Origin of the sequence: Actinoplanes sp. NPDC026619 (assembly GCF_040638295.1) — a bacterium.
Classification (GTDB): domain Bacteria; phylum Actinomycetota; class Actinomycetes; order Mycobacteriales; family Micromonosporaceae; genus Actinoplanes.
In genome coordinates, this window is record NZ_JBEZYA010000007.1 from 112864 (window position 1) to 337264 (window position 224401).

Here is a 224401-nt window from a genome sequence, read left to right on the forward strand (position 1 = left end):
TCCAGCAGACCTTCAACGTACGACACGTCGACACGTACCTTCTGGACCCGGCCGTCCACGTCCCGCATCACGAACTCGCGGAATCCGAGTCGGCTGGACGACGACGTGTCGACCTGGGACAGCGAGGCGAGGGTGGCCTCGTACCCGTCGTGGACCGGCACCCGCAGGAGGCGCAGGGCTTCCGACGCGATCTCCTGGTCTTCGGCGATGCGGCCGACGAAGACCGTGGAGACGAGGTTTTGCACGTCCAGGCCGAGGATGTCGCGCGGGTTCTGCGAGGCGACCAGCGCTGCCAGGTTCCACTTGCGGGAGTCGCGGGCGAGGCGGACCAGGAAGGATCGTCCGGAGCGCCAGCCCTCCATGAAGTGGGCCTCGTCGAGGCCGACCATCTTGCGCGAGGACATCGAGCCGCCGTAGCAACGGCGAACCGCGAGCCGGTGGGCCGTGTGGAGCATGGGCAGGGCGAGTGACTCCTCGGCCGACCAGTACTCGCGTTCGATCTTCAGGTCGGGCAGGCGGAGGCCGGCCATGGTGATGACGGTGAGGGCGGCGTCGGCGCCGAGGAGGTGGGGCGGCGGCGAGCCGAAGAACAGCAGCGCCAGCGGCATCTCTGCGGTGTCGAGGAGCAGGTTGGCGAGTTCCTTGCCGTCGTCGTCGAGGCCCTGGAGGGTGCGGACGACGTCGTCGAGGGTGGAGGTCTCCTCGGCTGGGACCTGCCGGACGGCGTGCCGGAGCAGGGTCGCGGTGGATGCTTCCTTGGCGACCTGCGGCGGCACGAGCATCGAGCAGATGTCCTGGACGAGCATGCGGCGCTCGGCGCGGGCGTTGGAGATGGCGATCTCGAACTCCCGGTCGCCGCCGGGCCCGGTCGGGAACTCGGAGCGGATCGGGGTGGGGATCAACGCGTACGGCGCCAGCGTGCCCTGTTCGGAACCGGTCAGGTTGAGCACCCGGGAGTACGGCTTCAGCTCCGGCATGGAGCAGAGGCGGGCGAGTGGGCCGGACGGGTCGAGCAGTGTGACCTGGACGCCGCGCCGGGCGTTCAGGTAGCCGAGCGCGCCCATCAGGGTCGACTTGCCACCGCCGGGCTCGGCCACGAACACCGCGAGGCCGGAGCGTTCCCGCACCTCCATCGGGAAGTGCAGGTCGAGGAAGACCGGACGGCGGCAGGTCCCCGACGTACGCCCGATGAGGTCTCCCCGCCGGTCGCCGACGGTCGAGGCCGCTTGCGGCACCGCCGCGGCCAGCAGTTTGACCGGCATCCGCCGGACGTAGCCGGTGTTGGCGATGGGCTCGCCGGGGATGAACTCGCGGGCGAGCTGGTCCTGGTTCTTCGGGTGCTGCAGGGAGATGCGCAGCTCTCGCGAGTAGAGCTGGATGAGCCGGCGGGCGCGTTCGAGGCATTCCTCGCGGGAGGAGCCGCTGACCGCGATCCGGTGCCAGCCGTGCGCCCGGGCCGATTCGACCGGCAGGCCGGTGGTCATCTCGTCGCCGATGACCAGGGCACGCTTGGCGAGACGTTCCAGTTCGGGCGGCGCGTCGATGCCGTGCTCGGCGTAGTCGAGCTGCTGCGACCGGATCATCCGGAGCCGGTGCTCGAGGTTCTTGAACGAGCTGCCGGAGCCGAGGATGTCGATCCGCGAGGAGATCTCCATCGGCCAGGGCAGCCGCTCGTGGAAGTGCAGCCAGGGCTCGTGTTTCTCGGGGATCTCGAGGGGTTCCATCCGGCCGACGGAGAGGACGGCGACGTGCCGTTCCTCGCCGGTCATCCGGTTGACCAGCTTGACGGTCGAGCCGTACGGCGTGCGGTAGCGCTCGATCTGTTCGGTGAGGGCGAGCAGGTCGCCGGTCTCCCATTGGCCGTTGGTGATCGGGGAGAGCATCGAGGGCGGTGCCATACCCAGCGCCACCGAGCGGTAGAGCAGCCATTCCAGTTCGGCCGGTGTGATCCGGCGGCCGCGCATACCGAACGCGCTGAGCACCTCGTCGAACTGCTCGACGGTGCGGCCGAGCTTGCGTCGTTCGCCGTCGGTGGTGCCGCGCCCGAAGACCCGCATGATCCGCTCGGCGAACGTGTCGCCGAGGGAGCGCCGGGCGAACGTGACACCGAGGTAGGTCTGTCCTTCGGCATGGTTGACCGAGAGCAGGTGCCGCTGGGCCGCGACGAGGTGGTCGGACCAGGAGACCCCACCGCGTACGTCGGGCAGGGGCTTCGGGGTGAACGAGTCGACCGTGCGGGCCCACTCGTCGGCAGGGAAGGGCCGGTTGGTGCGGCGCAGGTGCAGCCGGAAACCGGCCAGGCCGGCATATTGCTCGGAGATGGCCGACAGCAGCGCCTCGCGCTCGGCGTCCGGCCGGAACGCCCAGCGCACCTCGGGCAGGGAGTACCACGCCGTGACCGTGCTCTGGGTGAAGGTCAGGTGCCCGGCGATCTCGCTGATCGCGAGCTCCATCGCCGGATCGCGGTCGCCAAACTTGATCTTGTTGGGCCGCAGCGGCGCGGGCTTGACTTCCTTCCGCTTCTTCGGCTGCGCCGGAAGGTTCTCCTTCTTCCGGGCCGGCGACTTCTCCCTGCGCTTCGTGGGTGGTTGCGCGGGCTCGGCCGGTACGGGCAGGGCCGTCTCCGGTTCCGGCTGGACCGGCGGAGCGTACGGCTGGACGGCCGCGCTCGTGTCCTCGCGGACGGCCAGGGTCGGCCACGGGTTCGGCGGTTCGGCGGTCGTCGACGGGCCGGCCGGCCACTCGTCGAAGTCGGGCCAGTCGCCGCCGTTCTCCTGATAGTAATCGGGCTTCGGCCCGGCGGGCGCCCGATTGAACGGCCCCTCGGCGGTCGGCGGAGGCGGCGGGGTGGCAAACGGTGGCCGCGCCGGCGGCGGAGGCAACGGTGAAGGCGCAGGCGGTGCGGGGGTCGGCGCCTGGATCGTCGGCATCGACTTGGGCGCCGGCGGTGTCGGGGAGTCGAAATCGAATCCGAAGTCGAACTCCGGATCGGACTGGGGCTCGCTCGGCGCCGGGCTGGCGGACACCGGCGGCGCCGCCCCGCCGAAGAGGTCGAGGAAGGGGGAGTCGATGTCCAGGGTGGGGTCGACGGTGCCGTTGCGCGGGCGGACCGGCTGGGGCGCCTGGAAGACGCCGACCGCGCCGTGACTCGGCGCGGCCACGAACTCTTCCGGGTTCGCATCCGCCGAATCAGGCGAAGAGTAGTGGTCCGAACGCATACCGTTACTCTGCCTGCCCGGCGTCGTGGCATCCGCGCGGGGCTGCCCGTGCGGTGAGGGTCCGGTCATGCGCCGGCCCCGAGGGAGCCCATGGAAAAACTGGTCATACCAACTCCTCCCGAACCCGGATACGAGTGGCGACAAGTCTTGGGTCGCGCTGCTCGACGGCCGGTTCGCGAGTGCGGCGCCAGTCGGTGAGCGCGGTCTTGATGACCAGCCGGGCCGGTCGGTCCGGGTCGACATGCCGGAACACGTAGGACGTGCTGACCATGGCGAGGGAGATTTCCCAGGCCGGGAACGGGTCGAAGTCGAACGTGATCAGGTAGTGCAGGAACATGAAGACCGGAACCAGCAGGACGAACATCCCGTACTGCGCGTACGGCAGGTGGATGGGCAGCGTGTAGCCGGGCGGACCGAGGTAGACCAGGCGCGCCCGGTAGATGTCGTCGTCGGTACGGAGCCGCATCTCAGTTGAAGATCAGCTTGATCAGGGCGTCGCCGACGAAGAACAATGTGGCCGCACCGGCGATGAACGCGAGGCCGACGATGGCGATCGCAGAGCTGGTGAGCACCTTGGATATCTCGCCCCGGCTGGCTCGTCCGATGAAGATGACGCCGAGGACCGCCAGCAGGATGGGTGCGATGTTGCTGGCGAAGAAAGTGACGATCCCTTGGGTGTTGATGCCCTTGGGGTCTGCGGCCAGCGTCGCAACGTGAGTGGCGAGCTCTGTGGCGATCATTGATAAACCTCCCCGTGTCCGGTTAGGGGGATCCGGACACGCTGCAGTGGTAAAGCCGCACGGCGACGCCCATATCGTGCTACTTCCAGCTCATCGCGTCGAGTGAGCCGTTCGGGCACTGCCATGCACGTCTGCTCTCTTCGGTTCCTTCATGATGCCCAGACCCGAAGAGTACGGCTCGTACTTCTTAGCTACAAGCGCCTAAACGTTACGCAAGGTAAAGGCGTGCATCTAAACGAGTTACTACACATCGTACACACGTGCGACACTGCGCCCGGCCTACCCTTGTCCCTGTGCCGACAGAGTCGAGGGATGCCCAGCTCACGGGCGTGGACCGAATCCGTAGAGATCACCCGGTCGTGATCGGAATCCTGAACGTCACGCCGGACTCCTTCTCGGACGGCGGCCGGTACGACAATGTGGCCGCGGCCGTCGAACATGGCACGGCATTGATGGCCGACGGCGCGGACATCGTGGACATCGGGGGCGAGTCGACCCGCCCCGGGGCCGAGCGAGTGGACGCCGCGACAGAAATCAAGCGCGTAGTTCCGGTAATCACAGGGCTGGCCGCGGCCGGCGTTCCGATGAGCATCGATACCACTCGTGCGGCGGTCGCGGCCGCCGCGCTCGAGGCCGGCGCCGTCGCCATCAACGACGTCTCCGGCGGCCTGGCCGACCCCCGGATGGCTGCGGTGGCCCGCGACGCCGGTTGCCCATGGATCCTGATGCATTGGCGCGGCCACTCCCGTGAGATGACCAAGCTGGCCGTTTATAACGATGTGGTCGCCGAGGTGCGGGACGAACTGCTGCAGCGGGTGGACGCGGCGGTCGCGGCCGGCGTCGACCCCGGACAGATCATTCTCGACCCGGGGCTCGGCTTCGCCAAGACCGCCGAGCACAACTGGCTGCTCACCCGCCATCTGGATGCCATCGTCGAACTGGGCTTCCCGGTGCTCTTCGCGGCCAGCCGCAAGACCTACCTGGGCCGCCTGCTGGCCGGCCCGGACGGCGCCCCACGCGCGGTGGACCGGCGGGAAGCGGCCACGCTTGCCACGTCGGTGCTGGCGGTGGCGGCCGGCGCCTGGGGAGTGCGGGTCCACGACGTCCTCGACACCGCGGATGCGCTCGCGGTCTGGCGCGCCTCCGGGCGCCCGCGACTGGAGAAGAAATGATCAAACTGACCGGCCTCCGGGCCAAGGGCCACCACGGGGTGTACGACTTCGAGCGTGCCGACGGCCAGGAGTTCGTCGTCGACGTGGTGCTCGAGCTGGACCTGACCCGGGCGGCGGCCACCGACGACGTCGCCGACACCGTGCACTACGGCGAGCTGGCCTCCGCGCTGGTCGCGGTGGTCACCGGCGAGCCGGTCAACCTGATCGAGACCCTGGCTGACCGCCTTCTCGCGGTCTGCCTGGCCGACGAGCGGGTCGACGCGGCCGAGGTGACCGTCCACAAGCCGCAGGCGCCCATCCCGCACGACTTCGCCGACGTGGCCGTCACGCTGCGCCGGAGCCGCTCGTGAGCCGGGCCGTGCTGTCGCTGGGCAGCAACCTCGGGGACCGCTACCAGAATCTCCGGCGGGCGGTCGGCGCGCTCGGTGGCAGCGTCGCGGCGGTCTCCGGCATCTACGAGACCCCGCCGTGGGGCGACGCCGACCAGCCCGCGTATCTCAACGCCGTACTCCTGGCAGTCGATCCGGAGGCCGCGCCGCGCGACTGGCTGGACCGGGCACATGCCTGCGAAGCCCGGGCCAACCGGGTGCGCGATCCGGAGCGCCGGTTCGGCCCGCGCACCCTGGACGTCGACGTGATCGCCGTCTGGGACGCCGACGACCAGCCGGTGATCTCGGACGACCCGGAGCTGACCCTGCCGCATCCGCGAGCCCATCTGCGGGCGTTCGTGTTGCGCCCGTGGATCGACATCCAGCCGTACGGGCAGTTGGCCGGGCACGGCTGGCTGACCGACCTGCTGAACGACCCGGCACTCGCCGATGACCTTGCCGGGATGACTCCGCGGCCGGATCTCCCGTTAGAGTTCGTGGTGTGAGCAGCAACCCGCAGGCGCCGAAATCGGACCCGTCACTGCGGCCGACGAGCATCTCGGTTCTGGTCGTGGCGGGCCTCGGCGCGGCCGCCCTGGGCTGGCTGCTGCTCAGCTTCACCTACCAATCGCTGCCCGAGCTGCCCTGGTCGCCGGTGATCGCGTTGTTCGTGCTGGCCATCGCCGAGGGCGCACTCGCGCAGAACACCGGCGCCCGCATCCAGCGCAAGCCCCGCACGCTCCCGGTCGACCCGCTCGCGGTGGCCCGCTACGTCGCGCTCGCCAAGGCGTCGTCACTGGTCGGCGCGCTGTCCGCGGGCTTCTCGGCGGGCCTGCTGTCCTGGCTCGCGATGGAGCCCACCGAGGCCGCGCACAGCGACCTGCCGACCGCCGGTGGTGGCCTGGTCGGCGCGGCCGCCCTGATCGGCGCCGCGCTGTGGCTGGAGCGTTCGTGCCGGATCCCGGAGCAGCCGGACAACAAGGACGAGGACGAGGCGGAGCGGCGTCGATAAAGGCACCTTTCGGCCTTGAACTGAGACCAACTCGTATCCGTATGCTCTGGGCGCGGGGCCTGAGTGCCCGGCGGGTATCGGCGTGCGTCTGGGCCGCACGGTAGACGCACACGAGGAGGCGCGCGATGGCGTACGACGAGACGACCTTCCGCCGCACTGAAGAGCCGACGACCGATCCGGCCGCGTACCGGGCGAACACCCTGGCCGCGGCCGATCAGCGCCGCCGGGCTGAGGAGATGGAGACCGCGGACACCGCGGCCGTCGATGTCCGCGAGGACGACGGGCGGGACCGCCTCGGCATCCACCTCGGCTGGGAGGTGGTGCTGCTGCTCGCCGCCGGCGCCTTCGGCTTCCTGCTCTGGCAGCTGGACAAGAACGCGTTCCAGCGGCCCGCGCTGGACAACCTGCTCATCACCGGCGCCGCGGTCGGCCTGCTCACCCTGGGCGCGGGCCTGACCCTGCGGGCCGGCGTGCCCAACCTCGCTCTCGGCCCGATCGCGCTCGGCGCCTCCCTGCACTACGCCGAGCAGGGCGACCTGGGCCTGCTCAAGGCGGGGATCCCGGCGCTGATCATCGCGGCCGCCGGGGCGGTCGCGGTCGGCCTGCTCATTCTCGTGCTGCACGTGCCCGGTTGGGTGGCCACGCTGGCCGCCGCGCTCGGCGTGATCGTCTACGACCAGCTCCGGGTGGCCCCGGAGGTGGTGCAGGGCCGCTACGACCCGACCGACCAGGCGTTCTTCCTGTTCGGCGGGTTCGCGTTGCTGGCCGTGCTGGGCGCGGCGCTCGGCACGGTGACGCCGGTGCGCCGGTGGCTGGGCGGCATGCGCTCGTCCGGCGACCAGGCCCGCCGGCGCGGTTTCGCGGTGGCGCTGCCGGTGATCGGCACGCTGGTGCTCTCCTCGGTCTTCGCGGTCGGCGCCGGCTTCCTGATCGCCGCCCAGTCGGCGGGGCCGATCGTGCCCGGCACCGGCCTGGAGTGGACCGGCATCGCGGTCGGCCTGGCACTGCTCGCCGGCACCAGCGCGTACGGACGTCGGGGTGGCATGTTCGGCACGCTCTTCGCGGTTGCCGCGTTCACCCTCTACCTCGACTGGTCCACCCGGAAGAACCTCGAGATCTCGTTGTTCGCGACGGCGGCCGCCGTGCTCGCGGCCGGCCTGATCGTGACCCGGCTGGTCGAGTCGTTCGGCCGGCCGCTGCTCCCGGCTCACGGCGACGAGTGGAACGCCGCACCGACCACCGCCGCCCAGAACTGGACGCCCGACCTGGAGAGCTGGACGCCGGCCACCACGACGGCGGCCCGCACCGACCGCTGGGACGACGGACCCTGGGGATCCAGCAGGTGACCCGAACGCCCGTCCTATGCTTGCCGACATGACCTCTCCGAGCTTCGCCGAGCTGGACGCCCTGCCCACCGAGGAGCTGCGCGAGCGCGCCTTCGGCCTGGCCCGCAAGAACCACGACGTCAAGTTCTTCTGGACGGTGATCAAGCACCTGCCGGATGCGGACGATGCCGCCGAGCTCGACGGCGCGCCGAACTCGATCGGCCCCACCATCGACGAGTACGTCGCTCTCTGGCGGGAACTGATCGGCAAGGGCGGTTACGAGGAGCACGGTTACGGCGAGCAGGAGGACCTGCTGCGGGCCGCCTTCATCGATTACGTGCAAAAGCACTGATCAAGGGCATTTACGACTGTCGTTTGAAAGGACCGCCGCGCTGGGAATTAACGGCGCATGGCTCTCGGTAACCGGTACAAATCTGCGCCTGGTGCGGGCACTCTCGCCGCACTCATACTGGTCCTTGTCTTCGGCAGCCCGTGGTATGCCGACTGGGCGAACGACAACACCAACGCCAACACGGCCGGCGGCTGGTTCTTGCGGCTGCTCGCCTGGCCGCACTGGACGTTCAACTCCAACGACTCGCTGCGCGAAATCATCGTCGGCGACCTCAAGGCGATCCTGCTGGTCGTCCTGACCGCGCTCTTCCTGTACCTGCTGCCCGGTTCGCAGCTGGCCCGGGCGCGCGGGACGATCAGCCAGTTCTTCGCCGGCTGGGCGTCGTACATCTTCGCCGGCGGCTTCGCCGCTCTTTTCACCACGCTCTTCCTGGCCAACCCGTCGCTGCTCGGCGCCTTCCAGTCGGCCGGCAACGGCGCGTCCTACGGCCTGTTCGTCGGCTGGATCGTCGGCCTGGCCACGCTCGGCGGTTACCGCGGCACCAGATGACCGTGCGGGCCGGGGCGGCACCAAAAGCCCCGGCCCAAACGCTCAGACCGACGCTTGCGCATCTTCCTTGGGTACGTCGAAAAGCGCGGCCCGGGACACCAATCCAACCGGCTTCCCGTCTTCGACCGCGACCACCTCGGTGACATCGCTCGCCAGCATGGCCGCGAGCGCATCGTAGAGCGTGCCGCCCACGTCGACGGACGGTCGCCCGTCGGTCGCCGCGCTCGCCTCGATCGGTCGCACGGCCGGCCGCAGCGGGGTCACGGCCAGCCGCCGGATGCCCCGGTCGGCGCCCACGAAGTCACCTACCGCGGCCGAGACGGGCCGGCTGAGCAGCTCGGCCGGCGGCGCGTATTGCAGCAGCCGGCCGCCCTCGGCGAGCACCGCGATCTTGTCGCCGAGCCGGACCGCCTCGTCGATGTCGTGGGTGACCAGCACGATCGTCTTGCGCACGGTGGCCTGCAGCTTGAGGAACTCCTCCTGCAGGCGGCCGCGGGCGATCGGGTCGACCGCTGAGAACGGCTCGTCCATCAGCAGCACGAGCGGGTCGGCGGCGAGTGCCCGGGCCACCCCGACGCGCTGCCGCTGGCCGCCGGAGAGCTCGTGCGGGTAGCGCTTGGCGTACCGGGACGGGTCGAGGCCGACCAGCTCGAGCAGCTCGTCGGCGCGCTCGGCCGTCCGCTTCCGGTCCCAGCCGAGCAGCTTCGGGACGGTGCCGACGTTGGCGCGGATGTTCTGGTGCGGAAACAGCCCGACGTTCTGGATCACGTAGCCGATGTGCCGGCGCAGCTCGACCGGATTGCGGTCGAGGATGTTCTGGCCGTCGATCAGGATCCGGCCCCCGGACGGCTCGATCAGCCGGTTGATCATCCGCAGGATCGTGGATTTGCCGCATCCGGACGGGCCGATCAGCACGGCCAGGTCGCCGGCACGCACCTCGAGACTGAAGTCGCCGACCGCCACCGTGCCGTCCGGGTAGGTCTTGCCGATGTTCTCCAGAGTGATCGATGCCGCGCTCGGAGCAGGCCCGGATTCGTTGATCGCGGTAGCGTCCACGTATGTCCTTCCTGTCGTGGGGCCCGGCAGCCGTCTCGCCGCTGGCCGCACCCGCCGATGACGGGCCCGGAAACCCGTGGTTCTCGTGGCAGTACGTCCACGACAATGCCGACACGATTGTCGCGAAGCTCGGCTTCCACGCCGGCATAACCGTGGAGACCGTACTCATCGCGCTGGTGGTCGCGGTGCCGCTCGCGGTCCTCGCCTACTGGATCAGACCGCTGACCGGTCCGATTCTGGCACTCTCCGGCGTTCTCTACACGATTCCGTCGCTCGCGCTGCTCGCGTTGCTGGCGCCGCTGCTGGGCGCGACCAACCGGGTGACCGTATTGATCGCCCTGGTGCTGTACGCCCTGCTGCTCGTGGTTCGTAACGCCCTGACCGGTCTGACGCAGGTGCCGGCCGAGGTCCGCGACGCCGCCGCCGGGATGGGTTACAGCCGATTCGGGCGCCTCTGGAACGTCGAGTTGCCGCTCGCCCTGCCCGGCATCGTGACCGGCCTGCGGCTGGCCACGGTCTCGACGGTGGCGTTGGTCACGATCGGCGCGATCATCGGCAACGGCGGCCTCGGTGACCTGATCATGGGCGGCTTCTGGAACAACTTCTACCGCGCCGAGATCGTCACCGGCACGATCCTCTGCATCGCCCTGGCCCTGGTCTTCGACCTGGCACTGGTCGGCCTCGGCCGGCTGCTCACGCCGTGGAGCCGGAGGCGGCTGGCATGAACGAGCGAAGCGAGCGAATCATCAGGCTCAGCGCGTTTGTGCCTCATGGCGATCCGGAGCGAAGCGGAGGATCGGTATGAGCTACTTCAAGGACGGGATCATCTGGCTCAACGATCCGTTGAACTGGACCAACCCCGGTGGCCTGCTCGACCGGCTCGGTGAGCACCTGGTGATCAGCTTCTGGGCGGTGGTGCTCGGCTGCCTGATCGGCCTGCCGCTGGGCATCTGGCTCGGTCACCGCGGCCGGGGCGGCGGCGTGGTGATCACGGTGGCCAACCTCACCCGGGCCGTGCCCACCCTGGCGCTGCTGACGATCCTCCCGCTGACCCCGCTCGGCTTCGGCAAGCTGCCGGTGATCATCGCGCTGGCCGTCTTCGCCGTGCCGCCGCTGCTGGCGAACGCCTACACCGGTCTGCGGCAGATCGACCCGGAGACCCGGGACGCGGCCCGCGGGATGGGCCTGTCCGGCGGGCAGTTGCTGCGCCGGGTCGAGCTGCCGCTCTCGGTGCCCTACCTCGCCGCCGGCCTGCGGACGGCGGCGGTGCAGGTGGTCGCGACCGCGACGCTGGCGACGTTCGTGAACGGCGGCGGTCTCGGCCAGATCATCACGGCCGGATTCGGACTCGGCATCAGCGTCGGCGGTAATCAGATCGTGGCCGGCGGCATCACTGTGGTGCTCCTCGCACTGCTGGTCGAAGGCCTCTTTGCGATCGTGGAACGCCTGGTCACGCCCCGTCCGCTGCGCAATGTGCGGCGCCGGAAGGTCGCCGTCGCCGACCCGACTGGATAACAGACCAGCAACGTTCCGGAAAGTTGTCATACCCAGCGGGTAGACCTTGCAGTGCATGCGGGCAGTGTTTGGCTGCCCGTCGGACACGCGGCATGGTCATCCTGGCCACGCCGGGACACAGAAGGCGGCGGTATGCGTCGACACCTGCTCCTGATGGCTGCCACCGCTACGGCGGCCGTCGTCACCCTCGCCGGTTGCGGCAGCGCCGGCTCCTCCGGCACGGAAGCTCCGGCCTCGTCGGCCGCCGGCGCGGGCTGTGCCCCGGTCACCGGCGACAAGTTGGTCGTCCTCACCGACGACAAGGCGCTCCAGAACACCGACAACGTCATCCCGGCGATCAACAAGAAGGCGTCCTCGCCGCAGCTGATCGCCGCGCTCGACAAGGTCTCGGCGGCGCTCGACACGACCAAGCTGATCGACCTGAACAAGGCGGTCGACGTCGACCGCAAGTCGTCCAAGACGGCGGCTCAGGAATTCGTGACGGCCAACAACCTCACGACCGGCCTCGAGAAGGGCCCGGGCGGCAACATCACCGTCGGCGCCGCGAACTTCAGCGAGTCGGCCACCCTGGGCGAGATCTACGCTCTCGCGCTCACCGGGGCCGGCTACACCGTCAAGGTGCAGCAGATCGGCAACCGCGAGCTGTACGAGCCGGCCCTGGAGAAGGGCGAGATCGCGGTGGTCCCCGAATATGCCGCCACCCTGGCCACGTTCCTGCAGGGCAAGGTCGACAAGGCCGGCAAGGACCCGTCCTCGACCGACCTGACCACCACGGTGACCAACCTGACCGCCCTCGGCGAGAAGGTCGGCCTGGTCTTCGGCAAGGCGTCCGAGGCGCAGGACCAGAACGCGTTCGCCACCACGACGGCCTTCGCCGACAAGTACAGCGTGAAGACCCTCTCCGACCTGGCCACCAAGTGCTCGGGCGCGGCGACCATCCTCGGTGGCCCGGCCGAGTGCCCGCAGCGGCCGAAGTGCCAGCAGGGCCTCGTCGACGTCTACAACTTCCAGGCCGGAAAGTTTTCCACTCTGGACTCGGGCGGCCCGCTCACCAAGACCGCGCTGAAGAACGGCACGATCAGCGTCGGCCTGGTGTTCAGCTCGGACGGCGCGCTCGCGGCCGGCTAACGAATTGATGGAATAACGCCGGGTTTCGACCACTTCGAAGCCCGGCGTTTGACCATTTCGCCCCTGGCCCAGGTTCGGTAACGTGGGCGCCCATGCCGGAGAAGGACCCCGGGGCTGTCCCCAGCTCTCGACTGCTCCGCGGCCTGATCTGGGCGGGCGTGCTGCTCGCCCCGCTGGCCGCGGTTGTCGTGCTGCTCGGCCAAAGCTCCAACTCGGTGCGCTTCGCCGTGCTGCTGATCGCGGTGAGCGTTGTGCTGGTCGGCTCGTCCGTGCTCGTCCGCAACGACCCGGAGCTGCAACGCGGCGACGTGGAGGACCGCGTCGCCGAGGAGGTCCAGGCCCTGCGCGCGCAGTTACGCGCCGAGTTCGGCCGCCCCGCCGCCGCGCCCGCACCCGCGCCGGTGGCGTCCGGCTTCTTCCAGGACGCCCCGATGGGCGACGACCCGTTCCCGGCCGCCCCGTCACCGCGCCGCCCCGACCCGGCCTTCGCCAGCGGCGGCCGCGCGAGCGTCCCAGCCCCGGCAGCAGCGGCAGCCGTGGTCCCCCCGACACCACCCGGCCCCGGCTTCAACGGCCCCGGCTCGGGCTTCAATGGCCCCGGTCCCAACGGCATGGGCTCCGGCGGCTTTGAGCCGGGCTCGGGTGCGTCCGGGCCCGGATTCGGTCCAAACGGGCACCGCGAGCCCGGCATGTCCGCGGGTGACCGACGCGAGCCCGGCATGTCCGCGGGTGACCGACGCGAGCCCGGCATGTCCGCGGGTGACCGACGCGAGCCAGGCATGTCTACCGGCGACCGCCGCGAGCCCGGCGCGACCAGTGGCAGTCGCCCGGTTGCCGCCGCGGCCTCGGCTGCCATCCCGCGCCAGCGCGGTGCCGCCTCGGTTCCGGTGCCGCCGTCACCGCCGCCACGCGCTTCGGCCGCGGTCCGCCCGGCCGGCGCCCAATACGGCCGGCCGGAAAGCCTGGACGGCGACTTCGGCGCCAGCGACGGCTACGCCGTCGTCCCGCCGGGCGCGAACGGCAACGCCTACCCGGCCCAGCCCAGCGGCACCTACGGCACGGCCACGGTGAACGGTTCGGATTACGGCACGTCGTCGGCCGACGGTTACGGCACGGGTTCGGTCAACGGTTCCGGCTATGGCGCGCCGTCGGCCGACCGTTCCGGTTACGACGCCCCCGACGACGGATACGGCCCGGCAGGCAACTACGCCGCCGCGGATGGCTACGGCGTCGACTACGGCTACGGCGGCACGAACGGCCCGTCCGGCGAGGACTACGCCTACGGATCGGGCGGCAACGGCCACGGTCTGGCGAGTGGCGGCTACGGCCACCCCAGCAACGTCTACGGCCAGGCCGCCAACGGCGTCGGTCCCGGCGGCAACGGCTTCGAGCCGCAGGCCAACGGATTCGGCCCGCAGGGTGGCGGCTTCGAGCCGCAGGCCAATGGGTTCGCCCCGCAGAGCAACGGCTTCGAGCCGCAGGTCAACGGGTTTGACCCGGAGGGCGGCGGCTTCGGCCCGGAGAGTGGTGGCTTCGAGGCGGACGGCAACGCCTACCCGGATGCTGACGGTTACGGCCTGGTCGGCGGCTACGACCCGCAAGCCGCGAGCGACCCCAGCTACCGCGCGAAGCGGCACCGCCCCTCGGCGAACGACACCAACATCGGCACGATGGCCGACTTCGCCGAGTACGACGGCTGGCAGCCCGACGAGCGCTATGCGCAGCAGGACGAGCGCTTTGCACAGCAGGGCGAGCCTTATACGCAGCCGGATGAGCGCTACGCGCAGCCCGACGACCGTTACGCCCAGCCGGACCCGCGTTACGCCCAGCCCGACGAGCGCTACGTGCAGGGTTACGGCCGCCGCTGACGGCTACTTGTCGATGTCGCCGACGACGAAGAACATCGACCCGAGAATGGCGATCAGGTCGGGCACCAGGCAGCCGGGGATCAGCGTGGCGAGCGCCTGCACGTTCGCGTAGGACGCGGTGCGCATCTTCATTCGCCACGGCGTCTTCTCGCCCCGCGACACCAGGTAATAGCCGTTGATGCCGAGCGGGTTCTCGGTCCACGCGTACGTGTGGCCCTCGGGCGCCTTGACCACCTTGGGCAGCCGCACGTTGACCGGCCCGGAGATCTTGTCGACCCGGTCCAGGCATTCTTCGGCGAGGTCGAGCGACACGTACGCCTGATCGAGCAGAACCTCGAACCGCGCGTGACAATCGCCGGATTTCTTCGTGACCACCGGGACGTTCAGCTGGTCGTACGCCAAATAGGGCTCGTCGCGCCGCAGGTCGAAGTCGAGCCCGGAGGCCCGTGCCACCGGCCCGGACGCGCCGTAGGCAGCGGCCTGGGCCGCGGTGAGCACCCCGACCCCGACGGTGCGGGCGAGGAAGATGTCGTTCTTGCGGATCACGTGGTCGAGGTCGGGCAGCCGCTTGCGGACCGTCTTGATGGCCTGCCGGGCGCGCACGGTCCACCCGGCCGGCACTTCTTCCTTGACCCCGCCGACCCGGTTGAACATGAAATGCATCCGGCCGCCGGTGGCTTCCTCCATGACCGCCTGGAGGGTTTCCCGCTCGCGGAACGCGTAGAACATCGGCGTGATCGCGCCGATCTCGAGCGGGTAGGAGCCGAGGAACATCAGGTGGTTGAGCACCCGGTTCAGCTCGGCCATCGCGGTGCGCAGCCAGATCGCGCGTTCTGGCACCTCGATGCCCATCAGCCGCTCGACGGCCAGCGCCACCCCGAGCTCGTTGGAGAAGGCGGACAGCCAGTCGTGCCGGTTGGCCAGCATGATGATCTGCCGGTAGTCGCGCACCTCGAACAGTTTCTCGGCGCCGCGGTGCATGTATCCGACGATCGGCTCGCAGGCGACCACCCGCTCACCGTCGAGGGTGAGCTTGAGCCGTAGCACGCCGTGCGTGGACGGATGCTGCGGCCCGATGTTCAGCACCATGTCCGCCGTGTCGAGCCCGGCACCGGTCCCGACGGTCATCTCCCGCAGCGCGTCCGTCACAGGAGCATGCTCCCACGTTCTTCTATCCCGACCGTGTGCAGCAGCCACCAGTGTCCGCCGAGGCCGGCCGGCTCGATCAGCTCGGCGGCGGCGCCGGCCGCGGCGAGCGCGCGCACATATCCGGCCGGGTCACGACGAGCAAGATCAAGAGAGGGCCGGGCGCCGTCGATCCCGAGCGCTTTCAGCGCCTCCCGCTGGGTGATCATCCGGTACGGCGTTCCGGCCGCGACCGCCACCGCGTCCATCGCCACGTGCGCGGTGACATCGCAGCTGCCGTCCGGCACCGGAGTCACCTGCCGGCCGTCCCGGAAGCCGGTGAGCGTCCCGAACGCGGGCCGGTCGGCCCGCAGATGCCCGTAGTCGACGGCCAGCGCGCAGCCCCGCCGCACCTGGTCGACCGCGTCCGCCCAGGCCGCGTCCCGGGGCCAGCCGATCTCGGCCCGCCCTGGGTGCGGCCACCAGCGGCTGAGCCAGAACTCCTCGGCGGCGTCGGCCGCCCCGCCGAGCGTCTCGTCGCCGGTGGCCGGGTCGACCAGCACCTTCCGCCGCCGGCCGTGATCGTCGATGTCGACCACGTCGAGCGGCACGTTGTCCAGCCACTCGGTGGCGAGCAGCAGCCCGACGATGTCGCCGGGGATGTCCGGCCGCCAGCGGATCGCCCGGTCGAGCGTCGCCGGCCGCGGCGCCACCTCGACCGCGGTGCACCGGACCCGCGCGGCGAGCTCGGCCGGCAGCAGTTGCCGGAGCGTGGTGAGCAGCTCGCCCCGGCCGGCGCCGACGTCGACGAGCTGGAAGACCGTAGGCCGGCCCAGGGCCGTGTCGACCCGCTCGACCAGGCGGGCGAGGGCTCCCGCGAACAGCGGCGACGCGTGCACGCTGGTGCGGAAATGCTGGTCCGGCCCGGTGGTGCCGCGCGTGAAGAAACCAGCCGGCCCGTACAGCCCGGCGGTCATCGCCGTGCGCCACCCCGTCACACCGACACCTTAGGCCCCGTCGCGGCCGTGCAGTTGTTCACACGTGGTTGTCACGAGCGTGTTACGGGCACGCATACTTGCGATCGACCGGTACCCCTCTCGAGGACTGGATCCGCACATGAGCGCTATGCAGCGCACGCTGACCGTCGGCGTAGTCGGCGCCGGACGGGTGGGCGCCGTGGTGGGCGCCGCTCTGAACGCAGCCGGCCATCGGGTCGTGGCCGCGGCCGCGGTCTCCGCCGCCTCCCGTGATCGGGCCGCCCGCCTGTTGCCGGACGCCGCGATCCTGCCCGCCGCCGAGGTGGCCCGCGCCGCCGACGACCTGCTGCTGCTGGCCGTCCCGGACGACGCCCTCGGTGACCTGATCGCCGGCCTGGCCGCCACCGGCTCGCTTCGCCCCGGCCAGATCGTGGCGCACACCTCCGGCGCTCACGGACTGGCCGTTCTGGGCGATGTGAACGGCATGGCCCTGCACCCCGCGATGACGTTCACCGGCGCCGACGCCGACCTGGAGCGGCTGCCCGGCATCGCGTGGGGCGTCACCACCCCGGACCGGGCGTTCGCCACCCGGCTCGTCGCCGACCTGGGCGGCGTCCCGGAGTGGATCGCCGAGGACAACCGGCCGCTCTATCACGCGGCCCTGGCGCACGGCGCCAATCACCTGGTCACGCTGGTCAACGAGGCCGCCGACCTGCTGCGCGCGGCCGGTGTCGAGGACGCCGAGCGGGTCCTCGGCCCGCTGCTGCGGGCCGCGCTGGACAACGCGCTGCGGCTCGGCGACGCGGCCCTGACCGGCCCGGTCTCCCGCGGCGACGCCGGCACCGTGGCCAAGCACCTGGACCGGATGCCCGTCGAGGCCGCCGGCACCTATCTGGCGATGGCCCGCCGCACCGCGGACCGGGCGATCGCCTCCGGCCGCCTGCGCCCGCAGGATGCCACGCTGCTGATGGACGTCCTGTCCCGAGCCACGACGGTGGGGAGCGCCCGATGACCGAGGTAATCCACACCCGGGCGCAGCTCGCGTCGGAGCTGGCCGGAGTGCCCGGCCGGATCGCGGTCGTGATGACCATGGGCGCGCTGCACGAGGGCCATCGCGCGCTGATGCGAGCGGCCCGGGAACGATCCGAGTTCGTGCTGGTCACGATCTTCGTGAACCCGCTGCAGTTCGGCCCGGCCGAGGACTTCGAGAAGTACCCCCGCACCCTGGAGGCGGACGTCGAGGCGTGCCGGGCCGAGGGCGTGGCGGTGGTCTTCGCGCCCAGCCGCGACGAGGTCTATCCGGGTGGGCCGCCGCAGGTGACGATGAACGCCGGTCCGATCGGGGAGCTCCTCGAGGGCGCCAGCCGGCCGGGCCACTTCGCCGGCATGCTCACGGTGGTCGAGAAGCTGCTGATGCTGACCCGGGCGGATGTCGCGTTCTTCGGCGAGAAGGACTTCCAGCAATTGGCGCTGATCCGGCGAATGGTGCGTGACCTGGAGCTGGAGGTCGAGATCGTCGGCGTCCCGACCGTACGCGAGCCGGATGGTCTGGCCATGTCCAGCCGCAACCGGTTCCTCTCGCCGGCCGAGCGTCAGGCGGCGCTCGCGCTCTCCCGGGCCCTGCGGCTGGGCGCGGCCGAGACCGACCCGGAATCGGCCCTGGCGACCGCCACCAAGATCCTCGAAGAAGAGCCGTCGGTCCGGGTCGACTACCTCGCTGTCATGTCGCTCGACCTGGGCCCGGTGCCGGCCGAAGGTCCGGCTCGCCTGCTGGTGGCCGCGAAGCTCGGTACCACCCGACTGATCGACAACGTCCCGCTGACGCTCCGCGGCGGAGCGCTCCCCGGCGTACAGAAAACGGGTTTTTAGTCTTTGGGTTCTCAAATCCCCCATATGCTCGGAATTCCGGATGGAATGGGGGAGTGGCGGTCATGCGACACCGGATGGGCATCCGGCTGGGGGGTTTGGTTGCCCTGGTAGCGGTGGTTGCTGGGTGTGCCGCTCCCGGCGGGGTCGATGGTGATCTCACCAACGGATGGGCCGCGATGGGGCCGGCCACCGCCTTCGAGCCCGCGGCCGGGACCTGCCATGGGGCCAACTTCAGCGCGGTCGGGGCTCGGGCCACCTATGACGAGATCGGCTGCACGCTCCGGCACCGGACCGAGACCGTCTACGTCGGCACCTACGAGTCGCCCGCCGCCGATGCCGAGTCGCCGCCCGCCGAAGGATCGGCCGGCGCCGCGTCCGCCTACAACGTCTGCGACGAGAAGACGTCCACCTATCTCGGCGGATCCTGGCGCAACGCTCGCATCTGGATCGGCGTCACCCATCCGACCCAGGCGGCCTGGACCGGCGGATCCCGGTGGTTCCGCTGCGAGGCCGTCGAGCTCAGCTCGGTCGAGGACGACGGTGGCCTGGTGCAGCGGGCCGGCAGCCTGCGGGGCGTGCTCGCCGACGGGACCTCCGAGCTGCTGCTGACCTGCTACGCGGTGGCCCAGGACAGTGCCGGGGCGATCGCCAGCATGCCGGGGGTGACCTGCGACGCCAAGCACAACGCCGAGTTCGTCGGGATCTGGTTCGCGAAGGGCCTGGCCTACCCGAAGGACGACGCCACCTGGGCGAAGTTCCACGACGGGTGCCGCGGGCTGATCGCCACCTACGTCAATGTCCCGAACGACGCCGACCTGCAATATCGCACCGGCGTGGTGTCGCTGCCCGGGAACACGGACGTATGGGCGCTCGGCGATTTCGGCGTACGCTGCTATCTCTGGCTGGACGGCACCGAGTTGAAGTCGACCCTGAAGGGCAAAGGGGTCAAGAGCCTCCCCATCCAGTACAAGTAATGCCCACCACTGAGCCTGCCCCCGCGGTGGGCCCCACGCACCGGCGGGGTGTACTGAGCAGATGTCACTTCTCGCCGATCTTCCGGAGCTTCCGCGCCGGCTCGCCGCCGCCGATCCGGGCTGGAGCGAGACCACTGACGTGCTGGTCGTGGGCTCCGGTGTGGCCGGGCTGACCGCCGCTCTCCACCTGCGTGAGCAGGGGCTGCACGTCACGGTGGTCACCAAGGTGAACATCGACGACGGTTCCACGCGCTGGGCGCAGGGCGGGATCGCCGCGGTTCTCGACCCGCTGGACACGCCGGCCGCGCACGCCAACGACACCGAGATCGCCGGCGTCGGCCTCTGCGATCCGGCGGCGGTGCGGGTGCTGGTCGAGGAAGGACCGGCGCGGGTCCGTGAGCTGATGCGGATCGGCGCCGAGTTCGACCGCAACGCCGACGGCTCGTTGATGCTGACCCGCGAGGGCGGGCACCGGGCCGACCGGATCGTGCACGCCGGCGGCGACGCGACCGGAGCCGAGGTGCAGCGCGCGCTGCACGAGGCGGTGCGGCGCGATCCGTGGATCCGGCTGGTCGAGCACGCGCTCGTGCTCGATCTGCTGCGTGGCGCGGACGGCCGGGCCTGCGGCATCACCCTGCACGTGCTGGGCGAGGGCTCGGCGGACGGGGTGGGCGCGATCCTGGCCCGCGCGGTGGTGCTCGCCACCGGCGGGATGGGGCAGATCTACTCGTCCACCACCAACCCCCCGGTGTCCACCGGCGACGGCGTGGCGCTCGCGATGCGGGCCGGCGCGGTCGTCACCGACGTGGAGTTCGTGCAGTTCCACCCGACGTCGTTCGTGAGCGCGGCGGTCACCTCGGTGCAGCGGCCGCTGATCTCCGAGGCGCTGCGGGGCGAGGGCGCCTACCTGGTCGACGAGTCCGGCAAGCGGTTCATGGTGGGTCAGCACGAGCTGGCCGAGCTGGCCCCGCGGGACGTGGTCGCCAAGGGCATCCACCGGGTGCTGCTGGCCACCGGCGCCGACCACGTCTACCTCGACGCCCGGCACCTGGGGCGGGAGTTCCTCGAGCACCGGTTCCCGACGATCGTCGCCTCGACCCGGTCGGCCGGCGTCGATCCGGCCGTCGACCTCATCCCGGTCGCGCCGGCCGCGCATTACGCCTCCGGCGGGGTGCGCACCGACCTGCACGGCCGCACCAGCATCGCCGGGCTCTACGCCTGCGGTGAGGTGGCCTGCACCGGCGTGCACGGCGCCAACCGGCTGGCCAGCAACTCGCTGCTGGAGGGTCTGGTGTTCGCCCGGCGGATCGCCGACGACATCGGCCGCGACCTGCCGCCGCAGGCGGATCCCGTGTTCAAGGAAGAGCCGGCCTGGGTGATCGATCCGACGATCCGCGCCGACCTGCAGCGGGCGATGACCCGCGGCGCCGGCGTGCTGCGCTCGGCCGATTCGCTGGACGGCACCGCCAAGGAACTCGCCCGCCTGGCCGAGCAGCGCACCACCCCGCACAACGCGGCCTGGGAGGCGACCAACCTGCTGACCGTGGCGTCGGCGCTGGTGGCCTCGGCGAGCGTCCGGCGCGAGACACGCGGCTGCCACTGGCGCGAAGACTTCCCGGTGGCCGAGGACGAGTGGCGCGGGCACCTGCTCGACGGCATCGGCCCGACCGGCCGGCTCACCCAGACCTTCGAGGAGATGGCATGACTCTCGACCCCGATGAGGTGCAGCGGATCGTCTTCACCGCGCTCGGCGAGGACCTGGGCGATCCGCCGCGCGACGTGACCAGCGAGGCCACCATTCCGCCGCGGCAGGGCGACACGGCCGAGCTGGTGGCCCGGGCCGACGGCGTGGTCGCCGGTCTGGCGGTGGCGGCCGAGGTCTTCGCGGCCACCTCCGGCGGCACGACGCGCTTCGAGGCAAAGATCAAGGACGGTGATCGGGTACGCCGTGGCGACGTGCTCGCCGTGATCACCGGGCCGACCCGCTCGCTGCTGACCGCCGAGCGCACCGCACTCAACCTGCTGTGCCGGATGTCCGGCGTGGCCACCCACACCCGCAAGTGGGCCGACGCTCTCGAGGGCACCAAGGCGACCGTGCTGGACACCCGCAAGACCACCCCGGGGCTGCGCGCGCTGGAGAAGTACGCGGTGCGGGCCGGCGGCGGCACGAACAAGCGGATGGGCCTGTACGACGTCGCCATGATCAAGGACAACCACAAGCTGGCGGCGGGCAGCATCACCGCGGCGTACCGGCTGGTGCGGGAGAAGTTCCCGGACGTTCCGGTGCAGGTCGAGGTGACCACGCTGGCCGAGGCGGTCGAAGCGGTCGAGGCCGGCGCCGACTTTCTGCTCTGCGACAACATGACGCCGGCCCTGCTCGCCGAGGTCGTCGCGGCGGTCGGCGACCGGGTGGAGCTCGAGGCGACCGGAAATCTCACACTGGAAACGGTGGAGGCCTACGCGGCGACCGGTGTGGACTATCTCTCGGTGGGTGGCCTGACACACTCATCGCCGATCCTGGACATCGCTATGGACCTTCGAACGAGGCCGTAAATGCTGCTCTGCATCGACATCGGTAACACCAACACCGTGCTGGCGACCTTCGACGGCGACAAGCTGGTGCACAACTGGCGGATCAAGACCGATGCCCGGTCGACCGCCGACGAACTCGGGCTGATGTTCCGCGGGCTGCTGGCCGGCGACGCCGTCGAGGTCACCGGGGTGGCCGCGTGTTCGACGGTGCCGGCCGCCCTGCGCAGCCTGCGCACCATGCTGGCCCGCTACTACGGCGATCTGCCCAACGTGATCGTCGAGCCGGGCGTGAAGACCGGGGTGCAGCTGGCCATCGACAATCCGAAGGAGGTGGGCGCCGACCGGGTGGTCAACACCCTGGCCGCGCACGCTCTCTACGGCGGACCGTCGATCGTGGTCGACTTCGGCACCACCACCAACTTCGACGTGATCAGCGCGAAGGGCGAGTTCCTCGGCGGGGCGTTCGCACCGGGCATCGAGATCTCCTTCGACGCACTCGCCGCCCGCGCCGCTCAGCTGCGCAAGGTCGAGCCGGCCAAGCCGCGCTCGGTGATCGGCAAGAACACGGTCGAATGCCTGCAGTCGGGCATGTACTACGGATTTGCCGGGCAGGTCGACCGGATCGTCGAGCAGATGATCGAGGAGCTGGGCGGCAGTGTGTCCGCCGTGATCGCCACCGGCGGCCTGGCCTGGCTGGTCAAGGACGAGTGCCGCACGATCACCGCGCACGAGCCGATGATCACGCTGATCGGGCTGCGGATGGTATATGAGCGGAACGTGTGAAAGCCGCTGAGTAGGCTTTCTGCGTCCTTTCCGCGTTCCTGAACACAGAGAGCAGTGCCGTGACCGAGCAGAATGTGCCCGCAACTGAAGCTCCGCCGACTGATAGTCCAGGCTTGGGTAGCGACCCAGTCGAGGACCTTCCCGAGCAGATGCGGGTCCGCCGGTCGAAGCGGGAGCGGTTGCTCGCCGAGGGAGTCCCGCCCTACCCGGTGAACCTGCCCCGCACCGCAACTCTCAAGGAGCTCCGGGAGAAGTACGCGGAACTCCCGATCGACCACGCCACCGGCGACAAGGCGGCGATTGCCGGCCGGGTGATCTTCATCCGCAACGGCGGCAAGCTGTGCTTCGCGACCCTGCGCGACGGTGACGGCACCGAGCTGCAGGCGATGCTGTCCCTGGACAAGGTCGGCGAGCAGGCCCTGACCGACTGGAAGCACCTGGTCGACCTCGGTGACCTGGTCGGCATCCAGGGCGAGGTGATCACCAGCCGGCGCGGCGAGCTGTCCGTGCTGGCCGACTCGTGGGCGATGAGCGCCAAGTCGCTGCGCCCGTTGCCGGTCGCGCACAAGCCGCTTTCCGAGGAGACCCGGATCCGGCAGCGTTATGTCGACCTGATCGTGCGGCCGCAGGCGCGCGAGATCGTCCGGTCCCGGGCGACCGTTGTGCGGAGCCTGCGCGAGTCGCTGTTCCGGCGCAATTTCCTCGAGGTCGAAACACCAATGTTGCAGTTGCTGCACGGTGGTGCGGCGGCCCGCCCGTTTGTGACGCACAGCAACGCGCTCGACACTGATCTCTATCTGCGGATCGCGCCGGAACTGTTTTTGAAGCGCGCGGTCGTCGGTGGCATCGATCGGGTCTTCGAGATCAACCGCAACTTCCGCAATGAGGGTATGGACTCCAGTCACTCGCCCGAGTTCGCGATGCTGGAGGCGTACCAGGCGTACGCCGACTACAACGTGATGCAGCAGCAGGTTCAGGAGTGGATTCAGGAAGCCGCCTTCGCGGTCGCCGGCTCACACGTGGTGACGCACTTCGACGGCAGTGAGTTGGATCTCGGTGGGCAGTGGCGGACGATCACGTTGTTCGGTTCGCTCTCCGAGGCGCTCGGCGAAGAAGTCACGGTGCTGACCGAACGGGCACAACTGGCGGCCTACGCGGAAAAGCACGACCTTTCCGCGGACCCGAAGTGGAGCAACGGCAAGCTGGCCGAGGAGCTGTTCGAGCACCTCATCGTGCCGTCCCTGCAGGCGCCGACATTTGTGCGGGATTATCCCGAAGAGACCGCCCCACTCACCCGGGCTCACCGGGAAACTCCCGGTCTGACCGAGAAGTGGGATCTGTACGTATCCGGTTTCGAGCTGGCTACCGCATATTCCGAGTTGGTCGACCCGGTGGTGCAGCGGGAACGACTCGTCGCGCAGTCGTTGCTGGCGGCCGGTGGCGATGCCGAGGCGATGCAGCTGGACGAGGATTTCCTCCGTGCGATGGAGTACGGAATGCCGCCGACCGGCGGGATGGGAATGGGAATCGACCGGCTGTTGATGGCGCTGACCGGGCTCGGCATTCGGGAAACGATCCTGTTCCCGCTCGCTCGGCCCGAGTAATATTCGACCCGCCATTGACGTATACCGCCGCCCTGGCGTTATTGTCTTGACCGTTGCGGGAGAACCTGTGTTCGGGAGGATTGCGGCGCGTGGCCAAGCAGATCATTCACAAACTGGTCGATGACCTCGACGGCGGTGACGCCGAGGAGACCGTCAAGTTCGCGCTGGACGGCATTCAGTACGAGATCGACCTGTCGGAGAAGAACGCGATCAAATTGCGGGACGTCTTCGCTCCGTACGTGGGCGCCGGTTCCAAGGTGGCGCGCGGCGGTGTGGTCGTCGGCGGCCGGGCCGCTCGTGGCCGCGGCGGTGCGACCGCCGACCGGGAGCAGAACAAGGCGATCCGCGAGTGGGCCAAGAAGGCCGGCAAGGACATCTCCGACCGGGGTCGGATCCCGCAGGAGATCGTGGACGAGTTCCACGCCAAGGGCCCCGGACGGGGCTGAACCAGGCGTAGTGTGCCGGGCCCGTTGCGCTGTCTGCGCAACGGGCCCGCTGCTTTTTTACTCGGGCGACTCACGGGGTACGTAGAGTTATCCACAGGAGTGGAGCGGGTTGTCCACAGGCTGTGGACGCATGTCCGTCGGCGATTTCGCTGTCCGCGTACTCGTTCGAGTGGGGGAACAGCCGTCTGGCGTGCGAAGTTGGCTAAGTCAACGTTGCGGACGGTTTAGAGGGGCCACGAGGGTCCAGCAAGACCGCCGGGCGGCGATAGAGTAGGAACTAGCACAGGCATCACCGATGCCGGTGCGCTGGCCCCGCCAGTTATTGGCGCACGGCACGTGAGGAGCACGAGGGCATGTTCGAGCGGTTCACCGACCGAGCGCGACGGGTTGTCGTCCTGGCCCAAGAAGAGGCCCGGATGCTCAACCACAACTACATCGGGACCGAGCACATCCTGCTCGGCCTGATCCACGAGGGCGAGGGCGTCGCCGCCAAGGCCCTGGAAAGCCTGGGCATCTCTCTCGAGGGTGTCCGGCAGCAGGTCGAGGAGATCATCGGCCAGGGTCAGCAGGCGCCGAGCGGGCACATCCCGTTCACGCCGCGGGCGAAAAAAGTGCTGGAGCTGTCGCTGCGCGAAGCGCTGCAGCTCGGCCACAACTACATCGGCACCGAGCACATCCTGCTCGGCCTGATCCGGGAGGGCGAGGGCGTCGCCGCCCAGGTGCTGGTCAAGCTCGGCGCCGACCTCAACCGGGTCCGCCAGCAGGTGATCCAGCTGCTCTCGGGTTACCAGGGCAAGGAGCCGGCCGCGGCCGGTGCGGCCGCCGGCGAGGCAGCGCCCTCGACGAGCCTGGTCCTCGACCAGTTCGGCCGCAACCTGACCCAGGCCGCCCGCGAGGGCAAGCTCGACCCGGTCATCGGCCGGGAAAAGGAAATCGAGCGGGTCATGCAGGTGCTCTCCCGCCGCACGAAGAACAACCCGGTGCTCATCGGCGAGCCCGGCGTCGGCAAGACGGCCGTCGTCGAGGGGTTGGCGCAGTCCATCATCAAGGGCGAGGTGCCCGAGACGCTGAAGGACAAGCAGCTCTACACGCTTGACCTCGGCGCGCTGGTGGCCGGCTCGCGCTACCGCGGTGACTTCGAGGAGCGCCTGAAGAAGGTGCTCAAGGAGATCCGCACTCGCGGCGACATCATCCTGTTCATCGACGAGATCCACACGCTGGTGGGTGCGGGTGCGGCCGAGGGCGCGATCGACGCGGCCTCGATCCTCAAGCCGATGCTCGCCCGCGGCGAGCTGCAGACCATCGGCGCCACCACGCTGGACGAGTACCGCAAGCACCTGGAGAAGGACGCCGCTCTCGAGCGCCGCTTCCAGCCCATCCAGGTCGGCGAGCCGTCGCTGGCGCACACCATCGAGATCCTCAAGGGTCTCCGCGACCGCTACGAGGCGCACCACCGGATCAGCATCACCGACGCGGCCCTGGTCGCGGCGGCGACGCTGGCCGACCGGTACATCTCGGACCGCTTCCTCCCGGACAAGGCGATCGACCTGATCGACGAGGCCGGCGCCCGGATGCGCATCCGCCGGATGACCGCGCCGCCAGACCTCCGCGACTTCGACGAGCGCATCGCTCAGGTGCGTCGTGACAAGGAGTCGGCCATCGACGCGCAGGACTTCGAGCGCGCCGCCCAGCTTCGCGACAACGAGAAGCAGCTGCTCACCAAGAAGGCGCAGCGGGAGAAGGAGTGGAAGGCCGGCGACCTCGACGTCGTGTCCGAGGTCGACGACGAGCAGATCGCCGAGGTCCTGGGCAACTGGACCGGCATCCCGGTCTACAAGCTCACCGAGGAGGAGACCACTCGCCTCCTCCGCATGGAGGACGAGCTGCACAAGCGGGTCATCGGTCAGGAGGACGCGGTTCGCGCGGTCTCCAAGGCGATCCGCCGCACCCGGGCCGGCCTCAAGGACCCGAAGCGCCCCTCCGGCTCGTTCATCTTCGCCGGCCCGTCCGGTGTCGGTAAGACTGAGCTCTCCAAGGCGCTCGCCGAGTTCCTGTTCGGCTCGGAAGACGCTCTGATCCAGCTCGACATGTCCGAGTTCCACGACCGCTACACGGTGTCCCGCCTCGTCGGTGCCCCTCCCGGTTACGTCGGTTACGACGAGGGTGGCCAGCTGACTGAGAAGGTGCGCCGCAAGCCGTTCTCGGTGGTTCTCTTCGACGAGATCGAGAAGGCCCACCCGGACGTCTTCAACACGCTGCTGCAGATCCTGGAAGACGGTCGCCTGACCGACGGCCAGGGCCGCATCGTCGACTTCAAGAACACCGTCATCATCCTCACCACCAACCTGGGCACGCGTGACGTAGCCAAGGCGGTGTCGCTGGGCTTCCAGGCCTCCGAGGCCGAGGAGTCCAACTACGAGCGGATGAAGGTCAAGGTCAACGACGAGCTGAAGCAGCACTTCCGCCCGGAGTTCCTCAACCGCATCGACGACACGATCGTCTTCCACCAGCTCCGCCAGGACGAGATCCTCGAGATCGTCGACATCTTCACGGCGCGGATCGAGTCTCAGCTCAAGAACAAGGACATGGGTCTCGAGCTGACCGACAACGCCAAGAAGTACCTGGCCAAGAAGGGCTTCGACCCGGTTCTGGGTGCTCGGCCGCTGCGCCGGACCATCCAGCGTGACCTGGAAGACACCCTGTCCGAGCAGATCCTCTTCAACGAGCTCCGCCCGGGGCAGATCGTTGTGGTGGATTGCGAGGGCGACCCGGACAACATCGAGAAGTCCAAGTTGGTCTTCCGTGGGGCTGACCGTGGGGTCTCGGTTCCGGATGCTGTTCCGGCCGATCTTGGGGCTACCGCTACTGAGGAGTAATCCTTATCTATGAGATGGCCCGGCTGCTTTTGCGGCCGGGCCGTTTTCTTGCGCTTGGACGGTTGAGGGCCGGGCCGGGCCGGCCCGGCTGGGTGGTGGGTCGTGCGAGCGAACCGTGCCGGTTGCGGCCGAAGCGGGCTTGGGTCGTTACCGTCCTTTGCCCACCTCGGCCGTCGGAGCCCTTTAGCTGAGGCGGAATACCGTTGCTGTTGGGGCTACGGAGATTGCTGTGCCGGATTGCTTCAGGTAGCCGCCGCCGGTTACTGCGATCTTTACGCCGTTGCGGACGATCTCTCTCCGGAACGTGGTGCCGGTGGCGTCTAGCTTGACCACGCCGGCTTCTGCGTGCAGGAACTGGGTTGGGTGGTCTACCGAGCGGATCAGTTCGGTGCCGTCGGCTTGGGCCTCGAAGCGGAACTGAGTGGCCGCCAGGTCGTGCGGAGCGCGCTCCAACACGATCAGGCCGTCGTCGGTGTGCCTGACGAAGTGATCCGCGAGGGACACCCGCACGATCGGGCCGCCATCGCCCACCGGGACCCCGAACAACGGCGTGCCGTCGGGGTGCCAGTAGATCTTCTGAACTCGGGTGTGGCGGTTCGGGTCGTACAGCGGGTCGCCGGTTATGTCCCGGTAATCGCGGGCGTGGAAGACCAATACGTCTGTTACGCCGTCCTCGGCCACCGTGAACGAGTTGTGGCCCGGGCCGAAGCGGGACGTCTCGGTGTTTGTTACGAAGATCGGGTCGGGGCTCTTCACCCACGAGTCGCGGTCCAGGAGGTCGGCGTCCGCGTCCGCGGTGAGCAGACCCATGCAGTAGCGGGCGTCGGTAGCGCTGGCTGAGAAGGTCAGGAATATCCGGCCGTTGCGGATCAGGACGGCGGGGCCCTCGTTGACCTTGTAGCCCTGGATTTCCCAGCTCTTCGTCGGTGTCGTGATCCGGGTCGGCTTGGAAGACAGCGTCCACGGGTTGGCCATCTGAGCGATGTACAGGCTGGTGTTGACCGCGATCTCGGGTTCGCTCTCCGCCCACACCAGGTAGCGGCGGCCGCGGTGCGCGAACGTCGTGGAGTCGAGCGTGAAGCCGTCCCACTCGGTCAGCAACTGGCCCTTTAGCTGCCAGCCGCTCGCGTCCAGCGGGTCGGACTTCGCCGACTCGAGCACGTAGGTGCGGATTCGGAAGACGTCGTCGGAGTCGCCGGCCGCGAAGTAGATGTACCAGCGGTTGTTGATGCGGTGGATCTCCGGCGCCCAGATGTGGCCGGCCATCTTGCCGGTGGCCGGCCGTTGCCAGATCACCGTCTCGGCCGCCGCCGGCAGGCCGGCGATCGTGGACGCGCCGCGCAGCGCGATCCGGTCGTATTCCGGGACGGAGCCGGTGAAGTAGTACATGCCGTTCGTGCGGGGCGTGATGAACGGGTCGGCCCGCTGGCTGATCAGCGGCTGTGCGGTCGGGACACCGTAGATCTCGGCGTCGGTCTTCGGGATGGCGGCCTCGGCCGAGCCGGCCGCGCTGAGTCCGGCGACACCGGCGCCGGCCGCGACCCCGAGGGAGCCTCGCAGCAGGGTGCGTCGGCTGATCATGAGCGCTCCTTGATGCGGAGGAAGGTAACCGAATTGGCGGGGAAGGACCGGGTGAAGGTCGACCCGATTCCGTTGATCGTGCTGGTCACGGGCTGGATCGGCTCGGCCGAGCGGGTGTTCTGCTCGCCCGGGTCGCCGGCCAGGACGGTCATCCGGGCGGTCTTCGCCACCTTGAGCCCGCCCAGGTCCACCTTGGTCAGTGCCGCCTTGTCCTGGTCGTTGACGACCTTGACGATCAGCTCGCCGGTGCGGTCGTCGTGCGTGATGACCTGCGCGAACGGCTCCGACACCTTGTTGTCGTCGAAGCTGCCCCACTCGACGCCGTCCTTGATCAGGGTGACCTTCGTACCGCGTACCTCAATCTTCAGGTCGTAGGTCTGGCCGGTGACCACGGTGTCGGCGCGGGTGATGATCTGCTCCTTGGCGTCGGCGGAGCCGGACGCCTTCTCGACCGCGCCCTGGGTGTTGTTCCAGCCGCCCAGGTTCCACCAGTACCAGGTGTCCGAGTTCTTGATCCCGAACGGGATCAGGAAGCCCTCGGCGCCGGCGGTCTTGGTGGCCTTCAGCGTGATGTCGTAGTCGGTGGCGGTGATGTCCGTGGCCGCGGCCACCATGGTGTTCGTCGCCGCGGCGTCCGACTGCACGTAGGCGCCGTCCTGCACCGACCAGGTGCCCCGGTTGGAGAGGGTGCTCCAGCCGTCCGCGTTGCCGTCGTTGAAGTCGTCGGAGAACAGCGTCGCGCCGTCCGTACCGGTGACCTTCAGATCGTCATACTTGGCGGCGGTGGCCCACGTCGACAGCCCCACCCGGCCGGTGACTGGCTGCGGCTGGACGACTCCGCCGCCGCTCGTCGTGCTCGGGACGACCCGGTTGCCGACGTTGTTCATGAACAGCTTCTGCATCTGGTAACTCGTCGAGCCCCAGGACTCGTCGTTGTCGAACCAGATCATGTCCGGCCGCCACTGCACGTTGTCGATGTTGGCGAGCAGCGGCGCGTAGGACGCCATCTTCACCACGTCGGCGTTGCGCTCGAGCCCGGTCATGTAGGCGGCCTCGGCCAGCGAGTTCGCGAACTTCGCGTCCAGCGAGGCATATTCACCCAGGAAAACCTTCGGACCACTGCGGTCGTACGCGTCGTAGCGCGCGTTGTTCTGCAGGAACCACGACGGGCTGTTGTAGTAGTGCTCGTCGATCATGTCGCTGCCGGCGGCCTTGTTCTTGGCCCACAGACTGTCGAACGTGACGCCCATGTCGTCCGGCCCGGAGTTGCTGATCACCGTGACGTTCGGGTACTTCGCCTTGATCGCGTCGCGGAACTGCAGGTAGTTCGCGAAGTACTCGTCCGGCAGGTTCTCCTCGTTGCCGATCGCCACCGAGGACAGCCCGAACGGCTTCGGGTGACCCATCTGCGCCCGCAGCTTGCCCCACGTCGAGGTGGTCGGCCCGTTGGCGAACTCGATCAGGTCGAGAGTGTCCTGGATGTACTTCTGGAGCAGGGCCGGATCGTTGGTGGCCCGGTTCTGGCCACAGCCGGTGACCAGGGCGGGCAGCACCGGCAACGGCTTGGCTCCGATGTCCTCGGAGAACTGCAGGTATTCGTAGTAACCCAGGCCGTAGCTCTGGTTGTAGCCCCAGAAGTTGGCGTTGGTGGCCCGGGTCTCGACCGGTCCGACCGTGTCCTTCCACTGGTAGGAGCGGGCGCGCGGGTAGTTGTTGGCGGCGTCGTAGCCGTACATGCTGCCGGTGTTGACCAGGCAGCCGCCGGGGAATCGGACGAAGCCCGGCTTGAGCGCCGCGATCTTCTCGGCGAGGTCCTTCCGCAGGCCGTGGCCGCGGTAGGTGTCGCGCGGGATCACCGAGACCATGTCGAGCCTGGCCGAATTGTCCACTTTGACACTCAGCCGGCCGGCGTCGGTCGTGGCCGTCGCCCGCAGCGTGCCGGTGTACTTCGCCCAGGCGTCGGTGGTGATCGCCTTGGTGAGCGTCGCGCCGCCCAGGGTCACGGTCAGATGGGCGCCGGCATCAGCGCGGGCCCAAACCGAAAAATCGTAAATCCCACCCTTTTGTACGGCGAAGCCACTGTTGTAGCCGAGGTTGGTGAGCGCCGCCGCCCCGGTCACCCGAAGGTAGGTCCGGTTGCGGTCGTTGAGCCGGGCGTCGTCGTTCGCCGTGGTGGCGGTGCCCGAGTCGACCGTCCAGCCGGTCAGGCCGTTGTAGGAGCCGTTGTCGGCCGGCAGGAACTCGAACGAGCGGTTGCGGACCAGTTCGGCGTAGAGGCCGCCGTCGGCCGCGTAGTTGATGTCTTCGAAGAAAACGCCGTACATCGAGTCGGCGATGGCGGGGCCGCTCTTGGACGTATCGACGGCGATCGTGTAGTCGGGGTCGGCGGATGCGGCGGCCGGTGGCGCCACCGCGAGCGGCAGGGCCGCCAGGGCGACGACCGTGCCGGCGATCCGCTTTCGAAGTCGGGGCATGACGGAGTCCTCCGAGATGTCCATGTTCACGCCAACATCGCCCGGCATTTCCGGGGAGAGGACCGCCGTGCAGCTCGTGCAAATTCCTGCACATAAAAGCTGACTTAAGCCGTCGCCAAGCGCTTGACGTTCATCTATGTGAACGTTCACTCTAGCCGTAACACCCCGGAAATGTCAGCGTGGAAAGGCGAGTCTTGTGGCGATCATGAAGAAGGCACTCATCGCCCTCACCGGTCTGCTCGTGGCCGGCGCTACGGCGGTGGGAGTCGGGTCCGCGGACGCGGCCACCTACCCCAACCCCGGCACCGTCACCGGCAGCACCAACGTGCACGACCCCGGCATCGTGAAGAAGCCGGACGGCACCTATCTGATCGCGCACACCGGCAACAACATCGTGCTGAAGACCTCGACCAACCGCACCGCGTTCGTGGACGCCGGAGTGGCCTTCCCGAGCGGGGCGTCCTGGACGACCTCGTACACCGGCGGTAGCGCCAACCTGTGGGCACCCGACATTTCGTACCGCGGTGGGAAGTACCTCATGTACTACTCCGCGTCGACCTTCGGGTCGAACCACTCGGCGATCTTCCTGGCCACCAGCACCACCGGCGCATCCGGCAGCTGGACCAACCAGGGCCTGGTGATCGAGTCCACCACCAGCAGCAACTTCAACGCGATCGACCCCAACCTGTACGTCGACCCGTCCGGCAACTGGTGGCTCAGCCTCGGTTCATTCTGGACCGGGATCAAGCAGGTGCAGCTCAGCCCGTCGACCGGCAAGCGGCTCGACACCACGATCCGGTCCCTGGCCGGCCGGGGCGGCGGCGCGATCGAAGCGCCCTTCCTGTTCCGGCACGGCTCGTACTACTACCTGTTCGTCTCGTTCGACGTTTGCTGCCAGGGCGCGTCCAGCACCTACCGGATCATGGTGGGCCGCTCGACCAGCGTCACCGGCGGGTTCGTCGACAAGAACGGCACCGCGATGACCAGTGGCGGCGGCACCGAGATCCTCGCCGGGCACGGCAGCATCCACGGACCGGGCGGGCAGTCCGTCTTCACCGACTCCGACGCCGACGTGCTCGTCTACCACTACTACGCCGACAACGGCACCGCGAAGCTCGGCATCAACCTGCTCGGCTACGACTCGAGCGGCTGGCCGTACGTCTACTAAAGATCTTGGGGTGCGGTCTGCCGGGCGTCGCCGGCGAGCACGAAGTCGTCGGCGCCCAGCGGTTCCACCAAACCGTCCTCGATCAGTCCCGCCAGAGCCCGGGCCCGCTGCACCTCGTCCGTCCACACCACGTCGAGGCGCTGGCGCGGTACCGGGCCGCTGGCATGCCGCAACACCTCGAGCAGCAGACCGCGCACCTGCCGGTCCGTGCCGGCGTACCGCTGCGGCTTGCGACTCGGCCCCTCGGGCAGCTTCTCGCCGGTCGCGTGCCACGCGCAGGCGGTCTCGAACGGGCAGATCGGGCAGCGCGGCGCGCGAGCCGTGCAGACGATCGCACCCAGCTCCATGAACGCGATGCTGGCGCGCGCTGCCCGCTTCTCGTCCTCGGGCAGCAGCTCCTCCATCGCGACCAGATCGGCCGCGGTCGTCGCCGGCCCGGCATCGGGCTTGCCCTCCACCGCCCGCGACACGACGCGCCGCACATTGGTGTCCACCACCGGGTGCCTCTGTCCGTAGGCGAAGGTCGCGACCGCCCGGCCGGTGTAGGTGCCGACGCCCGGCAGCGCCAGCAGCTGATCGAGATCGTCAGGCACCGCACCGCCGTGCCGCTCCACCATCGCGACCGCACAGGCGTGCAGGCGCATCGCCCGGCGGGGGTAGCCGAGCCGGCCCCACATCCGGATCGCCTCCGACGGTGGGTCGGCGGCCAGGGCGGCCGGGGTGGGCCAGCGGGTCATCCAGGAACGCCAGGCGGGCTCCACCCGAACCACCGGGGTCTGCTGCAGCATCACCTCGCTGACCAGCACGCCCCAGGCGCTGGTGTCCGGCTGCCGCCAGGGCAGATCGCGGGCGTTGCGGTCGAACCAGACGATGGCGTCATCAGCGAGAGTCAAGGCTTCTACCTCGGGTGCGGCTGCGTGCCGCTCGGTGTGGGCGGTCCGGAAACACATACTGTAGGCGGGTGCATGAGCTTGCCATCACCGTCATCGGTCCGGACCGGACCGGCATCGTCGCCGACGTGACCGAGGCGCTCGCCGAAGTCGGCGCGAACCTCACCGACTCGACGATGACCCGTCTCCGCGGCCACTTCGCGATGACCCTCATCTGCACCGGCCCGAGCCCGGCCGAGGCCGAGAAGGCCCTCGAATCACTCAGCGGGGTGACCACGACCGTGCGCAAGGTGTCGCCCGAGGACTCCTCGGCCGACGACGGCGAGTCCTGGGTGGTCAGCGTGCACGGCGCCGACCGGCTCGGCATCGTCGCCGCGGTGACCCGGGTGGTGGCTGCGGCCGGCGGCAACATCACCGACCTGAGCACTCGACTGGCCGGCACCCTCTACGTGCTGATCGCCGAGGCCGCCCTGCCCGCCGGCGCCTCGGACCAGCTCGCCGAGCAGCTCGCGGTGGCCGCCTCCGAACTCGGCGTCGAGGTGACGCTGCGCCGCGCCGACTCGGAGATCCTGTGAATCTCCCGGGCCTGCCCGAAGGCAAGGTCCTGCCGGTCGTCACCGCCCCCGCCACCGTCCTGAGCACCATCGGCGACGAGGTGAACCCGACCGACCCGGTGATCGCTCAGCTCGCGGCCGACCTGATCGCCACCATGAAGGTCTCGCCCGGCTGTGTCGGCCTGGCGGCGCCGCAGGTCGGCGTGGGCGCCCAGCTCTTCTGCGTCAACGTGGTCGGCCACCCCAAGGCGGCCACCACCCACGGCACGTTCGCGCTGTGCAACGCGAAGATCATCGAGGCGTCACGCTGGAAGGCCGGGCGGGAAGGCTGCATGTCGGTGCCGGACCTCACCGGCGACGTCAAACGGGCCGGCCGCGTCATCGTGGAGGCCGTCCTGCCCGGCTCCGGCGAAGCCGTCACGATCACCACCGACGCGTTCGAAGCCCGCGCTCTGCAGCACGAGATCGACCACTGTGCCGGGAAGCTCTTCATCGATCGGGTTGCCGGAGCACACGCGATCTATCAACGCAAGGTCTATCTCTAACGAGCGATAAGCGAGTACGTGTCGCATACCCGGCGCGTCGCGCGGGTCGCGGTGGCTGTCCGGGTTTACGGTGGCCCCATCATGCGAACGACGGTTGGTTCCCTTCCATCTGCCGTCTACTGGCGGCGTCGTGCGGTCGTGCTGGGCGCAGTGTTGCTCGGCATCATCGTGCTGTTCGTTTCCTGCTCCGGTTCCGGTGATGACAAAGGTGACCAGCGCGGCAAGGGCGCGTCGCCGACTTCGCAGTTGCCTACTCCGGCGCCGGCCAGTGCCACCCCCAGCTCGACCGAGCCGACCTTCCTGGACGGGGTGCCCGGCGGCAATGGGCCCTCGTTGCCTAATCTGAGCGACCTGGAGTCCCAGGACCCGGGGGATGACGGCAGTTCTAATGGCACCACCACCGGTGGGACCGGGCAGAACACCAACGTCACGGCTCCGGCTGATGGGTCCTGTGCCGATACTGAGATGCAGTTGGTGCCCAGCGCTGTTCCGGTTGTGTTCAAGCGCGGTAGCACGGTTGAGCTGACTCTTACGGTGAAGAATGTCGGCACCCGGACTTGTAGTCGTGATGTGGGGGCCGATCCGCAGGAGCTGTACATCGACCAGGGTGCTTTTCAGTACTGGTCGTCGGATAAGTGCAGTACCGCCAAGGGCGGGGATGTGAAGTCGTTCGCGCCTGGGGAGGCTCGGGCGTACAAGGTTTCCTGGAATGGGCGGCAGTCGAACACGTGCGCTGGGAATGCGCCTTCTGGGCCTACTCCGCCTCAGGGGAAGTTTGAGTTGCGGGCTCGGCTTGGGACCATGCGCAGTGATCCGGTCACGCTGACTATCCAGGCTTGATCTTTTAGATCACCCTGGTGGGCTCGGCTGGGCGGTTTGCTTGCTCTTCCTAGGGCGCTGCCCCAGACCCCGGCCACGCGGCTGCGGAGATCAATCTCTGGCGCGTGCGCTTCGGCTTTGCTGCGGGGCTGGGCTTTGGTGCGAAGCCGAAACCGCAGTGAGCGTTTAGACGTAGCGCTCCAGGATCGACGCCTCTGCTAGGCGCGAAAGGCCCTCTCGGACTCCTCGTGCTCTTGCGTCGCCTACGCCTTCTACTGCCTGTAGGTCTTCGACTGTTGCTCCTAGCAGGCGTTGGAGGCTGCCGAAGTGGTCTACCAGGCGGTCTACGATTTGCGAGGGCAGCCTTGGGACCTTGGCCAGCAGGCGGAAGCCTCTTGGGGAGACGGCTGCGTCCAGGGCGTCTGAGGCGCCTGGGTAGCCGATTGCTTTGGCTACTGCTACCAGGTCGATCATTTCCGTGGCCGACAGTAGGTCTAGTTCTACCAGGGCCTCGTCCAGGGTCCTTGCCTTGCGGCCGGTTGGTAGGTAGTCGCGGATTACCAGGGTGCGGTCGGCGTCCACGCCGGCCATCAGCTCGTCTAGTTGCAGGGCCAGTAGGCGGCCGTCGGTGCCTAGTTCTACGACGTAGCCGGAGATTTCGTCGGCGATTCGGCGGACCATTTCCAGCCGTTGGACTACCGCTACGGCGTCACGGACCGTTACCAAGTCTTCGATCTCCAGGGCCGACAGGGTGCCGGAGACCTCGTCCAGGCGGAGCTTGTAGCGCTCCAGCGTTGCCAGTGCCTGGTTTGCGCGGGAGAGGATGGCGGCCGAGTCGTCCAGGACGTGGCGCTGGCCGTTGACATACAAACCGATGATGCGCATCGACTGGCTCACCGAGATCACCGGGAAGCCGGACTGCTTGGCCACCCGCTCGGCGGTGCGGTGTCTCGTGCCGGACTCCTCCGACGGGATGGAGGGGTCGGGCATCAGGTGGACGGCGGCCCGGACGATGCGGGTGCCGTCGCTGCTCATGACGACCGCGCCGTCCATCTTGCACAGCTCACGCAGGCGGGTGGCGGAAAACTCGACATCCAGCGGGAAGCCGCCGGTGCAGATGGCCTCGACGATCGCGTCGTGGCCCAGGACGATGAGCGCGCCGGTGCGGCCGCGCAGAATGCGCTCCAGGCCGTCTCGCAGCGCCGTGCCGGGGGCCATCAGCGCCAGATTTGCGCGCAGCGGATCGGCGGTGACGCCGCCGCCGGTTAGGCCGGGCGTGGAAGTAGTCGCCCCGGAGCGGTTCGCCGAACCATTGACGCCTGGTCGGGGCGTCGGGGAGGCGGCAGCGGGCTTGGAACCATCGCGGTCGAGCGGCACCTGTACATTCTACGGACTGTCATCCACGGCAACGAGCCGTGGTTCGATGAATGCTCCGTAGCGTGATCTAACGTGACGCTCGGTCACCCCGCTGAGGCGCGCGCTGCGGCCTGTAGCGCGGAGCGGAGGTCGGACACCTCGGTGATGCGCATGCCCTTCGGGCCGGCGCCGTCCGCGCCGCAGCCGGGTGGGACCAGGGCCTCCCGGAAGCCCAGGCGGGCCGCCTCGGCCAGGCGGCGGCCGACGGCGCCGACTCGGCGGATCTCGCCGGTCAGGCCGACCTCGCCGATCGCCACCAGGTGCGGGGCCATGGCCAGGTCGAGGCCGCCGGATGCGACGGCCAGGGCCATGGCCAGGTCGGCGGACGGCTCGACCAGGCGGATGCCGCCGACGGTGGCTGCGAAGACCTCGCGGTTGTAGAGCTTCAGCTGCTTGGTGCGCCGCTCCAGGACGGCCAGGACCATCGCCAGGCGGGCGCTGTCCAGACCCGAGACGGTGCGCCTCGGTGAGCCCTGCACCTCGGCGCCGATCAGTGCCTGGACCTCGGTGACCAGGGCGCGGCGGCCCTCCATCGCGACCGTGACGCAGGTGCCGGGGACCGGCTCCTGGTAACGCGTGAGGAACAGGCCGGACGGGTCGGCCAGGCTGGTGATGCCGCCCTCGTGCATCTCGAAGCAGCCCACCTCGTCGGCCGCGCCGTAGCGGTTTTTCACGCCGCGCACCAGGCGCAGCGAGGAGTGCTTGTCGCCCTCGAAGTGCAGGACCACGTCGACCAGGTGCTCGAGCACGCGCGGGCCGGCGACCTGGCCGTCCTTGGTGACGTGACCGACCAGGACGACCGCGATGCCTCTCTCTTTCGCCACGCCGACCAGGGACGAGGTGACCGCGCGGACCTGGGTGACGCCGCCGGGCACGCCCTCGGTGCCGGGAGCGGAGATGGTCTGCACCGAGTCGAGCACCAGCAGGCCGGGCTTGACCGCGTCGAGGTGGCCGAGCACGGCGCCCAGGTCGCTCTCGGACGCCAGATAGAGCTTGTCGTGCAGCGCGTTGAGGCGCTCGGCGCGCAGGCGGACCTGACTCACCGACTCCTCGCCGCTGACCACCAGGGACGGTGAGCCGGCGCCGGCCGCCCACTGCTGGGCCACGTCGAGCAGCAGTGTGGACTTGCCCACACCGGGCTCGCCGGCGAGCAGCACCACCGCGCCGGGGACCAGGCCGCCGCCGAGTACCCGGTCGAGCTCGCTGACGTTGGTCGGCACGGCCTTGGCCGGAGCGGCGCTGATCGTGGCGATCGGGCGGGCCGGCTCGGCCGGCATGCGCGAGCTGACCACCCGGCCGGCGCCGAGCGGGCTGGTCACCGTGGACTCGATGATCGAGCCCCACTCGCTGCACTCGGGACACCGGCCGAGCCATTTCGGCGGCTGGTGCCCGCAGGCGTCGCAGACGTAAGCGGGTCGTGCGGCCTTGGCAGCCGTGCGGGAGGTTGTCACTCCGTCAAGTTAGCCGGACGGTATGACATCTACTCCTCGCTGTTCTCGCCCTCGATGCCGGGCGCGCGCGAGGCGGGCGAGGTCGGGACCGCGAACGGTGCGGTCAGCTCGAGTGGCTGGTTGCTGGTGCTCACCTCGACGGTGAGGGCCAGCGCGAAACCGGGGCGGAGCTGGGCGCTGAGGCCCTGGGCCACCAGTCCCTGTTTGCCGCCGGGCAGGAACGTGACGTTGCTCAGTGGCGGGATGGTGATGCGAGCCGGCTCGAGCGCGGCCTTGGTCGGCGTGGCCGGAGCGGCCGGCGTGGCCGATGCGTCGGCGGAAGGCGCCTCGACCTGCTCGGACGGAAGACCGGAGTTGGCGCTCGCGGAGCTGCCGCCGGTCGGCTCCGGGTTGGCGCTCGGCGAGGCCGCCGCGGCGCCGCCGCTCAGGCCGACCTGCTGGGCCGAGACGACGCTCTCGCCGGCATCCTGCTGGGGCTTGCTGCTGATCATGACGGTGATGGCCTGCTGGGTCTGGTTGAACAGGGCGACCTCGAGCGGGGCGTCTTCGTTCGCCGCGTAGCCGTCGGGGCCGTTGTAGACCACCTGGAGGTTGCGGATGAGCAGGCCACCGTCGGGGCTCTGCGTGTTGAGGCCGGAGACCGGCGCCTTCAGCATCGCGGTCTCGGCGACCTGACCGGCGGAGCAGCCGGCCAGGGCGATCACGGCGGCCATCGCGGCACCCGCGGCCAGTGCGACGCGGCGGGTTCCCAGCGAGCGCATCACGATCCTCCAAGTAATGACACCAATGGCGTGAGACTCAGGCTATCGGTCCGAGATCCGGCTCGTGCGCCGACCCGTCCATTCACACCACGAAGCCACTTGTGATCAGCAATAGGACGTCGATCAACGCCACCACGATCACCGCGCGGAACATCGCTACCCGGCGTCCCGTCGAGCGCTTCATGCCGTACCAACCGAGCGGCAGGACCACGACGGCGGCCGCGGCGGCTGACCAGCCCGACCACGACGGTGGCCCGGGCGGCCCGAAGACCAGCGTGAGAGTCGCGCTGAGCAGGAGAAACGCGGCTGCTGCCGAAGAGCCGGCGGCACCGAGCCGGTGCGGCAGGCCGCGCACCCCGGTGGCCGCGTCGTCGTCCAGGTCGGGCAGCACGTTCGCGAAGTGGGCGCCGCCGCCGAGCAGCGCGCCCGCCGCGACCAGCCAGGCCGGCGGGGCCGGATGCCCCGGCAGCGCGATGATCACGAAGGCCGGGAGCAGGCCGAACGCCACGAGGTAGGGCACCACCGAGAACACCGTGGACTTCAGCGGCCAGTCGTAGAGCAGGGCGAACACACCTGCCACCGAGAGAATCAGCATCGGCCGGAGGCCGAACGGCAAAGCAAGCAGGGGTACGGCCAGGGAAGCGATCAGCCCGGCGATTCCGACCGTACGCCGGGAGACCGCCCCGGCCGCGATCGGCTTGTCCAGGCGCCCGGCTACCCGGTCGCGCGGCGCGTCGAGCCAGTCGTTGACCCAGCCCACCGACAACTGGGTCGCGCCCACGGCCAGGAAGATCCCCGGGATCGCCCAGCCCCGGTGGCCCGTGCCGACCGCCAGCAGCGTCATCGCGACGGTGACCGCCCCGCCCGGCTCCGGATGTGACGCCTTGATCAGGGCGAGGGCGCGGTTCATGCGGCCAGTGTGGTGGTTGTGCCGGATGCGTGCCAGGCTCGATCACATGCCGTCGATGGCTCGTAACGATCCGCGTCAGTACGACGAGCTTGCCGACCAGTGGTGGCACCCGGGCGGCGGGTTCGAGATGTTGCACTGGCTCGCCGCGGCCCGTGCGGCGCTGATCCCGGCTGCCCAGCGTCCGGGCGCGGTGCTGGTCGACGCCGGTTGCGGCGGCGGCCTGATGGCGCCGCACGTGGCCGGCAAGGGCTACCGGCACGTAGGCGTCGATCTCGGCCGCACCGGGTTGCGGATGGCCGCGACCCATGGTGTGCAGCCGGTCAACGGCGACGTGACGGCCCTCCCGCTGGCTGATGGCGCGGCCGACGTGGTCGCGGCGGGCGAGATCCTCGAGCACGTCACCGACCTGCCGGCGACGGTCGCCGAGCTGTCCCGGGTGCTGCGGCCGGGTGGCCTCGTGGTGATCGACACGGTGAACGACAACGCGCTCAGTCGCTTCATCACGGTCACCGCCGGTGAGCGGCTGGGCTTCGCCCCGCCCGGAATTCACGACGCGTCACTGTTCGTGCACCCGCGCCGGCTGATCGCCGAGTTCGCCCGCCACGGCGTGCGCCTGCGCGTGCACGGGGCCCGGCCGACGCTGGGCGGCCTGCTGCGGTGGCGGGTGCTGCGCCGGGAGCACACCGGCGGCCGGATCGTGCGGTCCGGCCTCACCGCGGTGCTCTACCAGGGGACCGGGCGCAAAGACGGGGAGCGCCCATGATCGACGACGACTTCGCCGGCCCGCGCCGGGCCGGGCCTGTTCGGGCTCGCTCGGCGGTGATCCCGGCTCGGAGGGGTTCGCCCCGCGCTGGTAGCAAACGGAGGCAATGACTTTGGAGCGCAACGCGGTCATCGCGGGGCTCGGTATCGCACTGCCACCGGTGGTGCATCAGGACGAGATCTGGGAGGGCTACTTCCAGTTCCAGTACGCCGGCCCGCGCCGCGCCCTGGCCAAGCGGATCTTCGACAACGCCGGCGTGCGGACCCGGCACGCCGCGGTCAGCCCGGTGCTGGAGGACGTCGCGGACTGGTCGACCGAGCGCCGGATGCGCCGTTACCAGGCCGAGGCGATGCCGCTCGGCAAGGAGGCGGCGTCCCGGGCGATCACCGAAGCCGGGCTCTCCGCCGACGAACTGGGCCTGTTCGCGGTCTGCTCGTGCACCGGCTACGCCACCCCCGGCCTGGACATCCTGCTCGCCCGCGATCTGGGCATGGCCGCCGACGTGCAGCGGCTGTTCGTCGGCCATATGGGCTGTTACGCGGCGCTGCCGGGTCTCGGCACCGCCGCCGACTTCGTGATGGCGCGCGGCCGGCCGGCGCTGCTGCTCTGCGCCGAGCTGACCAGCCTCCACCTGCAGCCGCCCGCGGTGCGGGCGGACGTCCAACAGATCGTTTCCCATGCGCTCTTCAGCGACGCGGCGGCCGCCGTCGTGCTCCGGCCGGGCGACATCGGTGGGTACGCCGTGCGTGAGGTCGCCGCGGTCACCGACAGCACGACCGCCGACCACATGACCTGGGAGGTGACCGACCATGGCTTCCGGATGGGGCTGTCGCCGCGGGTGCCGGACGTCCTCGCCGTGCACGTCCGCGGCCTCGTCGAGAGCCTGCTGGCCCGGCACGGCCTGACGATCGGCGACGTGGACGGCTGGGCGGTGCACCCGGGCGGCCCGAAGATCCTCGACGTGGTCGGCGAACAGTTAGGGCTCGACGAGGCTGCGCTCGCGCCGTCCCGTGCGGTGCTCGCCGACTACGGCAACTGCTCCTCGCCGACCGTGCTGCTGGTCCTCGACGCGCTGCGCCGCCGGGTGTCGCCGCCGCGCCGGGTGCTGATGCTGGCCTTCGGTCCCGGCCTCACGCTTTACGGAACTCTGCTGGAGACCTCTACAGTCACTGCGTGATGGGCGACCGGGCACGCGGTGTCGTGCTGTACACGTGTGCCGCCCTGCTCCTCGCCGGCGGCGGGGTGTGGTGGGTGCGGGCCGCGCCGCGGCAGGTGACCGATTCGCGGATCGCGCAGTGGCAGCAGGACGCCCAGCGGCTGCTGCCGGACGACGACGAGCAGCGCGTGGCCGGCACGGTGCCGCTCGCGGCCGGCGCCGACCACGAGGTGGTGGCCGACCTCGACACCGGGGAATATCGCGTCAGCGTGATCTGTGTCGGCGGAGCGGAGAGTCAGGTGCGGGTCAGCCTCGGCGACGCCGGCACCGATTCCGGGCGCGGGCTGGACTGCGAGGGCGGCAGCGAACCGAACAATTTCACGGTAGGCACGGCCGGACAGTTGCGGATGAACGTGACAGTCGGCGCAGCGGGGCCGGTCGTCTTCCGTTACTCCCTGCTTCCGGAGACCTCGTGACTGTCGTGACTAGAGCCGGGCCAGATCGGGGCGGAATGTCTCGATCGAGGCGGTGCGCGCGTCGGTCCGGATGATCTCGCCGCTCTTGTCGACCAGCAGAGCCGCGGCGGTGCCGTCGGCCGCGCCGAGCTTGAGCTGGGTGCGCGCACTGCCGGACGGATCGTGCAGCACCCGCACCGTCTTGCCCTGCGCCTGCGGGGTGGCGCCGGTGGGCGGAACGGTGCCGGCCGAGGCGGTGACCGGGCCGGCCACGGTGATCACGACGATCTCCGGGCGGACCGCGGCGATGGTGTCGGCGACCAGCGCGGCACAGTCGCAACCGTCGATCAGCAGCACGACCGCGGGCAGCTCGTGGCGCAGCGAGACGGTCTGGCCGTCGGCGTTGACCAGCTCGAGCGCGGGCAGCGCGCTGGCGCGGGTGGCGGTGGTGCTGGCGGTGCGCTGAGCTGCGGGCTGGCGGGCCGGGCCGGGCCAGGCCGAGGCGAACAGGCTGGCCACGGTGACGAGCACGGCCATCGAGATGATCAGCACCGGAGCACGGACGGCGCCGCCCGCGACCTTGCGGACCCGGCGCATGGCGGGCCGGTTGAGGAATCGGCGCCAGCGGGACGGGCGCTCGGTCTCACGCAGCTCGGCGCGGATCGCCGCCACCTCTTCGGAGAGCTCGGACAGATCGTCGGGAATGACGATCACGCCCCACTCCTCCGGGAGGTCGGGCAGGTCATCTGGCGAGCCGCCATCGGACGACCATCCGCCGTTGTCGCTCGAACCAGCCATGACTCACTCTCCCCCCTGGCCAGTGGTTCTTCGGTCGGGGACCTGGGTCCAGCCTCCCTTAAGCTTGGCCGGACCGCCAGTAGTGCGCGCTTGCGGACCTTAGCGATAAGCTTGACCTCACAATCGCCGTAGGTCCGGAATATCCGACTCGGTGGGCAAAGCGGTCACGCTTTGGTCACGTAGCGTTACTGAGGCAGCTCTCGGCTCTCCTGTCAAGCCGTAGAAAGGCCCGTCACAAGGCCCCTGAGCTGCACTAACAGTCACCGGCAGGGCGGGACATAGCTGCCTGAGCGTGTTACCCTAGACACAGCGAAAGGGGCTTCGAACCTATGGTTTTCAGTGTCGGCGAGACCGTTGTTTACCCCCACCACGGGGCCGCACTCATCGAGGCAATCGAAACAAGGGTCATCAAGGGCGAGCCAAAGCAGTACCTCGTGCTGCGCGTCGCCCAGGGCGATCTGACGGTGCGGGTGCCCGCTGAGAATGCCGAAATCGTCGGCGTGCGCGAAGTGGTTGGCGAGGAAGGCCTGGGCAAGGTCTTCGACGTCCTCCGCGCCCCGCACACCGAGGAGCCGACCAACTGGTCGCGGCGTTACAAGGCCAATCTCGAGAAGCTGGCTTCCGGTAACCCCCTCAAGGTTGCCGAGGTTGTTCGTGACCTCTGGCGGCGCGAGCGCGAGCGCGGTCTCTCGGCCGGAGAGAAGCGCATGCTCGCCAAGGCCCGTGACATTCTGGTCGGCGAGGTTGCTCTCGCGGAGAAGAGCACCAAGGACGAGGCCGAGGTTCTCCTCGACAAGGTCCTTACCGAGGCCTGACAAGGACTCGATAACACCATCTCTGCACAGGACCGCGACGTGACCGCGCAGCTTAATGCTCGGGGTGACGTCGCGGTCCTTTGTCCTGCCGCCGGTGCGGGGCTGCGGCTCGGGTCGGGGGGTCCGAAAGCGCTGCGGCTCCTGGCCGGGGAACCACTTCTGGTTCATGCGATCCGGCGGGTCGCGGCGGCCCCGTCGGTGCGGGTGATCGTGGTCGCCGCCCCCGCCGCTGAGGTTGAGGCGGTGCGGGAGCTGCTCGCTCCGGTCGCGCCGGTGACGGTGGTGGCCGGTGGCGCCGAGCGGCAGGAGTCCGTGGCGCTGGCTCTGGCCGCGGTGCCGGCCGGGGTCGGCATCGTGCTGGTGCACGACGCGGCGCGCGCGCTCACGCCGCCGGAGCTGATCGAGTCGGTGGCTGCCGCGGTGCGCGCCGGCCATCCCGCGGTGATCCCGGTCCTCCCGGTGGTCGACACGATCAAGGAAGTCGGCCCGGGTCCCGAGCTTGTCCCGGCCCTTAACGCTCCCAGTGCCCTCGCTCCCCGCCGTGACGCCGCCGGTCCTGGCCGCGATGACGCTGGCCTGGGTGCGGCGAGTGTGCCTCTTGACGTTGTTCTTGGGACGGTTGATCGGGCTGTGCTGCGCAGCGTGCAGACGCCGCAGGGGTTCCGGTATGACGTGCTGGTGGCTGCGCACGCGGCGGCGGGCGATTCGCTCACCGATGACGCAGGTCTGGTCGAGAAGGCGGGCTTGCCGGTTGCCTGCGTGCCGGGGTCGGAGCTGGCTATGAAGATCACGCGGCCGCTGGACCTGATCCTGGCCGAGGCTCTGCTGCACGTATCGTGACCGGGTGATCAATCAGCGGGTCGGCATCGGCACTGACGTGCATGCGTTCGCGGCGGGTCGGCCGTGCTGGGTGGCCGGGCTGTTCTGGCCGGACGAGGTCGGGCTCGAAGGGCACTCGGATGCGGACGTGGCCGCTCACGCCGCCTGCGACGCGCTGTTCGGTGCGGCGGGGCTCGGCGATCTCGGCAGCAACTTCGGCACCAGCCGGCCGGAGTGGGCCGGCGCCTCCGGGGTGGCGCTGCTGACCGAGACGGTGCGCCTGTTGCGCGCGGGGTCGTTCGAGATCGTCAACGTTTCCATCCAGGTGATCGGCAACCGGCCGAAGATCGGCACTCGGCGGGCCGAGGCGCAGCGGGTGCTCTCCGACGCGGTCGGGGCGCCGGTCACGGTCTCCGGCACCACTACCGACGGACTCGGTCTCACCGGCCGGGGTGAAGGTCTGGCCGCGATAGCGATCGCCCTGGTCACCGCTCCCTGATCGGGTGCCGGCCTGGGGGTTGGGGTGGGCCTGGGCCGTGCGGGCGCAACGGCCTTGACCGGGGCGGAGGTCGCCCTGGTCGGGCGGGAGTGTTGGTGGATCCCGTATTGAAAGAGCTTTTTGGCGGTGGGTTTGATCTCGGTGGACCCCGGGCCGCGATGTGTGCGTGCAGCGCCTACGCTCGACCCGTGGCCGCTCCACTGGATCCTGAGACCACGCCGGAGGAGTACCGGCAGCGGGCGTTGCTGCTCGCCGACCTCGGCCGCTATGACGAGGCGACTGAGGAGATCGCGGCTGGGCTGAGCGCGGCGCCCGGTGAGCCGAGCCTGCTCGCCACCCTGGCGCGGATTCATCTGGCTGCGGAGCAGCCGGCCGAGGCGCTGGCCGCGGCCGAGCGGGCCGCCGTCGCCGCGCCTGAGGCGCTGACCACGCTGGTGGTGCAGGCCATGGCGTTGTCCGACTCGCGGCGTTACACCGATGCGGCGCGGGTCGCGGCGGACATTCTGCGGCGGTGGCCGGCCGATGCCTATGCGCAACGGACCGGGGCGGCGCTGCTCAGCGAGTCGCGTAATGGGCAGGAAGCGCTCAACGCGGCCTGGAACGGGGTTCGGGTCGCGCCGGCCGAGGCTGAGGCGCACCTGGTGCTGGCCGTCGTCGCTGCTCGGTTGCGGTTGTTCGATCTGGCTCAGCGGGCGTATGCGGAGGCGCTCGACCTCGATCCGGGGATCGGCGAGGCGCAGAACGACGTCGGCATCGTGCGGTTCGAGCGGCGGCGCTGGGCGCTCGCCCTCGAGGAGCTGGCCGACGATGCGAGCCTGCCGGTCCCGGTGGATGAGGATGCGCCCTATCCGTCGCCGTTTCCCCGGGCCTACCAGGCGCCGGACCGGCCCGAGCCGGACGTGCCGGCCGGTCACACGTCGGCCAGTTGGACGGGGCAGCCGGCGGTGAGCCCGCCGCGCAGGCCGGTGCTCGACATGTCGCCCGACGCGGCCGATGCGGTGCGGCGTGGTGCGGCGTTCGGGGCCAACGCGACGCTGATCGCCGCCGTCGTGACGGCCGGGATGCTGCTGGTCAGTGAGGGCATCTCGCGGATGTGGGCCGGGCTGATCGGGGTGCTCATCCTGGGCGGTCTGATCATCTGGCTCAGCCGGAGCGTGCCGGGGCGGCTCGGGCCGGCGCTGACGCAGCTGCGCGCGGGCAATCGGCCGCTCGCGGCCGCGGCCTATCTGAGTTTTGCGGCGCCGCTGTTCCTGCCGATCTATGCGGCGATCGGCGGGGTCATCCCGTTGATCGCGGGGATGGTGCTGGCTGCGGTGGCCTACATGCTGATCCTGGTGCGGCGGTAATCGAGGGCGCCGGCTCGGTAAGCCGGCACCCTCTTTCGCGAGGCCGCAGATCATGCGGCCCCGGCGTCTTCGGTCACCGTGTCGGGCCCAGGCCCGGGCGGTTGTGCCGGATGGGGCGCTGGTTAGGCGGCCCCGGCGTCTTTGATCACGGCGTCCAGGTCCAGGTGGGCCGGGGTTGGCGGGCGGTTGTGCAGGGCGGCGCGGAGCGTTGGTTCGGCGGCCGTGTGGCCCATTGCGTCCAGGGCCAGCAGTGCGGCGCCGGTGACCGGTGGGGTGTTCAGGACGGTTACGTCGACGTGCGGGGCCTGGCGGCGGGCGCCGGCCACCACCTGGTCGTGCAGCTGGGGGTGGCGGGCGCGCAGGACGCCGCCGCCGAGGACCAGTGCGTGCGGGCGGTCGAGCAGGTTCAGGCGATGGGCCGCGACTCGGTGCTGGGCCAGGATCTCCTCGGATTGGCGGTCGATCAGGGCCGAGGCCACCTCGTCGCCGGTCGCGGCCACCTCGAACAGCAGCGGGGCGAGCTCGTGGATGCGTTCCATCGGGAGGTCGCCGAAGTGCAGCGCGATGCTGACCGCTTCCACCGTGGGCAGGCCGAAGTGGGCGGCCACGGCCGCGGAGAGGGCGGTCGGGCGGCCGCGGCCGTCCTCGCCCCGGGCCGCCTCGCGCAGTGCGTGGTCGGCCAGGTCGTGGCCGCCGCCCCAGTCGCCGGAGACCGGGCCCAGGGCGACGAAACGGGCGGTCCGGCCGTCGGCGGCGCGACCGACGCAGTTCGTGCCGGCGCCGCACACCACGGTGACCGCGTCCGGCGTGGCGGTGCCGGCGCGCAGCAGGGCGAAGCAGTCGTTGTCCACGATGGTCTGCCCGGCCCAGGCTTCGGCGGCGATCGCCTGGTGCAGGCGGGTCACCTCGATCGGCAGGTCGGCGCCGGCCAGGTAGACGGCGATGGTGTCGATCGGGGTGCCGACCGGCAGGCCGGCGTCGGCGTGCACGGCCCGGATCAGCCGGCCCAGCACCTCGATCGTGCCGGCCAGGCCGATGTTGTGCGGCGACGACGTGCCGCCCCGGACGAAGCCCAGGACCTGGCCGGAGGCGTCGCCGAGCACGACATCGGTCTTCGAGTTGCCGCCGTCGGCCGCCAGATAGAGCGCTCTCATGAGGCCCACGCGAGGTGGGCGCGGCCGGCCGCGATGAGCTTGTCGGCGAGCGCGTCGGCGTATTCGTGCTGGCCGATCAGAGGGTGCGCGAGGAGTGCGCGATAGACCCGCTGGCGGCCGCCCCGTAGTGCGGCGTCGATCGCGAGTTCCTCGTACCCCCAGACGTGGGTGATGAGGCCGGCCAGGTCGGGCGGCAGGGGAGTGACCGGCAGCGGCGCGGGGCCCTCGAGGCCCGCCCGGGCCGAGACCTCGATGACCGCGTCGGCCGGGAGGAACGGCAGGGTGCCGTTGTTGCGCACGTTGACCGAGTGGACGGACCGGTCATCGTGGCCGTAGAGGGAGGCGAGCAGGCCGACGGCGGCCTCGGAGTAGAAGGCGCCGCCGCGTTCGCCGAGTAGGGCCGGTTTCTCGACGAGGTGCACGTCGCGGTACATCTCGATGAGGGTCGCTTCGAGTTCGGCGACCCGTTGCCCGCGGGTCATTTGTCCGGTTGATTCGCGGACGTGCTTGTCGTGACCGTAGAAGTAGGACAGGTAGTAGGAAGGGACGTTGCCGAGGGTGGTGAGGACTTTCGGGGCGATGTCCACCTCGTCGGAAATTTCCGGCAAATGGTCCGCGAGGAGTGAAGGCAGGCGGTCGACGCCGTCCACATAGGCGGCTCGCTCCCAGGTCAGGTGGTTCAGGCCGACGTGATCCAGGACCACCGATGACGGGTCTACGCCCAGGTAGCCGGCGAAGCGGCGCTGGAAGCCGATCGCCACGTTGCAGAGGCCGACGGCGCGGTGGCCGGCGTCGAGCAGAGCGCGGGTCACGATGCCGACCGGGTTGGTGAAGTCGACGATCCACGCGCCGGGCTTGGCCCGCCGCCGGATCCGGTCGGCGACGTCGAGCACGACCGGCACCGTGCGCAGTGCCTTGCCCAGCCCGCCGGCGCCGGTCGTCTCCTGGCCGACGCAGCCGCACTCGAGCGGGAACGTCTCGTCGCTGATCCGCGCCTGCTGGCCGCCGACCCGCAGCTGGATCACCGCGGCGTCGGCGTCGGTGACCCCGGCGTCCAGGTCGGTCGTCCAGGTGACCTTGCCGGGGTGGCCATGGGCGGCGAAGATCCGGGCCGCGAAGGCCCCGACGATCTCCAGCCGCTCCGCCGCCGGGTCGATCAGCACCAGTTCGTCGACCATCGAGCCCAAGCGGGCGAATCCGTCGACGAGCTCCGGCGTGTAGGTCGACCCGCCCCCGATTACTGCGATTTTCACCCTTTGAACCCCGTTAACGTGATGCCCTGCACGAAGGCGCGCTGGGCGAAGAAGAAGATGACGATGAGCGGGGCCATGGCCAGCACCGTTGCGGCCGTGACCAGATTCCAGTCGACATGGTGGACGGTTCGGAACGACGCCAGGCCCAGCGTCAGCGTCCACGCCCTCTCGTTCTCGCTGGTGTAGAGCAGCGGCCCGTAGTAGTCGTTCCAGCAGAAGAAGAACTGGAACAGGCCGGCCGCCGCGATGCCGGGCCGCGCCATCGGGAGCACCACCCGCAGCAGCGTGCGCCACTCGCCGCAGCCGTCCACCCGAGCCGCGTCGAGGTATTCCGACGGGATGGTCAGCAGGAACTGGCGCAACAGGAAGATCGTGAACGCGTCGCCGAACAGGGCCGGGACGATCAGTGGCGCGAGCGAGCCGGTCAGACCGTAGCGGGCCCACATCAGGTAGAGCGGAACCGTCACCACCTGCGGCGGCAGCATCATCACGCAGATGATCGTGAGGAACAGGGCGTTCTGGCCGCGGAATTTCAACTTTGCCAGGGCGTACGCGGCGGGAACGCTCGACACCAGCGTGAGCGCGGTGACCGACACCGCGTAGATGACGGTGTTGAGGAAATAACGCGGCAGCGGCGTCGACTGGAACACCCGGACGTAGTTCTCGAAGTGCCACGTGTCCGGCCAGTAGTTGCTGGTCAGCGCCTGGTTGCTGGTCATCAGCGAGAGCAGCACGAGGTAAGCGACCGGGGTCAGGAACATGATCACCAGCACGATGCCGATGCTGTGCTTGGCGATCCAGCCCAGGGTGATTTGTCGCTTTCGGAGTCGAGGCGTTGCCGGCTCCAGAAGCGGCTTGGTGTCGAGCAGAGCCGCCGTCACGATTCCTCCCCGGAGAAGGCCTTGGCCCGGCGCATCAGGATCACGGTCACCGAGAGCGCGACCACGAACAGCGCGATCGCGAGGGCGTTGGCGTAGCCGAGCGCGTTGTACCGGAACCCGACCGTGTAGAGCCACAGTGGATAGGTGAAGGTCGAGCCCTCGGGATAACCGAAGGACTGGGAGATCCCGGCGCCGACGGTGGCCTGCCCGCTGGCGATCGAGCCGGCCACCGCCGCCTGGTCGAAGTACTGCAACGTGTAGATCACGCCGGTGACCGCGGCGAACAGGATCACCGGCTGGATCGACGGCAGCGTGATCGACCGGAAGCGCTGCCAGGCGTTCGCGCCGTCCAGGGACGCGGCCTCGTAGAGGCTCTCCGGAACGCCCAGCACCGCGGCCAGGAAGATCACCATCAGGTCGCCGATGGCCCACAGGCCGAGCAGCACCAGCGAGGGCTTGGCCCAGGTCGGCGAGTTGAACCAGAGCGGTCCGTTGATGCCGATCTTCTCGAGGAAGTGGTCGACCGGGCCGGTGCCCGGCTTGAGCAGGTAGACGAATGCGATGGTGGCGGCCACCGGCGGCACCAGGGCCGGCAGGTAGAACACCGTCCGGAAGAAGCTGGCACCCCGCCGGAACTGGGTGAGCAGCATCGACAGCCCGATCGCCCCGATGATCCGGGCCGGGACGAAGATAACCACCATCCACAGCGTGTTGCGGATGGCCTGGAGCAGGAACGGGTCGTCCGCCATCTGCTTGTAGTTGTCGAGGCCCACCCACTGCGGCACGGAGAGCAGGTCGAACTTCGTGAAGGAGAAGTAGACCGCCGAGAGCAGGGGGTAGACGAAGAAGACGGCGATGCCGATCAGTGCCGGCGCCAGGAACGACAGGGTCGTCAGGTTCTTCCGAACGGTGTGCATGGTCAGCCGCCGAGCTGCATGACGCTGTTGACCTGCTGATCGGCGGACTTCAGACCTGCGTTCAGGTCTTTGACCTTGCCGGCCTGGTAGTTCACCAGGAACTGGCCGAAGGTCTCCTGGTAGGCGGGACCGGATGCGGACGGCGGCGTGGTCATCGAGTTCGGGTTGTTGAAGATGTCGATGAACGTCTTGAAGTCGGCGTCCGAGTTCAGCGTCGGGTCGGCGATCGACTTCGTCGTGGTCGGCACGTTCTTCAGCAGCCCGGCCAGCTTGGTGACGGCGGCGTCGTTCGTGGTCAGGTACTTGATCAGTTCCCAGGCCGCCTCGGGATTCTTGGCGTTCTTCGAGATGCCGAGGATGTTGCCGGTGACGTAGCCGCCGCCGTAACGGGACGCGTCGGCCGCCGGGAGCGGTGCCACGCCGTACTTCAAATTGGGGCTCTGGTCCTTGAGGAACGCCAGGCGGTACTCGGCGTCGATGTTGATCGCCACCTGGCCCTTCTGGAACGCGTTGTCCGCGCTGAACTCGTCGCCGAGGCCGGCCTTGAACTTGGTGAGCTTGTCGTAGCCGTACCAGTCGACGAGGTTCTTCTGCCAGGTCAGCAGGGTTTTCCAGTTCGGGTCGGTGCCGACCGCGCTCTTGCCGTCGTCGGTCAGCCACTTGGCGCCGGTGGCCGGGGCGAGGTGCGCGGCCGCGTTCTCGTAGAAGTCGTAGAGCGGCAGGAAACCGACCGTCTTGAGCGAGCCGTCGGCGTTGCGCGTGGTGAGCTTCTTGGCGTCCTCGGTCAGCTCGTCAAGGGTCTTCGGCGGCCCGGCGATGCCGGCCTTGGCGAACAGGTCCTTGTTGTAGAACATGCCGTACGCGTCGGCAAGGAACGGCATGGCGCAGCGCTTGCCGCCGAACTCGGTGTACTGCCGGGTGGTCGCGTTGAGCTGGTTCAGGTCCACCTTGTCGCGGGCGATGTACTGGGTGAGATCCACCCAGGCGCCGGACGAGCAGAACTTGCCGACGATGTCGGTGGAGTAGGAGAGGCCGATGTCCGGCCCGTTGCCGGCCCCGATCGCCTGCGTGACCTTGGAGTCGTCCTGCCCGGACTTCACCGTGACCTTGATGTTGGGGTGCGAAGCCTCGAAGTCCTTGATCACCGTGTCGATGGCCTCGGCCTCGCGCTCGGTGAAGAAGTGCCAGAGCTCGACGGACCCGCTCGTCGAGGCGCCCGGGTCGGCGATCTTGTTTTCCTTCGGGGCGGGGGTGCAGGCGGCGGACGTGAGCAGAGTCAGGGCAAAAAGGGCAGCAGGTATCCGTTTGTTCACTGTGGGCCTCTCAGGAAACGTCAGCTATCGCGGATGGCAGTGATGAGTGCTTCCCGGACCGCGGTGAGGCCGGCGTCGAGCGCGCCGAGCAGCACCGCGTCGTCGTCGATGGTGGTGATCGCGATCGTGCTCTCCAGCGGAGCGGCCCGGCGGAACGCCGAGTTCACCGCGGACAACAGCGTCTCGCCGCCGGCCTGGGCGATCGGGCCGGCCAGCACCACCAGATAGGGATCGAGGACGGCGATCACCGCGGCCAGGCCGACCGCGACGCGATCGGCCAGCGTGGTGAGGAAATCGCCGGGCGCGGCCGCGGCGGCGCGCACCACTTCGGCGGGGGTGTCGCCGGCGATGCCGGTCTCCTGGGCCAGGGCCATGATCGCGGCGCCGCCGAAGAGGTCCTGCAGGTCGAGTTTCCGATCTGGCGAATCGGGCGTGTAGAGCGGCACGTAGCCGATCTCGCCGGCGCCACCGCGGGCGCCGCGGATCAGCGTGCCGGCGATGTCGATGGCCAGGCCGAGGCCGTCCTGGCCCATCCAGAGCAGCGCGAACCCTTCCGCGTCCCGGGCGGTGCCGCGCCGGCGTTCGGCCACCGCGGCCAGGTTGACGTCGTTGTCGACGCCGATGTGGGTGCCGAGCGCGGCCGCGATCTCCGGGATCAGGCCGGCCCGGCCGAAGCCGGGCACGTCGACGTGGCGGATGGTCTCGGTGCGCGCGTCCCACGAGCCGGGCACGCCGAGCTGCACGTGCCGGATCCGGTCGGCCGGCACGCCGGCCTCGTCGCGCAACCGGGCCACCACGTCGACGAGAGCGACCGCCGGTTCGGTGGCGAGGAAGTCGATGCGCGACTCGAGCCGGGCGTGCACCTTGCCGGTCAGGTCGCAGAGGGCGGCGGTCACCGACGGGGTGCCGCTGGTGCCGATGTCGCGGACGGAAACCGCGACCGCGTACGCCGCATCGGGGTTCGCCGCGTAGATCTCGGCATTCGGCCCCGGGCGGCCGCTGTTGTGGCCCACCACGTTGACCAGGCCCGCGTCGGTGAGCCGGCGCAGAACCTCGGAGATGGTCGGGGTGGACAGGGCGGTGAGCTTGCGCAAGTCGGAGCGGGTGAGCATCCCTGGGTCGAGCAGGTGCGCTAGAGCGGCGCTCTCGTTCATGGCGCGGAGCAGCTTGGACGATCCGGCCAGCCGGGTCAACGGGGCTCCCTGCAGTTGATAGGCAAACTGGCTAACAGTTGCTCGGACGGTAGACAGACGCCTCCCCCGTGTCAAGGCCTCCCACGCAGACTAAACCCCCCTATCGACAGGTATTGATAAAGCAACTTAACTGTTCTAACGTCTCTGCCCATCGCGCGAGTCATCCCCTTTCATCCCCCCTCCCCACAGGAGTGCCATGAAACGCGTGAGGGCAATCGCCTATGCCTCACTTGCCCTGGTCGTCCCCGCCGCAGCCATCGCTTATGGGCTGCTGCCGGCCAGCGCCGCAACAGCCGGCCCGATCAAAGGGCTCGGTAGCAAGTGCATCGACGTAGCCGGCGCATCCAGCGCCAACGGCGCCGCCGTGCAGCTCTACGACTGCAACGGCAGCGCCGCCCAGCAATGGACCGTCGGAAACAGTGACAACACGATCCGGGCGCTCGGTAAGTGCCTCGACGTCACTGCCGCCTCGACGGCGAACGGAGCCAAGATTCAGCTCTACGACTGCAACGCCACCGGCGCGCAGAAGTGGACCGTGTCCAACGGTGCGCTGGTCAACACCGGGTCGGGCAAGTGTCTCGACGTGACCGACAAGAGCACGGCGAACGGCGCCCGGCTGCAGATCTGGACGTGCACCAACACGTCGAACCAGACTTGGGTCATGCCTGGTGGAAGCACTCCGACAACTCCGCCCACGACGCCGGCCACCTCTGCCCCAACGGGCAAGAACCTGGACGACCCGGCGAAGAAGGAGGTCGCCATGCAGCTCGTCTCGGCGGCCGAGAACTCGTCGCTGAACTGGCGGGCGCAGTTCGCCTACATCGAGGACATCGGCGACGGGCGTGGCTACACGGCCGGCATCATCGGGTTCTGCTCCGGCACCGGCGACATGCTGGAGCTGGTGGAGGCGTACACGGCCACCAAGCCGTCCAATGTGCTCGCCAAGTACCTCCCGGCGCTGCGCAACGTCGACGGGACCGACTCGCACTCGGGGCTCGACCCCAACTTCACCAAGGACTGGAAGACCGCGGCCGCCGACACGGTGTTCCAGGCCGCGCAGGAAGCCGAGCGCGACCGGGTCTACTTCAACCCGTCGGTGGCCGACGGTAAGACCGACGGCGTGCGGGCCCTGGGTCAGTTCGCCTACTACGACGCCTCGGTCATGCACGGCTACGAGGGCATGCGGTCGATCCGCACCCGCGCCCTGAAGAAGGCGAAGCCGCCGGCCCAGGGCGGCGACGAGCGCACCTGGCTCAACGCCTTCCTCGACGAACGGGTCGTCGAGATGAACAAGGAAGAGGCGCACTCGGACACGTCCCGGGTCGACACGGCCCAGCGCGTGTTCCTCAACAACGGCAACTTCGACCTGAATACGCCGCTGGACTTCGCGGTCTACGGCGAGAACTTCCACATCGGATAGTCGGGTGTCCCGGGGCGCTTCGGCGCCCCGGGTACCTTGTCGGTCATGGTCGATTTCCTACTCGGCGGGGCGGCGGTCGTACTGCTCGTCGTCGTGACCGTCGTGCTGTTCCGGGGCGAGCACCCCGGCCGGTCCCGCCTGGTGACCCTGGTCGCGCTGATCGTGCTGGCGGCCGGGACCTTCGCGGTGGCGATCTATCACCACCAGTCCTCGTCCGCGGAGGCGACCGACCTCCGGCTGCCGCTGCCGCTCGCTTCGGCGGCGCCCGCCCTGAGCCCGGCCACTCAGGGTCTCGGGACGGCAATTCTGCAGATCGAAATTCCGATGGGTACGGGTGACAAGCTCCCGCAGGGGGCGATCTGGCTCGATCCGCCGCGACCCGGCACCAACGCGTACACCGGTGATCTTTCGCTGTTGTGCTCGACGCCGGGCAAGGCTGACCATGACCAGAACTGCACCGGCGCCGACAAGCGGGTGTGGACGGTCGAGCCGCTGGAGAAGCGTGCGGTGATCGCGCCGGCCGCCGGTGACCCGTTCACCGACCGGGTGGCCTGCGACGTGTCCTATTCGCCGGCCTATCTCGAGCTGAAGGCCGGCGCGGCGTACTGCGTCCGCCTCACCGCCGGCCCGAGCCGGACCTGGGTCCTGCGGGTGCCGTCGTTCCCGGCCGAGCGGCCGCTTCCGGCCTCGCTGAAGACCGAGGTCGCGGCGCTGGGGTGAAAACCGACATAGGGGACGTGGTTGTCCGCCTCTCTCGGCGTCCATTAGGTTCAGTTCGTGTCAACGATGGTGCCTACGCTCTTCGCCGGGCTTGTCGATGACGCCTCCCTGCTCCCACCCAGCTTCCTCAGCGTGGCCGACGCGGTCGCCAAGCACGCCGAGCATCGCGGCTCCTGGTTCGCGTCGCTGCTCGGCCCGCTGCTGATTCCCGCTTCATCGATAAGCGTCGACCTCCCGGCCCGCGAGCTGCCGGTCGCGCTGGTCGGTGACGTCCCGGTGAGCGCGGTGCCGATCGCGGTGGAGAAACTGCGGGCGGCCGGCGCGGTGGTCTTCCACCTCGAGGCGCCGGTGGCCCGGCGCGGCGAAGACCCGCAACCCGGGCTCGGCAATCTGCGTGCGCTGGCCGAGCAGGACAAAGACCTCCAGGTGTACGCGGAGATTCCGCTCAGCTGGGGGCTCCTCGGCGCGCTCGACTCGGTGGCCGAGTGCCGCGGCACGGGCCTGCGCATCGCCCCCAAGTTCCGGGTCGGCGGTCTGGCCGCCGAGCTGTTCCCCACCCCGGTCGAGCTGGCCGCGGTGATCTGCGCCTGCCGCGACCGCGAGCTGCCGTTCCGCCTGGCCGCCGGCATGCGGCACGCGATCCGGCACACCGACCCGGAGACCGGCTTCACCCACCACGGCTTCCTCAACGTGCTGGCCGCCGCCATCGTCGCGGTCGACGGCGCCGAGGTGGCCGAGGTCGCCGAGGTGCTGGCGGCCACCCATCCGCTGCCGCTGGTCGAGCCGTGCCGGTCGCGGCGCGACGACGCCCGGCCGCTGTTCGTCGGCTTCGGTGCGGCCGGCGTGGTCGAGCCGCTCACTGAGTTGATCCGCCTGGGCCTGGTAAACGGCAGCCCGGAGTAGCGCATGTGCCTTTACGCTCACTAGCGTGTATGCGGGAGGTCACTCAGCGAAGCTTTTTCACGACGGTGGAGACGAAGTGCATCGGTCGCGCAGGCTTCGGGTCAAGGAAGGTCGTGAAAAAACTTCCATGTCTACGGTCGCGGTGACGCGCTTGATCGAGGCGCCGGTTGCCTCGGTCTGGCAGGTGTTCACCGACCTGGGCCGGCGGTGCGACTGGTTGTCCGCGGTCCTGCGGATCGAGGTGCTCACCGACGGGCCGTTCGGCGCCGGCACGGCCTGGCGCGAGACCCGGCGGATGGCCGACGGCGGCGAGGTCACCGAGGAGTTCCACGTCTCCTCGTGCGAGATCCCCGACCGGTTCGTGGTCACCTCGCCCGGCATCGGCGCCGACTACAAGATGACGTACTCCTTCGTGCCGGTCGTCGCCGGCCGGCATCGCGGCGGCACCATGGTCACGGTCGTGCAGGACGGCGGCGCCACCGCGCCGGCCGGTCGTTTCCTGGCGCTGATCTTCGGCGGCCTGGCCGCCGAGACGGCCGAGGGAGCGCTCCGCCGAGACCTGAACGATTTGGCCGCAGCCGCCTGACATAGTCTCCCTCGGTGCAAAAGGTCCTTCTGCGGTCGATGTCCGCGCTGGTCGTGGCCGCGGTGGCGGTGGCGATCGGCTGGCGGGTGCTCGCTCCCGCCGAAGTGCTCGCCTCCGTCAAACCGCCCTATCCGGTCGAGCCGTCCTACCGCTCGGGCGTCACCAGCCACATGCCGGTGGCGCCGCTGATCGTCGACGACCTGGTCCGGGTCTACGCCTCGAAGCGGCAGGTCCGGGCGGATGCGCCGGTCCACGCCAGGACCGTCTACACCGCGATCTGGTCGTTCCGGCGCTGGCCGCAGCAGGTGTCCGGAGTGGTGGCAGCCGGCCGGACGGTGATCAGCCGCTGGACCGACGGCGATCTGGTGGCGATCGACGGCCGCACCGGGAAGATCGTCTGGCGGACCACCGGGCCGTCGCCCGCGGCCGGCTTCGAGGGGCACCGCACCGGGGCCGACACGGTCTGGCGACCGGTCGGCATGCGGGTTTCCGGCGACGTTCTGCTGGTCACGGCGGGTGCGCGAGTTGATGCGTACGCCATCAGTAGTGGAAGCCACATCTGGACCGCCTCGCTCTGCGCTGACGGTTTTACCACCGGCGGTGGGCGGTACGTCTGTGCCGACGGCGCGTACGACACCGCGACCGGCGCCAAGGTCGCGTCCTTCCCGGCCGGACCGTTCACGGCGCTCGGCTGTGCGGTGGCGTCCTCCGGCTGTGCCGGGCTGCGCGACGGCGCCGGCCAGGGCTGGCTCGCCGACAAGCCGGCTTTGCGTCGCGCGCCCGCCCTCGACGCGGCCGGCAGCACGGTCGCCGGCGGCCTGGTCTTCCAGCCGGCCACCGACGCGTTGCTGGTGGTCGACCCGGTCAGCGGCGCCGTCGTCCGGCGTTGCCCGGCCGGCAGTCAGGTGCTGGGCTCGGCCGGCGACCGCATCGTGCTGCTCACCAAGAACCGGCTGTTGATCCAGCTCGAGGTGGGAACCGCGAAGGGGAAGCGGACGATTACCGAGGCCTACGGGATCGAGGCCCGCAAGTGGGATGCCGGCGGCTGGCAGGTGACGCCCCACTACGTGGCGATCGAGCGGCTGGCGCCGTCCCGGCCGAAGTCCCCGGACACCCCGGGTTACTACTTCTCGGTCGACACGGTGCTGATCACCAAGCTCTGACCTACGGTGGCGGCATGGCGGATCCGCAACTCGTTCTGGCCGGGCTCGTGATGGGGGAGTCGGCTCGCTGGCACGATGGCGAGCTGTGGTTCTGCGACTGGGGCGCCGGCGAGGTGATCCGGCTGTCGGGCTCGACCCCGGAGGTCGTGGCGCGCATGAGCGGCCTGCCGTTCTGCATCGACTGGCTGCCCGGCGGTGATCTGCTGCTGCTGGACGGCCCCGGCGCACGCCTGCTCCGCGCCGGATCGCCCTACGCCGATCTGTCGGAGATCGACGGCAGTCACCCGTGGAACGACATCGCGGTCGACTCGCGGGGCAACGCCTTCGTCAACAACATCGGTTACGACTTTCCCGGCGGCGCTCCCGGGCCCGGCCTGATCGCCGTGGTGACACCCGACGGCAAGGCCCGGCCGGTGGCCGACGGGCTGGAGTTCCCGAACGGCATGGCGGTGACGCCCGACGACGGCACGCTGATCGTCGCCGAGTCGCACGCCGGCCGATTGACCGCCTTCGACATTGCCGCCGACGGCTCGCTGACCAACCGCCGGGTGTGGGCCGAACTGCCCGGCGTCGCGCCCGACGGCATCTGCCTCGATGAGTCCGGCGCGATCTGGTACGCCGCGGTGCCCAACCAGCACTGCCGCTTGGTCCGCGAGGGCGGCGCGGCGCTGGCCACCATTCCGCTGCCGGACGGCGCGTTCGACTGCGCTCTCTCCGGCGACGGGGGCACGCTTTATGCGCTGACCGCCGACTACACCGACCCGGCAGCCATGTTCGGCGGACGAACCGGCCGACTATTCGCCATACCCCTGAATTAGCCCTCGTATGCACGGTTGAACCCGCTCGGGCGAATACTATTTCCGGGTCGGCGCGGGAGCCGGCCGGCAACAATTACGACGTTATGGTCGGGGCGTTCCGGAAATTACGGAGGGCCCCATGCGGACAATCAGGATTGCACTTTCCATCGGCGGTGTCGCGGCAATGGTCGTGGCCGCCACCGCCGGCGTCGGCCACGCAACGGGCCGCGCCGCCCCGTGCGCCGTGCCGTCGGCGCTCTACCCCACCATCCAGTCGGCTGTCACCGCCCCGACCTGCGCCATCGTCAAGGTGGCGCCGGGAAACTACACCGAGAACGTCGCCGCCGCGCGCAGTGTGACAATCAGCGGCGCGCAGGCCGGCAAGGACGCCCGCAGCCGGCGCGGCACCGGCGAATCGGTTCTGACCGGCAACTTCAGCCTCGCCGCGGATAACATCACCATCGACGGATTCACGCTGAACGGACCGCCCGGCGACGGCACCGCCGCGTTCGTGATGCAGGGCGGCAATTCCGGCGACACCATTCAGAACAACATTGTCAACAACACCGGGAAGGCCGCGTCGATCACGACCAGCCGTTCGGTATTCCGGCGGAATGTCGTTAAGAACACGTCGACCGCGACTGATGGATTCCAGGGAAACAGCAGCGCGATTCACGAGGTCACCATCTCGGAAAACCGCTTCAGCGGGGCGAACCCGGCGATCTACAACGCCGACGTCACCTTCATCGAGGGCAGCTCCGACCTGACCGTCTCCAGCAACCAGAGCACCGGCGACGGCACGCTGGTGGCGCTGTTCGCGACGACGAACGGGCGGGTGCTCAACAACACCATCGTCGGCGCCGCGAACTCGTCAGCGGTCTACATCGGAGGCGAGAACGGCAAGATCACGGTGACCGGCAACACGATCAGCTCGGCCGGCTCCGGGGTCCAGGTGACCGTCTACCCCGGCCGCGGCAAGAACTCCGGGCCGGTGGGCATCTCCGGCAACACGCTGCGCAACAACCAGTACGGCGTGAAGGTCGCGGCCGGCTCGACGACCAGCGTCGTCCAGGTGACCCACAACAGCATCACCGGCAACTCGGCGTACGGCGTCTTCAACGACCCGGCGTCGGGCGCGTCGACGAACGCGACCTGCAACTGGTGGGGCGCCATCGCCGGGCCGGGCTCGCCCCGCGGCGACAAGGCCAGCACCGGCGTCACGTACAAGCCGTGGCTGCTCCTGCCGGTCCTGAGCGGGATTTGCCGCTGATTTCTATCGGCCATCTGCCGCTGATTTTTATCGGAAGGTGAACAGCCGCGCCGGGTCGCCGGCTATCCGGTGCATGCCGACCCGGAAGCCGGCGTCCGCGGGGGCGGCGAAAGCCAGCTCCTGAAAGCCATGCTCCGCGAACAGGGCCCGGATCCCGGCACTCGGATCCGGGCCGCTGTCGCCGCGGCCCCGGGTCCAGATCACGATGCCGCCCGCGACCAGCAAGAACGGCAGAGCGGCGACGGTACGGCGGACATCCTCGTCGCCGATGTTGCCGAAGACACCGCAAGCCATCACCACGTGCGCCGGAGCAGCGTCGCGATACGTGTCGAGCGACCCCGCGTCACCGGCCCGCACGTCCACTTCGGTCAGGCCCAGGTCGGCGGCGGTCGCCCGGGCCCGGCCGGCCAGCTCGGGATCCAGCTCGACCAGCGTCGCCCGCACCCGGTCGTGCCGGGCCAGGATCGGCAGCGCGTCCCGGCCGTCGCCGGCGCACAGACTGATCAGCCGGCGGTCACCACCGCCCTCGGACAGCGCGCGCTCGAGGTATTCCTGAACGACGACCAGCCGGCGGGCCAGCGACGACCCGGCTGCGTCGTAGTCCTGATGCCACCTAAGCCAGTCTCTGGTCACCCGGGCATCATGGCCGGATGAGCGACGGACGGCCAGAGGTCACCTGGTGGCTGGGGCGTGGGGCGGATCCCGAGATGTTCCGGCGGAACTTTGCCGAACCGTACCTCGCGAGCGACCCGCCGGTCGCGCTGCACGTCGAGTATCTGGGCGCGGACTCGTCCGAGCGCACTCTCGCCGCGCTGGCCGACGGCACCGCGCCCGACATCGTGATGATTCCGCGGGCCGGCGAGTTCTCGCGGCTCGCTCGGCAGGGACATTTCGCCGATCTGTCCGGCTACGGCTGGACCGAGCGGGTGCTTCCGCTGGCCCGCGGGATCGGCAGTTACGGCGGGCGCCTCTACGGGATACCGCGCAGCGCGGAGACGATGCTGTTGCTTTACGACCGGGTGATGTTCGCGGCCAACAACTGGCGGCCGCCGCGCACGCTTGACGACCTCGAGGCGCTGGCCGCCGCCATGCTGAGCCGGGGGATCGTGCCGTTCGCCGCGGGCTCCGCGGACGTGCCGCAGTCGGTCGAGCTGCTGTTCTCCCTGGTCGTCAACCACCACGCCGGCCCGGGGAAGGTCCGCGGGGCCCTCGACGGCGAGGTGCCGTGGACGGCGTTCGGCGAGTCGGTCGAGCTGTTGCGCGGTTGGTTCGATCGAGGCTGGTTCGGCGGCGGGTACTTCACCGACACGTACACCCGCGGTTTTGCCCGGCTTGGCACTGGCGAGGCCGGCATGTCCCCGAACATGACCTGGATCTTTCCGGTCGGCGACGACGTCGGCGTCGCGCCCTTCCCGTCGCCGGACTTTCCGCTGTACGTCTACGGAACCGCCAGCCTGATCGGCATCAACGCCAAGTCGAAGTCGATCGATGCGGCGGCGTCGGTGCTCGATCGGCTCTTCACCAACGAGGTCCGCCGGAGCTTCAGCCGAGACCTGCCCGGCGACTGGAACCTGCCGCTGACCGATCCCGACGCCGCCGGCCTGGCCGCCTGCGCGCAGCCGCAGTTCGCCGAGACCGCGGTGGCGCTGACCGAGGCCGCCCAGGACCACCGGTACGGCTACGCCACCTGGTCGTTCTTCCCACCCCGGACCGAGGAAGCGGTGATCGCCGGCTTCCGCGACGTGATCGAGGGCCGCGTCACCGCCGAGAGATACCTGGCCGCCGTCGACGACGCGTTCCGGGCCGAGCGATGACCACGAGGCCGGGGCGGGTGATCCTCCTCAACGGTGCTTCGAGCTCGGGCAAGAGCAGTATCGGCCGGGCGCTGCTGCCGCTGCTGGCCGACCCGTGGTTCTTCGTGCCGGCCGATGCGGTCGGGGACATGCGCTCGACCGTGCACACTCGGGTGCTCGACGACGCTGAGATCGACGCGATGCTGACGAGAACGAGGATCGGCTACCACCGCGCGGTCGCCGGGCTGGTCTCGGCGGGCAACGACGTCATCATGGATTACCCGCTCAGCGAAGCGTGGCGGCTGGCCGACCTGCTCGACACTTTGGACGGTTACGACCGTGGCCGAGCCAAAAGCGTTCGACCGGCTCCGGCGCGCTGACTAACCTGCGGCCATGACCTCGCTCGTGCGGCACGTTCTCACCTCCGTCGAAGCCGGGCCGGCGCTGCAAGCGCTGGCCGAGTGGACACCGGCTGACGTTCCGGGTGGGGGCGTCCACCCCGGCGACATCGGGTGGCATCTGCGGTTCGACAACGCCGAGGTTCTCTACTGGGTCGACGGCGATACGCCGGTGGCGGTCGGCTTTCACGACGACGGCGTGCTGCGCGTGACCGCCGCGCCCGGCGCCGATCGCGGGGCGCTCGCGGCCGATGTCGACCAGCTCGGCGTGACCTGGTGCGACGGCCTGCCCGTGCCCGGGTGGACGCCCCACCCCGACGAAGCCTGGTTCACCATGTCGTGGAGCCCGCAACCGGTGTCGAGCCGGGCCGAGGTGGTCGACGCGACCAACGCGGCCGACCGGGTGATGGTGCAGCGGTCCGCCTTTGCGAACTCCACCTTCAGCGTCGAGCGCTGGCGCGTGATGAAGCAGTCGCCGGCGGGCGAGTCGGCCGTGGACGTGCTGGTGCGTACGCCCGGGGGCGAGCCGGCCGCCGCCGTGACCGGATGGTTCGCCGGCGTGGGCCGGTGCGGTCTGCTCGAACCGGTCGGCGCCCACCCGGACCACCGGGGGCACGGCTATGGGCGCGATGCCGTCCTCGGCGCGTGTGCGGCTCTCGCCGAGCGCGGGGCGAGCGCGGTCGCCGTCGTGCCCCGGGCCGAGAACGACGCCGGGGTGGCGCTCTATCGGTCGGCCGGCTTCACGGTCATCAGTGAGAATCGCGACTGGGTGCGTCCTCGAGGAGCCTGAACGCGGCCTGGACGGGTGCGCCCGCCTGGCGGTCGAGGACGGCGAACACGACCTCGTCGAACCACGGGCCGGCCCGCAGCGCGGCGGCGAAGGCGGCGGCCACGGTGGCCGGGTCGTTGCCGAACACTCCGCAGCCCCACGCGCCGAGCACCAGCCGGCGGTGGCCGTGCGCGGCCGCCACCGCGAGGACCCGGGTGGCGCGGCGGGTGAGGATGGCCGGCACGTCCGGCAGGTGCTGCGGCTGGGTGCGTGCGATCGCCGCCCGGTTGGGCGCCGCGGCGGTCAGGAACGACACCGGGTATGGGTCGCTGAGCAGCGTGCCCTTGTCGTCGCGGAACACCGGCACCCCGGGCGAATAGATCACCCGGTCGCTGTAGGTGAGTTCGGCGTGGTCGCGGTGGTAGGCGTAGAAGTCGCCGGCCGCGCGCAGGCACGGGTACAACGCCGAGCCGCGGGCCAGACTCTCCTCCTGCGCCTGGGCGCCGTTGAGAAAACCGCCACCGGGGTTGCGCGCGGACGCGAAGACCAGGCAGGCGACGTCACCACCGAGCCGGCGGGTGGCCTCCAGGGTCGACTCGCCGGTCACCTGCACCGTGGCGGTGGCCTTTGCCGGCGCCGAATCGGGCAGGGCGTCGCTGGGCAGGTACAAGCGGGTGCCGGCGACCGCGCGGGCGATCTGCTCGCGGTAGGCGCCCTGCTCGATGATGGCCAGGGTGTCGCGCGCGATGCCCCGAAGTCGACTGCTCACGACCGGCATCCTCACAGGCGACGGCCGCAACCGCGACCGATATCTACAGCCGCAGTCACGAAGAGTGCTTGAATTTCACGCATGTAATTTAAAGCCTCAGGCGTCGAACTTGAAAAGGTGCTCTCCGAACGCTCGTCCGCTTGAAAAGTCGGACTTAGATTTCAAGTTTTCCGTGGTTTACTTCAAATCATGGACGAGGATACGTTCCGGACGTCACCTGTGGGATACCTTGTCCGGATCGCGGGTTGGGATCCTCGCTACCGCGAAAACTACGACTGTTCAGCTTTCATCCCAGATCCGCTTCCGACCAAGCTCTCCTTGGCGCAGGAGACCTACCTGGCGGTCACCGATGCCGCGGTCGCGGTAGCTCGCCTCGACCAAGCCGCCTTTAGGCTTCCGAATCCCAGCCTCCTCGCGCGCTCCGCGATCCGGCAGGAAGCCGTCAGCACCTCGGCGTTGGAAGGCACCTATGCGGCACTCGATGACGTCCTCGAGGCTGATTTCCTCGATCGCAACCAGCTCACCGCGTCGGTGGCAGAGGTTCACAACTACGTCGAGGCTGCTGAGCTTGCCTTCGAGTGGATCAAGGACAAGCCCATCACAGTTGGCATGCTCGAGCAACTTCAGAAGATGGTGATGCGAGGAACCCGTGGTGACTCCAACGACGCCGGTCGAATCCGAACCACACAGGTGTTCATCGGTGCCGGCGGTGGCCGAGTGGATGACGCGCGGTTCGTACCGTCGCCCCCGGGCGACCAGCTACGCGCCGGCATCGACGCCTGGGCGACCTGGCTGATGGCCGAGGACACGATCCCTCTGGTGATCAAGATGGCTCTTAATCACTACCAGTTCGAGACCTTGCATCCCTTCAACGATGGCAACGGCCGCCTCGGCCGCCTCGTATGCGTCCTGCAGCTGGCTCACCGCGGTGAGCTGCGCGTGCCGGTGCTGAACCTCTCGCCCTGGCTCGAAAGTAGAAGGCGTCAGTACCAGGACCACCTGCTCTCCGTCAGCGCGACCGGCGATTTCGAACCCTGGATCCGGTTCTTTTCCGAGGCCGTTCGTGCCCAGGCTGTTCGAGGGGTGGAGAAGATCGATGCGTTGCATGACTGGCGAGACGAGGCGCTGACTCAGTTGCTCGATGCTGACGTCCGCGGCGTGGCCGTGCGAATTGTCGAAGATCTGTTCGGGTACCCGCTGCTCACGGCCACACCGACAGCCGAGAGATATGGGGTCTCCTACCAGGCTGCCAATACTGCGATCAGGCGTCTGGTCCAGCTGGGGATTCTGGAAGAGCGCACAGGCCGAAAGTATGGGCGCGTCTTCGCGGCGCGACAGATCTTGAACATCATCAACGCCCCTTGACGCTCCGTCAGCCGATGACCTTGCCGGGGTTGAAGAGGTTCAGTGGGTCGAGGGTCTGCTTCACGGCTATCTGCATGGCCAGCACCGCCGGGGATAGTTCCTGTTTCATGCCTTCGCGCTTGAGCAGGCCGACGCCGTGTTCGCCGGTGACTGTGCCGCCCATGGCGATGGCTGCGGTCAGCATGTCCTCGAAGGCGCCCTGGGCGGCCCTCTTGGCCGGCTCGTCGCCGGCCGGGGCCAGGATCAGTGGGTGCAAGTTGCCGTCGCCGGCGTGGGCGATCGTTGCGATGGTGGCGCCGTGGCGGGCGGCGATCTCCTCGATGGCCGCCAGCATCTCCGGCACGCGGGAGCGGGGCACGCAGATGTCCTCGGTGAGCACCGGGCTCAGGCGTTCCAGGGCCGGGTAGGCCAGCCGGCGGGCGGCGAACAGGGCCTCGGCCTCGATCTCGTCCGTCGACTGCTCGGCCCACATCGCGCCGGCCGCGCGGAACACCTCGGCGACCGCGGTCGCCTCCTCGTCGCCGGGGGTGTCCAGCTGGGCCAGCAGCAGGGCTGCCGCGTCCGCCTCCAGGCCCAGGTGCTTCCACTCCTCTACGGCCCGCAGGCAGGTGCGGTCCAGCAGTTCCAGGGCGGCCGGCAGCAGGCCGGCCCGGGTGATCGCGGCGACCGCCTCGCCTGCGACGACGACGCTGCTGAACGCGCCGACCACGGTCTTCGGGGCCTCCCGGCGGGCCGGGCGCAGTCGCAGCGTGATCTCGGTGAGCACGCCGAACGTGCCCTCCGAGCCGGTGAACAGGCCGGCCAGGTCGTAGCCGCTCACGCCCTTGGTGGTCCGCCGGCCGAGGCGCACCACTGTGCCGTAGTCGCCGGCCGGGCCACCGACCACGGCTTCCAGGCCGAGCACGTAGTCGCGGGTCACGCCATATTTCAGGCAGCACAGGCCGCCCGCGTTCGTGGACACGTTGCCACCGATCGTCGACCAGGGTGCGCTGGCCGGGTCGGGCGGGTACCACAGGCCGTGCTCGGCGACGGCCCTCTTCAGGTCGTCGTTGACCACGCCCGGCTGCACCGTCGCGGTCATGTTCTCGGCGTCGATCTCCACGATCCGGTTCATCTTGGACAGATCGAGGATCATCGCGCCGTCGACCGCGTTCGCCCCGCCGGAAAGGCCGGTGCCGGCGCCGCGCGGGACGATCGGGATGTTTCGCGCGGCGCAGGCGGCGACCACCTTCTGCACGTCGGCGGTGGTCCGCGGCCGGACGGCGCCGAGCGCCTTGCCGTAGGGCGCCCACTCGGCGTCGTCGTGGCTGAGGCTCTCCAGCACGTCCGGGTCGTTGATCAGGTCGAGGCCATCGAGGAGATCCTTCACTTCACGAACTCCAGAATCGCGGCGTTGGTCAGTTCGGGCTGGTCGACGTTGGCGGCATGCCCGCAGTCGTCGAACGTCTTCACCAGCCGGTCACCGCGCAGTCCGCGGCCGGTGGCCGGGATGCCGTCGTCGAAGAACGTGCCGACGTTGCCCGGCGTCAGCCCGTAGAACCCGTACGGCCAGGTCTCGTCGTTGATCATCTTTGGGGTCTGGTCGATGGTGACCACCGCACGCAGCCGCTCCGCGCCGAACAGGTCGTAGTAGGCCCAGATCGTGCTGGCTCCCATCGAGCCGCCGACCAGCACCGCGTCCGTCAGATCCAGCGCGGCGAGCACCTCGTACACATCCTTGCCGTGCCGGGAAATCCGTTGCCCGAACGGCGGCGACTCGGACCCGCCGTGCGAGCGGCGATCCAGCCCGATCACCCGGTAGCCGGCGTCGGCCAGCGCGGCCCGCTGCAGCTCCCAGCTCTCCAGCGGCGCACAGAAACCGGCGATCAGGATGATCGGCGCACCATCTCCCTGATCGGCGTAATTCAGGCGCACTCCGTCGCTGGTAATGATCGTCGGCACACCAGCGACCTTACGCGCGGATTCGGGGCAGCGAGCCGGCGTGACGCTCTGCCAGGATGGTTCGGTGACCTCATCGCCACGGTGGTTCAGCCGCTATCAGGACGGGCAGCGGGCAGAGGTCTGGCAGGAGATGCGCCAGCTCGGCAGCGCGGTGCGGGAGTCGGCGTGGGCCGGGGAGGCGCAGCTGGTCTGCGACGAGATGGCGCGCCGCGCGCGGCACAACATCGAGGTCATCGTCGAGCGGTTGTCGACCGCCGGTTACCGGTTCCACGACAACAACGACGAGCAGACCGCCGTGCAGCCGCACTACCCGCCGACCGCGGGCGCGCCGGAGCTCGCTACCTGGCTCGAGGAGCGCTTCGGCGCCGTACCGATGACGCTGTTGTCGTGGGTCCGCATCGTCGGCGATGTCTGGCTGGTCGGCACGCATCCGGAATGGCCTGCCTCGGCCGCCGCCGACCCGCTCGTGATCGGCGTGGAGGGTTCGCGCTATCCCGATTTTTCGCTGCGGGACTACTTCGACGAGGAGTGGACCGCCTGGCAGGGGGACCCGGTCGGCACGTTCTTGCTGCCGCTCGCGCCCGACCGCTTTCACAAGGACAACGTCAGCGGCGGCGGCCCGTACGGCGTGGTCCTGCCCGACGGCTGTGTGGACGGCCTGTTCCACGCCGAGATGACGATGCCGTTCGTGTCGTACCTGAACTGGGTCTTCGGCGATGGCGGCTTCCCGTGGCCGTCCGGCGACGACCGGCAGTGGGCGGTCCGGCGCGACCTGAACAAGGGCCTGCTGCGGCTGTAGGTCGTTAGCGGCGGGTGATTCCCAGGACCGGCTTCGTGACCTCGGCGAAGAAGTCGTTGCCCTTGTCGTCGACCACGATGAAGGCTGGGAAGTCCTCTACCTCGATCTTCCAGACCGCTTCCATGCCGAGCTCGGGGTACTCCAGGACCTCGACGTGGCGGATGCAGTCCTGGGCCAGGCGGGCGGCCGGGCCGCCGATCGAGCCGAGGTAGAAGCCGCCGTACGACTGGCAGGCCCGGGTGACCTGGGCGGAGCGGTTGCCCTTGGCCAGCATGACCAGGGAGCCGCCGGCTGCCTGGAAGCTCTCCACGTAGGAGTCCATCCGGCCGGCCGTGGTCGGGCCGAACGAGCCCGACGCGTAACCCTCGGGGGTCTTCGCCGGGCCGGCGTAGTAGACCGCGTGGTCGCGCAGGTATTGAGGCATCGGCTTGCCGGCCGCCAGCAGCTCGGCGATCTTCGCGTGCGCGATGTCGCGGGCCACCACCAGCGGGCCGGTCAGCGACAGGCGGGTCTTCACCGGGTACCGCGACAGCTCGGCGCGGATCTCGGACATCGGGCGGTTGAGGTCGACCTTGACCACCGGGCCCTCGTCGAGCTCGACGTCCGGCAGGAAGCGGGCCGGGTCGGTCTCGAGGCGCTCCAGCCAGACGCCGGACGGGGTGATCTTCGCGGTGGCCTGGCGGTCGGCCGAGCAGGAGACGGCGATCGCGACCGGGCAGCTTGCGCCGTGCCGGGGCAGACGGATGACGCGCACGTCGTGGCAGAAATAGCGGCCGCCGAACTGGGCGCCGATGCCGAAGTCGCGGGTCAGCTCGAGGACCGCGGCCTCCAGCTCGACGTCGCGGAAGCCGTGCGCCGACATCGTGCCGTGCCGGGGCAGGTTGTCGAGGTATTTCGCGCTGGCCAGCTTCGCGGTCTTCAGCGCGAACTCGCCGCTGGTGCCGCCGATGACCACGGCCAGGTGGTAAGGCGGGCAGGCCGACGTGCCGATCAGGCGCAGCTTCTCGTCCAGGAACTCCATCATGCGCGCCGGATTGAGCAGCGCCTTGGTCTCCTGGTAGAGGTAGCTCTTGTTGGCCGAGCCGCCACCCTTGGCCATGAACAGGAATTTGTACGCGTCGGGCTGGCCGCCCGGGTCCTCCGCGTACAGCTCGATCTGGGCCGGCAGGTTGGAGCCGGTGTTCTTCTCGTCCCACATGGTCAGTGGGGCCAGCTGCGAGTAGCGCAGGTTGAGCCGGGTGTACGCCTGGTAGACGCCCTGGGCGATGGCCTCTTCGTCGGTGCCGTCGGTGAGGACGTGCCGGCCGCGCTTGCCCATCACGATCGCGGTGCCGGTGTCCTGGCACATCGGCAGCACCCCGCCGGCCGCGATGTTCGCGTTGCGCAGCAGGTCCATCGCCACGAAGCGGTCGTTCGGCGACGCCTTCGGGTCATCGATGATCGAGCGCAGCTGGGACAGGTGTGCCGGGCGCAGGTAATGCGCGATGTCGTGCATCGCCTCGGCGGTGAGCTGCGTGATCGCCAGCGGGTCGACGGTGAGGAACCGCCTCCCGCCGGGGCCGTGCACCACGTCCACGCCTTCGTCCGTGACCAAGCGATATTCGGTCAGGTCGTCGCCGATCGGCAACAGCGGTGAGTACGAGAAAGCGGCGGCTCTGCTCATGACGGGCAAGCCTAGGACAGCGCCCCCGCCGTACGCGAACCGGCGTATACCAGTTCGGTCAAGCAAACGGCAGGTAGGCCATGTCGCGGCCGTCGACAGCGATCATTCCGGCCGGTCCGGTGGCGAAAATCTTGGCATTCGTCCGGACCTCGGCGAGAAGTTTGCCGCTCGACGGCGACACGGCGGCAATCCGGCCGGGTTTCGTAGTGACAATCACCACGGCGTCGGGAGTGAGGGCCGCCGACCCGCCCGAGGAGATGGTCCGGGTCCAGGTGGTCGATCCGCGAGCGAGCGAGAGGCCACGCAGCGTGGTCTTGTCCGCGTTGCGGACCACCGCGTACGAATCGTTGACCGCCTGCACCTCCTCGCCCTTGGCGCCGTGCCACAGCACCCGCCCGTCGTGGGCCGCGATCAGCTCCTGCCGGCCGACCGGGTCGACGCCGAGCACCACGTCCTCGCCGCCGGCCGGGTCGCGGTCCTGCTTGCAGCCCGACCCGTTGGAGGCGGTCCGCAGGTTGAGCCCGTCCCGGCTCCAGACCGTGCCGGCGCGGGGCGGATCGGTGGCGACCACGCCGAAATAGCAGGTGCCGTCGCCGGCCGTGGCGGTGACTGTGAGCACCCGGCCGCCGGCGACCGCGACCCGCTGACCGGCCGTGGGCTCGGCGGTCTGCACGAGCCGGCCGCTGGCGGTGTCGATGATCCGGACCTTGCCGTCGTTGGGCAGCCCGAGCAGCGCGGGCATCTGCCGCGGCCCGGCGACGTCGTCGTCGATGCCGTTCGCGGTCATCGGGTTGGTGTCGGGCAGGTCGGGGTTGGCGGCGTCGAGCACGAAGCCGATCCCGCCGGTGCTGATCCGCCAGCGCACGTTGCCGCGGGTGTCCCAGGCGGTCAGCTCGCAGTCGCTGCCCTTGCCGCAGCGCAGGTCGAGGATGCCGGTGCGGTAGGTCCAGACCGCGCTGGCCTCGGTGTCGGCCCGCCGGACGATGCCGCTGCGCGGGTCGAGCACCTGGTAGCCCTTGGTGAGCAGGCGTCCGGTGACGACCACCGCGTCGCTGCCGTCGCCGGCCACCGAGGCCCAGTCGGCGTCGCTCTTCCACAGCTGCACGCCGGCGGTCAGTCCGTAGGCCTCGATCGACGTGCGGTACTCGACGATCACCGCGTCGCCGGCGATGGTGACGCTCTGTGGGCTGCCGCCGATGGTGCTCTGCCAGCGGGCCACGCCGGCGGCGATCGGCTGGCTGGTGTTGAACCAGGACCAGAGCTTGGGCCAGGGGTTCCAGGTGTGGGTGGTGGCCAGCACGACGAGGACCACGACGACGGAGATCAGCATGTATCCCATGCGGGAGCTGCCACCCGACGCCATGGGCGACACGCTAACGAGATCAATCCCTCGAACGAGGGATGGTGAAATGTCCGTGTCGTCCCCTATGTCGAGGATGCGGCTCGCACCAGCGGCAACGTGCGGTAATGGATCAGCTCGGCCAGGGCGATGATGGTGTGCGCCCGGGTGATCCCGTCGTAGCCGACGATCAGGTCGATCACCCGCTGCAGGTCGGCGTGCGACCGGGCCACGATCCGGCACAGCACGTCGCCGCCGCCGGTGATGGTGTGCGCTTCGAGGACCTCGGGGATGTCGGCCAGGTGTGCGGCCACCGCGCCATGCCCGTACCGCTGGCTGATCTCCAAAGTCACGAAGCTCATCACCCCGAAGCCGATGGCTTCGGGACTGACCTCGGGCCCGAAGCTTTTGATCGCGCCCCGCGCGATCAGCTTGTCCAGCCGGGCCTGAACGGTTCCGCGAGCGACCAAGAGACGCCGAGACAGCTCCAGTACGCCGATGCGCGGCTCGTCCGTGAGCATCTCCACCAGTCGCGCGTCAAGAGCATCGAGCTGGACAGATTGCATAGTCACAACGGCAAGTTACCGTACGAGTTGCGCACAGTGCTCAGCGTAAAACGTAACTGTTGCCCAGCCCGGAGGCCGCGGGCAGCCTCACTTCATGACGCAGATGATGGCGCACGAGACCCGTACAACCGACGTCTTTCCCGTCAAGGGCGTCGACTACCTCCAATTCCTCGTGGGCAACGCCAAGCAGACCGCCCACTTCTACTCGACCGCCTTCGGGATGACCTGTGTCGCCTATCGCGGCCCCGAGCAGGGCTACCGCGACCACGCCGAATACGTGCTGGTCAGCGGCTCGGCCCGGTTCCTGATCACCGGTGCGGTGCACGCCGGCGCGCCCGGCGCCGACCACGTCACCAAGCACAGCGACGGCATCGCCGACATCGCGATCGAGGTGCCCGACGTGGACGCCGCCTACCTGCACGCGATCAACGCGGGCGCGCGCGGCGTCACCGAGCCGCACGACCTCAGCGACGAGCACGGCACGGTCCGGATCGCCGCGATCGCCACCTACGGCGACACCATCCACTCGCTGGTCGACCGCTCGAAGTACGACGGGCCGTTCCTGCCCGGCTTCGTCACCCGCGACCCGATCGTCACCCCGCCGGCCAAGCGTTACTTCCAGGCCGTCGACCACGTGGTCGGCAACGTCGAGCTCGGCAAGATGGACGAGTGGGTCGAGTTCTACGGCCGGGTCATGGGCTTCACCAACATGGCCGAGTTCATCGGTGACGACATCGCCACCGACTACTCGGCGCTGATGTCCAAGGTCGTCGCGGACGGCCACCGCAAGGTCAAGTTCCCGCTGAACGAGCCGGCCGTCTCCAAGCGCAAGTCGCAGATCGACGAGTACCTCGAGTTCTACGGCGGGCCGGGCGCGCAGCACATCGCGATCGCCACCAACGACATCATCCGCAGCGTGGACGCCATGCGCGCGGCCGGCGTCGACTTCCTGGACACGCCCGACTCGTACTACGACGACCCTGAGCTGCGCGCTCGCATCGGGGAAGTTCGCGCGCCGATCGAGGAGCTGAAGGCGCGGAAGATCCTGGTCGACCGGGACGAGGACGGTTACCTGCTGCAGATCTTCACCAAGCCGGTGCAGGACCGGCCGACGGTCTTCTTCGAGCTGATCGAGCGGCACGGGTCGCTCGGTTTCGGCAAGGGCAACTTCAAGGCCCTGTTCGAGGCGATCGAGCGGGAGCAGGAACTCCGCGGGAATCTGTAACACTCTCCGCGTGACTCAGCCTCCGGGGTACGGGCCGCCGCCGCCGGGTTATTACCCACCGGCGGTGCCGCCCGGTTACCCGCCCCTGCCACCGGGCTACTTCTACCAGCCCATGCGGCCGCCACCGCCGATGAGCCCGGGCGGTCTGCCGCTCGCCGATTTCGGTACGCGTCTGGCCGCGTACGTCATCGATCTTGTGATTCTCGGGGCCGTGAGTCTCGTGCTCGCCGTGCCCGCCCTCTTCCTGGTGTTCCGTTCGCTGCCGGATCTGGACACCTACGCCAACGACGCCACCCCGAACCGGATGTTCGCCGACTTCTTCGGCCCGCTGCTGATCTTCGAGGCCGCCTGGATCGTCGTCGTGATGGCCCTTTATTACCTGTACGCGGTGGAGTACATGCATCGCAGCGGGCAGACGATCGGCAAGAAGGCCCTGAAGATCCGCATCATTCCGCTGGAGCCCGGCGCCCGGCTCACCCGGGGGATGGCTGCCAAGCGTTACCTCATCGAGCACGTCTGCGGCGCCTTCGTGCCGTTCCTCCGCGAGCTCGACGGACTGTGGCAACTCTGGGACAAGCCTTACCAGCAGGCCCTGCACGACAAGGTGGCCGGGACCGTGGTGGTTAAGGTTTCCGCATGAGCTCGTTGCCCGCCGGCTGGTACAAGGATCCGGCCGACCCCACGACCCAGCGCTACTGGGACGGTGAGGGCTGGATCGGCAAGGCAATCCCGGCCGACGCGGTCCCGCCGGACGGACCGCCACCGGCCGAGGAGCCGCCGCCACCCGCGCCCGCCGAGCCGGCCTCGCCGGCGGCTCCGGTGACCGCCGCGCCGCCTCAGGCCTGGGCACCGCCGCCGCAGCAACAGCAGGCCCCGCCGCCGGGCTGGGGCCCGATGCCACCCCCGCCGCCCGGCTGGCAGCCCCCACCTGGCTGGCAGCCCCCACCTGGCTGGCAGCCCCCACCTGGCTGGCAGCCCCCACCTGGGTGGCAGCCCCCGCCGGGTTGGCAGCCGCCGTCGGGTTGGCAGCCGCCTCCGCCTGGGCAGATGCAGCCGGGACAGCAGCCGCCGCCCGGGTGGAACTACACGCCCTACCCGGTTGTAGCCCGGCCGCACGGCTTTGCGCTCGCCGGGCTCGGCCCGCGCCTGGTCGCGCGGCTGCTCGACATCCTGGCCGTGCTGGTGCTCAACGTCGTCGTCAACGGTTACTTCGCCTACCAGTTCTGGCAGGAGTTCCGGCCCACGTTCCGGGCCAGCATGGACGCGGCCGAGAACGGCAACGCGTTCGACGTGCAGCCGGCTTCCGGCCGTACCGAAGCGTTGCTCTGGGTGATGTTGATCGTCGCGACCCTGCTCTGGTTGCTCTACGAGGCGCCGGCCACCGCGAGCAGCGGGCAGACCCTCGGCAAGCGCCTGATGCGGATCAAGGTGGTCTCGGTGGAGAACACCGAGCCGCTCGGCTTCGGCCGGGCGTTCGGCCGCTGGGCCCGGCTCGGCCTGTGGACCCCGGCCTGGGGTTGTGCCGGGTTCGGCCTGGTCATGCAACTGATCGACTCGGTCTCGCCGCTGTTCGACCAGAAGCTGCGGCAGGCGTTCCACGACAAGACGGCGCGCACGGTCGTGGTCGCGCTGCCACCCGACTACCAGCAACCGGTTCCGGCTCCGCGGAAGGCCCATCCAACCGCCCCGCCCACCACCCCTGACCAGACTGAAGGGCAGTCTTCTGATGACTCGGCTCACTCGCGCTGACCTCGATTCGCTGCCCGCCTACGTGCCGGGCCGCAGCCTGGCTGACCTCACCCGGGAGCTGGGCATCGCCGAGGCGATCAAGCTCGCGTCGAACGAGGTTCCCTACGGCCCGCTGCCCGGCGTGGTCGAGGCGGTCACCGAGACGATGCTGCAGTCGCACCGTTACCCGGACATGGGGGTGGTGGCGCTGCGTGACGCGCTCGCCGCACGCTACGGAGTGGCCGCCGACCGGATCGTCACCGGCTGTGGCTCCGTCGCCCTCGCCGAGATCCTGGTCAAGGCGACCTGCCTGCCCGGCGACGAGATGGTCTACTCGTGGCGCTCGTTCGAGGCCTACCCGATCATCTCGGCCGGCGTGGGCGCCACCAGTGTGCGGGTGCCCAACACCGCGGACCACGGCCACGACCTGCCGGCCATGGCCGACGCGATCACCGACGCGACCCGCCTGGTGATCGTCTGCAACCCGAACAACCCGACCGGCACGGCGGTGCGCAAGGCGGAGCTCGACCGGTTTCTTGCCGAGGTGCCGTCGGACGTGCTGGTGGTGCTCGACGAGGCGTACCGCGAGCTGGTCACCGACCCCGACGTGCCGGACGCGATCGACACCTACGCCGATCGCCCCAACGTGGTCGTGCTGCGCACCATGTCCAAGGCGTGGGGCCTGGCCGGTCTGCGGATGGGCTACCTGGTCGCGCAGCCCGAGGTAGCCGCCGCGTTCCGCAAGGTGCTCACCCCGTTCTCCACCAGCATGGTCGCGCAGGCCGCCGCGCTCGCCGCCCTTCAGCAAGAAGACGAGGTCAAGCGCCGCTGCGCGCTGGTCGTCGCCGAGCGGGCCCGGGTGACGGAGGCGCTGCGCAAGCTGACCGTCGACGTCCCGGAGAGCCAGGCCAACTTCGTCTGGCTCCCGCTGGGCGACAAGGCCGCGCCCTTCGGCGCGATCTGCGAGGGGCGCGGCGTCATCGTCCGGCCTTTCCCACCCGATGGCGTACGGGTGACCATCGGCACCGCGGAGGAGAACGACGCGTTCCTGGCCGCCGCCGAGACAGCCCTCGACCAGCTCGCCTAGTGACCGCTCGACCGGCCGCCCGCTCGGTGGCCGGGCTCCGGGCTCGCCCGGACCGATCAGTGTGCGGGGACGCCGGCCAGCTCTGCCTCGGCGGGGTGGTGGTCGGCCTCCTCGAGCCGGCTCGGGAAGAGCCGGCGAGCGGTGGCGGTCAGGACCAGGGCGACCACCGCCAGGGCGGCCGCGAGCAGCGGCAGCGCGCCCAGGTAGCCGGCCGAGGTGAGCCGCTCGCCGACGAACGCGCCGCCGCCGATGCCGATCTGGAACGCCACGACGTAGACGGCGGAGGCGGCGTCCCGCGCTCGTGGCGCGATCCGCAGCACGGTCGCGGCCAGGCACACCGGGATGGCACAGAACGCGCCGCCCCACAGCAGCGTGGCCACCACGGTCGGGACCGGGCCGAGCACCGGGCCCAGCGCGGCCACCGACACCGCCATGACGCCGAGCAGCACCACCAGCGCCGGGCCGGGACGCCGGTCGACGAAGCGGCCGACCGCGTATCCGGCGATGAGTGCGGCCGCGCCGTACCCCAGAAGCAATGCGCTCAGGCCGAAGCCCTGCAATCCGCCGTCCCGCCGGGCCAGCGGGGCGATGTAGGTGTAGGCCGCGAAGTGGCCGATCACCAGAAGCCCGGTGATCGTGCAGAGCAGCGCCACCTTGCCGTCCCGGATGATCGCGACGGAGGAGCGCAGCTGGGCGCCGAGCCGGGTCTCCCGGTCGTGCGGCAGTGGGTCGAGTTTCGGCAGCACCCGGTGCAGGAGCAGGACGCAGACCGCCCCGGCCACGGTGACCGTGCCGAACGCGACGCGCCAGCCGAGCCACTGCCCGATGGCCGTGCCGATCGGCACGCCGGCCACGATGGCCAGCGAGTTGCCGACGAAGACCAGCGCGGTGGCCCGCCCGGCCTGCCCCGGCGGCGCGAGCCGCGCGGTGATCGGCCCGATGATCGACCAGAAGACGCCGTGCGCGAGCGCGCAGACCAGCCGGGTGCCGCCGAGGACCAGGAAGTTCGGCGCCGCGGTCGCCGCGGCCTGGGAAACCACGAAGATCACCAGCGTGATCGCGATCAGCACGTGCCGCGGCATCCGCATGGTGAGCGCGGTGAGCGGGATCGTGCTGAGCGCCGCGACCACCGCGTAACTGGTCAGCAGCAGGCCGACGTCGGCCTCGTCGACGTGCAGACCGGTCGCGATCTGCGGAAGCAGGCCGATCGGCAACGTCTCGGCGGTGACGTAGCAGAAGGCGGAAGCCCCGAGAACGGCCAGCGCCGACCGATGGATGCCTTCAGTCCGATCAAGGGTGGTCGCGGGGCGGTCGGAAGGGGTCACTATCGCAGAATAAGCTCTTGATCCGAGTAAAAGGAGGGGTTCGACTGTGACGACGCGCTCAACCGAGCTGCTCCGAGTGGCCCACGCCCGCCCCGGAGTGACCCGGGCCGAGGCGGCCCGGCTGCTCGGCGTCGGCACCGGCGCGGCCACCGAGATCGTCGGCCGGCTGGCGCAGGCATCCCTGCTGGCCGAGGCCCCGGCCGCGCCGAGCGGAAGCCGGGGCCGCCCGACCATGCTGCTGGTGCCGCACCCGGCCGGGCCGCTGGTGCTGGCGGCCGCGATCACCCACGAGGCCTGGCGGATCGACGTGGTCGAGCTGGGCGGCAACGCGTTGACCTCGGTGGGCGCCCCGCACGCCGGTTCGGGGTGGGAGGCGGTCACCGCGGCCGTCACGTCCGCCGTCGCCGCCTTGCACGACACCTACGGCGGGAGGCTGCGCGCGATGGGCGTCTCCGTGCCCGGCACCGTCTCGCCCGACCTGCGCCTGGATGCGAGCAGCCTGGGCTGGCACGACATCGATCTGACCGCATTGTGGCCGGGCCCGGTCTTCGTGGCGGGCAATGACGCGTCGCTGGCCGCGGCGGCCGAATCGGCGCGCGGTGCGGCAACCGGTGCGGCGGTGGCCCTGCACCTGCGCATCGAGGGTGGCCTGGGCGGCGCCGTGATCGATCACGGCAAGATGCTGGTCGGCGCGCGAGGGGCCGGTGGCGAGTTCGGCCACATGCCGTTCGGCGACCCGTCGATCGTCTGCCCCTGTGGCGCCCGGGGCTGCTGGGGAACGGCGGTGGACGGCACCGCGATGGCCCGCCTGCGGGGCCGCCCGGCCCCGCCCGACCCGGTGACCTACGCGCGCCGGGTGATCGCCTCGGACGGCCCGCCGGAGCGAGCCGCGGTGCGCGAGGTGGCCGCCGCGCTGGGTCGGGGGATGGCCGGCCTGGTCAACGGCCTCGACGCCGACCTGATCACGCTGGGCGGCATCGGCGTCGACCTGCTGTCGGCCGTTCCCGACGAGATCGATGCCGCCTACCGGGCCGGCCTGATGAAGGTGCACCGCGCGGCCCCGCCCCCGATTCGCCCGGCCGCCCTGGGCGACGACGGCCCGATCGCCGGCGCCGGCGAGGAGGCCTGGTCGCGGCTGTTACCCGAGCTGGCCTAGGGGTTTCACAAAACGGCCCAGCGCCGTCCGCTGTGGAGTCACGCCGTCTGGCAGTAGCCCGCCACCGGGTTCAGCCACTCGGCGAACTGGGCCTGCACCGTCTTGTCCAGGTCGGTCAGCGTCTTCACCTTGTCGAAGTAGCGGCGGTCGGTGGCGCTGCTCTCCAGCTTCGAGGCGGAGATCTTGCCGGCGGTGATGAAGTCGGGGTCCAGTGCCGTGCTGGTCTCCTTGCGGATCTTCGTGGCCGCGGCCTTGAGCTGCCCGGCCGCGGTGGCCTCGGCCTTGTCCGCCTCGGCGGTCTGCTTGGCCTCCTTGTAGGTGACCATCTTGCCCATCGCCGTGCCGAAGTTGCGCAGCTCCGCCGTGTAGAGGGTCTGCAACTGGGTGCACACCTGCTTGGTGCTCGCCGAGTAGTCGGGCGCCGAGGTGGTCGGGGCGGCCGTGGGGGTGGCGGACGTGGCGGCGGCTTCGGGCTGGGCAGCTGCGTCACAGGCGGCGCCGGCGGCCAGGACGGCGGCGCCGGCGATCACGGCCAGGATGGCGCGTCGCATGCAAGATCCTTCTGGTCGGGGGACGTCCGAACCCGCTCGACGGTACGTTCCGGTTCGCGGCTCGTCCAACCGAGAGTGATCATCGCGATACGAACAGCCCGCCCGAGCGGGGCAGCTCGGGCGGGCTATCAATCCCCCGTAACGCGTGTGCTCCACCACGCTGGGGCGATGCATAGAGAACATCCGCGATGGAGCGACGCATGAAGAGACTGCCGCAGGCCGCTCTCAGATCACTGTCGATCCGCTATCACCGACTCGGTACGCTCCACGAGGTATTCACGGATCGGAGTGGCTCCCTTGCGTTACCGCATCTTAGGGCCACTGTCCGTCACCGGCGATGGACAGCGAGTGGCGATCACGGCGGGGCGGGACCGAGTCCTGCTGGCCATGTTGCTGCTCCACGTCGGCCGGGTCGTCGATGTGCCGACGCTGATCGAGGCGTTGTGGGGCGCCGATCCGCCCACCACCGCCCGCGCCCAGCTGCAAACCTGTGTGTCCCGGCTGCGACGGCAACTGCCGGCCGGTGCGATCGTGCACGACCCGGCGGGTTACCGCCTGATCTGTGAACCGGACGATCTGGACGCATCGGTTTTTACCCGATTGATCGGCGAAGCGAAAGACCAACTGGACGCCGGGTTGTTGCGACGGGCGATCGACCTGTGGCGGGGCGAGGCGCTGGTCGGTCTGGACAGCCAGCCGGTGCGGACCGCGGCGGCGGCCCTCGACGAGCGATACGCGGCGGCGGTCGAGGACTGGGCCGAGCTGGAGCTTGCGGCCGGCCGCGACCGTGATCTGATCGGCGAGCTGGGCGCCCTGGCCGAACGCTTCCCGCTGCGGGAGCGGCTGCGCGGCCAGCTCATCCGGGCCTTGCACGGCGCGGGGCGCACCGGTGACGCGCTCGCCGAGTTCCGCCGGCTGCGCACGGCGTTGCGCGACGAGATCGGCATCGAGCCGGGCCGCGAGCTTCAGGACCTGCATCGTCAGGTGCTGGGCGGCGAGGACAAGCCGAGAAACACCAGCAAGAACGTCCGGAGCCTGCCGCGTACGGTCGGGGACTTCACCGGCCGCGAAGAGATCGTCGCCCGCCTGCTCGGCGCCGTCGCCCGGGCCGGCCCCGCCGGTCCCGCGGTCGTCGTGATCGACGGCATGGCCGGCAGCGGCAAGACCACCCTGGCCCTGCACGTGGCCGCACTGGCCGGCGACGACTACCCGGACGCGCATCTCTTCATCGACCTGCACGGGCACGACGAACACGAACCGGCCGAGCCGGCCGCGGCGCTGCTTACCTTGCTGCGGCAGCTCGGCGTGCCGCCCGATCTGATCCCGGCCGACCGGCACGACCGGGTGACGATGTGGCGCACCGAGCTGGCCCGGCGGCGGGTGCTGATCGTGCTGGACAACGCGTACTCCAGCAGTCAACTGGCCGACCTGTTGCCGAGCTCCGCGGGCTCGCTCGCCCTGGTCACCAGCCGCCGCCGGCTGATCGGGCTGGACGGCGCGCACCCGGAGTCGCTGCCGGTGCTGACGCCGGCCGACGCGACCGCGCTGCTGGACCGGATCGCCGGCGAGCGGGTGGCCGCGGAACCGGACGCCACCGCCGAGGTGGTGCGCCGCTGCGGCGGGCTGCCGCTGGCGCTGCGGCTGGCCGGCGCCCGGCTGGCGCACCGGCCGGGCTGGCGGGTGGCCGACCTGGTGCGGCGGCTGGGTGAGTCGGTGCTGCCCGAGCTGGCCGCCGAGGACCGGTCGGTGGCCAGCGCGTTCGCCCTGTCGTACGGGCAGCTGGCCGAGCCGGCGAAACGGATGTTCCGGCTGCTCGGCGTTTTCCCCGGGGAGTTGCTGGACGGGCCGGCGGTGGCCGCGCTGTGCGGGCTCCCGCTCGACGACGCCCAGGACGCGATGGACGACCTGATCGACCTGCACCTGGTCGAGGAGCCGTCACCGGGGTGGTACCGGCTGCACGACCTGTTGCGCGAGTTCGCCGGCACGCTCGCCGCGACCGAGCTGACCGAGGACGAGCGGCGGGCGGCGCTGATCGGGGTGCTCGACCTGCAGACGCACGCGGTGGCGCGGTCGGTGCCGGAGTCGTATCGGGTGGTGCTCTATCGGGATCTCGGCTCGCCGGCCCCGCTGCGGCCCGAACTGGTCGCCGCGATCGCCGACCCGGAGCTGCGGATCGAGATGCAGCGGCCGCACCTGGCCGCCTACGCGGAGGCCGCCCCGGCCACCGGCCGCCCGGAATATGCCTGGTGGATCGGCCGCGCGGCGTGGTGGCACCTGTTCTATCGGGGCGCCAGCGACGACCTGCGGACGCTGCTGGAACGCATCATGTCCATCATGGCGAACAGCAGCGACCGGGCCGGGATCGCCGTCACCGCCAACTACCTCGCCTCGGTGTGCGTGCGGGCCGCCGATTTCGAGCGCGCGCTCGAGCTGCTCAAACGGTCGGTCCGGCTGCGGCAGGAGCTGGGGCAGACCCGCGCCGCCGCGACCGCGCTCGGCAATCTCGCCGGCGTCTACGACGCGCTCGGCCAGTTCACCGAGAGCATCGAGGCCGCCCATGCCGCCCGGCGGGCGTCCGCCCTCGCCGGTGACCGCACCCGGTCCCGCGCGCCGCTGAGCTATCTGAGCGAGGGCAACGAGCGGCTCGGGCGGCATGCCGACGCGCTGCACTACCGCCGGCTCGCCCTGCTCGCCGCGATCGACCACCGGGACGACGGCGTCGTGGCCATGTCACTGATGAAGATCCAGCGGATCCGGCGGTCGCTCGGCATCACCGCCGGCGCGCATCGTTACCTGGCGGTGGCCCTGCGGCTGGCGCAACGCATCGGGAACTTCGACGTCGAGTCCGATGTGCACAACGAGCTGGGCAATCTGCTGCGCAGCGAGGGGCGCTACCCGGAGGCGATCGCCGAGCACGAAGCCGCGCTGGCCGGCGCCGGGCGGATCGCCGACCGGCGGCACGAGATCGACTGCCTGGCCGAGTATGCGGAGACTCGCCAGGCCGCGGGCGACCTGGCGGGTGCGCGGCAGCTCTGGGAGACCGTGCTGGAGCGGGCCGAGGGCGCCCGGATGCGGTTCACGGCGGCCCGCGCCGAGGAGGGCGTCGCCGACTGCGTGGCCGGGCTGGACCCGGCGCGGGCTCGCAAGTCGTGGACGCTGGCCCTGGCGGCCTACGTCGACCTGGGCGTGCCCGATCAGGCCCGGGTGCGGCAGCGGCTCGGCGCGGGTGGCGCGGATCATCTGCGGCTCGGCGAAGTCCGAGAGACGATGGTGTCGTGACTACCGAGCAGAGTGGCTATCGCGTAGAGCGCGACACGATGGGCGAGGTCCGGGTGCCGGTCGACGCCCTGTGGCGGGCGCAGACCCAGCGGGCCGTGGAGAATTTCCCGATCTCGGGGCGTGGCCTGGAGCCGGCCCACATCGCCGCCCTCGCGCGGATCAAAGGGGCCGCCGCGCAGGTGAACGCGGCCCTCGGCGTACTCGACAAGGAACTCGCCGAAGCGATAGCGAAGGCAGCGGCGCACGTCGCCGCCGGGGGTTATGAGGACGAGTTCCCGATCGATGTGTTCCAGACCGGGTCGGGCACCTCGTCGAACATGAACGCCAACGAGGTCATCGCCACCCTCGCCGCCCGCGACCTGGGCCGGGAGGTGCACCCGAACGACCACGTCAACGCGTCGCAGTCGAGCAACGACGTGTTCCCCTCGTCGATCCATCTGGCCGCCACGGAGGCGGTGGTCAGCACCCTGATCCCGTCCCTCGACCATCTCGCCGGCGCCCTCTCCGCCAAGGCGGAGGAGTGGGCGACGGTGGTCAAGAGCGGCCGGACGCATCTGATGGACGCCACGCCGGTCACTCTCGGTCAAGAATTTTCCGGGTACGCCCAACAGGTGACCAACGGCATCGAGCGGCTGAACGCCTCTCTTCCTCGGCTCGCCGAACTCCCGCTCGGCGGCACCGCCGTGGGCACCGGCGTCAACACCCCGCCCGGGTTCGCCGCCGCCGTGATCGAGAAGCTGCGCGAGACCACCGGCCTGCCGGTCACCGAGGCCCGCAACCACTTCGAGGCGCAGGGCGCGCGGGACGCGCTGGTCGAGGCGTCCGGTCAACTGCGCACGATCGCCGTGGGCCTCTACAAGATCGTCAACGACATCCGCTGGATGGGCTCCGGCCCCCGCGCCGGCCTGCGCGAACTGCGCCTGCCCGACCTCCAGCCCGGCTCGTCGATCATGCCGGGCAAGGTGAACCCGGTCGTCCCCGAGGCGGTCCGCCAGGTCTGCGCGCAGGTGATCGGCAACGACGCGACCGTCGCCTTCGCCGGCACCCAGGGCGACTTCGAGCTCAACGTGATGCTCCCGGTGATGGCCCGCAACCTGCTCGAATCGATCCGCCTGCTGGCCAACGCGGCCCGGCTGCTCGCCGACCGCTGCGTGTCCGGCCTCGAGGCGAACGTCGAGGTCGCGCTCGCCTACGCGGAGGGATCGCCGTCGATCGTCACCCCGCTCAACCGCTACCTCGGTTACGACGAGGCCGCCGCCATCGCCAAGTCGGCCCTGGCCACCAACCGCACCATCCGCGAGGTGGTGATCGAACGCGGCCACCTAGACTCAGGAAAGCTGACGGAGAAGCAGCTAGACGAGGCCCTGGACGTCCTCCGGATGACCCGCCCGTAACCCGCGAGTGAGGGTGGCGTCCGCGTACACGTCGTGCCGTAGTCGTATCCACGCGCTGCTGGGCAGGGCATCCGCGGTTATCAAGCCGCGCTGGACAGCCTCGCCGCCGCGGAAGACTCGGCCGGTGAGTGCGGCTGGGCGGCGTGGCGGCGTGGCCACGGGTAGCAGTTTGGCCCGAGGGCGGGTCGCTCGTGGGAGACCTGTGGATAACCACGATTGGGCGAGGTCGGTACCCTTGTACGGTGACGCTGCGCTTGTACGACACTGCGACCCGATCCGTCCGGGACTTCGTCCCGAAGACGCCCGGTCAGGTCGGGATCTACCTGTGTGGTCTCACCGTGCAATCAGTGCCGCATATCGGGCATCTGCGCTCCGGGGTCAACTACGACGTGTTGCGCCGGTGGCTGCTGCACACCAACCACGACGTGACCTTCGTCCGTAACGTCACCGACGTCGACGACAAGATCCTCGACAAGTCGCATGCGCAGGGCCGGCCGTTCTGGGCGATTGCTTATGCGAACAAGCTCGTGCTCGACGCCGACTACCGCGGCCTCAACATGCTGCCCCCGACCTATGAGCCGCTCGCCACGGGGCACATCCCGGAGATGCACGAGCTGATCAGCTCGCTCATCGAGCTGGGCCACGCCTACCCGGCCGCCGGTGGCAGCGGCGACGTCTACTTCGACGTGCCGTCGTATTCAGAATATGGCGCTTTGTCCGGCCAGAACCCGGACGACATGCGCCCGCCGACCAACGGCGGCGAGCCGGACAAGCGGGACTACCGCGACTTCGCGCTGTGGAAGGGCGTCAAGGCTGACGAACCGGCCGACGCCTCTTGGCCGTCGCCGTGGGGTCGTGGCCGTCCCGGCTGGCACATCGAGTGCTCGGCGATGGCCCGGCGCTACCTCGGTGACGAGTTCGACATCCACGGTGGCGGCCTCGACCTGACCTTCCCGCACCACGAGAACGAGATCGCGCAGTCCCGGTCGGCCGGCCTGCCGTTCGCTCGTTACTGGGTGCACAACGCGCTGCTCAACCTCGGCGAAGCCAAGATGAGCAAGTCGCTGGGCAACGTCATCGACGTCGCCGCGGTGCAGGCGATGGGCATCCGCCTGGTCGAGTTGCGTTATTACTTCGGCACCCCGCATTATCGGTCTCGCATCGACTACTCCGACGATGCGCTGCGTGAGGCCGCGGTGGCGTACCGCCGGATCGAAGGTTTTGTGCAGCGGGCCGCCGAGATCGTCGGGCCGGGCCGGCCCAAGGATGTGCCGCCGGCGTTCGCCGCGGCAATGAACGACGACCTCAACACGTCGGCCGCGCTCGCGGTCGTGCACGACACCATCCGCGAGGGCAACACCGCGCTCGCCGAGAGCGACGAGCCTGGCATTCGGGGAGCGCTTACCGCGGTCCGCGCGATGCTGGGCGTGCTCGGCCTCGACCCGCTCGATGCGGCGTGGTCCGGCGGCACGGTCAAGAACGACCTCAAGCCGGTGGTGGACGTCCTGGTGAAGCTGGCGCTCGAACAGCGGGCGCAGGCGCGGGCACGAAAGGACTGGTCGGCTGCCGACTCGGTCCGTGATCAGCTCAAGAACGCGGGAATTCAGGTGGAGGACACTCCGGCCGGGCCGCGCTGGACGGTAGGAGAGCACTGATGCCGGGTAACTCCCGCAATGTCAGCAAGAGAGTCGTTTCCAAGAAGGGCGCGGTCAAGGGCTCCGGAGGCAAGCGCCGGGACACTCTGAAGGGCCGGGGCAAGACCCTGCCGGCCGACGAACGTCCCTGGCACAAGGGCTACTCGGGCACCGAGAAACTGCCCGAGAAGACCGCTCGCAAGCAGGACAAAGAGCGCAAGGCCGCGGCGGCTGAGGGGCGTGCGCCCAAGATCGGTCAGCCCGGCTCCAAGGACACCACCTGGGGTCGTGGAGGCGGCCGGGGCACCCCCGGGCGTCCGTCCGCGCCGCAGCGTGGCCGGGGCGGCCAGTTCCGCACCGGGCCGCGGGTCGCGCCGGGGCGTCGCTCCAACCCGACCAAGGAAGGGCCCGAGCTGCTGCTCGGCCGCAACCCGGTGGTCGAGGCGCTGCGTGCGCTGGTGCCGGCGACGGCGCTGTACGTCGCGCAGGGCATCGACATCGACGACCGGGTCAACGAGATCGTCCGTACCGCCGGCGACCGGGGCATCCCGATCCTGGACATCGGGCGGCAGGAGCTCGACCGGATGACCGGGGGCGTGCTGCACCAGGGCATCGGCCTGCAGGTGCCGCCGTTCGCGTACGAGAACTTCGACGACCTGCTCGCGGCGTCCCTCGAACAGACCGCCCCGTTGCTGGTGGCCCTCGACGGCATCACCGACCCGCGCAACCTCGGCGCCGTGATCCGCTCGGTGGCCGCCTTCGGTGGGCACGGCGTCTTCATGACCGAGCGCCGCGCCGCCGGCATCACCGCCACGGCCTGGCGCACCAGCGCCGGCGCCGCCGCCCGCGTCCCGGTCTCCCAGGTGGTCAACCTGACCCGGGCCGTCAAGCAGGCGCAGAAGGAAGGCTTCACCGCGATCGGCCTCGACGCCGACGGCGATACCGACCTCTACCAGCTGGAGGCCGCCGTCGGCCCGCTGCTGGTCGTGGTCGGCTCGGAGGGCCGTGGTCTTTCCCGCCTGGTGGGCGAGACCTGTGACCTGCGCGTGAGCATCCCGATGGTCTCCGACATGGAGTCCCTGAACGCGAGCGTCGCGGCCGCGGTAACCCTCGCCGAGGTCGCTCGCCGCCGCATTTACGGGTAGTTATTCGCTGACAAAAAAGTGGTACCGCCGGGCACGGCAAGCCCGGCGGTACCACTGAGACCCCATGAAGTTTTTAATGCTATTGGGATTTCGGCGATATTCCCCCTGATTTAAATGCCGTTTATTGTTCGCGCGTCAGGTCCCGAAAATCAGTGACCGGCGGCCGGTGCCGCAGTGGTCGGCGCGATGCGGGGGCGAATCGGGCCGGTCGGCCCGTTCGGGCGGACCGGGCCGGGCTGACCGGCAACCGGACCAGGCTGCACGACAACCGGGCCGGGCTGACCCGGGCGAATCGGGCCGGGGCGACCCGGGAACGGACGACCCGGGCCCGGACGGCCCGGGAACGGGCGACCGAACTGGCCGGGCCGGAAGGCGCCCGGCCACATCGGCCGGAACTGGCCCGGGAAGTGGCCGATGGCGCCGAACGGCACGCCGAAGCCGATCCGGTCCCAGTTGTCGTCGCTGGCGACCTGCAGGGCCCACGCGCCGCGACGCACGCCGACCCGAACCGGGCTGCACAGGTGGTCGTCCCAGTTGCCGGCCCGCTCGCCGAAGCTACCAGCGAGCTCGCAGGAGCCCAGCGTCCGGTAGAAGCCGACGACCTGATCGCCCGACCGCCACTCGACGCGGTTGGCTCCCGCCGGCCTGTTTTCCTGGTGACCGCCCTGGGGTGCCGCCGAAGCCGGCCCGGCGGTTGCCAGGGCGGCGAGCAGACCAAAGCCGCCCATGGTCAGGATCCGGGTGAGCTTTTTCATCGAGGTTCCTTTCATGCGGTGTTTCACGGTGCATTTCGAAAGGGAAAACCCGGCTGGCGCTACGGCGGTCGTCGGCGGTACGACCGCTCACGATTAACCGTTCGGTCGACGCTTTTGGTGGGCTTAATAGCGTTAAGTCGGATTCGTCCCCGATGCGAGGCGGAATCGTGTTTGACGGCCCTAAACGCCTGGTTTTTGCTCTCCGTAACGGCACGACTACTCGTTCGGCGTAGTGCGAACGGCCGATACGTCTGACTGATCACGTCGATCGCGCTGCCCCATGTGGAGTGCCCGCGGCGCCGAACTCATGGCAATGGCTGACCAAGCGACGGTTAAGTTTCGTAGGTGTTACCTCGAATGGATTGCATATCCGCTTTTGTCCCCCATTGCCTTACGCCTGGCGCACTGATAGCGGTGGCCTGACGGCGGGAATAGATCGGTATGGCGGCACAGGTCTTTCTGGCATGTTTATGGAATGCCAAGAAACGCATGGCCAATCGGCCGCACTCACCCCGCTCCCGATCTATACATTGTGGACAGTAAATTTGTGGCGTCGGCCGGAAGCCATGCGGAGCGAGTAATCACCGGTGGTCCACGCGGGCAGCGCCCGGTCGCGGGCAGAAGCTGTGTCGTGCCGCAGCGATCACGCCTGACCAGGTCAGGGCCCGCCTAGCCGGCCGCGCAGCCAGGAGCTCCGGCGACGTCAACGATCTCCGGACAGCGCGCAATCGGGGGGATATCTCTAACTGATTCGGGTGCATCCCGGACTGGCGGGCTTCGGCTGGGGTGCGGCCGGACTGCCGGGAACGCAGACACGCGACGAGGACCAGACGCATGGAATACAGCAACACGCTCACCGAACACCGCAATATCGCTCTCCCCGCCCGGTGGCGGGCGGCCTACCGGGCAGCGCTGGCGCTGCTGGAGAGCGACCACCCGTACAGCGACCCGCTCGACCCGGTCGCTCGTGCTCGAGCGCAACGTCTGCGTACGGATACCCGGAGGTGGATTCGTGAGCAGAAGACGCTCGCATCCGCCGGCGTCCTTGACCCTGTCCAGACCTTCTTCATCGCGCAGATCCCGGACAACTGGCGAGAGATCGACTTACGCCGGCGCCATCGTCCGCGGCCGTGATCGTCGGTCACGACCGCGCGCCTGGTAATGACTGAAGCGTCTGAGCCGCGAGATCCCGCGGCTCAGACGCTTCAAGTTTTGGGCTTGCTCAGATTTCGTCGGAGGAATCAACCGGTCCGCCGGGCAGCTGGGCTTGATCCTCTTGCTCCGGACCGGATTCGACCCGTTCCCCCCAGAGCACGCGCAGCTGGGTGTGCATGAACGAGGCAAGCCGGTGCCGGTAGTCGGCATCGAAGATGACCAGCGTTTCGATCTGCTTCTGCAGTGCCTCACGCTTGATCTCCAGGCTGCCGACGGCATCCTCGTAACGCTGCCGCGCCCGAAGATCCAGCTGGTCGGCCCGGTCGCGCCCGTCCGCCACGATCCGTTCGGCCTCGGCACGTGCGTCGGCGAGCGCCGATGTCGCCTGCCGCCGGATGTCATCGGCCTGCGCATCGGCGTCGCGCCGGAGCAGGCCGGCGGCGGCCCGAGCCTCGTCCAGGAACCGGTCCGCCTCGCCGTGAACCTTGTCGGCGTACAGATGGGCGTCGACGCGAATCTGTTCGGCCGAGGTCGCCGCTTCGGACCGGACCGTCTGCGCATGGCGATTGGCCGCGGTGATGTGGTTCTCGGCCGTGCGCTGGGCCAGCGCCAGGACTTGAAGCGCCTCGTCGGGCGACATCGCCGGGTCCGCCGCGGCTGCCGATGTTTCCGGCGGTGGCACCAGCACAATCTCCGGCATCGAGGTCACCGAGTGCACGACGCTCGCGCTGCCGACGGCGCTGTGGCGCGTTACCTTCACGCGCTCCACTGTCTGATTCTCACTCACAACAGCCTCCATGATCCAATGCGGGATGAGTGCGGTGATCCTCCGGCGCGGTGGCGGGACCCCGGATCATGATCCGTTGACGTCGGGCAGATAGCCGCTGTAGTAAACCGAGCCGAGCTGCGCCAACGGTGCGGGTTTGTGATCGAGTCGCGCCCGCCATCCGTGCACGCACAGTGCGATCAGGGCGCCGTACTTGATCGGAATGACGAGCATCAGGTTGACCGCCGCCTCGGCCGGCGTCAGCAGAAGCCACGTCCAGATCTTTCGCCGGCGGCTTGCCGCGGGGCGGCCCATCAGATGGAGAGCTGCCGCGGCGTACCGCATCAGCAGGTAGAACGCTGCGTAGATGGTGATCGCCGGCCATTGTGGGCCGTCGCGCCAGACGCTCACCGCGATCGCGACGACCGCGTACGCGGTTGCCACCGGGATGACGACCAGGTGCGTCAGCGCCAGCAAACGGCAGATCCCGCCACGGCGCCAGCCCGCGCGGGTCGATCCCTGCCACACCGTGCGCCACCACAATGCCGACCAGGCCAGCCGCCGGCGATAGGCGGTGCGGGCGTCGGCGGCCGCCGGGGCCGACGCGATCGCGTTGCTCACCGCGACGACCTCACCTTCGAGGGCGGCGTCGATGGCCAGGCGGCAGTAATCGTCGTGGCCGCCTCCGGCGAGGAAGCGCCGGCGGTGTTGAAAGGGGAGGCCGGCGCGGTAGATGACCGGCATGCCGGAAACGAGCTTGATCAGGTGCGCCGGCGACCGCCTCGCTGCCGGCATGGCGGCGGAGGTGCCGAGGTTCAGGTCGGCGATCCGGGTGAGAAGGTTCGGCCGAGGATTGCGGGCGATCACCTTCCCGATCGTCGCGGCGATCCCCGGCCGGGAGAATGCCTTGAGCTGACGTGCCATCGCGCGCGGCTCGAGCACGTAGTCGGCGTCGAGGATCAGAACGAAATCCCAGTCGCCCGGCTGGAGCCGGTCGAGGACGTAGCCCGCGGCGGCGTGCCCACCGGAATTCTTCGTGCGGTGCCAGCGGATTCGGGGATGCGCGAACGGTTGTACCGGCCGTTGGGTCGATCCGTCATCGACCACGTGCACCTCGTCCACCTCGACGCCGCGCTGATTGAGGATCGACCAGATGCAGGCGGTCAGATCATCGGTGTCCTGCTCGTGAGCCGCGACAATCGCGACGATGCGCCCGGTCGCCATCGGCTGGCGACGAATCCGGCGACCTTTGAGGAAGGCGAGAACGAAGAGCAGCAGCATCGCGTTGCCGATCCACCAGGCGGCGAGAATGGCCGGGCCGGAGATCAGGTGATGCACGTACCGCGTCGCAACGGCCAGGACGAGGGCAATGGTTCCGAGGATCGGCGCGAGGGCCAGCCAGCCGCGCCGGACGAAGAAGCTCTCAGGCGACACGGACGGTCCTCCACCTGGTCGCTGAGTAGACGGATTGCGCGGGGTACATGCGCGAGTACCTTTCGGATCGGCGAATGGGAGCGACAGTGTCCCGGCGCGAATGCTGGCAAAATCGCCCATATATCGCAAAGTCGATCACCTTGTTCACATTAAATTCAGCCTTTCAGCGTCGAATTAACGCGCTGCCCAATAGGCAGCCTACGGGTGCCCTCGGCCGAACAGGTGATGCCGCATTCCGAACGGGCGATCGAGTCCGTCGGTCAAGCCGCCCGACCGTGGAACTTCGACCTCACGATGGGCTGTTGCGCCGGAATCTGCCCGGCGGGGATTAATGCTTATGGTTAGACGCAACGATGCGTACCGCTGAATTCCCCGGTATGTATTGCTCGGTTTAATGAGGTGAGGGTCCACGGCGAGCGAGCCAGTATCCGAACAGACCCGAGGGAGCCGAGCCATGCGAGAAGTCAACCTCACCGAAGATCGGCGCAGTCCCGAGCTCGGCCACGCCGGTGAACGGTGGCGACCGCTCGCCCAGCAGCTCGCGGCACGCTTCGCGCCGGCCGGGGACAGCGATGAGGGGATGGTCCGGGCGGCGATCGAGGTGATCCTCATCGTCGAGCGCCTCGGTGCGCGCGGGCCGGAACTCACCTCGTTGGCCGTTCCGCTGGTCATCCGGGCGCTGCGCCGGCTCCGGCGGGAACGGTTCCGGAAGTGGCCGGAATCGGGGCGGCGGTTCCTGGGGCTCCAGCTGGCGATTGCGACCGCCGAGAGCGTCCTTTTCGCACGCCTTCGGCGATCGCCCACGGTCGACGAGGTCGCGAGCTACCTGGACGTGGCCGAGCATCAGATCATCGTCGGGCTGGAGGCCGGATGGTCCGCCGGTTCGGACACCGCGGCATTCGGATAGCAGCCGACGACCGCTCTCGGCCGGTCGGCCAATCGCGACCGCCCGTTCGTCACCAACGGCGGACCGGCGACCGAAGTCGTATGTCGTCGGCAGCGAGTTTCTCAACATGCAAGAAGCGGAACGCGAAGCGACGGGGCCGATCCCCCCTAACGGTCACCCTTAACCGACAGCAGTGCCGGCGGGGCCGTGAATCGCAACGCGAACCACCCGGGGGCTCTCCGATCCGACTTGTGAGAGCCCTCGGTCAAAAAAACACGCCAGCACATACGGAATGACGTAGCAGGTGAATGATGACCGCCCCCGGAAACTACCTCCTCTACATCACGCTCACGTTAGGCATTCTTGTATCCAGCGGCTATGCCCTTGGGCGGATCCATCAGTGGCACAAGGATGGCCTGGAACGGGATGAGGCGTATCGCCGCGGATATGACAAGGCCTCGTCGTCGATCCTCAGCATGATCATGAAGGAGGGCGCGGCCGACGCCGAGCAGAGCGCGACCGGCATCTCGTCCGTTGCCCACACCCGCGCTCGCTTCCGTGGGCGGCATGCGCAGGGTCAGGCGGCCTCGTCCGATCGGTCGGTGCTCTACCCGCGGCGCGAGGAACGCGTGCTGACCACCAGGAAATAGAAGACTTTTCTGTAACGTCCGAGGAAGCGGCCGCCTCCCTCGCTGAATCGGACGTCAGGGTGGCCCATCCTCCGCGACCCGGGATGGGCCACCCTTTGTTGTGCGATGGGCCTTCAGATGCCCTCGAAAACGCTGGGATGATCGGCGGAAACAGCCGCACGAAAGTCATGAGCAGATGCCGGATACGGCATTACCGCATATCATTAAGCGCCTTAAGCTAGTCGAGTGTCGACCGCCGGAAGCAGCGCTTTTCAGATCATTTCCTATGCCCTGGTGCTGGTGCTCTGCGCCTACGGCGGCGGGCGAGTCCATCAGTGGTACAAGCACAGCATGGACCGGGATCAGTCGTTCCGGGAGGGCTACAACCAGGGCTATCACTCACTGTTCGTCCTCGCCGCCCGCAATACCCGGCCGGCGACCGGCGTGCCGAACCCGATCGATCGGCACGACCAGGACAGACGTTCCTCCGAGCCGCTGCGGGACTGAGCCGGACGGGGTTTGCCGCCCTATTACCCCCGGCGGCTGCACGGCGAACCACTAATACCCCGATTGACCTCGAAAGAGTTACAGTCGTCTTATCGTTGTGGTGACGACGAGTTTCCATCGCGCACCTTCGACAACTCATGATCGTTTAGCGGGCTGGACGATTAAGCGTTCATTCGTCGAGTTGAGAAGAGTTGCAGCATGTCGTCAATCCTGACCAAGACGTTCTTCGCCGGCGCGGTGGCCGCGGCGGCACTTCTCCTGCCGGCAACCGCTGCCCAGGCAGCCGGGAGTCACCGTCCGTGCGACGGGCCGGGCTTCGGCTCCGGCGCATTCTTCGAGGATGACGGTTTCTTCGACGACGACTTCCCGTTCGCCGATGACGACGACTTCCCGTTCTTCGGGGGCCACCGGCACCACGACCACGACACGGTGATCATCGTCAACGTGCCCCCGAAGAAGCACCACCACCACAAGCCGGCCGCCGGCGACAACGGGGCTGACAACGGGTCTGACGCGGGCTACGAGAAGCCGGCCGACGAGAAGCCGGCCGCTGCCGACAACGGAAGCGGCGACGGCTACGGCAAGACGGCCAAGGGCGCCTGAAGAGCTCAAGTGTGAAGACGCCAGCACCGGCGGACGGGCCGATGCTGGCGTCGAGCGTTGCAGATCAGAACTTGCCCTTGGCGACGTCCGCGATGGTCACGCGAGACACCGTGTAATTGACGGCGACGCCATCGGACGCGTACTTGATCGGCATGCCGTTGTCGGCATTGACGGTGAGGCTCTCGCTGGCGACGGTGGCCGGCGAGCCCGCGGTCAGGACGAGGACGGGCTGGTTGCCGATCGTGGCGGACTTGACCTTGACCTCGGGCATCTGGCCCAGCAGACGCAGCACGCCGGCCCGGACCAGCGGGTCGCCGGCACCGTCCCGCAGCGCGTCCATCGAGTTGTTCCAGACCCAGTTGTCGGTCTTGTTGATCCTGGAGGCTTCCCGGATCTCCTTGGGGACCTTGGTGTTGGTCACCTCCGGCGCGGCGACGCCGGGTGCCTCGATGGTCGGCTTGACCTCCGGGTTCTTCGGCAGGTAGGCGAGCGCCATCTTCTTGCGGGCCTCGTTCAGATCACCCTTGGCCGCGAGCTTCGCCGCCGCGACCGCGTTCTTGCGGCCGAACGCGTCCTCGTTCCGCTTGTGCCCGCCCTTCACCTGGGCCGGGAGAGCGCCCTTGGTCTTGGCGAAGTAGTAGTCGCCGTTGTCGGCGTGCAGGTCCCAGACATCGACCTTGAGCCCGTCGTCGTACCGCTGGTCCCGCAGCAGCAGCGTCGCGTCGCCCGCGGGCTGCGGCGCGGTGGTCAGGTTGCCGACCAGCTTCACCAGCGGAGCCTCGGCCGGTGCGCTCGTCGTCGCCGGCTTCGGCGCGGCCAACTGGGGTGCTGGGGCCTGGGTTCCGCTTCCGGTGGTGGCCACCGCGACCGCGGCGATCGCGGCGACCGCGAAGGTGCTGCCCGCGGTCACCCGCCAGGCCAGCCGGCGGTGCTTCAACTTCCGGCCGCGGTTCTCGATCCGGTCGAGGTCGGGCGCGTACGGCCGGTCCCCGGCGATGCCGCGCAGTGCGGTGCTGAGGCGTTCCTCGGTGTCGTAGGACATGATCAGTTGTCTCCCTGGTTCAGGACGGACTTGAGCTTGATCAACGCCCGGCTCGTCTGGCTCTTGACGGTGCCTTCGCTGCAGCCGAGGGCTTTGGCGGTCTCCCGCTCGCTCAGCCCCTCGAGGAACCGCAGGACAACGGTTGCCCGCTGTCGTGCGGGCAGCGACTGCAACGCCTGGATCAGGTCGGCCCGGTTCACCACGCCGTCGGACATGTCCGCAACGGCGAAGTCGGCCGGCGGGGCCGCAACGGTCCGGTTCCGGCGCCAGCTGCGCCGGGATTCGTTGATCAGGATGCGTCGCACGTACGCGGACGGGTTGTCGGCCCGCTGGACCTTGCGCCAGTGGCTGTAGGCCCTCGCGAGGGCCTCCTGGACCAGGTCGTCGGCCAGGTACCAGTCCCCGCACAGCAGGTAGGCCGTGCGGTGCAGCGATGCGGCGATTCCCTGGACGAAAACCCGGAACTCGTGCTCCGCGCCGCTCGCCGCCCCGGCCGGTCGGTGCTTCATTACGGTCGTCACACCCACCAAGACCCACGCCCAACCCCGGGGGTTGTCAAAGACGCAAAACTTTCTGTCCGCACGGCCAAGCGGTGCTCACCGCCGTACAACCAAGGAAGCGCAACCGAAGCGCCCAAGCGCAACCGAAGCGCCAAGCGCAACCGAAAGCGCCGAGCGCAACCGAAGCGCCGAGCGCAACCGAAGCGCCGAGCGCAACCGAAAGCGCCCAGCGCAACCGAAGCGCCCAGCGCAACCGAAGCGCCGTGGGGGGTTCGGGGGGCTCGGCCCCCCGGCAGGCATGCGGAAGAGGTGTGGTCTGCGCTTTCCGCAGACACAATCATCCAACTCTGGAGCCCCCGGTCGGGATCGAACCGACGACCTCCCGTTTACAAGACGGGTGCTCTGGCCAGCTGAGCTACAGGGGCATGTGAGGCCCAGCATAACGTCCTGTCTTTCTGGGGACGCCTTGGCAGGTCACGTAAAACGGTTTACGTTTACACCGCTGTTTCCACTCGGATCGTCCGGCACGTTCCTGCCGGTGGAAAGGAAGTCGTTTCACCATGGCTACAGTCACTTATGACCACGCCTCCCGGATCTACCCGGGTTCTGAGCGTCCCGCCGTCAACGAGCTCAACCTCGAGATCGGCGATGGAGAGTTCCTCGTTCTGGTCGGCCCCTCCGGTTGTGGCAAGTCCACCAGCCTGCGCATGCTCGCCGGCCTCGAGGACGTCGACAAGGGTCGCATCCTGATCGAGGGCAAGGACGTCACCAACCTCCCGCCGAAGTCCCGCGACATCGCGATGGTCTTCCAGAACTACGCTCTCTACCCGCACATGTCGGTGTACGAGAACATGGCCTTCGCGCTGAAGCTGCGCAAGACCTCGAAGGCGGAGATCGACCGGCGGGTCAAGGAGGCGGCAGCCCTCCTGCAGCTCGACGAATACCTGTCGCGCAAGCCGAAGGCGCTCTCCGGTGGCCAGCGCCAGCGTGTCGCCATGGGCCGCGCGATCGTGCGTGAGCCGCAGGTCTTCCTCATGGACGAGCCGCTGTCGAACCTTGACGCCAAGCTCCGTGTCCAGACCCGTTCGCAGATCGCGACGCTGCAGGCCAAGCTCGGCGTCACCACCGTCTACGTCACCCACGACCAGGTCGAGGCCATGACCATGGGTCACCGGGTCGCGGTCATGCTGGACGGCGTGCTGCAGCAGGTGGACACCCCGCGGGCGCTCTACGACACCCCCGGCAACGTCTTCGTGGCGGGCTTCATGGGCTCCCCGGCGATGAACATCAAGACCGTCCCGCTGACCGAGGCCGGTGGCCACTTCGGCTCGCTGGCCGTTCCGCTGAGCCGCGAGCAGGTCACGGGCGCGCAGAGCGGTGGCGGCAAGGTCACCATCGGCTTCCGCCCCGAGGCCGCTGACCTGGTGACCGAGGGTCAGGGTGGTTTCCCGATCGTCGTCGACCTGGTCGAGGACCTCGGCTCGGACGCCAACGTCTACGGCCACGCCGACCTCGACGGTGGCTCGGAGCGCTTCACGGTTCGCACCGACCGGCGGCACATGCCCAGCATGGGTGAGACCGTCTACGTCAAGCCGCAGACCAACAGTCTCCACGTCTTCAACGCGGAGACCGGCGTTCGCATCTGAACCCAGCTTTGAAAAGAACGGGCGGCTCCGCGAGGGGCCGCCCGTTCTTGCCATGCTGGGAAAACTCAGCCGGCGAACGTCAGCAGGACGAAGTCTTTCTCGGCCACGCAGGCCAGGGTCGACGTGTTCCAGGCGCAGGTGTCGGAGCGGATGTCGCTGAGCGCGCCGAGCGGCACCGCGTCGTCGCCGAGATGCCGGCCGGACAGCGCCGGGTCGTCGGGGGAGCGGCTCAGCGGCTTGGAGAACTCGAGCAGGTTGCCGCCGTCGAGCCGGGCCGCCTCCCCGGTGCGTGTCCAGACCTGCTTACCGGCGCCGTCGATCAGGGTGGACTCGTTCGACGTGGTCGAGGCGACGACCGCCTCGCCGACCGGGACGATCGTCTCGACGTTACCCAGCTTGTAACGCCAGACCACCTGGCCCGAATCGACGTCGAGGGCGACCACGCTGTTGGTCTTCGCGTCGGACCCGATCACCTCGTCGAAGCAGACCCGGTCGTCGCCGCACGGGGTGACGTCCTTCATCCCGCTGTCGGCCGTCTGCGTCGTGTAGACCACCTTCGGTTCGCCGAGCTTGTCCATCTCATAGGAGAGGATCCGCTGGTCGTCGGGCTGCAGCACGATGAGGCGGCCGTTGTGCGCGATCACCTCGTCGGTCGGCTGCGCCACGTTCTGCCGATCGGTCAGGATCTTGCCGGTGTTGGCGTCGACCACCCGGGCGGACTTGTCGTTGCCGATCTCCACGATCCGCGGGTCGTCGGCGAGGTCGGGCTGGTAGGGCCGGCCGAACACGGTGGCCGGCCCGCCGAGATCCTTCGGGGTGGTCGCGGTGAGCACCTGGGTCTTGCCGTACGCCGTGCTGTCCGGATCGCGCAACGACCAGCGCTGGGCGCCGGTGGCGAGCTTGAGGCCGAGCAGTTGCTTGCCGGGCCGGTCGGCGATCACTGCCGAGTCGCCCGCGAAGAACACCTGGTCGTCCTCGGTCAGGGTGCGCTGCCAGAGCAGTTTGCCGTCGGCCGCGCCGAGGACGGCCATCCGCCATTTGTAGTCGTTGGTCGAGTCGAAGTCGGTGAACAGCACCAGCCCGACCGGCGTCGCCACCATCGACTTCCAGCGGGTCGCGGTGCCGGCCTCCTTACTGGTCCACAGTGGTTTCGTCGCGTCCAGCCGGATCGCGACCACCCCCACGATGCCGCCGGCCGTGCTGTCGGAGCTGGCGAAATAGGCCCGGTCGCGATAGATCGCCGCGTCGGTGAAGTCGGTGGTCACCGGCACGATCGGCCCGATCCGGCGGGGGTCGCTGAGCGCGTGGTAGTCGAGAGCGCCGTAACCGGGCCAGAAAACCCAGGTCAGGACGCCACCGGCGACGAGAACGAGGGTCACGGCCGAGGCGGTCAGAACCCACGCGAGCCGGCGCCGTCGCCGCGGTCGCGCGGGGGCTTCCGGGCTGTGGGGATTTGGCGCGACCGGAGCCGCCCAGGGCGGTGGTGTGGGCACCGGCCCCCACGCCGACGAGGGCGCCGCTGACGAAGGTGCCGCTGACGATGGTGCCGCTGACGATGGTGCCGGCCCCCAGGAGGCGGGGGAGGAGGGCGTGGGCGCCATGATCGGGTCGGCCGCGGTGGGCAGAGCCGCGGCCTCGCCGGTGGCCCATGGGTCGACCGGGGCCGCCCGCAGCCGCTCATCGGTCGCTTCCTCGGCGTCGGCCGGCTTCGGCGGGGCTGAGACCGGTGGGGCTGAGACCGGCGGGGCCGGAGGCGCTGAGGCGGGAGCGGCCGCGTCGGCGCGGGTATCGGTGATCGGGGGCGGTGAGTCCGCCTTGGTGGCCGGCGTGGGGGTGGGTGTCGCCGCGGCGGCGGTGCCGGTGGCGAACCGGGCCGGGGCCACCTGCCCGGCCGCGATGATCGCGCCCTCGGCCACCGGGAGTTCCGGCTGCTCCAGCACGGTCGGCGCGATGCCGAGCAGGCTGTGCAGCAACCGCGCCACCAGCGGGATCCGCGACGAGCCGCCGACCAGGAACAGCCCGGCCAGGTCGCCCGGTTTGAGCCCGGCCGCCGCGATCACCGTGCCCGCCTCGGCCACGCCGCGCCGCACCAGCGGGTCGGCCGCCGCCTCCAGCTCGTCGCGGGTGAGGTGCACCGCGTGCTCGACGCCGGGCACCGGCACCGGCGCGAACGAGCTGCGCGACAGCATCTCCTTGGCGCCGCGCACGTCGTCCCAGAACCGCCGCCGGGCCCGCCATTCGGCCAGCGACGTCGGCTCGGTCAGCCGCTGCCACGCCGCGGGCTCGCCGCCGGCCAGGGATTTGCCGAGGAGATCGACGAGCGCCGCGTCGACGTCGAGCCCGCCCAGATCGTCGGCACCGCCAGAAGCGGTAACTGAGAATGTGCCGGGCTGGTCGGCACGGACCACGGCCACGTCGAGAGTGCCGCCGCCGAAGTCGAAGACGGCGATCGACGAGCCGGTCGGGACCGGCCGGCGGAGCACATCGGCAAAGTATCGAGCGGCGGCGACCGGTTCCGGAACGAGGCTTGTCTCGGCGGGCCAGCCGGCCTTGCCGAGCGCCTCGGTCAGCACTGTCCGGCGGGTCGGGCCCCACGCGGCAGGGTAGGTGAGGATGGCCGGCGGCAGGAAACCGACGGTGGCGACGGCCTCCCGGGCGACGGCGCCGAGCAGGGCCGCGAACAGGTCGGCGACCGGCACGGACGCGCTGTCGCCGAGCAGCACCGTACCGTCGTCGATGTGGCGTTTCGGGTTGGGCTCGAGCCGGTTGGGCTCGGCGTGCCCGAGGCGCAGCGCGTCGGCGCCCACGTGCAGCCGGCCGGTGGTGTCCAGATAGACCGCCGAGGGCAGCAGCGGCTGGCCGTCGAACAGCAGCGGCCGGGTGCGCCCGTCGGGGTGGCGCAGCATCGCCACCGTGTGCGAAGTGCCCAGGTCGACGCCGAGCACGAAGCCATCGGTATCGGTCACGTTGCCCCCTCCTAGGCCGCCATGTTACGACCCGGGTACGACGCTTCCGACGGGGCGCAGGCCCGTGAAGACGATCTCCAACGTGCTCTTTTGGAGCGACAAGGACCAACCGCCGCGCAAAGCACCTTGGCAGAGCGCGACGAGCAGCGCCATCACCTCGTCGGTCCCGATCTCGGCGCGAACCTCGCCGGCCTTCTGGGCCCGGACCAGCAGGCTCGCCACCACCGCGCGGAACTGGGCGATCGACTCGGCCACCTCGAGGCCGGGCAGCAGGTCGATGACCGAGCGCCGGGCGGCGGCCGACGCGACCAGGTCGGTGAAGACGCCGAACAGCGTGGCGCCCGGTGCGGCAAGACGCGCGGCCAGCCCGGCCAGGGTGTCTTTCATGATCGCGGCGAGCAGGTCGGCCTTGGTCGGGAAGTGCCGGAAGATCGTGCCGATCGCGACCCCGGCCTCGGCCGCCACCTGCTCGGTGGAGGCCGCCGCGCCCTGCTCGGCGAAGACCCGGGCGGCGACCTCCAGGATCTTCGCGCGGTTGCGGACGGCGTCGGCACGTGGCGACATGAGCACTCCCGATTGACAAAGTGAGTCGCGACTCATAATTTACCTGAGTCGAGACTCACATTACCGCGAGGGGTGCACATGAACACGCGCGAGGTCTTCGAACGGGCGATGCGGCCGGAGCGCCTGACCGGCGAGATCCACACCGACCACCTGGCCGACGACGTGGTGCTGGAGTGGCCGTTCGGCGCGCGCCGGATCGAGGGCGTCGAGGCGTTCGCCGCGATCGCCGGTCCGGCGCGGGCCGCGCTGCCGTTCCGGGTCGACGAGGTCCTGATCGACACGGTGCACGAGACCGCCGATCCCGAGGTGATCGTCGTGGAATACCGGCTGGCCGGCACCATGCTGGCCGGCGGCGACCGCCGGGAGAGCCCGCTGATCGCGGTGATCCGCGCCCGGGACGGACGCATCACCCACTGGCGGGAATACCAGGACACTCTGGCCATCGCCCAGGCCATGACCGGCTCGTGACCATCCAGCCCTAGGGTGGGCTGCATGCGCGTCGAACGGATCAGTGACGCCGCGGCCGTGCTCGCCGCGGCCGACCTCTTCGATGCGCCGCCGTTGCCGGCGGCGACCGAGCGTTTTCTCGCGTCGCCCGGCCACCATCTGCTCTTCGCGTACGACGAGGGCGGCCGCCCCGTCGGCATGATCTCGGGCGTCGAGATGACCCACCCGGACAAGGGCACCGAGATGTTCGTGTACGAGTTGGGCGTCGCCCCGGTCGCCCGCCTCAAGGGCATCGGCGCCCGCCTGGTGACCGAGCTCGCCGGCATCGCCCGGGCAAACGGCTGCTACGGCATGTGGGTCGGCACCGAGGTCGACAACGAAGCCGCCCTGGCCACCTACCGCCGGGCCGGCGCGACCGAGGAAACGTCGTTCACGCTGTTGAACTGGGATCTGCTCGAGGGAGCCACCGAATGACCAGCCCCACCCGCAACTGGCTGACCCCGATGCGGGCGCGGGACACCGACGAGCCGCACCGCGTCTCCACCCCGCTCGAGCTGTTCTTCGACCTCTGTTTCGTGGTCGCTGTCGCGCAGGCGGCCGCGCCGCTGCACCACAGCATCGCCGAGCACCACGTGCTGCACGGCCTGCGTGGTTACCTCATGGTCTTCTTCGCCATCTGGTGGGCGTGGATGAACTTCACCTGGTTCGCCTCGGCCTACGACACCGACGACGACGTCTACCGCATCACCACGTTCGTGCAGATCGCCGGCGCCCTGGTGCTGGCGGCGGGGGTGGGCCCGGCGTTCGAGCACAACGACTTCCGGGTCATCACCATCGGCTACGTCATCATGCGCCTGGCGCTGGTGGCCCAGTGGTTGCGCGCGGCCCGCTCCGACGAGCAGCGCCGCAGCGTCGCGCTGCGTTACGCGATCGGCGTCACGGTGGTGCAGATCCTCTGGATCGCCCGCCTGTGGGTGCCGGAGTCGTGGCCGGTTGTGCCGGTCTTCGTGGTCCTGGCCGTGCTGGACATCGCCGTTCCGGTCTGGGCGGAGCGGGCCCCCGGCGGCCCGACGACCTATCACCGGCACCACATCGCCGAGCGTTACGGACTGTTCACCATCATCGTCCTGGGTGAGTCGGTCTCGGCCGCGACGCTGGCCTTCCGGGGCGCGCTCGACGAGGGCAGCGACTACACGGGTGTCCTGCTCCGGCTGGCGGTCGCGGGCGCCGTCATCGTCTTCGCCCTGTGGTGGCTCTATTTCGACCGCTCGGCCCACGCCCTGCTGACCACGTTGCGCACGTCGATCCTGTGGGGCTACGGCCACTACTTCATCTTCGCCGCGGCGGCCGCGGTCGGCGCGGGCCTGGGCGTGGCGGTCGATCACGCCACCCATCACGCCGAGATCTCGGCGACGCCGGCCGGCTACGCCATCGCCGTACCCGTGGCCGTCTATTTGTTCTTCGTCTGGCTCTTGCATATCCGACCCCACCAGAGCGGCCCGATGCTGCTGGCGTTCCCGCTGGCCGCGGTGCTTGCGCTGCTGACCCCGCTCACCCACGCGACGCTGGAACTTCTGGCCGGCCTGCTGGTCGTCCTGGTTGCGGTCAACGTGACTCTCGGCCGCAAAATCCCGGACCGCATATGAGTACGCTTCCCGGCTCCGACAACCACACCGGCGCCGGAACCCGGCTTCGCCGCTGCCGCACGCAAGCTCCCCGCCGGTCCGGGCCGTAACGCGCCCATCGCGCGAGGAGACCGAAACGAAGGTGCCCCGCCCGGAATCGGACGGGGCACCTTCGCGCCGGAATTAGTCCTTGTACTGCGGGTCGATGCCGGCGACCGGGCGGCCGCCCGCGGTGAACGGGCGAGTGGTCGAGGCTTCGCCGTCGACCGGCTCCTCGTGCAGGCGCGGGTCGTCCGGAGTGGCGGCCGAGCTCGGGTCGGTGGCCGGCGCGGTGGGCTGGTCAGCGGCGGCGGACGGTGCGGCGGACGGCGAGCTCTGGTCCGGGGCCGGGCTCGCGGCGGTCGGCGGCGTCGCGTCGGCGCCGGTGCCGGGATCGGTCGCGGCCGGGAGGATGTCCATGCCGCCGGCCGGGAGACCGGACAGGTCGGGGGCGTCGTCGACCGGCCGCGCCTTCGAGAGGCCGTTCACCGGCAGCACTCCGCCGAGCCCGCCGAGCAGGGGCAGGCCGCCGTCGAACGACTCGGTCTGGTCCACGCCGGTGGTCCGGAACCCGCTCGGCGTACCCCCGTTGGGGAGCAGGCCGCCGAAGACCGGAACGCCGCCGAAGAAGCCGGTCAGCGGTGAATTGCCGAAGGGTGTCTGCGGCAGATCGACGTTGCGCATGTCGCTGGTCGGGCGGCGCAGCGCGTCGCCGACGACGTCGGCGGCCGGCAGATCGTGGCCGGACTCCTCCGCGGATTTGCCGGGAAGGACGCCCTTGAGGTCGGCGCCGTTCTTGCCCGCCTTGTAATCGACCAGCGGGGGCGCGCCGAGTGCCGTGGTGCCCAGCGTGCTGTAACGGAGCGGATTCTCCACAGTGGCCCCGTCGGTGGCGCCCAGCAGGGTGGCGAGCTGGTCGTCCGCCTGCTGTGCCGCCGTCCCGGTTCCGGGCAGCAGGTCGGCCTGCGCGGGGGCAGCGGCGCCGAACAGCATGATTCCGCCCGCGACGACCGCACCGGCATACCAGAACTTGCGCACTAGATTTCCTCCTGCAAATCGGGAATTGGCAAATTCGGACGATTAGCGTCGGAAGGGGCAACGACTAGCCCCGTCGGCGGGTTCCGGCTGGTTACGATCGCGACCGTGGCTACCGAACCGATCAAGGACGGCTCGCGCCGGTCGCTGGTCTCCCGCCTGCGGGAACGCAACGGCGATGATCGACCGCATTTCGTCGTCTGCGGTTCGGACGCCCTCGTCTACACGGTCGCCGATGAACTGATCAACTCCGATCGGCCGTTGCGGCTGACCGTCCTGGTGCCGCCTGACCTGCGCCCCGACGCCCCTGACTTCGACGATCTGATCGCCCGTGGAGTCCGGGTGATCACGGCGGCACGGCTCGACGAGCGCACCTTCCGGGAGGCCGGGCTGGCCGATGCGGCGGGCCTGGCGCTGGTCATGCCGGACGACATGGTGAACCTGCACGCCGCCCTCTGCGCCCGGGCGGTGGAGGGTGATCTGCGGTTGGTGATCCGGATGTTCGGCACCGGTCTCGCACAGGGTGTGCGTCGTCTCTTCGCCGACTGCGCCGTCCTCTCCGACGCCGCGATGGCCGCGCCCGCCTTCGTCGGAGCGGCGCTCGGCGAGGTCGCACCGACCCACTTCCGGTACGCCGGGCGCACCCTGTACGTCGCCCGGCGCGGCGAGGTGTCCGCCGACTCCGTGGTCGTGTCGCTGACCGCACCGGTCGTGGGCGGGGAGGTCGCGCTGCTGCCGAGCGACGAGGAGACCGCCGCGGCCCGGCCCACCGATCTCGTGCTGGCCGAGGCGACCGACCGGTCGGCGGGCCCGGCGGCGACCGCGCGCCGCCTGCGGCGGGCCGGCCGTCGGATGTCGCTGCGCCGCGCGATCCGGGCCGGGCTGACCCGCAAGGTTGTGGTCGCGGTGCTGATCACGCTGGCCGTGACGGTCGTGTCGGGTGCGATGCTGGCCACCAGCAGCGGCATCAAGGACCTGTGGAACGCGATCTACGAGATCGTGCTGACCCTGTTCGGCGCGTCCGATGTCGAGCACGGCCGGGATGCGGTGGCCCAGGTCGCGCAGGTGGTGCTCACCATCTCCGGCGTCGCGCTGTTGCCGCTGGTCACCGCGGCCGTGGTGGACAGCGTGGTGCGCACCCGGCTGGCCCGCGACCGCGGCGAGGTGGGCCATATCACCGACCACGTCGTCCTGGTCGGTCTCGGCAACGTCGGCACCCGGGTGATGCGGCAGCTGAACGATCTGGGTGTCGACGTGGTGGCGATCGACGTGTCGCCGGACGCGCGCGGCGTGCTGATCGCCGAGCAGCTCGGCGTGTCCCTGATCGTCGGGGACGCCTCGCGGGAGGAGACCCTGCGCGCCGCTTCGATCAACACCTGCCGGGCGCTCGTCGTGGTCTCCACCGACGACGCGGTCAACCTGCAGGCCGCCCTGCACGCCCGGGCTGCCCGCGCCGACGTGCGGGTGGTGCTGCGGCTGTTCGACGACGACTTCGCCACCCGCGTCCAGGACGTCTTCGACATCAACATCTCGCGCAGCGTGCCCCGGCTGTGTGCGCCGGCGTTCGCGGCCGCGCTGCTGGAACGCGAAGTGCTCGCCACCATCCCGGTCGAGCGGCACGCCGTGCTGGTGGCCGCGGTCGAGGTGGCGGCCGGGTCCGAACTGGACGGCGCGCCGCTGAACTCCGCCGACCGGGCGCAGAACGCCCGGGTGATCAGCATGCGGGCGGCCGGCGAGGAATGGGTCGACTGGCACCCCGACCCGCGCCGGGTGCTCGCGCCCGGCGACGAGGTCGTGGTGGTGGCCCGCCGGGCCGGCCTGCGCGTGCTGCGCCAGCAGGCCGCCGGGCCACTGGGCGAACTAGACTCCGCCGGCCAGTGAATCCACCTCGACACCGAGGACGGCCTGCTCGTCGGGCTTCTTGGCGAGCACGTCGGTGAGGTAGGACTGCACGGCCGTGGCCATGCCCACGTCTCGGCCGGCCTGCTCGGACAGCAGCCACTTGTGCTGGATCACCTGGGTGAAGATCTCCTGCGGCTCCAGCTTGCGGCGCAGGTTCTGCGGCACCGCCCGCACGACCGGCTCGAACACCTCGGTCAGCCACCGGTGCGCGGCCTGCTGCTCGTCGGCGAGCGCGCTCTCGGCCCGATAGGCGTCCAGGTCGTTGAGCAACTGCCGGGCCTGATTTTCCTCGGCGTCCAGGCCGGCCAGGCGCAGCAGGCGGCGGGTGTGGTAGCCGGCGTCGACGACCTTGGGGCGGACCCGGTAACCACCGTCCACCGTGGACATCGCCACCTCAGCCACGTCGAAGCCGAGCTCGTTGAGCCGGCGGATGCGGCCCTCGATGTCGTGCCGGGCCTCCCGCCGGGGGATCTCCTGCTCGTAGGTGACCTCGTGCCACAGCCGTTCGTACCGAGTCACGATGTCGTCGACCACCGCCTCCGGGTCGATCGACTCGTGCAGCAGCTCGGCGGCCTGCAGGTCGAGGCACTCGCCGAACACGTTGACCCGCATGATCTCGATGTCTTCGCTGCGCTGGCCCTCGGACAGCTTCGGGTGCAGGTTGCCGGTCTCGGCGTCCACCAGGTAGGCCGCGAAGGCGCCCGCGTCCCGCCGGAACAGCGTGTTGGACAGCGAGCAGTCGCCCCAGAAGAAGCCGGTGAGGTGCATCCGCACGAACAGTGCGACCATCGCGTCGAGCAGGCGGTTGAGCGTGTTCGGCCGCAGCACGTGCGAGAACAGCGCCCGATAGGGCAGCGAGAACTGCAGGTGCCGGGTGATCAGCACGCTCTCCAGCGCCTCGCCGTCGGGGGCGAAGCGGTCGGTGACGATCGCCACTGCTTCCACCGACGGGAAGTCGATGCGTTCGAGGGCGCGAAGAAGGTCGTACTCCTTCTCGGCGATCCGCTCGCGCGTCTCCTTCAGGGCGTAGACGACGTCGTTGAGCTTGACGAACCGCACGATGTGCCGGGAGATGCCCTGCGGAAGTGCGACCAGGTGGTCGGCAGGCCAATCCTCCAGCGGGACTCCCCAGGGCAGCTCGAGGAGCGCTGGGTCGATGAGGGCGGACGTGATGCGCACGCCACCAGTGTGCCCGTCGCTTCGGCACGTCGAGGGCGCAGGTGGCTCGTTACACAGGTGCGAGAACGCCGGATTAGTACATATGTCTCGGATTTGACCTGAATGGCGGTTGAAATGCGACGTAAGGCAGGCATGGCCGTCGGGGCGGCAGTCGCCCTGGTGCTGGCCGGTACGACGGGTGCGGTGGCTTGGCAGTATGCCGGCGACGAGGGCCAGACCGTCGGCACCTGGCACGATGCGCCCGGCGTTGCCCGTACGCCCGTCGCAGCCGAACAAGCGCAACAGGCGGACCCGGCTCGCCCGGCCGCGGCCCCCGAGGCCGAAGGCTTCGCTGAGAACTCCACCGAGACGAAGAACACGGTGCCGCGCGCGAAGATCGAAGAGGGCGCGAAGATCGAAGAGGGCGCGACGACCGAGGAGGGCGGCCGGCCGCTGGAAAAGGCGACCGCCGACGGCCGGCAGCGCGTGGGTGAGCTGGTCAAGGTCGACAAGCTGCTGAGCTATCTCGAGCGCGCGCCGCAGAAGGAGACCTTCAGCTACCCGGGCGCGTCGTACGTCAAGCTGCACTTCAACCGCATGTCGATGCTGCCCGGCGACTATCTGACCGTGTCGAACGCGGACGGCACCGAGTCGTACCGCTACGACGCGCAGAAGGCGCTCAACGACAAGTGGGCGATGTCGGTCACCGGCGACACCGCGGTGCTGGAGATGCACCGGGCGGTCAACCCGCTCGGCGTCACCGGCGTGGCCGGCACCCTCGGTGTCGGGGTCGACCGGGTCGCGCGCGGCTTCACCCGTACCGAACAGGATCGCCAGCCGGAAAGCCAGCTCACCGCCCCCGGCCGCACCGGCCGGGAGGAGTCGGTGTGCGGCAGCGACACCTCGAGTGACGCGGTCTGTTACCGCTCGGCCGACCCGGTCGCCTACACCAAGTCGAAGGCCATCGCCCGGTTGTTGATCAACGGCACCGAGCTGTGCACCGGCTGGCGGGTCGGCCCCAACAATCGCATGCTCACCAACAACCACTGCTTCACCAACACGAGCGCGGCGTACGACACCGAGGTCTGGTTCAACTACCAGTGCGCGACCTGCGGTGGCTACGACGTCTTCCAGCCGACCAAGGTGTGGGGCTCGAAGGTCCTGGCCACCGACCACACGTACGACTACACGCTCTTCTCGGTCGACAACTTCGACTCGATCAAGAAGTTCGGCTACCTGATCCTCGACCAGGCTCGCCCGGCCAAGGGGCAGGAGCTCTACGTGCCGCAGCACCCGGCCGGCGAGCCCACCCGGATCGCCGGCTCGCTCGGCGAGAAGGCGGGCAACTGCTCGGTGACCGATCCCGGCTACACCGGGTACGCGGCCGGTTCGGACGTCGCCTACCTCTGCGACACCGAGGGCGGCTCGTCCGGCTCGCCGGTGCTGTCCCGCAAGACCAACAAGGTGGTGGCGCTGCACCACTTCGGCGGCTGCCCCAACTCGGGGGTCCGCGGCGACCTGCTCGCGGCCAAGCTGGGCAAGCTCCTCTAGTTTTGAGGGCGTGAAGATCCGCTGGTGGTTCGACGCCGTTCTGGTCGCGGCGTTCGTCGCGCTGACCATCGCCCTGATCAATGGTCATCTGCTGGGTTTCGACCAGCGGGTGGCCGACTGGTCGTTGGCGCACCAGCCGGCCCCGATCTACTGGACCGCCCGGGTCTTCAACTACCTGGGCCAGGGCGGTCAGGTGCTGATGCCGGTCAGCCTGATCCTGACCGCCGTCTTCTTCTACCGGACCAGGTCGTGGCGGGCGCTGGTCCCGTTCGTGGCCGGCTTCGTGCTCACCTACATCACCATCGGGCCGCTCAAGATCTGGGCCGATCGGGCCGCGCCGCGATTCGACGGGCCGGACAAGACGATCATGTTCAACCCGGCCGCGAGCGGTGTCGAGGCGATGAGCTACCCCTCCGGCCACATGGGCAACTCGATGGTTTGGTACGCGGTGATCGCCCTGCTCGTCGCCGCTCTGCTGCGGCGGCCGCTGCGCCGGTGGGAGTTCCTGGCGATCCGCGTCGTGCCGGTGACGATCCTGTTCGGCACGACGATCTATACCGGCTTCCACTGGGTCACGGACTCGGTGGCCGGGGCTCTGCTCGGCCTGTTCCTGGCCCGCTTGATCGAGCGGCTGGTCAGACCCAGTTCCCCGCTCGCATTACCCGCTTGACCCGTAGATCGGCGTCGAGCACCACCAGGTCGGCTCGCTCGCCTGGCTCGAGAGCGGCCTCGAGCCCCAGCACCCGGCCCGGGGTGGTCGAGGCCATCGTCACCGCGTCCGGCAGGGAGATCCCGGCCGCCACCGCGTTGCGTAGCGCCTCGTCCATGGTCAGCGTGCTGCCGGCGATCGAGCCGTTGCGGGCCAGCCGGGCCACCCGGTCCGCCACGATCACCTCCTGGCCGCCCAGGTCGTAGTGGCCGTCCGGCATGCCGGTGGCGTCCATCGCGTCGGTGACCAGGGCACTTCGCGCCGGGCCCGCGGTCTTCGCGGCGAACGCGAGCATGCCCGGATGCAGGTGGATGTTGTCGGCGATCAGCTCGCACACGGCGGTCGAGGCGAGCAGGCCGATCACCGGGCCGGGCTCGCGGTGGTGCGGCGGGCGCATGCCGTTGAACAGGTGGGTGCCGACGGTCGCGCCCGCGGCCACGCCGGCCTGCGCTTGCGCGTACGAGGCATCGGTGTGCCCGACCGCGGCGACCACCGCATGCTCGCGCAGGAAAGCGATGGCCTCCAGGGCGCCCGGCAGCTCGGGGGCGACGGTCACCATGCGTACCGCTCCGTCGCCGATCTTGATCAGCGCGGACAGCTCCTCGATCGACGGGTCCCGGAGGAACTCCGGGTTCTGCGCGCCGCAGCGCGCCCCGGAGAGGTACGGACCTTCGAAGTGCACGCCGGCGAGCACGCCCGCGCGCACCAAGGGCAAAAAGGCGGCGGTGGCGTCGCGCATCAGGTCGAACGGGGAGCTGACCAGGCTGGCCAGCATGGTCGTGGTGCCGTGCGCGAGGTGGAAGGCCGCGGCTTTCCGCGCCTCGGCGGCGTCGCCGGTGGTGAACGTGTGACCACCGCCGCCGTGACAATGCAGATCGACGAAGCCGGGCACGATGATGTCGTCACCGGCCCGCTCGTCCTCGGTGATCGCGCCGATCACCGAGCCGTCGAGGTCGAGGTGTCCGGCGACGACGCCGCCGGGCCGGACGATCTGACCGCTGATCAACTCTTCTCCAGGTGATCCAGGGCGAGCAGGGCGGCGCCGAGGCAGCCGGCGGTATCGCCGAGCTGGGCTTTCACCATCCGGGGCATCCGGTGGAAGGTGATCCGCCGTTCCAGTTCGCTCGTCAGCGGCGTCAACAGGGTGTCGCCGGCTTCGGCGAGGCCGCCGCCGAGAACCAGGACGTCCACGTCATATAGCGCCTGAGCGGTAAGCAGACCGTCGGCCAGCGCGTCGATGGCTTCATGCCACACCTGAAGAGCGGCCGGATCTTTGTTGAGTCGCGCGACGACGTCAGATGCCGTCGCCTCAGAATTGCCGGTTATCTCGGCATAACGCCGGCCGATCGCTCGGGCCGAGGTGATCGACTCCAGACAACCGCGCGCCCCGCACCCGCACGGATTGCCGCCGGGCCGCACCACGATGTGGCCCAGCTCGCCGGCCGCACCGTGCGCCCCGCCATAGGCGGAACCGTCGACCACCAGCGCCGCCGCGATGCCGGTGCCGATCGCCACGAACAGCACGTGCCCCTCGCCCCGGCCGGCGCCGAGGCGGGCCTCGGCGATTCCGCCGACCCGGACGTCGTGGCCGAGCGCGGCGGGCAGCCCCAGCCTTTCGGTGATCAACTTCCGCAGCGGTACGTCGCGGAAGCCCACGTTCGACGACCAGACCGCGACGCCGTTCTCCTCGTCGATGACGCCCGGGACAGCGACGCCGACGGCGATCGGGTGCTCCGCCCGCTTCGCCAGGTTCGCGGCGATCTCCAGGATGTTCTCGGTGACCGCCTCGGGCCCGCGGGCGGCCAGCGTCGGGTGCCGCTCCTCGTGCAGGACGGTTCCGTCCGGCCGGACCAGCGCGCACTTCATGCCCGTTCCGCCGACGTCGAGCGCAACGACGACGCCGTCGGTGTTCACGCCAGGACTACCGAGCGGGTCAGGTTCCGTGGGTTGTCCGGGTCGAGGCCCTGACTGGTGGCGAGCAACACCGCCACCCGCTGGGCCAGCACCAGGTCGGCCATCGGGTCGAGCGGGGCGCGGCCGCCGCACCAACTGCCCAGCGCCGCGTAACCGCCGTGGTGGCGGCTGTGCACGAACAGCGCGCCAGTTGCCTCCACGTCGTCGGCCAGGCCCACCGGGACCTCGCCGAACGCCCACACCACCCGGCGCGGCGCGGCGATCGAGATCGGGCCGTGCCGGTAGTCCATCGCCGGGTACGCCTCGGCCCAGAACATGGCGGCCTCGCGGCACTTCAGCGCCGCCTCCTCGGCCAGCCCGACCGTCCAGCCACGGCCCAGGAAGGTGATCTGCTCGGCCAGCGCCGGGTGCACCGGCAGCGGCAGGCGCACCGCCACCTCGGCATCGGCGGCGACCGACTCGATGTCCTCACCCAGGTGGGCGCGCAGCAGCGCCAGCACGCTGGTGGCGAAGCGGGTCTGCACCACCGACTGCTCGTCGGCGAAGTCCAGCACGATCGTGTCGGTGGCGGCGACCGCGGCCGGCTGGGCCGAATCCGTGGTGATCACCGTCGCCGGCGTCCGCCCGCCGAGGCCGTTCAGCAGCTCGACGACCTCGGTCGTGGTGCCCGAGCGGGTGATCGCGACCACCCGGTCGTAGCGGCGGTGGTGCGGGAACTCGGAGGCCTGGAACGCGTCGGTCTCGCCGTGGCCGGCCTGCTCGCGCAGTGACGCGTACGCCTTGGCCATGAACCACGACGTGCCGCAACCGACCACCGCGACGCGCTCGCCGCGGACCGGCAGGCCCGCGGAGTCGGAAAGCTTCGCCGCCATCCGCCAGCAGTCGGGCTGGCTGGCGATCTCCGCCTTGACGTACGTCATGACACACCCTTCGTTCTTTGCGGGCAGGTCGCATCGTCGCGGCTGCGCATTCGCGCGCGGTTCCCGGCACTTTCGAGCGATATTCTGCGCGGAGGTCAGCCACGGACGCAACCGTCATCCCCCGACCGCGCAGCGCCCGAGCTTTGCTTCCCGGCCTTTCGCGCACTAATGTGCACACACTTATCACGGAACGTGCATCGGGAGTGGTTGGTGGACCGGTACGCGCGGTGGAATGCCCTGCTCGAGTTACTCACGGAGACCGGCCGGGTCAGCGTCGAGGACGCCTCCGTGCGCCTCGACGTCTCCCAGGCCACCATCCGCCGTGACTTCGACCAGCTGGCCCAGCAGCAGATGATCACCAGAACCCGCGGTGGCGCCGTTGCCAACGGAGTCTCCTACGACCTGCCGTTACGGTATAAATCGGCCAAGCATTCGGCGGAGAAGCAACGCATCGGTGAGGCCGCCGCCGGCTTGGTCACCCCGGGAACGGTAGTCGGCCTCAACGGCGGAACGACCGTGACTGAAGTCGCCCGCGCACTGGCCGTTCGGCCCGACTTGAACACCGGCGGCGAGGGCTCCCAGCTGACGGTGGTCACGAACGCCCTGAACATCGCGAACGAGCTGCTGGTCCGCTCCCGTATGAAGATCGTCGTGGCCGGCGGCGTGGTGCGCCCGCAGTCGTTCGAGGTGGTCGGCCCGCTGGGCGGCGCCCTGCTCAACGAGGTAACCCTGGACATCGTCCTGCTGGGCGTGGACGCCCTCGACGTCGAGCTGGGCGCGGCCTCACACCACGAGGGCGAGGCGGCGATGAACAGCCTGATGGTCGCGCGAGCAAAGCGAGTCGTCGTGATCGCCGACTCGTCCAAGCTGGGCGGCCACGCCTTCGCCCGAATCTGCCCGATAACCAGAGTCGACACCCTGGTAACCGACTCCGGCGCCCCACCCACCACAGTCGCCGCCTTCCGAGAGGCAGGCGTAACCGTCATCTGCGCCTGACGGGGTGGATCTTCGGCGGCAAGGCTGGGCAGATATTGACGTTGCTGCCTAGAGTCTCGCGGCATGGACGCCGTACTCGAGATAGCTGGGCTGCAGAAGACCTATCGCGGCCGGAAAGGTGTGCGCCGGGCGCTTGATGGCTTTGACATGGTTGTCGAGGCCGGGCAGGTGCACGGGTTCCTCGGGCCCAACGGGTCGGGGAAGACCACCACGTTGCGGACCCTGCTGGGGCTGATCCGGGCCAACGGTGGTCGCATGGCGATCCTCGGTCAGGAGGTGCCGGCGCATCTGCCGTCGGTGGCGGGGCAGATCGGGGCGATCGTGGAGAGCCCGCAGTTCTTCGGGAACTTCACCGCCTGGGACACGCTGTCTCTGCTTGCCGACGCGGGCGGGGTGCGGCGGCAGCGGGTCGACGCGGTGCTGGAGCTGGTCGGGCTCAAGGATCGGGCCAAGGAGCGGGTGCGCACCTATTCGCTCGGCATGAAGCAGCGGCTCGCGGTGGCGTCGGCGCTGCTCAAGGAGCCGAAGCTGCTGATTCTCGACGAGCCGGCCAACGGGCTCGACCCGGGTGGCATCCGGGAGATGCGCACGCTGATGCGCACCCTGTCCGAGTCGGGCATGACCGTGCTGCTCTCCAGCCACATTCTTGGTGAGATCCAGCTGATCTGCGACTCCGTGACGATCATCGCGGCCGGTAGGCGGGTGGCGGCCGGGTCGGTCGCGGACGTGCTGGCCACGCACACGTCGTCGTCGGTCAAGGTGCGGCTGGAGCCGGGGGTCGACCTGCTCAACGCGGCCGAGGTGCTGCGCGGCAAGGGCGCCCAGGTGGAGCTCGACACCGACTTCCTCACGGTCGGCAACGCCAGCAACCCGGCGCAGATCACTCGGATCCTCGCCGAGCAGCAGATCTACGTCAGTGAGCTGACGCCGGTGTCGGCCGACCTGGAGAGCGTTTTCCTCGAGCTCACCGGCACGGCGCCGGTCGAGGGACAGAACCGTCAGGTGGACCAGGTGGCAGCAGCGGGGTGGGGTCAGTGAGTCTGTACAAGGCCGAAACGCGCCGGCTGGTCAAGCGGCGGTTCACGAAGCTGTTCACGATCGGCGCGCTGCTGATCCTGGCGGCCGTGGCGGTGGGGGTCTTCCTCACCAACGAGAAGGTGGGGCCGAGCCAGATCGCCGAGGCGACCGCGCACGCCCAGGCCGACTACAAGCAGGCGGTGGAGCGGACCGAGCAGGAGAAGACGACCTGCGAGTCGGTGCAGGGCACGGCCCGCGCCGCCGACTACCCGCCGAACTGCGAGTTCGCGCTGCCGGCCGAGTCGGACTTCAACCCCGAGTGGTACATGCCGCCGACCTTCGACCTGAAAGAGAACTTCGGGGACATGGTGACGACCATGGCGGCGGTGCTGGCGCTGGTCGCGTTCGTGATCGGCGCGTCCTACGTGGGCGCCGAGTGGAGCAGCGGCGGCATGATGAACCTGCTGCTCTGGCGGCCCCGCCGCTTGCAGGTGCTGTCCACCAAGCTGTCCGCGCTGCTGGTCGGCATGACCGCGCTGACCATCGTGGTGGCGGCGGCTTGGACGGCCATCTTCTACGGCATCGCTAAGACCCGCGGCGTCACGACCGGGATGACCTCCGGGGTGTGGCAGTCGACCGCGCTGATGGAGCTGCGGGCGCTGGTTCTGGTGCTGGTGGCGGGCGCGCTCGGGTTCGGGCTGGCGTCGCTGGGCCGGCACACCGCGATGGCGCTGGGTGTCGCGATCGGGGTGATCGTGGTCTTCCAGTTCGGGGTGGGCGCGGTGCTGTCGATCGCCAACGTCAAGTTCCCGGAGCTATACCTCGCGCCGTTCTGGATCGTCGCGTGGATGACCAAGAAGTACACGTCCGAGGACTACAACTCCTGCAACTTCGACGTGACCGGCGGCTGTCAGCCGGAAACGCTCACGATCACCTGGCAGATGGCGGGCAGCGCGCTCGCGATCGTCGTGGTTCTCGTTGTGGGTGCGGCAATGTGGACAATGCGTAAGCGGGACATAACGTGAGGTAGCGTCGAGCTGCCCATGCGCGGGGGTCGTCGGCAACATATGCTGCTGGCGGCCCCTCGCCTTCGTTTTTGGAGCACCATGCAGCCCGCCGCCGCGGACCCGTCCGAAGAGTCCACCCAGCACATTCCGGCACCGCGGACGGCCGAGCAGGAACCGCCTGACAAATCGGAATTGTCCGATGAGGGCGCTATCAAAACCGGGCTCACCGACCGCGAGCGCGACATCCTTGCCTTCGAGGCCAAGTGGTGGAAGCACGCGGGCGCCAAGGAGCAGGCCATCCGCGACAACTTCAGCCTCTCCTCGACCCGCTATTACCAGGTGCTCAACGCCCTGCTCGACAAGCCCGAAGCCACCGAGCACGACCCGGTCCTGGTCGGCCGCCTGCGCCGGCTGCGTGCCACGAGGGCACGCACCCGCCGTCGCTGATCAGGTTTCAGCCAGGCTGATGAGTGGAGGCGTACGCCTCGAGCCAGGCCACCTGCTCCGGGTCAAGTGAGGCCCGCACCCGCTTCCGCGCGGCTTCGACGTTCGCCGCCGTGACCGTCGAAGCGTCCAGCGAGTCCCGCATGGCTGCCAGCGCCGACTCGCGGATCAGCGCCGCACAATCGGCCGCCGAGAACCCGTCGAGCGCCGCCGCCAGCTCATCGAGGTCGACCGCCTCGTCGAGCGGCACCGCCTTGGCGGTGGCCCGCAGGATCGCGGCCCGGGCGGAAGCGTCCGGCGGCGGCACGTAGACGAGCCGCTCCAGCCGCCCCGGCCGCAGCAGCGCCGGATCGATCAGGTCGGGCCGGTTGGTCGCCCCGATCACCACGACGTTGCGCAGGTCCTCGACCCCGTCCAGTTCGGTGAGCAGGGCGGCCACCACGCGGTCGGTGGTGCCGCCGTCGGTCGCCTGCCCGCGGGTGGGCGCCAGCGCGTCGACCTCATCGAGGAACACCAGCGTGGGCGCCGCCTCGCGGGCTCGCCGGAAGAGCTCCCGCACCGCCCGCTCGCTGTCACCCACCCACTTGCTGAGCAGCTCGGCGCCCTTGACCGACAGCACGTTGGCTTTCCCGGTGCCGGCGATCGCCTTGACCAGATAGGTCTTCCCGCAGCCCGGCGGCCCGTAGAGCAGCACCCCGCGAGGTGGCGACACGCCGAGCCGGGCGAACGTGTCCGGGTAGGTCAGCGGCCACAGCACCGACTCGGTGAGCACCTGCTTGACCTCGACCAGGTCGCCGACGTCGTCGAGGGTCACGGCGGCGACCTCGAGGGTCGACTCGGACATCGAGGTCGGGCGGACGACGTCGAGCGCGGCCTCGAAATCGGCCATGGTCACGCTGGGCGATTCGGCGTCCTTCTGGCGAAGGGCCGCCCGAACCCCCGCTTCGCGAGCGAGAGCGCCGAGGTCGGCGGCGACAAATCCGGGTGTACGGCCGGAGACGTCATCCAGGCGTACGTCCTCGGCGAGCGGCATGCCGCGAGTGAGCACGCTCAACTGTTCCCGCCGCATCGCCGCGTCCGGCAGGGGTACCGCCAGCTGCACGGCGAGCAGGTCAGGCGCGCGCAGGGCCGGATCGACCGACTCGGGCCGGCTGGTCGTGCAGACCACCGCCACCCCGGCGCGGACGAGCTGCTCGATCATCTGGCGGAAGACGGTGGAGATGGGCCCCGGCTCGTCGCGCGGGGCGAGCGCCTCGACGTCGGTGAAGAGCAGCACGGCCGGCCCCGGGGCGGACGCGTCCTCGGCCAGCGCCCGCAGCCGGCCGGCGGCCGCATCGTTGGTGAGCGCCGCCAGCGAGGGCGACCAGACCTGCAGGACCCGCGCACCGACCTGGGCGGCGACCGCCCGGACCAGGGCGGACTTGCCCGACCCGGACGGACCGGAGATCAGCACACCGAGCGACACCGTGGTGCGCAGCCGGGCCAGCACCTCGCCGTGGTGGAAGCCGAGGTCGAGCAGTTCCTCCAGCTCCTTGGCCTGGGCGCGAAGCCCGGGCAGGTCGTCCAGGCTCGGCGGGGGCACCTCGGGGTCGGTGGTCGCGGGTGCGCTCGCGGCCACCGCCACCGTGCCGGTCGAGCCGCCGGCCGTGAAGTGCCCGCCGGCCCAGCCCACCACCGTGTCCGGGCTGACCAGGGCGCCGTCGGTCTCGTCGACGGCGGTGACCCGCAGCAGGGCGCTGGTGAAGTTGTAGCCCAGCCGGTTCTTCAGGCTGGTGACCGCATCGACCTGCGCGCGATGGTCGCCGGGCAGCACGTCCTGCGGCAGCAGCGAGACGTCGTCGCCGGCGCTGACCACCTTGCCGAGCAGGGCGAGCCGCAGCATCTCGGGCGAGACCAGGGCGGCGATCTCGGACGGGTCGCTGAGCGTGACCCGGCGCGCATGCACCAGCGGCAGCTTGCTGAGGATGACCTTGCCGCCGTCGCGCAGGCCGAGATTGCCGATGATCAGTTCGTCGGCGTAGAGCAGCTCGCGGCTGGCGTCGGCCGTCTTGGTGGGTATCGCCCGGCAGGCAGTCGTGTGCCGGCCGGTCAGGCGGACCGGATCGCCGGGTTTGATCTCGTGGGCCGCCATCAACGCGGGGTGCAGCCGCACGACGCCGCGCCGGGCGTCCAGCGGCGCCGACTGCGTGGTGACGATCAGTGTCAGTTCATCGGCCACCGCGAGATGTCCCCCGTCGTCAGGATGCCGTTTCGATGTTGTGCACCCACGCTATCGCTGACACGCCCGCTGAGACGCTTCACAGCAGAGGCTCAGACGCAGCCGGATAGCTTTGCCGCATGTCACTGTCGAGCCGGCTGCGCCGTGCGCTGCCCCGGCCTACCCGCCGCCGTGTCGTCTCCGGCTCGGTGGTCCTCGTCCTGGTCGCGGCCCTGATCGGCTGGGTGGTGTGGCCCGATCGGCCCGGCTGGACCAGCGCCGACGAGCAGATCACGGTGAAGACCGGGCCGGCCGGCGCGGAGAGTGTCGACCTGGACGCCCGGCTGTACCTTCCTCGCGATCGAAGCGGGAAGGTGCCGGCGGTGCTGCTCGCGCACGGGTTCGGCGGCACCAAGGACTCGGTGAGCGACAACGCCGAAGAGCTGGCCGACCGTGGCTACGCGGTGCTGACCTGGACCGCGCAGGGCTTCGGCCGCAGCGGCGGCCAGATCCACCTGGACAGCCCCGACTACGAGGTGCGCGACGCGCAGGGCCTGCTCGACTGGCTGGCCGCCCGGCCGGAGATCCAGCTGGACGCGACCGGCGACCCGCGGGTGGGCGTGGTCGGTGGCTCCTACGGCGGCGCGCTGGCATTGCTGCTGGCCGGGCAGGACCCCCGGGTCGACGCGATCGTCCCGTCGATCACCTGGAACGACCTGACCAACGTCTTCCTGCAGCAGTCGGCGGCCACTACCGCGAGCGGTGTCTTCAAGAAGGGCTGGGCCGGCCTCTACTTCGGCAACGGCGCGGCCACGCTCACCCCGAACGCGCCGGTGCCGGCCGGGCAGGACCCGGCCTGCGGGCGGTTCGCGGCCGATGTCTGCGCGGCCTACCTGCAGCTCGCCACGGCCGGCACGGCCGACGCGGCGACGACCGCTCTGCTGCGCAAGTCGAGCCCGGCCACCGTGCTCGACCAGATCAAGGCGCCGACCCTGCTGATCCAGGGCGCGGTCGACACGCTCTTCCCGCTCGCCGAGGGCGACGCGAACGCCAAGGGCATCGCCGCGACCGGCACACCGGTGAAGGTCGCCTGGTTCACCGGCGGCCACGACGGCGGCGCCGGCCCGCAGACCGACCAGGACCGGGTGAAATACCTGACCGTGCAGTGGCTCGACCACTACGTGAAGGGCGAAGGCAAGGCGCCGTCGGACGACTTCACCTACTCCCGGGTGGCCGGCTTCAGCGCGCTCGACCGGGGCCTCGTGACCAACGGTTACTCGACGAAGGCGTACCCAAGCCTCGGCGGAACCGGAAGCACCCAGGTCTCCCTCGCCGGGCCGGCGCAGCCGGTCGCGAACCCGCCGAACGGCAACCCGGCCGCCCTTTCCTCGCTGCCCGGCGCCGGCAGCCGCCTGAGCGAGCTGCTCGGCGGGGTCGCCGCCGACATCCCCGGCCAGTACGCGACGTTCGAATCCACCCCGGTGACCAGCGCGATCGAGGTGGCCGGCGCGCCGGCCGTGCAGCTGCGCGTGGCGTCGCCGACCGGTGAGGCCACGGTCTTCGTCAAGCTCTACGACGTCGACGAGTCGGGCGCCGAGACGCTCAGCGCCGGTCTGGTCGCGCCGGTCCGGCTCACCGGCCTGCCGGCCTCGATCGATGCGGCCCAGCCGGTCACCGTGACGCTGCCGGCGATCGTCCGGCGGATCGACTCCGGGCACACCGTGCGGGTCGTGGTCGCCACCAGTGACCAGGCGTTCCTCAGCCCGGCGAAGCCGATCACCTACACCGTCCAGCTCGGCACCCAACTCACCCTGCCGACCGTGGTGGGCACGCCGATCGCCAACCCGCAGACGGTGTGGCGCTGGGTGCTGGGCGGCCTGCTGGTGGCGATCGCGCTGGGTCTCGCGGTGGTCCTGCTCGTGCGGCGCGGCCTGCGGCGCCGGCGGCACGACGAGGTTCTTTCCGACTTCGCGGACACGCCGCTGGTGGTTCGGGGGCTGCGGAAGGCGTACGGCGATGGCTTCGTCGCTGTTGAAGAGGTCAGCTTCTCGGTGGAGCGTGGCCAGGTCGTGGGCCTGCTCGGGCCGAACGGCGCGGGCAAGACGACCACGCTGCGGGTGCTGATGGGGCTGACCATGCCGACCGGCGGCGACGCGCTGGTGTTCGGCCACCGGCTGATGCCGGGCGCGCCGATCCTGTCCCGGGTGGGCGCGCTGGTCGAAGGCCCCGGCTTCCTGCCGCATCTGAGCGGCTACGAAAACCTGAAGGCCTACTGGCTCGCGACCGGGCGGCCGGAGGCGGACGCGCACTTCGACGAGGCGCTGCGGATCGCCGGCCTGGGCGACTCGGTGCACCGCAAGACCAAGAAGTACAGCCACGGCATGCGCCAGCGGCTGGCCATCGCCCAGGCCATGCTCGGCCTGCCCGAGCTGCTGGTGCTGGACGAGCCGACCGACGGCCTCGACCCGCCGCAGATCGCCGAGATGCGCCGGGTGCTCAAGCGCTACGCCACCGACGGGCGGGCGGTGCTGGTCTCCAGCCACCTGCTCGCCGAGGTGGAGCAGACCTGCACGCACGCGGTGGTGGTCAACAAGGGCCGGATCGTGGCGTCCGGGCCGGTCGAGGACATCGTCGGGGAGTCGCCCTCGGTGCAGATCGAGGTCTCCGACGTACCGGCGGCATCTTTGATCTTGGAAAAACTGGGGGTCAGATCGGTGCTTCCGGACGGTCCGTCCGGGCTGATCGTGGACATGAACGGCACGTCCCGCTCCGAGGCGGTGGCGTCGCTGGTCCGGGCCGGCGTCGACGTGGATCGCGTGGTCCCGCGCCGGCGACTTGAAGATGCCTTCCTCGCGCTGGTCGGGGACAACTCGCGGGGGAGTGGAGACCGATGAGCGCGGTAACGGGCTATCGGGCGTCGGCGACCATGCCGATCTGGGCCGAGGTGCGGCGGCAGGCGTCGCGGCGGCGGACCCAGCTCGCGCTCGGCTTCATGGCGCTGCTGCCGATCATCATCCTGGTCGCGTTCGAGTTCGGCGGCGGCAACGGCGACGACGAGAACAACGGCGGGGCGTTCGGCAGCCTGGTCGACCTGGCCACCTCGGGCGGCCTGAACTTCGCGCTGTTCTGCCTTGCGGTGTCGGCCGGCTTCCTGCTGGTCGTGGTGGTCGCGCTGTTCTGCGGCGACCCGGTGGCCAGCGAGGCCAGCTGGGGCAGCCTGCGCTACCTGCTGGCCATCCCGGTGCCCCGGGTCCGTCTGCTGGCCGTGAAGCTGGTGGTCGCGCTCGGCTACTCGCTGCTGGCGCTGCTGATCCTGGCCGGGACCGGCCTGCTGGTCGGCACCCTGCGCTACGGCTGGCATCCGCTGGGCAGCACCATCGCGGCCGCCATCCCGGCCGGTGAGGGCCTGCTGCGGTTGGCCGGCATCGTCGCGTACCTCGCGGTGATCATGTTGGTGGTGGCCGGCCTGGCCTTCCTGCTGTCGGTGCTGACCGACGCGGCGCTGGGCGCGGTGGGCGGCGCGGTGCTGCTCTGGATCCTCTCCAGCATCCTCGACCAGATCACCGCGCTGGGCAGCGTGCGCACCCTGCTGCCGACCCACTTCAGCGACGCCTGGCTGGGCCTGCTTTCCACTCCGGCGCAGGTGGATGACCTGGTCAAGGGCGCGATCGCGGCGATCTGTTACGCCACCGTCTTCTGGTCGCTGGCGTTCTGGCGCTTCACCCGCAAGGACATCACCTCGTAGGGGTTGTGCCGCTCACACCTCGGGATTCTGCTGGCGCAGAGGGCCCAAGGCCGACGTAAGGTGTTGGAAACACAACTGAATACCTCATCCAGAGGGGCAGAGGGAACGGCCCTGTGAAGCCCCGGCAACCACCGTGCATGTCTCGAAGAAGAGGCCGCGCTCGGCAGGTGCTAATTCCGTCCTCGCCGCGGCAGATTGCCGCCGGGGAAAGATGAGAGGGAAGGCCTCGATGACGTCTGCCGTCAGCACACCCACTGTTACCGATTCCCCGGCCCGCGGCCTCGTCTGCCGCGCCTGTGGCGCCGAATATCCGCTCGTCGCGCAGCACGCGTGTTACGAGTGTTTCGGCCCGCTCGAGGTGGCCTACGACCAGGCCGCACTTGCGCGGGTAACCCGTGAGCAGATCGAGGCCGGCCCGCAGAACATCTGGCGTTACGCCGGTCTGCTTCCGGCCGGCCAGGACCCGGCCACCCGGGTGACCCTCGACCCCGGCCTGACCCCGCTGGTCAGCGCGCCCGCCCTGGCCGCCGCCGTCGGCCTGCGCGCCCCGCTGTTCGTCAAGGACGACTCGGCCAACCCGACCCACTCGTTCAAGGACCGGGTCGTCTCGGTGGCGCTCACCGCCGCCCGCGGCCTCGGCTTCACCCGCTTCGCCTGCGCCTCGACCGGCAACCTGGCCAACTCGGTCGCCGCCCACGCCGCTCGGGCCGGTGTGCCGAGCATCGTCTTCATCCCGCACGACCTCGAGCCGGGCAAGATCATCACCACCGCGGTGTACGGCGGGGAACTGGTCGCCATCGAGGGCTCCTACGACGACGTCAACCGGCTCTGCGGCGAACTGGTCGAGACCGACGAGTTCGAGGACACCGCGTTCGTCAACGTGAACGTGCGCCCGTTCTACGCCGAGGGCTCCAAGACGCTCGGTTACGAGGTCGCCGAGCAGCTCGGCTGGCGCATCCCGGCCCAGGTCGTCATCCCGATGGCCTCCGGCGAGCTGCTCACCAAGGTGGACAAAGCCTTCACCGAGCTGGTCGAGATCGGCCTGGTCACCGCGCCCGAGGGCGGCTGGGCCGTGTTCGGCGCCCAGTCGGCCGGCTGCAACCCGATCGCGACGGCGTTGCAGAACGACACCGATCAGATCATTCCGGTCAAGCCGACCGGCATCGCCAAGTCGCTGAACATCGGCGACCCGGCCGCCGGGGCGTACGCGATCGAGGCCGTCCGCCGCACCGGTGGCTGGATGGACTACGCCGACGACGACGAGATCCGCGAGGGCATCCGGCTACTGGCCGAGACGACCGGCGTCTTCGCCGAGACGGCCGGCGGCACCACGGTGGCCGTGCTCAAGAAGCTGGTCGCGAGCGGCAAGCTCGACCCGGAGAAGGAGACGGTCGTCTTCAATACCGGTGAGGGGCTCAAGACGCTGGACGCGGTGGCCGAGCTGGTCGGGCCGACTCATCGGATCAAACCGTCGCTGAAGGGCGCTCGCGAGGCCGGCCTGCTTGGATAACTCTCGGTAACCACTACTCTGCCTTAAGTTGAAGATTCCATCCGCAGAGGACTTGCGCACCGATCTCAGTGTCGGCAGGATGCTCTCTGCGGGAGGGCCGACGCCGTACGCGGCCCCTCACCTTCGAGCTTGGCGACAATCTCTCGAGGTGCCCAACGACCCAGTGCCGGAGGCGCTGTGCGTTCGTCCTCCCGACCAAAATCGTTTGGTTTCATGGCCGCTGCCCGGCAGGGTGGCGGCCATGTCCGTCTCTATCGGTCCGCTCGTGTCGCCCGATGACGCCTATGAGATCGACTCGGCCTGCATGGCGCACGACCGGGCCGACCTCCCGATCCAGAGTCGCGAGGTGTTCGCGGCCCGGGTGACCACGCCGCCCGCGGGCCACACCTCGGAATACTTCCTCGCCCGCCTCGACGGTGCGCCGGCCGGCTACCTCGAGATGATGTACCCGCAGGTCGACAACCTCGGCAACGCGCACGTCGAGCTGCTGGTGACGCCACCGCTCCGGCGGCGCGGGGTGGGTCGCGAGCTCTATGAGGTGGCCGTCGAGCGCGCCCGGTCGCAGGGGCGGGTGCGGCTGCTCGGCCAGTCGGTCAAGCAGCCGTCGAATGTGGGCTTCGCCGGCGCGATGGGCGCGCAGGCCGGCCTCGAGGAGCTGCGCAGCCGGCTCGACCTGCGCGAGGCCGACCAGGGCCGGTACGCCGCGATGCTGGCCGATGCCTGGACCCGGGCTGACGGCTATCGGCTGGTCCAGTGGAGCGGCGTGCCGCCCGAGGAGATCATCGATGACGTCGCGGCGCTCGACAGCAGCTTCCTCGGGGAGGCGCCGACCGGCGATCTGGACTGGGAGCCGGAGGTCGTCGACGCCGAGCGGATCCGCGAAGGCGAGCGGAGCCGGGTCGCCCGCGGGCGGGTCACCTTCCACACCGGCGCGATGCACGGCGAGCGCCTGGTCGCCTGGACCATGATGAACTGCATGGCCGACGGCGGGCCGCATGCCTGGCAGAGCGGCACCCTGGTCGCACCCGCCCACCGTGGCCATCGGCTCGGGCTGTTGATCAAGCTGGCCAATCTCGCCTACACCCGGACGTTCTGCCCGGGCGTCGAGGTGATCGACACGTTCAATGCCACGACGAACGAGCACATGCTGCGGATCAATCGGGAGATGGGCTACCGCGAGGTGGAGTCGGACATCCTCTGGCAGCGCGACCTCGTCAGATCCGACGACGCATCCGCAGCTCGGTGAGCTTCGGCACGACCGGGTGGGGCACCCGCTCACCGGTGTCCTCGAAACCCAATTTTTCGTACGCACGGATGGCGCGGTGATTACCCTCCGCCACCTCCAGCATCAATCTGTCCCGCCCGCACGCCCGTGACCAGGCGGCCACCGCCTCGACCAGCTCGGCCAGCAGCTTGCCGCCGCGCCGGGCCGGGGTGACGTAGACGGTGAAGACGACCGTCTCGTTCGGGTCGTCCGGCAGGACCGTGCCGCCGGCGTGCCCGATCAGCCGGGCCCGATTGCCCGGGTCGGCCACGAACTGCGCGAGCTGGCAGCCACGCGACCCCTGGATGATCCGCTGGCGGTAGGCCTCGTGCGGGCGCGCCGCCGCCGTGGCCAGGGTCTCCAGGAAGGCGAGCGGGCTGTCGGCCAGCATCTCCAGACGCAGCGCCCGCACCCGGGCCGCGTCCTGCGCTGTCACCCGGTGCACCCGCCAGCTCTCCACGTCGTCCTGCCTACCCCGGCGAGGACCACCCCGGCAACCCGTTGCCGATAACCGGACTGCTGGGGCAAAGTGTGTCGATGGACCACGGTGAGGACGTCTTGCACCTCGTCGGGGACGTGGTGGTGGAGAGCGCCGATCCGTTCGACCCGGAGTCGCGGACGGCCGAGTTGCCATACCCGGGCACGCCCGTGGACCTCGTCGCCGACGCGGACGATCCGCTGGTCCCGCCGCCGGGCTCGGGGCTGCGTGGCTGGTTCAGGCGGTTCGGCGGCGTGTTGCTCCGCTGCGGCCTGCCGCTGCTGCCGGTCGGCCTGCTGGCCGCGCTGCCGATGCACTTCTTCGTCGGCCGGGTGGACGACACCGTGGTGGCCGCGCCCGCCCTGCTCGACCTGCTCGGCGGCTTCGGCCTGCTGCTGCTCCCGCTGATGTGGCTGGCTTATTTCACCGTCTCCGCGCTGCCCATGGTGATCTGCCTGGCCGGCACGGTCGCGGTGGCGCTCTATCGGGCGGCGCTCGGCGTGCCGCCCCGGCCGGCCGCGCTGTGGCGCCTGGTGGTCTACCGGCTGCGCACGCTCTGGCTGTGGTTCGCCGCCTTCAGCGTGGTCACCCAGGCGTTGCCGCTGCTGCTCACCGCCGACCGGCTCGGTCCGGCCGTCGCGGTGCCGCTCGCCGTCGGCCTCGGCCTGCTCTCCACCGGCGTGCTCACCTTCACCGGGGTGCTCGGCTGCGTGGTGCTGATCGAGCGTGGCAACGGCCGGCGCCGCGCGCTCCACCTGCTCTCGATGATGCCGCTGGGCGGGCTGATCGTCGCCTCGCTGGCGGTCACCGTGCTGCCCCGGCTGGCCGACGCGGCCTGGGGCGGCATCGCCTCGACCATCGTGGCGGTGCCCACCGTTCTGCTCTGGGCGATGGCCGCCCTCGTGGCGTATTGCCAGGCGCGCCGCGCCGAAGGCCCGGTGACCAGCCGATCCCTGTTCGCCGGCATGTCCGCGCCGGAGACTTTCTGAGGGTCCGGCCGGCTGCCCGCAAGGTGGCGTTTTCTTGCACTCGCCCCCGGGGAGTGCTAAACAGGTCATTGGCACTCACGACTGTTGAGTGCCAAGCAGGTCGGGACGGTGGGGTCTCGGTCGCGGTGCCGCCATCGGCATCGAGGCACGGGGCCGGTCGTCGCGGGCTTTCCGGCTCGGCCTGAGGACGTCACATCGCCAGGTGGTGACGTCCGCAGAGACTCAACGGGCGGGGCCGATGAGGCCCGGCACCGCGTATGTCCAGGAGGACACAGCCGTATGGCCAAGATCATCGCATTCGACGAGGAAGCTCGTCGCGGCCTCGAGAGTGGCATGAACCAGCTCGCCGATGCCGTCAAGGTGACGCTCGGCCCCCGTGGCCGCAACGTCGTGCTGGAGAAGAAGTGGGGCGCGCCCACGATCACCAACGATGGTGTATCCATCGCCAAGGAGATCGAGCTCGAGGGCACCTTCGAGAAGATCGGCGCTGAGCTGGTCAAGGAGGTCGCCAAGAAGACCGACGACGTGGCCGGTGACGGCACGACGACGGCGACCGTTCTCGCGCAGGCTCTGGTCCGCGAGGGCCTCCGTAACGTTGCCGCCGGCGCCAACCCGATGGCCCTGAAGCGGGGCATCGAGGCCGCCGTCGCGAGCGTCTCCGAGGCGCTGCAGCAGCTCGCCAAGGACGTGGAGACCAAGGAGCAGATCGCCTCCACCGCCTCCATCTCCGCCGGTGACTCCACGGTCGGCGAGATCATCGCCGAGGCCATGGACAAGGTCGGCAAGGAAGGCGTCATCACCGTCGAGGAGAGCAACACCTTCGGTCTCGAGCTCGAGCTCACCGAGGGCATGCGCTTCGACAAGGGCTACATCTCGGCGTACTTCATGACTGACGCCGAGCGCATGGAGGCCGTCTTCGACGACCCCTACATCCTGATCGCGAACAGCAAGATCTCCGCGGTCAAGGACCTGCTGCCCGTCCTCGAGAAGGTCATGCAGGGCGGCAAGCCGCTGGTCATCATCGCCGAGGACGTCGAGGGCGAGGCCCTGGCGACCCTGGTCGTGAACAAGGTGCGTGGCACCTTCAAGTCCGTCGCCGTCAAGGCCCCGGGCTTCGGTGACCGCCGCAAGGCCATGCTGGAGGACATCGCCATCCTGACCGGTGGCGCCGTCATCAGCGAAGAGGTCGGCCTCAAGCTCGACAACGCCGACATCAGCCTGCTGGGCACCGCTCGCAAGATCGTCATCACCAAGGACGAGACCACCGTCGTGGACGGCGGCGGCGACGCCGAGCAGATCCAGGGCCGGGTCAACCAGATCCGCGCCGAGATCGAGAAGTCGGACTCCGACTACGACCGCGAGAAGCTGCAGGAGCGCCTGGCCAAGCTGGCCGGCGGCGTTGCGGTCATCAAGGTCGGCGCGGCCACCGAGGTCGAGCTCAAGGAGCGCAAGCACCGCATCGAGGACGCCGTTCGCAACGCGAAGGCGGCCGTCGAGGAGGGCATCGTCCCCGGTGGTGGCGTCGCGCTCGTGCAGGCCGGCAAGACCGCGTTCGAGAAGCTGGACCTGACCGGCGACGAGGCGACCGGCGCGCAGATCGTGAAGCTCGCGCTCGACGCCCCGCTGCGTCAGATCGCCGTGAACGCCGGCCTCGAGGGTGGCGTCGTGGTCGAGAAGGTGCGCAACCTCGAAGCGGGCTTCGGCCTCAACGCCGCGACCGGCGAGTACGTCGACCTCCTGGCCGCGGGCATCATCGACCCGGCCAAGGTCACCCGCTCGGCGCTGCAGAACGCCGCGTCGATCGCTGCGCTGTTCCTCACCACCGAGGCCGTCGTGGCCGACAAGCCCGAGAAGAACCCGGCTCCGGCCGGCGCCCCGGGCGGCGGTGACATGGACTTCTGAGTCCAGTCGTAACAACCGGTAAGGGCGGGTCGCTTCGGCGACCCGCCCTTACTGTCGTTCAGCCCCGGCCGATCAACTCCGGTGCCGGCCGGGCGCCGGGACCAGGTGGCCGCCGAACATGACCATCGCCCCGCCGAGCAGCGGCGCCAGGGCGCCGGTGACCGCGACCGGCTGCGGTAGGCGTAAATGTCAGAGGTCAGCGCGCTTTTTGCCGGGGAGTCCCAGCCAGTAGACGACCGCACCGACCGCAATGGCGAACAGGCCGGCCCGGGCCAGCACGAGGGCGTTGCTGCCGGTGGTCGGCAGCGAGTCCAGCTCGCGCACGTGGATGGTCACGGTCGCGGTGGCGAGACCGCCACGCCCGTCCGCGATCGTGTAGTCGAAGCTGTCCTCGCCGCTGGCGAAGTCGTCGGCGGGCCGATAGCTGACCGTGTCTCCGGCGCCGGCCAGGACCGCGCCGTGGGCGGGCTTGCCGAGCTTCACGATGGTGACCGGATCGCCGTCCGGGTCGCTGTCGTTGAGCGTCGGCCGCACCACCACCGTGTCACCAGCCGCCATGGTGACCGTGTCGGCCGCCGCGATCGGGGGCTGGTTGGCGGCGGCCGGGCTGGCCACGGTCACGATGATCGAGGCGGTGGCCACGTTGCCGTCCGGGTCGACCACGTCGTACGTGAAGGTGTCGACGCCGTTGAAGCCCGGGTCCGGGGTGTAGGTGACGGTGCCGTCGGCGTTCAGCACCGCCGAGCCGTGCGCCGGTTTGCCGACCGAGATGACGGTGACGCTGCGGCCGCCCTTCTCGGTGTGCGGCAGCGGCACGTCGATCGGGTCGCCCGGCTTGGTGGTGGCCGACTTGTCCGGCACGGTGGGCGGGGCGCCCACCGTCACGGTGACCGCGGCGCCGGTGTGGTGGCCGGCGTCGTCGGTGGCGCTGTAGGCGAACGTGGCCGGCCCGCCGAAGCCGTCCGGCGGGGTGTAGGTCACCGAGCTCTCGGTGTGGCTCGCCGTGCCCTTGGCGGGCTGGGTGACCGAGTCGACCTTCAGGGTGCCGGCCGGGTCGAGGTCGTTGGCCAGCACGCGCAGGGTGACCGGCTTCCGGTACGCCGTGGTGCCCTCGTCGGCCACCGCGATCGGAGCACCGCCGCTGATCGTGACCGTGATGGTCGACCCGCCGAGCCCGCCGTGACCGTCGCTGATCCGGTAGCCGAACGTGTCCTGGCCGGTCCAGCCGCGCTCGGGCAGAAAGCGGACCCGGCCCGCGGCCACCTCAGCGGTGCCGTGCGCGGGGTTGCCCACCCCGTCGATGGCCAGCGTCTGCCCGGGATTCGGGTCGCTGTCGTTGGCGAGCACGTCGACGTAGAGCGGCCGGTCGGCCAGCCCCGCCGCCACGTCCGGCCGGGCGACCGGCACGGCGTTCGCGACCCGCACCCGTACCTGCGCGGTGGCGGTGTTCCCGATCGGGTCCCGGATGGTGTAGCCGAAGGAGTCGGTGCCGGTGAAGCCGCTGTCCGGGGTGTAGGTGACGATGCCGCCGGGGTTGATCCGGGTGCTGCCGTCACCGGGTTGCCCGGCCGTGACGAGGGTGAGCGGCAGGGCCTCGGGGTCGGTGTCGTTGGTGACGACCCGGATGTCGACCGCGGTCGCCGAGGCGGTGGTGGCGGTGTCGTCGACGGCCGTGGGCGCCCCGTCGATGGTGATGGTGACGTCGCCGGTGTCGGTGCGGCCCAGGTCGTCGGTGAGCACGTAGGTGAAGCCGTCCGGGCCGATGCTGCCGGCGGCGGCCCGGTAGGTGACCGTCCCGTCGGTGCCCAGCGTGACCGTGCCCTTGGCGACCGGGCCGACCGAGGCGACGCTGAGCCGCTGCCCGGTGTTCGGGTCGGTGTCGTTGGCGAGCAGGCCGAGCTGGGTGGGCACGTCCGGCCGCACCCGGAAGGTGTCGTCGGCGGCGACCGGCGGAGCGTCGCGCACCGTGACGGTGACGATCGCCGAGCTGGTCAGCGCGGACGGGTCGTGGATCGAGTAGAGGAACGAGTCGGTGCCGTAGAAGCCGGCGGCCGGGGTGTAGGTGAGCGTGCCGTCGTGGTTGTCGGTGACCTGCCCGTGCCCGCCGGTGCCCGCCGCATCCAGCGCGATCGTGTCGCCGTTCGGGTCGTCGTCGTTGGCCAGCACCGCGATGACCACGGCCATATTGGTGTCGGTGGCGGCCGCGTCCGCCCGGGCCACCGGCGCCGTGTTCACCGTCGTGACCGTCACGGTCGCGCTGGTCGTGCCGCCGTGGCCGTCGTCGAGCCGGTAGCCGAAGGTGTCGGTGCCGACGAACCCGGCGTCCGGCGTGTAGGTGATCCGCCGGTCGGCCCCGATCGAGGTGGTTCCGTGCGCCGCCACCCCGACGATCGTCATGGTGAGCGGATCGCCGTTCGGGTCGGGGTCGTCGTTCGCCAGCACGGTGATGACCGCCGGGGTTCCACCGGCCGCCGTCGCGATGTCGGGCCGGGCCACCGCGGCCGCATTGGCCACGGTGATCGAGACGGTGCCGGTGTCGGTGCCGCCGTTGCCGTCGTCGATCGTGTAGCTGAAGGTGTCCGAGCCCGCGAACGCGACGTCCGGCAGGTAGGTGATCTTTCCGGTGGCGTCCAGCGAAACTGTGCCGTGCGCCGGGTCGGTCGTGCCGGAGACGCGCAGCGTGTCGCCGTTGGGGTCGGTCGACTGGACGATCGCGTTCAGGGTCACCGCGGTGTGGTGGACGGTGTTGACGGTGAAGTTGTAGGCGGTCGGCCGCCCGTTGGCCACGGTCACCGTGACGGTCGCGGTGCCGGCGCCGCCGTTGCCGTCGCTGATGTCGTAGGTGAAGGTCGCCGCACCGGCGAAACCGGCCGGGGCCGTGTAGAGAACGCTCAGGTGGTCCGGGGCCACCGTGGCGGTGCCGTGGTCGGCCACGCCGGCGGCGGTGACGGTCAGCGCGTCGTTGTTCGGGTCGGTGTCGTTGGCGAGCACCAGCAGTGGCAGCCCGGCGGCGCCGGCCGGGGCGGTCAGCACGTCGTCGGCGGCGGTGGGCGCCGCGTTGGCCACGTCGACCCGCACGGTCGCGGTCGCGGTGCCGCCGTGGCCGTCACTGATCGTGTAGTCGAACGAGGCGGTGCCGCCGAACGACGAGGTCGGCGTGAACGTGACATCGCCGCTGGTGAAGGTGGCGGTGCCCGCGGTCGGCGGCGGCTGGGTGACCCCGGCGACGGTGAGCGTGTCGGTGGGGTTCGGGTCGGAGTCGTTGTCCAGCACGTCGATCTGGATCGCGCTGTTCGGCAGCGTATTGATCATGTCGTCGTTGGCGACCGGCGCCGCGTTGGCGGTGGTCACGGTGGCCCGGGCGGTGGCCGTGCCGCCGTGCGGGTCGGCCACCTGATAGTCGAAGCCGTCGGCGCCGGCCCAGCCCGCGACCGGCGTGTAGGTGATCGTCCCGCCGGCCTCGATCACGGCCGCGCCGTGCGCCGGCCCGCTGACGATCGCGAGCACCGTGAGCGTGCCGGCCGCGTCGTCCGGGTCGGTGTCGTTGGCCAGCACCGGGACGCTCACCGCGCTGCCGTTGGTGGTGGTCGCGGTGTCGGCGACGGCGACCGGCGGACGGTTGACCGTGAGGGCGGCGGTGCCGGTGTCGTTGCCGCCGTTGGCATCCGCGCCGCTGCCGGCCGCCCGCAGCGAGGCGACCGGGTGGTCGGCGGCGGTGCCGTCCACGACCGCCGGGATCGGCACGCTCGCCGAGCTGCCGCCGACCAGTGGGCCGAGAGCGCAGGTGACCACCGGGAGGGCGGCGCTGCAGCCGGCCGGCAGGGTGCCCGGGGTGACGCCGGTGGGCAGGGTCAGCACGGCGCGGGCGGCAGGTTCGAGATCGCCGGCGACGTTGGTGACCGTGGCCAGGTAGACCACCGGCTCCGGCAGCGCCGCACGCTGCAGGAAGGTCGGGCTCACGGTCAGCGTCGCGGCCCGGTCGAGGTGCGGCTGGAGCACCGGGGTGGCGGCCGAGCCGCTCAGGCCGGCGACCGAGACGCTGGTGGTGTGCCCCGAATAACTGGCGTTGACCAGGTTGGTGATCGCGTAGCCGGCCGGGGTGGTGTTGTCGACGGTGACGCGAAAGGTCACCAGCGTCGTACCTAAATAGGGAATGCTCCCCAGTTGCCAGCTGACCGTGCCCCCGGAGAACGTCCCGGGCCCGGTGAGCGAGCCGGGCACGTAGGTGGTGTGCGGCGGCACCGCGTCGGCCACCAGGACGTTGTCGGCAGTGTCGCTGCCGTCGTTGCGCACGGCGATGCGGTACTCCAGGACGTCACCGGGCAGCAGGTCGCCACCGTTGAGGTCGAAGCTGGTCACGGCCGTGGTGATCTTCGGTGCGTAGAGGTCGATGCTGAACGTGATCACGCCCGGGTAGTACGTGTCGCCGCTCGTGGTCAGGGTCAGCTTGGTCGACAACTGGCCGTTGGTGAACATCCCGCTCGCGTCGACCTGATCGATGTCGAAACCGAGGGTGTTCGGATAGTCCGGATCACGGCCGGTCACGAGCGAGCCGGATTCGCTGACCGTGCTGTTGAAGAAGTTGTTCGCCGGATTGGCCGCGTCGTGCAGCGGCTGCCCGTCGACTTGCAGGCTGTCCCCGACGTTGCCCAGGTCGCCCTCGTAGGCGACCGCGCCGATCTTGGCGTGCACGGTGCCGGAGTGCGGCGTCTCGAAGCCGGTGATCGGAATGTCCAGCGTGCCGGACGCGATCGAGCCAAAACCGTCGTAGATGCGCAGGCTGCGCAGGTCTTCAGCCGGATTGCGGTACGCGATGGCCAGCGACCATCCGGCGTACTGCCCGATGCCCAGGGCGGCCTGGATGTTCGCCACCCCGTACACCCCGTTGCCGGCTCCGGCGACCAGCCCGGTGACGTCGGCGAAGCCCTGGTAGAACGTGCTGTTGACGTAGAGGCTGGACGCGGTGATCGAGTTCCAGGCCGAGCCGGCCGGGGTCCGGAAGAGCACCTGGCTCCGGCTCGGTAACGCCGACGTGGCGCCCCAGTAGAGGCCGGCGAAGAGCACGCTGCTGCCGGGCGGCATCGTGATCGTCGCGTTGCTGTCGTTGAACGTGCCGATCGGATCGCCGTCCGCGTCCGTGTAGATCATCGTGTAGCTGTTGTTGTTCAGCGCCGCCCCGGTGCCCGAGCCGTTCCGCGCTGCCGTGCAGGCGGCCGAGGAAGGGCAGGTCAGGACGGTGTTGCCGCGCAGCAGGATGGACCCGTTGGCGTTCACGTCGAAGCGGCTGGTGAACGGCGTGGTGATGGCCGCCTCGGCCGGGTGGGTGGCGAGCGCGGTGGCGGCGAGCATCAGCGCCCCCAGCGCGATCAGTGCCGCGGCCGCCTGACGTATCCCCAAGCCCTTCACGTACTGAGGCTAGGGAGAAAAGCGGGCTAAATGGGGTGAATTACAGTTGTTTGCGGTACAGGAAGAACACTCGTTCGACTCGTGCGCCGACCGCCGCCGAGTAGAACGGGACCGGACCCACCCAGCCGATCTGCGCCGATTCGAGGCCGGCCGCGCGTTGATCGGCCAGGCAGCGGCGCAGCAGGATCGAACCGATCCCGCGGCCCCGGGCGGCGACTGTGGTGCCCATCGGGCCGAACCAGCTGGGGCGCGACGAGCCGTACGCCGCGAAGCCCAGCAGTGTGCCGTCCGACTCCACCGCGAGGTGGCAGCCGGCCCGGTCTCGCCCGATCGAGTCGACGATCTCGCCGGCCCAGCCGGAACCCCAGTTGGCCAGCGCGAACTCGGACAGCTTCGGGACATCGCCGGCCAGCGCCCGGCGGATCGTGACGCCCTCGTCGGCGAGCTTCTTCTCCTGCGCGTCGGTCGGTGCCACGGAGAGCAGGGACGCGGTCATGTTCCAGGCCGGTTGGTCCTGGGCGAAGCCGAGCGCCATCGCCGCACAGAGCGCGGGTGTGTAGCGCACGTCGATGCCGGGCCAGGCGTAATAGGGCGCGTTGCCGGCCAGCACCACGTCGTCGGCGCCCATCCCGGCCAGCGCGCCCTCGATCCGGGTCATCAGCGCCCGGCCGACGCCGCGGCGACGCTCGGCCGGGTCGACCGCGATCAGGTCGACGTGCGCGATCGAGGCGTCCCGGTGCGACACGGAGCCGAGCACCACCCCGATCACCCGGTCACCTGGGGAAACCGCGAGGAAGCCCGTCCGGCGGCCGGCCTCGCGCAGGCGCAGGACGATCTCGGACGCCTCGGCCGCGTCCTCGGGCAGATCCAGTGCGTTCCGGCACAGGGCGATCACGGCGGGCAGGTCGTCGTCGGTCAGCTCGGAGATCCAGAACTCGGGGTCCACAACCGCCGAACCTATCCGACGGCAGCCATAATTTTTCCTTCGCCTGGGTGACACCCGCGAGCGCTAACGTGGGACGGGTGCGCGATCCCTCCGTCTCCCGCAACACGGCCGGCCGATTGTCTCCGATCCGCCGGGTCGCCGATCTGCGGCGTCTCCGCGACGAACAGTTCGACGTCCTGGTCATCGGTGGCGGGGTCACCGGCGCCGGCGCCGCCCTCGATGCCGCCTCCCGGGGCCTCAAGGTCGCCCTGGTCGAGGCCCGTGACCTGGCCGCCGGCACGTCCAGCCGGTCCAGCAAGCTGATCCACGGCGGTTTGCGATACCTGGAACAGCTCGAGTTGCATCTGGTGCACGAGGCGCTCACCGAGCGGGGGCTGCTGTCCACCCGGCTCGCGCCGCACCTGGTGCGCCCGGTGCCGATCCTGGTGCCGCTGCCCGCCGCCAACCCGGTGGCCCGGGTCTGGCACCGGGGTTATTACGGGCTCGGCGTGGCGGCGTACGACGTGTTCGCCGGCCTCTTCGGCACCGGCCGGGGCATGCCGCTGCACCGCCACCTGACCCGCGACGGCGCCCGCCACCTGTTCCCGAGCCTGCGGGCCGACACGATCGCCGGCGCGATCCGCTATTACGACGGCCAGGTCGACGACGCCCGCTTGGTGGTCACCCTGGCCCGCACCGCGGCGAGCCTGGGCGCGGCCGTGGTGACCAGCGCCCGGGTGGTCGGCTTCGTGCGCGAGGCCCGCCAGGTCGTCGGCGTCCGGGTCCGTGACCTGGAATCGCCGGACGCGCCCGACTTCGAGGTGCGGGCCCGCACGGTGGTGGCCGCCACCGGCGTGTGGAGCGACGACCTGTCGACCATGCTCAGCGACGTCGGCGTCCGCCCCGGCCTGCGGGTGCGCGCCTCCAAGGGCGTCCACCTGGTGGTGCCGCGCTCGGCGATCACCGGCGACGCCGGCCTGATCCTGCGCACCCCCACCTCGGTGCTATTCGTCATCCCGTGGGGTGGGCACTGGATCATCGGCACCACCGACACCGACTGGAAGCTCGACCGGTCCCACCCGGCCGCCTCCGCGCGTGACATCCGCTACCTCCTCGACCAGGTCAACACCGTGCTCGACCGGCCGTTGACGACCGACGACATCGAAGGCGTCTACGCCGGTCTGCGGCCGCTGCTCTCCGGCGAGGCCGACTCGACCTCCAAGCTGTCCCGCGAGCACGCCGTGGTCGAGCCGATGCTGGGTCTGCTGCTGGTGGCCGGCGGTAAGTACACGACGTACCGGGTGATGGCGGCCGACGTCATCGACCGGGCGGTGCGCCGGCTGGGTGGTGCGGCGCGCCCGTCGCGCACCGATCAGCTTCCGCTGCTCGGCGCGGACGGCTACACCGCCGCCTGGCGCGATCGGCAGGACACGGCCCGGCGGCACGGCGTCACCGCCGGGGTGGTCGAGCATCTGCTCGAGCGGTACGGGACCCTGACCGTGCACCTTCTCGCGATGATGGAGGCCGATCCGACGCTGGCCACCCCGCTGGCCGGAGCGCCGGAATACCTGGCCGCCGAGATCGCGTACGCGGCGCTCGCCGAGGGCGCGCTGCACCTCGACGACGTGCTGACCCGGCGCACCCGGATCTCGTTCGAGACCCCGCACCGCGGCAGCGAGTCGGCCGCCCACACCGCCGCGATCATGGGTGACGCGCTGGGCTGGGACAAGGCCGTCCGCGAGCGGGAGGTCGAGCATTACCTGGCCCGGGTGGCCGCCGAGCGGCAGTCGCAGACCATGCCCGACGACCTGACCGCCGACGCGGCCCGGATCGGCGTGCCGGACGTCCGTGGGTTCGCCGCCGACCGCGGGATCGACCTGTTGCAAGTCGACCTTTGATCCTCGTCGACCAACCGCTCTGGCCGGCCCGCGGCCGACTCTGGTCACATCTGGTCAGTGATCTGTCCTACGCCGAGCTGCACGCGTTCGCCGAGATGCTGGGTGCGCCCCGGCGCGCCTTCGACCGGGACCACTACGACATCCCGGAGCAGCGGTTCCGCAGCGCGATCTGGCTCGGCGCCACCCTGCTGCCCTCCCGCGACCTGGCCTTCCGCCTGCGAGTGGCCGGATTGCGGCGCCCGAAACATCTCAGCCGTCGAGCTCCCGCCGCAGGTTAGCCCGCGCCCGTTCCTCCCACCGCGCCTGCAGCGGCGGCAGGCGGTAGATCGTCGGGAGCTCCAGCAGCGCCTTGAGGACCTGTGCCCGGCCGTCCTTGAACGCGTCGTCCGGCACGTGGGCGTACTCCTGCCGGATGGCCGCGGTGTACGCCGCGTACGTCTGATCGTCGGTGGCCAGAATGGCCAGATCGGCGTCGCAGAGCAGCTCGCCGTCCGGGTCGTCGTCGCCGGTAGCGTGCCCCGCGGTCAGCCCGACCAGCCGGGCCACGTCGGACGCCACCTCATCGGGCACGCCGAGCGTGGCCAGCAGGCCGGCCGCGAACTCGGCGCTGTCCCGCTCGTTCGCGTCGCCGAGCGCCCGCGGGTCGTAGACCGCGTCGTGCATCCAGGCGGCCAGCCGCACCCGCTCCGGATGCGGCGCCAGCTCGGCGTGCTCGTCGATCACCTCGAGCACGGCCGTCAGGTGCGCCACCGTGTGGTAGTGCCGTTGCGGCTCGGACCAGCGGGCAAGCAGGTATTCACCGGCGGCGGTCAGATCGGCGTCGACCGTGGTGGCGCCGGCCGACCGGGCCGCCGCGGCGAACGCGTCCACGAGAGAGGTCACGACCGCAATCCTGGCACGGGCGTCAGTAGGGTCATCAACATGACGTCCGCACTGGCCCGGCTCACCACCCGGTCCCGCACCGGCGTGTCCGCCGGGCTGCACCGGGTGCGGGGCGGTCTGATGCTGGCCGTGCAGGCCGGTGTCGCCGCGGGCATCGCCTGGTTCGTCGCGCACGATCTGATCGGCCGGCAGACGCCGTTCTTCGCGCCGATCGCCGCGGTGATCACCCTGGCCTCCTCGGTCGGCCAGCGGGCCCGCCGCACGATCGAGCTGGTCGTCGGGGTGGCGATCGGCATCGGCATCGGCGACGCGCTGATCCTGCTGATCGGCACCGGCCCGTGGCAGATCGGCCTGGTCGTGCTGCTCGCCGTCCTGGTCGCCACCGCGGTCGGCGGCGGCACCCCGTTGGTGGTGCAGTCCGCCTCCTCCGCGGTGCTGGTGGCCACCCTGACCAGCACCACCGGCCTGCCCTGGACCAGGTTCTTCGACGCGCTGGTCGGCGGGGGCGTGGGCCTGATCGTGATGACCGTGCTGCTGCCGCTCAACCCGCTCAGCGTGGTGAAACGGGCCGCCGACCCGGCGCTGCGGGCGCTCGCCGAGGGCCTGCGCGAGATCGGCACGGCGGTGGCGGCCCGCGACCCGGAAGGGGCCGACCTGGCCCTGGCCCGGCTGCGTGCCGCCGAGACCGCGTTCGCCGCGTTCTCCGCGGCGGTCACCGCGGCCCGGGAGAACGTCGCGTTCGCCCCGGCCCGATGGCGCAGCCGCGGCGCCCTCGCCCAGTACGTCGACGGCGCCAGCCAGGTCACCTATGCGCTGCGGAACGTCCGGGTGCTGATCCGGCGGGTCGGCACCGCGCTCGGCGACGAGGAGAAGCTGCCCGAGGTGCTGGCCACCGCGATCGGGCTGCTCGGCGACGCGGTCGACCTGCTGCGCGGGGAGTGGGCCAAGGGCGCGGAGCCGATCGCGGCGCGGGAGCGGGCCCTGCGCGCGGTCACCGAGGCGGCCAAGGCGTACGACGAGGGGGTCGGCTTCTCCGGTGGGGTGGTCGTAGCCCAGATCCGCAGCACCGCGACCGACCTGTTGCGGGCGGCCGGGGTCGATCTCGCCGAGGCGCCCCGCCTGGTCCGGCGCGCGGCCGGCTGGCACAATCGCCCGCGGGCTCGCCGTCCCGGCCGCCGCCCACCGGCGCCTGGGCACGTCTGACCTGGTTCAGCGCCTGTTTCGGAGTCCGGCCGGGGCTGCGGGGCCGCCCCGTCCTCGCCCGGGTGACTAGGCTTGCTCCCATGGCCGACGTTTCGCCGGGCGGGCCGCCCGACCCCTACGCCGTGGCATACTCGCCGCCGCCCTCGCCCGACGTCGTGCCGGTCGCCGAAAACCGGCCGCTGCCGGTCGCCGACAACCCCGCGCTGCCAGTTGCCGACAAACCGGCGCTGCCGGTCGCCGAAAACGGGGCGCTGCCGATTGCCGACAGCCAGGCACTGTCGTTCGCGGAAAACCCGGCGCTGTCCGTCGTCGCGCACGACGTGCCCGTGCGCAAGGCGGGCTGGCGGCGCTGGCTGCCGCTGGCGAGCCTGATCAGCGTTCTCGGGCTGGCCGCCATCGGCATGCTGCTCTACCTGGGCGTGCAGATCGGCATCGTCGGCCTCACCCTGGGCCTGATCGCCGCGTTCCTGCCGGTCCCGCTGCTGGTCGCCAGCTTCCTGTGGCTCGACCGCTACGAGCCCGAGCCGATCCGCTACCTGGCCTTCTGCTTCGTCTGGGGCGCCGCGATCGCCACCGGCGTGGCGCTGGCGGTCAACACGCTGACCTCGATGTGGTTCGAGAAGATGGGCCTGCCGGACGCCCTGGTGGCGGTCCTGGTGGCCCCGTTCATCGAGGAGTCGATGAAGGCTCTCGGCCCGATCCTGCTGAGCTGGCGCCGCCGCAGCGAGTGGTCCGGCATCACCGACGGCATCGTCTACTGCGGCATGTCCGCGCTCGGCTTCGCCATGGTGGAAAACGTCCTCTACCTGGGCGGGCACGGCTACGCGTCGGGCGTCGAGGAGTACGGCCCGGCCACCGGCCTGCAGAACCTCCTGCTGATCTTCATCGTGCGCATCCTGTTCAGCGCGTTCGCGCACCCGCTGTTCACCTCGATGACCGGCATCGGCCTGGGCATCGCGGCCCGCTCCGGCGACCGCCGGGTGCGCTGGCTGGCGCCGATCGCCGGCCTGCTGCTGGCGATGATCCTGCACGGCACGTTCAACCTGCTGCCGACGCTGTCGGTCAGCCTTTCCCAACCGCTGATCATGCTGTACGGCTATCTCGGCTTCATGGTTCCGCTGTTCTTCGCCGTGGTCGGCTTCGCCATCGCGCTGCGCTCCTGGGAGGGCCGGCTCACCGAGCGGATCCTGCCGATGTACGTGCGGTCGGGCTGGTTCTCACCGCCCGAGGTGGCGGCGCTGGGCAGCCTCGGCCGCCGGCACTCGGCCCGGCAGTGGGCCAAGCGGGTGGCCGGTCCGGTGGGCGCCAAGGCGATGCGTGACTTCCAGTTCGCCGCGACCCAGCTCGCCCTGCTGCGCGACGGCATGCAGCGTGGCCTGCACACCACGGCGACCGACCAGCACCGGTCCTCGACCGAGGAGCAGCGCCTGCTCACCGACCTCCAGAGCTACCGGACGGCGTTCACCGCGAAGGATCCGAGCGCGCCCCGGGCGTTCTGGGACGGCCTGAACTACCAGATGATGTTCCCGGACGGGGTGACCAGGACGGTCGCGCCGCCCGAGAGCCCGGTGGTCCCGGTGCCGATCCGATTCGCGCCGGCCTACCAGCCGTGGGGCGGTTACGGCAGCCCGAGTCCCTACGGCCCGCCGCCGTTCGCACCGGCCCCGGCCTACGGCCAGCCGGCCTACGGTCAGCCCGCTTACGGCCAGCCCGCTTACGGCCAGCCCGCTTACGGTCAGCCCGCTTACGGTCAGCCCGCCTACGGTCAGCCCTCTTATGGTCAGCCCGCCTATGGCCAGCCTGCCAATGGCGGCTACTACGCGCAGCCGGGCTATCCGGCGCCGGCCCAGCCCGTACCCCCGCAAGCGCAGCCGGTGTGGCAGCCACCGCAACCGGAGCCGCCCGGCGCGCCCCGCCAGGATTGACAATTCAGAGGTAGAGGCCGGTGCCGTCGGAGTCGATCCGGCGGGCCGCGACCGCATGCACGTCGCGCTCGCGCAGCAGGACGTAATCGCGGCCGTGCAGCTCGACCTCGGCGCGCTCGTCGGGGTCGAAGAGGACCCGGTCGCCGACCACGATCGAGCGGACGTTGGGGCCGATGCCCACCGCGGTGGCCCAGGACAGCCGACGACCCACCGAAGCGGTCGCGGGGATCACGATGCCGGACGAGGACAGTCGCTCGCCTTCCCCGCCGTCCTGACGAACCAGCACTCGATCATGCAACATCCGGATCGGCAGTCCGGCCTCGGTACGGGTGTCCGTGCTCACGGATGCTGACGCTACCCGGTGCCGGACACGACGGTGCCGGAGGGAAGCGTGCGGCGATCGACTACTACGGTGGACACACGTGCCGCGATGGTGCCGCTACGGCGAGGGGGTTAGCCGGTTGAGCCGCTTGCAGCGTGTCCGCAACAACTTGCGCAAGGCTTACGACTCGGGCCGTGCGTCGGTGCGCCAGGCCCGGGCCGACGAGGTGGTCGCGGAAGGGCCGAGCATCGACGACGACTTCGTGCCACCGCCACGCGAACCCGAGGTGGTGCACGACTCGACGAACAGCCGGGACGACGCCGAGGTGCCGCACTCGCTGCGGCTGGCCGCGGCCTGGAGCTGGCGCCTGATCGTGGTGGGCGTGGTCGGCTGGGCGCTGCTGCACTTCGTCGCCATCGTCAGCATCGTGGTGGTCCCGCTGGCGATCGCCCTGCTGCTGTCGGCGCTGCTGACGCCGGCCGTGACCTGGCTGCTCAAGCTGCGGCTGCCCCGGTCGCTGGCCACCTTCCTGGTGCTGATCTGTGGCCTCGGCGCGGTCGCCGGCACCCTGACCCTGGTGATCAGCCAGTTCATCGACGGCGTGCCCGAGCTGACCGCGAAGACCAGCGACGGCGTGCGGCAGATCCAGGACTGGGCGCGCAACGGCCCGCTGCACCTCTCCGACGATCAGGTCAACAAGGCGATCGACCAGGCGCAGGACTGGGTCAACTCGCACACCTCCCAGCTGACCTCGACCGGCATCGCCACCGCGGCGACCCTGTTCGAGGTGGTCACCGGCATGCTGCTGGTGCTGTTCTCGACGTTCTTCTTCCTGCGTGACGGCCGCAAGATCTGGCGCTTCATCGTGCGGCTGTTCCCGCTGAACGCGCGCTGGTCACTGGCCGATGCGGGCGACGCGTCGTGGGCGACGCTGAGCTCGTACGTGCGGGCCACGGTGCTGGTGGCGTTCATCGACGCGCTCGGCGTCGGCATCGCCCTGGTGATCCTGAAGGTCCCATTCCCGTTCCCGCTGGCCGCGCTGGTGTTCCTGGGCGCGTTCATCCCGATCGTCGGCGCGGGTGTGTCGGGCGCGGTGGCGGTGCTGGTCGCGCTGGTCGACCAGGGCTGGGTGATCTCGCTGGTGGTGCTGGGCGCGGTGATCCTGGTGCAGCAGGTCGAGGGTCACCTGCTCCAGCCGTTGATCATGGGCCGGGCGGTGGCCATCCATCCGCTCGTGGTGATCATCGGGATTGCCTGCGGCGCCACTCTCGCCGGGATCATCGGCGCGCTGGTGGCGGTGCCGCTGATCGCGGTGCTGAACACCGGCATCCGGCGGCTGGCCCGCACCCGTCCCGAGGTGCCGGCGTCCGCGATAGTCGTCGGGGGCGAGACCCGATCGGGTCCCGCCCCCTCCTGAGACTGCTACAGAGCGTGGGCTAGGCCGCGGCCACCGCGATCGCGACCTCGTTGACGCCACGGGTGGCGTCGACGATCACCTCACCGTTGCCGGCCCGGCTCAGCGCCCGCAGGGTCCACGAACCCGGCGCGGCGAAGAAGCGGAACACGCCCTCGGGCGAGGTGACGACCTCGGCGGTGAACTCGCCGGAGCCGTCGAGCAGGCGAACGTAAGCGCCGCCGACGGCGTCACCGTCGGCGTTGTTCACGATGCCGGTGATGACGGTTTCCTTCTCCAGGTCGACGCTCGCGGGGAGGGGAGCGGACTGGTCGGGGGCGGCGCAACCGGCCGCGATGTTGGACGGAGACGTCATGGTCACGCCTTTCCGGGTTCGTCGCCGAGGGCGATCGGCACGCCGATGAGCGAGCCGTACTCGGTCCAGGAACCGTCGTAGTTCTTCACGTTCTGCTGGCCGAGGAGCTCCTTGAGCACGAACCAGGTGTGCGAGGAGCGCTCGCCGATCCGGCAGTACGCGATGGTGTCCTTGCTGCCGTCGAGGCCGGCGTCGCCGTAGATCTTGGTGAGCTCGTCGTCCGACTTGAACGTGCCGTCCTCGTTGGCGGCCTTGCTCCACGGCACGCTGAGCGCCGTGGGGATGTGGCCGGCCCGCTGCGACTGCTCCTGCGGCAGGTGCGCCGGGGCGAGCAGGCGACCCGCGAACTCGTCGGGGCTGCGCACGTCGACCAGGTTCTGCACGCCGATGGCGGCCACTACCTCGTCGCGGAACGCGCGGATCGACAGGTCGGGCGCGGCGGCCTGGTAGCTGGTCTTGGCGCGCGACGGCACGTCCTTCGAATACGGACGGGCCTCGAGCTCCCACTTCTTGCGGCCGCCGTCGAGCAGCACGACGTCGCGGTGGCCGTAGAGCTTGAAGTACCAGTACGCGTACGCGGCGAACCAGTTGTTGTTGCCGCCGTAGAGCACGACCTTGTCGTCGTTGCCGATGCCGCGCCCGGAAAGCAGGGCCGAGAACTGCTCCTGGTTGACGAAGTCACGCCGGACCGGGTCCTGCAGGTCCTGCTTCCAGTCGATCTTTACAGCGCCCGGGATGTGGCCACCGTCGTAAGCGGTGGTGTCCTCGTCGACCTCGACGAAGACGATGCCCGGTGCGTCGAGGTTCTTCTCGGCCCAGTCGGCCGAGACGAGTGCGGTGTCGCGACTCATCGTTCTACTCCCTTTGATGGTGAGAGATTGGGGGAGAGTCAGCGCACAGGGATTTGGTCGCACCCCGCGCGGGACCCATCGGAACTTGGTGGGATCTCGGGCTGTGCGACGGCGCCACTGCCGGGCTCGAAAACGAGCTTCAGGACTTGCTCAGCACTAGTGGCCCCGTCAGATGACAGGGCAACACAGGCACGCGGCCACGCGACACAGGTCGATCGCGCGCCTCTTCGTGAGCAAGGGGCTCATGGAAAACGACCCTACCAGCGGTTCCAGACCCCGGAACAGACTCGACCACCATCCGGGAACGAGTCGGGTGTCACAGACCACTCGAATTGAGGGCGACGTCGGACGCGCCGGCCGTCACCTTGAGCCCGTCGGCCTCCGGCTCGACCTTCTGAACGGTGAGTTTGAGCGGCAGCGCCGGAACTCGAAGATCAAAAGCAAGCTTGTTGACGTACGAGTTGACGAGCCCCTTGACGATCGGGTTGTCCGGCAGACCCTCGGCCGACACATTGCTGAAACGCACCTGAACCACGTTGCCGGACTTCACGGTCAGCTCCGCCGTGCCGGTCACGTTGAGGGTCTGGCCGAGCACCTGCACCGGCGCCGAGCCGGTCAGCTTGCCGTCCTTGGCGGTCAGCTTCACGCCCGGTTGATTGACCAGCTTAACGAGTTGCGCGTAGTCGATCGTGCCGGCGCCGGTCACGGTGCCGGCCACGATGTTGCCGTTGCCGGAGCGGATCGTCTCGATCGGCGCGGTCACGTCCTTGGCGCGTACGTCAAGGAACTTGATGGTGACCGTCTTGTTGTTGGCCACCGAGCCCGCCGAGCCGGAGAGGTTCGTCAGCCCGATCTTGATCTCGTCGTAGTGACCGCGGACCACCTGGGTGACGAACGGGAAGCCCTCGATCGTGACGTCCGGCTTCTCGCTGGTCGCCTTCTGATTGGCGACCTGCTCGGCCACCTTGTCGCTGATCATCCGCTCGGCGTAGTTCTTGCCGACGCGGTCGACCACCGCCGCGATGCCCCCGAGGATCAGCAGCAGAACGATAAAGGTGATCAACAGGCGCCGTCCCCACCGTCGTCGCGGCCGGACTCGCTCGTCGCCGTAGACCTCGCCCACCAGCACTCCCCAACCTCGACTGTGGTGGACCGTACATGCCCAGATCCAGAGTTGCCCGAAACCGAGCCTTCTTAGGTATGCCCTTCTGGCCCTCGCCTGCGATGCCGTCGTCCGGTGCGGCTGGGTGCCGCTCGGTGCAGGCGGTCATGCCACTACGACAGATACCAATGCGCCAGGGCGTACGCCGCCGGTGCCATGAGGGCGAACGCGCCCAGCGGGCCCTGCATGTGCCGGGCCAGCCACAGCGTCGGAGCGTCGCCGGCCAGCCGCCGGCCGGCCTCGCCGAAGTTGACCGCCAGGTCGACCAGGCTGGCAATCACGGCGGCGATCAGGCCGATCACCGCGCCCTTGGCCGGCGTGAACGGCAGCACCAGCACGCTGCCCAGTGCGGCCGAGGCGAGCGTGCCGAGCATGGCGCCCAGCACCACCCCGGTCGCACCCCGCGGCACCTGCGGGGCGATCCGTGGCTTCGGGAAGACCGCGTCGGCCGTGCGGGCGACCAGCAGGGCCACACCCGCACCGGCGGCGCAGACCACGATCGTCTGGGTGCCGACGGCCTGCCGGGTGAGGAGAACCGGGATCGCGTACGCCACGACGCCGAGCACGATCACCGAGGTCGTCCGCCACGAGTCGGTGACCCGCTTGCGGTCGATGGCCTTGAACACCTGCCCGACCAGCGCCGCCACGATGCCGCCCGCCGCGACCAGGAACAGTGACAGCAGCCCCGCGGGCTCGCTGGTCGTCGCGAAATAGTCGGCCGCCACCGCGACCACCACACAGACACCGGCCGTCGTCCACACCGCCGGTGGATGCAGCGCCATGATCCAGGCGAGCAGGTAGAGCAGTTGCACCCCGAAGAGGACGATCGTGAACGGCCAGCGGTAATCGGGGGCGGACGTCTGCGCGCCCAGGGCGAGACCGAGGCCGAGCAGCGCGGCGAAGCCCGCGATCGCCAGCGACAACTGCCGCCGGACCGGGACGACCTGGATCTCCTCGAACTCCTCCTCGTCCGCCTCGTCCGGGTCGGACGAGCGCTTCGGCGAATCAGGGTCGGCGCCCAGGAGAGCGCGCCCCTGACCGGAACGTGCGATCTCCCGGGAGGCGTCGTCGTCCCAGGACTCTTCCTTCGGCATGGAGGGGAACACGCATGCGATCGTGCCAGACCCAACCGAGGTTTCGTCACGCGCTCTGGACGCTGCGCTCGGGTAAAAGGCTGGTTACGAATCAGCCGTTCGGTCACCTTACGAGCGTTCACTACATCACTTGCTCACACGACCGGGGCGTTCAAGCCGATGCATCGGTTAAGGTAACGCCAGCCCACCCGTCGGTGACGCCGGGGAAACAGTCCTCCGGGAGCGGTCCATTTTCGCCGCAGACCGGGTCACCCTTAGCGGCGTTTGTGCCGCAAGGACGGAGGTGAGTGTGGAAATCCTTCTGTTGGTGACAGCACGTGCCGGCGAACCATCTGCCGTGCTGCCCGCGCTGGATCTGCTTCCCCACTCCGTACGCACCGCCCCTCGCGACGTTCGCACCCTGGTGTCCGGGCCCAGCCCCGACGCCGTTCTGGTGGACGCTCGCTCCGAGCTTTCCGAGGCTCGCGCCACGTGCCGCATGCTGCACGCGACCGGCATCGGCGTCCCGCTCGTCGCGGTCGTCACCGAGGCCGGCCTGATCGCACTCAACGCTGACTGGGGCGTCGACGACGTCATCCTGGCCAGCGCTGGTCCCGCCGAGGTCGAGGCCCGCCTGCGCCTGGGCGTCGGCCGGCTCAACAACGCGACCGCCGGCGCCGGCGGTTCGATCCGGGCCGGCGAGCTCAACATCGACCCCGACACCTACGCGGCCAAGCTCAAGGGCCGCCCGCTCGACCTCACCTACAAGGAGTTCGAGCTGCTCAAGTTCCTGGCGCAGCACCCCGGCCGGGTCTTCACCCGCGACCAGCTGCTGCGCGAGGTCTGGGGTTACGACTACTTCGGTGGCACTCGCACGGTCGACGTCCACGTGCGTCGCCTGCGCGCCAAGCTCGGCGTCGAGCACGAGTCGATGATCGGCACCGTGCGCCAGGTCGGCTACAAGTTCGTCACGCCGCCCAACGGCCGCCAGCTGCCGGACAACGAGCCGGTCTCGCTGCCGGTCTGAGTTCCCCTTCATGACGACGATCCGGTCGGTTGACCGGTTGAGTGACGCCGAGGTGGCCGACGTTCTGGCGTTGGCCACCGCGGCGTCTCAGTCGGACGGAGTCTTCCCTCTGTCCGAAGGTGTCGTCCTGCGTGTCCGCAACGGTGGCGGCCGCCACCTGCTGTCCTATTCCGGCGCCGACCTTGCCGGTTACGCGTTCATCGACGAGACCGGCTCGGGCGAGCTGGTCGTCGCCCCGTCGTTCCGTCGCCAGGGTCACGGCGCCGCGTTGCTGTCCGCGGCCGGCGACGGCCCGCTGGCCTTCTGGTCCCATGGCGACAATGCCCAAGCTTTTGCCGAAAAAAACGGATTTGCCCGGTCGCGCGTTCTCTGGCAGATGCGCCGCTCCCTGACCGACTTCACCGCCGAGTCCGTGCTGCCCGAGGGCGTGACGATCCGCCCGTTCAGCGTCGGCAACGACGAAGAGGCCTGGCTGGCGGTCAACGCGCGAGCCTTCGCCCACCACCCCGAGCAGGGCCGCTGGACCATCGACGACCTGCGCCTGCGCGAGGCCGAGCCGTGGTTCGACCCGGCCGGCTTCCTGCTGGCAGTGGACATCGAGGACACTCTGGTCGGCTTCCACTGGACCAAGGTCCACCCACCGTCGGACGACGACCCGGCGCTGGGCGAGATCTACGTCCTGGGCGTGGACCCGGGCGGCCACCGCCGTGGCCTGGGCGCCGCCCTGAGCGTCGCCGGCCTGCGCCACCTGGCCGACGCCGGCCTGACCGAGGCACTCCTCTACGTCGACGAGGACAACCCGGCGGCGGTCGCGCTCTACCGCAAGCTGGGCTTCACGGTCTACCAGACGGACGTGAACTACCAGCGCTAAGGGACCACCGTCACCGGCCACTTGCCGTAGCGGACGAGGCGGATCGCCAGGGAGCCGGCTATCCGGTGGCCGAAGCCCGCCGACGAGCCCACGATCAGAGCGTCGGCCCTGGTCTCCTTGGCCACCTCGGCCAGGACCGTCAGTGGGTCGCCCTGGCGGGCGATCACCTCGGAATCCGCGCCCCAGCCGTTGATCTCGGCGCGCAGCTGGCGTTCCAGCTCGTCCTGGGCCTCGATGACCGCGTTCACCGCCAGTCCGCTGTGGTCGGCGATGGTCAGCAGCGTGGTGGGGGTGGTGCGGGCGTAGACCGCGATCAGGTGGGTGCGCTGGCGCCGGGCCAGGCCGGCGGCGTACGCGGCGGCGCGCATCGAGGTGGGGGAGCCATCGACGCCGACCACGATCGCGCCGGGGCCGTCGGTGCCGAGCTCGAATCCCATGGTGAGAACCTATGCCCGGTGCGTGGCGGCAAACACAGCCCGAATTCCCATACCTGCATCATGCAGCTATCTGGCCGAATTGCCCAGTCCCATGCGTCACGGGACGGACACTGCGGGATCTCAGGGCGGTAAACCCCACCGGAAAATGTAGGATTTTTCGGACTTCAGTCACCGGGTTCACGGAACGGACAACTCGGGCTCAGGAGAAAGCAAACTTGAGGTGCGTACGTGTTCACCGTGCGTTCATTTGGCCCGGGGAAACCGGCTACCTCGTCCTCCTAGCTTTCGGGGTGTGCCGATGAGAGATCGGTATGTGCACCTCACCCCGAAAGGAAAATCGTGAAGCTCCAGCGGTCCGGTTACCTCGCCGGTATTGCTTTGACTGCAACGCTCGCGCTCGCTGCGTGCGGGTCGGACAACACCACGGAGCCGAGCGGGAGCTCCAACTCCGCATCGGCCGCTGACTGTGGGACCGGCAGCCTTACGGCGCAGGGTTCGACGGCGCAGAAGAACGCCATGGACGAGTGGATCAAGAAGTACAACGCCCAGTGCTCGGCCGCGAAGGTCGACTACCAGGGCACTGGCTCCGGCGCCGGCATCCAGGCCTTCATCTCGGGCACTGCCGACTTCGCCGGTTCCGACTCGGCCCTCAAGGACGACGACAAGACCAAGGCCGACGCCAAGTGCGCGACCGGTGCGGCGATCAACCTTCCGATGGTGGTCGGCCCGATCTCGGTCGTCTACAACGCCGATGGCGTTACCGGCCTTCAGCTGGACGCCTCGACCCTTGCCAAGATCTTCTCCGGCAAGATTACCAAGTGGGACGACCCGGCCATCGCCGCGCTGAACGCCGGGGCCAAGCTGCCGTCGATCGCGATCCAGGCCGTGCACCGCTCGGACGAGTCGGGCACCACCGACAACTTCACCAAGTACCTGAGCAAGACCGCCGAGGCTGACTGGACCTACAGCAACGCCAAGGCGTGGAAGGCTCCGGGCGGCACCGGCGCCAAGGGTTCGGACGGCATCGCGACCCTGGTGAAGAGCACCCCCGGCACCATCAGCTACGTGGAGCTCTCCTTCGCGGAGAACAGCGACCTGGCCAAGGCGAAGATCAAGAACGGCGCCGGTGAGTTCACCGAGCTGACCGGTGAGAGCGCCGGCAAGACCATCGAGGGCGCCAAGGTCACCGGCACCGGCAACGACCTCAGCCTGAGCATCGACTACGCCACCACCACCGCTGGTGCGTACCCGATCGTGCTGGTCACCTACGAGATCGCCTGCGAGAAGGGCTCCTCGAAGGCGGCCGACATCAAGGCCTTCCTGAAGTACACGTCGAGCAGCGCCGGCCAGTCGGCTCTGAGCGACCTGGGCTACGCGCCGCTCCCCGCGTCGCTCCAGACGAAGGTTGCGGCTTCGGTCGCCGCCATCAGCTGACGCTGCGCCCTCAGCGGACTTAATTCCCTCCGAGACGACAGCGAGCGAGCAGATGGGTGACTACCCCTCCAGCTCGACGGACGCCACCGCCGGCGGCTCGGGTGTGACAGGACGTCACGCCCGGCCCGCCGGCAACGGCGTTTCGCCGAGTAGCTACGAAGAACCCCCGATCGGCGGCGGTGGCGCCCTTCCCAAGAAGTCCCGCTTCTCGATGGAGACCGGCTTCCGCAGCCTGTCCGTCGGCGCCGGCGCCATGGTCCTGGTGATCATCGTGGCCATCGCGATCTTCCTGATCTCGAAGGCCATCCCGGCGCTGAAGGACAACACGGCCAGCTTCCTCACCTCCGAGGCGTGGTTCCCGAACGACGCCCAGCCGAAGTTCGGCATCGCGGCGCTCGCGTTCGGCACCCTGCTCTCCTCGGTCATCGCGTTGATCGTCGCCGTTCCCATCGCGCTGGGAATCGCGCTGTTCCTCTCGCACTACGCCCCTAAGCGGCTGGCGAACCCGCTCGGCTTCGTCATCGACCTGCTCGCCGCGGTGCCGAGTGTCGTCTTCGGCCTGTGGGGCCGGGACGTGTTCTCGGTGCCGGTGCAGGACTTCTCGGTCTGGCTCAACAAGTACTTCAGCTGGATCCCGCTCTTCGGTGGCGACGGCCCGTTCGGCCGCTCGATCCTGCTCGGCTCCCTGGTGCTGGCGATCATGGTGCTGCCGATCGTCACGTCGCTGTCCCGCGAGGTCTTCCAGCAGACGCCGGCGATGAACGAGGAGGCGGCCCTGGCTCTGGGCGCCACCAAGTGGGAGATGATCCGCACCGCCGTGCTGCCCTACGGCAAGCCCGGCGTGCTCGCCGCCGTGATGCTCGGCCTCGGCCGCGCGCTCGGCGAGACCATCGCCCTGGCGCTGACCCTCGGCACGGTCTTCAGCATCTCGTTCAACCTGATCCAGGTCGGCGGTAACTCGATCGCCGCCAACATCGCCAACACCTTCGGCGAGGCCAACGACACCGGCCGTGGCGCTCTGATCGCCTCCGGCCTGGTGCTGTTCGCCATCACCCTGGTGGTCAACATGGCGGCCCGGGCGATCATCTACCGCCGCCGCGAGTTCCGGGACAGTGCCGCATGAGTCTTCTGGACAAAGAGCTTTCCGGCGTCGTGATGACGGCGGACAACATCCGCACCAAGAAGCTGCCGATCGCGGTCAACCTCGGCGTCCTGGTCGGGGCGTTCGTGGTCGCCGCCGTGGTCGTGCTCGGTCTCGGCATCGGCAACTGGGTGCTGGTCATCGCGCTGGGCTGGATCTTCTACCTGGTCGGCCTGCTCGTCGCGGCCAGCCGGGTCGAGGGCCGCCGGGCCGCCCGCAACCGCGCCTGGCAGTCGCTGATCTATTCGGCCTGTGTGCTGGCGATCTTGCCGCTCGCGAGCGTGGTCTGGACCCTGGTGTCCAAGGGCGCCGGCCGGCTCGACGGCGACTTCTTCGGCTCCTCGATGAACAACATCGGCGCCCGCGACGCGAACGGCGGCGCCTACCACGCGATCATCGGCACCCTCGAGCAGGTCGGCATCGCCGCCCTGATCGCGGTGCCGCTCGGCGTGCTCGGCGCGATCTACCTGGTGGAGTACGGCCGGGGCGCGTTCGCCACCACGGTCCGCTTCTTCGTCGACGTGATGACCGGTGTCCCGTCCATCGTGGCCGGTCTGTTCATCCTGTCGTTCTGGGTGCTCATCGTGAGCCCGTGGTTCAACGGCGGGCAGCCGCGCTTCTCCGGTTTCGCCGCGTCACTGGCGTTGTCGGTGCTGATGCTGCCGACCATCGTGCGTTCCACCGAGGAGATGTTGCGGCTGGTCCCCGGCCCCCTGCGGGAGGGCGCCTACGCCCTCGGCGTTCCGCAGTGGAAGACGATCCTCAAGATCGTCGTGCCGACCGCACTGCCCGGCATCGTCACCGGCGTCATGCTCGCCATCGCCCGCGCGGCCGGCGAGACGGCCCCGGTTCTGCTGGTCGCCGGCGGCGCTGCCGCGATCAACTTCGACCCGTTCACCGGCAACCAGTCCTCGCTGGCTCTCTTCGTCTACCAGCAGGCCGGGGACGCTTCGAAGTATGCCCCGGCGCGTGCCTGGACGGCCGCGTTGACCCTGGTCGCGATCGTGCTGATCCTGACGATCGCCGCCAAGATGCTCGCCCGTCGCAACAGTCTGTCCCGTTAAGAGGTAACCCCATGGCCAAGCGCATCGAGGCGAGCAACGTCTCCTCCTACTACGGCTCGTTCAAGGCGATCGACAGCATCTCGATGACCGTCGAGCCGAAGACGATCACCGCCCTGATCGGCCCGTCCGGCTGTGGCAAGTCCACGTTCCTCCGGTCGGTCAACCGCATGCACGAGGTGCTGCCGGGCGCCCGCATCGAGGGCCGGCTGACCATCGACGAGCAGAACATCTACGACGCGGACGTCGACGTCACCGCGGTCCGTCGCCTGATCGGCATGGTCTTCCAGCGGCCCAACCCGTTCCCGACGATGTCGATCTACGAGAACGTCGTGGCCGGCCTGAAGCTCAACGGCGTCAAGAAGAAGTCGGTCCTGGACGACGCGGCCGAGCAGTCGCTCAAGTCGGCGAACCTGTGGAACGAGGTCAAGGACCGCCTCAACCGGCCCGGCGCCGGCCTCTCCGGCGGTCAGCAGCAGCGCCTCTGCATCGCCCGCACCATCGCGGTCGAGCCGCAGGTCGTGCTGATGGACGAGCCCTGTTCGGCGCTCGACCCGATCTCGACGCTGGCGATCGAGGACCTGATGTTCAAGCTGAAGGACCGCTTCACGATCATCATCGTCACGCACAACATGCAGCAGGCCGCCCGGGTCAGCGACAAGACCGGCTTCTTCTCGATCGACAAGACGGGCGACCCCGGCCGCCTGATCGAGTACGACGACACCCAGAAGATCTTCAGCAACCCGACCCAGAAGAAGACCGAGGACTACATCACCGGCCGCTTCGGCTAAGCCACCTCCGCCGGCCCCGCCGCCTCCTTGAGCGGACTGAAGGCCATCCTTCCAGCGCCCTGCTCACTCCATGTGCAGCAGGGCGCTTCCGTTTTCGGCGAAGACCACACGCGGCATCACCGGGGTTGCGGCATCACGGCGGCTTGCGGCCGCGATCACTTCGGCAATTTTTCGATACGGCGTGATGGAGTCGAGTGTGGAGCGAGTCGGCGGGAGCATGGGAAGCTCCTCGGCTGCTTCCGGGCGGGCCCACGTGGCGACCTCACTCTCACCGGACACGTCGCGCGCCGTCTGACCTTCCGGCAGGAGAGCGACGAAGAACCAGGTGTCGAACCGCTTGGGCTCGAACTCCGGCGTGATCCAGCGCGCCCAGGGAAACAGCAGATCGTCACGAAGCCGCAGCCCACGGCGCTCGAGCACCTCGGTCAGGGTCAGCTCGCGGCCGGCGATGGCGGCCCGGTCCGCTTCCCAGTCCGCCGCACTGACGTCGCCGACCACCTGTTCGTCGGCCAACTCCCTGCCATGCGTGACCTTGCCACCCATTGAGCCGTCGCTGACCGTTCGGTCCGGTTCGTCGAGCGGGCCGGCCAGCAGGACGCCGGCCTCCTCGAACAGTTCGCGGGCGGCGGCGCCGACGATGGCGCGGGCCTGCTCGTCGGGGACGCCGAGGCGGTCGGACCAGTCGGCCCGGATCGTCTCGGGCTGGTCCGTCGGGTCGACACCGCCGCCGGGAAACGCGTACAGCCCGCCGAAGACCATCGTGGCGGCACGCTTCAAGACGTACACCTCGAAATTGTCGCCGGAAGGGCGCAAGAGAACGACGGTGGCCGCGGGGCGCGGGGTGGCCGGCTCGCCGCGGAACTCGCGCGCCCGCCGGACCAGCGCCTCGGGAAGCGAAAAGGTCTGTGTGCTCGGGGTTGCGTCAGTCACCTCTCGATCCTGCCACCGCGGACCGGACAGGCGATAACCTGGCGATCATGACCGCTCATAAGGTGCGCTGGGGCATCATCGGGCTCGGCGGGATCGCCGCCCAGTTCGCCAAGGACCTGCCGCTGGTGGAGGGGGCCGAGCTCGCCGCCGTCGGCTCCCGGTCGGCCGAGACCGCGGCCGCGTTCGCCAAGGAACACGGCTTCGCCCGCGCGCACGGCTCCTACGCCGATCTCGCCGCCGACCCCGAGGTCGACGTCGTCTACATCGCCACCCCGCACGCGCAGCACCACGCGGCCGCGCTGCTCTGCATGGCGGCCGGCAAATCCGTCCTGGTGGAGAAGCCGATCACGCTGGACCTGGCGTCGGCCGCCGAACTGGTGCAGGCGGCGCACGCCAACGACGTGTTCCTGATGGAAGCGATGTGGATGCGGCTGAACCCGGCCGTCCGCAAGATCGCCGAGCTGGTCGACGAGGGCGCGATCGGCTGGGTCAGCACGATCCACGCCGACTTCGGCCTGCAGGGCCCGTTCGAGCCCGAGCACCGGCTGCGCAACCCGCAACTGGGTGGCGGCGCGCTGCTCGACCTCGGCGTCTACCCGATCAACCTGGCTCACCTGATCATGGGCGCGCCCACCTCGGTGCAGGCGTGGGCGCACCTGACGCCGGAGGGCGTGGACGAGAACACCGGCATCCTGCTCGGCTGGCAGCCCGGTGCGATCGCGGCCCTGACCTGCAGCATCAACGGCGAGAGCCGGAACGCCGCGTCGATCACCGGCACCGACGGCCGGATCGACCTCCCGCCGGGCTTCTTCGTGCCGCGTACGTTCGTGCTGAACCGCCCCGGCCACGACCCGGAGACGTTCGACTTCCCGTTCGAGGGCAACGGCTACCAGTTCGAAGCGGCCGAGGTGCAGCGCTGCATCCTGGCCGGCGAGTTGGAGAGCCCGCTGGTCCCGCACGCCACCACGCTGGAGATCATGGGCCTGCTGGACACGATCCGTGATGAGATCGGCGTCGCCTACTGACTAAAGTGGTCCACATGCCTCCGAGAAAGGTCGGCGGCAAGCCGACTTCGAGCGATGTGGCCGCGGCCGCGGGTGTTTCCCGGTCCGCCGTCTCGTTCGCGTTCAACAACCCGCAGCGCATCTCGGCGGCCACCCGCGAGCGGATCCTCGCCGTGGCCACCGAGCTGGGCTACACGCCGAACACGCTGGCCCGGATGCTGCAGGCCGGCACCACCCAGTCGATCGGCGTGCTGCTGCCGCAGCGGCTGGCGCAGATCCTGGAGAATCCGTACTACGCCCGGTTCCTGATGGGCGTCGGGCAGATCTGCGACCAGGAGGGCTACACCCTGCTGCTCACCCCGCCGTTGCAGGACTCGGTGCTCAAGGCGATCCCGTACGCGGCGGTGGACGGCTTCATCGTCTGTGGCCTGGAGACCGAGGGCGCCGAGGTGGTCGAACTGGTGCGCCGGGACATCCCGTTCGTGCTGATCGACTCGGATCGCTACGAGAACGCGCCGAGCGTCGAGGTGGATGACCGGGGTGGCGCCCGGGAAGTGATGACCTACCTGCTCGAACTCGGTCACCGTCGGATCGCCGTACTCTCCATCGACCCCGGACCGGACGTCGCCACCCGGGGTTATCGCGGCCCGTTGGGCCGCCGGATGAGCGGCATCGAGGACGCTCTCGCCGCGTCCGGGCTGGCCATGGCCGACGTGGCGCTGGCCGAGGTGCCGGTGACCCGGGTCGACGGCTACCGCGCCACCAAGGAGCTGATGTCCCGCGCCGAGCGGCCGACCGCGATCATGGCGCTCTCCGACGTGCTCGCCTACGGCGCCGTGGACGCCCTGCAGGAGCTGGGCCTGCGCGTTCCCGAGGAGGTGTCGGTGACCGGTTTCGACGACCTGGCCGAGTCGGCCTGGTTCCGGCCGCGGCTCACCACTGTGCGGCAGCCCATAGTCACCAAGGGCAGAAGTGCCGCATCGTTCCTCATCTCCGCCGTCCGGGGGGAGGACCAGCACCCCCATCAGCTGCTCGGCACCACCCTCATCGTCCGCGATTCTGCGGTCAAACCGCTGATGTAACACGAGTTAGTAACCTGATACCGTGCTGATTCATGTCTTCCGGATCATGGTGGCGCGACGCTGTCATTTATCAGATCTATCCCCGCAGCTTCGCCGACCTGAACGGCGACGGCATCGGTGACCTCCCGGGCATCCGGAGTCGCCTGCCGTACCTGCGCGACCTCGGCGTCGACGCGGTGTGGCTGTCCCCCTTCTATCTCTCCCCGCAGGCCGACGCCGGCTACGACGTCGCCGACTACCGCACGGTGGACCCGATCTTCGGCACCGTCGACGACGCCCGCGAACTGGTCGCCGACGCGCACGAGCTCGGCCTGCGCGTGATCGTCGACCTGGTCCCCAACCACTCCTCCGACCAGCACGTCTGGTTCCAGCAGGCACTGGCCGAGGGACCCGGCTCGCCGCTGCGTTCGCGATACCACTTCCGCGACGGCCGCGGTTCTCAGGGCGAGCTTCCGCCGAACGACTGGCCTTCGATCTTCGGTGGCCCCGCCTGGACCCAGGTCGAGGACGGCCAGTGGTACCTCCACCTGTTCGCCTCCGAGCAGCCCGACTTCAACTGGGACCACCCGGCCGTGGCCGACGAGTTCCGCACCATCCTGCGCTTCTGGCTCGACCTCGGCGTCGACGGCTTCCGCATCGACGTGGCGCACGGCCTGGTCAAGGAGACCGGCCTGCCCGACATCGGCCACGAGGCGACCTGGCACCTGCTCGACGTCGGCGAGAGCCCGTGCTTCGACCGCGACGGCGTGCACGACATCTACCGCAGCTGGCGGGCCATCCTCGACGAATACCCCGGCGAGCGGATCGCGGTCGCCGAGGCGTGGGCGCCGACCCTGGCGCGGGTGGCCAACTACGTCCGCCCGGACGAGCTGCACCAGGCGTTCAACTTCAGCTACCTGGCCACCGGCTGGGAGCCCGCCGCCCAGCGCGCCATGATCGACGACTCACTGGCCGCGATGAGCGCCGTCGGCGCCCCCACCACCTGGACCCTGTCGAACCACGACGTGGTCCGGCACACCAACCGCCTGCTGCAGAACAATTCCGGCGAGGTGGCCGGCAAGAAGCCCACCGAGGTCGACCCGGTGGCCGGCCTGCGCCGGGCCCGCGCCGCGTCGCTGCTGCTGCTGGCGCTGCCCGGTTCCGCCTACCTCTACCAGGGCGAGGAGCTCGGCCTGCCGGAGGTGATCGACCTGCCGCCGTCGGCCCGCCAGGACCCGGCCTTCCACCGGGCCACCGGCCAGGACGGTTACCGCGACGGCTGCCGGGTCCCGATCCCGTGGTCGGGCACCGTGGCCCCGTACGGTTTCGGCCCCGAGGGCGGCCCGAGCTGGCTGCCCCAGCCCGACTCGTGGGCCGAGCTGAGCGTGGCCGCCCAGGACGGCGTGGCCGGCTCCACCCTGACCATGTACCGCGACGCCCTGACCCTGCGCCGCAAGCTCCTGACCGCCACCGACCCACTGACCTGGCGCGACGCGCCGGCCGGCGTGCTCGCCTTCGACCGCGGCAGCGCCGTCAGCTGCACGGTCAACATGAGCCCCGACCCGATCCAGCTGGCGGCCCCCGGCCAGGTGCTGCTGGCGAGCGCCCCGGTAACGGTGCAAAACGGCACCGCCGTCCTCCCCCCGGACACCACAGTCTGGTGGTCGATCTAGAACCCCAACGGTGAGGTGCCGCCTGTACAAAACGGCCGGCACCTCACCGCTGCGACTTCGGCCCGTAAGCGGCCTGCAGCACTTCCCGGACGAGCTCACTCGGACGTCGGCCGGAGTCGCGAGCCACTCGCTGGAGTACGTCGTAGATCTCGTCGTCCACGCGCACGTTGATCCGATGCGAGGTTCCGCCGCCAGCGGACAACGAAGGCCGTCCCGCGGACTTTCGCGGTACGAGCTTCTCGGGGTCGTAACCGGCCTCTGCCTCGGCAAGCAGTGCGGCCTCCATTTCTGGAGTAAACGCCGTGCCATCCTTGGTCCGTTTCTGGCGGACCTTCGGTGCCTTGGTGACCTTCTTGGTCGCCCTCTTCGCCGGAGCGGTCGTGGCCGGGATCTCTGAACTCGTCTTTACATCCGCCATGCCTTCGCCTCCCTGTACCGCTTGTTGTATCGGGGTCGCAGTTCCATGGCGTGGATGACGTAGATGCTGTCATCCAGAAGCTCGACCGCCATGACTTCCAGCGCTGTGCCGTCTTGATCATCGCCCAGAAACAACAGCCGTTCGAACGGCCTGTCCGGTGGTTCCGGAGCAAGCACGAACGGCAGTCCGCAGTGCTCGACGACATGCTTGATCTGTGGCCGGCTGATGCTGTGCTTGCTAGCTGAGGCTGCCTACTTGTATCGCTGCTGAGCCACGAGCCCAATTCTGTCAGACAAAATACAACGGCGGCAATACCCGAGCTCTACCTGGTCGTGAGCTGGGCGTATTCGGGGGAGGTCAGGAAGTGGGCGAGGGTTTCGGCGGTGCCTGGGGTCAGGGGGCGGTTCGGGGCCTCGGCGGCGGGGATGAAGAGCATGGCGGCGCCCTCGCCCAGGACCACGTCGGACTGTTTCGCCGTGGTGGGGCCGTAGAAGTAGTGCTTCACGCGGTTGGTGGCCGGGACCTCCTGGCGCGTGAACAGGCGCAGCTCGGCCGACGGGCGCAGTGCGGTTTCCTCCCACAGCTCGCGGAGCGCTGCCGCAAGCGGGGTCTCGCCCTCCTCGACCGCGCCGCCCGGCGGGCCCCACATGTTCGGGAAGTGCGGGGCCCGGTCGTCGCGCAGTTGCATCAGCAGGGCGCCGGTCGGGTCGACCAGGAAGACGCAGGCGATCTGCAGCATCAGCTCTTGCCCAGGCGCTGCAGGGCGCCCAGCGCGACCTCCGGCCTCGTCGTGTACCAGAACGGGGGGAGTGACTTGCGCAGGAAGGCGCCGTAACCCCGGGCCGTCTCCAGGCGGGAGTCGAGCACCGCGACCACGCCCTTGTCGCCGGTGGAGCGGATCAGCCGGCCGACGCCCTGGGCCAGGCGGATCGCGGCGATCGGGACGCTGACCGAGGCGAAGCCGGAACCGCCGGCGGCGTCGACGGCGGCCGAGCGGGCCGCGGCCAGTGGCTCGTCGGGGCGGGGGAACGGCAGGCGGTCGATCACGACCAGTTGGCAGGCGTCGCCGGGGACGTCGACGCCCTGCCAGAGGGACATCACGCCGAAGAGGCAGCTTTCCTTCTGCTCGCGGAATTTGCGGACCAGCAGCGGCAGCGCTTCCTCGCCCTGCAGCAGGATCGGCAGGTCGGTGCGGGCGCGCAGTAGCTCGGCGGCCTGGGTGGCGGCCTTGCGGGAGGAGAACAGGCCGAGCGTGCGGCCGCCGATCGCCTCGACCAGCTTCAGCAGTTCCTCGCCGGCCGGGTCGGGCAGGCCGGACGCCATCGGGCGGGGCAGGTGCGCAGCGACATAGAGGATGCCCTGCTTGGGGTAGTCGAACGGGGAGCCGACATCCAATGACGTCCAGCCGTCGCCGGACATCGGCGGGGCGTCGGGGGTCAGCGAGCCGGGTGCGGCGGTCTCGGCGACCGCGGAGCGGGCGGACGGGACGCTGGGGGTGGGCGCGGGCAGGCCGAGCGAGCGGGCCACGGTGTCGAAGCGGCCGCCCAGCGTCAGGGTGGCTGAGGTGGCGACGACCGTGCGGTCGGCGTAGAGCCCCTGGGCCAGGGTGCCGGCCACCGACAGCGGGGCGACGACCAGCGCCCGGCGGCCGCTGCCCAGGTCGGATTTCTCCACCCAGGCGACGTCGAAGTCGGACTCCTCCAGAAGCCGCTGGGCGGTTTCCGACAGCTCGCTGAGGGCGGTCTTGGCCTGCTGCTTGCGGACCGGGTCGGGGTCGTCGGCCTTGATGTCGCCGATGGCCGTCAGGCCGGCCCGGGTGCCCGCCTCCAGCAGCGTGACCGCCTGGCGCAACAGGTCGGGGAGGCCGCCGGTCAAGCGGCCGGCCGGCTGATCGGCCAGGCCGACCGTGAGGGCGTCGGCTGCCTCGGCCAGCTGCTCGGCCGTGGCCGGCGGGAGGAACGGCTTGGCGCGGCGGGACGAGCGCTCGATCGCGTCGGGGGTCAACTCGTCCTGCGCGGCCGAGGACACGCGGTCGGCCAGCTCGTGCGCCTCGTCGATGATGAGCAGCTTGTGCGGGGGCACGATGTGCCGGTCGGCGAGCATGTCGACGGCGAGCAGGCTGTGGTTGGTGACCACGATGTCGGCCTCGCGCGCGCGGACGCGGGAGGCCTCGGCGAAGCACTCGGCGCCGTACGGGCATTTCTGCGCGCCGACGCAGTCGCGGGCCGGCATGGACACCTGGCGCCAGGCCGTCTCGTCGACGCCCGGGTCGAGCTCGTCGCGGTCGCCGGTCTTCGTCTTTTCCGACCAGGCGTGCAGGCGCTGGATCTGCTTGCCGAGCTTGCCGGCCTCGCCGAGCCACTGGGTGGTCTTGGGCGGCGCGTCGTCGAAGAGCGTGTCGGTCGGCTCGTTCTCGTCGGCGTGTTCCATCTTGGCGAGACACAGGTAGTGGTGCCGGCCCTTGAGCACGGCGAACGTGGGGCGGCGGCCGAGGACCGGCTCGACCGCCGCGGCCAGCCGGGGCAGGTCGTGCTCGACCAACTGGTTCTGCAGCGCGAGCGTCGCCGTGGAGACGACCACCGGGCCGTCGACGAGCAGCGCGGGCGTGAGGTAGGCGAGGCTCTTCCCGGTGCCCGTGCCGGCCTGCACGAGCAGATGCTCGCGCTCCTGGACGGCTCGGTCGATGGCGGCGACCATGGCCTGCTGACCTGGGCGTTCACCCCCGCCGGGGACCGCGCCGATCGCGGCGGCCAGGAGTTGGTCGGCGGTCGCCTTCTTACGGGTAGCTGCGGGCACGGAGGAACGGTACCCGCCACCACCGACAGAAGCCGACCACCGTTAGTGTTCTCGTCATGCCGTACGACATGGTCCGAGTCGTCTACACGAAGTACGACGGGTCGGCCCACCGGGACTATCCGGCCCGCCGCTTCGGTGCTGACGACCTGGGTGTGTGGGTCGGGGTGACGCACGGGACGAAATCGGTCTATCACGGCCGGCCGTCGGTGGAACAGATCCCGTTCGTCCTTTTGATACCTCATCACGCCTGGTGGACCGGCATGTTCAACCCGCCGCCGCGGACCAGCGAGGTCTACTGCGACATCACCACGCCGGCCCGCTGGGAGGGCGACACCGTACACATCATCGATCTTGATCTTGATGTGGTGCGCCGCCGGGAGACCGGCCTGGTCGAGTTGCGCGACGAGGACGAGTTCGACGAGCACCGGTCACAGTTCGGTTACCCGGACGACCTGGTGACCGAGGCGCAGGCGGCCGCGGCGAAACTGCTGGGCGCGCTCGGCGACGGCAGCGAGCCGTTCGCCTCGCAGTACCACAAATACCTATCCCAGGTCACCCAGTAGCAGCTTGCCCGGGTTGAGCTGGTTGAAGATCCCGGTGATCCGCCCCTGGTCGACGGCGACCGCGAGCACCGAGAGCAGCGGCCGCCCGTCGGCGAAGGCGCCGCGCACCAGCACCGCCGCCGCGCCGCTGACCACCACCGGCTTGACGGTGACCGCGGCCAGCCGGTTACCAAGAATGCCAAGGTAGAAGCGCGCCACCTTGTCCGCGCCGACGACCGGCCGGGTGCCGACGCCGGGGATGAGACCGCCGCCGTCGCCGATCGCGACCACGTCGGGCGCGAGCACGGCGGCGAGAGCCTGCAGGTCGCCGCTGTTCGCGGCGGCCAGGAACGCGTTGAGCACCTCGCGCTGCTCGGCGAGGCCGGCCGAGTGCCGCACGCCGCCCTGGCTGACCGCCCGGCGACCGCGGGAGGCGTGCTGGCGGGCGGCGGTCTCGCTGGTGCCGAGCACGGTCGCGACGTCCTCGAACGGCAGCCCGAACGCGTCGTGCAGGACCATCGCCACGCGCTGCTCCGGCGTCAGTCGCTCGAGGACGATCAGAAGAGCCAACCCGACCTGGTCACTCATTTCGGCGCGGGCGTCCGGCCCGGCGGCGGGATCGACGGTGTACGCCGGAAGCCACTGCCCCGGGTACGCCTCCCGGCTCACCCGCGCCGATTTGAGCACGTCGAGGCAGATCCGCCCGGTGACCGTGGTGAGCCAGCCGCGCAGGTCGTGGATCTGGCCGCCGCCGCGCGCCCGGTCGTAGCGCAACCACGCCTCCTGCACCGCGTCCTCCGCCTCGGCCCGGCTGCCGAGCATCCGGTAGGCGAGGGCGAGCAGATGCGAGCGCTCGGCCTCGAACTCGTCGGCGGTGGTGGGTGCGATCGGCGACGGCATGGGGGGAATTCTGCGCGACATTGCCCGGGCGCGGGTACCGGATGTGACACAGTAGTAAACACCCATAACGTACGAATCGGATGGTGCGCCATGAGCGACGGTGCGACGATCGCCGGCGGACTGGCCGGGTTCGCCGGTCTCGGCGGCGCGGTGTCGATCGGAACGGTGCTGGCGCGCCGGCCCGGGCCATACCTTCCCGCCGGGCACGCGCTCGTCCCGGTCAAGCAGGTCGACCCGCTGCCCGACGTGCTGCGGCGCGGCCTCGGCGGCCTCACCGTCCCGGTCACTCCCGGGCCGCACGGCGAGCTGTTCCTCGGTCCCGGCGGGCCGCAACCCGGCCGTACGCTGCGAAGGCTTGTTCTTACTCCGCTCTTCGCGCGCGGCAAGACGCACGGCGGCCGCATCGCCCGCGACCAGCAGACGCCGTTCCGGCTGGTGGTCGAGTTCGTCGGCGCCAACCGGGAGCCGGAGACGCTGCTCCGCGCGTACCGGATGCTCGATCAGCAGTTGCGTGACCACGCCGCGCTGCTCAGCCACTGCGAGGGCGAGACCCTCGTGCCGGGCGCGGTCACCGTCTCGGTGTCCGGCATCGTCGACGTGCGGGAACTGCTCGCCGGACAGCACACGCGGTACGCCTTCGCCGACGGCACCTTCGACGACCTCGGCGCCCGGTCGGCGCCGCCCACCCTGGTCCCGATGATCAGCGAGCCGTGGAACCGCCGGTTCGGCTGGGACGGCCGGGAGCCGATCACCGCCGAGGAGCGCCACCTGCTGCACGCCCTGGTCCGCCAGGCCCACGAGGACGGCCGTACGGTCCGCATCGCCGGCCTGCCGGAGGGCTCGCGCCGGGACCGCCGGGCGATCTGGACCGAGCTGTGCGCGGCCGGGGTGGACGTCATCGCCGACGCCGACCAGGCCGCGCTCGTCCGGCACCTGCGCCACCACCCGGTCAGCCGGTGGGAGCCGCGAGCGCCGATGCCCACCATCGCGGTCCGCCGTGGATCGCCGCGGCCGCACCCGCCGCGCGCCGACCGCCACCACGAGCCGGTGTAGAACGGCGCTGTCGGGGGCATCACTGGCCTGCTCACCGGGCGAACGAGAGGTGAACCCGGTGCGACCGCTAGCATTCCCGGAGATCCATCCCACCTCCGTCGATCGAGGTCCGCGCCGTGAAGTTCTCCTTCCGCCCCGTCGAGGGGGCTTTCTACGACCTCTTCACCTCCGCCGCGCACAACCTCGTCAAAGGCACCGAGCTGCTCAACGAGCTGGCGCTGCCCGGAGTGGACGTGCAGTCGGTCAGCGACCGGCTGACCGATGTGGAACACGACAGCGACCAGATCACCCACGACCTGTACAAAAAGATCAACTCGACGTTCATCACCCCCTTCGACCGGGCCGACATCTATTCGCTCGGCTCCCAGCTCGACGACGTGATGGACCACCTCGAGGCGGTCGGAAATCTCCTTTACCTGTACGGGTTGACCGAGCTGCCGTCGCTGCCCCGGGAGATGCACGAGCTGATCACCGTGCTCGACCAGCAGGCGAAGATCACCGCCGAGGCGATGCCGCGCCTGCGCGCCATGAAGAACCTCGAGGAATATTGGATCGAGGTCAACCGCCTGGAGAACGACGGCGACCGCGCCTACCGCATGCTGCTGGTCCGCCTCTTCTCCGGTGAGTACGACGCTCTCACCGTGCTCAAGATGAAGGAGGTCGCCGACGAGCTGGAGGCCGCCTGCGACGCCTTCGAGCACGTGGCGAACACCGTCGAGACCATCGCGGTCAAGGAGTCCTAGACCTTGTCTGCCGAACTCGTCGCCGTCCTGGCGGTGATCCTCGCGGCGATGGTGTTCGACTACACCAACGGCTTCCACGACGCGGCGAACGCCATCGCCACCAGCGTCAGCACCCGCGCCCTGACCCCGCGTGTCGCACTGCTGATGGCCGCCATCGGCAACTTCATCGGCACCCACTTCGGCGGCAGCGTCGCGAAGACCGTCAGCGGGATCATCACGGTGCCGCAGACGGTGGCCGGCCTCGGCGTGGTCTTCGCCGCCGTGTTCGGCGCCATCTGCTGGAACCTGATCACGTGGTACTTCGGCCTGCCGTCCTCCTCGTCGCACGCGCTGATCGGCGGCCTGGTCGGCTCGGCCCTGGTCGCCGGCTACGCGGTGAAGTGGGACGCCATCGTCGAGAAGGTCGTCCTGCCGATGGTGGCCTCGCCCCTGGTCGGTTTCGTGGCCGGCTTCCTCGTCATGGTCGCCCTGATGTGGATCTTCCGAAACGGCCGCCCGAGCAAACTCAACCGCGGTTTCCGCTACGCCCAGACCGTGTCGGCGGCGGCGATGTCGATCGGGCACGGCCTGCAGGACGCCGCGAAGACGATCGGTGTCATTGTCCTGGCGCTCTACGTGGGCGGTTACCAGGACACCACCTCGACCATCCCGCAGTGGGCGTACTGGACGTCGGCCACGGTGCTGGCGCTCGGCACCTACGCGGGCGGCTGGCGCATCATCCGCACCCTGGGCCGGAAGATCATCGACCTCGGCCCGCCCGAGGGCTTCGCCGCCGAGGCCGTGGCCAGCAGCCTGCTCTTCACCTTCGGCATCGGGCTGGGCGCCCCGATCAGCACCACCCACACGATCACCTCGGCGATCATGGGCGTCGGCGCCACCAAGAAGCTCTCCGCGGTCCGCTGGGGCGTGGCCGGCAACATCGTCGGCGCCTGGATCCTGACCTTCCCCGGCGCCGGCGGCATAGCCGCCCTCTGCTACTTCGCCGTCCGCCCCCTCTTCGGCTGAGCCGACCGGGCCGGCCGGTCGGGGCTGAGCCGACCCCGGCCCGGCCGGTCGGGCGGGGCCGTCGGGGTGGGGTCGTCGGGGCGTGTCACCATGGCTGCCGTGATGGGTCCGGGGGGTAAGCGGCGGCGGTGGCTCGTCGGGCTCGTGGCGGTGTGGGCCGTGGTTCTGGTCGGGTTGGCGGTCTGGTCGGTCCGGCATCAGCCGGCGACCGTGGCGGAGCAGCGGAACATCGCGGTGGCCGTGCCCGAGCTGCAGCAGGCCGCCGGTGTGCTGTTCGCGGCGGCCGACGGGCCGGGGCGGGCGCTCGTTCTCGGTGAGCTCGAGCTGATCACCGGCTGCCGGATCACGTCGGTGCGCGACGGGGTGGAGGCCGCACGGGATCTCACCGTCTATGTGCCGGACGGGCAGGCCCGGGACGCGCTCGACCGGATCGTTGCCGGGCTGCCGCCGGGCTACCGGGCCGGCGTCGTGGCCAGCCGGGGCGGGACCCGGCTGGGATTCCACGCGGACGCCGGCAACTTCATCGGGATCGACAGCAGCGTGGAGTCGTCGGCCAAGGTGCTGACCTTGCGGCTGACCAGCGGGTGCCGGCCGGACAGCGACAAGACGGCGGGGGAGAGCGACCCCAGCGCCGGGCCGCCGCCGGCCGCGTTCGGCGCGGTCCTGGCCGCGCTCGGGGTCTCCACGACGCCGGACACCACGGCGGTGAAGGGCCCGGACGGTGGGCTGGCGGCCAGCTGGAGCGCGGACGTCGACGAGCCCGGCGACCTGCAACCGAGGCTGCAGAAGGTCAGCGCGGGTGCGGCGGTCATCCGGAGCGACGCCGCGGCGTGGGCCTACCGGGTCGGCGACGACTCGGTGGTCGTGGTGCCGGACGGCAGGAGGGTGCGGGTCACGGTGAGCGCCGCTCAGTAGACCAGGGCCTGCGCTTCCGGCGAGGTCACTTCCTCGACGAAGACCGCGGCCCCGGCGATGCGGATGCCGGGCAGCACGTCGTCGGGCGTGATGTCGCGCCGGGCGGCGCACTGGGTGCAGGCGGTCACCCGGCCCGACGACAGCAGCAGGTCGAGCAGGTCGGGCAGTGGGGCGGCGTGCGGCAGCTCGAACTCGGCCGCCCGGCCGGGCAGAGCGAACCAGGTCGACTCGCCGGTCAGCCAGAACGAGACGTCCACGCCGGACGCGGCGGCCGTCGAAGCGACCGTGAATGCCTGCGAGCAGCGCTCCGGCGCATCGGCGCCGGCGGTTGCCTTGACGACCAGCAAACGTGCCATGGGGGCCAGCATAAGATGGGCCGGTCATGGTTACCGAGATCGGGTTCGTGAGTCTGCTGGTCGCCGGTTTGGGCGCGCTGGCGGGTGGCATCGGTTATTTGGCTGTTCGAGTTTCCAGGGGGCGATGGTGAGCGTGACCGACGACAACCCGTTGGGGCCGCCGCCGTGGCTCAACGCCCCGCCGGTCGAGCGTTATCCGTACGAGGACACCCACGACCTGCGTAAGGGCGCCGACCTGCACCCGGCGCTGCTCGGGCTGCTGCCGTTCGTCGGCCTGTGGCGCGGGCGCGGTCAGGGTGGTTTCCCGGCCGACGATGACTACGACTTCGCGCAGGAGATCCGGATCAGCCACGACGGGCGGCCGTTCCTGCGGTTCGAGTCGCGGTCCTGGCTGCTCGACGACGACTCCAAGCCGGCCGGCGAGTGGGCCCTCGAGTCCGGTTTCTGGCGACCGATTCTCAACGATGGGCGGGCCACCGACGAGATGGAGGCCACGATCATCACGCCGGAGGGCACCGCCGAGATCTACCTGGGCAAGACGATCGGCCCGACACGCCTCGAGATGGAGGCCGACGCCATCGCGTACACACAGTCCGGCCTGCAGCTGACCGGCGGCCACCGGTTGTTCGGCATCGTCGACGGCGCGCTGCTCTACGCGCACGAGGTCGCGGTCGGCGAGAGCGGCATGCGCCCGCACATGTCGGCGCGCCTGCTCCGCATCGGCGGCTAATCGAAGCCGAGGAGCTCCAGCAGGCGGGGCGTCCAGGGCGAGCGTGCCCGCGGAACCCCGTCGAGCGAGATCACCTCGGCCAGGCCGCGCAGGGCGGATGCGAACCAGATCGCGTCCGCCCGGGCCAGCTCGTCGAGCGTGACCATCCGGTAGGAACCGCGAAGACCAACGGCCGGCCCGCGGGACAACAGCTCGGCGGCGGTGGTGCCGGCCAGGATTGCGGCCTCCTGCGGCGGTACGGAGTGAAGCCCGTCCCCGGCCAGCCAGACCAGTGACGCCGTGGGCCCTTCCAGGGCGTACCCCTCCATCGTCACCCACAACAGGTCGTCGCCGCCCTGAGCCTGCGCCCATCGCCGGGCCGCGAAGTTCGGTCCGTAGGACAGGGTTTTCGCGGCGGTGAGTGACCAGGGCGGCTGCGGGCCGACCGGGCTGCTGATCACCCGGATGCCGGAGCGGCGCTCCCGCAGCATGCCCGGGGCCAGCGGCGCGACCGTGACGTGCAGCGCCTGCCGGGTCTGGATGATCCGTAGCGCGCTCGCCTCGGTCACCGACGGTAACGCCGCGACCTGGGCCCGCACCTCGTCGAGAGAGACCGGAAGATCCAGTAGCGCGGCCGACCGCGCCAATCGGGCGAGATGCTGATCAAGCAGCCAGGGGCCGCCGGGGCGCAGATGCACGGTCTCGAAGACGCCGTCGCCGAAGAGCTCGCCCGGCGAGACCAAAACACGGTCGGTCACGGGCGGAGCGTAACCACGGACCGAACTATGCTCGTAACGTGTCCGCCACATCGCTAGCCGAAATGCTCCGGGAGCGCGGGCTGCGTCTCACGCCGCAGCGTCAGCTCATCCTGGAGGCGGTCCATGGGCTCGCTCACGCCACGCCCGAGCAGGTGCACACCGCGGTCCGCGAGCGGGTCGCCGGAGTCAACATCACCACCGTCTATCGCACGCTCGAGCTGCTCGAAGACCTCGGGCTCGTCAACCACACCCACCTGTCGCACGGTTCGCCGACCTACCACGCGGCGGGTGAGGATCAGCACGTTCACCTGGTCTGCCGTGGATGTGGGTCGATAAGTGAGGTAGACCCGACGGTGATGCAACCGGTGACCGACCGGCTGCTGGCGGAGCAGGGCTTCCGGGTCGATGTCGGCCACGTCTCCCTCTTCGGCGTCTGCGGCGACTGCAAAGGGCTTTGAGATGACCGTCGTGATGATCGAGGATCTGGACCCGACGTCCGCCGACGCGGGGGTGGCCGCGCATTACGGCGATCCCATGCGGGAGCAGCGCACCCTGGCCACCGCCGTGGGCCTGGTCGACCGCTCGAACCGGGACGTGATCGCGGTCCCGGGCGACGAGCGCGCGAGCTGGCTGCACACCCTCACCACTCAGCATTTGTCGGATTTGTCGGCTTTGACGGCTTCCGAGCTCCTCGTCCTGTCGCCGAACGGCCACGTCGAGCAGCACGCCTACGTCACCGAGGACGGGACGACGGCTTGGCTGGACACCGAGCCGGGCGCCGGGGTCGGGCTTCTGAAATATCTGGAAATGATGCGATTTTTCACGCGAGTCGAGCCGCGCGACGCCACCGCCGAGATCGCCGTGTTGTCGCTGGTGGGGCCGGGCGCTGCCGACATCTTCCCGGACCTCGCGCCGCCTAGGCTGGCCGCCGTGCCGGGGCCGAAGTTCGCCGCCGGCGACGTGCCGGGTCACGCGACCAGCCTCTATTCAGTTCGCGAGTTCGAAGGTGGACTCGCCCGCCGGGTGCCCCTGGGGGTTGATCTCCTGGTGCCTCGTGAGACCAAAACCGCGGTGATCGAGAAGCTGGGCGTGCCGTTGGCCGGCCTCTGGGCCTACGAGGCGATCCGGGTCGAGCAGCACGCGCCCCGCCTCGGCTGGGAGACTGACCACCGCACCATCCCGGCCGAGGCCGACTTCATCGCCCCCGCCGTGCACCTCGACAAGGGCTGTTACCGCGGCCAGGAGACGGTCGCCCGGGTGCACCACCTGGGCCGCCCGCCGCGCCGCCTGGTGCTGCTGCACTTCGACGGCATCGCCTCCGACCAGCCCCCGGTCCAGGGCACCCCGGTGACCCTGGAAGGCCGTCAGGTCGGCTTCATCGGCACCGCGGTCCGCCACCACGAACTGGGCCTGATCGCCCTGGCCGTGCTGAAGCGCAACGTGGCCGACGAAGCCGAGCTCAGCGTCGGGGACTCGATGGCGGCCATCGACCCATCCTGAGGCAGGATGCGTTTATGACCGGGACCGTGATCACCGTTGCTCCGACCGGTGCGGAGAACACCAAAGCCGACGTGCCTGCCCTGCCCGTCACTCTCGACGAGCTGGTGCACACCGCCAAGGAATGCGAGGCGCTCGGCGCCTCGATCATCCACGTGCACATTCGCGACGCCGATGCCCAGCCCACCCTCGACCAGGCCCGCCTGCGCGACACCGTGGCCGGCCTGCGCGCGGAGACCGACCTGATCGTGCAGCTCTCCTCGGGCGGGGCGGTGACCGACCCGGAGACCGCCCGGCTGGCCGTGCTCTACGCCGCGCCGGAGATGGCCTCCTGCACGATGGGCACGGTCAACTTCGGCGACGGCGTGTTCCTGAACCGCTGGGAGTTCATCGTCGACCTGCACACCCGCATGCAGGACCGGGGCATCGTGCCGGAGTACGAGATTTTCGACCTGGGCCAGCTCGCCACCCTGGAACGGCTGCTCGGCAAGTACGGCCTGCCCGCCGGCGGGCACGTGCACGTCGACCTGGTGATGGGCGTGCCGGGCGGGATGCCGGGCACGGCGGCCGCGCTGGTCGCCTGCGAGCAGGCGATCCGCAACCTGCCGACCGGCACGACCTTCTCGGCGACCGGCATCGGCCGCAGCACGATCCCGGTGATGCTGGCGTCGCTCTCGGCAGGCGGCCACCTGCGGGTCGGCATGGAAGACACCGTGACGTACGCCAAGGGCCAGCCGGTCGAGTCGAACATGCAACTGGTCGCCCGGGCAGCCGGTTTCGCCCAGCTCGCTCAGCGCCCGCCGCTCACCACCGCGGAAACTCGCAAACTGCTCGGTGTCCCCGTCCGGTGACTCGTTTCACGCTAGCTGTAGTTAGCGTTTTGCTTGCAACAGCTAGCACTCCGAGCTAACTTCGAACTCGTGGCCACACCGAAGGATCTGCCTCAGGACATCGGAAGCTTCATCCGTGACCTGCGGCAGACCGCGAAGATCTCGCTGCGCCAGCTCGCCGACAAGGCGGGCGTGAGCAACCCGTACCTCAGCCAGATCGAGCGTGGCCTGCGTAAGCCGAGTGCCGAGGTGTTACAGCAGATCGCCAGCGCGCTGCGGGTGTCGACACCCGCGATGTACCTGCGGGCCGGCCTGCTCGACGGCGAGGGTCAGCAGGGGGTGCTGGCCGCGATCGCGGTTGATCCGGACCTCACGATCGCCCAGAAGCAGTCGCTGTCGCAGATCTACGAGACGTTCCGCAACGAGAGCATCCGGCACGCGCCCGAGCCCGAAGAAACTGCCGAGGAGCCGAAATGACCGACCAGACCAAGACCCGCTTCCCCGCCCCGCTCTACGCCGCTGCCGGCGCCGGTGACCTGGCCTACCAGCAGCTGCGCAAGCTGCCCGCCGTGGTGACCGAGCTGAGCGAGCGCGCCGCCGCGTCGCTGCGCACCTACAACGACCAGGCCAACGCCAAGGCCGCCGAGCTGCGTGACAAGGCCTCCACCACCGACTTCGACGCCCTGCGTGGCAACGCCACCAGTGTGGCGACCTCCATCGCGCAGCTGGCCCAGGAGCGCGCCGTCACGGCGTACACCACGCTGGTTGCCCGCGGTGAGCGGGTTGTCGGCACCGGCGTCGTCGAGGCCGCCGACGTGGTCAACGCCGACATCGAGACCACCGACGAGCCGAAGGTCCTCGAGGCCGCCACGCCCACGCCGAAGCCGCGCAAGCGGGCCACCAAGCCCGCCGCGAAGCCGGCCGAGTAATAAACGTGATCAGCGGGCCCCGGCACCAGCCGGGGCCCGCATCATAGACTTTGCATCATGGCCTACTCCGCGCCGATCTTTTACGGTGTCGTCCTGTTCTACATCGATACGATCATCATGATCTTTTCGGTGGTCATTCAGGCCGTCGCGCTGATTCACTGCCTGACCCAGCGGGGCGACGGTTTCCAGGCCATCGGCACCCTGCCCAAGGGCGCCTGGGCGGCGATCCTGGCCGTCTGCATCGTGCTGACCCTGCTGGTCAGCGGCTCGATCGGGATCTTCAGCCTGATCGGCATCGGTGCCGCCCTGGTCTACCTGCTGGACGTCCGTCCCGGCCTCAAAGACCTGTCGGACGGCAAAGGCTTCTGGTGAGGCGGTTCGGTCCGCCCCCGCCCGACGGCGGACCAAGGCTCCAGCGTCCCGACCGCACCGGCCCGCGTTCCGGCCGGCCGACCCTCCCGGGCCCGCCGACCGAGTTGATCTCCACGCCGGGTGGCGTCGGTCTCGAGCAACTGGTCACCGGCGTGGGCGAGCCGGTCACCGTCTTCGCCCACGGCCTCGGCGGTGACATCGCCGGCACCCGCCCGCTGGGCAGCGCGGTGACCGGGCGCCGGGTGTTCTTCCACTTCCGCGGGCACGGGCGCTCCGACGCGCCGGTCGGCCCGTGGAGCTTCGGCGACCTGGCCGGCGACCTGCGGGCGGTGGCCGATCGAGCCGGCGCCAGTCGCGCGGTCGGCGTGAGCATGGGCGCGGGCGCGCTGGCCCGGCTGCTCAGCGAGACACCCGAGCGATTCGAGCGGGCGGTGTTCTACCTGCCGGCGCCGCTCGATGGCACCCGCCCGGCCGCGGCCGAGGCCCGGGTGGAGCGGTTGCTGGCCGCCGTCGAGTCCGGCGAGGCCGCGTCGATCGCCGCCGCGGTCGAATCCGAACTGCCGCCGGCCGTGCGCAACACCCCGACCGGCTGGAGTTACCTGCGGCAACGGGTCGAGCAGCTGCAGAAGGACGGGCTTGCCGCCGAGCTGACCACGCTGTGGCACGAGCCCGCGGTCGCCGACGAGTCGAAACTCACCGCGTTCCGCGGGCGGGCGCTGGTGCTCGGCTGTCAGGGCGACGAGGTGCACCCGACGGCGTGGGCGGAGCGTCTGGCCGGGCTGCTGCCCGATGCGCAACTGCACATCTACGACCGGCCCGCGGTGCTCTGGACCAACCGGTCCGAGCTCCGCGAGCGCATCTCGTCTTTCCTTAACAGCTAGCTGGTCAGCGCGTAACCGGCGGACCAGTAGTCGTCGGACAGGTTGCCGACCTTGTCCCAGGTGTAGATGAGCACCTGGATGGAGTAGCCCTTGCCGAGGCCGGCGACCGGCGCCGTCCAGTTGCCGGACGCGTCGGTCGGGCGCTGCGCCTGCGCCGCGGCCGGCAGGTTCTGGCCGGTGTCCTTCACCCAGGTGCGGTTGTCGAAGTTGTAGTACCACTGCGTCGAGCTGGTCCACTTCCAGATCTGGACGCCGACCACGTCGATGCCGGACTCACTGTCGGTGGCCCGGCCCCGCAGGGTCGACCAGGAAGAGGCCTTGTTGGGGCTGCTCGGGATGGTCAGCGAGGCGGTCGGCGCGGTGGTGTCGTTGAGCACGGTCAGCGGGGCGGCGGGGCGCGGCGTCGCTTTGCCCTGTCCGTTCTGCAGCGTGATCTGGGGCGTCCAGGTGCCGGTGCCGAACCAGTGGCGGATGGTGGTCGACGAGTTGTTGGCCAGCAGGCTGGTCTCGCCGTCGGTCCACGCGGTCCACGCCCGGGTGTTGGCCGGGAGCGCGGCGGCGAACATCGTGCCCTGCTCCTGGTAACCCGGGTAGGTGTAGATCGTCGGTTGCTGCCAGGCGTACACACCCGGGGAGGCCGTGACGTTCACCGTGGAGCCGGTCGTGAAGACGCCGGCACCGTCCAGAGTGCCGTCGTTGAGCGTCACCTTGACCGGATAGGAGCCGGTCGACGCATACGTGTGTGTGAGGCCGGCGTCGGTGCTCCCGTCGCCCCAGTTGACGCTGCGGGTGATGGCGGCCGGTGCGGTGGTGTCGTCGGTCAGGCCGCTCTCCGTCAGGGTGACGCGCTGACCAGCCCAGATGGCGCCGGAGTCCAGCGTGTACGAGGCGGTGGGAGCGGTGTTCTCCGGGTCGTCGGCGTGGGCCGGCGAGGCGATCGAGACGGCTCCGGCGGTGAGGGCCAGGCCGATGATGGCGGGCAGTGAGCGACGGCGCGCGAGCTTCATTTTTCCCCCGTGGTAACCCGCGCCTCCGGCTCCGTGCGGAGGGAGGCGAGCGGACACTACCGGCTCGGCGAGGCATCGATCAACCCGCTTCCCGGCCGCTGAGCCGTAACCTTTTCCGTCGCTCATCCGGTGTTCCCGGCGTGCAGGTATCCCCTAAATCCATCTTTTTCGGACTCGTGGCTTTGGGTCTGCCGATTTCTATCGTGATCGGCTGGACCCTCGCGACCCCGTCGCGCCCGCCCCTGGAGGTCGGCGCCCCCGGTGGCACCGGCGGAATCGGTGCGGCCGCCGGGAACGGCGGTGTCGGGACAGCCCCCGAACGCGCCGCGCCCCGGCCGGTCACCACCGTGAAGTTCACGCCCCAGCCCGGGCGCTCGGCGGCGGCCAAGCCGCCGATCGCCACGGCGCCGTCGGCGGCACCCACCGCCACCACCGCGCCGCCGGTCAAACTGCCGACCGAGTCGGAGTCGACCCTGCCGGTGCTGGACCAGCCGCCGGTGCCGACACCCACCGAGATCACCGTGACGCCGAGCGCCTCGGAGAGCGGTTGGTTCTCGGTCGGGCCGACCGACCAGGAGCCGAATTCGCCCTGACCCAATAAGCTGCCGAATCGTGCATGCAGTTCGGCAGTTCCTGCAGGGCGCCACCCTGCTCGCCCGCGGCCTCGGCCTGGTCCTGCGCAGCCCCAAGCTGCTCGGCCTCGGTCTGCTGCCCGCCCTCATCGCCGGCGCCCTCTACACGGCCGCCCTGGCCGCCCTGATTGACTTCCTGCCCCAGCTCTCCCGGGCCGTCACCTGGTTCGCCGACGACTGGGCGCAGGGCTGGCGCGACCTGATCCGGGTGCTGGGCGGCGTCGGCCTGCTCGGCATCACCGTTCTGCTCGGCGTCCTCACCTTCACGGCGGTGACGCTGCTGATCGGCGACCCGTTCTACGAGCGCATCTCCGAGCTGGTCGAGGACCGGTTCGGCGGGGTGCCCGACGAGGTCGAGGTCGGCTTCTGGCAGTCGGTGCGCCGCAGCCTGGTCGACTCGCTCCGGCTCATCGCGCTGTCGATCCTCTTCGGCATCCCGCTGTTCGCCCTGGGCTTCGTGCCGGTGATCGGGCAGACCGTCATCCCGGTGCTCGGCGCCCTGGTCGGCGGCTGGCTGCTCGTGGTCGAGCTGACCGGAGTGGCGTTCCAGCGGCGGGGCAAGCGGCTGGCCGACCGGCGGGTCGCGCTGCGCGCCGAGCGGCCGCTCGCCCTCGGCTTCGGCGTGGCCGTCTTCTGCTGCTTCCTGATCCCGCTCGGCGCCGTGCTGCTCATGCCGGCCGCGGTCGCCGGCGCGACCCTGCTCTCCCGCAAGGTGCTGGGCCACCCGATCGAGGCGTCACGCACTCTCGCGGATCACTAGCTCGGTCGGTAGGACCACGGCGTCCGGCAGGTGCGGCTCGCCGTTGATCAGGCCGAGCAGTTGGCGGGCCATGGTGCGGCCCATCTCCACGATCGGCTGGCGCACCGTGGTCAGCGGCGGCTCGCTGTAGCGGCTGATCTCGAAGTCGTCGAAGCCGATCACCGCGACGTCGGCCGGCACCCGGCGGCCGGCGTCCTTGAGGGCGGTCAGCGCGCCGTGCGCCATCATGTCCGAGGCCACGAACACTGCGTCCAGCGCCGGGTCGTCGTCGAGCAGCTTGCGCATCGCGACCATGCCGGACTCGCGGGTGAAGTCGCCGATCTGCACGTGCTGGGCGAGACCGGCCTCCTCGAGGGTGGCGCGGTAACCGGCGAGCCGGTCGATGCCGGCCACCATGTCCTGCGGGCCGGCGATGGTGGCGATCCGGCGGCGGCCGGCCGAGACGAGATGGCGGACCGCCGAGCAGACACCGCCGAAGTGGTCGACATCCACGTAGGGCACCGCGGCCTCGCCGATCGGGCGGCCACTGCAGACCACCGGGATGCCGAGCCGCACCAGGGTGCCGGGCAACGGGTCGGCGCCGTGCATGGACGCGAACATCACGCCGTCCACGTGGCCGGCCACCGCGTACCGCTCGACGCGGTCGTGGCTCTTGGCCGAGCCGGCCATCATCAGCACCAGTTGCTTGTCGGCGGCCTCCAGCTCGCCGCCGACGCCGCGGATTATCGCGGGGAAGAACAGATCGTCGGAGAAGACCCGGTTGGCGGTCTCCGGCAGGATCAGCGCGATCGACTCGGTGCGCTGGGTGACGAGGCTCCGGGCCGCCTGGTTGGGCACGTAACCCAACTCCTCGACGGCGCGGTTGACCGCCTCCCGAATCGAGGCGGCCACCGACGTCGAACCGTTGACGACGCGGGAGACGGTCGCCCTGGACACTCCGGCGCGGCGCGCCACGGCTTCCAGGGTCGGTCGTTCCCGCGTCACCAACTGGTCATCCTCGCTAACTTGCGGCGAAGCGAGACCGCTAGGCGATGCCGTTGCGGCTGATCACCTCGCGGTACCACTTCGCGCTGTCCTTGAGCCGCCGCTCCTGGGTGGCGTAGTCGACGTGCACGATCCCGAAGCGCTTCGCGTACCCCTCGGCCCACTCGAAGTTGTCCATGAGCGACCAGACGAAGTAACCACGCAGATCGACGCCGGCCGCCAAGGCATCATGGCAGGCTCGCAGATGACCGTCGAGATATTCGATGCGTCGAGTGTCGTGCACCTCGCCGTCCGCGCCCGGTCCCTCCGGATATGCGGCGCCGTTCTCGGTGATCAGCAGCGGTGTGCCCGGGTAGTCCTGGTGGATCCGCTTGAGCAGGTGAGTGAGGCCGGACGGCTCGATCAACCAGTTCATGTCGGTCACCGGGCCGTCCGGGTCACGGAAGGCGATGCCCTCGCTGCCCGGCTGGTCCGGCGCCCCGGGAGAACCGGGCTTCGCCGACACGTACGCCGGCTGGTAGAAGTTGATCCCCAGCACGTCGATCGGTGCGTTGATGGCGGCCAGGTCGCCGTCCTGGATGTAGGCCAGGTCGGTGAACCGGGACATGTGCGTCAGCATGTCGGCCGGATATTCGCCCTTGAGCAGCGGGTCGAGGAACATCCGGTTGGACAGCCCGTCGAGGATCCGGACGGCTTCGAGGTCGGCCGCGTTGTTCGGGTCGACCGGGAAGACCACCGACGGGTTGAGCGTGATGCTGAGGTTGCGGGCGCCCGCCGATCGCAGCGCGCGAGCCGCGAGACCGTGGCCGAGCAGCAGGTGGTGCACGGCCGCGAAGGTCGCCGCCGGGTCCTGCTTGCCGGGCGCGTGCCGGCCGCTGGCGTAACCGAGGTAGGCCGAGCACCACGGCTCGTTCAGCGTGGTCCAGGTGCCGACCCGGTCACCGAGCCGGGCGTAGACGATCTGCGAGTATTCCGCGAAGGCCTCCGCGGTGAGCCGGTTGGCCCAGCCGCCGAGGTCTTCGAGGGTCTGCGGCAGGTCCCAGTGGTAGAGCGTGACCACCGGGTCGATGCCCTTGCCGAGCAATTCGTCGGTGAGGCGGTCGTAGAAGTCCAGTCCCTTGACGTTCACCGGGCCGGTGCCGTCCGGCTGGATGCGTGGCCAGGCGATCGAGAACCGGTACGACGCGAGGCCGAGATCCGCCATCAGAGCCACGTCGTCGACGTAGCGGTGGTAGTGGTCGCAGGCCACGTCGCCGGTGTGCCCGGCGTAGACCCGCCCCGGCGTGCGGCAGAAGGTGTCCCAGATGGACGGGCCGCGACCGTCTTCCCGCGCCGCGCCCTCGATCTGGTACGACGCGGTGGCCGCGCCCCAGACGAAGCCGTCGGGGAAGGTGATCCCGGCGAGGGCCGGCTGCGCCGACGTGGACGTGACGGTTGCCGTCATGCGTTCCCCGCTTCCTGGTGTTTCCGGAATGTGTACACGAGCCCACTTAACCGGTTAATCATAGGGGCCGACAAGGCCTCGACGACCTGCCGGTAAGACGAATTTAAACGGGTCAGCCGGTCCGCAGGGCCGAGATCAGGCGAGGATCTCCGGTCACGACCAGGCGATCGGCCCGCAGCCGGCCCATCAGAGCGAGCAGCAGATCGCTGGCCGGGCCGGTTGCCTGGGCCCGCGCGTGGTGATCGTCGGAGTCCAGAATCGTGTTCGTGTCGAGCAGCGCCACCCCGGCGCCGCGCAGCCGCACGAACCACTCGTAACCCGCGTCGCCGGCCACCAGGTGCACGACTCCGTGCAGGTCGGTGGGGCCTTTTCGCTTGCCGGCCGGCAGCCAGGTGTCGAGCACCTCGCTCACCCCGTCGGCCGCCAGCTTGGTTTCGATCGGGGTCGCCCGCCCGGCCGCCGCTTCCGCGTCCCACCGGTGGATGGAGATCTCGTGCGCCATCCGGCGGTGCCAGAAACCGGCCTGCTTCGCCTGCGGCGCCCAGTTCCACGCCGGGGAGTCGGCCTCGACGGCCTCGAGAGTCTCGATCGTGCCGGTCAGCTCGCGGCGCAGCTCGTCGAGCGCGGCCTCCCAGTCGGGCCGCTCGCCCTCGCGCACCGGCGCGGTGGTGGGACCGGAGGTGACGCCGCGCGGCACCGTCGCGCGCACCCAGTGCGCGAGCGTGGTGATGTGCTCGACCAGGTCGGCACAGCTCCAGCCGGGGCACGAGGGCACCTCGGCGGACGGGCCGGCCTCGGCCACCGCATCCTGCAGTGCCGGACTGTCGGCCCGCAGGGCGGCGAGCCAGAATTCCTTGGTCGCGTGCAGCCTGTTCATCGCGAATCTCTCCACTCCATCGGACCGCCGATGAGTGCCCCGGCGCCTTGAGCCTAGGGTGAACGTCGTGCCTGACGTTAGTAGCCAACGCCAAACCGACGCACCCGCGAGCTCCCTTGCGGCGTACACGACGCTACGCCTTGGCGGGCAGCCCGGCACGCTGACGGTAGCTGTCGAAACGGACCAAGCGGTTGCTACCGTGCGGAACGCCGCAAAGGGTTGTCGACCGGTGCTTGTTCTCGCCGGCGGCAGCAACGTCGTGATCGGCGATGCCGGCTTCGCCGGCGAGGTCCTGCTGCTGCGCACGCGCGGCATCGAGGTGGTCGAGGCGCAGGCGCAGAGCGTGGTCGTCCGGGTTGCCGCGGGCGAGGTCTGGGACGACTTCGTGGAGTACGCCGTGACAAGCGGCTGGTCAGGCATCGAGTTCCTCTCCGGCATCCCGGGTTCGGCCGGCGCCACCCCGATCCAGAACGTCGGGGCGTACGGCTCGGAGGTCGCCGACACGATCGTGGCCGTGCACGCCTACGACCGGGAGCACGACGCGATCCGGGCGATGTCCCCGGCCGAGTGCGCGTTCGCGTACCGCTCCAGCGTCTTCAAACACAGCGACCGCTACCTGGTGCTGCACGTCAACTTCCGGCTCACGGTGTCGGCGGAGTCGGCCCCGATCCGCTACGCCGAGCTGGCCCGCAGCCTCGGCGCCGAGGCCGGCGACCGGGTGCCGCTGCGCCAGGCCCGCGACACCGTCCTGAAGCTCCGGGCCGGCAAAGGCATGGTGCTCGACCCGGAGGACCACGACACCTGGTCGGTGGGCTCGTTCTTCACCAACCCGGTGGTGTCCGCCGCTCAGTGGGCGACGCTGGGGCTCGAGCAGGCGCCGCACTGGCCCGGCGCGGACGGCACGGTCAAGATCCCGGCGGCCTGGCTGATCGAGCACGCGGGCTTCCCGAAGGGGTACGCCGGTGACGGCGTCTCGATCTCCACGAAGCACACCCTCGCGCTGACCAACCGCGGCGGCGGAACCACGACGGCGCTGCTCGACCTGGCCCGCACGATCCGCGACGGCGTGCGGGACCGGTTCGGGATCGAGCTGCACCCCGAACCGGTCCTGATCAACGCGGCCCTATAGCGGCAGCCACAGGGCGAGAACGTTCGGCGGCTCCCAGCCGGGCAGTGAGGTGTGCGACTGCCGGCACTGATAACGCTTGCCGTTGTAGGTGACGACCTGACCCACGGTGTACGCCGTGTACGCCGCCCACGTCGTGGTGCCGGGCGCGGTCGTCGGCGGGGTGGTCGGCGCCGTCGTGGGCGGCTTGGTGGTGGGCGCGGTCGTCGGCGGGGTGGTCGGCGCCGTAGTGGGCGGCGTGGTGGTCGTCGAGCCCGACGTGAACGACTGCATGATCTTGCTGAACTGCCACGTGGTCTGGGAGACCCCGGAGCAGTTGTCGGCCGCGGCGCCGCCCGGGCAGCCGCCGTTGTCGCGTTGCAGCGCCCAGAACGACAGCGCCGCGATGCCCTGCGTCTTGGCCCAGTTGGTGACCGTCTGCGCGTTCGCGATGGTGAAGGTCTCGGCCGGCCCGAAGTCGTCCACGCCGATCATCTCGATGATCCCGACCATCGCCCACAGCTGGGCCGTGGTCTTGCTCGGGTAGAGCGCCTTAAGCTGGTTGACCAGCCCGTTGGCCGAGGTCTGGGTGTCGGTGGCCATGTTGTGCGCGGCGTTGTCGTAGTAGTCGAACGTCATCATGTTGACGATGTCGATACGGGCGCTGTTACTGACCGCGTTGCGCAGCACCGCGAGACCCGACTCGGCCAGCCCGGCCGTGGTAGTCGGCAGCGTGTAGGTGAACTGGACGAGCCGCCCGTTCGCGGCCGCCCAGTCCTCGACCTTCTTGATCGCCTTGTTGCGCCGGTCGATGCCGGCCGCGTTGTTCAGCGAGTTGTCCTCGATGTCGAGGTCGATCCGGGTGACGTCGTAGGTGGTGATCACCTTTTCGAACTGGGCGGCGATCGAGTCGACGCTGGTGCAGCTGTCGGCGATCTCGGTGCCGCCGTTGTCGGCCGCGTACCCGCCGAAGGACGGGATCACGTCGCCGCCGGCCGCCCGGATCGCGGTGATGTCGCTGCCGAACGTGCCGGCCGCGATCGGCATCGAGGTGTCGCCGTTGAAGTACACCGTGCACGAGCCGGCGCTGGGCGTCTGCACGAACGCGAGGGTGAGGAACTTGTTGCCGGACTGGCTGGACAGACCGGAGAGGCTGTCGCCGTTGTAGGCCTCGAAGTAGGGGGCGAAGACGTGCGCGGGGATGCGGGAGGTGGTTGCGGCCTGGGCCGTCGGGGTGACGACGGCGACCAGGCCGGCGATGGCGGCGGCCGTCGCCAGGGCAGACAGGTGGGATCGGCGCATCGGGGAACCTCTTCTGGGGGAAGTTAGGTTAGTTAACCTAACTAATAGAAGAGATGAGTGAAGCCTGTCAATAGAACGGCTCCTACTCGTACCCGAAGACCTGGGTGTAATAAGGAAGGCCGTTGCTGCCGTAGGCGACGCCGGTGCCGATCGAGTGGGCGCCGCAGTTGAGGATGTTCTCCCGGTGGCTCGGGCTGTCCATCCAGGCGTCGATCACCTCGTCCGCGGTGCGGTAGCCCCAGGCGATGTTCTCGCCGGACGGCTGTTGGTAACCGGCGGCGTGCGAGCGGGCGATGAACGTGGTGCCGTCCGCCCAGACGTGCGTGAACTGGCGGGTCTTGGCCATGTAGAGGCTCTGCCGGATCGAGGCGATGGTCAGTTCCCGGTCGACCGCGAGCGGCGCGCAACCGTTGGCCCGCCGCTGCTGGTTGGTCTTCGTCACCACCTCGGACATCAGCTGGGCCGGGGCGAGCGCGCTGGCGGGGGCATCCGCCGGGAGGGGCGGTGCCGGGACCCGGGCCTGTGCCGGCGTGCCGAGCGCGAGCAGCGCGGTGGGCGCGGCGGCGAGCGCGGCGAGACGACGAAAGACCTGGACGTGCACGGGTGCCTCCCGGATCAGGGGCGGGCCGAGTCGCCCACCGAAGAATATGGCATCCCTTTTTTGGGCGTACGTCCCTTTTTTCCCAGAAATCGACATTGGCACCGGCAAAAGTGTCACGCTGTTGGGATGGTCGAGTGCGCCGACCTCAGGCGCCTCTCTGGTCCCTTCATTCCGGAAACGTGCGGACCGCCCCCGCTGGCCAGATAGACCGCTAAACTGTGACTGTTCGTAAATAGACCGTGACATCACGCTATCGTGGCTTTGCGCGGTTAGATCCGTCGCTTGCGGTCGCGTGAGCAACGCCGAGCAAGATGCTGACTTTCGACGGGCCGCCATCGGTGAGCCCGGCGGACAGCCGTGTGCGTGCGAGGGGTGGGGGCCAGGGTGATGACACGATGAGTCGCCTTCTCGTCGTCGAGGACGACCCGGACATCGCGCTTGCTCTCCGGCTGCTGTTCAGCCGAGCGGGTTACGAGGTGGCGCACGCCGGAGACGGCCGGACCGGCCTCAAGGAGGCGTACGCCGAGCACCCCGACCTGGTCGTGCTCGACGTCGGCCTGCCCGAGATGGACGGCTGGCAGGTGCTCGAGCGGCTGCGCGACGTCTCCGACGTGCCGGTGCTGGTGCTGACCGCGCACGGTCAGGAGGCGGAGAAGGTCCGCGGCCTGCGCGGTGGCGCCGACGATTACCTGACCAAACCGTTCGCCAACAACGAGCTGCTCGCCCGGGTCGAGGCCCTGCTGCGCCGCTCTTCCAGCGGGCAGAACAGCTGGGCCAGCCAGGTCTACGACGACGGTCTCGTGCATCTCGACCCGACCAAGCGCCGGGTCTACGTCAAGGGCGACGAGAAGCGGCTGACTCCCACCGAGTTCCGTCTGCTCAACGCTCTGGTCCGGCATGCCGGTGCGGTGCTGAGCCCGAACCAACTGCTGACCCAGGCGTGGGACGACCCCACCGGCATCGGCCAGGAGCGAGTGAAGTTCGCCGTTCTGCGGCTGCGCCGCAAGCTCGGCTGGTCTGATCCCGACGAGTCACCCATCGAATCCGTTCGTGGATTCGGCTACCGCTACCGCCGGCCCGGCGGAGAGGCCTGATTCCGTCGCCTTGGTCACAGGTCCTTCTCAGGTGACGGCAGTCGGCGTCGATGAGAGCTGTGGAAGCCGAGCAGGAGGTAAGCGTGGAAGACCTTGGTGAAATCGTTGCTGAGTTCCTTTTGGAGAGCCACGAGAACCTGGACCAGATCGACCGCGACCTGGTCGCCCTCGAGCAGGAACCGGATTCGCGGGATCTGATCTCACGGATCTTCCGGGCGATCCACACGATCAAAGGCACCAGCGGATTCCTGGCGTTCAGTCGACTCGAAAAGCTCGCCCACGGCGGTGAGTCTCTACTCTCCAAGCTGCGCGACGGCGTGCAGCCAGTCACCCCGGCGACGATTACCGTCCTGCTCGCGATGATCGACGGCGTGCGGTCGATCCTCTCCTCGATCGAGGAGAACGGCTCTGAGAATGACGTCGACATCGACAGCATTCTCACCCAGGTCCACGCACAGATGAACGCCGGCGAAGCGGCCGCCGAGGCTGCGGCCCCGGCCCCGGCAGCGCCGGCCGCCGAGGCCGCGGCCGAGACGCCGGTGCCTCTCGACGAGACGCCGGCCGCGGTCCGGCCCGAGCCCGAGCCGGTCGAGGAGCAGCGCAAGCCGATCGGCGAGCTGCTGGTCGAGTCGGGCGGCGCGCAGCCGCAGGACGTCGGCTCGGCGTTGGCCCAGCAGTTGGAGGGCGACGAGCGCAAGCTCGGCACGATCCTGCTCGAGGAGGGCAAGGCAAAGCCGGCCGCGGTAAACGAGGCGCTGTCGCAGCAGGCCCCGAAGCGGAGCATCGCGGACAGCGCGATCCGGGTCGACGTCGACCTGCTCGACACTCTGCTGAACATGGTCGGCGAGCTCGTCCTGGCCCGGAACCAGCTGGTCCGCGGCGTGATGGAGATCGGCGACGCGACCCTGGTGCGCAGCGCGCAGCGGCTCGGCATGATCACGAGCGAGCTGCAAGAGGGCATCATGAAGACCCGGATGCAGCCCATCGAGCACATCTGGTCGAAGCTTCCGCGAGTCGTCCGGGACCTGAGCAACGGGCTCGGCAAGCAGGTCCAACTGGTCATGGAGGGTAAGGAGACCGAGCTCGACCGAAGCCTGCTGGAGGCGGTCAAGGACCCGCTGACCCACCTGGTGCGCAACGCGGTCGACCACGGCATCGAGGAGCCGGACCGGCGGATCGCGGCCGGCAAGGGCTCCGAGGGCACGCTGACCCTGCGGGCGTACCACGAGGGTGGGCACGTCGCGGTCGAGGTCGCCGACGACGGCGCCGGCCTGGACGTGGACCGCATCGCGCAGAAGGCCGTGGAGAAGGGCCTGCTCCGCGCGGAGCAGATCCCCAACATGGACAAGCGCGACATCATGGCCATGGTCTTCCAGCCGGGCTTCTCCACCGCCGCCAAGGTCACCAACGTGTCCGGCCGTGGCGTCGGAATGGACGTGGTCAAGACCAACATCGAGAACATCGGCGGCGCGGTCAGCGTCGACTCGACGCCCAACGAGGGCACGGTCTGGCGGCTCACCATCCCGCTGACCCTGGCCATCATCCAGGCGCTTACCGTCGACTGCGGCGAGCAGCGCTACGTCGTACCGCAGGTCGCGGTCTTGGAATTGGTCTTCATCGACGGCAATTCCACCAAGATTGAGTACGCCTCCGGCGCGCCGGTCTACCGGCTGCGCGGCAAGCTGCTCCCGCTCGTTCGCCTGGACCGGGCGCTCGGCCTCGAGGTCGGTGGCGACCAGGGCGTCTACATCATGGTGCTGCAGGCCGACGGCCGCCGGTTCGGTCTGGTCGTGGATCGGGTGCTGAACACCGAAGAGGTCGTGGTCAAGGCCCTGAACAGCCGATTCAAGGACATCGGGCTGTACGCCGGTGCCACCATCCTGGGCGACGGCAAGGTCGGCCTGATCCTCGACGTCTCCTCGCTCGCCCGGCGCAGCCACCTGGCCGCCGACGCCGATCGGAAGAAGCTCGAGGGGTCGTCCCGGGCGAACGCCGGCGCCGGCACCGGGGAACGGTTGCTGGTCACCGCGGTCGGCGAACGGCGGGTGGCGATCCCGCTGGACACCGTCACCCGGCTCGAGGAATTCCCGCGCGAGCGGATCGAGCACGCCGGCTCCCGCGAGGTCGTGCAGTACCGCGGGCAGATCCTGCCCCTGGTGCGGCTGTCGCACCTGCTCGGGGCGTACGGCGAAGAGCCCGAGGGAGACACCGTGTCGGTGGTGGTCTACAGCGAGGCCGGCCGCAGTGTGGCGCTGGTGGTGGACCGGATCGTCGACATCGCCGAGAACTCCACCACGGCTCGCCGGGACGCCGAGGAGGACGGCCTGGTCGGCACCGCGGTCATCCAGCAACGGGTGACCGAGCTGCTCGACGTGCGCCGCGCGATCCTGGCCGCCGACCCGAACTTCTACACCGACCTGGAGAACGACGAGATGCTGGTGGAGGCCTGAGATGGCGAGCCGACAGTTCGCCACCTTCGAGGTGGCCGGTCAGCTCTTCGGCGTCGAGGTGCAGACGGTGCAGGAGGTGCTCTCATACAACGAGTACACCCCGGTGCCGCTCGCACCACCGGCCGTCGGCGGGCTGTTCAACCTGCGCGGTCAGGTGATCGCGGCGGTGGACCTGCGGGTTCAGCTGGGTATGGCCCGCCGGGCGCTGCAGGGTCCGGTGATGAACGTGATCCTGCGCGGTGACGGCGAACCGGTCAGCCTGCTGGTCGACAAGATCGGCGAAGTCGTGGACCTGGACGACGACAGTTTCGAACCGCCGCCGGACACGCTCAGCGGCCCGACCCGGGAGCTCGTCGTCGGCACGTTCAAGCTCGACGGCCGGTTGATGCTGGCGCTCGACGTCAACCAGGCCGTCGACACGTACCGCGCAACCACCTGATGTACAGCCTGGTCAGCGCCCCGGTGCTCGGCTTCGACCTGACCCGCCTGGCCGGCGGGTCGGCGACGGCCGAGGTGGTGCTGCGCGGCTTGCGACTCCAGCAGGACGACCTGCAGGTCCTCGCCGCGCGGTTGCCGGACGAGGGCGTCCGGGGCCCGCTGTGGGTGGAGGTGGAGAGCGCCGCCCGCCGGATGCCGTCGCTCAAGGGCATGTCCAAGGAAGACCCGGCGGGCAGCCTGGCACTGGTCGAGCGGGCGCCGATCGGTTCGGTCGACTCGCTTCTCACCTGCCTGCGCTACGACGTGATGGCCTGGACCTGGACCGGGACCGGCAAGGAAGCGAAGCAGACCGACACGGCCTCGGCCGCTACCGCGCTGCTGTGCGATGCCGCGGTCGCCAGTTACCTCCGTGAGGTGCTGGACGACGGCACGCGCCGGATGCTCGGCGCCGGGTGGGTGTCGGCGATGCGCAAGCTGCCGTCCGGCGCCCCGATCGACCTGGGCCCGCACCACTACACGGTGTCGGCCCTGCTGGACCGCCTGCGCTCGCTGCGGTCCAAGGACGTCAACCGGCTCACCGCCTCGGCGGAGGACGCGCGCCGGAACGCGGGTGGCTGGTCCCCGGCCGTCCACTCCGCCTCATGGGCCGCGTATCTGTCGGATCGGGTCCGCACCGCCGCCGCGGCGCAGATGCTGTTGGTACAGGCCGTGGACACGGCCGACATTCCGCTGGCCGACCGGGCCGGCGGGGTCTGGAACATGCTCAGCGGTGCCGTGCAGGCGCTGGTGGTTCGTGACCTTCTGGACACCTCCACCGCGCATCGGCTGCTCGCACCCGTCGTCGCGGCATTGGGCCCGGCATGGCTCGGATGAAGGAGGTGGTCGGATGATTACGGTGCTCGTCGTTGACGACTCCGTCGTGGTTCGTCGGCTCATCGTCGACGCCCTGGGCGGCGCCGAGAACATCGAGGTCGTCGGCACGGCCTCCAACGGTCTGCTGGCCCAGGCCAAGATTGATCAGCTCAAGCCTGACGTGATCACGATGGACATCGAGATGCCCCAGATGGACGGCATCCAGGCGGTCCGCGAGCTGCGCAAGCGGCACAAGTCGATCCCAGTGATCATGTTCAGCACGCTCTCCGCGGCCGGCGCGTCCGCGACGCTGGAGGCACTGGCGGCCGGCGCGACCGACTACGTCACCAAGCCGAGCAATGTCGGCTCGATCAACGAGTCCATCGCCGCGGTCCGGAGCGAGCTGGTCCCGAAGATCCACGCGCTGGGCGGACGACGACGCGTGACGGCTGCGCCGGCCGGTCCCCCCGGCCGTCCGGGCGCCACCACGCCGACCCGGCCCGGTGCGGGCACCGCGCCGCCGCGGGCCGGTCTGCCGCCGGCTGGGCCACCCGGCCGGCCCGGTGCGGCGCCGGCCGGACCGCCCGGTGCGCCGGCCCGGCCGGTCAAGCGCGGCACTCCCGGTGGACGGGTCGACATCCTGGCGATCGGATCCTCCACCGGCGGGCCGGACGCGCTCACCAAGGTGCTCACCGCGCTGCCGGCCGACATCCCGGTGCCGATCGTGATTACCCAGCACATGCCGCCGGTCTTCACCCGGATGTTCGCCGAGCGCCTGGACCGCGGCACCCCGCTGCACGTGGTCGAGGCTACCGACGGGATGGAACTGCAGCCCGGCTGGGCATACATCGCTCCCGGCGAGTCGCACCTGGTGCTGCACCGCCGGGGAACGGCGACGCTGACGCAGCTCAGCAGCGCGCCGCCGGAGAACTCCTGCCGCCCGGCCGTGGACGTGATGTTCCGGTCCGTCGCGGCCCTCTACGGGGCATCGGCCTATGCCACCGTGCTTACCGGAATGGGACATGACGGACGAGGTGGTGCGAAGGTGCTGAGAGACGCGGGTGCCGAGATCTTGGCCCAGGACGAGGCGACGTCGGTGGTGTGGGGGATGCCGGGCGCCGTGGTCGGCGCCGGGTTGGCGGACGAGGTCCTGCCGCTGGAGCGGATCGCCGCGCATCTGATCAACCGGGTCAAGACCGGCCGATCGGCGGCGGTGGCCCGATGACCCTTTCCCAGGCCGAGTTCAACTACGTCTCGACACTTGTCCGCAAGGAAGCCTCCATCGTGCTGGCCCCGGGCAAGGAATACCTGGTCGAGGCCCGCCTGATCCCGGTTGCCCGGGCGGTCGGGTCGCCGAACGTCAACGAGTTCCTGTCCGAGCTCCAGCGCCGGCCCAACCCGGCCTACCAGCGCCGGATCATCGACGCGCTCACCACCAACGAGACCTCGTGGTTCCGTGACCGGGAGCCGTTCATGGCCCTCACCGACGTGGTGCTGCCCGAGCTGATCAAGTCCCGCGCCTCGACCCGCAAGATCCGGATCTGGTCGGCCGCCAGCTCCAGCGGGCAGGAGGCGTACAGCCTGGCCATCACGATGCAGGAGAACCTGCCGCCGGGCTGGACCTACGAAATCATGGGGACCGACATCTCCACCGAGATGGTCAAGCGGGCGGAAGCGGCCGAGTACAGCCAGGTCGAGGTCAACCGTGGCCTGCCGGCCCAGCAACTGGTCCAGTACTTCGAGCGGGCCGGCGCCCACTGGCGCATCACCCAGCAGCTGCGCAAGAACGTCTCGTTCCGGTTGATGAACCTGACCGCGCCGCTGCCGGCCATGCAGCCGTTCGACATCGTCTTCCTGCGCAACGTGCTGATCTATTTCGATGTCGCGACGAAGCGGACCGTGCTGCAGAGCGCGGCCAAGCTGATCCGCCCGGACGGGTGGCTCTTCCTCGGCGCGGCCGAGACGACCATCGGGATCGACGACAACTACGAGCGAGTGGCCGCCGGCCGCACCTCTGCCTACCGAGTCCGTAACGGGGTGCCCGCGGGTGCTCCGAGAAGGGGATGAGCCGCGATGCGCGCCATGGTGATCGACGACTCCCGCGCGATGCGCATGATCCTCAAGCGCATTGTCACCAAGCTGAACTTTGATGCGGTGGAGGCAGGCGATGGCAAAGAGGCTCTCGACCTGCTGATGGAAATGCCTGAGGTGCCGGAGCTGGCCCTCATCGACTGGAACATGCCGAACATGAACGGGCTCGAGTTCGTCGTCCACGTCCGGGCCGATCCGCGTCTGCGCGAGATGACGCTGGTCATGGTCACCACTGAGAGCGAACAGAGCCAGATCGTACGAGCGCTCGCCGCAGGCGCGCACGAGTACGTGATCAAGCCCTTCACCGAGGGCGCCATGATCGAAAAACTGGCCCTGCTGGGCCTCGTCCCGACCGGAGCGAACTCATGAGTGTCGAAGTCGAGGTCAATGAGGATGACCTCGCCGAGATGGTAGGACAGGTGTGGGAGTCGTACCTGGATCCCGAGGGCATCAGCCCACTGATCCCGACGTACGACGAGCACCAGCCCTCCGAGGTGCATTCCTCGGTCTCCATCAGCGGTTCCTGGACCGGGCACCTGGTCTACGCCTCTTCCACCTCGGCGGCCCGCCGTGCCGCCGGCGCCTTTCTGGCCATGGAGCCGGACGAGGTCAGCGAGGAGGACATGTCCGACGTGCTCGGCGAACTCGCCAACATCGTCGGCGGCAACGTCAAGGCGATGCTGCCGCCCGGCGCCTTTCTCTCCCTGCCCCAGGTGGTGCTCGCCCCCGAATCCTCGGCCCGGTACCCGAATACCGAGCGGATCGGCGGCGTCTACGGCATCTGGGAAGGCGAACCCGTGTCCATTTCCATGTGGCAGAGCCGCGCGGACAACAACCAGGAGGAAGGCGCATGAAGATTCTCATCGCCGACGACAGTCGGGTCATGCGGCAGATCGTCGTCCGCACACTGCGCCAGGCCGGTTTCGGCGACCATGACCTGATCGAGGCCAGCAACGGGCGCGAGGCGTTCGACATGACCAAGTCGGAGAACCCCGATCTGGTTCTTTCCGACTGGAATATGCCGGAAATGACCGGTATCGAGGTCCTTCGTCAGCTTCGGGCGGCGGGTAACGCCGTGAAGTTCGGTTTCGTGACGTCGGAGAGCACGCCTGAGATGAAGGATCAGGCGGACGCTGCCGGTGCACTTTTTTTCATCGTGAAGCCTTTCTCGGCTGAGCGTTTCGATGAGGTCTTCGCTCCTATTCTGGGATGATTACGACATGTCCGACGTCTCGGTTCTTCCTGGCAACGTGGCCGTACGCAACCTCTTCGAGGATCTGCTCGGCCGCGAAGTGACCGTCAGCCCCGGCGATCCGATCTCCGCTGAGGAGATCCCGACGGCAACGGTCGCGATTTTCACCGACACTTCTCAGAACATCTACGGCGTCCTGGGGATGGATCTTGCCCTGTCGGCCAACGCGGGCGCGGCGCTCGGCCTCATGCCGGCCGGCGCGGCCGAGGACAGCATCGACGAGAAGCAATTGTTCCCGAACCTCGCCGAGAATGTCTTCGAGCTCTGCAACGTGCTGACCAGCCTGCTCAACCGGGAGGGCGGCCCGCACATCAAGATGTACCAGGTGGTCTACCCCGGCGATCCGCTGCCGGCCGACGCCCGGGCACACCTGATGGCGCTCGGCCGCCGGATCGACCTGCTGATCGAGGTCAACCGGTACGGCAAGGGGAAGTTCAGCCTGTCGCTGGCGCCCTGAACGGCGAAACAACGATGCATCGCGGGCCCGCCTCGGCGGGCCCGCGTTCTTCTTTTTGTTGAGCCTTCAGTCCGGCCAAGGGCGGCGGTGGGGCTGCGGACGGCTAAGCAAAATCTCGGTCCGGTCGAAGCTCTGATTGAGCTAGCCAACGGACAGGAGCAGTCATGACCTCGCCGACCTCAGGAATTTCCGGCACTCCCGCCGCTGCGGGCGTGAACGCCGCCAACTCCGCGAAAAGCATCGCGGACAAAGCCAAGGATCTCGGGGACAAGGACACCTTTCTCAAACTGCTCGTGGCACAGCTGAAGTATCAGGACCCCAGCAAACCGGCCGACTCGACCCAGTTCCTGGCGCAGACCGCCCAGTTCACCCAGGTCGAGAAGCTCGGCGACATCGCCGATCTGCTCAAGACCCAGCGCATGGTGGGCGTGAGCAGTCTGGTCGGGCACGAGGTCACCTACATGGACGAGAGCGGGGCCCACCAGTCGGGCGTCGTCTCGGCCGCAAAGCTCAACGGAGACAGCGAACCGATGCTTCGGATCGGGAACACGGACGTGCAGCTGTCCAAGGTCATGGAAGTCCAGACTCTGGCCGGGGAAGCCGGAAGCGCAGCCCTCGCGGCGGCGGCCGGCTCGACGGCCTCGAAACCGGCAGTCACCCCGCCACCCTCACCGCCGAGTGGCGAGCAGACCAAGCCGGCGACCGGTCCCGCGACCGCCTGATCATCGTTCCCTCCACGCAAAGGACATCGTTTCATGCTGCGATCTCTTTACTCCGGCATCAGTGGCCTGCACGCGCACCAGCAGATGATGGACGTCACCGGCAACAACATCGCCAACGTCAACACCGTCGGCTTCAAGGCGAGCAGCGTGCAGTTCCAGGACACGCTCAGCCAGATGCTCGGCGCCGCGGGCGCTCCCCAGAACGGCGGGGGCGGCACCAACCCGGCCCAGGTCGGCCTGGGTGTGGCCAACGCCGGCATCCTCTCCAACTGGACGCAGGGTTCGCAGGAGACCACCGGCCGGTCCGGCGACATGATGATCCAGGGCGACGGCTTCTTCATCACGCGTAACGGCAACGAGAACCTCTACACCCGGGCCGGCTCGTTCACCTTCGACGGCGAGGGCAAGCTCGTCACCGCGGCCGGTGACCTGGTGCAGGGGTGGACCGCCGACGACAAGGGCGTGGTCAACTCGGCGTCCAAGCCGGGCGACATCACGATGCCGCTGGGCAGCACGATTCCGCCGAAGGCAACCTCGAAGATCACGCTCAAGGGCAACCTGACCAGCGACGTGGACGCCGCGAACCCGACGGATTACCCGAAGAACTACGCGATCCCGGTGAAGTGCTACGACAAGCTCGGCACACCGAGCACCCAGATCGTCAACTTCCAGCAGGCCGCCGACGGCACCTACAGCGCCATCTACCCCTGGGACACCACCACCAACCAGCCGGCCACCGGCGCCGTCACCACGCCGATTCCGTTCGGCACCACCACACCCGGTAAATCGGACGACGAAACCTTCGACATCGTCAACGGCACCGACACCTACACGGTCGACATCTCGGACATGACGAACTTCTCCGGGGCGTCGGACGCCCGGGTGTTCGAGGCGGACGGCCAGGTGGCCGGCGCGCTGACCTCGCTGTCGTACACGGTCTCCGACACCGGCCAGATCATCGGTGTCTACAGCAACGGCCTCAAGCAGGTGCTCGGCCAGGTCGCGATGGCGACCTTCAAGAACACCAACGGCCTGGAAAAGGTCGGCAACTCGGAATACCGGGAGACGGTGAACTCCGGCTACGCCCAAGTGGGCGTGCCGGCCAGTGCCGGCATGGGGCAAGTCATCAGTGGCGCACTGGAGATGTCGAACGTCGACCTCGCCCAGGAGTTCACCAACCTGGTCATCGCCCAGCGTGGCTTCCAGGCCAACTCCCGCGTCATCACCACCTCAGACGAGCTGCTCCAAGAGCTGGTCAGCATGAAGCGCTAGTAACAGCTCGGTTCGGCCGCCGGCCGGGGCAGACACCTACGTGTCTGTCCCGGCCGTCCGTTTTTAGCCGAACGGCTGCACCCGTAGTGCGACCGGTTGGATCTCATCAGCAACCGTCAAGTCGCCGAAGTTACCTGTGTAAGCGGGCCACGGACGGCCCACCAGCCAGGACCACACCACCAGCCAAGGATGGATGCAAGTGATCCTCGTAACCCGCCTAAACGGTGCCGTGTTCGCCCTGAATCCGGACCTGATCGAGCGTGTGGAATGCACGCCCGACACGGTCGTAACGCTGGTCGACGGCACCAAGTACATCGTCGCCGAGTCCGTGCCCGAGTTCATCGACTCAGTTCGGCACTACCGCGCCTCCCTGATCGCCCAGGCGAGTCGCCTCGAAGCTGAGCCAATGCCCGCCGCCATGTCGTCCGAGGACGACGAAGACCACGACGCCAAGGTGCTTCCGCTGCACCGGAAGGAACGCTGATGGACATCTCAACCATCGTCGGTGTAGTCGTTTCACTGGTAATCGTCTTCACCGTGCAGATCCTCGAGGGTGGTTCGCCTTCCTCGATCATCCTGATCCCCTCGATGCTGCTGGTGTTCGGCGGCGCGTTCATGGCCGGTATGGCAGGCGGTGTCCTGAAGGACGCGACCGGCGCCGGCAAGCAGCTGCAGAAGGCGTTCCTCGCCAAGGTCACCCCGCCCACCCAGCTGGTCGAGAACATCGTCAAGCTGGCCGAGCGGGCCCGCCGCGAGGGTCTGCTGGCCCTCGAGGACGCGGTCAAGACGGTCGAGCACCCCTTCCTGAAGCGCGGTCTTCAGCTGGCGATCGACGGCACCGACCCGGAGGAGCTGCACGACATCCTCCACGCCGAGATCGCGGCCAAGAAGAAGGCGGACAAGGCCAGCTCCAAGCTCTTCGAGAACATGGGCGGCTACGCCCCGACGATCGGCATCATCGGCACGGTCATGGGCCTCGTGCACGTTCTCGAGAACCTGAACAAGCCCGAGTCGCTCGGTCACTCGATCTCCGCGGCGTTCGTCGCCACCCTCTGGGGTGTGCTCAGCGCCAACCTGATCTGGCTTCCGGTCGCCGCCCGTCTGACCCGCCTCAGCGCGGTCGAGGCGGAGGAGATGGAACTGGTCGTCGACGGTGTCCTTGCCATCCAGGCTGGCTCGAACCCGCGTCTGGTCGCTCAGAAGCTCCGCAGCCTCCTCCCGCCGGACGAGGCGAAGAAGGCCGAGGCGGCCGCTAACACCAAGAAGGCGGCGTAACGCATGAGTTCAGGCGGGGGCGGCAAGCGCCGCAAAGGCGGGCACGAAGAACACGAGGAGCACGTCAACCACGAGCGCTGGCTCGTGTCGTACGCCGACATGCTGACCCTGCTGTTCGTACTCTTCGTAGTTCTCTACTCGATGTCCGACGTCAACATGAAGAAGTTCGCCCAGCTCGCATCCGGCTTGTCCAAGGGATTCGGTGCGGAGAGCGCGGCGTTCTCCGGTTCGGCCTCGACGCTGGACGGCGCCGGTCAGAGCTCCGAGATCGTGCAGATCGACCCGGGTGCCAACCCGGGCGACGGCAAGACCGGCACGTCGAACATGACCGAAGCGCAGAAGGCGGCGGTCAAGGCCGCCATCCAGGCCGAGGACCGGCAGAAGACCTCCTCTAACGCTCAGGCGGCCAGCAAGGAAGCCGAAGCCCTTAAGAACGTCGAGAACAAGCTGTCCGATGCGCTGGCCAAGGCCGGCCAACTGAACAACGTGAAGTTCACGATCGACAAGCGTGGCCTGGTCGTCACGATCGTCACCAACGAGGTCGTGTTCGCCGGCAACCGGGCCGATCTCCAGTCCGGCGGCAAGAAGATCCTGAACGCGCTGGCCCCGACGCTCTCGAAGTTGAAGAACAACATCGAGGTCGACGGCAACACCAACCAGCTCAAGGCAGCTACCACGTACTACCCGAGCGGCTGGGAGCTCTCCGCGGCTCGCGCCTCGACCACGGTCCGCTACCTGACCGGGCACGGTGTCGCCAAGGACCGGCTCAGTGCGGTCGGCTTCTCCGACACCAAGCCACTGATCAGCCCGTCCGATCCACGCTCGATCACGATGAACCGCCGGGTGGACGTCGTCGTCCTCACCACGCTCCCGGCCGACCAGGCGGCACTGCTGCCGGCCGCGGCTGGCTCGGACGCCGATCTGCACTCCGGCCAGACCACGGCCCAGGCCGCGGCGCTGGAGAAGGCAGTCGAGCAGGCGAACACCGCAAGCACCGAAGCACCGACCACCACGTCCACTTCCAGCACCACGACCACGACCAACTGAGGGGAGTCCGATTCCGATGGCTGACGAGACGACGAATGGCGCTGCTGAGACGGCACCGAAGAAGTCCAAGAAGATGCTGATGATCATCGTGATCGCGGCGGTCGTGCTGCTCGGCGGCGGCGGCGGAGCGTTCTTCATGCTGAAGGGAAGCTCGGCCACGGCCGCGCCGAAGAAGGGCACGGTGGTGGCGATCAGCGACGCGCTGACCATCAACCTGGCCGACAGCCACTACCTGAAGCTCCAGTTCTCGCTCCAGCAGACCGACGCGGTCAGCGAGGACGTGGACACCGGCGAGGCGATCAACCTGGCGATCGACGAGTACACCGGCATGAAGATTGCCGACCTCTCCACCGAGAAGGGCCGCGAGGCGGTCAAGGAAGAGCTTCTCGCGAAGATCGTGAAGGCGTACACGACCGACGGCACGCAAGAGGTCATGGGCATCTACTACACGCAGTTCGTGACCCAGTAAGCGGATGAACGGGATGGGCGGGATCGCTACGGCGATCCCGCCCATTCGTCGATTTAGGGGTAATTACGGCCCTCGCGCTCAGCGGCTCCGGAAATGAGTCGATGGGGACGACGTGACCTCTGCAACACGATCCCCGGGCAAGATGTCGCGTCGTGGGCAGGGCGGAGGGCCGACGGCGTACGACTTCCGCCGGCCGGTCAAGCTCTCCCGGGAACACGTCCGCACGCTGCAGACCGCGTTCGAGACGTACGCGCGCAGCTGCGGCACCCTGCTGACCACCCGCCTGCGCGTGGTCAGCAGCGTCACCCTCGCCGCCATCGAGCAGCTGAACTACGACGAGTACGTGGCGTCGCTGAACAACCCCACGGTGATCGCGGTGGTGGCCCTCGATCCGCTGGACGGCACGGCCCTGATGGAGATGTCGTCCTCGGCCGTGATGACCGCGATCGACCACATGCTCGGCGGACCCGGCGGGCCCCAACCGGAGCGGCCGCTGACCGAGGTCGAGATGCCGCTGCTGCGCAGCCTGCTGGATCGGATGCTGGGCGAGCTGCGCTACGGCTTCGAGACCCTGGTCCCGATCCAGCCGAAGCTCAAGGAGATCGAGTACAACGCCCAGTTCCTGCGCGCGCACGCGCCCGGTGACGCCTGCGTGGTCGCCACCTTCGATCTCAAGATCGGCGCCGAGGAGTGCCTGGCCAGCATCTGCATGCCGTTCAACATGATCCTGCCGGTGCTCTCCCGCACCGAGGCGGTCGTGCTCAGCGACAAGGAGCGGGCCAGCAAGGATCGCTCGCTTCGCAACCTCACGGCCGGCCTTTTCTCGGCTCCGATCGACGTTGCAGTCCGATTCCAGCCCATTCGTATGCGTACCGATGACATCGTGGACCTACGTCCCGGTGACGTCGTGCCGTTGACGCATGCGACCAGCCGCCCGCTCGAGGTGACCGTCAACGAGACCACCTACGCCTACGCAGTTCCCGGTAATCAGGGCGCGCGGCTCGCCTGCCTCGTGGTGCCGCCGCCCAAGGAGTCGTCCAAGGAGTCAGGCCGCCCATGACCGCGCCCACCATCACCGCGCCCCAGCTCGGGCTCGCCCGCGCCGCTGCCGAAGCCGCTCTCGCGGTGCTGCCCACCAGCCGGGCCCTCTCCGTCGCCGCCCCGGTCGCCGCCACCCCGGACACCGTCATCGAGGGTCAGGCGGTCACCGCCCGGTTCAGCGGCGCCGCGACCGGCGAGGTCATCGTGGTGGTCGGTCAGGATCTCGCGGACGCGCTCAAGGAGAGCCCGCTCGGCGAGCTCGACCTGACCGCCGCGGTCCGGCCGGCGCTGGAGGCGGCGTCCCGGGTCTTCGGGCCGGTGGTCCTCGATCCCGGCACGGTGATGGAGCCGGGCGTCGCGCTGAGCTCGCTCGCCACCAAGGAAGACGCCGTGGTGGTCCCGCTGGTCGAGGGCGAGGAAGTGCGGGCGGTGCTCGGCCTGGCCCTGAGCCCCTGGCCCAGCGACGAACCCGGGCAGATGGACGTGGCCAGCCGGGCGCCGGCGGCGTCGCCCGGGCTGGCGCTGGCCCGCGGCGGACTGGACATGCTGCATGACGTCGAGATGGAGGTCTCGGCCGAGCTGGGCCGCACCCGGATGAGCGTGCGCGAGCTGCTCTCGCTCAACCCGGGCGCGATCGTCGAGCTCGACCGGGCCGCCGGCAGCCCGGCTGACCTGCTGGTCAACGGCCGGCTGATCGCCCGGGGCGAGGTGGTCGTGGTCGACGAGAACTTCGGCATCCGGATCACCGAGATCGTCGCACCGGGCACCGAGCGGGAGTAACGGCCTTGCTCGAGCTCGCCCTGCGGATCGGTTTCTCGCTCTTCGTCGTCCTCGGCCTGATGTGGGCCCTGGCGCGGATGGTGCGCCGGCCGCTGAGCGCACGGCGGGCCCACGGCACGCTCGCCGTGCTCAACCGGCAGCAGCTCACCCGCAACTCGGAGGTGGCCGTGGTGAAGGTTGCCGACCGGGCGATCATCGTCGGCGTCACCGAGAACCAGGTGAGCCTGCTCGGCGAGGCGGACGCCGCCGACTTCGAGAAGCACGAGCACGAAGAGCACGTGCATCTCGACCTCGACGAACTACCCGGCGTGCACCCGGCCACCGAGTCGGTGAGCCGGCTGGACCGGTCGTTGCTCTCGCCCCGGACGTGGACTTCGACGCTCGATTTCATCCGCGACCGGACATCGAGGCGATGACGTGATACGACGCGCGATCCTGCTCCTGCTCGCCACGGTCGGCCTGGCCCTGGTCCTGCTGCCCGGCGCGGCCTCGGCCGAGCCGCGACCGGCGCCGATGGCACCGGCGGTGGCGCCGGCGATGGGCCCGGTGGCGATGGCGATGCCGGAACGCGTGCCGCAGGCGCCGACCCCGCCGTCGCCGCCCAGCATCAACCTCAACGTCAACGGGACCAACCCGGACGGCAGTAAACCGGCCTCGTCGCTGGTGATCATGCTGGGCCTCACCGTTCTCTCGGTAGCGCCGGCCCTGCTGCTGCTCTGCACGTCGTTCACCAAGGTCTTCATGGTCCTCGGGATCACCCGCAACGCGCTCGGCCTGACCAGCATGCCGCCCAACCAGGTGCTGGCCGGTCTGGCCCTGTTTCTGAGCCTGTTCATCATGGGACCGACCGTCTCGGCCATGAACGACAAGGGCGTGCAGCCCTATCTCAAGGGCGACAAGACGCAGACCCAGGCGTTCAAGGACGGTGTGCAGCCGTTGCGCGACTTCATGTGGAAGACCACCCGCGAGGACGAGGTCGGCCTGCTGATCAAGCTGTCCGGCTCGAAGCAGCCGCGGAACAAGGACGACGTCGAGCTGACCACGCTGATCCCGGCGTTTGTTCTCTCCGAGCTGCGGGCCGCGTTCATCATCGGTTTCGTCATCTTCATCCCGTTCCTGCTGATCGACATGGTGGTCTCCGCATCACTCATGTCGCTGGGCATGATGATGCTGCCGCCGGTCACCATCTCCCTGCCGTTCAAGCTGTTGCTCTTCGTGATGGTCAACGGATGGGGGTTGATCCTCACGGCGTTGGTGGCGTCCTACAAATGAACTGGAACGTCCCGATCGCGGACATGCTCGCGATCCTGCTGGGCGCGGCCCGCACCGGGGCGTTCCTGATGATCAGCCCGCCGTTCAACTCGCGGTTCATCCCGGGCACCGTCAAGGCGCTGCTGTCGGTCGGGCTGACCCTGCCGATGGCGCCGTACCTGCGCGGAACGCTGCCGAGCATGCAGACCGCCGACATCCTCGCCAGCGCCGCGCTCCAGGTCTTCGTGGGCGCCGTGCTCGGCTTCATCGTGTCGATGCTGTTCGCCGCTCTCCAGGCGGCCGGTGACCTGCTCGACGTCTTCGGCGGTTTCACCCTGGCGATGGGTTACGACCCGCTGTCGATGAACCAGAGCTCGGTGTTCGGCCGGTTCTACAACCTGGTGGCGGTCACCATCCTGTTCGCGAGCGGCGGCCACGAGTTCATCCTCCGTGGGTTCCTGCAGTCGTTCCGTACGATGCCGCTGAACTTGACCTTCGATCTCGCGACGCTCACCCAGTTGCTGCTCAAGGGCGTGGGCGAGCTGTTCCTGTCGGCGCTGCAGATCGCCGGCCCGCTGGTGATCGTCCTGTTCCTCACCGACGTGGCGTTCGGCCTGCTCAACCGGGTGGCGCCGGCGCTCAACGCGTTCCAGCTCGGCTTCCCCGCCAAGATCTTCGTGCTGCTGCTGCTCTCCGGGCTGTCGATCACCACGTTGCCGTCGATCGTCGAGAACCTGGTCGAGAAGTCGGTCACCGCCGTGTTGAAACTGTCCGGCGGCTGAGGGTGGTGACTCGTGTCCGGTGAGAAGACCGAACAGCCAACTCCACAGAAACTCAAGAAGGCCAAGCGCGAAGGCCAGATCGGCCGCACCCAGGACCTCGGCGCCTGGTTCGGGATGCTGGCCGCGAGCATCATGCTGCCCCGGACGCTCAGCTCCGCGATCCAGCACGCTCAGGAGTTGCTCGCGCAGGTGCCGGAGGTGATCGATCGGCCCGAGCCGGCCATCGCGCTGCAGATGCTCAAGGAGGCCGGGTTCGGCATCGCCTGGGCGGTGCTGCCGCTGTCGATGACCCTGATGGCGGTCGGCATCGCGGCGGCCGGCGCGCAGGGCGGCATCCGGGTCGCCACCAAGCTGTTCATCCCGAAGTTCAACCGGCTCAACCCGCTGCCCGGGATCAAGAAGATGCTCGGGCCGCAGGCGCTCTGGGAGGGCGCCAAGGCCCTGATCAAGACGTCGGTGCTGGCCGCGGTGCTCTACAGCACGACCAAGGACACCATCCCGATCCTGATGACGGCCGGTCAGCTGCCGCTCGGCTCGCTGGTGGCGGTGGTCAAGGACGCCACCATCGGGCTGATTCGGGCGGCCTCGGCGGCCGGCATCGTGATGGCCGCCGCCGACTACTTCGTGGTCCGCCGCCGCACCAACAAGCAGCTGCGGATGACCAAGGAAGAGGTCAAGCAGGAGCACAAGAACTCCGACGGTGACCCGCTGATCAAGGCCCAGATCCGGGCCCGGCAGATGGCGATGGCCCGCAACCGGCAGATGGCCGACGTGCCGATGGCCGACGTGGTGCTGGTCAACCCGACGCACGTGGCGGTGGCGCTGCGCTACGAGCCGACCAAGGGCGCGCCCCGGGTGGTCGCCAAGGGGCAGGGACCGCTCGCCACCAAGATTCGTGAACTGGCCACCGAGCACCGGGTGCCGATGGTCCAGGACGTCCCGCTGGCCCGGTCGCTCTACGCCGGCTGCGAGGTCGGCGCGGAGATCCCGGCCGACTTCTTCGCCGCGGTAGCCAAGGTGCTGGCGTTCGTGATGAGCCTGAAGGCACGAGGGTCGGCGGCAGGCCTGCACCGCAACCCTAATTCCGCATCAACAGCCGCATAACCGAAAATTTAGGAGATTTCCTCACATGCGTCCCTCGAAGGAGGGAGGATCTGGCTGGTGGGTGAGGTACACCTTTTGCTCGGGAAGGCACCGTGAAGAAACGCAACATCAGTCGACTAGCCGTCCCCATCGGGGTCATCGGCATCATCATCATGATGGTCGTCCCGTTGCCGACGTTCCTGCTTGATCTTTTCATCGCGCTGAACATCACGGCGGCCCTTCTCATCCTGCTCACCAGCATGTTCGTGCAGAAGCCGCTGGACTTCGCGGTTTTCCCGGCGCTGCTGCTGGTCGCCACCCTGTTCCGGCTCGCGCTCAACATCAGCGCCACCCGGCTGGTGCTGCGCGACGGCGACGCCGGCAAGGTGATCCACGCGTTCGGCAGCTTCGTGGTCGGTGGAAACCTGGTCATCGGCCTGGTCATCTTCCTGATCCTGGTGATCGTGCAGATGGTCGTGGTGACCAAGGGCGCCGAGCGGGTCGCCGAGGTCGGCGCCCGCTTCACCCTCGACGCCATGCCCGGTAAGCAGATGGCGATCGACGCCGACCTCAACGCCGGCCTGATCGACGAGGACCAGGCCAAGAAGCGGCGCGCCGAGGTGGGCGCCGAGGCCGAGTTCTACGGCGCGATGGACGGTGGCTCCAAGTTCGTCAAGGGCGACGCGATCGCGGCCGTCATCATTACCGTGATCAACCTGGTCGGCGGCTTCGCCGTGGGCCTGATCCAGCAGGGCATGTCGGCCGGCGACGCGATGAACCACTACAGCCTGCTGAGCGTCGGCGACGGCCTGGTCTCCCAGGTGCCGGCCCTGCTGCTGTCGGTCGCCACCGGTCTGATCGTGACCCGCTCGGCGACCTCCGGTGACATGGGCACCAGCGTCACCGAGCAGCTCGGCCAGAACAAACTGGCCCTGCGCATCGCCGGCGGCGCCGCGCTCGCGCTCTGCGTCATCCCCGGTTTGCCCAAGGTTCCGTTTCTGATCATCGGCGTGGCGGTGCTGGTGATCGCCCAGCGGGTCAAGGAGCCGGAGCCGGAGGCCGATGTCGCCGCCGCCGCGGCTGCCGCCGAGGCGGTCGACATGCCGGCGCCCGACTCGCCGGAACAGCTGCTCGGCGAGATGCGGGTCGACCCGCTCGAGCTCGCGCTCTCGCCCGACCTGGTCGACCTCGTCGACACCAGCAGCGGCGACCTGCTCGACCGGGTCCGCGCCCTGCGCCGCAAGATGGCCATGGAGCTGGGCGTGATCATGCCGCCCGTGCGGACCCGGGACGACCTGGATCTCCCCCTCTCCTCGTACGCGATCCGGATCTCCGGGGTCGACGCCGGAACCGGCGAGGCCCCACCCGGCACGGTGCTGGCGATCGGTGACGGCCTGCAAGGGCTGCCCGGCCGCGCCGGTGTCGAACCAGTTTTCGGCCTGCCCGGCAAATGGGTGCCGGCCGAATTGCATTACCAGGCCGAGCTCTCCGGAGCGACGGTGGTGGACCGGGCCAGCGTGATCATCACGCATCTGGCCGAGGTGGTCCGCAGCAACGCGAGCCGATTGCTCGGCCGCGAGGACGTCCGGGCGCTGACCGAGATGGTGAAGCGGTCGAACCCGGTCGTCGTGGAGGAACTGACCCCGGCGGTGCTCAGCCTCGGTCAGATCCAGAAGGTGCTGCAGGCCATGCTGGACGAGGGCGTGCCCATCCGCGACCTGGTCCGAATCTTCGAGGCGCTTTCCCTGAAAGCGAAGGTCTCCGTCGACCAGGACACCCTGGTGGAGGCGGCTCGTGCCGCCCTCGGCCCGGCCATCGCCGCGCAGTACGTCGCGGGCGGCCGGCTCACGGTGATCACCCTCGATCCGATGCTCGAGCAACAACTGCTCGAATCGTTGCGGCCCAGCGAGACGGGAGCCTTTATGGCGATCGACGGATTGCGCGCCGAGGCGATCGTCAACGAGGCCGCCCGCCTGGCCGAGACCGCCGAGCAACAGGGCCTCACGCCCGTGCTCGCCTGCTCGCCACAGCTGCGGCTTCCTTTGATGCGCCTGCTGCGCGCCGGTTCACGCCGGGTGCAGGTGCTGTCGTACGGCGAAATCTCAGGTTCCACAGCACAGATCGAGACGATAGGGGTGGTGAACGGTGCCTACGCGGGTGCTGCTTGAGGGACCGGCCATCGAGCCTTTGCTGGCTCAAGTACGCGATGAGTACGGCTCCGGTGTCCGGATCATCTCCGCCGACAAAGTCCGCAGTGGCGGCGTCGGAGGCTTCTTCGCGAAGCAGCATTACGAGCTTTCCGTGGAGGTGCCGGACCCGAACGAGGACAGGACTGACATGGCGAAACGGAGTACGACCGGAGACAACGGCCACACGTTGGAACGGCTGCTGGAACGGGCCGAATCGCAGGACCGGCTCGACGAACCGGCTCGACCGGCGGCCCGGACGGTAACGCCCGCGGCCTTCAGTCAGGCCCGGCCGGGGGAGACCACGTTCTCCCGCCCGGCTCGCCCGGCCGCGGCACCCCGCCCGGCCGAGGAGAACAGTTTCGGCGCCGACGAGGGTCGCGGCGCCGCCCATACCGACACCAATGCGGCCTTCGCGGAGCTGATGGCCGGTCTGGACTCCACCGGCCACGAGCCGATGCCGGACCTCGAACGGAATCCGCCCCGGCCGAAGGCGGCGACGCCGTTGCGCGGGGAGGACGGACCGGCAACGGTGCGGCCGTTCCGGCCGGCGGCGGCCACCGAGGCGCCGGTGAACCACCCGCCGAAGGCGACCGTGCCGGTCGCCTCGGCGCCGCCGGCACCGGCTCCCGAGCCGGTTCACGTCGCCCAGCACGCGGCGCACCCGACCCTGGCCGAGCGGATCGGTGGTCTCGGGGCCAGCGCGATCGAGGTGGACGAGCCGCCGATCGAGGAGATCATCGAGACGCCGCCGGCGCCGGCGCAGCCGTCGGCGGCCGAGGCGTTCGGGCTCAAGCCGATCGCGCCGGCCGTGGCTGCGGCCGCACCGGTGGCCGACAGCGACCCGGTGATCCGCAACCTCATTTCGGTCGGCATGCCGGAGGCGATGGCCGGCCAGATCACCGGCGCCGACACCTATGCGGGTGTGCTCAGCGTCCTGGCCGCCCGGCCGTCGGCGCCGGGCATCCCGGACGGTCCGGGCGAGATCCTGGTGCTGGCCGGGGACATCAACCTCGGCGTGCCCATCGCGCGGCACCTGCTGGACCAGATCGGCGTGCCGGAGAACCACCTTCTCCTCGCCGCGCCGACCACGGCCGGCACCGGCCTGCACTCCTCCCGGCTCATCCCGACCCGGGATGCGGCGGAGTCGCGGGTGGAGAAGCTGCACAACGCCGAGCAGGCGTGGGTCGTCGTGATGGACGCGCCGGTGGGTGGCACCGACCCGCTGTGGGTCAACGAGATGTGTGACGCGATCGGGGCCACCGCGGTCTGGGCGATCGTCGACGCCACCCGCAAGACCGCCGACACCTCTCGCCACCTGCGTACGCTCGGCGAGGTCGAGGCGCTCGTGGTGCACAGCGTGGAGCTGACCCAGGACCCGGCGTCGGTGCTCGGCCTGGATCTGCCGATCTACTCGCTGGACGGTAAGGCCGCCACTCCGCACGCCTGGGCCGCCATGCTCTGCGCGCGGATCGCGACCGATGTGATGCCGGTGGCTGCGCCGCCTCGGCGGGCGGGCCGCCCGGTGCGGCAATGATCCGTCCGTCGGTCCTGCTGTTCGCGTTCGTGATCAGTGCACCGGCGCTGTACCGGTATGTGCTCGACCAGTTGGACCTCACCGACGTAATGATCCGGTTCATCATCGCGGTGCCGATCGCGGCACTGCTGCTGGCCGCATTGCGGTTCGTCACGGCGGGGTACGGACGGAACGGCGATGGTGGGGAAGCCACCGCTGTCACGCCCACCCCGCTCGGGGAGGCCGAAAGGCCGGCCTGACATGGCGACGCCGGTGGACACAGTTCGTGTCCACCGGCGTCGTTTTATTTATGCGCGAATGTCGATCCGGCTGCTGCCCGGTGCGGGCCGGGCCGCGACGGTCGGTTCGGTCACCGGGGCAGGCCCGGCCGGTCCGGTCTCGCGCCGGCCGCCGAGACCGCCCGGCGTTCCGAACCGCTGCCGCGCCTGCTCCTGCTGGGCGTTGCCCTGGCGCAGGTCGAGCGTGCAGTTGCCGAAGCCCGACTCCTCCAGTTCGCGGCGCAGGTCGCCGAGCGCGTTGCGCAGCGCGTCGGTGCCGGCGTCGGTGGTGCCGGTGAGCTGCAGGTTGATGTCGCCGTTGCGAATCTCGGCCACCACCTGCACCGGACCCAGATCGGCCGGGTGCAGGTTGACGGTCAGTCGGTGCACGCCGTCGGCATCCAGCCGCAGCGGGATGATCCGCATCGCCACCTGGGCAGCGGCGGGTGGCAGCGGCGCCTGCGCACTGGCCGGCGGCGCGGCCGGGGCGCTCGGTGCGGCGGGCGCGGCGGCTTGCGGCCCGGAAACCCCGGCAAGACCAGCCTGACCGAGTACGCCGGGAGTAGCCGTCCCGTCCGGAGCGACCCCCGGGGTCGCGGCCGGGGCCGGCGGCATGCCGGTCGGCGCTGCGGTCGTGGCGTCCGGGGCGGCGCGGTCGGGCGGCGCGGCCGCGGGTGCGGGCGGCGCGGTCGTGGCGTCCGGCGCCGGCTGGGTCTGGTCCGCGGCGGGGCCGGCCGGCGCCTGCGCCGTGGCGTCCGTCGCAGCGGGCGTGGCCTGGTCCGGAGTGGTGCCGGCCGGGGTCTGCGCCGCGGGGTTCAGGGTGGCGCCGGCCAGTTGGGTGGCCGGATCGATCGGCTGGCCGGTCGCCGGGGCGGCGGTTCCGGTGGCGGTCGCGCCGGCCTTGGCCAGCTCGGCGGCGAGGGCGGGCGGCAGGGCCGGGCCGTTCGCCGCGGTTCCGCCGGTCACCGGTTTGCCGGAGGCGTCGCGCAGGGTTCCGGCCGGCATCGTCGCGGCTTCGGCCGGGGTGTCGGTGACGTTCTGCGGCACGGTGGCGGGCGTCGCGTTGCCCGCGTTCGCCGCGGTCCCGGCGGCCGGGCCGGCCACCGGACCGTTCGCCGCCGGCCCGCCGGCCGCTGACACTCCGCCGACCGAGGAGACCCCGGTGGCGGCGCCGGGCTTGCCGGCGGTGGCGGTCTGGGCGACCGTCTGGGCGGTGGCCGGCGCCTGCGCCACGGCGGCGGCCGCGACCTGACCGGCCGTCACCGGCGCGGCCGGAGCGGCCGGAGCGGCGTCGGCGTCCTTGGCGGTCGTCTCGTCGGTCGTCTTGGCCTCGTCGGTCTTGGCGGCGTCGGCGTCCTTGGCGTCGGCCGGCTTCTCGGCCGTGCCGGTGGTCTTGGTGTCGTCCCGATCCTCAGCCCGGGGCTTGTCGGTCCGGCCCTTCTCGACCTGGCTGCGGTCGTCGGCGGGGCGGCGATCCTCGACCCGGTCCCCATCGGAGCTGTCGTCCGCGGCCCGATCGGCGTCGGCCCGGCGGGCGGCGTCGTCAGCCCGGCTCGCGGCATCGCGGGACTGGGCGCTGCGGCTGGTGGTGGCCCGGTCCCCGGCGGCCCGGTCCCCGGCGGCCCGGTCCCCGGCGGCCCGGTCCCCGGCGGCCCGCTGGTCGGCGGCGCGGGCGGCCCGATCGGCGTTGGCCCGATCCGCGTTCGCCCGATCGGCGGCGGCCCGGTCGGCGACGGCCGCCCGGTTCGCGGCCGAGCGGTCGAGCGATGCCCGGCCGGCCGCCGCCCGGTCAGCGTCGGCCCGGTCGGCCCGCTGGGTGGCGGCGCGCTCGGCCACCTCCTGGTCGGCGACCCGCTTGGCCGTGCTGTTGTCCTCGTCGCGACCCGGCCGGTCCAGCTCGGCCGAGAGCGCCGAGCCGAACTCGTCGCCGCCGTCGCGCTTTCCGCTGGCCCGGCGCCCGGGGTCCGGCGTGTTGGTCCGGTCCGGGCCCGTGACGGAACTCGGCATCTTCATGCGGCTCTCCCTGGTCAGGATCGGTGTGCGGTCGAGGATCAGCCGCCGAGGGCGGCGAGGGCCTTCTGAACCTTGGGCACGTAAGCCTGGGTCTCCGCGAACGGCGGGATGCCGCCGTACTTCTTGACCGCGCCGCCGCCCGCGTTGTAGGCGGCCAGTGCCAGCGGCAGCGACTTGAATTCGCGCAGGTTGTGGGCGAGCAGTTTGGCCCCGCCGAAGATCGCCTGCTCGGGGTCGAACGCGTTGCCGACGCCGAGGCCCTTGGCTGTGGTCGGCATGAGCTGCATCAGGCCCCGGGCGCCGACCTTGCTGACCGCGTTCGGGTTGTACCCGGACTCGACCTTGGCCACCGCGGCGAGCAGCTTCGGCGAGATGCCGTACTTGGCGCCGGCCTTGGCGAACAGATCGCCGTACGGGACGCCGGCCAGCGAGCCGGATCCCGACAGTGCGGCCGGCCGGACCGACGCCATGTTCTGGGCGGCGACCGCGGCACTGTCGGCGCTGTCGGTGACGACGCGGCGGATGTGCGTGGGAGTCTCGTACACCTTCTGGATCTTGACGTGATCGCCCGGCTTGGGGGCCGCGATCATCTGGTTGTTGCCGAGATAGATGCCGACGTGGTCCACCGGCGCGTCGAAGGCCAGGATGTCGCCCGGCTTCGCGTCCGCCATGCTCGCCACCGGCTGTCCGGCCTTGGCCTGCTGCCACGAGTTGCGGGGGAGCTGGATGCCCAGGTCGCCGTAGGTGCGCTGGACCAGGCCGGAGCAGTCCAGGCCCTTGCCCGGGTCGGTGCTGCCGAAGACGTACGGCGTGCCGAGGTATTTCTTCGCCGCCGCCACCACGTCGTTGCCGGAGGTGCCGCCACCGGCCGTCGTCGCCGCCGGGTTGTCGGTCGCGCCCGCCAGCATCGAGGCGAACGAGTTGTCACCGGACACACCGGGCTTGGTGGTGACCGTGCCGGTCGTGGTGGGATCCGTCTCCAGCGGCTTGAGACCGAGCTGACCTCGCAGCTCCGAGATGCGGGAGAGAACTCCGCCGACGCCGACGCTCATGCCAGCTCCTCGCTTCGCTCCGAGCTGCCAAGAGCAAGTTCCGCACTGAGCCTGCTGATTCGCTCGCTTCGCTCGTTCATGCCAGCCCCCGGGCGGCGTTACGGGCCTTGGAAGTCGTGGACAGTTCGTCCAGGTTCGCCTGATCGGCCTTGAGGTCGTGGGCGCGGACCAGCTCGGCGTGCCTCTCGGCCATCATCTCCACCGCCCGGCGGCGCTTGGCGGCGTCGGCGAGGACGGCGACCCGCTCCCGCTCGACCTCCTCGGCGTCGGTCACCATGCGCTGCGCGTCGAACAGGCTCGCCGCCAGCGACTGCCGGGCGACCAGCGAGGCGACCATGGCCCGGGCGGTGCCCTCGCTCGGGGCATCGGCGCCGACCAGTTGGAGGCTGCGGCGCTTGACCAGGGCCTCGGCGTCACGGATCTCCGCGCGTGACTGGTTCACGGCACCACGGGCGGCGTCTTCCTGGGCCTTGCGGGCACGGAGCACGGGTGCGAGTCCGAAGATGCGTTTCAAGGCTGGCCTCCAAGCGGTGGTCCGGGTCAGGACTCCCTCAGATGTCTCGTCGGCCCGGACCCTGATTCGCTGAGTGCTGCACCCGAGCTGCAACGGAGCAGCCGATGAACCTGACATTTTCCTCACGTCCCTCCGCGAGGCTGTCCGACGCCCGGGATCGCCCCGGGCGCCGGACAGAGAGGCAACCGCATGCGCAGGAGTCAGGTTCTGATGGCAGCCGCGCTCGCGCTGAGCGTGCTGTCGGCCTGCGAATCCGAGGGCCAGGCAGAGAAGGGACGGGTGGCCACGCTCACCAGCACCGCGGCCACGCCGTCCGCGTCGGCTGCGGCGACGGCGCAGCGGCCGCGGGAGCGGCTGGACACGACGCCGGAGGAGTTCGAGGCGATGCTGGGCCCCTACAACAAATGTATGAAGGAGCACGGCGGCCTGCTGAAGGGCGACATCGTCACCGGCGGTAACGTGGCCCGGCCGGCCACCGCGAAGGAGAAGGAGGCCTCCGACGAGGCGACCCGGATCTGCGAGCCGCAGTTCTATCCGCTCCCGCCGTGGGAGAAGGACCCGGCCAACCCGGAGGCCCGCGACTTCGCCCGCGACGTGGTGAAGTGCCTCAAGGGCAAGGGCGTGGAGTACGTCGAGGTCTCCGACGACGGCATCAGCCTCGCCCTGGGCGGCGACCAGAACGACGCGAAGTCGATCCGGCTCGGCCTGGACCTGGCCCCGGAGTGCGAGCGCGCCGTGGCCGCGACGATGAAGAAGTAGCCGGCGGCATGCCGAGAAGTCACGCATTGCTGCTGGTCATGGCGATTTCGCTGGCGGGCTGTGAGTCCTGGGGGCCGGCCCGCGGTGGCCCCGAGGTGGCCACGCTGGCCAGCCCGTCGGCCACGGCGTCGGCCGCACCCCAGCCGGAGCGCCCGCGCGAGCGGCTGGACGGCACGCCCGAGGAGTACGAGGCCATGCTCGGGCCGTACAACAAGTGCCTGAAGGAGCACGGCGCCCTGCCGAAGAGCGAGTGGTACCAGGGCGATCAGGTGCCCGAGCGGAGCAAGCTGATCGAGCTGGCCGACAAGGCCACGGCGGCGGACCGGATCTGCGGCCCGCTCTACTCCCCGCTGCCGCCGTGGGAGAAGGACCCGGCCAACCCGCAGTCCCGCGACTTCGCCCGCGATGTGGTGAAGTGCCTCAAGGGCAAGGGGATCAAGTACGTCGAGGTCGGTGCCAACGGCGTCGACGTCGAGCTCGGCGGGCGGAACAACGACGTGAAGTCGATCCGGGACGGCCTGGACCTGATCCCGGACTGCGAACGGCAGGCCGCGGCGAAGTTGACGAAGTAGAGGGCGCCGGAGGGCGGCGAGCGCCGCCCTCCCGGCCTCAGACGGTGGCGAGCGCCTGCGTCGGGGTCAGCCGGGCCGCGCGTACGCACGGGTAGACGCCGGCCAGCACTCCGATCACGATGGCCCCACCCACCCCGAGCGCCGCCGACCGGCCCGGGATCACCAGCGGCCACTCCTGCCAGGTCGCGTACCCGATGGTGGCGAGCAGACCCAGCGCGGTGCCGCCGACGCCGCCGACCGTGGCCAGCAGCACCGACTCGGTGAGGAACTGGCCCCGGATCTGGCCGCGGGTGGCGCCCAGGGCCCGCCGGAGGCCGATCTCGGAGCGCCGTTCCAGCACCGAGACGACCATCGTGTTGGCCACCCCGATGCCGCCGACCGCGAGGGCCACCCCGGCCAGGGCCAGGAACAGCACCGAGAAGCTGCGCTCGGTCGCCCGCTTGGCGGCGAGGGCGTCGGACGGCCGGGTGACCATCACCGCCCCCGGCCGCTCCGGCGAGATGGTCTCGGCCAGCACGCCGCGCACCGCCTCGATCTGCGCCTCGTCGCTCTGCACGTAGAGGACCGTCGGATGCCCGTCGAAGGCCAGCTCGGACTTGGCCGACGGCCAGCCGACCAGCACCGACCGGTCGATGTCGGGGGTGAGCGGGGTGGTGGCTAGGATCCCGACGACGGTGAACCGCCGGTCGGCGATCACCACCTGGGGCGCGGGCGCGCCGGCCGGCAGACCGGTCACGCCCAGCCGGCCGGCGGCGACCGAGCCGAGCACCACGGCCGGGAACCGCTCGGTCGCCGCGGTCAGCCACCGGCCCGACCGGACCCGCGCGTTGATCGCCGGCAGCAAGTCGGTGCGGGCGGCGAGCACGGTCAGGCCGGAGCCGTCGGCCGGGTCGGTGCGGTCGTTGCGGCGTACCAGCGTGTGGGTGTTGGCGACCGCGCTGACCGTGGTGACCGGGCCGATCCGCCGGACCATGTCGACCGCCGATTCCGGCAGTTGAGCCGGCGGGTCGACGTCGGGCAGCGCCACCGCCTGCAGGGTGTTGGTGCCGAGCGCGCTGAGCTTCTCGACGAGCGCCGCCTGGCTGGACGCCGGGATGCCGGTCACCACGATCATGGTGGCGATGCCGATCGCGATGCCCAGGCCGGACAGGGCGGCCCGGGCCGGGCGGGTGCGCATGCCGAGCATCCCGAGCGACAGGAAGTCGGCGACCGAGAGACGAATCATCGGACCAGCCGCCCGTCCCGGATCTCGATCTGCCGGGGCATCGACGCCGCGATGTCCCGGTCGTGGGTGATCAGCGCGATGGTGGCGCCCTGCTCGTTCAGCCGGCGCAGCAGCGTCAGCACGGCCTGGCCGTTCGCAGTGTCCAGGGCGCCGGTCGGTTCGTCGGCCAGCACCAGGGACGGCTGGTTGACCAGGGCCCGGGCGATCGCCACCCGCTGCCGTTCGCCGCCGGACAGTTGCTGCGGACGGTGCCCGGCCCGATGGGCGAGGCCGACCCGGGCCAGCGCGGCCAGCGCCCGTTCCCGGCGGTGCCGGCGCGCCACCCCGGCGTAGAGCAGGCCGGTGGACACGTTCTCCGCCGCGGTGAGCCCGTCGGTGAGGTGGAACTGCTGGAAGACGAAGCCGATCTCGCGGGCGCGCAGCGCGGACAGTTTCCGGTCGCTGAGGGTGGCCACGTCCTGCCCGGCGATCCACACCGTGCCCGAGGTGGGCCGGTCCAGCGTGCCGATGATGTTCAGCAGGGTCGACTTGCCCGACCCGGACGGGCCGACGATCGCCACCAGTTCGCCGGCGGCGATGTCCAGGCTCACTCCGGTGAGGGCGGCCACCCCGCCGGGATAGCGCATGCTCGCGTCGCGTACCGAAAGAACGGTCACGACGCCACCACCACGGTGAGGCCCTCGGTCAGGCCGTCGCCGCTGATCTGCACCCAGCCGTCGGCGAACATCCCGGTCTGCACCGCGACCAGGCCGTCCGGGCCCTGCACCGCGTAACCGCCCTCGGTCAGCGCGATCAGCGCCTCGATCGGCGCGGCCAGCGCACCCTTGACGGTCTTGCCGGCGATGTTGACCCGGACGGCGGCCGAGTCGAGCTTGGCGATCGTCGCCGGGTCGTCGACGGTCACCGACACGGTCAGTTTCGGCGGGCCGTCGGCGACGCCGCCGTCCGCCGTCGTGACGGTGCGGCCCACCGCGAGAATGCGGGCTTTGACCGTACGGTCGTCGGGCAGCGTGACGGTGACCGCGTCACCGCGTTCCACCGCAGCGGCCTCGCTCAGCTCCGCCGACACGGTGATCACCTTGCGGGTGGAGGTGACCGACATCAGCGCGGCGTTCGCCGGGGAACCGGGCAGCGCCGCGATCGAGTCGACCCGGACCGCGCCCGGGAGCACCTCGACGTCCCCCACCGCGATCGTGCCGGTGACCGGCCGGCCCACGTCCTTCTGCCAGCGCTTGACCGCCGCGATCAGCCCGTCGGTGAGGACGCTCGCGCCGTCCTCGACCGGCAACCGGCCGAAGTCGTACCCGAGCGCCCGCAGATTTTCCGCGATGATCCGTACGTCCCGGCCGGTCAGGTTCTTCCCCGCGATCGGCCGGTACAGCGGCATGCTGCCGTAGAACAGCATCACCGGCTTGTCGTCGGCCCGGAACAGCTGCCGCCCTCGTTTGATCGTGGCGCCGACGGCCGGCAGCCAGGTCACCGTTGCGTCGGTGTGCCCGGCGAGCGGGCGGGGCGTGCCGAATCCGATGGTGCCGTCCAGCTTCCGGGTGGTCGACAGGTCGCGGCGCTCGAGCGCCACCGTCTCGACCGCCGTCGTCGGCTCGGCCACCGGCTCGCCGGCCGACCGGTGCCGGATCACCACGACCGCGGCGCCGGCGCCCAGAACGATCGCCACCACGCCCGCGGCCAGCCACTTCGCCGTCCGTCCGCGCCGCGGTGGCGGGTCCGGGGCGAGCGGGATCACTTCGGTCTGGTCTGCCGTCGGATGCATGGCGACGAGCGTGGCCGGAGGGCGTTAGAAAGCTGTTAGGTATCGAGGAAAGTTCTCACCGCGTGGGCGGGCGGTCCTATCATCGCCGCCATGTGTGCTCAGGTGCTCGTGGCCGACGACGATCCCCGCCAGGCCGAGGTGGTCCGGCGGTACCTGGTCGCGGAAGGTCACGAGGCTCTCGTCGTGCACGACGGCCGGGCCGCGCTGGAGGAGGCCCGGCGCTGGCGGCCCGACCTGCTGGTGCTCGACGTCATGATGCCCGGCCTGGACGGCCTGCACGTCTGCCACACGCTGCGCCAGGAGTCGGATGTGCTGGTGCTGATGCTGACCGCCCGGACGACCGAGGCGGACCTGCTGCGCGGCCTGGAACTGGGCGCCGACGATTACCTGACCAAGCCGTACAGCCCGCGCGAGCTGATGGCCCGGGTGCGCACCCTGCTCCGGCGGGCCTCCCGCGGCGCGAGCGGCCCGGCCGCCGTCCCCGAGCCCCAGCGGGTCGGCCGGATCGGCGTCGACCGGACCCGGCACCAGATCACCGTGGACGGCGTCCCGGTCGAGTGCACCCGGGGCGAGTTCGCCATCCTGGCCGCCATGTCGGCGCAGCCGGACCGGGTGTTCACCCGCTCCCAGCTGCTGCACCACACTCGCGGGATGGACCGGAGCTCGACCGAGCGGACCATCGACGTCCACGTGATGAACCTGCGCCGCAAGATCGAGGTCGACCCGCAGCGGCCGGTTCAGTTGATCACCGTCCACGGCGTCGGCTACAAACTGGCGGCGGAGACACCGTGACCGGCGGCCGGGTGCCGGTGCGGCACAGCCTGGTGACCCGGCTGCTGGCCACCTCGGTGCTGATCGCCGTCGCCGCGATCGTCGCGACCGCCTGGCTGGCCGCCAGCACCGCCACCCGGGCCCTGCGCCAGGAGCAGGGCCGGTCGCTCACCGAGGACAAGGGTGTCTACGACATGCTGGTCGCGTACGCGGCGACCCACGCCGACTGGTCCGGCGTGCCCGCGTTGATCCAGCAGCGAGCGGTCAAGCTCGGCCGCCGGATCACGATCACCACCCCGGAGCGGATGGTGATCGCCGATTCCGGGCCCGGCCCGTCGCTGGCGACCGCGAGCCCGTCCGCCACCGTCGACCCGCTCAACCTGGACCTCGCCCTGACCGGCGGCACCGAGCGGATCGACGCCCGGGCCACCGGCCCGTTCCGGATCCCGGCCGACCAGCGCGACAGTCTCCGGAAGATCGCCGCCGACCAGGTGTCGTGCCTGCGCAAGAACGGCGCCGACGGGAAGATCACCGAGCAGGCGACCGGCCGGCCCGCGGTCACCGTGATCGGCGCCGATTCGGCCAAGCTCGAGGCGGTCTGCGACCGGGAGCTGCAATACGAGATCACCAAGGCCGAGGTCAAACCGCTGCGGAGCCTGGGCCTGATGACCTCCGACTGCGTCGGCCTGCCGGCGAACTATCGCATCGGGGTGTGGCCGGACTTCTCGACGTACTTCCTGAAGGTCGACTCGGCCAACGGCACGGCCGCACAGATCCGGCAGTCCGTGCCGCTGCCCGACACCGGCACCCCGGCGTCCGCCACCCGCATCCGCGGTTGCCTGGAGAAGTCCCGGCGGACCATCCTTGCGCCCTACGTCGCCCCGGCCGCCCTGCTGTTCGTCACCGACCCGGCGGCCGGCGCCGACCAGACCCGGTTCACCCTGTCCCGGGCGAACACGATCCGGATCGTGACCACCACCGGCGCCGTCCTGCTCGTCACGATCCTGGTCACGGTGCTGGTCGGTCGGCGGCTGGTGCGCCCGCTGCGGGCCCTGACCGAGGCCGCCGACCGGCACGACCTGGCCCCGGTGTCGACCCAGGACGAGATCGGCCGGCTGGCCCGCGCGCTCAACGACTCCACCGAGCGGCGCGACCGGGCCGAGGCCCAGCGCCGCGCCATGGTCAGCGACGTGGCGCACGAGCTGCGCACGCCGCTGACGAACATCCGGAGCTGGCTGGAGGCCGCCCAGGACGACCTGGCCCCGACCGACGCTCAACTGCTCGGGCTCCTGCACGAGGAGGCCATCCTGCTGCAGCACGTCATCGACGACCTGAGCGACCTGGCCGCGGCGGATGCCGGCACGCTGCGCGTCCATCCCGAGCCGACGAACCTTCGGGACGTGCTCACCCAGGTGGTGGACAGCCATCGCGCCCCCGCCCACGAGGCCGGGGTGGACCTGACGACGGCGATCGACGGCGATCCGGTGGTGCCGGCCGACGCGGTGCGGCTGCGCCAGATGGTCGGCAATCTGGTCGCCAACGGCCTGCGCTACACCCCGCGCGGCGGCTCGGTCACGGTCGGCGCGCACGGCTCGACGATCACCGTGCGCGACACCGGCATCGGCATCGCCCCGGAGAACCTGCCGAAGGTCTTCGACCGGTTCTGGCGGGCCGACGAGTCCCGCAGCCGGTCCACCGGCGGCAGCGGCCTCGGCCTGGCCATCGTCCGCAAGCTGACCGAGGCGCACGGTGGCACGATCGAGGTCGCGAGCGCCCCCGGCGACGGCACCACGTTCACCATCCGCCTGCCGTTCTAGGCGGCGTTGACCAGGGCGTGCAGCTGGGCCCACGCGACTTCCGGGATTACCTTCTCGTCCATGTCCTGGCGCAGGAACGCCGTGATGTGCGCCCACAGGGCGTTCGCCCGGTCGGCCTCCGGGTTGGTCCCGGGGACGTAGGCGCCGATCTCGACCAGCTCGCGGACCTCCCGGTGGGCGGCCATCAGGCGGCGCAGCTCGGTGGCGTCGGCGCGCTGTTCGCGGGTCGTGATGCGGTTCGCCACCCGGGAGATCGAGTCGAGGGCCTGGATGGCCGGGAAGTGGCCGGCGGTGGCCAGCTTGCGGTCCAGCACCACGTGGCCGTCGAGGATCGAGCGGGCCGCGTCGGCAATCGGCTCGTTGTGGTCGTCGCCCTCCACCAGCACCGTGTAGAGGCCGGTGATGCTGCCGCGCGCGCCGGGGCCGGCCCGCTCCAGCAGCGACGCCAGCATGGCGAAGACCGACGGGGGATATCCGCGGGTGGCCGGCGGCTCGCCTACCGACAGGCCCACCTCGCGCTGCGCCATCGCCGCCCGGGTCACGCTGTCCATCAGGAGCAGCACGTCGTGGCCGTCGTCCCGGTAGTACTCGGCGATCCGGGTGGCCACCGCGCCGGCCCGCAATCGCACCAGCGGCGCCGCGTCCGATGTCGCGATCACCACCACCGAGCGCGCCAGACCCTCCGGTCCCAGGTCGTGCTCGATGAACTCGCGCACCTCGCGACCGCGCTCACCGACCAGCGCGACCACGTTGATCTCGGCCGAGGTGCCGCGGGTGATCATGCTCATCAGGCTGGACTTGCCGACGCCGGAACCGGCGAAGATGCCGATGCGCTGACCACGGCCGCAGGGCACGAGGGTGTCCAGCACCCGCACGCCCAGGGGCATCGGTTTGTCGACCAGCTGGCGCTCCATCGCCGACGGCGGCAACGCGTCGATCCCGACGAGCTCGCCGCGCAGCGGTGGGCCGCCGTCCATCGGCCGGCCGAGGCCGTCCAGGATCCGGCCGCGCAGGTCCGGGCCGACCGCCACCTGCAGCGGGCCACCGGTGTTCGTCACCGGCGTGCCGGTGCCGATCCCGGCCAGCGGGCCGAGCGGCAGGCAGGAGAGCTGCTGGCCGTCGAGCGCGGCCACCTCGGCGTAGATCGCCTCCGGCCCGTCGCCCATCTGCAACAGGTCGCCGACCCGGGCCGCCACCCCGCTCACCGTGACCCGCAGGCCGACCGCCCCGGTCACCCGGCCGCGGCTGAGTGGTTTGGCCGCGGCCAGCGCCGCACTCATCCGATTCCGCAATACGTCGGTCATCTGCTGCCTCCAGCTAGAGCCGCAGCGCCTCCCGGGCGCGAGCGACCGCGGCCTCGATCGTGGCGTCCACCGACGCCATGCCGGAGTCCGCGACCGCGTCACCGGGCCGCAGTGTGGCGTCCGGGCGCAGGGTGACCCGGCGCCCCTCGTAGTCGTAGTCGGCCGGCCCGTCGCCGACCAGGGTCCGGTAGTCGTCGGGGCAGAGGCTGACGATCAGCGAACCGGCCTCCGGCGTGGCCGCCATGGCCCGGCGCAGCGCGTCGGCGCCGCGCCGCTGCGGATCGTCCAGGGTGCGCCCGACGATCGCCTCGGCCAGCTCGAAGGCGTGCGCGAGCACTACCTCCTGCAGCTCGGCGAAGGACGGCATGAGCTGGTTCTCCAGCGCCGTGACGGCCCGGCCGAGCGCGTTGACGGCCTGCGCCAGTGCGGCGGTGCGGCGCTGCTCGTGCGCCTGCTCGGCGGCCCGGGCGCGGGCCACCGAATCCTCCGCGGCCGCCGCGACCTCGCGCTGGCCCTGGGCCCAGCCCTCGGCATAGCCGGCGGTCCGGGCCTCCTCCCGGGCCTTGGCCGATGGGGAGTTCGAGCCGGGCGTCCCGTTGCGGAGATCGACGGCGAACTGGGCCGACTCGGCCGACTCGGCGTCGGTGCCACGCAGGAACGGATGCCGCGAGTCAGGCGATGAGCTCATCGGCCTCGCCGCCTCGCTGGACCTCGATCTGGCCGGAGTCCTCGAGCGAGCGGATCACCGAGACGATCTTGGCCTGGGCCTCCTCGACCATCTTGACCTTGACCGGGCCGAGCAGGTCGATCTCCTCGATGAGGTTCTCCCGGCCACGCTCGGAGAGGTTCTTGGTGATCTTGTCGCGGACGGTCTCCGGCACACCCTTGAGCGCGGTGGCCAGATCGGCCGGCTCGACCTGCCGCAGCACCAGCTGCACGGCGCGGTCCTCGAGGTTGACGACGTCCTCGAACATGAACATCCGCCGCCGGATCTCCTCGGCCAGCTCGGGGCTGCGGGCGTCCAGGGCCTCCAGGATGAGCCGCTCGGTGGTCCGGTCGGCCCGGTTGATGATTTCCACGAGCGGTGCCAGGCCGCCGACCGTGGAGAGCTCGTCGGGCTGGAGCACCGAGGAGAGCTTGCGCTGCAGGGCCGTCTCGACCTGCCGGATGATCTCGGGAGAGGTGCGGTCCATCACCGCGATCCGGTGCGCCACCTCGGTCTGCACCTCGAGCGAGAGGCCGGCCAGGATCGCTGAGGCGAGCGCCGCCGGGATGTGCGCGAGCACCAGCGCGATCGTCTGCGGGTGCTCGTACTGCACGTACGAGAGCAACTGCCGGGGGTCGGCGTGGCTCAGGAAGTTGAACGGGATGTCGTTCATCGAGGCTTCGAGGCGATCCAGGATCAACGCCGCGCGTTCCTTGCCGAGCGACGCCTCGAGCAGCTCGCGGGCGTAGTCCATGCCGCCGGAGCCGGCGTACCGGGTGGTCGCCATGGCGTAGAACTCGTCCATCACGTCGTCGACGACGGTCGGTTCGAGCTTGCCGAGCCGGGCGATCTCGGCCGAGATCATCTCGACCTCTTTCTCCGACATGCTGCCCAGGATCTGCGCGGAGTGCTCCTTGCCGAACTGGACCAGCATGATCGCGGCCTTGCGCACGCCCGTCATCGACAGCGTTGTTAGCTGCGGTGTGCTCAACGCGTACTCTCCTCAGCCCGTCGGCGAAACCCTGAAGCGAAACCAAGCGGAGCGAAAAGGGCGGTCGGCGGAAGCCGACCGCCCATTCGGTGTCAGTGCGTCGGCGCGTCGGCGGCGAGCCAGCCGCGCAGCAGCACTGCCATCTCCTCAGGCTGATCCTGAACCATCTGCTCGATCTCCCGCACGCGTTCGCCGCGAGCTTCCCCATCCGAGTAGCTCTCCGGGGCTGCTTCGAGCATCTGCGCGGGGATCGCGCTGTTCAGCTCGGCGAGGCGTTGCTGCTCGAGCGCGGCCTGCATGTCCTCCAGGTGCTTGCGCTCCTCCGGGCTCAGGGCCTTGCGCTTCTTGGCGCGCCGGGTGGCCCGCCAGGCGAGGAAGAGCAGGAAGAGCACCACTACGCCGAGGGCGCCGGTCTTGATCATCATCATCTGCTTGGCCGTCTGCTCGGCCGCGGTGGCGGCGCTCAGGGCCTGCTGCGCCTGCTGGGCGGCGCTGGTGTCGAACGGCATGGCGCTGACCGCGATCGTGTCGCCGCGGGTCGAGTCGATGCCGGCCGCCGCGCTGACCAGCTGCTGCACCTGGGCCGGGTCGATGGTGCCGGCGGTGGTGCTGTCCAGCAGGACGGCGACGTTCATCTTCTTGATGCTGCCGGGCGCGCTCTTGCGGACCTCGTTGGTCTCGTTGATCGCGTTGTTGCGGACGGCCTGGCTGTTCTCGTACTGGCCGGTGCCGGAGGAGCTGCTGCCCGCAGAACAACCGGGACCGGAGATGTTGTCCGGGCCGAGGACGCCGCCGGCACAGTTCCCGGCGCCGTTGTACGCCTCCCGGTTGTTACTTTCCGAGAGCGCCGGCAGCGACGGGTCGGCGTTGTACGACTTGCTGGAGGTCGACGTCTGATCGAAGTCCAGCTGGGCGGTGGTGGTGACCACCGCGTGCCCGGGACCGACCACGCTGTCCAGCATGTTCTGCAGCGAGCTGTTCATCCGGTTCTGGAAGGCGACGGTCTGCGACTCGTTGCCGCTGTCCCCGCCGGTGCCGACGGCCGCACCACCGCCGGTCGAAAGTATCTTGCCGTCCGCGCCGGCCACCGTGACCTCGGTCGGGTCGAGGCCCTCGACGCTGGAGGCGACCAGGTGCACGATCGCCTGCACCTGCTGGCTGCTCAGCGGCTGGGTCGAGCTCGAGGCGACCAGGACGGACGCGGTCGGCTGGGACTGGTCGTCGGCGAACACGTCCTTCTGCGGGATGACGAGGTGCACGGTGGCCGCCTCGACGCCCTCGATCGACTTGATCGTGTTGGAGAGCTCGCCTTCCAGAGCCCGCTGAAAGTTCGTGTGCTGCATGAAGTCGCTGGTCGTGATGCCCTGCTTGTCGAGCAGCGAGTAGCCGGTGCCGGCGTCGCCGGGCAGGCCCTCGGAGCTCAGCGACAGACGCAGGTTGTTCACCTGGTCCTGCGGCACCATCACGGTCTGGCCGTCGTTGGCCAGCTCGTACTTCGTGCCGGACTTCTGCAGCGACTCGACGATCGCGCTCGCATCCTTGGTCGACAGATTGTTGAACAGGATCGAGTACGTCGGCTTCGACGCCCAGGTCGCGAAGAAGTAGGCACCGACGACAAGGGCGATCATCGCCGCGATCGTGACGGCCTTCTGTCCCGGCGTGAAGGACCGGAAGGTGTCCGTGATGCGGCGAACCGGAGCGGGAAGGCGGTCGGTCATGTCAGGCCTGCATCCTCATGATCTCTTGGAAGGCTTCGACGGCCTTGTTGCGTACGGCGAGGGTGAGCTGCTGGGCGAGCTGAGCCTCGGTGGCGGCCATCGTGTACTGCGCCGGATCCTGCAGCGTGCCCTCCGCGGCCTGGACCGCGAGGTTGTCGGCCTTGCTCTGGGTGGCCTGCACACTTTCCAGGCCCTTCGACAACATGCTGGTGAAGCTCTCGCTCGGGCCGTTGACCGCCTCGTTGGCGTTCGTCGCCGGGGTCGAGCCGGAGAGGCCGGCGACACTGGACACCTTGTCCAGGCCACCGATGGAGGTGAGGCTGCTGATAGCGCCGATCGGCGAGGTCATCTAGCTCACTTCCCCAGGTTGATCGCCGCGGCGTAGGCGTCCTTGGCCCGGTCGACGACCGAGAGGTTCGCCTGGTAGGCCCGCTGGGCCATCATCATCTGGGCCATCTGGCCGCCGAGGTCGATATCCGGGCGGCGGACGTAACCCTGGTTGTCGGCCAGCGGGTTCTCCGGGTCGTAGGTGACGATGCCCTGGGCATTGCCGAGGGCAACCCCACCGACCTGGGCGCCGTTGCCGTCGGACGCTTCCTGCGCGACGACGTAACGAGCCTGGAAAGCCTTCTCGGACGTACGCGTGACGGTGTCGATGTTGGCGATGTTGTCCGACACGGCGTCGAGCCACTTGCGGTAGACGGTCACGCCGGAGCCGGCGACGCCGATCGCGTTGAACGTGCTCATTTACTCAGGCCCCCTTGATCGCGTCACGCAGCATCGAGTACTTGCTGTCCATGGCCCGCAGCGTCAGCTGGTAGCGCATCGTGGTGTCGATGTGCGACAGCGTCTCCTCGTCGAGGTTGACGTTGCTGCCGTTCAGCCGAGTCGGCTCGAGCGAGGTCTGGGTGCTGGGGGACACGCCCGCCGGCGAGTCGCCTCGCTTGATCGCACCCTGCAGAGCCTGCTCGAATTCCACCTTACGGGCGCGATAGCCCGGGGTTTCGATGTTCGCGATGTTGTTCGCGATGGCCGTCTGCCGAGCGGCGAGACCCGCGGCGGCAACGCGGAGGGAAGACGTCGAGATGTCGTCGAACACAGCAGCTCCTTGGATGGTCAGTCCAGGTGCCGTTCCGTGGCTTCTTGATGAGCAATCCGTTGCTCGTACCATGCAGTTCGGCCTGACCTCCGATTCGCTGAGCGCGTAACGGTTGCCGCGAGGTTGCACACAAAAACGTCCCGGACCACACCTGGGTCCGGGACGTCTTTGGTTCGGGTCACATGGCTCGGTCGACGTAGACGGGGCGGTTGATCGCCTCGCCGGTCTCGATCCGGGCGGTCACGGCGATCTGCCGGCGGTTCGAGGTGAGGCGCCGGGCGATCTCCTCGGCCGCCTTCAACTGACGGGTGAGGATCTCGTCGGCGCGTGGCTTGAGCTCGAGCGGCAGGGCGCCGAGTTCGGTGGGCGGCTTCCAGAGGCTGGCCGGCGGGGTCTCGGCGTGCCGGCGCTCGTCGGCCAGCATCGACTCGATCGCGACCACGTCGAGTTCGAGGTCGTCGAGGGCCTCGGTCCAGGCGCCGTGCCAGTCGCCGGTCATGTCACCCAGCGACCGCTGCCGCGGCCGCCTCCCGCCAGGTGTCACGCAGCGGCTCGGCCAGCTCGCGGATGGCCTTGATCCGGTCGGGATCGCGGGCGATGTTCGCGCCGATCAGCTCGGTGAGCATCCAGCCGTAGATGTTGGCCAGAGCGGGCGCGCCCGACCAGGCGTCGACGTCGAGGCTGGTGCGCAGCTCGATGACGATCTCCTGGGCGTGGGTGATCTTGTCGTGCGCCTCCTCCCGCGCGTCGGAGCGCAGGGCCTGCTCGGCCTGTCCGAGGTCGAGGACGAGCCGGTCGTACAGCATGATCAGCAGTTTGCCGGGCGAGGCGGTGTTGACGGAGTCCTGCAGATAGCGGTCGCGGAGGTGTGGGGCGGTCAATTGGTCTCCTCGGTCAAGGGTCCTGGTGGCTGGTCAGGGCGATTACGGGTCAGGACGCGCCGCCGAGCTGGCCGGAGAGCCAGCTGGACTGGTCCTTGAGCTTGCCGAGAGCGACCTCCAAAGCGGAGTACTGCTTCTGGAGCGCCTCCTGCTTGGCGGTGAGGCGGACGTCCCAGTTGCTGATCTGGGTGTTGAGGTCGGTGATGTCGTTGTTGCGGCCGTTCATGATCGCCGAGAGGTTCCTCGTCATCGTGGTGCCGAGGGTGGTGACCTGGTCGCCGAACTTCATGCCGGCCGCCTTGACCCGAGACGGGTCCTCGGCGTAGGAGCCGAGGAACGCGCCCCGGTTGAACTTCAGCTGACCGGTCGCGCCGTCCAGCTCGATGCCAAGTTCCTTGAGCGACTTGATGCTGGTCGAGTAGTCCGTGCCGGGGTTGGCGGCCGCCTCGTCGGTCCAGGACAGACCGGAGCTGACCAGGCTGAGCAGCTTCTGCGACATGTTGCGCACCGCGAAGTCGCCGGTGAGCGGCGAGCCGGTCTTGGTGGCCGGGTCGTACTTCGTCTGGGTGCCGATCTCGGTGAGCGCGGCGTTGGTCGCGTCCACGAATGCCGAGAACTTGTCGGCGATCGCGTCGACATCGCTGGTCGCATCGACCGTGACGCCGGTTTCCTCCTTGGAGACGACGACGGTCACGCCGCCCATCAGGTTGTTGAACGTGTTGGTGTCGCTGTGGACGGCGTACGAGGTGTTGTTGCCGCCCTTGAGCTGGAGAGTGGCGTCCTTCGGGGCGGTGGTGGCCGGCGAGTCGCCGTTCAGGCCGGTGCCGGTGAGACCGTCGATCTGGAAGCCGTTGGCCGCGCCCGATTTCATGCCGGTGATCTGGAGGACACCCACGCCGTCGTCGGTCTTCATGACGTACGCGGAGATGCCGAGGTTGGCGTCGTTGATCGCCTGCGCGATGCCGGCCGCCGACTGGTCCTTGCTGATATCGATGCTGGTCGCCGCGGCCGCACCCGCGGTGAACGTGCCGTTCGAGTCGTACGAGCCCTTGGTGATCGAGATCGAGGTCGCGTTGGTCAGCGGGTGCGGGTCGTCGACCTGGCCGTCGCCGTCGGCGTCCTCGAGGGCGGTCGACACCTGCATCGTGGTGGCCTGCTTGCTCGCCAGCGACGTCACGTCGAAGGTGAGGCTGCCGGTGGTCGCCTTCATGGTGCTCGACGTGGTGGCCGTGACCGTGGCGGAGCTCGACGCCGCCTTGATCGAACGCCAGGTGTCCAGCTGGCTCAGCCCGCCGCCGGCGCTCTTGACCGCAGCGATCTTCGTGTTGACCGACATGTACGAGGTCACCGCGGTCTGCGCGTCGGAGACCTTGGTCTTGAGACGGTTCTGCGGCTGCGCCTCGACCTTCAGGAGCTGGCTGATCAGCGACGAAGTGCTGAGGCCGCTGACGAGTCCGTCAACAGAGCTGGTCACAGTGGCCTGCCTTTCGGTGCGGAAAGCGAAGCGGGGGCAACCGGCACGTTCTGCCGGCTACCCCCACCTCTTCGGCCGTGCGCGTTCCGTTTTCAGTGCCAAACGGTCGCAGTTCGGTTAGCGCAGCAGCGACAGAACGTTCTGCGCGGACTGGTTCGCCTGCGACAGCATCGAGGTGCCGGCCTGGGTCAGGATCTGGTTCCGGGTGAAGGACACCATTTCCTGCGCCATGTCGGTGTCCCGGATCCGCGACTCCGACGCGGACAGGTTCTCCACCGCGACGTTGAGGTTGTTGATGGTGTGCTCGAAGCGGTTCTGGACCGCACCGAGCGACGCCCGCTGGCTGGACACGGTGCTGATCGCGGTGTCCAGGATCTTGATGGCGTCCGAGGGCTTGTTGACCAGGTCGATCATCTTGGTGCCCAGGGTGCCGGAGTCGGCCGCGCCGATTGAGATGTTGATGTTCTCGGCCGCGTTCGCACCGACCTGGAAGACACCGGTGTTGCCACCGCCGGTGGCCGCGACGTTGTTGCCGGTGCCCGACGAGATGTCGGCGGCGGCAAATCCGAGGCCGTCGGTGGTGTCGGTGAGTGCGGCATCGGAACCGTCGGTGATGCTGAACTCGCCGCTGCCGCCGAAGTTGTACGATGCGTTGCCGTACTTGTCGACGGTCGCCGACATGTTGACCTCGGTGCCCTGCAGGCCGGCGTCGCGCAGCGCAGTGCCGATGGCGTCATTGACCTTGGCGGCGATGTCGGCGGGCGTGGCGGTGGAGTCGATTGCGCCGACGGTGACGGTGATCGGCTTGTCGCCCTCCGCGAGACTGCGGCCGGCCGTGGTGCCATCAGCGATGTTGGCCTTGCCGCCGACCTCATTGAGGTTGAAGCTGAACCCGGCCGCGATCTTGGCCGGAACCGTCGGAGCGGACGCCGTCGGCGGAGTGTCGGCGCCCGTGGCGCTGTTTACCGTCGCCGCTTTGCCCTTGTAGGTCGTGCCGAACGAGCCGTCGAGCAGCTTCGACTTGCCGAAGGAGGTGGTGCTGCCGATCCGGTCCAGCTCGGAGTTGAGCTGCGTCATCTCCTTGTTGGCGGCCGACTTCGCCTCGGTGTCGTTGGCGCCGGCGTTGGCCGACTGGACCGACAGGTCACGCATGCGCTGCAGGATCGAGGTGACCTCGTTGAGCGAGCCCTCAGCGGTCTGCGCGACGCTGACGCCGTCCTGGGTGTTGCGCACCGCGACCTTGAGACCGCCGATCTGCGAGCGCAGGCCCTCGGAGATCGAGAGGCCGGCCGCGTCGTCCGCCGCCCGGTTGATGCGGAAACCACTGGACAGTTTCTCCAGCGACTTCGACATCTGGCTGTCGGTGACCGACAGGTTCCGGTAGGCGTTCTGCGCGGCGATGTTCTGATTGATGCGGAGACCCATTAGTGATTCCTCCTTGAGCGGGGTCTTTCCAGTCATCCGTGAGGCCGCAGGCGTTACGCCGGGTCCGATCGACGTGGCGTCGCGGTCATGAGCAGTCTCTGAGATTTCTTCGCCCTTCTCCGGCAAACGCGAAAAAACGTGAAATGGCCTGATCGGGGGAAATTCCTCAGCGGAGCGGCCCGCGTGCCGACCTGTCCGAATGAGGGCATATCGAGCGGGGTCTGCCCGCCCAGAAGCGGGGTCTGCCCGCCCAGAAGCGAGACGGAGGTCCAGGGTGAGTCTGACCGACCTGGCCAGCGTCCTGTGGCGATCACGTGAGCTGCTGGAGATGCTGCTGTTCAAGCTTGAGGAGGAGCAGTTGCTCCTCGCGTCCAACCGCTCCCGCTGGCTCAGCCACGCCACCAGGGAGGTGGAGGTGGTGCTGGACCAGATTCGGCAGACCGAGGTCATCCGGGCGGCCTACTCGCAGGACGTCGCGGTCGAGCTCGGGCTCAGCCCGGAGGCATCGCTGGGCGAGTTGGCCGACGCCGCCCCGCCGCCCTGGTCGGACCTCCTCCACCAGCATCGCAAGGCGTTCCTGATGCTGACCTCCGAGATCAGCGCTCTCGCCGATGTGAACCGTGACCTGCTCACGGCCGGCCAGCGCGCTGCACGCGAAACCATGCTCGCGTTCGCCGAAACTGTGGAAACGTACGGACCGCAAGGCCAGACCGTTTCCGGCGGCGTGCGCCGCTCCAGCCTGGTTGACGAGGCGATTTGATATGGCTAGCTCATTCGGCGGTATCAACACGGCGCTCAGTTCTCTCTACGCGCAGCGGCGCGGACTGGACATCGCCGGACAGAACATTGCGAACGCCAACACCGAGGGTTACACCCGGCAGCGCGTGCGGATGCAGTCGCAGGCCGGCGGCCTGAACCCGGGCATCTACTCCACCACCGAGGGGACCGGCAACGGCGTCGCGGTCGCCGGCATCGATCGCGGCCGCAACCAGTATCTGGAGGCCCGCGGCCGCACCGAGCACGCGAACTCGGCCTACCTGTCCAGCTCGAAGGCCGCTTACGACCAGATCGAGAGCGTGCTGGCCGAGCCGAGCGACACCGCTCTGCAGGCCCGCCTGCATGACATGTGGGACGGCTGGAACGACGTCGCGAACAACTGGCAGGACCCGTCCACGCGCAGCGCCCTCATCGAGCGCAGCAACACCGTGGCCACCACCCTGAACGACGCGCACACCTCTCTCTCCAACCAGTTCGATGCGCTGCACGGCGGGATGGACGCATACGTCGATCAGGTCAACACCCTCGCCGGCAACATCGCCGACATGAACAACCAAATCGTGATCGCGCAGAAGGCCGGTCTGCCCGCCAACGAGCTCCAGGATCAGCGCGACCTCAACGTCATGCAGCTGTCCGAGCTGGCCGGCGCGTCCGCGCAGATCAAGTCTGACGGTTCCGCCAACGTATATATCGGCGGAACCGCGCTGGTTGAAGGATTTCAGGCCCGCAAACTCGAACTCACCGGCCCGGTCACGCTGGACGCCGTCAACGACACCGATCAGGTGGCGCTGGAGTGGACCGACAGCCCCGGCCTGAAGGCGGCGGCCGGCGGCACGATGGGTTCGATGCTGGACACGATGAACAGCGTTCTGTACGGCGTCGCCAAGGACCTCGACACGGTGGCCGAGAGCGTCGCGACGACGGTCAACGACGCCGTGGCCGACGGCTACACGATCGACGGCACCAAGGGCGACACGACCCCGTTCTTCACGGGTACGACGGCGGCCACGCTCAAGGTGAACATCACCGACCCGAGCCAGGTGGCCTTCTCCTCCGGGAACCCGGCCGACCCGGACACGACGGTGGCGGCGATCGACCACGGCGTTGCCGACAATCTGTCCGATGTGGGTGCTTCCGGCACCGGCCCCGATGCCACCTATCAGGCCATAATCGGCCGGCTCGGCGTCTCGGCCCAGGCGACTCAGCGGCGCAGCGAGATCCAGGACGCGGTGACCGACCAGGTGGACACTTCGCGGCAGGGCGAGGCCGGGGTCAACCTCGACGAGGAGATGACCCATCTGCTCACCTACCAGCGCGGCTACGAGGCGGCGTCCCGGGTTCTCACGACGATCGACTCGATGCTCGACCAGCTCATCAACCGCACCGGCCTGGTCGGCCGGTAATAGCGGGAGGAATGACGTATGAGCATGCCCAGCAGGGTCACCGGAACCAGCATGACGACGAAAGCGCTGGGCGATCTCCAGCGCAGTCTCGCGCGCGGTCAGAAGCTGCAATCGCAGATATCCGGCGGCAAACAATTGACCCGGCCGTCGGATTCGCCGACCGGCACGGTCACCTCATTGCAATTGCGTGGCGAGGTGCGCGCGACCCAGCAGTACAGCCGGAATTCGAACGACGGACTGGGCTGGCTCGGCACCATCCAGGACACCCTCGGTGATGCCTCGAGCGAGATCATCCGGGTCCGTGACCTGACCGTGCAGGCCCTGAACACGGCCAACGACAGCGGTTCCCGCCAGGCGCTCGCCGACGAGATCGACAACATCCGGGACCAGCTGCTCGGCCAGGCCAACACCAAGTACATGGACCGGCCGGTCTTCGGCGGCACCACGCCGGGCGCCGCGGCGTACACGGTGGACCACGCGACCGGGACGGCCACGTTCGCCGGCAACACCAACCCGACGACTCGGACCGTCGGCCCGAACGCAAAAGTGCGTATCGAGTCCAGCGGCCCGGAGGCGTTCGGCCAGCCCGGTACGGACACCGAACTCTTTACGGTGCTCAAGAAGATTTCCGATGACATCAAGAGTGGCGACGCTACTTCGCTGAACAAAAGCCTAGAAAATCTGGATAGCGCCCACGATTTACTTAAATCCGCGCTTTCGGATGTTGGCGCCCGATATAATCGGATTGAACAGATGAAACAGTCGGCAGACGACCATCTGTTATCCGTGTCGTCGCAGCTTTCCGACATCGAAGATGTCGATCTGCCCAAGGCGATCATGGAACTGCAGATCCAGCAGACCTCGTACCAGGCCGCCCTGGCCGCCACGGCCAAGGTGATCCAGCCCTCGCTCATCGATTTCCTGAGGTGACCATGAGTACTCGCACCGCGTCCCGACCGATTGAGGCGTCCATGATCGACCCGTCGCTGGGTCTGCCGACCATTCGTATGGCGGTACCCATGCC

The 224401-nt window shown here is 69.7% G+C and carries 221 protein-coding genes, 1 tRNA gene, 1 pseudogene and 1 riboswitch (2 of these 224 running past the window's edge); of the genes and pseudogenes, 139 read left to right on the top strand and 84 right to left on the bottom strand.

The window, feature by feature from the left end; all coding sequences use genetic code 11:
- The 3 genes from AB0E90_RS17415 to AB0E90_RS17425 all read right to left on the bottom strand — a co-directional run.
- On the bottom strand, positions 1-3218 hold the 5' portion of the coding sequence (locus AB0E90_RS17415) for an ATP-binding protein (protein WP_360405806.1). The gene continues 79 nt to the left of window position 1, outside the view; 3218 of the gene's 3297 nt are visible here — the first part of the coding sequence; its start codon is at positions 3216-3218; its stop codon lies beyond the left edge, outside the window.
- 103 nt (positions 3219-3321) lie between these two features.
- Positions 3322-3684: a hypothetical protein gene (locus AB0E90_RS17420; RefSeq protein ID WP_360405809.1), complete on the bottom strand. Its 363-nt coding sequence runs from the start codon at positions 3682-3684 to the stop codon at positions 3322-3324.
- Position 3685: 1 nt separating this feature from the next.
- Positions 3686-3958 carry a hypothetical protein gene (locus AB0E90_RS17425; RefSeq protein ID WP_360405812.1) on the bottom strand — a complete coding sequence of 91 codons (273 nt, stop codon included), beginning with the start codon at positions 3956-3958 and terminating at the stop codon, positions 3686-3688.
- Positions 3959-4320: 362 nt separating this feature from the next.
- Here AB0E90_RS17425 and folP point away from each other — a divergent pair, with 362 nt between their 5' ends.
- From folP to AB0E90_RS17460, 7 genes are all read left to right on the top strand, one after another.
- Entirely contained in the window at positions 4321-5130 is an 810-nt protein-coding gene (gene folP / locus AB0E90_RS17430; RefSeq protein WP_360406559.1) for a dihydropteroate synthase, read from the top strand.
- Positions 5127-5480, top strand: a complete 354-nt coding sequence (gene folB / locus AB0E90_RS17435; protein WP_360405815.1) for a dihydroneopterin aldolase — start codon at positions 5127-5129, stop codon at positions 5478-5480. The genes folP and folB overlap by 4 nt, the downstream gene beginning before the upstream one ends.
- Entirely contained in the window at positions 5477-6004 is a 528-nt protein-coding gene (gene folK, locus AB0E90_RS17440) for a 2-amino-4-hydroxy-6-hydroxymethyldihydropteridine diphosphokinase (protein ID WP_360405818.1), read from the top strand. Before folB ends, folK begins: the two co-directional genes overlap by 4 nt.
- A complete protein-coding gene (locus tag AB0E90_RS17445) occupies positions 6001-6510 on the top strand; it encodes a DUF3180 domain-containing protein (protein WP_360405821.1) in 510 nt (169 codons plus the stop codon). The genes folK and AB0E90_RS17445 overlap by 4 nt, the downstream gene beginning before the upstream one ends.
- A gap of 125 nt (positions 6511-6635) precedes the next feature.
- Positions 6636-7856, top strand: a complete 1221-nt coding sequence (locus AB0E90_RS17450; RefSeq protein ID WP_360405824.1) for an ABC transporter permease — start codon at positions 6636-6638, stop codon at positions 7854-7856.
- Positions 7857-7884: 28 nt separating this feature from the next.
- Positions 7885-8187, top strand: a complete 303-nt coding sequence (locus tag AB0E90_RS17455) for a hypothetical protein (RefSeq protein WP_360405827.1) — start codon at positions 7885-7887, stop codon at positions 8185-8187.
- A 57-nt stretch (positions 8188-8244) separates the two neighbouring features.
- Positions 8245-8736, top strand: a complete 492-nt coding sequence (locus AB0E90_RS17460) for a hypothetical protein (RefSeq protein WP_360405830.1) — start codon at positions 8245-8247, stop codon at positions 8734-8736.
- A gap of 42 nt (positions 8737-8778) precedes the next feature.
- Here the strand turns inward: AB0E90_RS17460 and AB0E90_RS17465 are convergent, their stop codons facing one another.
- Positions 8779-9792 (bottom strand): ABC transporter ATP-binding protein, encoded by a 1014-nt coding sequence (locus AB0E90_RS17465; RefSeq protein ID WP_360405833.1) that lies wholly within the window; start codon positions 9790-9792, stop codon positions 8779-8781.
- A 2-nt stretch (positions 9793-9794) separates the two neighbouring features.
- Here AB0E90_RS17465 and AB0E90_RS17470 point away from each other — a divergent pair, with 2 nt between their 5' ends.
- The 4 genes from AB0E90_RS17470 (at position 9795) to AB0E90_RS17485 (ending at position 14303) form a co-directional block, all read left to right on the top strand.
- Positions 9795-10517: an ABC transporter permease gene (locus AB0E90_RS17470; RefSeq protein ID WP_360405836.1), complete on the top strand. Its 723-nt coding sequence runs from the start codon at positions 9795-9797 to the stop codon at positions 10515-10517.
- Positions 10518-10593: 76 nt separating this feature from the next.
- A complete protein-coding gene (locus AB0E90_RS17475) occupies positions 10594-11307 on the top strand; it encodes an ABC transporter permease (protein WP_360405839.1) in 714 nt (237 codons plus the stop codon).
- 132 nt (positions 11308-11439) lie between these two features.
- Entirely contained in the window at positions 11440-12435 is a 996-nt protein-coding gene (locus AB0E90_RS17480) for a glycine betaine ABC transporter substrate-binding protein (RefSeq protein ID WP_360405842.1), read from the top strand.
- A gap of 92 nt (positions 12436-12527) precedes the next feature.
- Positions 12528-14303 carry a hypothetical protein gene (locus AB0E90_RS17485; RefSeq protein WP_360405845.1) on the top strand — a complete coding sequence of 592 codons (1776 nt, stop codon included), beginning with the start codon at positions 12528-12530 and terminating at the stop codon, positions 14301-14303.
- Between the two features lie 3 nt (positions 14304-14306).
- On the opposite strand, the gene AB0E90_RS17490 is transcribed toward AB0E90_RS17485, so the two are convergent.
- Positions 14307-15431 carry an NADH-quinone oxidoreductase subunit D gene (locus AB0E90_RS17490; protein ID WP_360406562.1) on the bottom strand — a complete coding sequence of 375 codons (1125 nt, stop codon included), beginning with the start codon at positions 15429-15431 and terminating at the stop codon, positions 14307-14309.
- Positions 15432-15448: 17 nt separating this feature from the next.
- The gene (locus AB0E90_RS17495; protein WP_360406565.1) at positions 15449-16405 is read right to left on the bottom strand and encodes an SAM-dependent methyltransferase; all 957 of its coding nucleotides are present in this window, start codon (positions 16403-16405) and stop codon (positions 15449-15451) included.
- Positions 16406-16544: 139 nt separating this feature from the next.
- Between AB0E90_RS17495 and AB0E90_RS17500 the strand changes: the two genes are divergently transcribed.
- From AB0E90_RS17500 to AB0E90_RS17540, 9 genes are all read left to right on the top strand, one after another.
- Positions 16545-17417, top strand: coding sequence for a Rossmann-like and DUF2520 domain-containing protein (locus AB0E90_RS17500; RefSeq protein WP_360405848.1), 873 nt, complete (start codon positions 16545-16547; stop codon positions 17415-17417).
- Entirely contained in the window at positions 17414-18274 is an 861-nt protein-coding gene (panC, locus tag AB0E90_RS17505; protein ID WP_360405851.1) for a pantoate--beta-alanine ligase, read from the top strand. The genes AB0E90_RS17500 and panC overlap by 4 nt, the downstream gene beginning before the upstream one ends.
- Positions 18275-18336: 62 nt before the next feature.
- Positions 18337-19248: a septum formation family protein gene (locus AB0E90_RS17510; protein ID WP_360405854.1), complete on the top strand. Its 912-nt coding sequence runs from the start codon at positions 18337-18339 to the stop codon at positions 19246-19248.
- Positions 19249-19309: 61 nt separating this feature from the next.
- Entirely contained in the window at positions 19310-20953 is a 1644-nt protein-coding gene (locus AB0E90_RS17515) for an L-aspartate oxidase (RefSeq protein ID WP_360405857.1), read from the top strand.
- Positions 20950-21801, top strand: a complete 852-nt coding sequence (gene nadC, locus AB0E90_RS17520; RefSeq protein ID WP_360405860.1) for a carboxylating nicotinate-nucleotide diphosphorylase — start codon at positions 20950-20952, stop codon at positions 21799-21801. The genes AB0E90_RS17515 and nadC overlap by 4 nt, the downstream gene beginning before the upstream one ends.
- Complete coding sequence (locus AB0E90_RS17525; protein WP_360405863.1) at positions 21802-22563, top strand: type III pantothenate kinase; 762 nt, start codon at positions 21802-21804, stop codon at positions 22561-22563.
- Between the two features lie 149 nt (positions 22564-22712).
- Complete coding sequence (lysS, locus tag AB0E90_RS17530) at positions 22713-24167, top strand: lysine--tRNA ligase (protein WP_360406568.1); 1455 nt, start codon at positions 22713-22715, stop codon at positions 24165-24167.
- An 89-nt stretch (positions 24168-24256) separates the two neighbouring features.
- Positions 24257-24613: an Lsr2 family protein gene (locus AB0E90_RS17535; protein ID WP_360405866.1), complete on the top strand. Its 357-nt coding sequence runs from the start codon at positions 24257-24259 to the stop codon at positions 24611-24613.
- Positions 24614-24966: 353 nt separating this feature from the next.
- Positions 24967-27489, top strand: coding sequence for an ATP-dependent Clp protease ATP-binding subunit (locus AB0E90_RS17540; protein ID WP_360405869.1), 2523 nt, complete (start codon positions 24967-24969; stop codon positions 27487-27489).
- A 183-nt stretch (positions 27490-27672) separates the two neighbouring features.
- Here AB0E90_RS17540 and AB0E90_RS17545 read toward each other — a convergent pair whose 3' ends face one another.
- A complete protein-coding gene (locus AB0E90_RS17545) occupies positions 27673-29070 on the bottom strand; it encodes a family 43 glycosylhydrolase (protein WP_360405872.1) in 1398 nt (465 codons plus the stop codon).
- A complete protein-coding gene (locus AB0E90_RS17550; protein WP_360405875.1) occupies positions 29067-31544 on the bottom strand; it encodes an alpha-L-arabinofuranosidase C-terminal domain-containing protein in 2478 nt (825 codons plus the stop codon). The genes AB0E90_RS17545 and AB0E90_RS17550 overlap by 4 nt, the downstream gene beginning before the upstream one ends.
- A gap of 205 nt (positions 31545-31749) precedes the next feature.
- On the opposite strand from AB0E90_RS17550, the gene AB0E90_RS17555 reads away from it, so the two are divergent.
- Complete coding sequence (locus AB0E90_RS17555; RefSeq protein WP_360405878.1) at positions 31750-32712, top strand: arabinan endo-1,5-alpha-L-arabinosidase; 963 nt, start codon at positions 31750-31752, stop codon at positions 32710-32712.
- Here AB0E90_RS17555 and AB0E90_RS17560 read toward each other — a convergent pair.
- Positions 32709-33605: an A/G-specific adenine glycosylase gene (locus AB0E90_RS17560; protein ID WP_360405881.1), complete on the bottom strand. Its 897-nt coding sequence runs from the start codon at positions 33603-33605 to the stop codon at positions 32709-32711. The two genes, AB0E90_RS17555 and AB0E90_RS17560, sit on opposite strands and share 4 nt — an antisense overlap.
- Positions 33606-33673: 68 nt before the next feature.
- Here AB0E90_RS17560 and AB0E90_RS17565 point away from each other — a divergent pair, with 68 nt between their 5' ends.
- From AB0E90_RS17565 to AB0E90_RS17575, 3 genes are all read left to right on the top strand, one after another.
- Positions 33674-34177 (top strand): ACT domain-containing protein, encoded by a 504-nt coding sequence (locus AB0E90_RS17565; protein WP_360405884.1) that lies wholly within the window; start codon positions 33674-33676, stop codon positions 34175-34177.
- The gene (gene def / locus AB0E90_RS17570; protein WP_360405887.1) at positions 34174-34701 is read left to right on the top strand and encodes a peptide deformylase; all 528 of its coding nucleotides are present in this window, start codon (positions 34174-34176) and stop codon (positions 34699-34701) included. The genes AB0E90_RS17565 and def overlap by 4 nt, the downstream gene beginning before the upstream one ends.
- Positions 34702-34782: 81 nt before the next feature.
- Positions 34783-35541, top strand: a complete 759-nt coding sequence (locus AB0E90_RS17575) for an adhesin (RefSeq protein WP_360405890.1) — start codon at positions 34783-34785, stop codon at positions 35539-35541.
- A gap of 165 nt (positions 35542-35706) precedes the next feature.
- Here the strand turns inward: AB0E90_RS17575 and disA are convergent, their stop codons facing one another.
- From disA to AB0E90_RS17595, 4 genes are all read right to left on the bottom strand, one after another.
- Positions 35707-36897 carry a DNA integrity scanning diadenylate cyclase DisA gene (disA, locus tag AB0E90_RS17580; RefSeq protein WP_360405893.1) on the bottom strand — a complete coding sequence of 397 codons (1191 nt, stop codon included), beginning with the start codon at positions 36895-36897 and terminating at the stop codon, positions 35707-35709.
- Positions 36898-36980: 83 nt separating this feature from the next.
- Complete coding sequence (gene radA, locus AB0E90_RS17585; protein ID WP_360405896.1) at positions 36981-38387, bottom strand: DNA repair protein RadA; 1407 nt, start codon at positions 38385-38387, stop codon at positions 36981-36983.
- 29 nt (positions 38388-38416) lie between these two features.
- On the bottom strand, positions 38417-39148 hold the full coding sequence (locus tag AB0E90_RS17590) for a hypothetical protein (protein ID WP_360405899.1): 732 nt from the start codon (positions 39146-39148) through the stop codon (positions 38417-38419).
- Positions 39149-39230: 82 nt separating this feature from the next.
- Entirely contained in the window at positions 39231-40058 is an 828-nt protein-coding gene (locus AB0E90_RS17595) for a UbiA family prenyltransferase (protein ID WP_360405902.1), read from the bottom strand.
- 46 nt (positions 40059-40104) lie between these two features.
- Between AB0E90_RS17595 and AB0E90_RS17600 the strand changes: the two genes are divergently transcribed.
- From AB0E90_RS17600 to AB0E90_RS17610, 3 genes are all read left to right on the top strand, one after another.
- On the top strand, positions 40105-40821 hold the full coding sequence (locus tag AB0E90_RS17600; RefSeq protein WP_360405905.1) for a methyltransferase domain-containing protein: 717 nt from the start codon (positions 40105-40107) through the stop codon (positions 40819-40821).
- Between the two features lie 106 nt (positions 40822-40927).
- Complete coding sequence (locus AB0E90_RS17605; protein WP_360405908.1) at positions 40928-41998, top strand: type III polyketide synthase; 1071 nt, start codon at positions 40928-40930, stop codon at positions 41996-41998.
- Entirely contained in the window at positions 41998-42453 is a 456-nt protein-coding gene (locus AB0E90_RS17610) for a DUF6023 family protein (protein WP_360406571.1), read from the top strand. Before AB0E90_RS17605 ends, AB0E90_RS17610 begins: the two co-directional genes overlap by 1 nt.
- Positions 42454-42462: 9 nt before the next feature.
- Here AB0E90_RS17610 and AB0E90_RS17615 read toward each other — a convergent pair whose 3' ends face one another.
- A complete protein-coding gene (locus AB0E90_RS17615; RefSeq protein ID WP_360405911.1) occupies positions 42463-43230 on the bottom strand; it encodes a hypothetical protein in 768 nt (255 codons plus the stop codon).
- A 329-nt stretch (positions 43231-43559) separates the two neighbouring features.
- Here AB0E90_RS17615 and AB0E90_RS17620 point away from each other — a divergent pair, with 329 nt between their 5' ends.
- The 4 genes from AB0E90_RS17620 to AB0E90_RS17635 all read left to right on the top strand — a co-directional run bounded on the left by AB0E90_RS17620 (position 43560) and on the right by AB0E90_RS17635 (position 46709).
- Positions 43560-44045, top strand: coding sequence for a CarD family transcriptional regulator (locus tag AB0E90_RS17620; protein ID WP_026206027.1), 486 nt, complete (start codon positions 43560-43562; stop codon positions 44043-44045).
- Between the two features lie 39 nt (positions 44046-44084).
- The gene (locus tag AB0E90_RS17625) at positions 44085-44885 is read left to right on the top strand and encodes a 2-C-methyl-D-erythritol 4-phosphate cytidylyltransferase (RefSeq protein WP_360405914.1); all 801 of its coding nucleotides are present in this window, start codon (positions 44085-44087) and stop codon (positions 44883-44885) included.
- Positions 44886-44889: 4 nt separating this feature from the next.
- Positions 44890-45363: a 2-C-methyl-D-erythritol 2,4-cyclodiphosphate synthase gene (gene ispF / locus AB0E90_RS17630; RefSeq protein ID WP_360405917.1), complete on the top strand. Its 474-nt coding sequence runs from the start codon at positions 44890-44892 to the stop codon at positions 45361-45363.
- 188 nt (positions 45364-45551) lie between these two features.
- Positions 45552-46709 carry a hypothetical protein gene (locus AB0E90_RS17635; protein WP_360405920.1) on the top strand — a complete coding sequence of 386 codons (1158 nt, stop codon included), beginning with the start codon at positions 45552-45554 and terminating at the stop codon, positions 46707-46709.
- A gap of 122 nt (positions 46710-46831) precedes the next feature.
- Here the strand turns inward: AB0E90_RS17635 and AB0E90_RS17640 are convergent, their stop codons facing one another.
- The 6 genes from AB0E90_RS17640 to AB0E90_RS17665 are packed head-to-tail and all read right to left on the bottom strand — an operon-like array spanning position 46832 to position 53420.
- A complete protein-coding gene (locus tag AB0E90_RS17640) occupies positions 46832-47863 on the bottom strand; it encodes a BadF/BadG/BcrA/BcrD ATPase family protein (RefSeq protein WP_360405923.1) in 1032 nt (343 codons plus the stop codon).
- A complete protein-coding gene (locus AB0E90_RS17645; RefSeq protein WP_360405926.1) occupies positions 47860-49116 on the bottom strand; it encodes a 6-phospho-beta-glucosidase in 1257 nt (418 codons plus the stop codon). Before AB0E90_RS17645 ends, AB0E90_RS17640 begins: the two co-directional genes overlap by 4 nt.
- On the bottom strand, positions 49113-49997 hold the full coding sequence (locus AB0E90_RS17650; protein WP_360405929.1) for a carbohydrate ABC transporter permease: 885 nt from the start codon (positions 49995-49997) through the stop codon (positions 49113-49115). Before AB0E90_RS17650 ends, AB0E90_RS17645 begins: the two co-directional genes overlap by 4 nt.
- Positions 49994-50914 (bottom strand): sugar ABC transporter permease, encoded by a 921-nt coding sequence (locus tag AB0E90_RS17655; protein ID WP_360405932.1) that lies wholly within the window; start codon positions 50912-50914, stop codon positions 49994-49996. Before AB0E90_RS17655 ends, AB0E90_RS17650 begins: the two co-directional genes overlap by 4 nt.
- A 2-nt stretch (positions 50915-50916) precedes the next feature.
- Entirely contained in the window at positions 50917-52227 is a 1311-nt protein-coding gene (locus tag AB0E90_RS17660) for an ABC transporter substrate-binding protein (protein ID WP_360405935.1), read from the bottom strand.
- Positions 52228-52247: 20 nt separating this feature from the next.
- Positions 52248-53420: an ROK family transcriptional regulator gene (locus tag AB0E90_RS17665; RefSeq protein WP_360405938.1), complete on the bottom strand. Its 1173-nt coding sequence runs from the start codon at positions 53418-53420 to the stop codon at positions 52248-52250.
- A 196-nt stretch (positions 53421-53616) separates the two neighbouring features.
- On the opposite strand from AB0E90_RS17665, the gene AB0E90_RS17670 reads away from it, so the two are divergent.
- The 7 genes from AB0E90_RS17670 to AB0E90_RS17700 all read left to right on the top strand — a co-directional run bounded on the left by AB0E90_RS17670 (position 53617) and on the right by AB0E90_RS17700 (position 60279).
- Positions 53617-54840 (top strand): chitosanase, encoded by a 1224-nt coding sequence (locus AB0E90_RS17670; protein ID WP_360405941.1) that lies wholly within the window; start codon positions 53617-53619, stop codon positions 54838-54840.
- Positions 54841-54885: 45 nt separating this feature from the next.
- Positions 54886-55560 (top strand): hypothetical protein, encoded by a 675-nt coding sequence (locus AB0E90_RS17675; RefSeq protein WP_360405944.1) that lies wholly within the window; start codon positions 54886-54888, stop codon positions 55558-55560.
- A gap of 57 nt (positions 55561-55617) precedes the next feature.
- On the top strand, positions 55618-56463 hold the full coding sequence (locus AB0E90_RS17680; RefSeq protein ID WP_360405947.1) for a hypothetical protein: 846 nt from the start codon (positions 55618-55620) through the stop codon (positions 56461-56463).
- Positions 56464-56590: 127 nt separating this feature from the next.
- On the top strand, positions 56591-57049 hold the full coding sequence (locus AB0E90_RS17685; RefSeq protein WP_360405950.1) for an SRPBCC family protein: 459 nt from the start codon (positions 56591-56593) through the stop codon (positions 57047-57049).
- 14 nt (positions 57050-57063) lie between these two features.
- The gene (locus AB0E90_RS17690; protein ID WP_360405953.1) at positions 57064-58212 is read left to right on the top strand and encodes a PQQ-binding-like beta-propeller repeat protein; all 1149 of its coding nucleotides are present in this window, start codon (positions 57064-57066) and stop codon (positions 58210-58212) included.
- Between the two features lie 14 nt (positions 58213-58226).
- On the top strand, positions 58227-59030 hold the full coding sequence (locus AB0E90_RS17695) for an SMP-30/gluconolactonase/LRE family protein (RefSeq protein ID WP_360405956.1): 804 nt from the start codon (positions 58227-58229) through the stop codon (positions 59028-59030).
- A gap of 118 nt (positions 59031-59148) precedes the next feature.
- A complete protein-coding gene (locus tag AB0E90_RS17700; RefSeq protein WP_360405959.1) occupies positions 59149-60279 on the top strand; it encodes a right-handed parallel beta-helix repeat-containing protein in 1131 nt (376 codons plus the stop codon).
- A 27-nt stretch (positions 60280-60306) separates the two neighbouring features.
- On the opposite strand, the gene AB0E90_RS17705 is transcribed toward AB0E90_RS17700, so the two are convergent.
- The gene (locus AB0E90_RS17705; RefSeq protein ID WP_360405962.1) at positions 60307-60912 is read right to left on the bottom strand and encodes a class I SAM-dependent methyltransferase; all 606 of its coding nucleotides are present in this window, start codon (positions 60910-60912) and stop codon (positions 60307-60309) included.
- 17 nt (positions 60913-60929) lie between these two features.
- Between AB0E90_RS17705 and AB0E90_RS17710 the strand changes: the two genes are divergently transcribed.
- From AB0E90_RS17710 to AB0E90_RS17720, 3 genes are read left to right on the top strand one after another with little or no spacing between them, the layout of a single operon-like run.
- A complete protein-coding gene (locus AB0E90_RS17710; protein WP_360405965.1) occupies positions 60930-62093 on the top strand; it encodes an extracellular solute-binding protein in 1164 nt (387 codons plus the stop codon).
- Positions 62090-62452, top strand: coding sequence for a hypothetical protein (locus AB0E90_RS17715; RefSeq protein WP_360405968.1), 363 nt, complete (start codon positions 62090-62092; stop codon positions 62450-62452). Before AB0E90_RS17710 ends, AB0E90_RS17715 begins: the two co-directional genes overlap by 4 nt.
- A gap of 13 nt (positions 62453-62465) precedes the next feature.
- Complete coding sequence (locus AB0E90_RS17720) at positions 62466-63260, top strand: GNAT family N-acetyltransferase (RefSeq protein WP_360405971.1); 795 nt, start codon at positions 62466-62468, stop codon at positions 63258-63260.
- On the opposite strand, the gene AB0E90_RS17725 is transcribed toward AB0E90_RS17720, so the two are convergent.
- Positions 63220-64008, bottom strand: coding sequence for a TIGR02452 family protein (locus AB0E90_RS17725; RefSeq protein WP_360405973.1), 789 nt, complete (start codon positions 64006-64008; stop codon positions 63220-63222). The two genes, AB0E90_RS17720 and AB0E90_RS17725, sit on opposite strands and share 41 nt — an antisense overlap.
- A 189-nt stretch (positions 64009-64197) precedes the next feature.
- Between AB0E90_RS17725 and AB0E90_RS17730 the strand changes: the two genes are divergently transcribed.
- Positions 64198-65373 (top strand): Fic/DOC family N-terminal domain-containing protein, encoded by a 1176-nt coding sequence (locus tag AB0E90_RS17730; RefSeq protein ID WP_360405975.1) that lies wholly within the window; start codon positions 64198-64200, stop codon positions 65371-65373.
- Between the two features lie 7 nt (positions 65374-65380).
- Here AB0E90_RS17730 and AB0E90_RS17735 read toward each other — a convergent pair whose 3' ends face one another.
- Together AB0E90_RS17735 and AB0E90_RS17740 are read right to left on the bottom strand one after the other, a co-directional pair.
- Entirely contained in the window at positions 65381-66742 is a 1362-nt protein-coding gene (locus AB0E90_RS17735) for an FAD-linked oxidase C-terminal domain-containing protein (RefSeq protein ID WP_360405977.1), read from the bottom strand.
- Positions 66739-67314, bottom strand: coding sequence for an alpha/beta fold hydrolase (locus AB0E90_RS17740; RefSeq protein ID WP_360405980.1), 576 nt, complete (start codon positions 67312-67314; stop codon positions 66739-66741). Before AB0E90_RS17740 ends, AB0E90_RS17735 begins: the two co-directional genes overlap by 4 nt.
- Before the next feature lie 64 nt (positions 67315-67378).
- On the opposite strand from AB0E90_RS17740, the gene AB0E90_RS17745 reads away from it, so the two are divergent.
- Positions 67379-68113: a hypothetical protein gene (locus tag AB0E90_RS17745; protein ID WP_360405988.1), complete on the top strand. Its 735-nt coding sequence runs from the start codon at positions 67379-67381 to the stop codon at positions 68111-68113.
- Between the two features lie 4 nt (positions 68114-68117).
- Here the strand turns inward: AB0E90_RS17745 and AB0E90_RS17750 are convergent, their stop codons facing one another.
- From AB0E90_RS17750 to AB0E90_RS17760, 3 genes are all read right to left on the bottom strand, one after another.
- Positions 68118-69776 (bottom strand): fumarate hydratase, encoded by a 1659-nt coding sequence (locus AB0E90_RS17750; RefSeq protein ID WP_360405991.1) that lies wholly within the window; start codon positions 69774-69776, stop codon positions 68118-68120.
- Between the two features lie 58 nt (positions 69777-69834).
- Complete coding sequence (locus AB0E90_RS17755; protein ID WP_360405994.1) at positions 69835-71139, bottom strand: hypothetical protein; 1305 nt, start codon at positions 71137-71139, stop codon at positions 69835-69837.
- Between the two features lie 62 nt (positions 71140-71201).
- Positions 71202-71681 carry an Lrp/AsnC family transcriptional regulator gene (locus AB0E90_RS17760; protein ID WP_360406574.1) on the bottom strand — a complete coding sequence of 160 codons (480 nt, stop codon included), beginning with the start codon at positions 71679-71681 and terminating at the stop codon, positions 71202-71204.
- Positions 71682-71775: 94 nt separating this feature from the next.
- On the opposite strand from AB0E90_RS17760, the gene hppD reads away from it, so the two are divergent.
- From hppD to hisC, 4 genes are read left to right on the top strand one after another with little or no spacing between them, the layout of a single operon-like run.
- The gene (hppD, locus tag AB0E90_RS17765) at positions 71776-72906 is read left to right on the top strand and encodes a 4-hydroxyphenylpyruvate dioxygenase (RefSeq protein ID WP_360405997.1); all 1131 of its coding nucleotides are present in this window, start codon (positions 71776-71778) and stop codon (positions 72904-72906) included.
- A gap of 10 nt (positions 72907-72916) precedes the next feature.
- Positions 72917-73546: an RDD family protein gene (locus tag AB0E90_RS17770; protein ID WP_360406000.1), complete on the top strand. Its 630-nt coding sequence runs from the start codon at positions 72917-72919 to the stop codon at positions 73544-73546.
- Entirely contained in the window at positions 73543-74655 is a 1113-nt protein-coding gene (locus tag AB0E90_RS17775) for an RDD family protein (RefSeq protein ID WP_360406003.1), read from the top strand. The genes AB0E90_RS17770 and AB0E90_RS17775 overlap by 4 nt, the downstream gene beginning before the upstream one ends.
- Positions 74633-75721 carry a histidinol-phosphate transaminase gene (gene hisC / locus AB0E90_RS17780; RefSeq protein ID WP_360406006.1) on the top strand — a complete coding sequence of 363 codons (1089 nt, stop codon included), beginning with the start codon at positions 74633-74635 and terminating at the stop codon, positions 75719-75721. Before AB0E90_RS17775 ends, hisC begins: the two co-directional genes overlap by 23 nt.
- A gap of 56 nt (positions 75722-75777) precedes the next feature.
- On the opposite strand, the gene AB0E90_RS17785 is transcribed toward hisC, so the two are convergent.
- Positions 75778-77046: an MFS transporter gene (locus tag AB0E90_RS17785; protein WP_360406009.1), complete on the bottom strand. Its 1269-nt coding sequence runs from the start codon at positions 77044-77046 to the stop codon at positions 75778-75780.
- A gap of 46 nt (positions 77047-77092) precedes the next feature.
- Between AB0E90_RS17785 and AB0E90_RS17790 the strand changes: the two genes are divergently transcribed.
- The gene (locus AB0E90_RS17790; RefSeq protein WP_360406012.1) at positions 77093-78202 is read left to right on the top strand and encodes an ROK family protein; all 1110 of its coding nucleotides are present in this window, start codon (positions 77093-77095) and stop codon (positions 78200-78202) included.
- A gap of 38 nt (positions 78203-78240) precedes the next feature.
- On the opposite strand, the gene AB0E90_RS17795 is transcribed toward AB0E90_RS17790, so the two are convergent.
- Entirely contained in the window at positions 78241-78753 is a 513-nt protein-coding gene (locus AB0E90_RS17795; RefSeq protein WP_360406015.1) for a hypothetical protein, read from the bottom strand.
- A 348-nt stretch (positions 78754-79101) separates the two neighbouring features.
- Between AB0E90_RS17795 and AB0E90_RS17800 the strand changes: the two genes are divergently transcribed.
- The 4 genes from AB0E90_RS17800 to rlmB all read left to right on the top strand — a co-directional run bounded on the left by AB0E90_RS17800 (position 79102) and on the right by rlmB (position 86205).
- Positions 79102-82032, top strand: coding sequence for a BTAD domain-containing putative transcriptional regulator (locus AB0E90_RS17800; RefSeq protein WP_360406018.1), 2931 nt, complete (start codon positions 79102-79104; stop codon positions 82030-82032).
- Between the two features lie 38 nt (positions 82033-82070).
- Positions 82071-83426 (top strand): class II fumarate hydratase, encoded by a 1356-nt coding sequence (locus AB0E90_RS17805; protein WP_360406577.1) that lies wholly within the window; start codon positions 82071-82073, stop codon positions 83424-83426.
- A gap of 242 nt (positions 83427-83668) precedes the next feature.
- A complete protein-coding gene (cysS, locus tag AB0E90_RS17810) occupies positions 83669-85081 on the top strand; it encodes a cysteine--tRNA ligase (protein ID WP_360406021.1) in 1413 nt (470 codons plus the stop codon).
- Positions 85081-86205, top strand: a complete 1125-nt coding sequence (gene rlmB / locus AB0E90_RS17815; protein ID WP_360406024.1) for a 23S rRNA (guanosine(2251)-2'-O)-methyltransferase RlmB — start codon at positions 85081-85083, stop codon at positions 86203-86205. The genes cysS and rlmB overlap by 1 nt, the downstream gene beginning before the upstream one ends.
- A 149-nt stretch (positions 86206-86354) precedes the next feature.
- Here rlmB and AB0E90_RS17820 read toward each other — a convergent pair whose 3' ends face one another.
- The gene (locus AB0E90_RS17820) at positions 86355-86960 is read right to left on the bottom strand and encodes a hypothetical protein (protein WP_360406027.1); all 606 of its coding nucleotides are present in this window, start codon (positions 86958-86960) and stop codon (positions 86355-86357) included.
- A gap of 834 nt (positions 86961-87794) precedes the next feature.
- Between AB0E90_RS17820 and AB0E90_RS17825 the strand changes: the two genes are divergently transcribed.
- Positions 87795-88094, top strand: a complete 300-nt coding sequence (locus AB0E90_RS17825; RefSeq protein ID WP_360406030.1) for a hypothetical protein — start codon at positions 87795-87797, stop codon at positions 88092-88094.
- Between the two features lie 88 nt (positions 88095-88182).
- On the opposite strand, the gene AB0E90_RS17830 is transcribed toward AB0E90_RS17825, so the two are convergent.
- Together AB0E90_RS17830 and AB0E90_RS17835 are read right to left on the bottom strand one after the other, a co-directional pair.
- A complete protein-coding gene (locus tag AB0E90_RS17830) occupies positions 88183-88902 on the bottom strand; it encodes a hypothetical protein (RefSeq protein ID WP_360406033.1) in 720 nt (239 codons plus the stop codon).
- Between the two features lie 66 nt (positions 88903-88968).
- Positions 88969-90315 carry a glycosyltransferase gene (locus AB0E90_RS17835; protein ID WP_360406036.1) on the bottom strand — a complete coding sequence of 449 codons (1347 nt, stop codon included), beginning with the start codon at positions 90313-90315 and terminating at the stop codon, positions 88969-88971.
- A gap of 454 nt (positions 90316-90769) precedes the next feature.
- Between AB0E90_RS17835 and AB0E90_RS17840 the strand changes: the two genes are divergently transcribed.
- The 4 genes from AB0E90_RS17840 to AB0E90_RS17855 all read left to right on the top strand — a co-directional run bounded on the left by AB0E90_RS17840 (position 90770) and on the right by AB0E90_RS17855 (position 92940).
- A complete protein-coding gene (locus AB0E90_RS17840; protein ID WP_360406039.1) occupies positions 90770-91222 on the top strand; it encodes a hypothetical protein in 453 nt (150 codons plus the stop codon).
- A gap of 287 nt (positions 91223-91509) precedes the next feature.
- Complete coding sequence (locus AB0E90_RS17845) at positions 91510-91851, top strand: hypothetical protein (protein ID WP_360406042.1); 342 nt, start codon at positions 91510-91512, stop codon at positions 91849-91851.
- A 225-nt stretch (positions 91852-92076) separates the two neighbouring features.
- The gene (locus AB0E90_RS17850; protein WP_360406045.1) at positions 92077-92337 is read left to right on the top strand and encodes a hypothetical protein; all 261 of its coding nucleotides are present in this window, start codon (positions 92077-92079) and stop codon (positions 92335-92337) included.
- A gap of 198 nt (positions 92338-92535) precedes the next feature.
- Complete coding sequence (locus AB0E90_RS17855; RefSeq protein ID WP_360406048.1) at positions 92536-92940, top strand: hypothetical protein; 405 nt, start codon at positions 92536-92538, stop codon at positions 92938-92940.
- Positions 92941-93004: 64 nt separating this feature from the next.
- Here AB0E90_RS17855 and AB0E90_RS17860 read toward each other — a convergent pair whose 3' ends face one another.
- The 3 genes from AB0E90_RS17860 to AB0E90_RS17870 form a co-directional block, all read right to left on the bottom strand.
- Entirely contained in the window at positions 93005-93982 is a 978-nt protein-coding gene (locus AB0E90_RS17860; RefSeq protein ID WP_360406051.1) for a hypothetical protein, read from the bottom strand.
- 2 nt (positions 93983-93984) lie between these two features.
- The gene (locus AB0E90_RS17865; RefSeq protein ID WP_360406054.1) at positions 93985-94491 is read right to left on the bottom strand and encodes a SigE family RNA polymerase sigma factor; all 507 of its coding nucleotides are present in this window, start codon (positions 94489-94491) and stop codon (positions 93985-93987) included.
- A gap of 339 nt (positions 94492-94830) precedes the next feature.
- A tRNA-Thr gene (locus tag AB0E90_RS17870) sits at positions 94831-94907 on the bottom strand.
- Positions 94908-95042: 135 nt separating this feature from the next.
- Between AB0E90_RS17870 and ugpC the strand changes: the two genes are divergently transcribed.
- Entirely contained in the window at positions 95043-96128 is a 1086-nt protein-coding gene (ugpC, locus tag AB0E90_RS17875) for a sn-glycerol-3-phosphate ABC transporter ATP-binding protein UgpC (RefSeq protein WP_360406057.1), read from the top strand.
- Between the two features lie 65 nt (positions 96129-96193).
- Here ugpC and AB0E90_RS17880 read toward each other — a convergent pair whose 3' ends face one another.
- Both AB0E90_RS17880 and AB0E90_RS17885 read right to left on the bottom strand, forming a co-directional pair.
- Complete coding sequence (locus AB0E90_RS17880) at positions 96194-99094, bottom strand: Hsp70 family protein (protein ID WP_360406060.1); 2901 nt, start codon at positions 99092-99094, stop codon at positions 96194-96196.
- A gap of 24 nt (positions 99095-99118) precedes the next feature.
- Entirely contained in the window at positions 99119-99658 is a 540-nt protein-coding gene (locus AB0E90_RS17885; RefSeq protein WP_360406063.1) for a helix-turn-helix domain-containing protein, read from the bottom strand.
- A gap of 78 nt (positions 99659-99736) precedes the next feature.
- Here AB0E90_RS17885 and AB0E90_RS17890 point away from each other — a divergent pair, with 78 nt between their 5' ends.
- The 3 genes from AB0E90_RS17890 to AB0E90_RS17900 are packed head-to-tail and all read left to right on the top strand — an operon-like array spanning position 99737 to position 101751.
- The gene (locus tag AB0E90_RS17890) at positions 99737-100126 is read left to right on the top strand and encodes a nuclear transport factor 2 family protein (protein WP_360406066.1); all 390 of its coding nucleotides are present in this window, start codon (positions 99737-99739) and stop codon (positions 100124-100126) included.
- A 24-nt stretch (positions 100127-100150) separates the two neighbouring features.
- Positions 100151-100579, top strand: coding sequence for a GNAT family N-acetyltransferase (locus AB0E90_RS17895; protein WP_360406069.1), 429 nt, complete (start codon positions 100151-100153; stop codon positions 100577-100579).
- The gene (locus AB0E90_RS17900; RefSeq protein ID WP_360406072.1) at positions 100576-101751 is read left to right on the top strand and encodes a low temperature requirement protein A; all 1176 of its coding nucleotides are present in this window, start codon (positions 100576-100578) and stop codon (positions 101749-101751) included. Before AB0E90_RS17895 ends, AB0E90_RS17900 begins: the two co-directional genes overlap by 4 nt.
- A 162-nt stretch (positions 101752-101913) precedes the next feature.
- Here AB0E90_RS17900 and AB0E90_RS17905 read toward each other — a convergent pair whose 3' ends face one another.
- Positions 101914-102807, bottom strand: coding sequence for a hypothetical protein (locus tag AB0E90_RS17905; protein ID WP_360406075.1), 894 nt, complete (start codon positions 102805-102807; stop codon positions 101914-101916).
- Between the two features lie 105 nt (positions 102808-102912).
- Between AB0E90_RS17905 and AB0E90_RS17910 the strand changes: the two genes are divergently transcribed.
- Positions 102913-104685 carry an NAD-binding protein gene (locus AB0E90_RS17910; RefSeq protein WP_360406078.1) on the top strand — a complete coding sequence of 591 codons (1773 nt, stop codon included), beginning with the start codon at positions 102913-102915 and terminating at the stop codon, positions 104683-104685.
- On the opposite strand, the gene AB0E90_RS17915 is transcribed toward AB0E90_RS17910, so the two are convergent.
- Positions 104665-105885, bottom strand: coding sequence for a DUF4032 domain-containing protein (locus AB0E90_RS17915; RefSeq protein WP_360406081.1), 1221 nt, complete (start codon positions 105883-105885; stop codon positions 104665-104667). The two genes, AB0E90_RS17910 and AB0E90_RS17915, sit on opposite strands and share 21 nt — an antisense overlap.
- 114 nt (positions 105886-105999) lie before the next feature.
- Between AB0E90_RS17915 and AB0E90_RS17920 the strand changes: the two genes are divergently transcribed.
- Complete coding sequence (locus AB0E90_RS17920) at positions 106000-107415, top strand: serine protease (RefSeq protein ID WP_360406084.1); 1416 nt, start codon at positions 106000-106002, stop codon at positions 107413-107415.
- A gap of 10 nt (positions 107416-107425) precedes the next feature.
- A complete protein-coding gene (locus AB0E90_RS17925; RefSeq protein ID WP_360406087.1) occupies positions 107426-108085 on the top strand; it encodes a phosphatase PAP2 family protein in 660 nt (219 codons plus the stop codon).
- Here AB0E90_RS17925 and nagA read toward each other — a convergent pair.
- The 3 genes from nagA to AB0E90_RS17940 are packed head-to-tail and all read right to left on the bottom strand — an operon-like array spanning position 108051 to position 110958.
- The gene (gene nagA, locus AB0E90_RS17930; RefSeq protein WP_360406580.1) at positions 108051-109127 is read right to left on the bottom strand and encodes an N-acetylglucosamine-6-phosphate deacetylase; all 1077 of its coding nucleotides are present in this window, start codon (positions 109125-109127) and stop codon (positions 108051-108053) included. The two genes, AB0E90_RS17925 and nagA, sit on opposite strands and share 35 nt — an antisense overlap.
- On the bottom strand, positions 109127-110038 hold the full coding sequence (locus AB0E90_RS17935) for an ROK family protein (protein WP_360406090.1): 912 nt from the start codon (positions 110036-110038) through the stop codon (positions 109127-109129). Before AB0E90_RS17935 ends, nagA begins: the two co-directional genes overlap by 1 nt.
- Positions 110035-110958 (bottom strand): sugar isomerase, encoded by a 924-nt coding sequence (locus AB0E90_RS17940; RefSeq protein WP_360406093.1) that lies wholly within the window; start codon positions 110956-110958, stop codon positions 110035-110037. The genes AB0E90_RS17935 and AB0E90_RS17940 overlap by 4 nt, the downstream gene beginning before the upstream one ends.
- Before the next feature lie 210 nt (positions 110959-111168).
- Here AB0E90_RS17940 and AB0E90_RS17945 point away from each other — a divergent pair, with 210 nt between their 5' ends.
- The 4 genes from AB0E90_RS17945 to AB0E90_RS17960 all read left to right on the top strand — a co-directional run bounded on the left by AB0E90_RS17945 (position 111169) and on the right by AB0E90_RS17960 (position 114425).
- Positions 111169-111954, top strand: coding sequence for a DeoR/GlpR family DNA-binding transcription regulator (locus AB0E90_RS17945; RefSeq protein ID WP_360406096.1), 786 nt, complete (start codon positions 111169-111171; stop codon positions 111952-111954).
- Between the two features lie 63 nt (positions 111955-112017).
- Positions 112018-112992, top strand: coding sequence for an ATP-binding cassette domain-containing protein (locus AB0E90_RS17950; RefSeq protein ID WP_360406099.1), 975 nt, complete (start codon positions 112018-112020; stop codon positions 112990-112992).
- A complete protein-coding gene (locus tag AB0E90_RS17955; RefSeq protein WP_360406102.1) occupies positions 112989-113996 on the top strand; it encodes an ABC transporter permease subunit in 1008 nt (335 codons plus the stop codon). The genes AB0E90_RS17950 and AB0E90_RS17955 overlap by 4 nt, the downstream gene beginning before the upstream one ends.
- An 81-nt stretch (positions 113997-114077) precedes the next feature.
- Entirely contained in the window at positions 114078-114425 is a 348-nt protein-coding gene (locus AB0E90_RS17960) for a DUF3263 domain-containing protein (protein WP_360406105.1), read from the top strand.
- A 7-nt stretch (positions 114426-114432) separates the two neighbouring features.
- On the opposite strand, the gene AB0E90_RS17965 is transcribed toward AB0E90_RS17960, so the two are convergent.
- Complete coding sequence (locus AB0E90_RS17965) at positions 114433-116640, bottom strand: AAA family ATPase (protein ID WP_360406108.1); 2208 nt, start codon at positions 116638-116640, stop codon at positions 114433-114435.
- A 119-nt stretch (positions 116641-116759) separates the two neighbouring features.
- Between AB0E90_RS17965 and AB0E90_RS17970 the strand changes: the two genes are divergently transcribed.
- The 4 genes from AB0E90_RS17970 to AB0E90_RS17985 all read left to right on the top strand — a co-directional run bounded on the left by AB0E90_RS17970 (position 116760) and on the right by AB0E90_RS17985 (position 123120).
- On the top strand, positions 116760-119513 hold the full coding sequence (locus AB0E90_RS17970; RefSeq protein ID WP_360406111.1) for an alpha/beta fold hydrolase: 2754 nt from the start codon (positions 116760-116762) through the stop codon (positions 119511-119513).
- Positions 119510-120364: an ABC transporter permease subunit gene (locus tag AB0E90_RS17975; RefSeq protein WP_360406114.1), complete on the top strand. Its 855-nt coding sequence runs from the start codon at positions 119510-119512 to the stop codon at positions 120362-120364. Before AB0E90_RS17970 ends, AB0E90_RS17975 begins: the two co-directional genes overlap by 4 nt.
- An 81-nt stretch (positions 120365-120445) precedes the next feature.
- Positions 120446-120582: riboswitch (SAM riboswitch) on the top strand.
- Positions 120583-120593: 11 nt separating this feature from the next.
- Positions 120594-121874, top strand: a complete 1281-nt coding sequence (gene thrC / locus AB0E90_RS17980; RefSeq protein WP_360406117.1) for a threonine synthase — start codon at positions 120594-120596, stop codon at positions 121872-121874.
- A gap of 241 nt (positions 121875-122115) precedes the next feature.
- Positions 122116-123120, top strand: coding sequence for a GNAT family N-acetyltransferase (locus tag AB0E90_RS17985; protein ID WP_360406120.1), 1005 nt, complete (start codon positions 122116-122118; stop codon positions 123118-123120).
- On the opposite strand, the gene AB0E90_RS17990 is transcribed toward AB0E90_RS17985, so the two are convergent.
- A complete protein-coding gene (locus AB0E90_RS17990) occupies positions 123089-123529 on the bottom strand; it encodes a GNAT family N-acetyltransferase (RefSeq protein WP_360406582.1) in 441 nt (146 codons plus the stop codon). The two genes, AB0E90_RS17985 and AB0E90_RS17990, sit on opposite strands and share 32 nt — an antisense overlap.
- A gap of 146 nt (positions 123530-123675) precedes the next feature.
- Between AB0E90_RS17990 and AB0E90_RS17995 the strand changes: the two genes are divergently transcribed.
- A complete protein-coding gene (locus tag AB0E90_RS17995) occupies positions 123676-124605 on the top strand; it encodes a hypothetical protein (RefSeq protein WP_360406123.1) in 930 nt (309 codons plus the stop codon).
- A gap of 279 nt (positions 124606-124884) precedes the next feature.
- The gene (gene groL, locus AB0E90_RS18000) at positions 124885-126507 is read left to right on the top strand and encodes a chaperonin GroEL (protein ID WP_360406126.1); all 1623 of its coding nucleotides are present in this window, start codon (positions 124885-124887) and stop codon (positions 126505-126507) included.
- Positions 126508-126696: 189 nt separating this feature from the next.
- On the opposite strand, the gene AB0E90_RS18005 is transcribed toward groL, so the two are convergent.
- Together AB0E90_RS18005 and AB0E90_RS18010 are read right to left on the bottom strand one after the other, a co-directional pair.
- Entirely contained in the window at positions 126697-131913 is a 5217-nt protein-coding gene (locus AB0E90_RS18005) for an Ig-like domain-containing protein (protein WP_360406129.1), read from the bottom strand.
- Between the two features lie 40 nt (positions 131914-131953).
- The gene (locus AB0E90_RS18010; protein ID WP_360406132.1) at positions 131954-132859 is read right to left on the bottom strand and encodes a GNAT family N-acetyltransferase; all 906 of its coding nucleotides are present in this window, start codon (positions 132857-132859) and stop codon (positions 131954-131956) included.
- A 77-nt stretch (positions 132860-132936) separates the two neighbouring features.
- Here AB0E90_RS18010 and AB0E90_RS18015 point away from each other — a divergent pair, with 77 nt between their 5' ends.
- On the top strand, positions 132937-134736 hold the full coding sequence (locus AB0E90_RS18015) for a glycerol-3-phosphate dehydrogenase/oxidase (RefSeq protein ID WP_360406135.1): 1800 nt from the start codon (positions 132937-132939) through the stop codon (positions 134734-134736).
- Positions 134733-135014 (top strand): DUF4031 domain-containing protein, encoded by a 282-nt coding sequence (locus AB0E90_RS18020; RefSeq protein ID WP_360406138.1) that lies wholly within the window; start codon positions 134733-134735, stop codon positions 135012-135014. The genes AB0E90_RS18015 and AB0E90_RS18020 overlap by 4 nt, the downstream gene beginning before the upstream one ends.
- On the opposite strand, the gene AB0E90_RS18025 is transcribed toward AB0E90_RS18020, so the two are convergent.
- On the bottom strand, positions 134986-135618 hold the full coding sequence (locus AB0E90_RS18025; RefSeq protein WP_360406141.1) for a metal-dependent phosphohydrolase: 633 nt from the start codon (positions 135616-135618) through the stop codon (positions 134986-134988). The genes AB0E90_RS18020 and AB0E90_RS18025 overlap by 29 nt on opposite strands.
- Before the next feature lie 39 nt (positions 135619-135657).
- On the opposite strand from AB0E90_RS18025, the gene AB0E90_RS18030 reads away from it, so the two are divergent.
- Positions 135658-136821 (top strand): FUSC family protein, encoded by a 1164-nt coding sequence (locus AB0E90_RS18030; RefSeq protein WP_360406144.1) that lies wholly within the window; start codon positions 135658-135660, stop codon positions 136819-136821.
- Positions 136822-136901: 80 nt separating this feature from the next.
- Positions 136902-138746, top strand: coding sequence for a PrsW family intramembrane metalloprotease (locus tag AB0E90_RS18035; RefSeq protein ID WP_360406147.1), 1845 nt, complete (start codon positions 136902-136904; stop codon positions 138744-138746).
- A gap of 4 nt (positions 138747-138750) precedes the next feature.
- Here AB0E90_RS18035 and AB0E90_RS18040 read toward each other — a convergent pair whose 3' ends face one another.
- Positions 138751-139047, bottom strand: coding sequence for a co-chaperone GroES (locus tag AB0E90_RS18040; protein WP_360406585.1), 297 nt, complete (start codon positions 139045-139047; stop codon positions 138751-138753).
- Between the two features lie 160 nt (positions 139048-139207).
- On the opposite strand from AB0E90_RS18040, the gene AB0E90_RS18045 reads away from it, so the two are divergent.
- Positions 139208-140485 (top strand): AI-2E family transporter, encoded by a 1278-nt coding sequence (locus AB0E90_RS18045; protein WP_360406150.1) that lies wholly within the window; start codon positions 139208-139210, stop codon positions 140483-140485.
- Between the two features lie 19 nt (positions 140486-140504).
- Here AB0E90_RS18045 and AB0E90_RS18050 read toward each other — a convergent pair whose 3' ends face one another.
- From AB0E90_RS18050 to AB0E90_RS18070, 5 genes are all read right to left on the bottom strand, one after another.
- Entirely contained in the window at positions 140505-140837 is a 333-nt protein-coding gene (locus AB0E90_RS18050) for a DUF1416 domain-containing protein (protein ID WP_360406153.1), read from the bottom strand.
- Positions 140838-140839: 2 nt separating this feature from the next.
- Positions 140840-141688 (bottom strand): sulfurtransferase, encoded by an 849-nt coding sequence (locus AB0E90_RS18055; protein WP_360406155.1) that lies wholly within the window; start codon positions 141686-141688, stop codon positions 140840-140842.
- Between the two features lie 168 nt (positions 141689-141856).
- A complete protein-coding gene (locus AB0E90_RS18060) occupies positions 141857-141934 on the bottom strand; it encodes an Ms5788A family Cys-rich leader peptide (protein ID WP_360406588.1) in 78 nt (25 codons plus the stop codon).
- A 70-nt stretch (positions 141935-142004) separates the two neighbouring features.
- Complete coding sequence (locus AB0E90_RS18065) at positions 142005-142811, bottom strand: DUF2993 domain-containing protein (RefSeq protein ID WP_360406158.1); 807 nt, start codon at positions 142809-142811, stop codon at positions 142005-142007.
- Between the two features lie 152 nt (positions 142812-142963).
- Positions 142964-143956 (bottom strand): hypothetical protein, encoded by a 993-nt coding sequence (locus AB0E90_RS18070; protein ID WP_360406161.1) that lies wholly within the window; start codon positions 143954-143956, stop codon positions 142964-142966.
- Positions 143957-144233: 277 nt separating this feature from the next.
- Here AB0E90_RS18070 and AB0E90_RS18075 point away from each other — a divergent pair, with 277 nt between their 5' ends.
- On the top strand, positions 144234-144950 hold the full coding sequence (locus AB0E90_RS18075) for a response regulator transcription factor (protein ID WP_360406164.1): 717 nt from the start codon (positions 144234-144236) through the stop codon (positions 144948-144950).
- A gap of 10 nt (positions 144951-144960) precedes the next feature.
- Entirely contained in the window at positions 144961-145821 is an 861-nt protein-coding gene (mshD, locus tag AB0E90_RS18080; RefSeq protein WP_360406167.1) for a mycothiol synthase, read from the top strand.
- On the opposite strand, the gene AB0E90_RS18085 is transcribed toward mshD, so the two are convergent.
- Complete coding sequence (locus AB0E90_RS18085) at positions 145818-146258, bottom strand: universal stress protein (RefSeq protein WP_360406170.1); 441 nt, start codon at positions 146256-146258, stop codon at positions 145818-145820. The genes mshD and AB0E90_RS18085 overlap by 4 nt on opposite strands.
- A 339-nt stretch (positions 146259-146597) precedes the next feature.
- On the opposite strand from AB0E90_RS18085, the gene pstS reads away from it, so the two are divergent.
- Genes pstS through pstB form a run of 4 tightly spaced genes read left to right on the top strand, consistent with a single transcriptional unit; the run spans position 146598 to position 150685 of the window.
- On the top strand, positions 146598-147692 hold the full coding sequence (gene pstS, locus AB0E90_RS18090; RefSeq protein ID WP_360406173.1) for a phosphate ABC transporter substrate-binding protein PstS: 1095 nt from the start codon (positions 146598-146600) through the stop codon (positions 147690-147692).
- A 52-nt stretch (positions 147693-147744) separates the two neighbouring features.
- On the top strand, positions 147745-148815 hold the full coding sequence (pstC, locus tag AB0E90_RS18095; protein WP_360406176.1) for a phosphate ABC transporter permease subunit PstC: 1071 nt from the start codon (positions 147745-147747) through the stop codon (positions 148813-148815).
- Positions 148812-149897 carry a phosphate ABC transporter permease PstA gene (gene pstA, locus AB0E90_RS18100; protein ID WP_360406179.1) on the top strand — a complete coding sequence of 362 codons (1086 nt, stop codon included), beginning with the start codon at positions 148812-148814 and terminating at the stop codon, positions 149895-149897. The genes pstC and pstA overlap by 4 nt, the downstream gene beginning before the upstream one ends.
- A gap of 11 nt (positions 149898-149908) precedes the next feature.
- The gene (pstB, locus tag AB0E90_RS18105; protein ID WP_360406182.1) at positions 149909-150685 is read left to right on the top strand and encodes a phosphate ABC transporter ATP-binding protein PstB; all 777 of its coding nucleotides are present in this window, start codon (positions 149909-149911) and stop codon (positions 150683-150685) included.
- Between the two features lie 63 nt (positions 150686-150748).
- On the opposite strand, the gene AB0E90_RS18110 is transcribed toward pstB, so the two are convergent.
- Positions 150749-151615 (bottom strand): NUDIX domain-containing protein, encoded by an 867-nt coding sequence (locus AB0E90_RS18110; RefSeq protein WP_360406185.1) that lies wholly within the window; start codon positions 151613-151615, stop codon positions 150749-150751.
- A 47-nt stretch (positions 151616-151662) separates the two neighbouring features.
- Between AB0E90_RS18110 and AB0E90_RS18115 the strand changes: the two genes are divergently transcribed.
- Genes AB0E90_RS18115 through AB0E90_RS18125 form a run of 3 tightly spaced genes read left to right on the top strand, consistent with a single transcriptional unit; the run spans position 151663 to position 155353 of the window.
- The gene (locus tag AB0E90_RS18115; protein ID WP_360406188.1) at positions 151663-152640 is read left to right on the top strand and encodes a Gfo/Idh/MocA family oxidoreductase; all 978 of its coding nucleotides are present in this window, start codon (positions 151663-151665) and stop codon (positions 152638-152640) included.
- A 14-nt stretch (positions 152641-152654) separates the two neighbouring features.
- Complete coding sequence (locus AB0E90_RS18120; protein ID WP_360406191.1) at positions 152655-153701, top strand: LacI family DNA-binding transcriptional regulator; 1047 nt, start codon at positions 152655-152657, stop codon at positions 153699-153701.
- A 32-nt stretch (positions 153702-153733) separates the two neighbouring features.
- Positions 153734-155353, top strand: coding sequence for a glycoside hydrolase family 13 protein (locus AB0E90_RS18125; protein ID WP_360406194.1), 1620 nt, complete (start codon positions 153734-153736; stop codon positions 155351-155353).
- A 43-nt stretch (positions 155354-155396) separates the two neighbouring features.
- Here the strand turns inward: AB0E90_RS18125 and AB0E90_RS18130 are convergent, their stop codons facing one another.
- The gene (locus AB0E90_RS18130; protein WP_360406197.1) at positions 155397-155771 is read right to left on the bottom strand and encodes a ribbon-helix-helix domain-containing protein; all 375 of its coding nucleotides are present in this window, start codon (positions 155769-155771) and stop codon (positions 155397-155399) included.
- 50 nt (positions 155772-155821) lie between these two features.
- On the opposite strand from AB0E90_RS18130, the gene AB0E90_RS18135 reads away from it, so the two are divergent.
- Positions 155822-156016, top strand: a complete 195-nt coding sequence (locus tag AB0E90_RS18135) for a hypothetical protein (protein WP_360406200.1) — start codon at positions 155822-155824, stop codon at positions 156014-156016.
- Between the two features lie 77 nt (positions 156017-156093).
- Here AB0E90_RS18135 and AB0E90_RS18140 read toward each other — a convergent pair whose 3' ends face one another.
- Both AB0E90_RS18140 and AB0E90_RS18145 read right to left on the bottom strand, forming a co-directional pair.
- On the bottom strand, positions 156094-156510 hold the full coding sequence (locus AB0E90_RS18140) for an NUDIX domain-containing protein (RefSeq protein ID WP_360406203.1): 417 nt from the start codon (positions 156508-156510) through the stop codon (positions 156094-156096).
- Complete coding sequence (locus AB0E90_RS18145) at positions 156510-158468, bottom strand: ATP-dependent DNA helicase (protein WP_360406591.1); 1959 nt, start codon at positions 158466-158468, stop codon at positions 156510-156512. The genes AB0E90_RS18140 and AB0E90_RS18145 overlap by 1 nt, the downstream gene beginning before the upstream one ends.
- Before the next feature lie 155 nt (positions 158469-158623).
- Here AB0E90_RS18145 and AB0E90_RS18150 point away from each other — a divergent pair, with 155 nt between their 5' ends.
- The gene (locus AB0E90_RS18150; RefSeq protein WP_360406206.1) at positions 158624-159130 is read left to right on the top strand and encodes a DUF402 domain-containing protein; all 507 of its coding nucleotides are present in this window, start codon (positions 158624-158626) and stop codon (positions 159128-159130) included.
- Here the strand turns inward: AB0E90_RS18150 and sigJ are convergent.
- Positions 159110-160009, bottom strand: coding sequence for an RNA polymerase sigma factor SigJ (sigJ, locus tag AB0E90_RS18155; RefSeq protein ID WP_360406209.1), 900 nt, complete (start codon positions 160007-160009; stop codon positions 159110-159112). The two genes, AB0E90_RS18150 and sigJ, sit on opposite strands and share 21 nt — an antisense overlap.
- A gap of 90 nt (positions 160010-160099) precedes the next feature.
- On the opposite strand from sigJ, the gene AB0E90_RS18160 reads away from it, so the two are divergent.
- The 4 genes from AB0E90_RS18160 to AB0E90_RS18175 all read left to right on the top strand — a co-directional run bounded on the left by AB0E90_RS18160 (position 160100) and on the right by AB0E90_RS18175 (position 163725).
- Positions 160100-161062 carry a hypothetical protein gene (locus AB0E90_RS18160; RefSeq protein WP_360406212.1) on the top strand — a complete coding sequence of 321 codons (963 nt, stop codon included), beginning with the start codon at positions 160100-160102 and terminating at the stop codon, positions 161060-161062.
- Positions 161063-161178: 116 nt separating this feature from the next.
- A complete protein-coding gene (locus AB0E90_RS18165; RefSeq protein ID WP_360406215.1) occupies positions 161179-161805 on the top strand; it encodes a DUF47 family protein in 627 nt (208 codons plus the stop codon).
- A gap of 3 nt (positions 161806-161808) precedes the next feature.
- The gene (locus tag AB0E90_RS18170) at positions 161809-162810 is read left to right on the top strand and encodes an inorganic phosphate transporter (protein ID WP_360406218.1); all 1002 of its coding nucleotides are present in this window, start codon (positions 161809-161811) and stop codon (positions 162808-162810) included.
- Between the two features lie 102 nt (positions 162811-162912).
- The gene (locus AB0E90_RS18175; RefSeq protein WP_360406594.1) at positions 162913-163725 is read left to right on the top strand and encodes a hypothetical protein; all 813 of its coding nucleotides are present in this window, start codon (positions 162913-162915) and stop codon (positions 163723-163725) included.
- Here the strand turns inward: AB0E90_RS18175 and AB0E90_RS18180 are convergent.
- Positions 163719-164093, bottom strand: coding sequence for a DsrE family protein (locus AB0E90_RS18180; RefSeq protein ID WP_360406221.1), 375 nt, complete (start codon positions 164091-164093; stop codon positions 163719-163721). The two genes, AB0E90_RS18175 and AB0E90_RS18180, sit on opposite strands and share 7 nt — an antisense overlap.
- A 14-nt stretch (positions 164094-164107) precedes the next feature.
- On the opposite strand from AB0E90_RS18180, the gene mtfM reads away from it, so the two are divergent.
- Complete coding sequence (gene mtfM, locus AB0E90_RS18185; protein ID WP_275407434.1) at positions 164108-164212, top strand: small membrane protein MtfM; 105 nt, start codon at positions 164108-164110, stop codon at positions 164210-164212.
- 2 nt (positions 164213-164214) lie between these two features.
- A complete protein-coding gene (locus AB0E90_RS18190; RefSeq protein WP_360406224.1) occupies positions 164215-164811 on the top strand; it encodes an FABP family protein in 597 nt (198 codons plus the stop codon).
- On the opposite strand, the gene AB0E90_RS18195 is transcribed toward AB0E90_RS18190, so the two are convergent.
- On the bottom strand, positions 164808-165548 hold the full coding sequence (locus AB0E90_RS18195; protein ID WP_360406227.1) for an aminotransferase class IV: 741 nt from the start codon (positions 165546-165548) through the stop codon (positions 164808-164810). The genes AB0E90_RS18190 and AB0E90_RS18195 overlap by 4 nt on opposite strands.
- A 62-nt stretch (positions 165549-165610) precedes the next feature.
- Here AB0E90_RS18195 and AB0E90_RS18200 point away from each other — a divergent pair, with 62 nt between their 5' ends.
- The 7 genes and pseudogenes from AB0E90_RS18200 to AB0E90_RS18230 all read left to right on the top strand — a co-directional run bounded on the left by AB0E90_RS18200 (position 165611) and on the right by AB0E90_RS18230 (position 170057).
- Complete coding sequence (locus tag AB0E90_RS18200; protein WP_360406597.1) at positions 165611-166006, top strand: Fur family transcriptional regulator; 396 nt, start codon at positions 165611-165613, stop codon at positions 166004-166006.
- Position 166007: 1 nt separating this feature from the next.
- Positions 166008-167048, top strand: a complete 1041-nt coding sequence (locus AB0E90_RS18205; RefSeq protein WP_360406230.1) for a folate-binding protein — start codon at positions 166008-166010, stop codon at positions 167046-167048.
- A 14-nt stretch (positions 167049-167062) separates the two neighbouring features.
- Entirely contained in the window at positions 167063-167896 is an 834-nt protein-coding gene (locus AB0E90_RS18210; protein WP_360406233.1) for a 3-keto-5-aminohexanoate cleavage protein, read from the top strand.
- 69 nt (positions 167897-167965) lie between these two features.
- A pseudogene (locus AB0E90_RS18215) lies at positions 167966-168304 on the top strand (helix-turn-helix transcriptional regulator); the annotation flags it as partial.
- A 44-nt stretch (positions 168305-168348) separates the two neighbouring features.
- On the top strand, positions 168349-168804 hold the full coding sequence (locus tag AB0E90_RS18220; RefSeq protein ID WP_360406236.1) for a hypothetical protein: 456 nt from the start codon (positions 168349-168351) through the stop codon (positions 168802-168804).
- A gap of 57 nt (positions 168805-168861) precedes the next feature.
- Positions 168862-169176 carry a DUF2516 family protein gene (locus AB0E90_RS18225; RefSeq protein WP_360406239.1) on the top strand — a complete coding sequence of 105 codons (315 nt, stop codon included), beginning with the start codon at positions 168862-168864 and terminating at the stop codon, positions 169174-169176.
- A complete protein-coding gene (locus tag AB0E90_RS18230; RefSeq protein ID WP_360406242.1) occupies positions 169173-170057 on the top strand; it encodes an alpha/beta hydrolase in 885 nt (294 codons plus the stop codon). Before AB0E90_RS18225 ends, AB0E90_RS18230 begins: the two co-directional genes overlap by 4 nt.
- On the opposite strand, the gene AB0E90_RS18235 is transcribed toward AB0E90_RS18230, so the two are convergent.
- Positions 170054-171064 carry a hypothetical protein gene (locus AB0E90_RS18235; RefSeq protein WP_360406245.1) on the bottom strand — a complete coding sequence of 337 codons (1011 nt, stop codon included), beginning with the start codon at positions 171062-171064 and terminating at the stop codon, positions 170054-170056. The two genes, AB0E90_RS18230 and AB0E90_RS18235, sit on opposite strands and share 4 nt — an antisense overlap.
- Before the next feature lie 203 nt (positions 171065-171267).
- On the opposite strand from AB0E90_RS18235, the gene AB0E90_RS18240 reads away from it, so the two are divergent.
- Positions 171268-171657 (top strand): hypothetical protein, encoded by a 390-nt coding sequence (locus AB0E90_RS18240; protein WP_360406248.1) that lies wholly within the window; start codon positions 171268-171270, stop codon positions 171655-171657.
- 19 nt (positions 171658-171676) lie between these two features.
- Positions 171677-172456, top strand: a complete 780-nt coding sequence (locus AB0E90_RS18245; protein WP_360406251.1) for an EI24 domain-containing protein — start codon at positions 171677-171679, stop codon at positions 172454-172456.
- Here AB0E90_RS18245 and AB0E90_RS18250 read toward each other — a convergent pair.
- The 3 genes from AB0E90_RS18250 to AB0E90_RS18260 form a co-directional block, all read right to left on the bottom strand.
- On the bottom strand, positions 172433-173443 hold the full coding sequence (locus AB0E90_RS18250; protein ID WP_360406254.1) for a LacI family DNA-binding transcriptional regulator: 1011 nt from the start codon (positions 173441-173443) through the stop codon (positions 172433-172435). The genes AB0E90_RS18245 and AB0E90_RS18250 overlap by 24 nt on opposite strands.
- 37 nt (positions 173444-173480) lie before the next feature.
- Positions 173481-174884 carry a GH1 family beta-glucosidase gene (locus AB0E90_RS18255; protein ID WP_360406257.1) on the bottom strand — a complete coding sequence of 468 codons (1404 nt, stop codon included), beginning with the start codon at positions 174882-174884 and terminating at the stop codon, positions 173481-173483.
- Positions 174885-174996: 112 nt separating this feature from the next.
- Positions 174997-175761 (bottom strand): maleylpyruvate isomerase family mycothiol-dependent enzyme, encoded by a 765-nt coding sequence (locus AB0E90_RS18260; protein ID WP_360406260.1) that lies wholly within the window; start codon positions 175759-175761, stop codon positions 174997-174999.
- Between the two features lie 67 nt (positions 175762-175828).
- On the opposite strand from AB0E90_RS18260, the gene AB0E90_RS18265 reads away from it, so the two are divergent.
- Positions 175829-176890, top strand: a complete 1062-nt coding sequence (locus AB0E90_RS18265; protein WP_360406263.1) for a UDP-N-acetylmuramate dehydrogenase — start codon at positions 175829-175831, stop codon at positions 176888-176890.
- Here AB0E90_RS18265 and AB0E90_RS18270 read toward each other — a convergent pair.
- Positions 176885-178168 (bottom strand): carbohydrate-binding protein, encoded by a 1284-nt coding sequence (locus tag AB0E90_RS18270; RefSeq protein ID WP_360406266.1) that lies wholly within the window; start codon positions 178166-178168, stop codon positions 176885-176887. The two genes, AB0E90_RS18265 and AB0E90_RS18270, sit on opposite strands and share 6 nt — an antisense overlap.
- A gap of 82 nt (positions 178169-178250) precedes the next feature.
- A complete protein-coding gene (locus AB0E90_RS18275; RefSeq protein WP_360406269.1) occupies positions 178251-178769 on the bottom strand; it encodes a CAP domain-containing protein in 519 nt (172 codons plus the stop codon).
- A gap of 395 nt (positions 178770-179164) precedes the next feature.
- Between AB0E90_RS18275 and AB0E90_RS18280 the strand changes: the two genes are divergently transcribed.
- The 25 genes from AB0E90_RS18280 to AB0E90_RS18400 all read left to right on the top strand — a co-directional run bounded on the left by AB0E90_RS18280 (position 179165) and on the right by AB0E90_RS18400 (position 201087).
- Complete coding sequence (locus AB0E90_RS18280) at positions 179165-179863, top strand: response regulator transcription factor (RefSeq protein WP_203784938.1); 699 nt, start codon at positions 179165-179167, stop codon at positions 179861-179863.
- An 83-nt stretch (positions 179864-179946) separates the two neighbouring features.
- Complete coding sequence (locus AB0E90_RS18285; RefSeq protein WP_360406272.1) at positions 179947-182313, top strand: chemotaxis protein CheW; 2367 nt, start codon at positions 179947-179949, stop codon at positions 182311-182313.
- A 1-nt stretch (position 182314) separates the two neighbouring features.
- Positions 182315-182752 (top strand): chemotaxis protein CheW, encoded by a 438-nt coding sequence (locus AB0E90_RS18290; protein ID WP_360406275.1) that lies wholly within the window; start codon positions 182315-182317, stop codon positions 182750-182752.
- Positions 182752-183624 carry a hypothetical protein gene (locus tag AB0E90_RS18295; protein ID WP_360406278.1) on the top strand — a complete coding sequence of 291 codons (873 nt, stop codon included), beginning with the start codon at positions 182752-182754 and terminating at the stop codon, positions 183622-183624. The genes AB0E90_RS18290 and AB0E90_RS18295 overlap by 1 nt, the downstream gene beginning before the upstream one ends.
- A gap of 13 nt (positions 183625-183637) precedes the next feature.
- Entirely contained in the window at positions 183638-184828 is a 1191-nt protein-coding gene (locus AB0E90_RS18300) for a chemotaxis response regulator protein-glutamate methylesterase (protein ID WP_360406281.1), read from the top strand.
- Positions 184825-185670 carry a protein-glutamate O-methyltransferase CheR gene (locus tag AB0E90_RS18305; RefSeq protein WP_360406284.1) on the top strand — a complete coding sequence of 282 codons (846 nt, stop codon included), beginning with the start codon at positions 184825-184827 and terminating at the stop codon, positions 185668-185670. Before AB0E90_RS18300 ends, AB0E90_RS18305 begins: the two co-directional genes overlap by 4 nt.
- 6 nt (positions 185671-185676) lie before the next feature.
- Entirely contained in the window at positions 185677-186063 is a 387-nt protein-coding gene (locus AB0E90_RS18310) for a response regulator (RefSeq protein ID WP_360406287.1), read from the top strand.
- Positions 186060-186548: a chemotaxis protein CheX gene (locus tag AB0E90_RS18315; protein ID WP_360406290.1), complete on the top strand. Its 489-nt coding sequence runs from the start codon at positions 186060-186062 to the stop codon at positions 186546-186548. Before AB0E90_RS18310 ends, AB0E90_RS18315 begins: the two co-directional genes overlap by 4 nt.
- The gene (locus AB0E90_RS18320) at positions 186545-186907 is read left to right on the top strand and encodes a response regulator (protein ID WP_360406293.1); all 363 of its coding nucleotides are present in this window, start codon (positions 186545-186547) and stop codon (positions 186905-186907) included. The genes AB0E90_RS18315 and AB0E90_RS18320 overlap by 4 nt, the downstream gene beginning before the upstream one ends.
- Positions 186908-186914: 7 nt before the next feature.
- Positions 186915-187403 carry a hypothetical protein gene (locus tag AB0E90_RS18325; RefSeq protein WP_360406296.1) on the top strand — a complete coding sequence of 163 codons (489 nt, stop codon included), beginning with the start codon at positions 186915-186917 and terminating at the stop codon, positions 187401-187403.
- Positions 187404-187567: 164 nt separating this feature from the next.
- The gene (locus AB0E90_RS18330) at positions 187568-188125 is read left to right on the top strand and encodes a flagellar hook capping FlgD N-terminal domain-containing protein (RefSeq protein WP_360406299.1); all 558 of its coding nucleotides are present in this window, start codon (positions 187568-187570) and stop codon (positions 188123-188125) included.
- Positions 188126-188158: 33 nt separating this feature from the next.
- Entirely contained in the window at positions 188159-189397 is a 1239-nt protein-coding gene (locus AB0E90_RS18335) for a flagellar hook protein FlgE (RefSeq protein WP_360406302.1), read from the top strand.
- A gap of 193 nt (positions 189398-189590) precedes the next feature.
- Complete coding sequence (locus AB0E90_RS18340) at positions 189591-189881, top strand: flagellar FlbD family protein (RefSeq protein WP_360406305.1); 291 nt, start codon at positions 189591-189593, stop codon at positions 189879-189881.
- On the top strand, positions 189881-190672 hold the full coding sequence (locus AB0E90_RS18345; protein ID WP_360406308.1) for a flagellar motor protein: 792 nt from the start codon (positions 189881-189883) through the stop codon (positions 190670-190672). Before AB0E90_RS18340 ends, AB0E90_RS18345 begins: the two co-directional genes overlap by 1 nt.
- Before the next feature lie 3 nt (positions 190673-190675).
- Positions 190676-191719, top strand: coding sequence for a flagellar motor protein MotB (locus AB0E90_RS18350; RefSeq protein ID WP_360406311.1), 1044 nt, complete (start codon positions 190676-190678; stop codon positions 191717-191719).
- Between the two features lie 16 nt (positions 191720-191735).
- Positions 191736-192188 carry a flagellar basal body-associated FliL family protein gene (locus tag AB0E90_RS18355; RefSeq protein WP_360406314.1) on the top strand — a complete coding sequence of 151 codons (453 nt, stop codon included), beginning with the start codon at positions 191736-191738 and terminating at the stop codon, positions 192186-192188.
- A 112-nt stretch (positions 192189-192300) separates the two neighbouring features.
- Entirely contained in the window at positions 192301-193248 is a 948-nt protein-coding gene (locus AB0E90_RS18360) for a flagellar motor switch protein FliM (protein ID WP_360406317.1), read from the top strand.
- Positions 193245-194009, top strand: coding sequence for a flagellar motor switch protein FliN (gene fliN, locus AB0E90_RS18365; protein ID WP_360406320.1), 765 nt, complete (start codon positions 193245-193247; stop codon positions 194007-194009). Before AB0E90_RS18360 ends, fliN begins: the two co-directional genes overlap by 4 nt.
- Positions 194010-194014: 5 nt before the next feature.
- Positions 194015-194425: a flagellar biosynthetic protein FliO gene (locus AB0E90_RS18370; protein ID WP_360406323.1), complete on the top strand. Its 411-nt coding sequence runs from the start codon at positions 194015-194017 to the stop codon at positions 194423-194425.
- 1 nt (position 194426) lies between these two features.
- Complete coding sequence (gene fliP / locus AB0E90_RS18375; RefSeq protein WP_360406326.1) at positions 194427-195281, top strand: flagellar type III secretion system pore protein FliP; 855 nt, start codon at positions 194427-194429, stop codon at positions 195279-195281.
- Positions 195278-196042 (top strand): flagellar biosynthetic protein FliR, encoded by a 765-nt coding sequence (locus AB0E90_RS18380; RefSeq protein WP_360406329.1) that lies wholly within the window; start codon positions 195278-195280, stop codon positions 196040-196042. Before fliP ends, AB0E90_RS18380 begins: the two co-directional genes overlap by 4 nt.
- 12 nt (positions 196043-196054) lie before the next feature.
- Positions 196055-197146: an EscU/YscU/HrcU family type III secretion system export apparatus switch protein gene (locus AB0E90_RS18385; protein ID WP_360406331.1), complete on the top strand. Its 1092-nt coding sequence runs from the start codon at positions 196055-196057 to the stop codon at positions 197144-197146.
- 92 nt (positions 197147-197238) lie between these two features.
- Positions 197239-199293, top strand: coding sequence for a flagellar biosynthesis protein FlhA (flhA, locus tag AB0E90_RS18390; protein ID WP_360406334.1), 2055 nt, complete (start codon positions 197239-197241; stop codon positions 199291-199293).
- Entirely contained in the window at positions 199283-200848 is a 1566-nt protein-coding gene (locus tag AB0E90_RS18395; RefSeq protein WP_360406337.1) for a hypothetical protein, read from the top strand. Before flhA ends, AB0E90_RS18395 begins: the two co-directional genes overlap by 11 nt.
- On the top strand, positions 200845-201087 hold the full coding sequence (locus AB0E90_RS18400) for a hypothetical protein (protein WP_360406340.1): 243 nt from the start codon (positions 200845-200847) through the stop codon (positions 201085-201087). The genes AB0E90_RS18395 and AB0E90_RS18400 overlap by 4 nt, the downstream gene beginning before the upstream one ends.
- Before the next feature lie 48 nt (positions 201088-201135).
- Here AB0E90_RS18400 and AB0E90_RS18405 read toward each other — a convergent pair whose 3' ends face one another.
- From AB0E90_RS18405 to AB0E90_RS18415, 3 genes are all read right to left on the bottom strand, one after another.
- A complete protein-coding gene (locus AB0E90_RS18405) occupies positions 201136-203118 on the bottom strand; it encodes a flagellar hook-length control protein FliK (RefSeq protein ID WP_360406343.1) in 1983 nt (660 codons plus the stop codon).
- A gap of 38 nt (positions 203119-203156) precedes the next feature.
- Positions 203157-204170, bottom strand: coding sequence for a transglycosylase SLT domain-containing protein (locus AB0E90_RS18410; protein WP_360406346.1), 1014 nt, complete (start codon positions 204168-204170; stop codon positions 203157-203159).
- Between the two features lie 76 nt (positions 204171-204246).
- Positions 204247-204684 (bottom strand): cell envelope biogenesis protein TolA, encoded by a 438-nt coding sequence (locus tag AB0E90_RS18415; RefSeq protein ID WP_360406349.1) that lies wholly within the window; start codon positions 204682-204684, stop codon positions 204247-204249.
- A gap of 210 nt (positions 204685-204894) precedes the next feature.
- Between AB0E90_RS18415 and AB0E90_RS18420 the strand changes: the two genes are divergently transcribed.
- Both AB0E90_RS18420 and AB0E90_RS18425 read left to right on the top strand, forming a co-directional pair.
- Positions 204895-205443 carry a hypothetical protein gene (locus tag AB0E90_RS18420; protein WP_360406352.1) on the top strand — a complete coding sequence of 183 codons (549 nt, stop codon included), beginning with the start codon at positions 204895-204897 and terminating at the stop codon, positions 205441-205443.
- An 8-nt stretch (positions 205444-205451) separates the two neighbouring features.
- Positions 205452-206015: a hypothetical protein gene (locus AB0E90_RS18425; RefSeq protein WP_360406355.1), complete on the top strand. Its 564-nt coding sequence runs from the start codon at positions 205452-205454 to the stop codon at positions 206013-206015.
- A 37-nt stretch (positions 206016-206052) separates the two neighbouring features.
- On the opposite strand, the gene AB0E90_RS18430 is transcribed toward AB0E90_RS18425, so the two are convergent.
- From AB0E90_RS18430 to AB0E90_RS18440, 3 genes are read right to left on the bottom strand one after another with little or no spacing between them, the layout of a single operon-like run.
- Positions 206053-207240 carry an ABC transporter permease gene (locus AB0E90_RS18430; RefSeq protein WP_360406358.1) on the bottom strand — a complete coding sequence of 396 codons (1188 nt, stop codon included), beginning with the start codon at positions 207238-207240 and terminating at the stop codon, positions 206053-206055.
- Positions 207237-207866, bottom strand: a complete 630-nt coding sequence (locus tag AB0E90_RS18435) for an ABC transporter ATP-binding protein (RefSeq protein WP_360406600.1) — start codon at positions 207864-207866, stop codon at positions 207237-207239. Before AB0E90_RS18435 ends, AB0E90_RS18430 begins: the two co-directional genes overlap by 4 nt.
- A gap of 26 nt (positions 207867-207892) precedes the next feature.
- On the bottom strand, positions 207893-209011 hold the full coding sequence (locus AB0E90_RS18440; RefSeq protein ID WP_360406361.1) for an efflux RND transporter periplasmic adaptor subunit: 1119 nt from the start codon (positions 209009-209011) through the stop codon (positions 207893-207895).
- A 90-nt stretch (positions 209012-209101) separates the two neighbouring features.
- On the opposite strand from AB0E90_RS18440, the gene AB0E90_RS18445 reads away from it, so the two are divergent.
- Both AB0E90_RS18445 and AB0E90_RS18450 read left to right on the top strand, forming a co-directional pair.
- Complete coding sequence (locus tag AB0E90_RS18445) at positions 209102-209803, top strand: response regulator transcription factor (protein ID WP_360406364.1); 702 nt, start codon at positions 209102-209104, stop codon at positions 209801-209803.
- Complete coding sequence (locus AB0E90_RS18450; protein WP_360406367.1) at positions 209800-211599, top strand: HAMP domain-containing sensor histidine kinase; 1800 nt, start codon at positions 209800-209802, stop codon at positions 211597-211599. Before AB0E90_RS18445 ends, AB0E90_RS18450 begins: the two co-directional genes overlap by 4 nt.
- Here the strand turns inward: AB0E90_RS18450 and AB0E90_RS18455 are convergent.
- The 11 genes from AB0E90_RS18455 to AB0E90_RS18505 all read right to left on the bottom strand — a co-directional run bounded on the left by AB0E90_RS18455 (position 211596) and on the right by AB0E90_RS18505 (position 221197).
- The gene (locus tag AB0E90_RS18455; protein WP_360406370.1) at positions 211596-212903 is read right to left on the bottom strand and encodes a FliI/YscN family ATPase; all 1308 of its coding nucleotides are present in this window, start codon (positions 212901-212903) and stop codon (positions 211596-211598) included. The two genes, AB0E90_RS18450 and AB0E90_RS18455, sit on opposite strands and share 4 nt — an antisense overlap.
- A 13-nt stretch (positions 212904-212916) precedes the next feature.
- Positions 212917-213591 carry a FliH/SctL family protein gene (locus tag AB0E90_RS18460; protein WP_360406373.1) on the bottom strand — a complete coding sequence of 225 codons (675 nt, stop codon included), beginning with the start codon at positions 213589-213591 and terminating at the stop codon, positions 212917-212919.
- A complete protein-coding gene (gene fliG, locus AB0E90_RS18465; protein ID WP_360406376.1) occupies positions 213575-214570 on the bottom strand; it encodes a flagellar motor switch protein FliG in 996 nt (331 codons plus the stop codon). Before fliG ends, AB0E90_RS18460 begins: the two co-directional genes overlap by 17 nt.
- 122 nt (positions 214571-214692) lie before the next feature.
- Positions 214693-216318 carry a flagellar basal-body MS-ring/collar protein FliF gene (fliF, locus tag AB0E90_RS18470; RefSeq protein ID WP_360406379.1) on the bottom strand — a complete coding sequence of 542 codons (1626 nt, stop codon included), beginning with the start codon at positions 216316-216318 and terminating at the stop codon, positions 214693-214695.
- Between the two features lies 1 nt (position 216319).
- Positions 216320-216667 (bottom strand): flagellar hook-basal body complex protein FliE, encoded by a 348-nt coding sequence (gene fliE / locus AB0E90_RS18475; protein WP_360406382.1) that lies wholly within the window; start codon positions 216665-216667, stop codon positions 216320-216322.
- Between the two features lie 5 nt (positions 216668-216672).
- Entirely contained in the window at positions 216673-217065 is a 393-nt protein-coding gene (locus AB0E90_RS18480) for a flagellar basal body rod C-terminal domain-containing protein (protein WP_360406385.1), read from the bottom strand.
- A 4-nt stretch (positions 217066-217069) separates the two neighbouring features.
- Entirely contained in the window at positions 217070-217417 is a 348-nt protein-coding gene (locus AB0E90_RS18485) for a flagellar basal body rod C-terminal domain-containing protein (RefSeq protein ID WP_360406388.1), read from the bottom strand.
- Between the two features lie 178 nt (positions 217418-217595).
- Positions 217596-217916, bottom strand: a complete 321-nt coding sequence (locus AB0E90_RS18490) for a hypothetical protein (protein ID WP_360406391.1) — start codon at positions 217914-217916, stop codon at positions 217596-217598.
- Position 217917: 1 nt separating this feature from the next.
- Positions 217918-218298 (bottom strand): flagellar export chaperone FliS, encoded by a 381-nt coding sequence (fliS, locus tag AB0E90_RS18495; protein ID WP_360406394.1) that lies wholly within the window; start codon positions 218296-218298, stop codon positions 217918-217920.
- A 49-nt stretch (positions 218299-218347) separates the two neighbouring features.
- On the bottom strand, positions 218348-219772 hold the full coding sequence (gene fliD / locus AB0E90_RS18500; protein WP_360406397.1) for a flagellar filament capping protein FliD: 1425 nt from the start codon (positions 219770-219772) through the stop codon (positions 218348-218350).
- Positions 219773-219889: 117 nt separating this feature from the next.
- The gene (locus AB0E90_RS18505) at positions 219890-221197 is read right to left on the bottom strand and encodes a flagellin (protein WP_360406400.1); all 1308 of its coding nucleotides are present in this window, start codon (positions 221195-221197) and stop codon (positions 219890-219892) included.
- Between the two features lie 274 nt (positions 221198-221471).
- Here AB0E90_RS18505 and AB0E90_RS18510 point away from each other — a divergent pair, with 274 nt between their 5' ends.
- The 4 genes in view from AB0E90_RS18510 to AB0E90_RS18525 are tightly spaced (at most 41 nt apart) and all read left to right on the top strand, a layout consistent with a single transcriptional unit that may run on beyond the window.
- On the top strand, positions 221472-221957 hold the full coding sequence (locus AB0E90_RS18510; protein ID WP_360406403.1) for a flagellar protein FlgN: 486 nt from the start codon (positions 221472-221474) through the stop codon (positions 221955-221957).
- A 1-nt stretch (position 221958) separates the two neighbouring features.
- On the top strand, positions 221959-223377 hold the full coding sequence (flgK, locus tag AB0E90_RS18515) for a flagellar hook-associated protein FlgK (RefSeq protein ID WP_360406406.1): 1419 nt from the start codon (positions 221959-221961) through the stop codon (positions 223375-223377).
- Positions 223378-223395: 18 nt separating this feature from the next.
- A complete protein-coding gene (locus tag AB0E90_RS18520; protein ID WP_360406409.1) occupies positions 223396-224307 on the top strand; it encodes a flagellin in 912 nt (303 codons plus the stop codon).
- A gap of 41 nt (positions 224308-224348) precedes the next feature.
- A protein-coding gene (locus AB0E90_RS18525; protein ID WP_360406412.1) for a flagellar assembly protein FliW crosses the window boundary here: on the top strand, positions 224349-224401 show its 5' end (the start). The gene runs 346 nt beyond the window's last position; 53 of the gene's 399 nt are visible here — the first part of the coding sequence; it begins with the start codon at positions 224349-224351; the stop codon falls past the right edge of the window.

Bases quoted from the DNA above. Each gene is read 5' to 3' on its own strand.
- AB0E90_RS18220 (WP_360406236.1), top strand. From the start codon at position 168,349: ATGACCGACCAGACCAAGACCCGCTTCCCCGCCCCGCTCTACGCCGCT.
- AB0E90_RS17755 (WP_360405994.1), bottom strand. From the start codon at position 71,139: ATGGCGTCGGGTGGCAGCTCCCGCATGGGATACATGCTGATCTCCGTC.
- AB0E90_RS18295 (WP_360406278.1), top strand. From the start codon at position 182,752: ATGTACAGCCTGGTCAGCGCCCCGGTGCTCGGCTTCGACCTGACCCGC.
- AB0E90_RS17495 (WP_360406565.1), bottom strand. From the start codon at position 16,405: ATGACCGCCGGGCTGTACGGGCCGGCTGGTTTCTTCACGCGCGGCACC.
- AB0E90_RS18520 (WP_360406409.1), top strand. From the start codon at position 223,396: ATGAGCATGCCCAGCAGGGTCACCGGAACCAGCATGACGACGAAAGCG.
- AB0E90_RS18150 (WP_360406206.1), top strand. From the start codon at position 158,624: ATGCCGTACGACATGGTCCGAGTCGTCTACACGAAGTACGACGGGTCG.
- fliG (WP_360406376.1), bottom strand. From the start codon at position 214,570: ATGACGGGCGTGCGCAAGGCCGCGATCATGCTGGTCCAGTTCGGCAAG.
- AB0E90_RS17950 (WP_360406099.1), top strand. From the start codon at position 112,018: ATGGACGCCGTACTCGAGATAGCTGGGCTGCAGAAGACCTATCGCGGC.
- AB0E90_RS18115 (WP_360406188.1), top strand. From the start codon at position 151,663: ATGACCGCTCATAAGGTGCGCTGGGGCATCATCGGGCTCGGCGGGATC.
- pstB (WP_360406182.1), top strand. From the start codon at position 149,909: ATGGCCAAGCGCATCGAGGCGAGCAACGTCTCCTCCTACTACGGCTCG.
- AB0E90_RS17460 (WP_360405830.1), top strand. From the start codon at position 8,245: ATGGCTCTCGGTAACCGGTACAAATCTGCGCCTGGTGCGGGCACTCTC.
- AB0E90_RS18055 (WP_360406155.1), bottom strand. From the start codon at position 141,688: ATGAGTCGCGACACCGCACTCGTCTCGGCCGACTGGGCCGAGAAGAAC.
- AB0E90_RS18340 (WP_360406305.1), top strand. From the start codon at position 189,591: ATGCAAGTGATCCTCGTAACCCGCCTAAACGGTGCCGTGTTCGCCCTG.
- AB0E90_RS18030 (WP_360406144.1), top strand. From the start codon at position 135,658: ATGACGTCCGCACTGGCCCGGCTCACCACCCGGTCCCGCACCGGCGTG.
- AB0E90_RS18350 (WP_360406311.1), top strand. From the start codon at position 190,676: ATGAGTTCAGGCGGGGGCGGCAAGCGCCGCAAAGGCGGGCACGAAGAA.
- AB0E90_RS17425 (WP_360405812.1), bottom strand. From the start codon at position 3,958: ATGATCGCCACAGAGCTCGCCACTCACGTTGCGACGCTGGCCGCAGAC.
- AB0E90_RS18085 (WP_360406170.1), bottom strand. From the start codon at position 146,258: ATGGGATTCGAGCTCGGCACCGACGGCCCCGGCGCGATCGTGGTCGGC.
- AB0E90_RS17540 (WP_360405869.1), top strand. From the start codon at position 24,967: ATGTTCGAGCGGTTCACCGACCGAGCGCGACGGGTTGTCGTCCTGGCC.
- AB0E90_RS17710 (WP_360405965.1), top strand. From the start codon at position 60,930: ATGAGCGACGGACGGCCAGAGGTCACCTGGTGGCTGGGGCGTGGGGCG.
- AB0E90_RS17715 (WP_360405968.1), top strand. From the start codon at position 62,090: ATGACCACGAGGCCGGGGCGGGTGATCCTCCTCAACGGTGCTTCGAGC.
- flgK (WP_360406406.1), top strand. From the start codon at position 221,959: ATGGCTAGCTCATTCGGCGGTATCAACACGGCGCTCAGTTCTCTCTAC.
- AB0E90_RS18235 (WP_360406245.1), bottom strand. From the start codon at position 171,064: ATGAAGCTCGCGCGCCGTCGCTCACTGCCCGCCATCATCGGCCTGGCC.
- AB0E90_RS18145 (WP_360406591.1), bottom strand. From the start codon at position 158,468: ATGGTCGCCGCCATCGACCGAGCCGTCCAGGAGCGCGAGCATCTGCTC.
- AB0E90_RS17525 (WP_360405863.1), top strand. From the start codon at position 21,802: ATGCTGCTCTGCATCGACATCGGTAACACCAACACCGTGCTGGCGACC.
- AB0E90_RS17655 (WP_360405932.1), bottom strand. From the start codon at position 50,914: ATGCACACCGTTCGGAAGAACCTGACGACCCTGTCGTTCCTGGCGCCG.
- AB0E90_RS17550 (WP_360405875.1), bottom strand. From the start codon at position 31,544: ATGCCCCGACTTCGAAAGCGGATCGCCGGCACGGTCGTCGCCCTGGCG.
- AB0E90_RS18120 (WP_360406191.1), top strand. From the start codon at position 152,655: ATGCCTCCGAGAAAGGTCGGCGGCAAGCCGACTTCGAGCGATGTGGCC.
- AB0E90_RS17480 (WP_360405842.1), top strand. From the start codon at position 11,440: ATGCGTCGACACCTGCTCCTGATGGCTGCCACCGCTACGGCGGCCGTC.
- AB0E90_RS17575 (WP_360405890.1), top strand. From the start codon at position 34,783: ATGCGAACGACGGTTGGTTCCCTTCCATCTGCCGTCTACTGGCGGCGT.
- hisC (WP_360406006.1), top strand. From the start codon at position 74,633: ATGACTCGGCTCACTCGCGCTGACCTCGATTCGCTGCCCGCCTACGTG.
- AB0E90_RS18160 (WP_360406212.1), top strand. From the start codon at position 160,100: ATGAGCGACGGTGCGACGATCGCCGGCGGACTGGCCGGGTTCGCCGGT.
- AB0E90_RS18125 (WP_360406194.1), top strand. From the start codon at position 153,734: ATGTCTTCCGGATCATGGTGGCGCGACGCTGTCATTTATCAGATCTAT.
- AB0E90_RS17455 (WP_360405827.1), top strand. From the start codon at position 7,885: ATGACCTCTCCGAGCTTCGCCGAGCTGGACGCCCTGCCCACCGAGGAG.
- AB0E90_RS17845 (WP_360406042.1), top strand. From the start codon at position 91,510: ATGATGACCGCCCCCGGAAACTACCTCCTCTACATCACGCTCACGTTA.
- AB0E90_RS18290 (WP_360406275.1), top strand. From the start codon at position 182,315: ATGGCGAGCCGACAGTTCGCCACCTTCGAGGTGGCCGGTCAGCTCTTC.
- AB0E90_RS17840 (WP_360406039.1), top strand. From the start codon at position 90,770: ATGCGAGAAGTCAACCTCACCGAAGATCGGCGCAGTCCCGAGCTCGGC.
- AB0E90_RS18180 (WP_360406221.1), bottom strand. From the start codon at position 164,093: ATGCTGGCCCCCATGGCACGTTTGCTGGTCGTCAAGGCAACCGCCGGC.
- AB0E90_RS17995 (WP_360406123.1), top strand. From the start codon at position 123,676: ATGGACCACGGTGAGGACGTCTTGCACCTCGTCGGGGACGTGGTGGTG.
- AB0E90_RS18440 (WP_360406361.1), bottom strand. From the start codon at position 209,011: ATGCATCCGACGGCAGACCAGACCGAAGTGATCCCGCTCGCCCCGGAC.
- panC (WP_360405851.1), top strand. From the start codon at position 17,414: ATGACCGAGGTAATCCACACCCGGGCGCAGCTCGCGTCGGAGCTGGCC.
- AB0E90_RS17960 (WP_360406105.1), top strand. From the start codon at position 114,078: ATGCAGCCCGCCGCCGCGGACCCGTCCGAAGAGTCCACCCAGCACATT.
- AB0E90_RS18430 (WP_360406358.1), bottom strand. From the start codon at position 207,240: ATGATTCGTCTCTCGGTCGCCGACTTCCTGTCGCTCGGGATGCTCGGC.
- AB0E90_RS17510 (WP_360405854.1), top strand. From the start codon at position 18,337: ATGCGACACCGGATGGGCATCCGGCTGGGGGGTTTGGTTGCCCTGGTA.
- AB0E90_RS17795 (WP_360406015.1), bottom strand. From the start codon at position 78,753: ATGCGACGCGCCATCCTGGCCGTGATCGCCGGCGCCGCCGTCCTGGCC.
- hppD (WP_360405997.1), top strand. From the start codon at position 71,776: ATGACGCAGATGATGGCGCACGAGACCCGTACAACCGACGTCTTTCCC.
- AB0E90_RS17600 (WP_360405905.1), top strand. From the start codon at position 40,105: ATGCCGTCGATGGCTCGTAACGATCCGCGTCAGTACGACGAGCTTGCC.
- AB0E90_RS18325 (WP_360406296.1), top strand. From the start codon at position 186,915: ATGTCCGACGTCTCGGTTCTTCCTGGCAACGTGGCCGTACGCAACCTC.
- AB0E90_RS17475 (WP_360405839.1), top strand. From the start codon at position 10,594: ATGAGCTACTTCAAGGACGGGATCATCTGGCTCAACGATCCGTTGAAC.
- AB0E90_RS18425 (WP_360406355.1), top strand. From the start codon at position 205,452: ATGCCGAGAAGTCACGCATTGCTGCTGGTCATGGCGATTTCGCTGGCG.
- AB0E90_RS18445 (WP_360406364.1), top strand. From the start codon at position 209,102: ATGTGTGCTCAGGTGCTCGTGGCCGACGACGATCCCCGCCAGGCCGAG.
- AB0E90_RS18060 (WP_360406588.1), bottom strand. From the start codon at position 141,934: ATGAGCCCCTTGCTCACGAAGAGGCGCGCGATCGACCTGTGTCGCGTG.
- lysS (WP_360406568.1), top strand. From the start codon at position 22,713: ATGCGGGTCCGCCGGTCGAAGCGGGAGCGGTTGCTCGCCGAGGGAGTC.
- AB0E90_RS17990 (WP_360406582.1), bottom strand. From the start codon at position 123,529: ATGCTGGCCGACAGCCCGCTCGCCTTCCTGGAGACCCTGGCCACGGCG.
- AB0E90_RS17615 (WP_360405911.1), bottom strand. From the start codon at position 43,230: ATGGCTGGTTCGAGCGACAACGGCGGATGGTCGTCCGATGGCGGCTCG.
- fliF (WP_360406379.1), bottom strand. From the start codon at position 216,318: ATGACCGACCGCCTTCCCGCTCCGGTTCGCCGCATCACGGACACCTTC.
- AB0E90_RS17900 (WP_360406072.1), top strand. From the start codon at position 100,576: ATGACCAGCCCCACCCGCAACTGGCTGACCCCGATGCGGGCGCGGGAC.
- AB0E90_RS18410 (WP_360406346.1), bottom strand. From the start codon at position 204,170: ATGAGCGTCGGCGTCGGCGGAGTTCTCTCCCGCATCTCGGAGCTGCGA.
- AB0E90_RS17775 (WP_360406003.1), top strand. From the start codon at position 73,543: ATGAGCTCGTTGCCCGCCGGCTGGTACAAGGATCCGGCCGACCCCACG.
- fliE (WP_360406382.1), bottom strand. From the start codon at position 216,667: ATGACCTCGCCGATCGGCGCTATCAGCAGCCTCACCTCCATCGGTGGC.
- AB0E90_RS18400 (WP_360406340.1), top strand. From the start codon at position 200,845: ATGATCCGTCCGTCGGTCCTGCTGTTCGCGTTCGTGATCAGTGCACCG.
- AB0E90_RS17855 (WP_360406048.1), top strand. From the start codon at position 92,536: ATGTCGTCAATCCTGACCAAGACGTTCTTCGCCGGCGCGGTGGCCGCG.
- AB0E90_RS18310 (WP_360406287.1), top strand. From the start codon at position 185,677: ATGCGCGCCATGGTGATCGACGACTCCCGCGCGATGCGCATGATCCTC.
- AB0E90_RS17605 (WP_360405908.1), top strand. From the start codon at position 40,928: ATGACTTTGGAGCGCAACGCGGTCATCGCGGGGCTCGGTATCGCACTG.
- AB0E90_RS17490 (WP_360406562.1), bottom strand. From the start codon at position 15,431: ATGACCGTCGGGACCGGTGCCGGGCTCGACACGGCGGACATGGTGCTG.
- ugpC (WP_360406057.1), top strand. From the start codon at position 95,043: ATGGCTACAGTCACTTATGACCACGCCTCCCGGATCTACCCGGGTTCT.
- AB0E90_RS18260 (WP_360406260.1), bottom strand. From the start codon at position 175,761: ATGAACAGGCTGCACGCGACCAAGGAATTCTGGCTCGCCGCCCTGCGG.
- groL (WP_360406126.1), top strand. From the start codon at position 124,885: ATGGCCAAGATCATCGCATTCGACGAGGAAGCTCGTCGCGGCCTCGAG.
- AB0E90_RS17760 (WP_360406574.1), bottom strand. From the start codon at position 71,681: ATGCAATCTGTCCAGCTCGATGCTCTTGACGCGCGACTGGTGGAGATG.
- AB0E90_RS17940 (WP_360406093.1), bottom strand. From the start codon at position 110,958: ATGACGTACGTCAAGGCGGAGATCGCCAGCCAGCCCGACTGCTGGCGG.
- AB0E90_RS17640 (WP_360405923.1), bottom strand. From the start codon at position 47,863: ATGAGAGCGCTCTATCTGGCGGCCGACGGCGGCAACTCGAAGACCGAT.
- fliN (WP_360406320.1), top strand. From the start codon at position 193,245: ATGACCGCGCCCACCATCACCGCGCCCCAGCTCGGGCTCGCCCGCGCC.
- AB0E90_RS18335 (WP_360406302.1), top strand. From the start codon at position 188,159: ATGCTGCGATCTCTTTACTCCGGCATCAGTGGCCTGCACGCGCACCAG.
- rlmB (WP_360406024.1), top strand. From the start codon at position 85,081: ATGCCGGGTAACTCCCGCAATGTCAGCAAGAGAGTCGTTTCCAAGAAG.
- AB0E90_RS18210 (WP_360406233.1), top strand. From the start codon at position 167,063: ATGACCGGGACCGTGATCACCGTTGCTCCGACCGGTGCGGAGAACACC.
- AB0E90_RS18035 (WP_360406147.1), top strand. From the start codon at position 136,902: ATGGCCGACGTTTCGCCGGGCGGGCCGCCCGACCCCTACGCCGTGGCA.
- AB0E90_RS18405 (WP_360406343.1), bottom strand. From the start codon at position 203,118: ATGAAGATGCCGAGTTCCGTCACGGGCCCGGACCGGACCAACACGCCG.
- AB0E90_RS18175 (WP_360406594.1), top strand. From the start codon at position 162,913: ATGGGTCCGGGGGGTAAGCGGCGGCGGTGGCTCGTCGGGCTCGTGGCG.
- AB0E90_RS18460 (WP_360406373.1), bottom strand. From the start codon at position 213,591: ATGAGCTCATCGCCTGACTCGCGGCATCCGTTCCTGCGTGGCACCGAC.
- AB0E90_RS17750 (WP_360405991.1), bottom strand. From the start codon at position 69,776: ATGAGCAGAGCCGCCGCTTTCTCGTACTCACCGCTGTTGCCGATCGGC.
- AB0E90_RS17920 (WP_360406084.1), top strand. From the start codon at position 106,000: ATGCGACGTAAGGCAGGCATGGCCGTCGGGGCGGCAGTCGCCCTGGTG.
- AB0E90_RS18505 (WP_360406400.1), bottom strand. From the start codon at position 221,197: ATGGGTCTCCGCATCAATCAGAACATCGCCGCGCAGAACGCCTACCGG.
- AB0E90_RS18455 (WP_360406370.1), bottom strand. From the start codon at position 212,903: ATGACCGACGTATTGCGGAATCGGATGAGTGCGGCGCTGGCCGCGGCC.
- AB0E90_RS17450 (WP_360405824.1), top strand. From the start codon at position 6,636: ATGGCGTACGACGAGACGACCTTCCGCCGCACTGAAGAGCCGACGACC.
- AB0E90_RS17970 (WP_360406111.1), top strand. From the start codon at position 116,760: ATGTCACTGTCGAGCCGGCTGCGCCGTGCGCTGCCCCGGCCTACCCGC.
- AB0E90_RS18205 (WP_360406230.1), top strand. From the start codon at position 166,008: ATGACCGTCGTGATGATCGAGGATCTGGACCCGACGTCCGCCGACGCG.
- AB0E90_RS17595 (WP_360405902.1), bottom strand. From the start codon at position 40,058: ATGAACCGCGCCCTCGCCCTGATCAAGGCGTCACATCCGGAGCCGGGC.
- AB0E90_RS17805 (WP_360406577.1), top strand. From the start codon at position 82,071: ATGGGCGAGGTCCGGGTGCCGGTCGACGCCCTGTGGCGGGCGCAGACC.
- AB0E90_RS17590 (WP_360405899.1), bottom strand. From the start codon at position 39,148: ATGCGCTCGCTGGGAACCCGCCGCGTCGCACTGGCCGCGGGTGCCGCG.
- AB0E90_RS17555 (WP_360405878.1), top strand. From the start codon at position 31,750: ATGAAGAAGGCACTCATCGCCCTCACCGGTCTGCTCGTGGCCGGCGCT.
- pstA (WP_360406179.1), top strand. From the start codon at position 148,812: ATGAGTCTTCTGGACAAAGAGCTTTCCGGCGTCGTGATGACGGCGGAC.
- AB0E90_RS17675 (WP_360405944.1), top strand. From the start codon at position 54,886: ATGGTCGATTTCCTACTCGGCGGGGCGGCGGTCGTACTGCTCGTCGTC.
- AB0E90_RS18315 (WP_360406290.1), top strand. From the start codon at position 186,060: ATGAGTGTCGAAGTCGAGGTCAATGAGGATGACCTCGCCGAGATGGTA.
- AB0E90_RS18435 (WP_360406600.1), bottom strand. From the start codon at position 207,866: ATGCGCTATCCCGGCGGGGTGGCCGCCCTCACCGGAGTGAGCCTGGAC.
- AB0E90_RS17695 (WP_360405956.1), top strand. From the start codon at position 58,227: ATGGCGGATCCGCAACTCGTTCTGGCCGGGCTCGTGATGGGGGAGTCG.
- AB0E90_RS17500 (WP_360405848.1), top strand. From the start codon at position 16,545: ATGAGCGCTATGCAGCGCACGCTGACCGTCGGCGTAGTCGGCGCCGGA.
- AB0E90_RS18305 (WP_360406284.1), top strand. From the start codon at position 184,825: ATGACCCTTTCCCAGGCCGAGTTCAACTACGTCTCGACACTTGTCCGC.
- AB0E90_RS17610 (WP_360406571.1), top strand. From the start codon at position 41,998: ATGGGCGACCGGGCACGCGGTGTCGTGCTGTACACGTGTGCCGCCCTG.
- AB0E90_RS18490 (WP_360406391.1), bottom strand. From the start codon at position 217,916: ATGACCGGCGACTGGCACGGCGCCTGGACCGAGGCCCTCGACGACCTC.
- AB0E90_RS17895 (WP_360406069.1), top strand. From the start codon at position 100,151: ATGCGCGTCGAACGGATCAGTGACGCCGCGGCCGTGCTCGCCGCGGCC.
- thrC (WP_360406117.1), top strand. From the start codon at position 120,594: ATGACGTCTGCCGTCAGCACACCCACTGTTACCGATTCCCCGGCCCGC.
- AB0E90_RS17470 (WP_360405836.1), top strand. From the start codon at position 9,795: ATGTCCTTCCTGTCGTGGGGCCCGGCAGCCGTCTCGCCGCTGGCCGCA.
- AB0E90_RS17825 (WP_360406030.1), top strand. From the start codon at position 87,795: ATGGAATACAGCAACACGCTCACCGAACACCGCAATATCGCTCTCCCC.
- AB0E90_RS17885 (WP_360406063.1), bottom strand. From the start codon at position 99,658: ATGTCGCCACGTGCCGACGCCGTCCGCAACCGCGCGAAGATCCTGGAG.
- AB0E90_RS17685 (WP_360405950.1), top strand. From the start codon at position 56,591: ATGTCTACGGTCGCGGTGACGCGCTTGATCGAGGCGCCGGTTGCCTCG.
- AB0E90_RS18480 (WP_360406385.1), bottom strand. From the start codon at position 217,065: ATGAGCACGTTCAACGCGATCGGCGTCGCCGGCTCCGGCGTGACCGTC.
- AB0E90_RS18225 (WP_360406239.1), top strand. From the start codon at position 168,862: ATGGCCTACTCCGCGCCGATCTTTTACGGTGTCGTCCTGTTCTACATC.
- AB0E90_RS18355 (WP_360406314.1), top strand. From the start codon at position 191,736: ATGGCTGACGAGACGACGAATGGCGCTGCTGAGACGGCACCGAAGAAG.
- AB0E90_RS18320 (WP_360406293.1), top strand. From the start codon at position 186,545: ATGAAGATTCTCATCGCCGACGACAGTCGGGTCATGCGGCAGATCGTC.
- AB0E90_RS18040 (WP_360406585.1), bottom strand. From the start codon at position 139,047: ATGTTGCATGATCGAGTGCTGGTTCGTCAGGACGGCGGGGAAGGCGAG.
- AB0E90_RS18280 (WP_203784938.1), top strand. From the start codon at position 179,165: ATGAGTCGCCTTCTCGTCGTCGAGGACGACCCGGACATCGCGCTTGCT.
- folB (WP_360405815.1), top strand. From the start codon at position 5,127: ATGATCAAACTGACCGGCCTCCGGGCCAAGGGCCACCACGGGGTGTAC.
- AB0E90_RS18130 (WP_360406197.1), bottom strand. From the start codon at position 155,771: ATGGCGGATGTAAAGACGAGTTCAGAGATCCCGGCCACGACCGCTCCG.
- AB0E90_RS18300 (WP_360406281.1), top strand. From the start codon at position 183,638: ATGATTACGGTGCTCGTCGTTGACGACTCCGTCGTGGTTCGTCGGCTC.
- sigJ (WP_360406209.1), bottom strand. From the start codon at position 160,009: ATGCCGTCGCCGATCGCACCCACCACCGCCGACGAGTTCGAGGCCGAG.
- AB0E90_RS17890 (WP_360406066.1), top strand. From the start codon at position 99,737: ATGAACACGCGCGAGGTCTTCGAACGGGCGATGCGGCCGGAGCGCCTG.
- AB0E90_RS18270 (WP_360406266.1), bottom strand. From the start codon at position 178,168: ATGCGCCGATCCCACCTGTCTGCCCTGGCGACGGCCGCCGCCATCGCC.
- nadC (WP_360405860.1), top strand. From the start codon at position 20,950: ATGACTCTCGACCCCGATGAGGTGCAGCGGATCGTCTTCACCGCGCTC.
- AB0E90_RS17720 (WP_360405971.1), top strand. From the start codon at position 62,466: ATGACCTCGCTCGTGCGGCACGTTCTCACCTCCGTCGAAGCCGGGCCG.
- AB0E90_RS17670 (WP_360405941.1), top strand. From the start codon at position 53,617: ATGAAACGCGTGAGGGCAATCGCCTATGCCTCACTTGCCCTGGTCGTC.
- AB0E90_RS18380 (WP_360406329.1), top strand. From the start codon at position 195,278: ATGAACTGGAACGTCCCGATCGCGGACATGCTCGCGATCCTGCTGGGC.
- AB0E90_RS18200 (WP_360406597.1), top strand. From the start codon at position 165,611: ATGCTCCGGGAGCGCGGGCTGCGTCTCACGCCGCAGCGTCAGCTCATC.
- AB0E90_RS18050 (WP_360406153.1), bottom strand. From the start codon at position 140,837: ATGACGTCTCCGTCCAACATCGCGGCCGGTTGCGCCGCCCCCGACCAG.
- AB0E90_RS18140 (WP_360406203.1), bottom strand. From the start codon at position 156,510: ATGCTGCAGATCGCCTGCGTCTTCCTGGTCGACCCGACCGGCGCCCTG.
- mshD (WP_360406167.1), top strand. From the start codon at position 144,961: ATGACGACGATCCGGTCGGTTGACCGGTTGAGTGACGCCGAGGTGGCC.
- AB0E90_RS18420 (WP_360406352.1), top strand. From the start codon at position 204,895: ATGGCAGCCGCGCTCGCGCTGAGCGTGCTGTCGGCCTGCGAATCCGAG.
- AB0E90_RS17860 (WP_360406051.1), bottom strand. From the start codon at position 93,982: ATGTCCTACGACACCGAGGAACGCCTCAGCACCGCACTGCGCGGCATC.
- AB0E90_RS18330 (WP_360406299.1), top strand. From the start codon at position 187,568: ATGACCTCGCCGACCTCAGGAATTTCCGGCACTCCCGCCGCTGCGGGC.
- AB0E90_RS17865 (WP_360406054.1), bottom strand. From the start codon at position 94,491: ATGAAGCACCGACCGGCCGGGGCGGCGAGCGGCGCGGAGCACGAGTTC.
- AB0E90_RS17485 (WP_360405845.1), top strand. From the start codon at position 12,528: ATGCCGGAGAAGGACCCCGGGGCTGTCCCCAGCTCTCGACTGCTCCGC.
- AB0E90_RS17730 (WP_360405975.1), top strand. From the start codon at position 64,198: ATGGACGAGGATACGTTCCGGACGTCACCTGTGGGATACCTTGTCCGG.
- AB0E90_RS18345 (WP_360406308.1), top strand. From the start codon at position 189,881: ATGGACATCTCAACCATCGTCGGTGTAGTCGTTTCACTGGTAATCGTC.
- AB0E90_RS17545 (WP_360405872.1), bottom strand. From the start codon at position 29,070: ATGATCAGCCGACGCACCCTGCTGCGAGGCTCCCTCGGGGTCGCGGCC.
- pstC (WP_360406176.1), top strand. From the start codon at position 147,745: ATGGGTGACTACCCCTCCAGCTCGACGGACGCCACCGCCGGCGGCTCG.
- AB0E90_RS17985 (WP_360406120.1), top strand. From the start codon at position 122,116: ATGTCCGTCTCTATCGGTCCGCTCGTGTCGCCCGATGACGCCTATGAG.
- AB0E90_RS18255 (WP_360406257.1), bottom strand. From the start codon at position 174,884: ATGACGGCAACCGTCACGTCCACGTCGGCGCAGCCGGCCCTCGCCGGG.
- AB0E90_RS17820 (WP_360406027.1), bottom strand. From the start codon at position 86,960: ATGAAAAAGCTCACCCGGATCCTGACCATGGGCGGCTTTGGTCTGCTC.
- AB0E90_RS17700 (WP_360405959.1), top strand. From the start codon at position 59,149: ATGCGGACAATCAGGATTGCACTTTCCATCGGCGGTGTCGCGGCAATG.
- AB0E90_RS17420 (WP_360405809.1), bottom strand. From the start codon at position 3,684: ATGCGGCTCCGTACCGACGACGACATCTACCGGGCGCGCCTGGTCTAC.
- AB0E90_RS17975 (WP_360406114.1), top strand. From the start codon at position 119,510: ATGAGCGCGGTAACGGGCTATCGGGCGTCGGCGACCATGCCGATCTGG.
- AB0E90_RS17620 (WP_026206027.1), top strand. From the start codon at position 43,560: ATGGTTTTCAGTGTCGGCGAGACCGTTGTTTACCCCCACCACGGGGCC.
- mtfM (WP_275407434.1), top strand. From the start codon at position 164,108: ATGGTTACCGAGATCGGGTTCGTGAGTCTGCTGGTCGCCGGTTTGGGC.
- AB0E90_RS17515 (WP_360405857.1), top strand. From the start codon at position 19,310: ATGTCACTTCTCGCCGATCTTCCGGAGCTTCCGCGCCGGCTCGCCGCC.